At 34.5% G+C, this 230,686-nt stretch carries 188 protein-coding genes, 1 other RNA gene and 1 pseudogene (2 of these 190 cut by a window edge); 89 read left to right on the top strand and 101 right to left on the bottom strand.

What is annotated here, in order from left to right:
* The 3 genes from HN014_RS17905 to HN014_RS17895 form a co-directional block, all read right to left on the bottom strand.
* On the bottom strand, positions 1-584 hold the 5' portion of the coding sequence (locus HN014_RS17905) for a hypothetical protein (RefSeq protein WP_176030216.1). Its footprint begins 337 nt before the window's first position; 584 of the gene's 921 nt are visible here — the first part of the coding sequence; the start codon lies at positions 582-584; its stop codon lies beyond the left edge, outside the window.
* Positions 581-1,234: a hypothetical protein gene (locus HN014_RS17900; RefSeq protein WP_176030215.1), complete on the bottom strand. Its 654-nt coding sequence runs from the start codon at positions 1,232-1,234 to the stop codon at positions 581-583. The genes HN014_RS17905 and HN014_RS17900 overlap by 4 nt, the downstream gene beginning before the upstream one ends.
* A gap of 167 nt (positions 1,235-1,401) precedes the next feature.
* Positions 1,402-1,770, bottom strand: coding sequence for a hypothetical protein (locus HN014_RS17895; protein ID WP_176030214.1), 369 nt, complete (start codon positions 1,768-1,770; stop codon positions 1,402-1,404).
* A gap of 593 nt (positions 1,771-2,363) precedes the next feature.
* Between HN014_RS17895 and HN014_RS17890 the strand changes: the two genes are divergently transcribed.
* Complete coding sequence (locus tag HN014_RS17890; protein ID WP_176030213.1) at positions 2,364-5,087, top strand: GEVED domain-containing protein; 2,724 nt, start codon at positions 2,364-2,366, stop codon at positions 5,085-5,087.
* Between the two features lie 371 nt (positions 5,088-5,458).
* On the opposite strand, the gene HN014_RS17885 is transcribed toward HN014_RS17890, so the two are convergent.
* From HN014_RS17885 to HN014_RS17870, 4 genes are all read right to left on the bottom strand, one after another.
* Positions 5,459-6,109 carry an OmpW family protein gene (locus HN014_RS17885; protein ID WP_176030212.1) on the bottom strand — a complete coding sequence of 217 codons (651 nt, stop codon included), beginning with the start codon at positions 6,107-6,109 and terminating at the stop codon, positions 5,459-5,461.
* Between the two features lie 263 nt (positions 6,110-6,372).
* On the bottom strand, positions 6,373-6,669 hold the full coding sequence (locus tag HN014_RS17880; RefSeq protein ID WP_176030211.1) for a hypothetical protein: 297 nt from the start codon (positions 6,667-6,669) through the stop codon (positions 6,373-6,375).
* 4 nt (positions 6,670-6,673) lie between these two features.
* Positions 6,674-7,258, bottom strand: a complete 585-nt coding sequence (locus HN014_RS17875) for a sugar O-acetyltransferase (protein ID WP_176030210.1) — start codon at positions 7,256-7,258, stop codon at positions 6,674-6,676.
* A 68-nt stretch (positions 7,259-7,326) separates the two neighbouring features.
* Positions 7,327-7,896: a Crp/Fnr family transcriptional regulator gene (locus HN014_RS17870; RefSeq protein WP_176030209.1), complete on the bottom strand. Its 570-nt coding sequence runs from the start codon at positions 7,894-7,896 to the stop codon at positions 7,327-7,329.
* A gap of 549 nt (positions 7,897-8,445) precedes the next feature.
* Here HN014_RS17870 and HN014_RS17865 point away from each other — a divergent pair.
* Positions 8,446-10,668, top strand: a complete 2,223-nt coding sequence (locus HN014_RS17865; protein WP_176030208.1) for a response regulator — start codon at positions 8,446-8,448, stop codon at positions 10,666-10,668.
* A gap of 450 nt (positions 10,669-11,118) precedes the next feature.
* On the top strand, positions 11,119-11,826 hold the full coding sequence (locus HN014_RS17860; protein ID WP_176030207.1) for a T9SS type A sorting domain-containing protein: 708 nt from the start codon (positions 11,119-11,121) through the stop codon (positions 11,824-11,826).
* Between the two features lie 126 nt (positions 11,827-11,952).
* Here HN014_RS17860 and HN014_RS17855 read toward each other — a convergent pair whose 3' ends face one another.
* Complete coding sequence (locus HN014_RS17855) at positions 11,953-12,663, bottom strand: DUF2490 domain-containing protein (protein ID WP_176030206.1); 711 nt, start codon at positions 12,661-12,663, stop codon at positions 11,953-11,955.
* Between the two features lie 902 nt (positions 12,664-13,565).
* Here HN014_RS17855 and HN014_RS17850 point away from each other — a divergent pair.
* The 4 genes from HN014_RS17850 to HN014_RS17835 are packed head-to-tail and all read left to right on the top strand — an operon-like array spanning position 13,566 to position 18,669.
* Positions 13,566-14,240: a TetR/AcrR family transcriptional regulator gene (locus tag HN014_RS17850; RefSeq protein WP_176031155.1), complete on the top strand. Its 675-nt coding sequence runs from the start codon at positions 13,566-13,568 to the stop codon at positions 14,238-14,240.
* Positions 14,241-14,243: 3 nt separating this feature from the next.
* On the top strand, positions 14,244-15,905 hold the full coding sequence (locus HN014_RS17845; RefSeq protein WP_176030205.1) for a peptidase domain-containing ABC transporter: 1,662 nt from the start codon (positions 14,244-14,246) through the stop codon (positions 15,903-15,905).
* Between the two features lie 11 nt (positions 15,906-15,916).
* A complete protein-coding gene (locus HN014_RS17840; protein WP_176030204.1) occupies positions 15,917-17,272 on the top strand; it encodes an HlyD family secretion protein in 1,356 nt (451 codons plus the stop codon).
* A gap of 2 nt (positions 17,273-17,274) precedes the next feature.
* Complete coding sequence (locus tag HN014_RS17835; RefSeq protein ID WP_176030203.1) at positions 17,275-18,669, top strand: TolC family protein; 1,395 nt, start codon at positions 17,275-17,277, stop codon at positions 18,667-18,669.
* Positions 18,670-18,703: 34 nt separating this feature from the next.
* On the opposite strand, the gene HN014_RS17830 is transcribed toward HN014_RS17835, so the two are convergent.
* From HN014_RS17830 to HN014_RS17815, 4 genes are read right to left on the bottom strand one after another with little or no spacing between them, the layout of a single operon-like run.
* Positions 18,704-19,840: a cysteine desulfurase family protein gene (locus HN014_RS17830; protein WP_176030202.1), complete on the bottom strand. Its 1,137-nt coding sequence runs from the start codon at positions 19,838-19,840 to the stop codon at positions 18,704-18,706.
* A gap of 7 nt (positions 19,841-19,847) precedes the next feature.
* Complete coding sequence (locus HN014_RS17825) at positions 19,848-21,053, bottom strand: MFS transporter (protein ID WP_254884035.1); 1,206 nt, start codon at positions 21,051-21,053, stop codon at positions 19,848-19,850.
* Between the two features lie 9 nt (positions 21,054-21,062).
* Positions 21,063-22,166, bottom strand: a complete 1,104-nt coding sequence (locus HN014_RS17820; RefSeq protein WP_176030201.1) for an MBL fold metallo-hydrolase — start codon at positions 22,164-22,166, stop codon at positions 21,063-21,065.
* Positions 22,167-22,180: 14 nt separating this feature from the next.
* Positions 22,181-22,840 carry a metalloregulator ArsR/SmtB family transcription factor gene (locus HN014_RS17815; protein ID WP_176030200.1) on the bottom strand — a complete coding sequence of 220 codons (660 nt, stop codon included), beginning with the start codon at positions 22,838-22,840 and terminating at the stop codon, positions 22,181-22,183.
* A gap of 156 nt (positions 22,841-22,996) precedes the next feature.
* Between HN014_RS17815 and HN014_RS17810 the strand changes: the two genes are divergently transcribed.
* Positions 22,997-23,797: a helix-turn-helix domain-containing protein gene (locus HN014_RS17810; protein WP_176030199.1), complete on the top strand. Its 801-nt coding sequence runs from the start codon at positions 22,997-22,999 to the stop codon at positions 23,795-23,797.
* A 74-nt stretch (positions 23,798-23,871) separates the two neighbouring features.
* Complete coding sequence (locus HN014_RS17805) at positions 23,872-24,939, top strand: 1-aminocyclopropane-1-carboxylate deaminase (RefSeq protein ID WP_176030198.1); 1,068 nt, start codon at positions 23,872-23,874, stop codon at positions 24,937-24,939.
* A gap of 44 nt (positions 24,940-24,983) precedes the next feature.
* Here HN014_RS17805 and HN014_RS17800 read toward each other — a convergent pair whose 3' ends face one another.
* The 6 genes from HN014_RS17800 to HN014_RS17775 form a co-directional block, all read right to left on the bottom strand.
* The gene (locus tag HN014_RS17800) at positions 24,984-25,394 is read right to left on the bottom strand and encodes a Fur family transcriptional regulator (protein ID WP_176030197.1); all 411 of its coding nucleotides are present in this window, start codon (positions 25,392-25,394) and stop codon (positions 24,984-24,986) included.
* Between the two features lie 23 nt (positions 25,395-25,417).
* Positions 25,418-26,641, bottom strand: a complete 1,224-nt coding sequence (locus tag HN014_RS17795) for an efflux RND transporter periplasmic adaptor subunit (RefSeq protein WP_176030196.1) — start codon at positions 26,639-26,641, stop codon at positions 25,418-25,420.
* Position 26,642: 1 nt separating this feature from the next.
* Positions 26,643-30,989 carry a CusA/CzcA family heavy metal efflux RND transporter gene (locus tag HN014_RS17790; RefSeq protein WP_176030195.1) on the bottom strand — a complete coding sequence of 1,449 codons (4,347 nt, stop codon included), beginning with the start codon at positions 30,987-30,989 and terminating at the stop codon, positions 26,643-26,645.
* A gap of 129 nt (positions 30,990-31,118) precedes the next feature.
* On the bottom strand, positions 31,119-31,424 hold the full coding sequence (locus HN014_RS17785) for a DUF6660 family protein (protein ID WP_176030194.1): 306 nt from the start codon (positions 31,422-31,424) through the stop codon (positions 31,119-31,121).
* 139 nt (positions 31,425-31,563) lie between these two features.
* The gene (locus HN014_RS17780) at positions 31,564-32,952 is read right to left on the bottom strand and encodes a pitrilysin family protein (protein WP_176030193.1); all 1,389 of its coding nucleotides are present in this window, start codon (positions 32,950-32,952) and stop codon (positions 31,564-31,566) included.
* A complete protein-coding gene (locus HN014_RS17775) occupies positions 32,952-34,364 on the bottom strand; it encodes a pitrilysin family protein (protein WP_254884034.1) in 1,413 nt (470 codons plus the stop codon). Before HN014_RS17775 ends, HN014_RS17780 begins: the two co-directional genes overlap by 1 nt.
* 247 nt (positions 34,365-34,611) lie before the next feature.
* Here HN014_RS17775 and HN014_RS17770 point away from each other — a divergent pair, with 247 nt between their 5' ends.
* Positions 34,612-35,343, top strand: coding sequence for an SDR family oxidoreductase (locus HN014_RS17770; RefSeq protein WP_176030192.1), 732 nt, complete (start codon positions 34,612-34,614; stop codon positions 35,341-35,343).
* A gap of 741 nt (positions 35,344-36,084) precedes the next feature.
* On the opposite strand, the gene HN014_RS17765 is transcribed toward HN014_RS17770, so the two are convergent.
* The 4 genes from HN014_RS17765 to HN014_RS17750 form a co-directional block, all read right to left on the bottom strand.
* Positions 36,085-36,945: a hypothetical protein gene (locus HN014_RS17765; RefSeq protein ID WP_176030191.1), complete on the bottom strand. Its 861-nt coding sequence runs from the start codon at positions 36,943-36,945 to the stop codon at positions 36,085-36,087.
* A gap of 75 nt (positions 36,946-37,020) precedes the next feature.
* Positions 37,021-37,596 (bottom strand): Crp/Fnr family transcriptional regulator, encoded by a 576-nt coding sequence (locus tag HN014_RS17760; protein WP_176030190.1) that lies wholly within the window; start codon positions 37,594-37,596, stop codon positions 37,021-37,023.
* 148 nt (positions 37,597-37,744) lie between these two features.
* Entirely contained in the window at positions 37,745-39,301 is a 1,557-nt protein-coding gene (locus HN014_RS17755; protein ID WP_176030189.1) for a DEAD/DEAH box helicase, read from the bottom strand.
* Positions 39,302-39,726: 425 nt separating this feature from the next.
* Positions 39,727-40,146 carry a hypothetical protein gene (locus HN014_RS17750; RefSeq protein ID WP_176030188.1) on the bottom strand — a complete coding sequence of 140 codons (420 nt, stop codon included), beginning with the start codon at positions 40,144-40,146 and terminating at the stop codon, positions 39,727-39,729.
* A gap of 296 nt (positions 40,147-40,442) precedes the next feature.
* Here HN014_RS17750 and HN014_RS17745 point away from each other — a divergent pair, with 296 nt between their 5' ends.
* The 15 genes from HN014_RS17745 to HN014_RS17675 all read left to right on the top strand — a co-directional run bounded on the left by HN014_RS17745 (position 40,443) and on the right by HN014_RS17675 (position 54,010).
* On the top strand, positions 40,443-41,423 hold the full coding sequence (locus HN014_RS17745; RefSeq protein ID WP_176030187.1) for a M12 family metallopeptidase: 981 nt from the start codon (positions 40,443-40,445) through the stop codon (positions 41,421-41,423).
* A 351-nt stretch (positions 41,424-41,774) separates the two neighbouring features.
* Positions 41,775-42,506 (top strand): helix-turn-helix transcriptional regulator, encoded by a 732-nt coding sequence (locus HN014_RS17740; protein ID WP_176030186.1) that lies wholly within the window; start codon positions 41,775-41,777, stop codon positions 42,504-42,506.
* A 108-nt stretch (positions 42,507-42,614) separates the two neighbouring features.
* On the top strand, positions 42,615-43,319 hold the full coding sequence (locus HN014_RS17735) for a transglutaminase family protein (RefSeq protein WP_176030185.1): 705 nt from the start codon (positions 42,615-42,617) through the stop codon (positions 43,317-43,319).
* Between the two features lie 188 nt (positions 43,320-43,507).
* Positions 43,508-44,722 carry a retroviral-like aspartic protease family protein gene (locus tag HN014_RS17730; RefSeq protein WP_176030184.1) on the top strand — a complete coding sequence of 405 codons (1,215 nt, stop codon included), beginning with the start codon at positions 43,508-43,510 and terminating at the stop codon, positions 44,720-44,722.
* A 30-nt stretch (positions 44,723-44,752) separates the two neighbouring features.
* Positions 44,753-45,493, top strand: a complete 741-nt coding sequence (locus tag HN014_RS17725; protein WP_176030183.1) for a class I SAM-dependent methyltransferase — start codon at positions 44,753-44,755, stop codon at positions 45,491-45,493.
* Between the two features lie 14 nt (positions 45,494-45,507).
* Positions 45,508-45,813: a DUF1330 domain-containing protein gene (locus tag HN014_RS17720; RefSeq protein WP_176030182.1), complete on the top strand. Its 306-nt coding sequence runs from the start codon at positions 45,508-45,510 to the stop codon at positions 45,811-45,813.
* Positions 45,814-45,874: 61 nt separating this feature from the next.
* Positions 45,875-46,837, top strand: a complete 963-nt coding sequence (locus HN014_RS17715) for a S9 family peptidase (RefSeq protein WP_176030181.1) — start codon at positions 45,875-45,877, stop codon at positions 46,835-46,837.
* Between the two features lie 157 nt (positions 46,838-46,994).
* Positions 46,995-47,960: a hypothetical protein gene (locus tag HN014_RS17710; RefSeq protein WP_176030180.1), complete on the top strand. Its 966-nt coding sequence runs from the start codon at positions 46,995-46,997 to the stop codon at positions 47,958-47,960.
* A gap of 320 nt (positions 47,961-48,280) precedes the next feature.
* Positions 48,281-48,778, top strand: coding sequence for a hypothetical protein (locus HN014_RS17705; RefSeq protein ID WP_176030179.1), 498 nt, complete (start codon positions 48,281-48,283; stop codon positions 48,776-48,778).
* Positions 48,779-48,964: 186 nt separating this feature from the next.
* On the top strand, positions 48,965-49,852 hold the full coding sequence (locus HN014_RS17700; protein WP_176030178.1) for an alpha/beta fold hydrolase: 888 nt from the start codon (positions 48,965-48,967) through the stop codon (positions 49,850-49,852).
* Positions 49,839-50,336 (top strand): RNA polymerase sigma factor, encoded by a 498-nt coding sequence (locus tag HN014_RS17695; RefSeq protein WP_176030177.1) that lies wholly within the window; start codon positions 49,839-49,841, stop codon positions 50,334-50,336. The genes HN014_RS17700 and HN014_RS17695 overlap by 14 nt, the downstream gene beginning before the upstream one ends.
* On the top strand, positions 50,333-50,926 hold the full coding sequence (locus HN014_RS17690) for a hypothetical protein (protein WP_176030176.1): 594 nt from the start codon (positions 50,333-50,335) through the stop codon (positions 50,924-50,926). Before HN014_RS17695 ends, HN014_RS17690 begins: the two co-directional genes overlap by 4 nt.
* 299 nt (positions 50,927-51,225) lie before the next feature.
* A complete protein-coding gene (locus tag HN014_RS17685; protein ID WP_176030175.1) occupies positions 51,226-51,672 on the top strand; it encodes an energy transducer TonB in 447 nt (148 codons plus the stop codon).
* A gap of 18 nt (positions 51,673-51,690) precedes the next feature.
* Positions 51,691-52,431, top strand: coding sequence for a LytTR family DNA-binding domain-containing protein (locus HN014_RS17680; RefSeq protein ID WP_176030174.1), 741 nt, complete (start codon positions 51,691-51,693; stop codon positions 52,429-52,431).
* A gap of 103 nt (positions 52,432-52,534) precedes the next feature.
* Complete coding sequence (locus tag HN014_RS17675) at positions 52,535-54,010, top strand: nitrilase-related carbon-nitrogen hydrolase (RefSeq protein WP_176030173.1); 1,476 nt, start codon at positions 52,535-52,537, stop codon at positions 54,008-54,010.
* Between the two features lie 153 nt (positions 54,011-54,163).
* On the opposite strand, the gene HN014_RS17670 is transcribed toward HN014_RS17675, so the two are convergent.
* The gene (locus tag HN014_RS17670; RefSeq protein ID WP_176030172.1) at positions 54,164-55,699 is read right to left on the bottom strand and encodes a SusD/RagB family nutrient-binding outer membrane lipoprotein; all 1,536 of its coding nucleotides are present in this window, start codon (positions 55,697-55,699) and stop codon (positions 54,164-54,166) included.
* A gap of 14 nt (positions 55,700-55,713) precedes the next feature.
* Complete coding sequence (locus tag HN014_RS17665) at positions 55,714-58,818, bottom strand: SusC/RagA family TonB-linked outer membrane protein (RefSeq protein ID WP_176030171.1); 3,105 nt, start codon at positions 58,816-58,818, stop codon at positions 55,714-55,716.
* Between the two features lie 303 nt (positions 58,819-59,121).
* On the opposite strand from HN014_RS17665, the gene HN014_RS17660 reads away from it, so the two are divergent.
* Positions 59,122-59,697 (top strand): PepSY-associated TM helix domain-containing protein, encoded by a 576-nt coding sequence (locus HN014_RS17660; RefSeq protein ID WP_176030170.1) that lies wholly within the window; start codon positions 59,122-59,124, stop codon positions 59,695-59,697.
* Between the two features lie 5 nt (positions 59,698-59,702).
* Here the strand turns inward: HN014_RS17660 and HN014_RS17655 are convergent, their stop codons facing one another.
* From HN014_RS17655 to HN014_RS17585, 15 genes are all read right to left on the bottom strand, one after another.
* Positions 59,703-60,518: a hypothetical protein gene (locus HN014_RS17655; protein WP_176030169.1), complete on the bottom strand. Its 816-nt coding sequence runs from the start codon at positions 60,516-60,518 to the stop codon at positions 59,703-59,705.
* Positions 60,519-60,614: 96 nt separating this feature from the next.
* Positions 60,615-63,179: a hypothetical protein gene (locus HN014_RS17650; RefSeq protein WP_176030168.1), complete on the bottom strand. Its 2,565-nt coding sequence runs from the start codon at positions 63,177-63,179 to the stop codon at positions 60,615-60,617.
* Positions 63,180-63,190: 11 nt separating this feature from the next.
* Entirely contained in the window at positions 63,191-64,246 is a 1,056-nt protein-coding gene (locus HN014_RS17645) for a hypothetical protein (protein WP_176030167.1), read from the bottom strand.
* Between the two features lie 25 nt (positions 64,247-64,271).
* The gene (locus HN014_RS17640; RefSeq protein WP_176030166.1) at positions 64,272-65,975 is read right to left on the bottom strand and encodes a hypothetical protein; all 1,704 of its coding nucleotides are present in this window, start codon (positions 65,973-65,975) and stop codon (positions 64,272-64,274) included.
* Between the two features lie 433 nt (positions 65,976-66,408).
* Positions 66,409-68,664 carry a GH92 family glycosyl hydrolase gene (locus HN014_RS17635; RefSeq protein ID WP_176030165.1) on the bottom strand — a complete coding sequence of 752 codons (2,256 nt, stop codon included), beginning with the start codon at positions 68,662-68,664 and terminating at the stop codon, positions 66,409-66,411.
* Positions 68,665-68,671: 7 nt separating this feature from the next.
* Positions 68,672-71,002, bottom strand: coding sequence for a GH92 family glycosyl hydrolase (locus tag HN014_RS17630; RefSeq protein ID WP_176030164.1), 2,331 nt, complete (start codon positions 71,000-71,002; stop codon positions 68,672-68,674).
* Positions 71,003-71,015: 13 nt separating this feature from the next.
* The gene (locus HN014_RS17625) at positions 71,016-72,371 is read right to left on the bottom strand and encodes an alpha-L-fucosidase (RefSeq protein WP_176030163.1); all 1,356 of its coding nucleotides are present in this window, start codon (positions 72,369-72,371) and stop codon (positions 71,016-71,018) included.
* Between the two features lie 3 nt (positions 72,372-72,374).
* On the bottom strand, positions 72,375-74,708 hold the full coding sequence (locus HN014_RS17620) for a family 20 glycosylhydrolase (protein ID WP_176030162.1): 2,334 nt from the start codon (positions 74,706-74,708) through the stop codon (positions 72,375-72,377).
* 118 nt (positions 74,709-74,826) lie between these two features.
* A complete protein-coding gene (locus tag HN014_RS17615) occupies positions 74,827-75,849 on the bottom strand; it encodes an isoaspartyl peptidase/L-asparaginase family protein (protein WP_176030161.1) in 1,023 nt (340 codons plus the stop codon).
* 110 nt (positions 75,850-75,959) lie between these two features.
* The gene (locus HN014_RS17610) at positions 75,960-78,329 is read right to left on the bottom strand and encodes a GH92 family glycosyl hydrolase (protein ID WP_254884033.1); all 2,370 of its coding nucleotides are present in this window, start codon (positions 78,327-78,329) and stop codon (positions 75,960-75,962) included.
* Positions 78,316-79,449, bottom strand: a complete 1,134-nt coding sequence (locus HN014_RS17605; RefSeq protein ID WP_176030160.1) for a family 10 glycosylhydrolase — start codon at positions 79,447-79,449, stop codon at positions 78,316-78,318. The genes HN014_RS17610 and HN014_RS17605 overlap by 14 nt, the downstream gene beginning before the upstream one ends.
* Before the next feature lie 3 nt (positions 79,450-79,452).
* Positions 79,453-80,520, bottom strand: a complete 1,068-nt coding sequence (locus HN014_RS17600) for a carbohydrate-binding family 9-like protein (RefSeq protein WP_176030159.1) — start codon at positions 80,518-80,520, stop codon at positions 79,453-79,455.
* Positions 80,521-80,522: 2 nt separating this feature from the next.
* A complete protein-coding gene (locus tag HN014_RS17595; RefSeq protein WP_176030158.1) occupies positions 80,523-81,488 on the bottom strand; it encodes a glycoside hydrolase family 130 protein in 966 nt (321 codons plus the stop codon).
* Positions 81,489-81,571: 83 nt separating this feature from the next.
* A complete protein-coding gene (locus tag HN014_RS17590) occupies positions 81,572-83,473 on the bottom strand; it encodes a sodium:solute symporter family protein (protein ID WP_176030157.1) in 1,902 nt (633 codons plus the stop codon).
* A gap of 195 nt (positions 83,474-83,668) precedes the next feature.
* Positions 83,669-85,942 (bottom strand): GH92 family glycosyl hydrolase, encoded by a 2,274-nt coding sequence (locus tag HN014_RS17585; RefSeq protein WP_176030156.1) that lies wholly within the window; start codon positions 85,940-85,942, stop codon positions 83,669-83,671.
* A 232-nt stretch (positions 85,943-86,174) separates the two neighbouring features.
* Between HN014_RS17585 and HN014_RS17580 the strand changes: the two genes are divergently transcribed.
* From HN014_RS17580 to HN014_RS17560, 5 genes are all read left to right on the top strand, one after another.
* Positions 86,175-87,233, top strand: coding sequence for a sensor histidine kinase (locus HN014_RS17580; RefSeq protein ID WP_176030155.1), 1,059 nt, complete (start codon positions 86,175-86,177; stop codon positions 87,231-87,233).
* The gene (locus tag HN014_RS17575) at positions 87,224-87,955 is read left to right on the top strand and encodes a LytTR family DNA-binding domain-containing protein (RefSeq protein WP_176030154.1); all 732 of its coding nucleotides are present in this window, start codon (positions 87,224-87,226) and stop codon (positions 87,953-87,955) included. Before HN014_RS17580 ends, HN014_RS17575 begins: the two co-directional genes overlap by 10 nt.
* Positions 87,956-88,782: 827 nt before the next feature.
* On the top strand, positions 88,783-90,294 hold the full coding sequence (locus HN014_RS17570) for a serine hydrolase (RefSeq protein ID WP_176030153.1): 1,512 nt from the start codon (positions 88,783-88,785) through the stop codon (positions 90,292-90,294).
* A gap of 140 nt (positions 90,295-90,434) precedes the next feature.
* Positions 90,435-91,061 carry an SGNH/GDSL hydrolase family protein gene (locus HN014_RS17565; protein ID WP_176030152.1) on the top strand — a complete coding sequence of 209 codons (627 nt, stop codon included), beginning with the start codon at positions 90,435-90,437 and terminating at the stop codon, positions 91,059-91,061.
* Positions 91,062-91,223: 162 nt separating this feature from the next.
* Entirely contained in the window at positions 91,224-91,463 is a 240-nt protein-coding gene (locus tag HN014_RS17560; protein ID WP_176030151.1) for a hypothetical protein, read from the top strand.
* A 221-nt stretch (positions 91,464-91,684) separates the two neighbouring features.
* Here the strand turns inward: HN014_RS17560 and HN014_RS17555 are convergent, their stop codons facing one another.
* Both HN014_RS17555 and HN014_RS17550 read right to left on the bottom strand, forming a co-directional pair.
* Complete coding sequence (locus tag HN014_RS17555) at positions 91,685-93,865, bottom strand: carbohydrate binding family 9 domain-containing protein (RefSeq protein WP_176030150.1); 2,181 nt, start codon at positions 93,863-93,865, stop codon at positions 91,685-91,687.
* Positions 93,855-94,724, bottom strand: coding sequence for a hypothetical protein (locus HN014_RS17550; protein WP_176030149.1), 870 nt, complete (start codon positions 94,722-94,724; stop codon positions 93,855-93,857). The genes HN014_RS17555 and HN014_RS17550 overlap by 11 nt, the downstream gene beginning before the upstream one ends.
* 288 nt (positions 94,725-95,012) lie before the next feature.
* Between HN014_RS17550 and HN014_RS17545 the strand changes: the two genes are divergently transcribed.
* From HN014_RS17545 to HN014_RS17525, 5 genes are all read left to right on the top strand, one after another.
* Positions 95,013-96,077, top strand: coding sequence for a sensor histidine kinase (locus HN014_RS17545; RefSeq protein ID WP_176030148.1), 1,065 nt, complete (start codon positions 95,013-95,015; stop codon positions 96,075-96,077).
* Between the two features lie 4 nt (positions 96,078-96,081).
* Positions 96,082-96,792, top strand: a complete 711-nt coding sequence (locus HN014_RS17540; RefSeq protein ID WP_176030147.1) for a LytTR family DNA-binding domain-containing protein — start codon at positions 96,082-96,084, stop codon at positions 96,790-96,792.
* A gap of 102 nt (positions 96,793-96,894) precedes the next feature.
* Positions 96,895-98,145: an erythromycin esterase family protein gene (locus HN014_RS17535; protein WP_176030146.1), complete on the top strand. Its 1,251-nt coding sequence runs from the start codon at positions 96,895-96,897 to the stop codon at positions 98,143-98,145.
* Positions 98,146-98,165: 20 nt separating this feature from the next.
* A complete protein-coding gene (locus HN014_RS17530) occupies positions 98,166-98,480 on the top strand; it encodes an SMI1/KNR4 family protein (protein WP_176030145.1) in 315 nt (104 codons plus the stop codon).
* A gap of 102 nt (positions 98,481-98,582) precedes the next feature.
* Positions 98,583-99,554: a hypothetical protein gene (locus tag HN014_RS17525; RefSeq protein ID WP_176030144.1), complete on the top strand. Its 972-nt coding sequence runs from the start codon at positions 98,583-98,585 to the stop codon at positions 99,552-99,554.
* A gap of 89 nt (positions 99,555-99,643) precedes the next feature.
* Here HN014_RS17525 and HN014_RS17520 read toward each other — a convergent pair whose 3' ends face one another.
* From HN014_RS17520 to HN014_RS17500, 5 genes are all read right to left on the bottom strand, one after another.
* Positions 99,644-100,948, bottom strand: a complete 1,305-nt coding sequence (locus HN014_RS17520) for a S41 family peptidase (protein WP_176030143.1) — start codon at positions 100,946-100,948, stop codon at positions 99,644-99,646.
* Complete coding sequence (locus HN014_RS17515; RefSeq protein WP_176030142.1) at positions 100,938-101,393, bottom strand: MarR family winged helix-turn-helix transcriptional regulator; 456 nt, start codon at positions 101,391-101,393, stop codon at positions 100,938-100,940. The genes HN014_RS17520 and HN014_RS17515 overlap by 11 nt, the downstream gene beginning before the upstream one ends.
* A 109-nt stretch (positions 101,394-101,502) precedes the next feature.
* Complete coding sequence (locus tag HN014_RS17510; protein WP_176030141.1) at positions 101,503-101,940, bottom strand: hypothetical protein; 438 nt, start codon at positions 101,938-101,940, stop codon at positions 101,503-101,505.
* Between the two features lie 90 nt (positions 101,941-102,030).
* Positions 102,031-102,990, bottom strand: a complete 960-nt coding sequence (locus tag HN014_RS17505; protein ID WP_176030140.1) for a M12 family metallopeptidase — start codon at positions 102,988-102,990, stop codon at positions 102,031-102,033.
* A gap of 12 nt (positions 102,991-103,002) precedes the next feature.
* Positions 103,003-104,607, bottom strand: coding sequence for a hypothetical protein (locus tag HN014_RS17500; protein WP_176030139.1), 1,605 nt, complete (start codon positions 104,605-104,607; stop codon positions 103,003-103,005).
* A 301-nt stretch (positions 104,608-104,908) separates the two neighbouring features.
* Between HN014_RS17500 and HN014_RS22570 the strand changes: the two genes are divergently transcribed.
* The gene (locus tag HN014_RS22570; protein WP_217704343.1) at positions 104,909-105,985 is read left to right on the top strand and encodes an ester cyclase; all 1,077 of its coding nucleotides are present in this window, start codon (positions 104,909-104,911) and stop codon (positions 105,983-105,985) included.
* Between the two features lie 80 nt (positions 105,986-106,065).
* On the opposite strand, the gene HN014_RS17485 is transcribed toward HN014_RS22570, so the two are convergent.
* From HN014_RS17485 to HN014_RS17470, 4 genes are all read right to left on the bottom strand, one after another.
* Positions 106,066-108,456: an ABC transporter permease gene (locus HN014_RS17485; protein ID WP_254884145.1), complete on the bottom strand. Its 2,391-nt coding sequence runs from the start codon at positions 108,454-108,456 to the stop codon at positions 106,066-106,068.
* Between the two features lie 3 nt (positions 108,457-108,459).
* Positions 108,460-110,868: an ABC transporter permease gene (locus tag HN014_RS17480; protein ID WP_176030137.1), complete on the bottom strand. Its 2,409-nt coding sequence runs from the start codon at positions 110,866-110,868 to the stop codon at positions 108,460-108,462.
* A 35-nt stretch (positions 110,869-110,903) separates the two neighbouring features.
* Positions 110,904-111,605 (bottom strand): ABC transporter ATP-binding protein, encoded by a 702-nt coding sequence (locus HN014_RS17475; protein WP_176030136.1) that lies wholly within the window; start codon positions 111,603-111,605, stop codon positions 110,904-110,906.
* A gap of 109 nt (positions 111,606-111,714) precedes the next feature.
* Positions 111,715-112,965, bottom strand: coding sequence for an efflux RND transporter periplasmic adaptor subunit (locus HN014_RS17470; protein ID WP_176030135.1), 1,251 nt, complete (start codon positions 112,963-112,965; stop codon positions 111,715-111,717).
* Positions 112,966-113,125: 160 nt separating this feature from the next.
* Here HN014_RS17470 and HN014_RS17465 point away from each other — a divergent pair, with 160 nt between their 5' ends.
* Both HN014_RS17465 and HN014_RS17460 read left to right on the top strand, forming a co-directional pair.
* Positions 113,126-114,496, top strand: coding sequence for a sigma-54 dependent transcriptional regulator (locus HN014_RS17465; RefSeq protein ID WP_176030134.1), 1,371 nt, complete (start codon positions 113,126-113,128; stop codon positions 114,494-114,496).
* Positions 114,497-114,498: 2 nt separating this feature from the next.
* Positions 114,499-115,827, top strand: coding sequence for a PAS domain-containing sensor histidine kinase (locus HN014_RS17460; protein WP_176030133.1), 1,329 nt, complete (start codon positions 114,499-114,501; stop codon positions 115,825-115,827).
* Between the two features lie 89 nt (positions 115,828-115,916).
* On the opposite strand, the gene HN014_RS17455 is transcribed toward HN014_RS17460, so the two are convergent.
* The 14 genes from HN014_RS17455 to HN014_RS17390 form a co-directional block, all read right to left on the bottom strand.
* Complete coding sequence (locus tag HN014_RS17455) at positions 115,917-116,798, bottom strand: phosphosulfolactate synthase (RefSeq protein WP_176030132.1); 882 nt, start codon at positions 116,796-116,798, stop codon at positions 115,917-115,919.
* 11 nt (positions 116,799-116,809) lie between these two features.
* A complete protein-coding gene (locus HN014_RS17450; RefSeq protein ID WP_176030131.1) occupies positions 116,810-118,183 on the bottom strand; it encodes an MmgE/PrpD family protein in 1,374 nt (457 codons plus the stop codon).
* A gap of 368 nt (positions 118,184-118,551) precedes the next feature.
* The gene (locus HN014_RS17445) at positions 118,552-119,490 is read right to left on the bottom strand and encodes a LysR family transcriptional regulator (protein ID WP_176030130.1); all 939 of its coding nucleotides are present in this window, start codon (positions 119,488-119,490) and stop codon (positions 118,552-118,554) included.
* Positions 119,487-119,960 carry a hypothetical protein gene (locus HN014_RS17440; protein WP_176030129.1) on the bottom strand — a complete coding sequence of 158 codons (474 nt, stop codon included), beginning with the start codon at positions 119,958-119,960 and terminating at the stop codon, positions 119,487-119,489. Before HN014_RS17440 ends, HN014_RS17445 begins: the two co-directional genes overlap by 4 nt.
* 172 nt (positions 119,961-120,132) lie before the next feature.
* Complete coding sequence (locus tag HN014_RS17435) at positions 120,133-120,588, bottom strand: pyridoxamine 5'-phosphate oxidase family protein (RefSeq protein ID WP_176030128.1); 456 nt, start codon at positions 120,586-120,588, stop codon at positions 120,133-120,135.
* A 15-nt stretch (positions 120,589-120,603) separates the two neighbouring features.
* Positions 120,604-121,002: a hypothetical protein gene (locus HN014_RS17430; protein WP_176030127.1), complete on the bottom strand. Its 399-nt coding sequence runs from the start codon at positions 121,000-121,002 to the stop codon at positions 120,604-120,606.
* A gap of 10 nt (positions 121,003-121,012) precedes the next feature.
* Positions 121,013-121,906 carry a 2-dehydropantoate 2-reductase N-terminal domain-containing protein gene (locus HN014_RS17425; RefSeq protein WP_176030126.1) on the bottom strand — a complete coding sequence of 298 codons (894 nt, stop codon included), beginning with the start codon at positions 121,904-121,906 and terminating at the stop codon, positions 121,013-121,015.
* A gap of 24 nt (positions 121,907-121,930) precedes the next feature.
* A complete protein-coding gene (locus HN014_RS17420; protein ID WP_176030125.1) occupies positions 121,931-122,398 on the bottom strand; it encodes an OsmC family protein in 468 nt (155 codons plus the stop codon).
* A gap of 148 nt (positions 122,399-122,546) precedes the next feature.
* Entirely contained in the window at positions 122,547-123,773 is a 1,227-nt protein-coding gene (locus tag HN014_RS17415) for a DUF4272 domain-containing protein (protein ID WP_176030124.1), read from the bottom strand.
* Between the two features lie 93 nt (positions 123,774-123,866).
* A complete protein-coding gene (locus HN014_RS17410) occupies positions 123,867-125,096 on the bottom strand; it encodes a pyridoxal phosphate-dependent aminotransferase (protein ID WP_176030123.1) in 1,230 nt (409 codons plus the stop codon).
* A gap of 117 nt (positions 125,097-125,213) precedes the next feature.
* The gene (locus tag HN014_RS17405; RefSeq protein ID WP_176030122.1) at positions 125,214-125,849 is read right to left on the bottom strand and encodes a chloramphenicol acetyltransferase; all 636 of its coding nucleotides are present in this window, start codon (positions 125,847-125,849) and stop codon (positions 125,214-125,216) included.
* A gap of 62 nt (positions 125,850-125,911) precedes the next feature.
* Positions 125,912-126,463: a hypothetical protein gene (locus HN014_RS17400; RefSeq protein ID WP_176030121.1), complete on the bottom strand. Its 552-nt coding sequence runs from the start codon at positions 126,461-126,463 to the stop codon at positions 125,912-125,914.
* A gap of 289 nt (positions 126,464-126,752) precedes the next feature.
* Complete coding sequence (locus HN014_RS17395) at positions 126,753-127,469, bottom strand: LytTR family DNA-binding domain-containing protein (RefSeq protein ID WP_176030120.1); 717 nt, start codon at positions 127,467-127,469, stop codon at positions 126,753-126,755.
* 3 nt (positions 127,470-127,472) lie between these two features.
* Positions 127,473-128,450 carry a sensor histidine kinase gene (locus HN014_RS17390; RefSeq protein ID WP_176030119.1) on the bottom strand — a complete coding sequence of 326 codons (978 nt, stop codon included), beginning with the start codon at positions 128,448-128,450 and terminating at the stop codon, positions 127,473-127,475.
* A 249-nt stretch (positions 128,451-128,699) separates the two neighbouring features.
* Here HN014_RS17390 and HN014_RS17385 point away from each other — a divergent pair, with 249 nt between their 5' ends.
* From HN014_RS17385 to HN014_RS17370, 4 genes are all read left to right on the top strand, one after another.
* Positions 128,700-129,569 carry an ABC transporter ATP-binding protein gene (locus HN014_RS17385; protein WP_176030118.1) on the top strand — a complete coding sequence of 290 codons (870 nt, stop codon included), beginning with the start codon at positions 128,700-128,702 and terminating at the stop codon, positions 129,567-129,569.
* Entirely contained in the window at positions 129,566-131,122 is a 1,557-nt protein-coding gene (locus HN014_RS17380) for a hypothetical protein (RefSeq protein WP_176030117.1), read from the top strand. Before HN014_RS17385 ends, HN014_RS17380 begins: the two co-directional genes overlap by 4 nt.
* Before the next feature lie 70 nt (positions 131,123-131,192).
* Positions 131,193-131,972: a DUF5995 family protein gene (locus HN014_RS17375; protein ID WP_176030116.1), complete on the top strand. Its 780-nt coding sequence runs from the start codon at positions 131,193-131,195 to the stop codon at positions 131,970-131,972.
* 141 nt (positions 131,973-132,113) lie between these two features.
* Positions 132,114-132,773, top strand: a complete 660-nt coding sequence (locus HN014_RS17370) for a DUF6796 family protein (protein WP_176030115.1) — start codon at positions 132,114-132,116, stop codon at positions 132,771-132,773.
* Here the strand turns inward: HN014_RS17370 and HN014_RS17365 are convergent, their stop codons facing one another.
* The 4 genes from HN014_RS17365 to HN014_RS17350 all read right to left on the bottom strand — a co-directional run bounded on the left by HN014_RS17365 (position 132,774) and on the right by HN014_RS17350 (position 135,992).
* A complete protein-coding gene (locus HN014_RS17365) occupies positions 132,774-133,505 on the bottom strand; it encodes a LytTR family DNA-binding domain-containing protein (RefSeq protein WP_176030114.1) in 732 nt (243 codons plus the stop codon).
* Positions 133,506-134,528: a sensor histidine kinase gene (locus HN014_RS17360; protein ID WP_176030113.1), complete on the bottom strand. Its 1,023-nt coding sequence runs from the start codon at positions 134,526-134,528 to the stop codon at positions 133,506-133,508.
* 16 nt (positions 134,529-134,544) lie between these two features.
* Positions 134,545-134,901, bottom strand: coding sequence for a DUF4907 domain-containing protein (locus HN014_RS17355; protein ID WP_176030112.1), 357 nt, complete (start codon positions 134,899-134,901; stop codon positions 134,545-134,547).
* Positions 134,902-135,008: 107 nt separating this feature from the next.
* Entirely contained in the window at positions 135,009-135,992 is a 984-nt protein-coding gene (locus tag HN014_RS17350; protein WP_176030111.1) for a galactose oxidase, read from the bottom strand.
* A 470-nt stretch (positions 135,993-136,462) separates the two neighbouring features.
* Between HN014_RS17350 and HN014_RS17345 the strand changes: the two genes are divergently transcribed.
* Entirely contained in the window at positions 136,463-137,761 is a 1,299-nt protein-coding gene (locus tag HN014_RS17345) for a DUF4270 family protein (protein WP_176030110.1), read from the top strand.
* Entirely contained in the window at positions 137,751-138,980 is a 1,230-nt protein-coding gene (locus HN014_RS17340; protein WP_254884032.1) for a hypothetical protein, read from the top strand. Before HN014_RS17345 ends, HN014_RS17340 begins: the two co-directional genes overlap by 11 nt.
* Before the next feature lie 177 nt (positions 138,981-139,157).
* On the opposite strand, the gene HN014_RS17335 is transcribed toward HN014_RS17340, so the two are convergent.
* On the bottom strand, positions 139,158-141,602 hold the full coding sequence (locus HN014_RS17335; RefSeq protein ID WP_176030109.1) for a DUF5916 domain-containing protein: 2,445 nt from the start codon (positions 141,600-141,602) through the stop codon (positions 139,158-139,160).
* Between the two features lie 189 nt (positions 141,603-141,791).
* Here HN014_RS17335 and HN014_RS17330 point away from each other — a divergent pair, with 189 nt between their 5' ends.
* The 13 genes from HN014_RS17330 (at position 141,792) to HN014_RS17270 (ending at position 156,357) form a co-directional block, all read left to right on the top strand.
* Positions 141,792-143,291, top strand: a complete 1,500-nt coding sequence (locus HN014_RS17330; RefSeq protein ID WP_254884031.1) for a sensor histidine kinase KdpD — start codon at positions 141,792-141,794, stop codon at positions 143,289-143,291.
* 28 nt (positions 143,292-143,319) lie between these two features.
* Entirely contained in the window at positions 143,320-144,033 is a 714-nt protein-coding gene (locus tag HN014_RS17325) for a response regulator transcription factor (RefSeq protein WP_176030108.1), read from the top strand.
* Positions 144,034-144,077: 44 nt separating this feature from the next.
* Positions 144,078-145,937, top strand: coding sequence for a hypothetical protein (locus tag HN014_RS17320; RefSeq protein ID WP_176030107.1), 1,860 nt, complete (start codon positions 144,078-144,080; stop codon positions 145,935-145,937).
* Positions 145,938-146,186: 249 nt separating this feature from the next.
* Positions 146,187-146,699, top strand: a complete 513-nt coding sequence (locus tag HN014_RS17315; RefSeq protein ID WP_176030106.1) for a thioredoxin family protein — start codon at positions 146,187-146,189, stop codon at positions 146,697-146,699.
* A gap of 117 nt (positions 146,700-146,816) precedes the next feature.
* Positions 146,817-147,806, top strand: coding sequence for a hypothetical protein (locus HN014_RS17310; protein WP_176030105.1), 990 nt, complete (start codon positions 146,817-146,819; stop codon positions 147,804-147,806).
* A 271-nt stretch (positions 147,807-148,077) separates the two neighbouring features.
* Positions 148,078-150,372 (top strand): aminotransferase class III-fold pyridoxal phosphate-dependent enzyme, encoded by a 2,295-nt coding sequence (locus HN014_RS17305; protein WP_176030104.1) that lies wholly within the window; start codon positions 148,078-148,080, stop codon positions 150,370-150,372.
* Between the two features lie 112 nt (positions 150,373-150,484).
* Positions 150,485-151,021: a cupin domain-containing protein gene (locus HN014_RS17300; protein ID WP_176030103.1), complete on the top strand. Its 537-nt coding sequence runs from the start codon at positions 150,485-150,487 to the stop codon at positions 151,019-151,021.
* Between the two features lie 129 nt (positions 151,022-151,150).
* The gene (locus HN014_RS17295) at positions 151,151-151,816 is read left to right on the top strand and encodes a LysE family translocator (RefSeq protein ID WP_176030102.1); all 666 of its coding nucleotides are present in this window, start codon (positions 151,151-151,153) and stop codon (positions 151,814-151,816) included.
* A gap of 62 nt (positions 151,817-151,878) precedes the next feature.
* Positions 151,879-152,481 (top strand): Crp/Fnr family transcriptional regulator, encoded by a 603-nt coding sequence (locus tag HN014_RS17290; RefSeq protein WP_176030101.1) that lies wholly within the window; start codon positions 151,879-151,881, stop codon positions 152,479-152,481.
* A gap of 89 nt (positions 152,482-152,570) precedes the next feature.
* A complete protein-coding gene (locus tag HN014_RS17285; RefSeq protein ID WP_176030100.1) occupies positions 152,571-152,900 on the top strand; it encodes a helix-turn-helix transcriptional regulator in 330 nt (109 codons plus the stop codon).
* On the top strand, positions 152,893-153,339 hold the full coding sequence (locus HN014_RS17280) for an SRPBCC domain-containing protein (protein ID WP_176030099.1): 447 nt from the start codon (positions 152,893-152,895) through the stop codon (positions 153,337-153,339). The genes HN014_RS17285 and HN014_RS17280 overlap by 8 nt, the downstream gene beginning before the upstream one ends.
* Positions 153,340-153,470: 131 nt before the next feature.
* On the top strand, positions 153,471-155,768 hold the full coding sequence (locus HN014_RS17275; protein WP_176030098.1) for a DNA topoisomerase 3: 2,298 nt from the start codon (positions 153,471-153,473) through the stop codon (positions 155,766-155,768).
* Positions 155,769-155,775: 7 nt separating this feature from the next.
* Positions 155,776-156,357, top strand: a complete 582-nt coding sequence (locus HN014_RS17270; RefSeq protein ID WP_176030097.1) for a pseudouridine synthase — start codon at positions 155,776-155,778, stop codon at positions 156,355-156,357.
* Here the strand turns inward: HN014_RS17270 and HN014_RS17265 are convergent.
* Positions 156,350-156,742: a hypothetical protein gene (locus tag HN014_RS17265; RefSeq protein ID WP_176030096.1), complete on the bottom strand. Its 393-nt coding sequence runs from the start codon at positions 156,740-156,742 to the stop codon at positions 156,350-156,352. The two genes, HN014_RS17270 and HN014_RS17265, sit on opposite strands and share 8 nt — an antisense overlap.
* Before the next feature lie 328 nt (positions 156,743-157,070).
* Between HN014_RS17265 and rlmD the strand changes: the two genes are divergently transcribed.
* Positions 157,071-158,522: a 23S rRNA (uracil(1939)-C(5))-methyltransferase RlmD gene (gene rlmD, locus HN014_RS17260; RefSeq protein ID WP_176030095.1), complete on the top strand. Its 1,452-nt coding sequence runs from the start codon at positions 157,071-157,073 to the stop codon at positions 158,520-158,522.
* A 69-nt stretch (positions 158,523-158,591) separates the two neighbouring features.
* Here the strand turns inward: rlmD and HN014_RS17255 are convergent, their stop codons facing one another.
* From HN014_RS17255 to HN014_RS17230, 6 genes are all read right to left on the bottom strand, one after another.
* On the bottom strand, positions 158,592-159,968 hold the full coding sequence (locus tag HN014_RS17255) for a TlpA disulfide reductase family protein (protein WP_176030094.1): 1,377 nt from the start codon (positions 159,966-159,968) through the stop codon (positions 158,592-158,594).
* Positions 159,969-160,094: 126 nt separating this feature from the next.
* On the bottom strand, positions 160,095-160,643 hold the full coding sequence (locus HN014_RS17250; RefSeq protein ID WP_176030093.1) for a class I SAM-dependent methyltransferase: 549 nt from the start codon (positions 160,641-160,643) through the stop codon (positions 160,095-160,097).
* Positions 160,644-160,788: 145 nt separating this feature from the next.
* Positions 160,789-162,993, bottom strand: coding sequence for a PepSY domain-containing protein (locus HN014_RS17245; RefSeq protein WP_176030092.1), 2,205 nt, complete (start codon positions 162,991-162,993; stop codon positions 160,789-160,791).
* Between the two features lie 14 nt (positions 162,994-163,007).
* The gene (locus tag HN014_RS17240) at positions 163,008-163,502 is read right to left on the bottom strand and encodes a DUF2271 domain-containing protein (protein ID WP_176030091.1); all 495 of its coding nucleotides are present in this window, start codon (positions 163,500-163,502) and stop codon (positions 163,008-163,010) included.
* A gap of 39 nt (positions 163,503-163,541) precedes the next feature.
* Entirely contained in the window at positions 163,542-165,026 is a 1,485-nt protein-coding gene (locus tag HN014_RS17235; protein ID WP_176030090.1) for an ankyrin repeat domain-containing protein, read from the bottom strand.
* Positions 165,027-165,273: 247 nt separating this feature from the next.
* Positions 165,274-165,918, bottom strand: a complete 645-nt coding sequence (locus HN014_RS17230; RefSeq protein ID WP_176030089.1) for a hypothetical protein — start codon at positions 165,916-165,918, stop codon at positions 165,274-165,276.
* Positions 165,919-166,115: 197 nt separating this feature from the next.
* Here HN014_RS17230 and HN014_RS17225 point away from each other — a divergent pair, with 197 nt between their 5' ends.
* On the top strand, positions 166,116-167,372 hold the full coding sequence (locus tag HN014_RS17225) for a response regulator (protein WP_176030088.1): 1,257 nt from the start codon (positions 166,116-166,118) through the stop codon (positions 167,370-167,372).
* Here the strand turns inward: HN014_RS17225 and HN014_RS17220 are convergent.
* Complete coding sequence (locus HN014_RS17220) at positions 167,369-168,337, bottom strand: peptidoglycan DD-metalloendopeptidase family protein (RefSeq protein ID WP_254884030.1); 969 nt, start codon at positions 168,335-168,337, stop codon at positions 167,369-167,371. The two genes, HN014_RS17225 and HN014_RS17220, sit on opposite strands and share 4 nt — an antisense overlap.
* A 320-nt stretch (positions 168,338-168,657) precedes the next feature.
* Here HN014_RS17220 and HN014_RS17215 point away from each other — a divergent pair, with 320 nt between their 5' ends.
* Positions 168,658-169,491, top strand: coding sequence for an OmpA family protein (locus HN014_RS17215; protein ID WP_176030087.1), 834 nt, complete (start codon positions 168,658-168,660; stop codon positions 169,489-169,491).
* A gap of 98 nt (positions 169,492-169,589) precedes the next feature.
* Here the strand turns inward: HN014_RS17215 and HN014_RS17210 are convergent, their stop codons facing one another.
* Positions 169,590-170,807 (bottom strand): class I SAM-dependent rRNA methyltransferase, encoded by a 1,218-nt coding sequence (locus tag HN014_RS17210; protein ID WP_176030086.1) that lies wholly within the window; start codon positions 170,805-170,807, stop codon positions 169,590-169,592.
* Between the two features lie 316 nt (positions 170,808-171,123).
* On the opposite strand from HN014_RS17210, the gene HN014_RS17205 reads away from it, so the two are divergent.
* The 3 genes from HN014_RS17205 (at position 171,124) to HN014_RS17195 (ending at position 172,914) form a co-directional block, all read left to right on the top strand.
* Entirely contained in the window at positions 171,124-171,435 is a 312-nt protein-coding gene (locus HN014_RS17205) for a helix-turn-helix transcriptional regulator (protein WP_176030085.1), read from the top strand.
* Positions 171,436-171,529: 94 nt separating this feature from the next.
* Entirely contained in the window at positions 171,530-172,129 is a 600-nt protein-coding gene (locus tag HN014_RS17200; RefSeq protein ID WP_176030084.1) for a short chain dehydrogenase, read from the top strand.
* 2 nt (positions 172,130-172,131) lie between these two features.
* Positions 172,132-172,914 (top strand): PhzF family phenazine biosynthesis protein, encoded by a 783-nt coding sequence (locus HN014_RS17195; protein ID WP_176030083.1) that lies wholly within the window; start codon positions 172,132-172,134, stop codon positions 172,912-172,914.
* A gap of 49 nt (positions 172,915-172,963) precedes the next feature.
* Here HN014_RS17195 and HN014_RS17190 read toward each other — a convergent pair whose 3' ends face one another.
* Positions 172,964-174,454 carry a DEAD/DEAH box helicase gene (locus HN014_RS17190; protein WP_176030082.1) on the bottom strand — a complete coding sequence of 497 codons (1,491 nt, stop codon included), beginning with the start codon at positions 174,452-174,454 and terminating at the stop codon, positions 172,964-172,966.
* A gap of 183 nt (positions 174,455-174,637) precedes the next feature.
* On the opposite strand from HN014_RS17190, the gene HN014_RS17185 reads away from it, so the two are divergent.
* The 4 genes from HN014_RS17185 (at position 174,638) to lpdA (ending at position 178,302) form a co-directional block, all read left to right on the top strand.
* Positions 174,638-175,507: an alpha/beta fold hydrolase gene (locus HN014_RS17185; RefSeq protein ID WP_176030081.1), complete on the top strand. Its 870-nt coding sequence runs from the start codon at positions 174,638-174,640 to the stop codon at positions 175,505-175,507.
* A 59-nt stretch (positions 175,508-175,566) separates the two neighbouring features.
* A complete protein-coding gene (gene msrB, locus HN014_RS17180) occupies positions 175,567-176,058 on the top strand; it encodes a peptide-methionine (R)-S-oxide reductase MsrB (RefSeq protein ID WP_176030080.1) in 492 nt (163 codons plus the stop codon).
* Positions 176,059-176,222: 164 nt separating this feature from the next.
* Positions 176,223-176,741: a hypothetical protein gene (locus HN014_RS17175; RefSeq protein ID WP_176030079.1), complete on the top strand. Its 519-nt coding sequence runs from the start codon at positions 176,223-176,225 to the stop codon at positions 176,739-176,741.
* 169 nt (positions 176,742-176,910) lie between these two features.
* The gene (lpdA, locus tag HN014_RS17170) at positions 176,911-178,302 is read left to right on the top strand and encodes a dihydrolipoyl dehydrogenase (protein ID WP_176030078.1); all 1,392 of its coding nucleotides are present in this window, start codon (positions 176,911-176,913) and stop codon (positions 178,300-178,302) included.
* Between the two features lie 75 nt (positions 178,303-178,377).
* On the opposite strand, the gene aroQ is transcribed toward lpdA, so the two are convergent.
* Complete coding sequence (gene aroQ / locus HN014_RS17165; RefSeq protein WP_176030077.1) at positions 178,378-178,794, bottom strand: type II 3-dehydroquinate dehydratase; 417 nt, start codon at positions 178,792-178,794, stop codon at positions 178,378-178,380.
* Positions 178,795-178,825: 31 nt separating this feature from the next.
* Positions 178,826-179,455: a porin family protein gene (locus HN014_RS17160; RefSeq protein ID WP_176030076.1), complete on the bottom strand. Its 630-nt coding sequence runs from the start codon at positions 179,453-179,455 to the stop codon at positions 178,826-178,828.
* A gap of 619 nt (positions 179,456-180,074) precedes the next feature.
* Here HN014_RS17160 and HN014_RS17155 point away from each other — a divergent pair.
* The 3 genes from HN014_RS17155 to HN014_RS17145 all read left to right on the top strand — a co-directional run bounded on the left by HN014_RS17155 (position 180,075) and on the right by HN014_RS17145 (position 185,085).
* Entirely contained in the window at positions 180,075-181,289 is a 1,215-nt protein-coding gene (locus tag HN014_RS17155) for a S8 family serine peptidase (protein ID WP_176030075.1), read from the top strand.
* 706 nt (positions 181,290-181,995) lie between these two features.
* Positions 181,996-183,225 carry a S8 family serine peptidase gene (locus tag HN014_RS17150; RefSeq protein WP_176030074.1) on the top strand — a complete coding sequence of 410 codons (1,230 nt, stop codon included), beginning with the start codon at positions 181,996-181,998 and terminating at the stop codon, positions 183,223-183,225.
* Between the two features lie 633 nt (positions 183,226-183,858).
* Complete coding sequence (locus tag HN014_RS17145) at positions 183,859-185,085, top strand: S8 family serine peptidase (RefSeq protein ID WP_176030073.1); 1,227 nt, start codon at positions 183,859-183,861, stop codon at positions 185,083-185,085.
* A gap of 297 nt (positions 185,086-185,382) precedes the next feature.
* Here the strand turns inward: HN014_RS17145 and HN014_RS17140 are convergent, their stop codons facing one another.
* The gene (locus HN014_RS17140; protein ID WP_176030072.1) at positions 185,383-185,556 is read right to left on the bottom strand and encodes a hypothetical protein; all 174 of its coding nucleotides are present in this window, start codon (positions 185,554-185,556) and stop codon (positions 185,383-185,385) included.
* A gap of 365 nt (positions 185,557-185,921) precedes the next feature.
* Between HN014_RS17140 and HN014_RS17135 the strand changes: the two genes are divergently transcribed.
* The gene (locus HN014_RS17135) at positions 185,922-186,503 is read left to right on the top strand and encodes a porin family protein (RefSeq protein ID WP_176030071.1); all 582 of its coding nucleotides are present in this window, start codon (positions 185,922-185,924) and stop codon (positions 186,501-186,503) included.
* 69 nt (positions 186,504-186,572) lie between these two features.
* Positions 186,573-187,469 (top strand): site-specific tyrosine recombinase, encoded by an 897-nt coding sequence (locus HN014_RS17130; protein ID WP_176030070.1) that lies wholly within the window; start codon positions 186,573-186,575, stop codon positions 187,467-187,469.
* 60 nt (positions 187,470-187,529) lie between these two features.
* Here the strand turns inward: HN014_RS17130 and HN014_RS17125 are convergent, their stop codons facing one another.
* Both HN014_RS17125 and HN014_RS17120 read right to left on the bottom strand, forming a co-directional pair.
* Positions 187,530-188,393, bottom strand: coding sequence for an anti-sigma factor (locus HN014_RS17125; protein ID WP_176030069.1), 864 nt, complete (start codon positions 188,391-188,393; stop codon positions 187,530-187,532).
* Positions 188,394-188,506: 113 nt separating this feature from the next.
* The gene (locus HN014_RS17120) at positions 188,507-190,048 is read right to left on the bottom strand and encodes an NAD(P)H-hydrate dehydratase (RefSeq protein WP_176030068.1); all 1,542 of its coding nucleotides are present in this window, start codon (positions 190,046-190,048) and stop codon (positions 188,507-188,509) included.
* 184 nt (positions 190,049-190,232) lie between these two features.
* On the opposite strand from HN014_RS17120, the gene HN014_RS17115 reads away from it, so the two are divergent.
* The 4 genes from HN014_RS17115 (at position 190,233) to thrC (ending at position 195,324) form a co-directional block, all read left to right on the top strand.
* Entirely contained in the window at positions 190,233-190,484 is a 252-nt protein-coding gene (locus HN014_RS17115; RefSeq protein ID WP_176030067.1) for a hypothetical protein, read from the top strand.
* Between the two features lie 106 nt (positions 190,485-190,590).
* Positions 190,591-193,035, top strand: a complete 2,445-nt coding sequence (gene thrA / locus HN014_RS17110; protein WP_176030066.1) for a bifunctional aspartate kinase/homoserine dehydrogenase I — start codon at positions 190,591-190,593, stop codon at positions 193,033-193,035.
* A gap of 69 nt (positions 193,036-193,104) precedes the next feature.
* The gene (locus tag HN014_RS17105; RefSeq protein ID WP_176030065.1) at positions 193,105-194,028 is read left to right on the top strand and encodes a homoserine kinase; all 924 of its coding nucleotides are present in this window, start codon (positions 193,105-193,107) and stop codon (positions 194,026-194,028) included.
* 6 nt (positions 194,029-194,034) lie between these two features.
* Positions 194,035-195,324, top strand: coding sequence for a threonine synthase (thrC, locus tag HN014_RS17100; protein WP_176030064.1), 1,290 nt, complete (start codon positions 194,035-194,037; stop codon positions 195,322-195,324).
* Between the two features lie 42 nt (positions 195,325-195,366).
* Here the strand turns inward: thrC and HN014_RS17095 are convergent, their stop codons facing one another.
* Positions 195,367-196,257: a M28 family metallopeptidase gene (locus tag HN014_RS17095; protein ID WP_176030063.1), complete on the bottom strand. Its 891-nt coding sequence runs from the start codon at positions 196,255-196,257 to the stop codon at positions 195,367-195,369.
* Between the two features lie 113 nt (positions 196,258-196,370).
* Here HN014_RS17095 and HN014_RS17090 point away from each other — a divergent pair, with 113 nt between their 5' ends.
* The 4 genes from HN014_RS17090 to HN014_RS17075 all read left to right on the top strand — a co-directional run bounded on the left by HN014_RS17090 (position 196,371) and on the right by HN014_RS17075 (position 199,591).
* Positions 196,371-196,943 (top strand): hypothetical protein, encoded by a 573-nt coding sequence (locus tag HN014_RS17090; RefSeq protein WP_176030062.1) that lies wholly within the window; start codon positions 196,371-196,373, stop codon positions 196,941-196,943.
* A gap of 186 nt (positions 196,944-197,129) precedes the next feature.
* Entirely contained in the window at positions 197,130-198,212 is a 1,083-nt protein-coding gene (gene gcvT / locus HN014_RS17085; protein WP_176030061.1) for a glycine cleavage system aminomethyltransferase GcvT, read from the top strand.
* Positions 198,213-198,319: 107 nt separating this feature from the next.
* Complete coding sequence (locus HN014_RS17080) at positions 198,320-199,135, top strand: sugar nucleotide-binding protein (RefSeq protein ID WP_176030060.1); 816 nt, start codon at positions 198,320-198,322, stop codon at positions 199,133-199,135.
* Positions 199,136-199,174: 39 nt separating this feature from the next.
* Positions 199,175-199,591: a thiol-disulfide oxidoreductase DCC family protein gene (locus HN014_RS17075; protein WP_176030059.1), complete on the top strand. Its 417-nt coding sequence runs from the start codon at positions 199,175-199,177 to the stop codon at positions 199,589-199,591.
* A 47-nt stretch (positions 199,592-199,638) separates the two neighbouring features.
* On the opposite strand, the gene HN014_RS17070 is transcribed toward HN014_RS17075, so the two are convergent.
* From HN014_RS17070 to aroC, 3 genes are all read right to left on the bottom strand, one after another.
* Positions 199,639-199,821, bottom strand: coding sequence for a hypothetical protein (locus HN014_RS17070; protein WP_176030058.1), 183 nt, complete (start codon positions 199,819-199,821; stop codon positions 199,639-199,641).
* Between the two features lie 623 nt (positions 199,822-200,444).
* Positions 200,445-201,749, bottom strand: a complete 1,305-nt coding sequence (locus HN014_RS17065) for a dicarboxylate/amino acid:cation symporter (protein ID WP_176030057.1) — start codon at positions 201,747-201,749, stop codon at positions 200,445-200,447.
* A gap of 120 nt (positions 201,750-201,869) precedes the next feature.
* Positions 201,870-202,934, bottom strand: a complete 1,065-nt coding sequence (gene aroC, locus HN014_RS17060) for a chorismate synthase (RefSeq protein WP_176030056.1) — start codon at positions 202,932-202,934, stop codon at positions 201,870-201,872.
* A gap of 319 nt (positions 202,935-203,253) precedes the next feature.
* On the opposite strand from aroC, the gene HN014_RS17055 reads away from it, so the two are divergent.
* On the top strand, positions 203,254-204,114 hold the full coding sequence (locus HN014_RS17055; RefSeq protein ID WP_176030055.1) for a UDP-2,3-diacylglucosamine diphosphatase: 861 nt from the start codon (positions 203,254-203,256) through the stop codon (positions 204,112-204,114).
* A 108-nt stretch (positions 204,115-204,222) separates the two neighbouring features.
* Here HN014_RS17055 and HN014_RS17050 read toward each other — a convergent pair whose 3' ends face one another.
* From HN014_RS17050 to HN014_RS17040, 3 genes are all read right to left on the bottom strand, one after another.
* The gene (locus tag HN014_RS17050; protein ID WP_176030054.1) at positions 204,223-205,374 is read right to left on the bottom strand and encodes a hypothetical protein; all 1,152 of its coding nucleotides are present in this window, start codon (positions 205,372-205,374) and stop codon (positions 204,223-204,225) included.
* A 308-nt stretch (positions 205,375-205,682) separates the two neighbouring features.
* Positions 205,683-208,607 carry an FAD-binding and (Fe-S)-binding domain-containing protein gene (locus HN014_RS17045; protein ID WP_254884029.1) on the bottom strand — a complete coding sequence of 975 codons (2,925 nt, stop codon included), beginning with the start codon at positions 208,605-208,607 and terminating at the stop codon, positions 205,683-205,685.
* Positions 208,600-209,082 (bottom strand): Lrp/AsnC family transcriptional regulator, encoded by a 483-nt coding sequence (locus HN014_RS17040; RefSeq protein ID WP_176030052.1) that lies wholly within the window; start codon positions 209,080-209,082, stop codon positions 208,600-208,602. Before HN014_RS17040 ends, HN014_RS17045 begins: the two co-directional genes overlap by 8 nt.
* 163 nt (positions 209,083-209,245) lie before the next feature.
* On the opposite strand from HN014_RS17040, the gene HN014_RS17035 reads away from it, so the two are divergent.
* The 3 genes from HN014_RS17035 (at position 209,246) to HN014_RS17025 (ending at position 211,196) form a co-directional block, all read left to right on the top strand.
* On the top strand, positions 209,246-210,058 hold the full coding sequence (locus HN014_RS17035) for a DUF1338 domain-containing protein (RefSeq protein WP_176030051.1): 813 nt from the start codon (positions 209,246-209,248) through the stop codon (positions 210,056-210,058).
* Between the two features lie 88 nt (positions 210,059-210,146).
* Entirely contained in the window at positions 210,147-210,626 is a 480-nt protein-coding gene (locus HN014_RS17030) for a hypothetical protein (RefSeq protein ID WP_176030050.1), read from the top strand.
* A gap of 36 nt (positions 210,627-210,662) precedes the next feature.
* A complete protein-coding gene (locus HN014_RS17025) occupies positions 210,663-211,196 on the top strand; it encodes a hypothetical protein (RefSeq protein WP_176030049.1) in 534 nt (177 codons plus the stop codon).
* Between the two features lie 61 nt (positions 211,197-211,257).
* Here the strand turns inward: HN014_RS17025 and bshA are convergent, their stop codons facing one another.
* From bshA to HN014_RS17010, 3 genes are all read right to left on the bottom strand, one after another.
* A complete protein-coding gene (bshA, locus tag HN014_RS17020) occupies positions 211,258-212,385 on the bottom strand; it encodes an N-acetyl-alpha-D-glucosaminyl L-malate synthase BshA (protein WP_176030048.1) in 1,128 nt (375 codons plus the stop codon).
* 123 nt (positions 212,386-212,508) lie between these two features.
* On the bottom strand, positions 212,509-213,249 hold the full coding sequence (locus HN014_RS17015) for a LytTR family DNA-binding domain-containing protein (RefSeq protein WP_176030047.1): 741 nt from the start codon (positions 213,247-213,249) through the stop codon (positions 212,509-212,511).
* Entirely contained in the window at positions 213,246-214,043 is a 798-nt protein-coding gene (locus tag HN014_RS17010; RefSeq protein ID WP_176030046.1) for a sensor histidine kinase, read from the bottom strand. Before HN014_RS17010 ends, HN014_RS17015 begins: the two co-directional genes overlap by 4 nt.
* Positions 214,044-214,593: 550 nt before the next feature.
* On the opposite strand from HN014_RS17010, the gene HN014_RS22750 reads away from it, so the two are divergent.
* Complete coding sequence (locus tag HN014_RS22750; RefSeq protein WP_176030045.1) at positions 214,594-219,873, top strand: glycosyl hydrolase family 18 protein; 5,280 nt, start codon at positions 214,594-214,596, stop codon at positions 219,871-219,873.
* 69 nt (positions 219,874-219,942) lie between these two features.
* Here the strand turns inward: HN014_RS22750 and rnpB are convergent.
* Positions 219,943-220,255, bottom strand: an RNA gene (rnpB, locus tag HN014_RS17000) — RNase P RNA component class A.
* Between the two features lie 139 nt (positions 220,256-220,394).
* Here rnpB and HN014_RS16995 point away from each other — a divergent pair.
* Positions 220,395-222,144 (top strand): annotated as a pseudogene (locus HN014_RS16995) (DNA polymerase III subunit gamma/tau).
* Positions 222,145-222,194: 50 nt separating this feature from the next.
* Positions 222,195-222,776, top strand: coding sequence for a tRNA-(ms[2]io[6]A)-hydroxylase (locus HN014_RS16990; protein ID WP_176030044.1), 582 nt, complete (start codon positions 222,195-222,197; stop codon positions 222,774-222,776).
* A 110-nt stretch (positions 222,777-222,886) separates the two neighbouring features.
* On the opposite strand, the gene HN014_RS16985 is transcribed toward HN014_RS16990, so the two are convergent.
* The 3 genes from HN014_RS16985 to HN014_RS22565 all read right to left on the bottom strand — a co-directional run bounded on the left by HN014_RS16985 (position 222,887) and on the right by HN014_RS22565 (position 227,661).
* Positions 222,887-223,609: a DUF6733 family protein gene (locus HN014_RS16985; protein ID WP_176030043.1), complete on the bottom strand. Its 723-nt coding sequence runs from the start codon at positions 223,607-223,609 to the stop codon at positions 222,887-222,889.
* A gap of 59 nt (positions 223,610-223,668) precedes the next feature.
* Positions 223,669-224,454, bottom strand: coding sequence for an enoyl-CoA hydratase (locus tag HN014_RS16980; protein WP_176030042.1), 786 nt, complete (start codon positions 224,452-224,454; stop codon positions 223,669-223,671).
* A 153-nt stretch (positions 224,455-224,607) separates the two neighbouring features.
* On the bottom strand, positions 224,608-227,661 hold the full coding sequence (locus tag HN014_RS22565; RefSeq protein WP_217704341.1) for an amino acid adenylation domain-containing protein: 3,054 nt from the start codon (positions 227,659-227,661) through the stop codon (positions 224,608-224,610).
* A 409-nt stretch (positions 227,662-228,070) separates the two neighbouring features.
* Here HN014_RS22565 and HN014_RS16965 point away from each other — a divergent pair, with 409 nt between their 5' ends.
* Positions 228,071-228,724 carry a Crp/Fnr family transcriptional regulator gene (locus HN014_RS16965; RefSeq protein ID WP_176030041.1) on the top strand — a complete coding sequence of 218 codons (654 nt, stop codon included), beginning with the start codon at positions 228,071-228,073 and terminating at the stop codon, positions 228,722-228,724.
* 56 nt (positions 228,725-228,780) lie between these two features.
* Here HN014_RS16965 and HN014_RS16960 read toward each other — a convergent pair whose 3' ends face one another.
* From HN014_RS16960 to ppk1, 3 genes are all read right to left on the bottom strand, one after another.
* Positions 228,781-229,326, bottom strand: a complete 546-nt coding sequence (locus HN014_RS16960) for a porin family protein (RefSeq protein ID WP_176030040.1) — start codon at positions 229,324-229,326, stop codon at positions 228,781-228,783.
* Between the two features lie 110 nt (positions 229,327-229,436).
* Positions 229,437-230,342: an exopolyphosphatase gene (locus HN014_RS16955; RefSeq protein WP_176030039.1), complete on the bottom strand. Its 906-nt coding sequence runs from the start codon at positions 230,340-230,342 to the stop codon at positions 229,437-229,439.
* A gap of 5 nt (positions 230,343-230,347) precedes the next feature.
* Positions 230,348-230,686, bottom strand: the end of a protein-coding gene (gene ppk1 / locus HN014_RS16950; RefSeq protein WP_176030038.1) for a polyphosphate kinase 1. The gene runs 1,767 nt beyond the window's last position; the window shows 339 of its 2,106 coding nt (coding positions 1,768-2,106); its start codon lies off the right edge, out of view; it ends in the stop codon at positions 230,348-230,350.

Genomic DNA, 230,686 nt, shown 5'->3' with positions numbered 1-230,686 from the left:
AATACGTAATAAGTAGCCACTCCATTAAACCATACATCCGCATGAATTTTATGTACTGCCGAAACAAAATACACCAAACAGAAATGAGCACATAAAGAGTATCCAGCCAGATTCGATATAAAATTGGAGAACTTTTTAGCTTCTTCGTTTTTAAACTGCAATGGTTTTATACTAAACCGATTATACGAATCGATAAATATATAGTACAATACGACAAACTTCATAAGATTATCTCCCCCATTGAGTGTCAACCAGGCAAAGTTTTGAATGAGTTCTAAATGGATAAATAGTAAAATGGCAGTATATCTTTTTCCGATACCAAACAGAAAAAGAAGAATAACCAGAATATAAGAGAACATAAAGATCTCGAAATATTCCCTCATGACACCTGTATCTAGATTAAAATAATCTAATATAGCTGCTGGATCAGGATGTAAGAACGAATCTCCTTTATATAAAAGACCATTAAAATTCCATGTAATAATAATGTCTTTTAATAGGTAAAGCCCTATAAAAACCCTAAAAAAAGGCGCATAAAAGCTAAATCTATTTTCTTGACTAAATTGATTTATAAAGTTTTTCATTTTCTTTCAATTGTAAATTTATCACTCTTAAACACCAAACTCTCTTCATGTCCTGTGGGGGAATTCAATTTATTTCTATCTGCGAATTTTGGCATATCAATTTGTGTCATTTCAATTCTGACATAATAATTATTGATATCAATATGATTCTTCGCAGCTACAAAAACAGCATAGTTTTTTAATGTTTGAAAATTGGTTGTTGTCTGGGTATAAATCCTTCCCTTTTCTATTCTGATTTCATCAGTTACCTCTTCCATCTCTCCTACATCTTGTTGATAACTCAATGACTCATTAACAGCTACCAATCCATCAGATACACTATGCAATGAACTGGAGAGTACATAATCTAGTATATCTTCTGCTGAATTAAAAGGAGCTTTAGATGTTTTCATTCGCTGTAAAGGAGCGATAACCTCAAATGTTTTTGTGTCTGTAGAGTCTGATTTATTTTCAAAAACATAGTACAACCGATCATTGTACTTTGGCGGGGGAGCAAAGAACCCCCACTTTTGATACAAAAAGGTATCAAAAAATTCTTGCCCTTCTAGAAAGGATATTTTTATATAATTATCGGGTCCTACAAATAAAAGGGTTACTCCCCAATAGATTGCAAGACATCCTATTGCTATGTAAGAAAAAAAGTGTCTCATATCGTATGAGTATTATTGTTAGTAAACTTCCCCGTTGTATGATACGAGGTATTATATAAGAAATGAATATAAATTTCGAGAGAAATCCCGAACTATTTCACATCTTTACTATTGAGTAAAAACAAGCGGCTGTTAAAAAACAGCCACCTGTCGTAGTCTTCAACAAATTATCCTAAAGAATGGATTTTTTGCTTTTTAAACACTTTTAGATCCTTAACATAATTGTTTTTGTGATCATTAACATTATCATATGCAAACATAATGTAAGTAGATGCTTGCATGATTACTTGCTCAATTCCTGGCAATTGTACTCTTGCTACCTCTCTGGTATACACAATAGCTCTACGTGTAGCTCTCGCCGTGAAACGTAATGCTGCTGCAAGAATCGCTGCTTGCTCAGGATTTTGATCATCAGCAGAAACATACGTAATAGTGTCTGCTGAGCCATAAAGATCATCACCTCCATTACTAAAGCTCATGAAGATGAACGCCATGGCTATCAATCCAATAGCCCCAAATGATTTGATTTTTTTCATGATTGAAAAAATTTAAAATGTGATTCCTACTCTATTAAAGGCTTTTCGGATTCCGCCTTAAATCAGATTGATATTAAGTTAAGTAGAGTAATATGCTTGCTATAGAGACATGATTAGGGGAGTAATTATGTCTATCAGGTAAGTAGGTTTATTTACTATGTCTCGAACTAAGAAAGTTCAATTCTTTATTTCAATGATAAGAGGTATAAAATTAAACTTAACTCTTTGATTTTAAAAACACCAAAACCTCAATTTTTATATGTAATATCCTTATTTTTAAAGTTTTACGTATTCAAAAAGCTTATAAACATTGATAAAAAACAAAATATTAACACTTTATTTAAAAAAAAATAATTTTTCGGGTAGGGTATTTTCTTTTTCGGCTGTTATATCTGATAATTATTTATCAAAATGAAAAACAAAAACAAAAAATATGTATTGCGTACCCCTTAATAGGTGTCATTGTTTATTATAAAAATGTATCGTAAAAACATCCAGCACCCATTAGTAAGTATATGTTAAGTGAATCTCTATTTCTAAAAAACTAATTAGATAAATCACAAACTCATTTTAATTAAGCTTAACTATAAATTATGAAAAAAGTCGTATTTATTTTAGTCGTATTACTAGGACTACAAACGCAAGCTTCTAATGATAAGTATCGTTTATCATTGAGAGGCAATCCAGCCACTTCCATTGTTATAGGATGGAACCAGATTTCGGGTAGTAACCCTACAGTTTATTACGGGACTACGGACCACGGAACAAATTATGCTAATTACCCCAATTCCAAAACACCTGACCGAACTGTTTCATACAAAAGTATGAACAATAACTTTGCACGCTTAACAGGGCTACAACCTAATACTGCGTATTATTTTGTCATCAGAGATAGCCAGGGAACCAGTGAGCGTTTTTGGTTCAAAACGGCACCTTCTGATAACAGTCGATTATCTTTTATTGCCGGAGGGGATTCTAGAAATAACAGGACCCCAAGAAAAAATGCTAACAGGCTTGTTGCCAAACTAAAACCTCATGCTGTGCTCTTTGGAGGAGATATGACCAATAGAGACAGTAGCAGAGAGTGGGTTGAATGGTTTGATGATTGGCAATTAACCATTGCTAGTGATAAAAGGATGTTTCCTATTATAGCCACAAGAGGAAATCACGAAGGTAGCAACAATAGTGTTTACAATCTTTTTGATACGCCTTCATCCAGTGTCTATTATGCAATTACATTTGGTAATAACCTAATCAGAGCCTATACGCTCAATACTCAGATATCTATTTCTGGAAGTCAAACGACATGGTTAAAAGGGGACTTGAATGCAAACCCCAATGTAATTTGGAAAATGGCACAATACCATAAACCAATGCGACCTCATGTGGCAGGGAAATCAGAGGGAAATAGTCAATATAGCAATTGGGCAAAATTGTTTTATGACAAAAATGTAAAACTGGTAGTAGAATGTGACTCACATACTGTAAAAACTACCTGGCCAGTACGCCCTACTACGGCTTCTGGTAATGATGAAGGATTTGTTAGAGATGATCAAAAAGGTACTGTATACGTTGGTGAAGGTTGTTGGGGTGCCCCCTTAAGAACTAACAATGATAACAAGTCCTGGACACGAAGCTCTGCACGATTCAATCAGTTTAAATGGATTTTTGTCGATACCGAAAAAATAGAAACAAGAACTATAAAAGTAGACAACGCCTCTTCTGTTTCTTCGGTATCTAATGCCAATGTTTTCCAGATACCTGCCAATCTAGATATCTGGAATCCATCGACGGGAAGTGTTGTAACAATCACAAAAAGCACAACAGGAGGTGATACACAAGCACCTTCTACTCCCAGAAACTTAACCGTTTCATCAGTAACAGCTACTAGTGTCTCTCTTAGTTGGTCAGCCGCTACAGATAACGTAGGTGTCACTGGATATGACATATACAAAGGAAGTACAAAAGTAGCTACTGCTACTGGTACATCAACAACTGTAAGTGGTCTTACTGCTAACACCTCTTATCAGTTCAAGATAAAAGCAAAAGATGCAGCAGGAAATACTTCTGGGTATAGTAATACGGTGAATGCTACTACTTCTGATAGTGGAGGTTCTACTTATTGTGCCGCAAAAAGTAATAACACTTCTGATGAACATATAAGCAATGTCAAAGTAGGAACTGTATCCAAATCTTCTGGAGCAGGCACTGGGTATAGTGATCACACCGCTACTGTTTTTACTGCAAGAAAAGGAGCTTCTGTTTCTATAGAAATTACAGCGAGTTGGGCAGGAAGAAAATACAGTGAGGCATACGGAGTATGGATCGATTATAATCAGGATGGAGATTTCAAAGACTCTGGAGAAAAAGTATGGACTAAATCTGCCACTCAGACCTCTCCTGTAAGTGGTACCTTTACAATTCCTGCCACTGCTAAAACAGGTAAAACACGAGCTCGTGTTATTATGAGGTATAATACTGTTCCATCAGACTGTGGTACTTTTGATTACGGAGAAGTAGAAGACTATACTTTGAATATTAGCAGTAACGGATCTGGAGGAGATACTCAAGCTCCATCAGCTCCTACCGGATTAACTAGTACAAATGTTTCTTCATCTAGTGTTTCGCTAAACTGGAATGCTTCCACAGATAATGTTGGGGTAACTGGATATGATGTATATAACGGGAATTCAAAAGTTAGCAGCGTTAGCGGTACTTCTGCTACTGTTGGAAACCTTACAGCAAGTACTGCTTATCAATTCAAAGTAAAAGCAACTGATGCTGCTGGAAATGCCTCGGGCTATAGTAATACCGTATCCGTTACGACCTCAGGATCAGGAGGAGGTAATTGCAGTGGAATCCCGCAATATGTTGCAGGTACTGCTTATAGCAATGGAGAAATCGTACAAAATTCAGGAGATAAGTATGAATGTAAGGTATCTGGATGGTGTTCTTCCAGTGCCGCCTGGGCATATAGTCCTGGTAGTGGTCAATATTGGAGTCAAGCCTGGACTAAAATAGGAGCTTGTACAGCTGCTCGCACTAAGTCTGCATCTGTTTCTCTGGGTAAGAAAGGAGTATCTATCTATCCTAACCCATTCAAAAACAATTTTACAGTATACATATCTCAGAAACTTGATAAAGCACATATAACTATATACAATCTTCAGGGGAAATTAGTATATCGTAATGCACAACGAGTAGTTGCTAATCAGCTTACCATTCATACAGACCAAATGCGATCTGGAATTTATTTTTTAGAAATAAAGGATAGTAATGGTCTGATTAGAACAACCAAAAAGATACACAAAAAATAATGCTTTTAAACAACCCTTTTTTTGAGTTCCGACTTAGAAAAGTTTTCATAGAAGTCCATGGTATACCCCAAAACTTGCATACTAAGTAATGAAGCTTATTAATTAGGGTTGTTCTTCTTACAGCTAATATTATTTTACTGATAAAAATATACTGCATCGCAACAAACCCCTTAAGCAGTATACTAGAGATAAATGTTCCTCTCGATTATTAGGTAAACCACCTTGGTGAAAGTACAAGGCATTTACATTTCAATTATCGAGTAAAATCAAAAAAAGGCTTCTCAAAAGAGAAGCCTTTTTAACTAATATGCATTCGTATTATGAAATTCTACTATGTATAATCAGTAGATCGTCTTACTAGTGTCGACATATTAAAATTTATATCCCACTCCAAGACCAAACAACCAGGGATTAATATCAACATCTGCACCTACTGTTGCGCCAAGAGCAGAAGTTGCATCGACAGTTACATCTGTCTGTAAAAAGATTTTCTTTACATCTACATTCAGAAACCATTTATCGGTTAGATCGTAATCAATACCTGCTTGTAGTGCGAAACCAAAACTATTATCATAATCAACGTCATTGGCTACATCTCCTTCATCAACACCATAAAAAATAGTATAGTTAACCCCGGCACCTACATATGGCTTTACTACTAATCCTGTAAAATGGTATTGAAGGGTTAATGTCGGTGGTAATAACCATACATGTCCCAGGTCAATATCTCCTGGCGCAGTCGAAATAGCTTCTACATTATGTTTTGTAGTCCCCAATATTAATTCCGCAGCGATATTCTTTGTGAAAAAATAAGTAATATCCACTTCTGGAATAACCGAAGTAGAAATATCTACATTCCCTCCAATCGTTTCTATAGTTGCACTTTCATCGGGATTAACAACTACTCCTCTAACTCTAATCTGCCACTTACTGTAATCCAATTCTTCTTTCTTATCTTCCTGAGAATATCCAGAAAAAACAAATGTAACAATCACCAATAAACTTACCAATACTTCCTTCATTGTGTATTATTTTTTAAATTAATTTTTGACCAAATTATTATCATAATCCTTGTTATTTTATGACAAATATCATGACTACGCCTCTGCTCTAAATGGTAATATGAAGGAATGAAAAATGAAAGTATTTAGAAATACTTGTAAATCAATAATAAACGACCTTTTTATCTTAAATAAATAAGTTTATATTAAAATTCATAATGTTATGTTAAATTAATCTTTAGCTTAATAACTAAGCTACATTATAAAACGTGGATATAGTATTCTTACACACTTTTTGCTCTTTTGCTTTTTCTTAGAACAATCATGCATAACACCAATTGCAATACTAGTGCCAATCCATTAGTAATCCAAAGGGCTTCTGCTTTAAACCGGACTCCATATAAAGCCCAAAAACCATAAACGAATACCCAACCTATTACGTAGCCAGCTGATAAGCTACTTTTTTCTTTAGATTTATATTCTTTAGAAATCTGTATTGCGGTGATAATCGAAACAGAAAAACCAACGATTAACCCCATTACTTCAAACGCAGAAGCGGGAATTTCATAAAACACATCCATTCGTTTATACTTTTTTAACTATTCTACAAGGATTTCCTACAGCTATAGTGTTATCGGGGATATCTTTGGTCACCACTGAACCTGCTCCTATAGTAACATTATTTCCGATGGTCACCCCTGGTAAAATAGTACTATTCCCTCCTATCCAGACATTATCCCCTATTGTTACCGGTTCGCCATAAGTAGTAAATGTAGCTTGATCTTTCGTTGGGTTCTTTACTAACCTTTCATCAGGATTCACCGGATGTGTTGCCGTATAAATCTGAACCGCCGGGGCTATCAAAACATTTTTTCCGATGGTTATTTTATTAACATCTAATAAAACACAATTCATATTTATTAATGAATTTTCTCCTAAGCTGATATTTTCTCCATAATCACAGAAAAAAGGAGATTCTACCCATACTCCTTCTGAGATGTTTCCTAATAAGTCAGATAAGATTGCTTTTCGGGTTTCCAGATCTCTAGAATCAAGAGTGTTAAGTTTTGATAATAGTTTTCTTGCTTTATGATGCATTTCTAACAATTCCGGATCCCTGGAATTATATATCTTTCCTGCCAACATTTTTTGTTTTTCCGTAGTACTCATTACTTACTCATATATAATATTACAACGGCAAAAATAGAAGCTATTCTTTACATTTTATTTTACCTATGTTAAAAAGTACGGTGGGATCTCAATCTACTTAATGTAACTTGAGTTACGCCTAAAAAGGAAGCTATATACCCTAATTTTATTCGCTGAAAAATATCTGATTTTTCCGCTACAAAATGATCATAACGTTCCTTAGCGGATTGCGTAGCCAATGCAATATGACGTAATTCCAAATCTAAGAAAGCCTTTTGGTGGATTACACGAGACCAATTAGCGATTTCTATATTAGTATGATACAATTCATTTAGCTCCTGTACAGGAATTGCATAAATAATAGAATCTTCTAATAAGTCTACATACTCAAAACCTGGTCTGTTCTCATAACAACTGAGCATCGAAAAAGCAAGTTCCCCTTCTTTACTAAACCAGGTAGTTGTTTCTTCTCCATCAAGAATAATAAATGAACGAGTAAGTCCTTTTTCTATAAAATAATAGTTTTTATCTAACGTCCCTCCCTCAATTAAAAGATGTTTCTTGGGAAGTTCTAATTTAGTCATCTTGCTCGTCAATAATTCAATAGAAGAGGAACTTACCGGGTAGGCTGTTTTAATACTGTGTATGATGGTATTCAATGGAAAAATATAATATTTAAAATAAGAATTAAATCTAGTGTAGCTATTATCTTTTTAAAATGAATTATTTTTATTAAAAAAAGTTAAAACAAGAAAACAAAATGCATCATTTAACGTATTTTAACAACTATATTATTGATTTTTAATGTTTTATTTGCAAAAAATAAATTTTTTAGTTTCCTTTGAACAAACATTAATCATTTTTAATTGTTTTAATAGCTAAACGAAGAGAGAATAACACTAATCATTTTCATAGTAGACTTCTCTCTTTTTTTATTTTACATTTTTCTAGCCAGTCAATATTAGTTACAATTAACTTCACCACACTACTTTTAAAGATATTTTTAACATCTATCACCTCAAATAGTGTAACTATCTTATCCGTAAATATTACTTTTTAATCATAAAAGTGTGTACGAAAACGTTTTCGTGTTGTAGAAAAACTTCATATTCAAAATATTTTTTCAAAAAAATTGAACTTCAACACATTAAAACTTTGAGATCTTCACTTTTTTTCTACTTTAGCTCCCATATTACACCCATAACAATATGAATATAATACCCACCAAGTATCTTATTACCTTATTCTTGCTTATTACCATAAACATGCAAGGATTCCAAAATAAAGATCCTTTAACTCAAGAACAATTAACTACAGCTTTAGACTCTGTTGAGTATTGGATAGAAAATGATTATATCACCAGAGCATTAAAAGAAATTGACAAAGTAGAAAGTGCTGCTGTACTTAGCAGAAATCAGCATTTTATAGCCAGAGCATACCGATTGAGAAGTGCTGTAGCTCTTTATGTAAACGACTATAAAACCTTTAAATCATATTTGGATAAAGCTTCTGATTGGCAGGACACAGTTCAGGATCCTTATGGAGAGGTTTTTGTCAATAACCTTAAAGGGCTTTATTACAAAAAAGTAACAAAGGATCTTGACCAAGCCATTGTATACTTTAATAAAGCAGTAGAAGCGGGAAATAAACCAGCATATGAAGAACAAATAATCGATATCTATTTTAACTTAACCTCTATACTATACAGCAAGAAGGAATGGGATGCCTGCTATAAGATGTCTCAAAAAGCGATACGGTTAGCCGAAAAATACACCAAAAACAGTCGGCTGGTTCGCCTCTATTACTATTGTGGAGTAGCTTGCGCCAATACAGATAGATTTGATGAAGCTTTAGACTATTACAAGAAAGGAGAGCAAATAGCACTTCAGGAAATAGATACAGCAAAAACAGTAAATAAAACCAATTATGTAATTTATCTATCTGGTTTAGCAAATTTATACGATCGTAAAAAGGATTATAAAGTAGCTAATCAGTTTTATCAAAAGTACTTTGTAGAATTAGCACATCAGAATAATGCTTTTCTCGAAAAGTATAGCAATATGATGAAATCGTATAAAAATCTACAATTACGAGAAAAAGAAAGCGAAAAAATGTTGGTAGAATATCAATACCAGCAAACGCAACTAAAACTCAATAAATATCTGATATTTTTGGGGATTGGGATTATTATTGCCCTGATCTTTGTCATCTTACTTCAATACACCAACTCTAAGCTAAAAACAGAGAATAATAAGCTTCTCAAACAAAAAAATGCGGAACTACAGCTAGCAAAAGAGAAAGTAGAAGATGCTTACGCTAAAAAAACATTGTTTGTCAACAATATCACACATGAATTAAGAACCCCTCTTCATGCGATAACAGGTATCGCTCACTTACTGGAGCAAGAAAACACAAATAGAGAACAACATAAGAGACACTTGAAGATATTACAGTTTTCTGGTAAATATTTGCTTCGTTTTGTAAACGATATTATAGATATCAATACTACAGAAACTTCTGAAAAAACCACCTTAAAAAAAGTAGATATTGATGTAAATAAATTCATCAATACAATTAGAGAATCTATCAGTTATTTTATTACAGGAGAATACAATAACAGCTTTGATTTTGTCATTGATAAAGCACTTCCCAAAACGATTATTAGCGATCCCGATTCTTTAGCTAGAGTAATTATTTCCTTATTATCTCACGTCGCAAAAAACACTGAAAATGGAAACATATTGTTAGCCATCAAAAGTCTCGATACCGATACTTCTGATTGCAGAATCCTGTTTAGTACTAACTGTAAAAACTTATACCTTCCTGAAGAGAGAATTCAGGAATTAAAAAAATCTTTTACAGAAGGGAATTCTGCCATTTTTACTGCATTGTCAGATAAGCATAATCATTCTGCAGTTGAATTAGTAATGGCTAATAAATTATTGTTACAATTCGACAGTTCTCTAGATTTATCTTCGGATAAGGAAAATGGAAGTACTTTCTCTTTTATTGTAGATTTTGCATCGCCTGATAAAAAAATAAAAAAGAAAGAGGAAGTCATTGTTAATAAAGATGGAGTTAAAATTCTAATTGTAGAAGATAATCGTATCAATCAATTAATAACCTGTAAAATAATTAACAATTTTGGGTATTATTGCGAGGTGGTTTCTAATGGATATGAAGCACTCGAAAAAACAGAACAAGAATCATACGATCTAATTTTAATGGATATTATGATGGATGGGATCGATGGTTTTGAGACGACCCGTAGAATCAGAAAAAAAGGAATTAATACCCCTATCATTGCACTAACGGCAATCTCCAAGGAAGAAAACAAACACTTCTTTGAGGAAGTAGGAATTAATACTGTAATTAATAAACCTTTTGAACCTTCTATGCTCCGTATCCAAATAGAAAACTCATTGACCTAAATTTATCACTGTATTCAGAAAAAAAAATACACTATTTTAATATCTAATATTACTCAACCATCCCCGTTGAAGGTATCATTTCTATATCATTAATCATAAAAGCAGTTATTTCTTATAATAATGATATAGAGATGGTACACCTAAGTATGATTTTCTACTTCTTTTTGAAGAACAACAGAAGGAATAATGTATCCGTATAAAAAGGATTGAAATCAGGAAACAACACTAAGTTTACTTTCAGCATCATTTACCCCTAGAAATAAAGAGATTTCTACTTACTAAGTATATCCTCAAAAACAGGATGTTTACACAGCTTTTTTGTACCACTAAAAGAACTCCTTAAGGGGATTACCATTTAATTTTCAATTAATTACCATATCGTTTTCTTTGATATAATTATTACATTAATCATAGCAAACTAATAAACTCACTTTTAAAACCATACATATTATGAATTCTTTAAAACCCATTATCATTTTATTATGCATTCTTGCATTTATACCATCAAATGCTCAAGTACATATCGGTCAGGGAGTCACCTCTCCTGATGACTGGGTAGATTACACCTCTTTAGGGATTTACGTAGATGTAAATACCAGTGCTTGCAAATTCAAAACAACTCCTCACTACCTGGTTACCATTGAATCTATTACTAATTCAGGCTATCATTGGTACACAGGTGGAGTTCCTGCTATTTATAATCCTACTCCTACTGGTTTTAGAGTATATCTGAGATGGATAGACCACCCAAGTGATTTACCTTCAATAGGAGGACTAGGATTCCCCAATCCACTAAGAGCAGATGCTGCAAAAAACAGAGGATGGGTAATTCGGTGGACAGGAATAGAGCAACGAGATTGCGCTCCTGGATCCTTACCCTCACGTACTATCGAAACTTCTGGTAATGCTTTTGGAAAAACAACTACTAAACAACTTGATCAACCAGAAATCAAAGTTAGTCCGAATCCTTCTAAGAATAGCATAGAAATTATGGTATCAGATATGACATTAGAAAAAATAGAAATATATAATCACAATGGGCTTCTTCTTTTAACTTCTTCAATAAAAACAATAGATATTAGCCAACTTCCCGAAGGGAATTATATAGCAAAAATATACACAGAAACAGGAAGCTATAGCAAACAATTTATAAAATAAATGTGATCCCCTTGATAAGGTTCACTAGTCATATTTTGAAAAAGAGAAGTAGTTATTTACTGAGTCCGTTACACCTGTTTTTAGGTGGTGGACTCAGTTTATTATATCGATCTTAAAAAAGTAAACTTACTTAATACGGTACTTAAAAGTTGTTTGCAAAATATGATTACTGCGGTGATTTGAATTACCGATAGGTCCATGGTCATTCATATACCCTATCCCTAAACTTCCTCCTTTAATAAGTGGATATGATAATCCTACGTAGAACCAATTCTGATTCAATGACCTTGGAACGATTCCCTTTTCTGTAAGTAACCATACTTCATCAAAAACGGCAAGCTTAAGCTTTTTATCTTCTGTAACAGTCACTAAAGGAATTGTCCAGCTCAATCGGTATCGAAATCTATTAGAAAACTCTGTATCACCGATAGAAAAACCCCCAGTATTATCTTGCAAAACAGTTTCTATAAAACGATGTTCCATACGAAATCTGTGTTTTACTGAAGACTTTCCATATACACTAGACAAAACCACTTCTTCCCAAACATTATTCTCCTGGAAATCTATTGTTTCCCTGTAATTTTTGATATAGGAATATCCTCCTCCAATTTTTACTCCTTTGGTTACTTTATAATGTATAGACGGGCGAGCGATAAACTGCTGCCAATCAGAAAAAAAGTTTGTTCTCCGAAAATGAAGCTCATTTTCTGCATAGAATTTAGGACTGATCGTATAATCTACAATTAGAGAATTCCAGGCACTGTAACTTTTAATATCTTCTTGTGCAAATGAGATTAAAGGAACGAGTACTAAAACGTACTTAAAAATAGATTTCATAAAAGTGGTGTTTTGTGATATATTTAGTTTACTAAGATTAAAAAATAGTTTGGAATTAAGCCCTTCAAATGAAAAAACTTTCAATTATCGGATACTCTCCTTCCCCTACTGAATATCAATAGTATTAACATTTCAAATTTACTAGTATTTATTGTTTTCGAAATATTTTTCAAATGTATTTTTTTTTAAACATAGTAATAGTAAATGGACTATTTATATCTAGAGTATTACATAGGTTTTATAATATTTTGTGTTTTATTTAAGAAAAAACACGCACTTTCTCTGTAATATTACAACAACAATGTTTGTATACGATTGCAATAATGAAAAATCATTGTAATAGTTAATCACAGATAAAAAACATCATCAATCATAATAATAAACCAATTCGATTGTAATATCTGAAAAATGCAGATTCATAGTTCTATATGAAAGTACTAAGTATATCATATTACAATTAATCATTATGTAAATTTCATGGGGAAGAAACTACATTATCAAAAAAAGGAACATCAAATATGTATTCACAATGGCAGGTGTTCGATTATATTCAATACACACATTTTGGAAAAAAATAACTAGTAAGGTTTCTAGTTTTCTTATACTAAGAACCATCTATTGCTAACATCGTCAATCAACGTGTTATAAGTCAATGATTTGCCTAACAGTTGGAAAAAATCAAACGATAGAATCCATTTTTATTACACAATTAACAACCAATCAAACCTCGTAATTAGGATTCGTTACGAGGTTTACATCCAAATAAAAAGTTGAAAATCAATATATTAAAACATTTGTAATGTTGTGCAAAAAATAAAACTAATAGTATTTAAGTATAATTTAACATGGATATTTTCTATATTAATAGTAATACTATTAGTTTTGCCACAAATTATATTATTATGGATCAATTACTTTCTAATTTAAAGATTAGTATCGCCGATAAAATATATAGTAAAGACCCTGAATCTTCCGATTTAGGGAAAAGAATTATTGAGCACAGCATTCTTTTAATTGATGAAATTGGCTTTGATAATTTTACTTTCAAAAAGCTTGGAACCAAAATAGGATCGAATGAAAGTTCTATTTATAGATATTTCGATAATAAACATAAGTTATTACTATATCTTACATCTTGGTATTGGGGATGGATTGAGTATCACCTGGTATTTGCGACACACAGTATTACAGATCCTATTGAAAAGCTAAAAAAGGCTATAGAAATTGTTACCAAAACAACCCGGCAAGATTCATCATTTACACATGTTAACGAGGTGATTCTAAACAAAATAGTCATTAATGAATATTCTAAATCGTACCTAACCAAAGAAGTTGATGAAGAAAATAAAGAAGGGTATTTCGTCATATACAAAAGACTTGTTACCCGAATAAAAGACATGATCACCGCTGTAAACCCTGCGTATGAGTTTTCTTCCAGTCTTGCCAGTACTATTATAGAAGGAGCCTTACATCAACATTTTTTAAAGGAACATTTCGCGTCACTTACGGATTGTTCTGATAAAGTATCCCCAACTATTTTTTTTACAAACCTTGCTTTAAAAACATTAGAAAAATAACGAATGAATAAAAAAATAATGACTGCGTGGCAACGCTTAATAGGCTTAATGAAGTTAGAAAAAAAAGATATCATTCAGATATTTTATTATGCAGTATTTTCCGGGCTGGTAAGTTTATCCCTTCCTTTGGGAATTCAAGCTATTATTAACCTGATGCAGGGAGCACAAATAAGTACTTCCTGGATCGTTTTAGTCGCTTTGGTTACTATTGGAGTGGCATTTGCAGGAGCTCTGCAATTAATGCAAATGCGAATTATTGAAACCATACAACAACGTATTTTTACCAGAGCATCTTTTGAGTTTGCATATCGCTTTCCTAAAATAAAAATGAGTGAACTCCGCAACTATTATCCTCCGGAGTTAGCAAACCGATTCTTTGATACACTAACTGTACAAAAGGGGTTTACCAAAATACTAATAGATGTTCCTACGACCATCTTACAGATTACTTTTGGTCTTATATTACTATCCTTCTATCATACTTTTTTCATTATTTATGGAATATCACTCCTCTTTTTGGTATATATTGTATTTAAACTTACAGCTCAAAGAGGATTAGAAACAAGCCTAAAAGAATCTAAAAACAAATATAAAGTCGCACATTGGATCCAGGAAATAGCCAGAACTGTTATTAGTTTTAAATCCTCTGGAAAAACCAATTTGGCGATTACCAAAAATGATAGCTTAGTCAGTGATTATTTAAAAGCCAGAGAAAGCCATTTCAAAATATTGATGATTCAATTTATACAAATGGTTGGTTTTAAAGTATTGGTTACTGCCGGATTACTAATTGTCGGAGGTATTCTGGTGCTTAATCAGGAAATGAATATCGGACAGTTTGTTGCTGCTGAGATTATAATACTATTAATCATCAGTTCTGTAGAGAAACTTATTTTAGGACTTGAATCCTTTTATGATGTACTAACCTCTCTGGAAAAAATCGGTCAGGTAGTAGATAAAGAATTAGAGAACCAAGAAGGGGTAAAACCAACCTTTACTGCTGCGGATTTCTCTGTAGAATTAGATAGTGTATCTTATTTGGTTCCTGATAAAGAGGAACATATTTTACAGAATATAAACTTAAAAATAAACACTAAAAGTAGAATTCTTATTCAGGGAGAAAGTGGTTCCGGAAAATCGAGCTTACTCCGGGTAATCGCAGGAATTATTGAACCTACAAAAGGTAAAATGTATGTAAACAGTTTGTCTTTGAATGGAATAAGTCTTAATTATTACAGAGGAAACCTGGGATTATCACTATCTGAAGAAACCCCATTTGAAGGGAGTATTCTGGAAAACATCACTTTTGGAGATCCTTCAATCACAGAAGAAACCGTTCTATGGACGTTAGAAAAAACCGGACTTATTGATTTTGTAAAAGAGCAACCCAAAGGATTACATACAATTTTATATCCAGAAGGAAAACAAATGTCTAACACCGTCGCAAAGAAAATTGTATTAGCCAGAGCAATTGCTCAAAAACCAAAATTGATCATCTTGGAAGATCCTTTTGATCAGTTTGACGCAGAAGAAGCCAATAGATTAATCACCTTTTTGATAGATAAGAAAAACCCTTGGGGATTAGTCATTGTTAGTAAAAATCGACTATGGAATTCTTGCTGCTCTACATTGGTAACTTTAAAAAGTGGAAAAATAACCGGATAATTTAGTTCATCATGCTTAATATTTCTAATAACAAAATACATAACGATATTGATTTATCGGTATACAAATCCGGTAAAAAAGTATTTCACAAAAGATATTATAAGACCTTTAATCGATTTTTAATTGCTTTTTCGATTATACTACTGATCACTTTATTTATGCCCTGGACGCAAAATATTAGTGGAAAAGGGTACCTTACTACTCTAAAACCTGATCAAAGACCACAAACGATTCAATCGGTAATTCCTGGTAGAATAGAAAAATGGTATGTAAAAGAAGGTGACCATGTAAAAAAAGGAGATACCATCCTATTTATCTCAGAGATAAAAAGTGAATATTTCGATCCGAATCTGATGCAACGAACAGGCCAGCAGATTAAGGCAAAATCATTATCGGTAGACTCTTATAAAGGAAAAGTAGATGCGCTGGAACGTCAGATTTCCGCGCTGATTAGTGCTCGGACATTAAAACTAAAACAGAGTAGAAATAAGCTGCAACAAAGCATTCTAAAATCCAAAAGTGACAGTATTAATCTCGAAGCAGCAAAAACCAATATTACAATTGCTCAACGCCAGTTTGATCGTACCGTTTCCCTGGAAAAAGAAGGTCTTAAAGCCTTAAAAGATGTAGAAGCCAAGCGATTAAAACTACAAGAAACAGAAGCTAAATTGGTAAGTGTGGAAAACAAATACCTGGCAAGTAAAAATGAAGTTATAAACGCACAATTAGAAATAAACAGAATACAAGCAGAATATACCGATAAGATTTCTAAAGCCCAAAGCAATCGTTTTACAGCACAATCTAGTCAGTTAGATACAGAAGCACAGGTGTCTAAACTGGAAAACTCTTTTAGTAATTACGAAATCAGGAATACTATGCAATATGTAACTGCCCCGTTTGATGGATTTATTAATAAGGCATTACGGGCAGGTATAGGAGAAACCTTTAAAGCAGGAGAAAAACTCCTCAGTATTATGCCACAACAATATGAACTGGCTGTAGAAACTTATGTAGAACCTATTGATCTACCACTCATTCACTTAGGAGAAAAAGTACGGATACAATTTGATGGGTGGCCAGCCATCATATTTAGCGGTTGGCCTAATGTATCTTATGGTACCTACGGAGGAACCGTAGTCGCTATCGAAAATTTTATTAGTGCCAATGGAAAATACAGAATTCTCTTATCTCCGGATAAAGATGATCACCAATGGCCAGAGGCATTACGAGTAGGATCAGGAGCCAAAACAATTGCACTGTTAGAAGATGTTCCCATCTGGTTCGAAGTATGGAGGAAAATTAACAGCTTCCCTCCTAACTTCTATCAACCAACATCACAAAAAGAAGCCGATAAAAAGAAGAAGTAAGAATGAGAATTAGTATACTACTTATTATTAGCATGCTCAGCAGTAGCCTGACTGCTCAGAAAGATCATATTCTCACTTTTAGAGAGTATCTGGGCTACATTATAAAGTACCACCCCGTTGTAAAGCAAGCAGACTTAAAACTAGATATAGGGCAAGCTAAACTAATGAAAGCAAGAGGGGCTTTTGATCCAAAACTGGAAGTTGATTATAAAAGAAAGCGGTTCAAAGAAAAAACCTATTACGATAAATTAAATGCAACCTTCAAAATCCCTACCTGGTATGGAATTGAATTAAAAGCAAATTTTGAGGAAAATGATGGAATATATTTAAATCCGGAAGCAACTGTGCCTACTGATGGATTATATAATGCCGGAATCTCCTTCTCATTGGCGCAAGGGCTATTGATCAATGAACGAATGGCTTCATTAAAAAAAGCAAAATTCTTCAAGAAACAAGCAAAAGCCGATAGAGACCTTCTTGTCAATCAAATCATATTTGATGCCGCTGTAGCGTACTTTGACTGGTTAAAAACCTACAATGAAATGCTTATATACAAGCAATATGTAGACAATGCAACATTGCGTTTTAAAGGAATCAAAAAAAGTGCTGAATTAGGAGAAAAGGCTACAATAGATACAGTAGAAGCAGGAATAACTGTACAAAACAGAACATTAAGCCTGGAGCAAGCCAGAGTAAAATGGAACAAATACAGTCTAAATCTAGCTACCTATTTATGGATTAATGATAACATTCCATTAGAATTACAAGAGGAAATCATTCCTGATATCAATACCGGAGAACAATTAGATATCACCTTTAATACCTTATCAACTCCAGATACAATTGATGTAGCAAATCATCCCAAAGTCAAATCTTTAGAATACAAATACAAAAGCTTGATTATTGACAAGCGTTTAAAGACTAATAAATTATTACCAAAAATAGATCTGGAATATAATTTCTTATCCGAAACACCTGATCAATTCGCTTCCTTTAATACTGTTAATTATAAAAGTGGGATAAAAATTCGTTTTCCGTTATTTCTCAGAAAAGAACGAGCTGATCTCAAACTCGCAAAAGCTAAATTACAGGATACCAAACTGAAAATGAATCTTACCTCTCTAAAAATAAAGAATAAAATCGCTGCGATCCGACAGGAATTAAACTCTTTCGTACTTCAAAATGAATTAATTGATAAGGTTGTTGATGATTATACCATATTGCTAAAAGCAGAAGAGCGAAAATTCTCTTTGGGTGAAAGCTCTCTCTTCCTTATAAACTCCAGAGAGAAAAGTTTAATTAGTGCCAAACTAAAGGCTAATAAAATGGAAAATAAATATTTCACTACCAAAGCCACACTATTTAATAGCATGGCTGGTAATGTTACACTTCAATAAAAAATTAAGAAACTAGTACTAATGAAGTAGGTTTTTAAGCATGAATTTCTGCGGCTAAGATCTTAGCCGCTCTTTCTACTTCTTCTTTCGTAGTATATTTTCCTACTGAGAACCGGAATGTTCCTTTGGCATATGACATATCGGGTAAAACTGCTTTTAAAATTTCAGAATCTATTGTTTTTCCACTGTGACAAGCAGAGCCCACTGAAAGCCCTATGACCTCCTTACACCGTTCTAATAATTTTCGGGCATCTACATTCCGAAAACTTATATTCAATGTATTGGGGAGTGTATTAATAGCTGTTCCGTTAACAACAAAGTCTAATTTCTCTTTTAACAAAGCTGTTTTTAGATGGCTTTTTATATCCGATAGGTATTGTTGATTATATTCCAATTGTTTCATCGCCAATTCACTTGCTTTCCCTAATCCAACAATATAGGGTACATTTTCAGTACCAGGACGAATCCCAAATTCATGTCCGGCTCCAAACATAATTTTTTTTAGATGAATTCCCTTTCGTACATATAAAGCTCCTACTCCTTTTGGAGCATACATCTTATGCCCGGCTACTGAAAGTAAATCAATGTGCATCTTTTCTACATCTACCGGTATTTTTCCAAGGCTTTGCGCCGCATCTGTATGAAAAACTACATGATTTCTTTGGGCTATTTCTCCTATCTGCCGAATTGGTTGTATCGCTCCGGTTTCGTTATTCGCATGCATAATACTAATAAGAATTGTTGTTGGTTTAATAGCTTTTTCTAGCATGTGTATATCAATAATTCCTTTAGTATCTACCGGTAGATAAGTCACTTCAAAACCAGTTTTTTCTAAAGATTTACATACTTCTAATACAGCAGGGTGCTCAATAGAAGATGTAATAATATGGTTGCCCTGGCTTCTATAAAAATGTGCTGCTCCAATAATTGCATAGTTATTCGCTTCTGTTCCTCCGCTGGTAAACACAATTTCTTCTGCGGTAGCATGCAATAAATCAGCCACTTGTTTCCTTGCTGTATCTACAGCTATTTTAGCTATTCTACCTAACGAATGTGCACTGGAAGGGTTCCCATAACGCTCTAACAAATACGGCATCATCGCCTCAACTACTTCCGGATCATGAGGAGTAGATGCATTATAATCCAGATAAATAAAATCTTCTTTTTTCATTCGCTATTTATGTCATTCTTATTTTTAATAGTATTCCTGATAATACAGTAAGTCCTCCTATAAATAGAAGAGTACTATCCATTTCAAAAAAATAGGTCAAAGCGATGGTTAATAAAGCTCCAAAAGCATAACCTAAATCCCTCCATAATCGGAAAACACCTATACTCTGAGCCCGTTGTACTGGATTTGTAAAACTTGCCAAAGCCGATAAAAAGGTTGGATATACAATTGCCGTACCTACTCCTAATACAAATGCCAGAAAATAAAACTGAAACAAAGTAGTCGCCCAAAACATACCTAATAAAGAAATCCCTTGTAAGATCATCCCGGCAAACAACATCTTCTTTTTATTATATATATCTGATAATTTTCCTGTAAGCAATTGTCCTATTCCCCATACTGCTGGATAAATAGCAACAATAACTGCGATCTCTTTTATATGAAACCCTTTATTAGCTAATATCACAGGTAATATTCCCCAAACCATTCCATCATTGAGGTTATTGACAAATCCAGCCTGAGTGATCGATCCTAAGTTCTTGTTTTGCCATGTGGTTTCCCATACGATATTATTCAATAAAGGGACATCGCTATGAACCGCTTCTTTATGTACATGAGAAACTGTATCCTTAATAAATAAAACACTCAATATCAACCCTAGAATGACAAAGAAAACACCTTGATAAAATGGATAAGGTCGAACTCCATATTCCGCAGCGATCCAACCTGTTGTAAATGCTACAATTGCAATAGAAAAATAACCAAAAGACTCATTTAATCCCATCGCCAATCCCCTATCTTTTTCTCCTACTAAATCTATCTTCATAACTACAGTACTTGACCAGGTAAGTCCTTGATTAACTCCTAACAACACATTCGCAAATACAATCCAGTTCCAATGACTTGCTACCATAAGGATGTAGGGAATAGGAATTGCTATCAACCAACCAATAATCAATAAATTCTTTCTCCCAAGTTTATTTGCCAAAGCACCTGTAAAATAATTTGTAATTGCTTTGGTAATCCCGAAAACAATAATAAATGATAGAATTGCAGTAGTAGAAACAAGACCAAAATCTTCCTTTGCTAATTGAGGCAAAATTGTCCTTTCCAGTCCTACCATTCCTCCTACAAAAGCATTCACCACTAATAACAAAGTAAATTGTTTCCAGTTTTCCTTTAATCCCAAACGTACATTTGTATCTTTCATCATTATATTGTTTTATGAAATTGCACAGCGATTAGCCCCTGCTTCCAAACCAATTAACTCCCGCTCTTTTATGTCTCCTTTATAATTAAGTGCCACGATTTTCTCATAATTAGGAGGAGTTAATGGGATATTAGCTAATAACGCCTGTACAAAAAGTTGCTTCTCTAATGTTAACAAAGGGACTGTATCAATTATATTTCCCAACGAATTGGCAATTGTTTTTCCATCAAAACTAACAGGTTCACTTATGTGTCCGGGGAATACAATTATCTCCTTAGATAAGCTCAATATTTTTTGTAGAGAATCATATAATATTCCTGCTTTTATTTTTGCTTGATCAGTATTTGCTTTTAAGTCGGGTCTCCCTACTCCTTTGGTAAATAATGTATCTCCGCTAAAAAGATATTTTTCTTGTAGCAAATAACTAAAACTATCCGAAGTGTGTCCAGGAGTCGCTATTGCTTGTATGTTCGTCAAACCAAATGAAATTAATTGCTGATCCTGTATCTTTTCATATGGATACTGAAGAGCTGTATTAGGAGGCATTAACAATTGTGCTTTTACTGTTGCAGCTAACCGTTTAGCTCTCGAGAAATGATCCGCATGAATATGCGTATCCAGCACATGGGTAATCTTCCAATTATTATTTTTAGCTATACTAATATATACTTCGATATCCAAGGATGGGTCAATTACCAAGGCTTCCCCATCACTCCCTATTATATAAGATAAACATCCTTTTCCTGTTCTTCTCACCTGAATAATTTTTAGGTGTTTATCTTCTGTAATAGCAGTATTCCAGGCACGAGTCCAACTTCTCATTCCTCCTTCGAGAGAATATGCTTTTACTCCTTTTTTTCGTAACTGTTCCATAGCTATAAGACTTGTTTTCCCTGCAGCACAAACGGTTACCACTGTTTCATCTTTTAGAAAATCCATCGTTGAAAACACATCTTCTTTTCCCGATTTTAATTGATGATATACATCTACATGTACACTTCCAGGAATTTTCCATTCTTCTCGCTCCTCTAAAGGACGTATATCGATAACCTGTATACGTTCCTTATTCTCCAGCTTTGTTCGTAATTCTTCTACACTGATTAAAGTATCTGTCATTGCATTTATTCGTTTTAATTAACTGGTAATCCTTTATATTCCCAACTTAATACGTCTTCTTCTAACCGGATTGCATCATATCCTTTTTCTTTTAGTAGTAATACGGCTTCATCTGCAAAAACACATAAAGGTCCCCGGCAATAGACGACTATTTGTTTTTCTTTAGGCAAGTGTCGTATATGATCTGAAATTTTTTCTACCGGAACAGAAACCGCATTTGCAATAGCTGCTTTTTTGAATTCTTTTTCAGGTCGAACATCTAAAAAACAAATATCTGTTAGCTTATGTTCTTTTAACAATTCATCAATGGTAATCGAAGGTACTTCTGCGAATGTTTGTTTTTTAAATGTTTCCAGCGTAGATTTTACTTCTAAACTATTCGTAAGTCCAAAATTCTGCAGCGCATTCCATAGCTTATGAACATCTGTATTAGGTAAACTATAAATAACATAATGTCCTTTCTTATGAGACGTAACTAATTTGGATTTCTTTAAAACCTGCAAATGCTGTGATGCATTGGCAATACTAATATTCAATTCTGTAGCTATCTGATCTACAGAATAATCTCCCTGGGATAGAATATTCACAATCCGCAATCGATATGGATTAGATAATGCTTTCCCTATGGTAGCGATTTCCTGATATATGGCTTGCTTAAAAAACTGTTTGTTCATTTTAATTCAATTATTCAACAAATCTATTGAATAATTGAATTTATATATTATTACATTCATAAATTTTACTTATGATACTATATAATAAGCTTATGCTATTCATTTTTTTATCTTTACAATATTTCCAGAAATTTGCCTTATCAATTCTTTCTATACGTGACCTTTACTGAATATAAAATACCTGCACCTTATGATACTTTTCTAAAAAGTATATATGCATTTGAATGTATAGAAATCAACCGGCAACAACTTTTTTTACCAGACGGAAATCCTGAATTGACAATTGCGACCACTCCTATATGGGTAAGTCATCAAGAATCTCCCATTATTCTTCCTAATACTGCACTTTTTTGGGGACAGCTACAGTTTTCCGGAAAAATACTTGCTCATAAGCCTTATAAAGTCTTTGGTATTAAATTTCAACCCTGGGTACTTTATTTTTTATCTCATAATTCTACTAAAGAGTTGGTTGATCGTATTCTCCCGGCAAAAGAAGTCTTCTCTACTGATTTTATGAATAAGGTATTTTATATGGCATCTTGTACCTCTTCTATGCAGTTAACACATGCATTAATAGATGTACATTATCAGTTTCAGTCTGATTTTTCTTCTAAAAATGATCATATTAAACACAATCTTACCGCATTTATAAAAAATATAGAGGACTCCAGAGGGAGTAAAAAAATTCTTGATTTTATTCCTCAATACAAACAATCACAAAGAACATTAGAAAATGATTTTTCAAAATATATCGGGATCAGACCAAAAGTGTTTCAATCTATTGTCCGTTTAAGAAAATCTGGGGTAGAAATAAAAAAAGGAAAAAAAATCCTGGATACTGCTTTGGATCTCGGGTATTATGACCAGGCACATTTCAACAAGGATTTTAAACGACTAATTTCCAAGACCCCAAGACAATATTTAAAAGAAAAAAACCTGGTACTCAGTACTGTTTGATTTCGTTTTTTTACAATTTTTTATAAAAGAATCTTCTCAATTTCGTCTTTGTTAATTTTTAAAACACAGATGATATGCTGCACTTAGAAAAATATTTCCCAAGAGTCCCTCTTGGTTTTTTTCCGTCTCCCATTCATAAATTACATAGACTATCAAAAGAACTGGGAGTTAATATATGGGCTAAAAGAGATGATGTTTCCAGCGGCTTGGCTTATGGAGGAAACAAAGTAAGGAAACTAGAGTGGCTTGCTGCGGATGCGATTCGCAAAGGCTGTGATACACTTGTTTCTATCGGAGGGGTACAATCCAACCATACCAGACAAGTAACTGCTGTAGCGGCTTCACTAGGACTTCAATCCTATACTGTACAAGAAACATGGGCAGAGTGGAAAGATCCAATATATGACAAAGTTGGAAACATCTTACTCACTAAACTCATGGGAGGAAATCTTATTATGGATGGGTATGGGTATTCTACTTCCATTAAAAAAAGCTGGGAAAATGCTATGGAGGCAGTAAGACGTAAAGGAGGAATTCCTTATGCAATACCAGCAGGAGCTTCTGACCACCCACTAGGGGGATTAGGATATGCTAACTTTGCTGATGAAATAGCAATGCAAGAAAAAAAGATGAATCATTTTTTTGATACCATTGTCACCGCAACCTGTACTGGTTCTACGCAAGCAGGAATGATTGTTGGATTTGCACATCAGAAAAAAAACAGGCGTATTATCGGGATAGATACTGCAGATAATAAAGAAATGACCCAAAAAGCAGTCTCCAAAATCTGTCATAACACTGTTAAAACGATTAAGGACTACGGAGGTGTAGGAATTCCTTTTTCTGAAGAAATGATTGAGATTAATGAAAACTATAGTTACCCTGCATATGGTATTCCTAATGAAGAAACCATTAAAAACATTCAATGGGTAGCGACACTAGAAGCCATGCTTACAGACCCAGTCTACGAAGGAAAATCTATTTCTGGTTTAATATCAATGTGTCGCAGTGGGGAAATTTCTAAAAATGCTACTGTTTTATATGTTCATCTAGGAGGAACTCCTGCTGTAAATGCATATTACAAAGCTTTTGAAACTCCATCTTATATCCATACTTTAGGAAAAGAAGCCAGAGCTTCTTAGTATAAAAAAGCTCTCTATATAGCACACAATAGAGAGCTTTTTTATTATGCCCTACTACATTCATCACACGTACCTTTTATCATCATGGTAACCTCAGATACCTGATAATGATTAGGTACTTGTATCTTTGGTATTTGACAATTCGTAAGGCAGGAAGTCTTTTTGCATTTTAAACAATGAAAATGTAAATGTGTATCATCATGAGAAGGGGCTACCGCATTCTGATTACATCTTGCATACTTAGGAATACCTGATCCATCATCTATTTGATGAACAAGCTGAGCTTCTTCAAATATTTTTATTGTTCGATATAAAGTAGCTCTATCCATACTGGCAAAACAACTTTCTAAATCCGAAAGACTGACAGCTTTCTTTTCTGTTGATAAATAATTATATATCAGTATTCGATTAGTTGTAGGTCGAATCCCTATCTTTTTGAGTACAATAGCGGACATAAAATCAATATTAAAACCCCCCATTAATGAACATGTTCTGCTTCGCTTTTTTTCATTTCCGCTATGATATAATACGCTCCATTATGAGCAAACAATTTTCCTTGATCTGCTTCCTGTATAACTGTTAAAGCCACCATCCCATCTTGCTTCTTTTTTATCAGAATCTCTGTGGGAGTAAACTTCCATTTATTTCCTACTTTTTCTGCCTTAAAAGCAAAGGTTTTTCCATTTTCTTCAAATATTGCTCCTTCAGGAAGTACCTTTTCCAAAACATTATCTGTTACAATTTTAGCACTCACATACATTCCTGGTAATAAGTTATGATCCTTATTCTCTATCTCTGCATGAACATGTAAAGCCTTAGGTTCTTGTTCAAAAGATTTTCCTACAGAATATATTTTTGCTACCAATTCCTTATCTCCTGCTGCTTTAACCTGTAATCGAACTGTTTGATCATTCTTTACATGCTTTATATCTTTTTCAAAAACCATGAGATCTGCATGGATATGTTCTGTATTGACAATTTCCATCAAAGATGTTTGAGGTTGCACGTATTGTCCTGATTTAACAAATACTTTCTCTACAAAACCATCAATAGGACTTCTAACCGGGGCTTGCTGGCTAATCCCTCCCTTTCTTACAGTAGCCGGGGATATTCCTAATAATTGTAATTGACTTTCATAACCTTTTACCTTTCCCCGGGCACTGGACCATGCTGCTTTTGCTTGTTGATAATCTCTCCCTGATCCAACTTCTGCATCATACAGTTTCTTTTGTCGTTCAAAATCCTGTTTCAAAAATGTAAGCTTATTATACACTTCGATATAATCTGTTTGCAGGCTTATAATATCTGGATGTGCAATATAAGCCACCACAGTTCCTTTGTTTACTTTGTCTCCTTCAATAACATTGATTTTGGAAATATTTGCTCCTATATAAGTGGTCACTACTGCTTCGTTTTGCGGTGGCACACCTAATTCTCCATTAGCTTCTATATATCCTCCCACAGCTTGGGTTTTGATACTATCAATAACAATGTCCAATACCTGCACCTGAGCTTCTGTAAGCTGTACTACTTCTTCATGTGTATGTGCTTCTTTTTCCTGACCGGAGTGCTCATGAGTTCCTTCTTCATGTCTATGCCCATGATCATTTTTCTTTTGCTCCTTATTACAGCTCCAAAATCCTCCTATTATTATAATAGTTAATATTAATTTATATACTACCTTATATTGTTTTTTCATCATGTTATTTCTTATTGGTTTTTAAAAAATAAGCTAACTGGAATTTAGTTTCCATATAGGTTTGCAATGTTCTCCAACCATCAATTTCTAATTGGATGGCATCTTTAATACTTTGAAGAAAGGAAATGTAATCAATTGCTCCTTCCTTATATGATAATATCAAACCTTTTTGTTGTTCTGTTGCTAATGGAATAGCTTCTTCTTTATAATACTTCCACTGTTTCTGTAGTAATGTATATTGCGCTACTGCTGTAAAATAATCTGTTTGAAATTGCTGTGCTTTTTCCGTATTGGCAGCTATTACTACTTCAGAATCAATCTTCTTTGCCTTGACCATACTTTTAGTTTTATTAAATATCAAAGGAAGCCTAATTCCAAGTTGGTAACTATAAAAACCAGTTTGCCCATCAATTTTTTGCATTCCATATTGTGCAATGAACTTAGGATAGAATTTACTTTTCTCTACTTTATTTTCTGCTTTTTTTACTGATATTTCCTGTCCCAGATACTCCAGTACAGGGTGCGATTCTAAAGCAGTCTTTAATAATATTTCCTGATCCCATTCTGCTATAGCTATTTCTGATACTTCAAAATCCGTATCGTCAAAAAGCCATTGATTGAGTCTTTTCAGATCAATTATATATTGCTGATACGCTGTTTCTTTTTGTAAGCGAATTAATCGTCCCTGATTAGAAGTAGTCTTATATGATAATCTGGAAATAGCTTTGGTCTGATATCGAAGGTTCACTGCCTTTTCTAAACGGGAAAAAACAGAGTCAATCCGCTTGTATGCTTTAAAAAGTTGCTTAGAAGTATAGGCTCTTACCCAGGCTGTTTTAACTTGCCTTTCTAATTCTAATTCATTTATCCCTTTTGATAAATCAACTAGTTTAATACGTTCATTGACTAACTTATTTTTAGAAGAAATTCCAAAGACATCTATATTATTCTGCCCGACACCAAAAGTAGTATATACTCCGGGAGCATTGTTTCCCAGCTCTTCTCCTCCAGTAAACAATTGTGTTTCTCCCAGATCCCAGGTCGCAGATCGCAGTGTTTTTTCTTTGTCCAATTGTAATTGACTCGCTTTCATTCGCGGATGATTCTTCAAGGCTAGTTCTACTGCCTCATCAATAGAGATTTCCTGACGAGGAAGCTGCTCCTGAGCTGTTATAGTTCCTATTCCGAATAATAAAAACACTCCAGCAATCAGCGTAGATGGCTTTCCTTTTAACAATCGTTTTTCTTCATGTTCTTCTATCCATTTATAAAGAATAGGAATAATAAACAAGGTCAGTAAAGTAGCTGTTAACAACCCTCCAATTACAACTGTAGCCAAAGGTCGCTGCACTTCTGCTCCTGATGAGGTGGATAGTGCCATTGGTAAAAAACCTAAAATATCGGTCAGTGCTGTAAGCAATATCGGTCGAATTCTCCTTTTGGTTCCCAATCGAATGCGTTCATCAATAGTAAATACACCTTCTTCTTTTAACTCATTAAAGCCACTAATCAACACCAATCCATTTAGTACTGCGACTCCAAAAAGAACAATAAAACCAACTCCTGCAGAAATACTAAAAGGCATATCTCTGATGACCAAAGAAAAAATTCCTCCAATAGTAGCTAAAGGAATTGCTATATAAATCATCAGTGTTTGCTTTAATGATTTTAATGCAAAGAAAATCAGCATAAAAATCAACCCTAGAGAAACCGGTACTACCATTTTCAGCTTTCGGGTTGCCCTTTCCAGGTTCTCAAAGGCTCCTCCATAGCGAATATAATACCCTGCCGGAATATCAATTTGTGTCTCAATTTTTTCCTGAATCTCTTCTACCAATGATTTTACATCACGACCTCTGACATTGATCCCTACGTATATACGACGGTTGGTGTTATCCCTACTTATTTGCATCGGTCCTTTTTCATAACCAATCGTAGCTACTTCTTTCAGGGGAATCTGTGTACCATCCGGCAGAGAAATAAACAGTTTTTGTACATGTGAAAGATCATTCCTCAGTGTTTCCTTTAAGCGTACAACTAAATCAAATCGTTTTTCACCTTCAAAAATTGTTCCTGCTACTCCTCCTGCAAAAGCAGTTTGCACATAACGATTCAATTCGCTGATTTGCAAACCATATTGTGCAATTTTATGCCGATCATAGTTAATTGTTATCTGGGGTTGCCCTGTGGTAGCTTCCACTTTCATATCAGCTACTCCTTCTACAGCTGCAATCATTTTTCCAATTTCGACAGCTTTTTCTGCCAATAACGTCATATCTTCTCCATATAACTTTACTGCAATGTCCTCCCTAACTCCCGTTATCAGCTCGTTAAATCGCATTTCTATCGGTTGTGTAAACTCGTAATTCACTCCCGGAATCTGACTCACCTCTGTTTTTATTAATTCGATAAGTTCTTCCTTAGAAGTTGCTGATGTCCATTCTGACTTGGGTTTGAGAATAACAAATACATCCGCCAGATCCATCGGCATAGGATCTGTAGGAACATCTGCAACCCCTATCCTACTGATTACGTCCTCTACTTCGGGAAAACGATTTTTGATCAGTTTTTCTATTTTTGTAGTAGTATTAATCGTTTCTGATAAAGCACTTCCCGGTTTTAAAATAGCATGAAAAGCAATATCTCCCTCATCTAGCTGAGGAATAAATTCTCCTCCCATTCTAAGAAATAACATCCCAGAAATTCCAAGCACCAAGACTGATAATAATACAATCAGTTTCCCTTTTTTTAATACTGAGGTTATTATTTTTTCATAAGCTGTCTCCAACCACAAGACCACTTTATCCCCCCAACTCTTTCTTTCTTTAGCAGGTACTTTTAGAAAAAGAGAGGTGATCATAGGTACATAGGTAAGACATAAAAGCATTGCCCCAATCATAGCAAATCCAAAGGTTAGTGCCATGGGAATAAACATTTTCCCTTCAATACCTTCCAGAGCTAAAATCGGCAGGAAAACAATCAAAATTATGAACTGTCCAAAGAAGGCTGTATTCATCATCTTAGAAGATGCCTGAAACGTTAATAAATTGGTATCTTCCCGGGAAATTTCTTTCTTTTTTCCCAATCTTTTATATAATAAAAATACAGTGCTCTCTACAATAATAACAGCTCCATCGACAATAATCCCAAAGTCAATAGCTCCTAAACTCATCAAGTTGGCCCAAACACCAAAAGCATTCATTAATATAAAGGCAAATAATAACGACAACGGAATTGTAGAAGCTACAATTAGCCCTCCTCTCCAGTTCCCTAAAAAGAAAACGAGTATAAAGATAACGATCAATGCTCCTTCTAAGAGGTTTTTTCTTACTGTACTAGTGGTGTCTGAAATCAAGGTACTACGATCCAAAAAGGGTTTAATTCGAACGCCTTCCGGCAGAGATTTCTGGATTGCTTCGATGCGTTCTCTCACATTTCTTATAACGTCATCTGTACTCGCTCCTTTTAGCATCAGTATCATTCCTCCTACAGCTTCTCCTTCTCCGTTTTTAGTCAATGCTCCATAACGAATAGCATTCCCATAACGAACTTCTCCCACATCTTCTATCGTAATAGGGATTCCATTTTGATTGGTAATTACTATTTTCTTAATATCATCAATAGAACGGATCAACCCTTCTCCCCGTATAAAATTAGCCTGATGGTTTTTCTCTATATAAGCTCCCCCAGTATTTTGGTTGTTATTCTCCAGCGCCTCATAAACCTCATTGATAGTAATCCCTATAGCCTTGAGGTCAGCAGGATTAATCGCTACCTCGTATTGTTTGGCACTTCCTCCAAAGGCATTGACCTCTACTACTCCTGGAACCATTGCCATTTGTCTTCGTATAATCCAATCTTGAATTGTTCGCAATTCGGTAACAGAATATTGATCTTTAAAATCAGAGGCTACTTCCAGGGTGTATTGATAAATTTCTCCTAATCCTGTAGAAATTGGTCCCATAAAGGGTTCTCCAATTTCCTTAGGAATTTTTGATTTGATCTCCCCTAGCTTTTCTGCAACCAGCTGCCTGGGGAGATACGTATCCATATCATCGCTAAAAACGACTGTTACTACAGACAGTCCAAAACGAGAAATGGAACGTATTTCTGTAACATCCGGAAGGTTTGCAACAGCAACTTCTACCGGATACGTTATAAATTGTTCTATATCTTCTGTTCCCAAATTGGGAGCTTGTGTTATAATCTGAACCTGATTGTTCGTAATATCGGGAACCGCATCCAGAGGAACATTCTTGATGCTATATATTCCACCAACAATCAGCACAAGTGTAAACAATCCAATAACAAACTTGTTATGAATCGAATAATTGATTAATCGGTTAATCATAGTATAATATTAGATATCTAACGGCTATATTACTAATAAGCAGTTGGATAGAAATTTATAAAACAGCGTATACCTCTTTTATAAAAAAAGATGTACTTGCCTGCGAAAAGACATTTCTAATAACTTATACTAAACTCTGGGAGGTTGTAAAATATTATAAAGATGAGGTGTTGTCACAGTGTCTACATATAGCGGAGGTGCTATCATAAAAGACTCATTCACCAACGTATAACTAATAGTTTCAAAATCTGCTATCTGAGTGTGACAACATTGGCAATAACAAAAAGGAGAGCAAAAGTCTTCTGCTTCTGTATCTGGGTGCGTATCTTTTGATTCAAGTGTAACTACATCACTATCATGTATTTCCCCATCATTACAGGTAACAAATGACAAACTACATATATAAATAGACAATATGACTGCTAAGTAATTCACATTACAAATGTAGAAATAATTTTGTGCACTGGATGTGCAAAAGAGTCTTTAAATTGTTAAAACCATAAGAATTAATTGCTAAAAAAACTCCGATTTGAAGTAATCGGAGTTTTTATACTAAGAACATGTCTGCTTGTTTTTAGTCTTTTAATGGTTGTTTTACCCGTATCGTTTCTTCTACTTGTTTTTCGATTTTTTGTTTATCTCCTACAATAACAAGTGTCATTTGCTCTGGTTTGATATATTTTTTCATCATTTCCTGCACCTGTTTCGGGGTAACCGCATGTATATTTTCTACTCGTTTAGCCAAGTAAGAATCATCCAATTCATGCATATCCTGAAATATCAACTGTCCAATGATTCCTCCTGGAGTAGAGTTTCTTAAAACAAAAGTACCGGCTTCATAGTTTTTTATAGCGGTTAATTCGTCTTCACTAGGTGCTTCATCTTGTAACAGACGAATTTCTTTATTGATTTCTTTCAGAGAAGCTCCGGTATGTTGCGTAGTAACATCTGCCCTTTCATACCAAACCGCAGATTTATATCCATTATCGATCGAACTTCCAGGAGAATAAGTATATCCTTTATCTTCTCTTATATTACTGGTTATTCTAGATCCAAAAGCACCTCCTAATATTGTATTGGTAATATCTAAAGCGGTATAATCCGGATGAGATGGATCCACTACGGGTAATCCGTAATAAAGTGTTGATTGCGGAGCACCTGGGCGGTCTATAATTTTTACCTGATGAGCTGTAACAGCCTCAGCGACAGGATACATGACAGCAGGACCTTCTTTCCAGCTTTCAAACGCTTTTTTAATAGCTGTAGTTACTTGCTGTTCATCAAACTTTCCTGCGATATATACCGTGGTTCTTTTGGCTCCTATATTCGCCTCATAAAAAGCTTTGACTTTTTCTATTGAGTAGCCTTCAATCATAGCATTGGTCGGATACACTCTTCCGTATGGGTGATCTGGATAAATTGCCGCATAAAAATCTTTTGACGCTTGAGCTGTTGGCCGTGCCATACTCACAGACAAGTCTCTTTTCATATTACTTTTGATACGATCAACCTCAGATGCCGGCCATCCCGGGTGCATCAGTACATCTGCCATTACAGCAATAGCATCTGGAGCAAATTCGCCTAATATCGATGCATTTAGCGACATTCTTTCTGATCTTACTCCTATATTAAGATTCCCTCCCATAGAAGCCATCTTATCGGCAATTTGTTTTGCATTCAGAGTAGTACTTCCTTCTTCGAGTAAATCAGCCATAAAATCTGCTAACCATACTTCTTCTTCCTTCTCATGTATATTTCCAGTTTTAATACTAATGGTAATAGTAGCCTTAGGAATCTCTCCATATGGGATAGTTACTATTTTCAACCCATTATCTAAAGTAATTACTCCTTTTTTAGGAATAGAAAAACCTTTAGGAGTTCCTCCTTCTGGCGGAAGTTCTTTCTCTTGTGCATTAACACTAATACACAATATGACTATTAGAATTGATATAATACGTTTCATCAGTTTGTCTTTTTGTTATTAGCTAATAATGGATTCACGGTTAATATGGTACGATTAGAAGATCGTAAGTATTCTTTTATGGTCTTGTTCATAACCTCAGGAGTAATTTTTTTGAATTCTCCTTCTATAGAATTAATACGATATGGATCATCATCAAACAAAGCAAAAGAACACAATAAATCAGCACGTCCTACCCCAAAAAATCCACCTAAATCATCGTATAAGGAAGATCGCATTTTGACTAACGCTTTATCGATCATTTCCTGTGTAATTCCTTCATTTATTGTCGTCATCACTTCCTCTACAGCGGCTAATACCTGTTCTTTAGAGGTTTCATTATCATAGGTAAAATTATACATCCACAACATAGGACCATTATAATTAAACATATTTCCCAGGTAATTAATTCCGCCTCCAACTCTAGAGGTGATTCCTTTTTCATTAACTAATTTTTGAGTCAACAAGCTATTATCTCCTTGCACTAATATCTGATCTAATAATCCCATGGCATAATACGCTGGAGTATTTCGTTCCGGCATGTGGTATGCTATTGCAATAGCAGGTTTATTTGCTAAGGAATCATTTTTGACAAAACTTTTTTCTTTTTCTTGTCTTGGTTCTGAGATATCAGCCTTGACAGGAAGATCTGATGTAGGGATCGCTCCAAAATATTTTTCTATCCATTGTTTAGTCTCTTTTATATCAAAATCTCCGACTACAGATATCGCTGCATTATTAGGGGCATAATACGTCTTAAAAAAAGAAGCGACATCTTCTAAATTTGCAGCATCTAAATCTTTTAAATCTCCATAAAAATTATGGGCATTATACCAATTTGTATTAGCATATTGTGGCATATCCAGCCATGGGAAACCGCCATAAGGTTGATTTAACACATTTACTTTTACTTCATTTTTTACTACTCCTTGCTGATTGGTTAAGTTTTCTTGTGTAATTGCTAAGCCCTTCATCCTATCAGCTTCTGCCCATAGCATGGTTTCTAATTTATGTGCTGGTACAATCTCAAAATAATTAGTAAAATCAAATCGTGTCGAACCATTAAGAACGCCTCCATTCTTTTCTACCAATTTGATGAATTCCATTTTTCCCAGGTTTTTAGACCCTTGAAACATCATATGCTCAAACAAGTGTGCAAATCCTGTTCTGTCTTTAGGTTCTATCCTAAAACCTATATTATAATAGACTGCTACAACAGCAGTTGGTGCTGTATGATCTTGTGAGAGGATCACTTTTAGACCATTTTTTAATGTGTAATACTCTACTGGCACCTGAAATCCTCGTTTGTTCTCAGGGACTTCCATTTTTTCTTCTTCCTTTTTTTCCTTTGGTGAACAGCCTATAATTAACAGGCACATCAGGAAAAAAAAGAATGGTTTGTTTCTATTGTTCATACTAAATAATTATTAATTAGTGTGTTTATACCGTAATTACATAGGACGAAAAAAAACGTAAAGTGTTACATAATTCGCAATAAAACACTTTTTAAAATATAATTATCTCATTTTTTTTCTGGTAAAAACATATAAAAAACACAAATCTATCATAATAATAAATTATAATAAAGATCAAAAATTGGTATTTTGGGGAGCAAATTCTAGTAAATAATTTTGCAGCACTAATGTTAAAAATAATTTCATAATGAAATCTAATGATAAGCCATTAATTGTAATTACAGGTGCTAGTTCTGGAATAGGAGCTGCTACTGCTCAATTATTTTCTGAAAAAAAACACCCTTTATTACTCATAGCTAGAAGAATTGAAAAATTAGAGAATTTACAATTACCTAACACCTTATGTAAGCAAGTGGATGTTACTTCTTATGACCAATTACAAGAAGCTATTACCGAAGCAGAAACTCTTTTTGGTCCTGCTGATGCTATTATTAATAATGCAGGGGTCATGTTACTAGGAGATATTGCTACTCAAGATCCATTGGAATGGAAGAAAATGTTTGATGTAAATATTCTGGGAGTATTACATGGAATGCAGGCGGTGTTACCAGGAATGAAAGAAAGACAACAAGGAACAATCATCAATATTAGTTCTATAGCTGGTCGAAAAACGTTTCCTAATCACGCTGCTTATTGCGGAACAAAATTCGGAGTACATGCGATTACAGAAAATGCCAGAGAAGAAGCTGCCTTACATAATGTACGTATGGTAACCATCGCACCGGGAGCAGTGGAAACTGAACTTTTATCACATACTACTTCTCAGGAAATTAAAGATGGATATGATTCATGGAAAAAAGAAATGGGAGGAGTACTCTCTCCTATTGATATAGCATCATCTATATGGTATGCCTATAATCAACCCCAAGGAGTAAATATTAGAGAAATTGTATTAGCTGCTACCAAGCAACAGCCATAGAAATATTTCCCAAACTGAATATTTTAAGTACATCGTCTGATTTTTTTGCTTTAATGCCCCAAAATTGGGGCTTTTTTTATTTCCTTGATTCAAAATACCCATTATTCAACAATGAAAAAACATTCATAAAAAGCTATTATTACTAAAAAATAATAACTAAAAAACAATAAATAATAATATATTGATAAAAAAATTAGCTTTTACATAAAAAATAAACAAAAAGAATATTTAAAAAAACTATTATAAATCACATATTCCGAACCATTACTCAGTATGTCTTCAAATATTCGATTCTCAGCGATGATAAAATCTATATAATATATGTATTTAATAAATTTATATTATACTTCTGATATCATCTTATATTACCTCCTTTTGCTATACATTACAGATTAGATCACAACTATGGTCTCTCTAAAAGTAAATCCAACTTTTAGAGAAGTTTCACCACATTTATATTGGATTTGATTACATCTATTTCAAATCCATTAATTTTCTTTTTCTGAAACATCGTTTTCATGTCAGTAAGAGGTTTTAGTAAAACAAGGTTCTATTCTCATTTAATAATCTGCAGTGTTCTCTGTAAATTCCTTTTATTGTTTCAGGTAATTGATTAGGTACTTTCTATAACTCATCACTACAAAAGATATGGGAGCAAGTTTGTGTATCCTAATACAAAAAAGACAGGATGTACATCCTGTCTTAACTAACTATCAATTAACCACTGAAATTGTTTCTCGGCTAAAAAACAAGTTCTTCATTTGCTCCGTTTAGAGATTCTATAATATCCCAATGGGCATCTGTTTTTCCATCCGCTCGTACTCTTAGCAGATCGAATACTTTTTCATTCATTGCTTCTTGGGTTTGTCCGGGATGTACAATAAAATGATTCAACTGAACAATAAAATCCCCTTCCGCGATGATAATTTTATTTTCTACATTAAATGATGCTCCATCCGCACGTATATAATCAAACCAGTCTTTTAACTGTTCTCTTCCATTTCCTATAAACGGATTATGTTGCTCATATGTAGTATGCCTGGTTTCCTCTACAATACTATAATCTAATTCGTTAAACATTTCTTCATCTTTTTTCCTGAAAACTTCCTTAAATTTTCTTCCTGAAGTTGCGGTATAATCTACAGAAGCTCCATCAAACATAGTATTCCCATTTGGTGTTGTTTCTGGGTGTGATTGTAGATTCCCCCAATGTTCTACGATTCTTCTATCTTGTAATCGGAATAATTCTCCTCTGGCAATACGCTCATCTCCAAACGTTTCTTCTACATGTAAGAAAACAAAGTCTTCTTCTTCAATAATTCTATGGATCGTTATCTTGTGATCCGAATTTGTTCTTACCCTATTTCTGGCATAAGATCGAAGCCCCCGAATACTAAAATTAGCCGTTATCTGATGTTCTTTATATTCCTCGGAGAGATAGGTTTCTAAATTTTCCTGATTGATTGAATATAATGTATTATAAAATTGTTCTACTAGTTCTTTTTGACTTAGCTCCGTATTAGTTTCATCTGCATCAGAACATGCAGTCATAATAGCTAGTACAATTACTAAGAAAAATGGGGTCCATATTATTTTCTTCATCACATTTTGTGTTATTAATTATAACTACAAAAATAGATACCGATATTCTGATGAAAAATTAACTAGTTAAAGAAATTACCCTTGTAATAATTCTTTTTGGATCAAACTATATGCAGTTGGTGTAATTCCAAGATAAGAAGCTATATGATATTGAGAAATTCTTTGAAACACCCATGGTTGCCGTTCTTTAAAAGACTTAAAACGTTCTTTAGCATTCATGGTATCTCTTTTAATCAAAAGACTATTCAGAAAAGTAATTCGTTTTTCAGCTAATACTCTAAAATAAGTTTCAAACTGACGATTGTATTCGAACAATTCCATTTTCTTTTTATAAGTCAGTCCATACACTGTCATATTTTCAATAGCCTGTATATTTATTTTGGAAGGTGTATGATAAAAAAAGCTTTCTACATCTGTTTCCCAGCCATCTTCTCTGGAGAATCCTATATTTTTTTCTTTTCCATCAAAATTATAATACACCCTACAACATCCTTTTATAATTCTGAATGCTTCGAAAGCGACCTGTCCTTCTTTTAATAAATAGCTGTTTTTCGGAAATTCTTTTCTATTAAAATAGGTACTCACGTACTTCCACTCTGTTTCTGTCAGTGTTACGTGTTCCTTAAATATATCAGAAATAATTTTCTCCATTACTTTTTATATTAGCAATACTTCATATACAGCAGTGGCATTATGATTTTTCGTATCAAAACTTTCACTAAGAACTACCTAATTTCCTTACTAAAAGAGTAGAATTAAAATAAGATTTTTTTTAACCAATTACTATTATTTCGTATAATTATTCTGGAGGATATCCATGAATTTCTTCAAACATTCTATCGAAGTTTTCCCGAATATATGAGTTTAATTTCTTGCGATAATCATCCCTTAACCAATCCAAAAAGTTGTATGTACTTCGGCTAATACATTTAGCATATGCTTGAATTCGATGATTGATATCATCTCCTAATAATTTGGCGAGTGCCAATGCATCATATACGTCTTCACTATTCTCTACACAGATCTTAGTATGCTGAATTATTGATCGTTCCAGTAGCACCTTGGAAGATTCTCCTTTTCTAACAGATTCTGTATATGCTTTTTTCATATCATAATACACGTCTTCTGACTTGGCAAACTCCTTACGGATTTCTTCTGGCATCTGATACCCAAAATTCCCTTCAATCTCTTCATCATTCAGTAGTGTATCCAGATAATAATTCGGGGAGCCAAAAATTTTCTGCCAATCTAAATCTGATCCCCAAGGACCAAATCGATAAAAATTGTTCCCTAGATCAATAACAGTAAAAGTCTTTTTATCTTTCCAGATTCTGGAACCACGACCAATCATCTGATAATACAGAGTCAATGATTTAGTCGCTCTATTCAGAATAATCGTATTTACACTAGGTTCATCAAAACCAGTGGTCAAGATGCTTACAGAAGTTAAAATAGCATCCGGGGTTTCTTTAAACCATTGAAGAATATCTTTTCGTTCTTTCTTACTCGCTGTATTATCCAAATGTGCAATAGGGTACCCTGCCTGTCTAAAGGTATCATACACATGCAGAGAGGTATTAATCCCATTATTGAATATCAGTGTTTTTTTCCCTTTAGAACGCTCTTCATATGCCTGCAACAACTTCCCTAGCATACTGCTATTTGTATACAAATCTTCAGAGGATTTTACCGTATAATCCCCATTTGATCCTACGACCAGAGATGTTAATCCAACATTATAAGAATATGTTTCTGCTTTGGCTAAAAACTCATTTTTGATCAATGATTCAATTGTTTCTCCCACAATTAGCTCATTGTAATTCTCATTCATTGGTAATTTTACATTAGAACTCAATGGCGTTGCTGTTACACCGAGTATAAATGACCTATCAAAGAATTTAAATAGTTTAGTGAATGAGTTATAATGTGCCTCATCAATGATCACCAGCCCTATATCAGAAATATCTAGCTTATCCTCATTTAGCCTGTTATTAAGGGTTTCCACCATGGCTACAAAACAACTATAATTCCCCTGATCATCCAGGTTGGCAGTACTATCAACCACTTTATTCTGTACTCCAAACCCGGTAAGCATTGCTGCTGTCTGCTTACAAAGTTCAATACGATGTGTAAGTACGACTACTTTCTTATTATAATGTTTGAGGTATTGTCTTACTATTTCAGAGAAGATTACTGTTTTTCCTCCACCGGTAGGTAATTGATATAACAGATGGTAATTTTCGGGGGCATCTTCAAACGCTTTAAAAATACTATGAATAGCTCCTTTTTGATAGCTATATAGATCTTTTCCTATTTTACCCTCTTCTGATTCTGTACTAGTAATGGTCTCCGACATATAAACGCTTTTGCTATTTTTGGGCTGCAAAAGTAAGGTCTTTTTTGGGTATTTAACAATTATTTATTAGGAAAATATCAGAAACATATTATTTTAACATTATTATACGTTATTTAACAACAAATTACAAGATATACCTATATCTTCATTCCTAACAAATCTGTATATAGCCTACAATAGTATTTGTCAAAACCAAGTATAAAAAATTGGCTATATTATAAAAATATAGCCAACAACGTTTTAAACCCGTTAAGCAATAAGAAGCTGCCTGTACACTAAAACTTTATATACGAAATGATGTAATTAGAACTTAACTAACTTAATATATCAACAAAATAACAACTTTATAAGTTCTCACTCAACGTGTATTCGTATTCTAAAGACAGCTTCTTTATCACTAAACTCACTAACTAAAAATAATATCTTTATTCAGAGAATTTATTAGATAATTCCTGTAATTCTTTTCCTTTAGCCATCATGTATTCAGTGAATTTCTGTACATCATCTCCAGATAGGTTTGCAGTTAATTCCTGAGACTTCGTTGCTAATTCCTGTCCTTTTTCTCCCAAAGCTCCTAAAGCAGTAACATTTTTACTTTCTGCTGCTTTTCTGTATTCTGCTATATACGCTTCGTATGCCTTTACATATTCCTGTACTTTTTCATTACTAAAACTAGGAACATTAGTTGCAGCAGTTTCTTCTTTCTTTTCCTCTTTCTTCTCTTCTTTTGTTTCCTCTACTTTTTCAGTTGTAGTATCTGCATTTTCTGTTTTAGCTTCGTTCTTACAAGACGTAGCAAATACTACTGCAACGATCAATGCTAAGTTTAATACTGTTTTTTTCATAATATTTAGTTTCTTTTTAGATGGTATATAACCGTGATTTATATTAACAGTGCAAAGATGATGGATCCTTCAGGATGTCAAAACACCGAATTAAGTGAAAACGCATTACCCTGTTTTCAGGGTAGTGCATTTATATCTTTCTAACAAGAATCTCCCAAAAAGGTTATACACAACAAAAAAAGCTGTTAACTATTCTTAAAAACCCCATCAAAATCACAAAAAGCAGTTAAAACGAAGTACGTGTAAAATATATTTTATCCGGGACGTTTTGACAATACACAAACTTTACAATAATTATGAAAAAAACAAACCTGATGAAGGCAGGCTTTATCGCTTTGCTTTCTATTTCACTGTTCAATTGTGAAAAAGACGTCGAATTCCAAAAAGACATTCAAACCAACGATTCTAAGAGCTTACACATTTGTATGGAAAAGTGGGACACCGCATTAAACACGAAAGCCGCAAGTACTAAAAATGTACAATGGAAACCAGGACAAACCATTCGTGTAAAATTCTTAAACGGAAACAGTTACGTACAATCAAAAGTAAAAAAATATGCAAAAGAATGGGAAAAATATGCTAATATAAAATTTGATTTTGTCGCAGCTTCCAGCAATGCCAATATTAAAATTACTTTTAAGGAAGGTGCCTATGCCGATGATGCCGGATCCTGGTCTTATTTAGGAACAGAAGCAAACTACCAAAGTCGTAGCATGCACTATGGATGGTTTAATGACAATACTTCTGAAGAGGATTTTAGAGCCACCACAATTCATGAATTTGGACATGCGCTTGGATTAATCCACGAACACCAAAACCCTGTTGCAGAAATCAACTGGGATAAAGAAGCTGTATATGCCTACTATGCGGGACCACCAAACAACTGGTCAAAAGCAGAAGTTGATCATAACCTATTCAAACGTCATAGTAAAAACTCTACTAATTACAGTACCTATGATCCAGAGTCTATTATGCACTACTCTATTTCGGCTAAGCATACGTTAGATGGTTTCTCAGTAGGATACAACTCCAGATTATCTGCTACAGATAAATCATTTATCGCCTCTATTTATCCGGGAAAAGACATAAACCCAGGGAATTCTTGTGATGGGATACCTGTTTGGAGCATATTTACGTCCTATAACATAGGGGATAAAGTGCAACACAAAGGAAATCTGTTTGAAAAAATTCCAGGTGATTGGAAGCTTCTGGGACCTTGTGACAATAGTGGTTCAACTACCAAAAAACAAGATAACATCATCTATCCAGGATCATAAATAAACATATATTCTTAACCTACCCGGGGTAACTTCCCCGGACTAGTACTAATTACTAGTTATACAATTAAAGGAGTGCTTGATGATTCAAGGGCTCCTTTATTATTAATTCACATATTTTCAAGGAATTGACAGATCTTTTTTTTAAAGTTTCGAAAGGATATAATTTGGTCAGTATACAATGGAGTACACAATCAACCTGATAAAGTAAAAAATACGATGTAAACTATCATTAACAAAATAGACTTCAGTAAATTTTCTGGATACCAGCATATGATACTTTATAAAAATATTTTTTAAATTCGAAATCGCTATAGGTGCATTCATCTCTATAATAAGATAAAAAATACGATGTTTCATTTTGAAAACAATTATGGCTTATTTGTAGGAGCTTTAACTACCAATGAATTTCATAAACATTATGCATTACAGCTAAGTGTTTCTACACATTCCAATATGCGTATGACTAGAAAAGGAGCATCGCAAACCTACGCAGACTCTTTTTATATAACTTCTAATACATTACATCAGTTAATCAGCCCAGAGCCTCAGTTAACCATACTAATTAATCCCCTAAGTCCATTAGGGCATCAATTCTATTTGAATTACAAAACATTAAAAGTTACTTCTCTGGAGTCTTCTCTTAAAAAAGAATTAGTTCATATTCTTCACCGTCTACAAACAAAAAAAATAACATTCGACACATTCTGTTTACATATCAAAAATCGCATGTATCAATACCAATGTGATTGTGAAGATCAGTATCATCCAAAAGATGATAGAATTCGTAACACATTACTTCTTTTTGAAGAAAATTTTGAAAAAATATATAGCCTGGAAGAAATTGCCGAACTATCCAATCTATCAACTTCCCGGTTTCTTCACTTGTTCAAAGATGTTACAGGTCTTAATTTCAGAAGGTATCAACTCTGGAATAAAATGATCAAGTCATTACCATATCTGATAACACATTCTATAACTGACACAGCACATACATTTGGTTTTACCGATAGTTCGCATTATACGAGAACATTTAAAGAAACATTTGGAGTAACTCCTAAGTTTATGTTTCAAAAAGAATAGCCAGTTTATACAATTTTAAATTTAGATTCCTTCGCAACTTTGCCCGGTAATATGAATAAAAGTATTATTCATCATATCTGGTAATCTATTCCTGTAAAGCTAAAAACAATGAAGAACTATCTAAAAGAAACCAAAATTCTAAATTATTCGAACCTGCATATACAACAGCTGATAAAGAATCGCAATTGGAAGGACTTAAGTACGGTAAAAAGAGTAAAAGCTATTTATAATTACGTAAGAGATGATATAAAATTTGGCTATAACAGTGCTGATGATATCCCTGCTTCAGAGGTTTTAAAAAACGGATATGGTCAATGTAACACAAAAGCCAGTTTATTAATGGCCCTCCTACGTGCAACTGGAATTCCTAACAGAATACACGGATTTACTATTGACAAAAAATTGCAAAAAGGGGCTTTAAATGGTATTTGGTATGTCCTTTCGCCTAGAAATATTTTACATAGTTGGGTAGAAGTATACTTAAACGAACAATGGTACTTTCTAGAAGGAGTGATTCTGGATAAGGAATACATAAAAAAACTACAGAAAAAAAACAGTCAATGCAAAACTTCCTTCTGTGGTTATGGAGTGGCTACAGATAATTTTGAAAACCCACCCATAGAATGGAATGTAAACAATACGTATATTCAGGATAAAGGAATCAATCAGGATTTCGGCACATTTGATAGCCCGGATGAATTCTACACTAAACATCAGCAAAAATTGAATCTTTTTAAACAATTCATTTTTCGTAATATTGTAAGACACAGAATGAATACAAATGTAGAAAGAATTAGAAGTGGATTATACTAATGATTCATGCCAGCAAAATAAGTATAAAACGAATCTATATAGTATACTGATTACCAACATACAATCAAAACATAAGTAGTTCCTGCCCTCTACCTACTAGTATATTGATATCGTAGCCAGATAGCAGAAGTATTACTATTCATGTAATTAGCGAACCTATTAGTATATAATAAACGTTTAGTACATCTATGAAAAAAACAATATCATTCTTGTTTGTTCTCTTATTTCTATCGGGTTGTACCGCCTTGAAAAAACTAAAAATAATAACACAAGGACGTGTCACGAATACTAATTATCTGGACGAAATCCCATTTGATTATTATAGAAATCTCATTTTTATAAAGGTTAAGATCAATAACAGGGCTTATAATTTTTTATTGGATACTGGTTGGGACCTAACAGCAATAAGCCCTGAAATACTCAATGATATTTCTCTTCAAAATACCGGAATTACTAATATTACCGAAGACGCTGCTAATAAAACGGAAGATTTTGAATATTTACTTCTTGATACGATATCTATTGGAAATGTCAATTTTAAAGAGATCGCAGTATATGCTAAAGATTTTTCGCACTTTCAGAAAACCCTTGGTTGTATCCGGTTAGATGGGGTAATTGGTAACAATTTAATGAGACATGCAAAATGGCAAATAGACTATAAAAAACAGATCATCAAGATCACGGACGATATATCAAAAATTATAAGCGATACTTCACTAATCAATATCCCTTTAAAAACGGGTAATTATGGAGGAGCTGATATAGAAATTACTCTAAATGGTATAAAAAAAGAATTCACTTTTGATACTGGTTTTAATAGTAAGTTGCAATCTGATCATAAAACATTTAAAAAGTTAAAATTATCAGACAAACACTATACAGTAAAAAAAGGAATAACCGGTGTACAAGCTAATGGAGAAACGACAGGAACCAGTTATATATCATTAATAAAAAACGTAAATCTCCCGAATCTAGCATTAAATGATCAACTGGTTGTCTTTGAGAAAAACCAGTCCTCTTTGTTAGGTAATGGTTTTTTAAAAAATTATTTGGTAACAATTGACTGGAGTGATAAACAACTCTATCTGAACCCTATAAAAGAAATACAATCAGATACGCTACGAACATATCAATATGTTTTTGCTCCTGATTATGAGAAAAATAAAATCGTTTTTTACAACGAATATACAGAGCTGGAATCCTTTTTAAAATTTAAAAAGTCTATAGAAATATTAAAAATAAATGAAATGGATGTACAAAACCTTTCTAATACTGAACTATGTAAATTATGGAAGAAAGTAATCAAAGTACTCAAAAAAAATATCAATTTGGTCGTTCGGGATAATGGAATTGAAAAAAACATCACACTTTCTCTTAAACAACTTTTACCAAAAGAGCAATAAGTTTGTTAATCATCAGAATATATACAATAAATGAAAGATAATTTTTCTTTACAATCTGATAAGTATGCAGAATTTCGCCCTAAATACCCTGTTGCTTTTTTTGAATATCTGGATTCAATATGCGTACATCGAAAATACGCATGGGATTGTGGTACCGGAAACGGACAAGTCGGATATGAGTTGACAAAAATATTCGATTATGTTTTTGCTACGGATATTAGCCAAGCACAATTAGACAATGCTTTAAAAACTGACAATATAGAATATTCTCTTCAAGCTGCAGAAAAAACCAATTTTGACAATCAAGTGTTTGATTTTATTATTGCTGCGCAAGCTATTCATTGGTTTGATTTTGACAAGTTTTATTCTGAAGTATATCGAACTGCTAAAAAACACGCTATATTCTGTGTAGTTGGGTATGGCAAAATAAAAGTTTCTCCCCCAATAGATACACTTATCAACCATTTTTATACGATGATTATCGGACAATATTGGGATAAAGAAAGACAATATATTGATCAAAACTATGCGACGATTCCCTTTCCCTTTCATGAAATCCCCGCTCCGGAATTTGAAAATATACAGTATTGGTCATTAGCACACCTGATTGGGTATCTAAATACCTGGTCTGCTGTAAAACATTTTATCAGACATAATAATTACAACCCTGTCCTCAAACTGGAAATGGAAATACAACACTATTGGAAAAATAACGAAATTAAAAAAGTAACATTTCCGATACTTCTAAGAATAGGAAAAATAAACAGATAAAATTATAGAAACTTATGATTTACCTAACCATGATGATTTTTGTACAAGAAGGAAAAGAGGATATATTCCATCAGTTCGAAGAGTTTGCCATTCCTCTGTTGGCAGACTATAACGGAAAACTCATCTATCGTATCCGCCCCGACAAAAGTGCATATATTTCTTATCAGGAAGAAATCCCTTATGAAATTCACTTCTTATCCTTCGAATCAGATACAGACTTTAAAAATTTCACAAAAGACAAACGAAGAAAAAGCTTTTTACATCTCAAAGAGGAATCGATTCGTTACAGTTATCTGGTTAAAGGGAATAAACTTTCATAAAATATCATACGACTCTCCTTCGTCAATCATCCAAATAATATATTCTTCTGATCAAATGCATATGAACCTACATCATTTTTTTATATTCTTCTTGTTATTAATCCCATTTACACTTCTTTCGCAAACTCGTTTATACAATATATCTGAGGTTAAAATTACCAAGCCCTATGAACAAATAAGCCCGTTGGGAAAATACAGATATGATAGTCTATCCTATGAAATAGCAAGAAAACAAACGAACTATATTTTTGAAAAATTTAATTATACAAGTGATGACACGGAAGTCCAGGGGTTTTCTTGTATTCCCAAAACAACTTCTGGTACAAAAATTCCTGTAATTATTTACAACCGAGGAGGTACTGGAAATATAGGGCGTATCACAGAAGAAGATTTTCCTGATTTTTATGCGCTTGCTAAAAATGGATTTGCCGTATATGCATCGAATTACAGATATGTTGGAGCATCCGGTGCTAATGATCAGATTGGAGGTGATGATATCCAGGATGTTATTCAACTCTTTCAATCCATCAAAAACATTGATTTTATAGATGTTGATAATATTTTTATGGTAGGAGTTTCACGTGGCGGGTTAATGACCTATAAAAGCCTTACTCATATCAATGTTAATGCAGCGGCTGTCATTGGAGGTATTGCCGATTTTGAAAACCTGACGAATAAAAGACCCATATTCTTAACAGGGTGGACAGACCTATCCCAAGACTTAAATTATAAAGGTCTGGAAAATATTCTGCCCGATTTTATCCAAAAAAAGGAACAACATATACATGACCGTTCAGCAGTTAAATGGGCAGATAAAATCAACACCCCTCTCTATATATTGCACTCTCGTCAGGATGGCAGGGTACCAATAGATGGAACAATTGAACTCGTAAAAAAGCTAAATACATTAAAAAAAGAATTTCAGGTAAAAATTTATAACCAAAAAAGCCATTCTCTTCCCTATTCAAAATTTGATTCATTTGAAGAAATAATCCATTGGTTTAAAAAGTATATCAAACACTAAAAATACAGTAATACAATTAATTCCTGTAGTTGCAATACTTTTTAAAAAAAATATCCTCTGGATACACTATTTTTAGCCCCTTACAACTATTCAATATACTGATTGTTGGTTTTTATTATTAAAAACTAATACATTAAAAACATCAATACATATAAAAATGAAAAAAGCCTTATTGTTAATTATCGCATTTGCTACTGTACTAAAAATACAAGCGCAACAAGATCAATCTATTAATGGAGTTTTAACAATTAATAAGAATATATCACAAACAACAAATCCTTATTCAATTTTAAAATTGAAAACAAATAATGGAGTTTATGATAAAAATAATGGTCCGGCAATCGAGTTTTCAACAAATATAGGATTAGCTAAAATTGGCGGAGTCGATGAAAGGGAAGACCATACAGGTGCATACCAAGGTGGGCTTGTATTTAAAACAAGGCTACATACTCAAGGAAATGATTCTGGCTTTTATGAAAGGATGAGAATCAAAGCCAATGGTAATATTGGAATAGGAACAGTAAATCCACAAAAAAAGTTACAAATATCTAATAAAGGAGCGAGTACGTCAGATCAAACATTAAGACCAGAAAAATGGCAAGCAGGAATTGGACATGCGGATGGAACTGATCAGGGAGAAGTTTTAATTGGAACATATGGGAAACAACCTGCAATTCAAGGACACGGAACAGGTACTAGCTATAAATTATTATTAAACCCTTTTAATGGCAATGTTGGAATAGGAACTACGAATCCCGGATCCTGGAAATTAGCAGTAAATGGTAAAGTTCGTGCAAAAGAAGTTAAAGTAGAAACTAACTGGTCTGACTTTGTTTTCTATGATGACTATCAACTCCCTACACTTGAGCAAGTAGAAAAATATATTGCAAAAATGGGGCACCTAAAAGATATTCCAAGTGCCAAAGAAGTAAAAGAAAATGGAATATTTCTAGGAGAAATGAATGCTAAATTACTTCAAAAGATAGAAGAATTGACACTGTACACCATCGCCCAGGAGAAAAAGTTAAAAGAGCAGGCTACGAAAATAGAAAAATTACAATCTCTTAATGATAAATTTATCGAACTACAATCGAAATTGGAAAAATTAGAAACCAAAGACTAACTTAATTAAATGGGAAAATTTCATAAACTTATTTCTTAAAATAAGAAATATCTCTATTATCAAACATAGTTCTCCTATACTGGAAACTATGTTTGATGTATAAAATTTACATATTCAATTTTATCTTCATGTGTAGTCTATATAAATACTTCTTCTTTATCCCAAAAGATACTATTACTATCAACTACTTCTCTCACCTAGCCCTATAAGAAAACAAATTATTAGTTTTAAATAATTACAAATGCAACATGATTGCATTTATGTAAAATGTTATGTATTTTCGCTATCCGATAAGCCATGAAATAGTAAAACCTTATTTGATGAACAAATCCTTATACTTTATTTGCCCTACGGATTATCTGGAGCCCGTCATTAATAAGACTTTCAGGCATAAAAAATACTATTATGCCTCTCTTGGAAACTCTGTTTCTTTTGATGGTGCTACCATGAGAGAAATAAATACATTGATCAAAAATAAGGATGTTCGTAACATATCTTTTGTATTGTCAACGAGCAACCCTATTATCCAGGATGCACTTGGAAATCAAGAGTTTTCTCACCTAAGAGGTGTAAAAAATGTATATAATGAAATAAAAAAACAAAAAGAACACTCTAAAGCACTAGGTCAAACGGTTGATCCTAACTTCTGTATTCTTTCCTACTATCTCAATCATAAAATAAAAGAACTACAGCATGAACTCAATAGTGTATTGAGAAATGATATAAAAATAAATGGAGTTGTTTATAACAAACAGGAAAATCGTTTTACCACTATATACACCAGTCTGATCTGCAGAAAATACTTCAGCTTAAATTAAAGAAAATCAGAATCTAAAAAATACAGAGAACTTTACAATTCTATGTAAACACAAATTATTTTAACTACAATAAAAAACTAAATATCAAATACTTATAAGAAATAATTTATTTTTTTTCTCAAAAGTGTAACAATTAGTATTGGTTTTTAATCAAAGGGATACGAAATACATAAAAACAATCGTATCATGACAAAATCAATAAACAATTTCTTCGTATTCATTCTTATTCTATTAGGAGCGCAAAGCCATGCTTTAGAAAAAACAGTACGCTACAATATCTCTGAACAACCTAATGCTATACAGATAGAAACCATAGGAGAAGGAAAACCAATGGTATTTTTACCCGGATTTACTACACCTGGAAGTATTTGGAAAGAAACAATTACCCATGTGGCATTAAATAGAAAATCGTACCTTGTTTCGTATGCTGGTTTTAATGGAATTCCATCAATCGAAATGCCGTGGTATACCAGTATCAAGAATTCAATCATTACGTATATACAAGAACAACAACTCAATGATATCATTATTATGGGACATAGTATGGGAGGAAATCTAGCGGTAGATATTGCTGCTACGTTACCAAATAAGGTATCAAAAATTATCATTGTAGATGCATTACCATGTATGCGCGAAGTAATGATGCCAAATGTTCCTGTAGAAAATTTAGTGTATGATAATCCTTATAATAAGCAAATGTTACATATGGATGATCAGCAATTTAAGAATATGGCAACCATGATGGCCTCTAATATGACAAATACAGCTCATAAAAAAGAAACGATCGCCAACTGGATCCTGGAAGCTGATCGTAAAACCTGGGTATACGGGTATACTGATTTACTAAAACTTGATTTAAGAGACACCTTAAAAAAGATAAGCTGTGAAACATTGATAATAGGTGCCTCTTTTCCTAATCTAAAAATAGCAAAGGAAAATTTTGAAAAACAATACACAAACCTATCAAACAAAACGCTCAAAATGGCCCCTAAAAGTAAACATTTTGTCATGTTTGATCAACCACAATGGTTTTATGAAGTTACAAAAGCCTTTTTAGCTAATGAGAAAAAGTAAAAACAAGTCTTTTGAGAACATATACCAGCAACACCACCCAATGGTGTTGCAAATGTGTTTAGGGTTTGCAAAAGGTGATAGAGATACTGCTAACGATTTATCGCAAGAGGTATTTATCCGCGTATGGAACAACCTGACAAGCTTTAGAGGAGCCTCTTCATATAAAACATGGATATACAGAATCACTGTAAATACCTGTCTGCAATATGTAGAAAAGGAGAAAAAAGCACAAACACTTCCCATACCGGAAATAGCAGATCGCACTTCCGGAATGGAAGCTGTAACAAATCCTAAAATATCAATGCTTTATAATGCTATTGGACAATTAAAAAAAGTAGATCGGTTAATTATTATGATGGTTCTGGAAAATCAGGATTATGCAAGTATATCTGAAGTAATCGGAATTAGCCCTGCTAATGTGAGAGTAAAAATTCATCGGATAAAAAAACGATTGGAAACCACCTTAAAAAAACAAGTAACATGATTCGCAATTTTGAAGAACTACAAAATAGCTGGGAAAGTAGTAAAAAAGAGATTACTTCTTCTGATGACAGCCTTAATAATCTATATGCCAGTATAAAGAAAAAAGAAAAAGAAAACTTTTTTTTCTATTACGGTACTATCAGTATTCTAACTATAACATTAATCGTTATTTCCTTGTTTTTCTACTATGTAGCTCCTGTTAAAGAATTACTAAGCAAAATAGGAGCTAGTCTTATGATCATAGGACTCTTGTTCAGAATTCTTGTAGAAGTAATCAGTATTTATAAAGCAAAACAAATAAACAGTCTTGATAAAACCCTGCAACAAACTGAAAATAGTATAGTCTTTCATCAATTCAGAAAAACAATCCATCAAGTAGTCGCTCCTGTTATTATTGTTTTATACACTTTAGGCTTTTATATGATTACCCCAGAATTTAGTCGTTATATAAGCTTTTGGAATCTTGTATTTATCGATGTGTCCTATGTAATAATGGGGAGTATCTTATTTGTTCTTATTCGCAGAGGAGTAAAAAAAGAAATGAAAATCATTGAAGAAATTATCGCATTAAAAAATGAAATCATTCAATAGAAAATATCCTGTAAAAGTCATATGTTGCCTTCTATTCTATAAAAATGGACTAGTGATAGAAACCCCCTTTATAGCTGCCACTATATAACAGTAAAAACTATCTCAATACAAGCACACAAAATGATCTTTAAAAAAATAGATGTACCTTGTTCCGAAACATCGATTGATTATTCGATAAAAAACAAAACATGAGGTAACACTTTCCTCCCCTATAACACATATAGTATATCTGGAGAATATTACAATGTATTCCTTCCGTAATTAAATTTTAAAATAAAAAATCAAAACCTGCGAATACAATGAAAAAACAACTATTCCCCCTACTATTCATATTTTCTTTATCAATATATGCACAAGAAGTTGAAGAAATTTATGAAGCTTCAGATGAAAAATATGAAATACTGGAAAATATTCCTTTCCGAATTGTAGCCCAAAAACCGGTCTTTCCAGGTTGCGAAGAAGAAGATAAAATCAAGTGTACCCATAAACTTATAAAAAACTTGTTTGATAACAACTTCAATAAAGAGTTAAAGACAGAGTTAAACCTGGAGAATACACAAAATATATTTGCTCAGTTTACCATTGATACATCAGGAAATATTGTTAATATTCAGGTACGAAGTCCCCATCAAAAAATAGACATAGAAACAAAGAGAGTTATCAAACTACTACCGGTAGCTACTCCCGGAAAACAAGATAATAAAGAAGTTACTGTAAAATATACATTGCAATATTCCCTGAATTAATCTCTGATAATAAGAATAATGAAGAAACTAAACCCATCGATCAAACACCACTTATTGATAGGGCTTTTTATCACTCTTTGGGGGTTTTTATTTGCCTTTATCATTAGACCCTTCGACGATGGGACATTAAACCTAGAAGCATGGATTAAAATCAGTATAGGATTTAATGCCGTTTCTTTTATTACTTATGGAATTCTAAGCATCCTACAGAATAGAATATATCACAAAATTAAAAAATGGAATATTGGTCTTGAAATAAGCAGTATTCTATTTTATTATATGCTGTATACTATCTGTAATTATTTAATATACAAAAGCCCATTTCTAAACGGAGGCTATAACTTTACAGAATTTTGTCTTAACATTACCTTGAAAGCTGCCTTTGTATTGCTTCCAATTGTATTGGTAATCCGCTATTATTCTATCAGGTTAATTCCAGTAAAAGAGGATACGATACTAATTAAAGGAGAAAATAAGCTTGATATTCTAAAAATCAAGCAGTCTGAGTTAATAAGTATTTCTAATGCGCAAAATTATGTAGAGATATTTTTTATACAGGACAATAAGCTCGCCTCTAAACTTATTCGTTCTTCCCTAAAAAAAATTGAAAACGATATTTTATTTTTAGTTAAAATTCATCGTTCTCACCTTATAAATCCCATGCATTTTAAGTCCTGGAAAGATGCAAACACCATCTCTCTTACCTTTATGGAACTGCCTGTTTCTAAAAATTATAAAAAGAACCTTTCTGAGATCTAATCATTCGTACCTAAAACGATAGGTTTTATACCTAACTCCTGAAAACATAAGGGATCAACCACTTTCTGAAATTATTTTTGTAGCAATCAAAAAAATATAAAAAATGAAGAAAGAGCATCGTTTCAAATTAATTTTCTTATCTCTATTAGTTCTAATTTCTCTATTCGCAAACGGAAGATTTGCATTGTTTTTTGCTCCATGGATTTCAACGACCATGTTGCTATTTGCCAGCCGTCGGTTTTCTCCAGTTCGCAGTTTCCTTTTTTCTTGGTTATTTCTGACAGCTACCTTCTCTTTCCAGTTCTATAATGTATTTCCCATTCCATTGCATTTCCATATAATAAGCATGGCCATACCAGCCCTTTTCTCTGCTTTGCCATTTCTAGTCGATATCTTATTTTCCAACCATCGAAATAAATTTATTCATACTCTCATATTCCCTATTGCTTCGGTAGTAATTAGTTATGTATATCACAAATACTATCCATATGGTAGTTGGGGGCATATTGCATATACACAAGAATCTCAATCAATACTAATACAATCGATCGCCGTATTCGGGTTAAGTTATATCACCTTTCTTATCGGTTGGTTTGCTTCTATATGTAATTGGATTTATCTACAACATTTTAATTCAAAAGCTATTAAGAAAAGTATCCTGACCTTTGGAATTGTTTTTATGATAACCACACTCTTTGGAAGCTACCGCATCTTATTTCAAAAAGCAGATTCAGATACTGTACGAATAGCATCGATATCACTGCTAAAAGAATATGCTATTTACGACAATGATTTATTTGGGTTAGCAATAGAAGGAGGGAAAGAAAAATTTAAAAAGCAATCTTCGGCATTACTTTCGAATCTATTTGAAAGAAGTATACAGGAAGCAAAAGCAGGAGCAAAAATTGTATTTTGGTCAGAAGGGAATGGTCTAGTACTCAAGGAAGATGAACTATCACTATACGTAACGGCCAGTGAAATCGCTAAGAAACAGGACATCTACTTAGGAATTGCTATAGGAGTCATTGATCAACACGAAAGCAAACCTTATGAAAACAAGTTTGTATTATTTACTCCCAACGGACATAAAGCGATAGATTATTGGAAAGGAATTCCTGTTCCAGGATTCGAAGCATCCATAAGCAATAATAAACAAGTAGGGATTCAGAAAACAGAAACCCCTTATGGTACTATCGGAGCTGCCATCTGCTTTGATATGGACTTTCCTCACTTCTTGAAACAAGCAAAAGGATCAGATATTTTATTAGCACCTAGTAATGATTGGAAGGCTATAGATCCAATCCATACAAAAATGGCCAAATTCAGAGCAATTGAACAAGGATTTAACCTAATTCGTCAAACCAGTAATGGATTATCTGCCGGTTTTGACTATACCGGAAAAACAATTAGTGAAATGGATTATTTTCAGGATAAAGGAAAAATTCTAATTACTCAATTACCAACTAAAGGAGTAACTACCATCTATTCTGTTATAGGAGATCTATTTATTGTAGGTTGCCTTACCTCCTTTATCCTCATCAGTATTGTTTTTAAAACACAATCCCCAGAAAAAGAATAGTTTTCACAAGTAAAGTACAAAAAATATTAAGCAGAAAATTATATATCTCTAATACCATAAACTAAAAGGAGCCTGTTACAGGCTCCTTTTTCAAATAATAAAAATTGTTTATTTCCCTCAATCCATAAGAAATCAAACAAATGATATTATTATTTATTCTTTATCCCACCATACTCGGGTTGTCAATATATCTGGCCCTTGTGCCTGTATAGCAGCATTGTAATTTTCTTCATTATTACTTTGCTCACTGGTAGAATAGGTCAATCTTCTGGGAATAGTTCCATTTGTTTCATTTCCTGGGTAGTTTACTGGAGTTAATACAGGAAACCCGGTTCGTCTCCAATTTGCAAATGCTTCATATTCATTAAGGAAAGTAGCTGCCCAATACTGGGTATTAATCTGTTCCAGAGCATTGGATGCATCAAAAGGATTCGCAGTAATATACCCTTCTATCGCTGTATCATTAATCACAGCATTTTCTCCATAAAGGGAAAGCATTTTCATAGCCGCAGCAACACCTTCTTCATAATGTACCTTCGCATCTCCCCCGGCTAATCCCCAGCGTACAGCTGCTTCTGCTAATAAGAATTTAACTTCTGCATAGGTCTGAAAGAACATAGGTGCATCCTCTCCGGTAATAATAGTTCTATTCGGCTCTGTATATGCAAAGGTATCAGTCTCTCCTGTAGCATCTTCCAGTAAGCCTGCATCCAATCCATTAGGAAGTCCTTTTTGGGTTGCCGCATCTATACGTTCTTCATAAGTTCTCAAAATATCATTTCCTTCTCCATCTTTTTGTCCGGTTTTCTCCGGCAGGGCTCCTAATATTTTCAAACGCGGATCTCCCGTAAGAAAATCTACAAATGTTTTGCTCATTCTCATATTTCCATCAGCAGTAAACACCTCTCCCAACCCATTTTTATTAATTCCTTCCGGTCCGGTTGTATGTGCTATATATGCAATATCTGCATTAGATTCCATAACTCCTCCTTGTATTGCTTTTGTCACCCATTGCTGAGCCCCACTGGGATCTACTTTAATCATTCGGAATCCAAGTCGCAACATTAAGGAATTTCCGAAACGTTTCCATGTTGCCAGATCTCCTTTATACATTAAATCCGCATCCCCAAACTCAGAAGTTCCCGATCCCAGATCCGCTACTGACTCTTCTAATTCTTTCAATAAATCAGCATAAATATCAGCCTGTCTGTCATATTTAGGCTTCAGAACTCCATCAATCACAGCTTTTCCTGCTTCACTATAGGGAATATCTCCGTATAAATCTGTCAACCTATGATAGACAAAAACTCTCATAATTCGAGTAATAGCCTTCATTTCTGCAGGTTTTTCTTCCGTATCAAGTTGTACCATCATGTCCTCCAGCGTCTTTACCGCATTTCCGTAGTAACGATCAATTAATGAAGAAGCATATCCTCTATTCCAAGTATATTTATCTCCAGACCAATACCCTGCTGTAGTGGCAAAATGCTGCATCATCGTAGAACAATAAATAAGATTGGCTCTCCAGTTTTCATAACGTTCTCCAGAAGTAAATAACTGTACTGAAGTAAGTTTATTGACTACACTTATCTGATCCGGTTTTGTAGGATCTACATTTAACTCTTCAAAACCTTTATCACACCCCCAACATGTCAGGATTGCAATGAATATATATATTGATTTTTTCATGATTATCTCTCTTTTTAGAAGGTAACTTGTAAACTCATTCCATAACTTCTGGTACTAGGTACTCCAAAATATTCTAACCCTTGAGCATTCCCTACATTATAAGCTGCTTCCGGATCGATGTTATCAACATTTCGCATCAGGTAAAATAAATTAGACGCAATAAAAGATACATTCACCTTGTTTATAAAGGTCTTTTCCAGGTATCTATTAGGTAATGAATAGCTTAAACTTACTTGCCTGAATTTGATAAAGTCTGCATCTTCTACAAATTGTTCTGCTATTCTACCGACTCTACTATAATACCTGCCTAAAAACTCAGGAGATACCGTCCTTGTAAAAGGAGCTCCTGTAGCCCCATCAATTCCCGATACGGACAGGCCATTTTCTCTTCCTTCAAGGGTTGCTTTATGTAATCCATTTGTGTAGGTAACAGTATTGGTTCCCGAGAAGATCTGTCCCCCAAATTTCCCATCTATTAAAAAACTTAAGGAAAAATCTTTATAGTTAATTGTATTACTCCAACCTAATGTCAGCGGGGGTACTCCTTCTCCTAATATTTTTCGTTCTCCCTCACGGGCTAAGGGAACCCCATCACTATCGATATCATAGATAATAGCACCTTGTTCATCCCGCTCATAAGAAACACCTACTATAACGCCTTGCGGCTGTCCTACTACTTGTTTGATTTCTACATTCTGTGAACGAGGCTGTCCCAGGCTAATTTCTCCATCAACTTCATTTGTAGCCAAAACGATTCCTTTATTATGCGCTCCATTGACTGCTGTTTTCCATAAGAAGTTATTGGTTTTTACAGGAGTTCCTGATACTAAAAACTCTATTCCTTTATTTTCTATTTCTCCAATATTGGCAATTGCCCGATCATACCCAGAAAAGACTGACGTAGAAACAAAGACGATATCATTAGTTGTATTGTTTTTATAATAAGCTACATCAAAGGATAAACGGTTATTAAATAAACGTGCATCAAGCCCTACCTCTGTTTCTGTTTTGCTAAAAGGAACCAATCCAAAATTAGGAACCGTTCCATTTGTAATTTTTCCCAGAGGTTGCCCCAAGTGTCCTTGTCCAAAAATTTCATAAGTAAGTGCTAATTGATATGCATCACTCGCACCTCCTGCTACCTGAGAATATCCTCCTCTAAGTTTTAAAAAGTTTACTGTTTCAGGTAGAGGAAACAAATCTGATAAAATAACACTTCCACTCACCGAAGAGTAAAAATCATTATTAGGCGTTGTTTTTCCTGGAAAGGACAAGGTAGAGAACCAATCATTTCTTCCCGTAAAAGTAAGGAATGCCAAATTATCATATGATAGTTCCACCGAACCGTAAACAGATCCTATTTTTCTCTTATTGTAGGTTCTGTTTCTGGATTGATTATTCGTATTTCCGATATCTTCCAAACCGGGAACAATAAAATCATTTCCTGATAAGCTTAAATCTTCTCGTTCTATCTGGTTACTGTTTATCCCGGCAAAACTTACCAGATTTATTTTTTCTCCGAATGTTTTGTCCACTCCAAGCATTAAATCACTATCAATCTGACTATACCTGATTTCTCTTTCCGTCATTCCTCCCAGTGGCTTATAAGCCGTTCCCCAGGGCTCTACCTCTGTTTTTTTAATAGTATAATGATCAACTCCCACACGTGCTAAAGTGTATAACCAATCTGTAATATCATAACGAATCGAAGAAGAAGCTATAATTCTATTTTTGACATCTTCATTTCTAAAATGATATGCCGAAAAATATGGGTTTTGTGTATATACATTCTGTGTTATTTGTCGTTCTGTAAGATCACTATTCACTCCTGGATTCATCAAGCGAACATCCACATTAGGTGACAGGTTCATCAAAGTATAATTGGCATTTCCAGGGGCATCAGATAATCTGGGACGATTCGTAACACTTTCCCTTATATATTTTACATTCACATTTGTCGTTAACTTCTTCGCCATTACAGATCCTACATTTAGAGAAAATGTCTTTCTGTTTAATCCTGCATTCGGCATCACATCTTCATTGGATAAATCAGAAGCTGAAAATCGATAATTAAGCGTTTCTGAAGCATTTGCCAGTGCAACCGTATTAATAAAGGTTGTTCCTGTTCTATAAAAATGATCCAGATTATTCCCTATATAAGAATACGGACGAGCTACTCCATCCCATTGAGGTACAGCTGTACCATCTAGTCTGGATCCCCAGGATGAAAAACCTATTTCTAATGCTTCTTCCTGATTACCTGGCTTTTCTCCTCTTCTTCCCTGTCCATAGGTCGTTTGAAGATCCTGCAAAGAAGTATCTACTCTATCAAAAGTAACAGCGCTACTCAATGTAACTCCCAATCCTTTTTGTTCTTTTCCTTTCTTCGTGGTCAATATGATCACCCCATTAGCTGCTCTTGATCCATATAAGGCTGAAGCTGCCCCTCCCTTTAGTACACTAATGGATGCTATATCATCGGGATTAATACTGGAAATTCCATCTCCCCCATCGGTTCCTCCCCACTCACCGGCAGATCCATTATTATCATTACTAATTGGAATTCCATCAACGACGTACAGAGGTTGATTCTCCTGTGTCAATGAACTGGAACCACGAATCACTACCCTACTGGAACCCGCTGCTCCTGTAGCATTTTGTGTGATATTAACCCCCGCTACTTTACCCTGCAACGAATTAATGGCATTGGTTTGCTTAATTGCCGAAACTTCTTCTCCTCCTACTTCGGTAAGAGAATACCCCAATGCTTTTGTTGATTTTTTTATCCCTAAAGCAGTAACAACCACTTCTTCTAAACTCTCCACATCTTCTTGCAAAACAACATTGACTGTACTTCTTCCATTAACATCAATTTCTTTGGTAGCAAACCCCATCATAGAAAAGACCAGTGTGCCGTCTCCTGGTGCTCCTATAGAATACTTACCATCAAAATCTGATAGTGCTCCGGTGGTAGTTCCTTTCAAAACAATGTTTACTCCAGGTAAGGGCACTCCTGTAACATCTTTTACTTTTCCCTCTATTATGTTTGTCTGTGAATAGCCTATACTACTATACAGCCCCAAAATACATAATAGAAAGATGGATAGGTTTTTAAACATACTTACTATTATTTAATTATTATTAGTTATTGTTAAATTAACAGGTCCTGATTTTAACCTTTATAAGTTCTTATTATTAGGAAAGGATCATAAATTTTTTCGACTAATAACTTCTCTTAAAAGCTAAAGGACTTCGGACTGCAAAATAACCGGATGCTTTCTTAATAAAATCCTAGGCAAAATTGAATTAACGCTAAAAAAGAGTTAAAGCTGTATTGATTCCGATAATTTCTAATAAAATTGTAGCCTGAAATAGCCTCTTATCTCAAAAGGGGGCTTTTAGAAATGAAAATGACGTAATTTATGACGGAGCAGTTAAGGAGAAAAAGACATGCCAAGGTATTAAGGTTTTTTAGAAAAGTACACCGCATCACAGGGCTTTTTCTTTTTATTTTTTTCTTATGTATTTCGATATCAGGTATCCTTCTCGCCTGGAAAAAACATAGCAATGGTCTTATCCTATCCGATACGTATACCGGAACCTCTACGGATTTTAAAGAATGGCTTCCTATGGAGACCTTACAACGCTATGCCTACAATACCATGAAAAAAACAGGATTGTATAATCCCTCTTCTACATTAAAACGTATTGATGTTAGAATACATAAGGGTATCGTTAAGTTTGTGTTCTCTAATTACTATGGAATACAGATTGACGGAGCTACCGGCGCCGTACTCCATATCGAAAAACGGTATGCAGATCTCTTGGAAGATATACACGACGGATCTATTCTCGATCATTGGATCGGAACTGATAATGGTATTCTAAAAAGAGTATATGCTACGATTATGGGAGGTTCTCTCTTAGTCTTTTGTATTACTGGTTTTTGGCTATGGTATGGTCCAAAAAGGATGAAAAAGCTAAAAAAAACCATATAAATCATTTATACAGATACTTTCCTTATATGCTCAGGTAGTATCGATTCCGTTTCTTCTCTGAAAAACAGGAAAGTCCTCTTCATTAAATCCTTATAATCTGTAGGAAAGTAATCCGACACTGGTATTGTAAAATACATAGTAACTGCAGGCGCTCTTGTCTCTGTAACTGCATCAAATCCAATATTTTTAAAGCGTAATCCTTTATAAGACTGCAATTGCTGTACCCCTGAGGCAGTCAGCAAAGGAGATATCCCTGCAATTACCCAATCAATTTTCGGGCGACTTGGGAAAGTAAGGTATACCTCATGTGTTATATCTCCTTTCTTCTGACACCAAATACCCAATTGGTCTTTAAACCCATCCTGTAATAATAACGAATCAAATATGGAATGCAAATCCGGGTGAATATGATCTCTTACAGCCGTTACCGGCAGACGATTAGAGTACATATAGCGTTGTTGCTGAAACGACTTCTCTTCTCTCCATCGATATGAATGTATAAATTGGGTTTCTGAATCGTGTATAAACAAACAGTTATCCTCAGAAGCCGCAACAGGTAACCGAAGTCCCTGGTACATAGCTGTAAACCTGCTATCATCATGAATATCAAGTACCGTTCTTGGAGTTTTTATAGTATGTAATAACTGCGTCAGGGATCTATAAGCAGGTTGTTGTTCATCAGGATAAATATACAAGGTAGGTTTATACCGTGGTCTGACAGTATTATGTGTTATTTTTATAGACCATTCCACCGCATGACATTTTTGTCGTTGAGATATTGTCGATAATAATTGAAGTGGATTGCTTAGTTCTAGCGACATATTGTATTCGTTTTATATATAAAATAGGTAATGAAGCAGGATGATAATATCATAGACTATTCAGGCAAGAAGTGTCTTGCCTGAATAGTACCAGGGCTAACTCCAGTGATCCCAATGGGACACGGCATGCCATATACTCTTTGCTGCATCAGCAAAAGCACCTCCAATAGATTCAAATGCATCTTTAATAGCGCTTTCTGCATATCCTGCTCCCTTGAGAATAGTATATACGGCATCAGGTGCTAATCCAAAAACAGTATTTAGTGCCTTGGCGGTTTCTTCTGCGCCAAACCCAACATATTTCAGTGAGTCAGTTACTACTGTATCTGATGCTCCAAATCCATCCTTAAGAGCACTGGCAATCACATCTGCTGGTGCAGAAAAAGCGGTTTTTAAACCAGAGGCGATCACATCCACCCCATATCCAGCTCCATGCATAATTGATGCTACCTCAGTCGCTGACTTGTCAAAAGCGGTTTTTAATCCCTCTGCTACATCTTCTACTCCACTTACAATGGCTTTTTCTACATAGCCTGCCCACTTAGAAGCATCCTTGATAATCGCTTCAAAAATAGAAGACACATTCCGTAATATATACTTCTCCACTTCTTTTATGACTGCAGAAATACTGCTAATATCAACATCCAGTTCAAACGGACCAAAGGAAAGATCTAATCCTTCAAAAGTAAAAGCTCCCTGTACCTTAAACACTATATCCGAAGTACTGGTTGTAATCGATAATGACAAACTACAGCCCGTATCCAGGTGTATAGACCCCAAATCAAAGCCTGCAATTGTTGGCAGTGGGATTCGCAAATCTATTCCATAGCTACAGCTGCCCGAAAAGTTATGGTAGTCCTGTAAGGTACAACTCATCTTTGATTGTAATATGGTCCCATAATCCAACTCGAAATGAATTCCTTCTTTGGAAATAGTCGCATCAATTTCTTCGCTTATAACCTCCAGTAAACTCACCTTAGCATCTAAAGTAAAATAAGGAGAAGACGAGGTACTCAACGTCATTTCAGGACCTCCCGCTTTGATGATCGTTTTATCAGTGGCAGCATCGATTACTTTTTTCTCTGCAGCTGTTTTTGGAATCGCATTATTAGGAATGGGAGTTCCACTGGCATCTACTTTAATACTAACTTCTTTTCCATCACCTGATAGCCTGAAAATTGAACCCAGAGAAAAAGGGTCCATCGTGATATCTCCTGATATTCCCGTATTCATATCGATATTCAGATAGCCATAGAACCCTAACCCAAATAAGTCCATATAACCACTAAAACCATATCCCATAGGAGCTAAAGAACCATCTGGAAGCACTACCGGTTCCATTGGATTTTCTGCCCACCTAAACGACAGGTCACTAAAGGATATCGGAAAATCGATTGGCACCTTAGTATCTGTGAATATGGTAATTACTTCTTCCAAACTCAAGGTAGGAACATAAAAGGAAAGGTATAATGGATTCGGAATTTCCTCTTCCATCTGACAAACAATAGCAAACTGATCATCGTTTAAACTCACTTGTTTGTCTTCTCCAATATGGAAGCTTCCATCCACTCCAATAGCAAATCCCGGAGGTTCGAAAAACAAACCTAATCCCACTCCAAAAGAATCGAAGTGCAATCCTTTAATTCCCGGAGGTGTTAACAACGTACTTTTGTTTCCCGAAAGTTCTACACCTATTTCTGCTTCGATGTTATCAATAGTCATTGCAATCTCTGCATCAATGGTCGGGCTGTTAAACAAAGTAAACGGAATATCTGCTTTGATTTCGAATACGACAAACTTAAACAGTGGATTAAGTGTTAATAATACGGTAGGTTTATCAATATCAAAGGTCTTGTTATCTTCTATTGGAATCTTAATCGATTCAAAACCGAATGTAAGACAGGTTACCCCAACGGATAACCCTGCCTTATAAATAAATTCTACGCCAAAGGTAACTTTGGTACTTGGCAAGAATGTAGTAATTCTATCGAGAACCCCATCTGCAAAGGTAACATCCGTAATGGTCAATACCCCTCCTATGAGAATGGCTTCTCCATTATCGGTACAGCTAAAATCTGAGATGGTTATATCCGGTAATTCTGATGGCCAGTCAAACCCCATATAGGTACACAAGCTGCTCAAACTGTACGCCTGTTCCTGTGGTGGTTTATCCTTAGTCTTGGGTGTTCGTGCCAAAGCTACCACGGCCAGCATATATGAGATAAAGGTACAACTCTTATATTCAGTAGTATTTTTAAAAAAAGTATTGACCTCGTCTGCTGTTGCTTTTCCTCCTTTAATGAGTTTCTGAAAACTCACTGATAAGGCATCATCAGGTTTCTTTTCTAATAAGGTAACAAAAGCCTGAGTTGCTGTCATGATATCGACTTCCTCCTGGGTCACCGTAAAGGTCTCTTCCGTATCTCCCATACTAAACACTCGTGTAATAGGCGTATACGTTTCATCAAAAATAATATAGGTAGATATTGGTCCGTGAATTGGCTCAAAAGACGCACTCTTATCAGATGACACTGACGTTATATCCGTCAGTGTTCCAAAATAGTTAGTGAGTTCTTTATTACTCGCATCTTCCTGAAATGCATCATACACTACAATATTTTTTGACAAATTATTCTGTATTGTAAGTTTTGGATATGCCATACTCCATGGATTTACTTCAGTTCTACGGCTTCAACTTCCTCACTATTTCCAATACTCTTTTCATAATCCTCTATGGAAGTAGCGGATTCCGCTTCACTGTATTCCGCACTAATTTCCTCCCACTGCTGACTATCTGATAAGGCTGTTTTTATAGCTGCATCTGAATTGGTCATTTGCTCTTCCAATGCTTCAAAATGTTTCGCGCTTAAATCCTTAGCCGCTTCATTCAGTGTGGTTTTTGCTTCAGACAATTTGCTAATAGCATCTTGGATTCCCTCTCCGGTAGAAGCTGCTGTTTTTGCAGCACTGACTTGTTCTCCAAGCTCCTTAAATGCACTTTCGAATTTTTCGTCAGGAACCAGCCCGTTATCCGTGATTTGACTTTGGATATCCTCTAACAGTGTATCTACTTCACTCAAGGAATCATTCAGAGATTCTTTTGTCGATTTTATCGACTCTTCTTTAATGGTAGAAACCTGCTCTTTTAACTTCGCCAGTAAATCATCATCTGTTATATCAGCAAACGGTTTATCAATAATTTTACTCACTCGTTCCTTTAGAGCATCTGATAATTCTTTCCCACTGGCGCTTGATTCTGTCAATTTGATACTTTTTTGATTAATGATGGTATCATTAGCGATTAAGCTCAAGTGTTTTACATCAATTCCTTCTGGAAAATGCGCATCGGAAGTCACTGCATTCCCTCTGTGAATAAAAGTATCTTCATTAAATACTGTAGAAGAGGTATCAAATGTTCTCAAGTTATCCTCGGGAGTTTTTTGTAGCGGCGTTCCATCAAAACAAAGATCTCCATCTTCATTCACACTCCACTTCTCTTTCTGAGATGTCTTTACTTTTGCTTTATCACCAAAACCTACATATCTTCTCTCTTTAAAAAATGCCCCGGTTTTCCCTGTATCTCCACTAGCAGAGACACCTCTTCCTAATTCTAATCGGATTCTCGCAAATTTCTTAGTCGTTGTATCATATTGATAATATGATGAATATTTTCCGCCTGCTTCTGTAAAGGCTCCTTTTGACGGGTCTGTGTACCATGTAATAATCATTCTTGTAAGGTTTTAAGTTAGTATATTATAATTCTTCAGGAATTGTATCTGTTTCCGGCCATTTTTCATCTTCTGCATCAAAACCGGAATCATCTGCTTCATTCTCCAGTGTTTTTTCCCGGGCATCCTGTGCCTCATCTAATGCTTCTGAGGCAGAAGCTGCATCTTTTACTGCATCTGACGATTCCTGCAGAGATTGGGATTCCCAATCATGCATTTCTGCACTACTATCCTGTAAGGTGATATCAATGTTTTTAGAGGCTGTGCTCAATTCAGCACTGGCTTCAGAGAAATCCCCACTTTCTATTTTAGCTTTGGCATCACTAAAGGAAGTTTCTAAATCCTGTACTGCCGATTCGAAATCTTCTGTAGGAGTATATCCGTCTTCTACCTGCTCACGAATTTCATTACTAATAGAAGAAGAAGTATCTTCCATTGTCTGCATCATTACATCTTCCTGTAATGCTTCTGAGGTATCAGCATAACTGTCAGAAACTTTAGAAGCATCAGAAGAAAATGTAGCTTCCTGTTCTGTAGCTTCGGATACAACCTTTGCATCAGGTGTTTCATTAATGGTTTTTTCCTGTGCTTCAAATTCTTCTTTTGACTCTGCTTTTTCTTTGGATTTAGTCAACTTATTTTTAGCTGACTTTCCTATTTTAGCAGCAAAATCTCCTAGCATCAATAGACCTACCAATAAGCCTACTCCCTGACATATTTTTCCAAACGAAGCATCAAAAGAAGATTCCTGCTGCGCACTTCCACTTGATTTTTTACTAGGTAATTGTCTAGCAACCTGAGTAGAAACCACTTTTTTGTTTGCAATGGTTCCCGTTACTACTGGTCCTACAATATAATTAGAGGTAGGTACTCCATCCTTCATCGTTGTTTGAATAACATTCATCCATACAGGCGTCAGCGAAACAGATACATCCTGCCCTGGATTACTATCCCCCATGGTTCCATCTCCATTCATAATAATTGTAGTGGTTTCTGGAGGATCTGCATATACTGGATTTCCCTTGGAGTCTTCACTACACATCTTTAAGGTCGCAGTGTTATCTGTAGCGGTAGAGGTAATATCCAGCGTAGCTATCAGTACAGGAACATAATCACTTGGTGCCGGATCAGGCTCTTCTTCATATAAGAAATAAGGTCCCTGCCACCCGGAAGTAAACATTTGTAACCAGGATTGTATGGCATTCCATGAACTCAGCGTACAAGAAGTAAAATTCTTAGTTCCTGCAAAAAAATCATTCACACTGTCTACACTTCCTTCTTTTAAGGAAGCATACAGGTTTTTGGTTAGAGAGGAGTCCGGATTTGCCATTGCAAAACGATGAAATAGAAATGACTGAATCATCGCATCTTCATCTGTTTTTTCGATTGAATATGTTATCGGAGGGGGATCCCCAAAAGAAAATTGCATTACCGACATCACCTTAATCGGAAATTGATAGCAATAAAAATCGTTAATTTGTTCTATCGTTCCTGTATACATAGCCTGAAGCATGGATACATCTCTGATAGTTTGTACTTCTTTGGTTGCTCCTACAGCAATGGTTTCTAATTTAGTATATTCATATGGAACAGTAGTAGCTCCTTTGGATGGATTATACACATCGTATATAACGACCTCATAAGAGGAATTGTTGGTTATGGTGGCTACAGGGTACGAAGTATCTGTAGCAGTGACAGCGTCACTTCCTGACTTTGACTGTGTTAACATAATAGTAAATGAAGGTTTTAAGGGTATAAGCAAAATGTCTAATACATTTTATTTATAGCACATTGTTATTATTTTGATTACATCATTCTTTTTTACACCAATTCATCTAGATTAAATTGGGTTGGGGCACATCTAATAACTACCTGATATGTATACATTCTTCAACTGCCTGCAAAACAAGCAAGGAAGAGTATCTGATAATTATAAAATAAATTAATTCCCTGTAGTGGGTGGTGAGTACTCCATGATAAATAAAAAAGTTGGATAGTAGCTACAATATCCAGAGCTTTTCTAATTATAGTTCAAAGATCTTATAAATGATTCATATAAACTACAGTAGAAATACCTGTTTCATTTTTATGTTAAAAAATCCGTATAAACACCTAGTGTTCAATACCATTACACATGATACGGAAATCCCTGACTATTGTAGTTATTTCAGGTATATTGTTAAGGATCCTGTACGTGTTAATTCATCATGTGTAATAAAAAAGTGTTCGTGTTTTTTGCCTCCGAGTTCTAGATGTTTAATATATCCTTTGGGGTTTCCTTCTTTCTTAATGATCAATGTATTTTCTTCATAATATGCAGGATCTAAATGAATTGTAACACGGTCAAAAACTGGTCTGCTAATCGTATATATAGGTTCTGCCGGGCTAACAGGGTATATCCCCATCATTGTATAAATCAACCATGCAGACATGGTGCCTGTGTCATCATTTCCCGGCAACCCATCCGGGCTGTTTTTAAAATAAGTGGTTCGCAACTGATCAACCATATCCTGAGTAAGTCGCTCTTTCCCCTTCACATAATTAAATAAAAAAGGATATGCTATATCTGGTTCATTTGCCATATCAAATTGCTTATTATCAAATACTTTTTTTAGTTGTTTCGTAAAAGGTTCTTTTCCTCCCATCATCTTGATCAAATGCGGAATGTCATGGGTAACCATAAATGTATACTGCCAGGAATTCCCCTCTATAAATCCAAAATTCTTCACAAAATTAGCTCCGGTATCCGGATTAAACGGATGATACCAGCTTCCATCATCATTTTTGGGACGTAACAAGTTTAATTTTTTATCAAATAACTTTCTATAAGATACTGCTCGTTTTGTATAACGTTCATAGGCTTCTTTTTTCCCTAGTTTCTGAGCTAATTGTGCAATTGCAAAATCACTGATGTTATATTCCTGAGTGGTGGAAACCGAGCCACTGCTGGTAGTACTGGTCGTTAGATACCCTTTTTGCAGATAATCTTCCAAACCGGGGCGTAATGGATTATCGGTTATCTGATCTGCACTTTTGCACATGGCTTCATAAGCTACTTCGATATCGAAATCATCAATTCCTCTCAGGTAGGTATCAGCAATTACGATTCCTGCCGGGTCTCCTACCATAGTCGTGGTTTCTGTAGCATTGAGTTCCCATTTGGGAAGCCAGCCACTTTCCTTATAGATCGCCAACATACTTTTGACCATATCCGATTGTTGTTTAGGATATAACAAAGACATCAGTGCATGTAAATTTCTATAGGTATCCCAAAAAGAAAAAACAGTAAATCGATTTCCTGTGGTATGTTTCGTTTCTCGTGTTGCCATAGCCGGATATTCTCCATTGTAATCATTGAGTATATTCGGATGAAGGAGTGTATGATATAATGCGGTGTAAAAAATAGTTTTTTCATTCTCTGTTCCACCACTCACTTCAATTCTTCCTAATACCTTATCCCATTGTTTTCTGGTTTCTGAATAGACCGACTCAAACGTATTCTTGCCTAACTCTTTTTCCAGATTTTCTCTGGCATTTTCTATACTTACGTATGAAATTCCTATACTCAATTGTAACTGGGTTGTTTCTTTAAAATCATAAGAAAAATAAGTCCCTATACTATCCCCTACTACTTCTTTGTAATAGTTCCTATAGGTTCTGGTTTTACCATTATATCCCATCCATTGTCCTTCTACTCCCTTGTATTTTTGTGTATGTTTCCATATCCCAAACTCACGAGCAGGTTTATCAAAACGCGCTACAAAATATATAGGATAGGTTTCTTCTGGCTTGTAATAGCAAAATGATCCTACAGTACGCACACCTTCTATTTCTGTAGGAGAGACCACCTTAACCATGGCACCCTGCTCATTGGTTAATCCTAATCCCAGATTGAGAAGTACATTGGATTTTCCTTTAGGAAATGTATACCTGCTAATTCCTACTCTGGGGGTAGCTGTTGTTTCAACCGTAATCCCAGAAGCTTCAAGATGAGTTTTATAATATCCTGCACGGGCAACTTCTGCTGAGTATGTACTTCCATATTTCAGGGGATCTGTCTCTACAACACCGATAGTAGGCATCGCAATAAGCACTCCTAAATCCGGACAGCCTACCCCACTTAAGTTTACATGAGAGAAGCCGGTCAAAAAGTGGTTTTCTTTTACATAAGGCGTCGATAACCACTGACTATCCTTATCCATTGTATTCTGTTTTCCCGATACATTAAACGGAGAGACACTAACCATTCCTCTCGGAGCTACTGCTCCTGGATTTGTCGCTCCAAAATTAGATGTTCCGATAAAAGGATTGACATACCTACTTATTTCTTGTGCATTTCCTAACACTCCTACAAATGTTAATATAGAAAGAATAAAGCGGTTCCTTAGATAATGATATTGACAAAACAGTGATTGCATACTCGTTTTATTGATTGCTTAATGAATAAGGGACTGCATCAGGAGCATTTCCCCAGTTTTTATTTGGTGTCGTTCCCATACGGAAATGAAGTGTTCCTCCTTTTTGAATCGTATCATAAGAAAGAAATGTCTTCGCATACGGAAGTTTATTCAGGCTAGCCTCTTGTATATACGGTGCTTCTTTATCATTTTCTGAACTACTGATTTTAAATACATTACCGTTACTCAATTGAATTGTTACTTTATCAAACAAAGGACTACCGATTACATATTGATTGATCACCGGAGTTACCGGATAGAATCCCAAAGCACTAAAAACATACCAGGCTGATGTCTGCCCATTATCCTCATCTCCACAATATCCATCAGGAGTAGCTGCATACAATTTTGTCAATACCTCTCTAATCTGTTTCTGGGTTTTATATGGTTTTCCAGCATAATTATATAAATATATCATATGCTGGATGGGCTGATTTCCATGTGCGTAATTTCCCATATTAACCAATTGCATTTCTCTGATTTCATGAATGGTAAACCCATAGTATGAAGCATCAAAATCAGGAGGCATGCTAAAAACTTCATCCAATCTATTCACAAATGCTTCATTTCCTCCCATAAGATCAATTAACCCCTGTACATCGTGAAACACAGACCAGGTATAATGTAAACTATTCCCTTCTGTAAATGCATCTCCCCACTTCAGTGGATTAAAGGGTTTCTGAAAGCTTCCATTTTTATTTTTTCCCCGCATCCATCTGGTTTCGGGATCAAATACATTTTTATAGTTCATGGCTTTCTGATAGTACGTAGCTGCAAGCTGTTGTTTTCCCATCCGTTCTGCCATGCTAGCAATGGCAAAATCAGCATAAGCATATTCTAAGGTTCTCGCTACATTTTCATGAATACGAACATCATAAGGTACATACCCCAAAGCATTATATTCTGTAAGTCCGGCTCTTCCAACAGAATTAACAGGGCGTCCTGTTGCTACGGTAGCATTTTTAAGCATTGCCTCTAATAATAGTTCTCCATTCATCTCAACCCCTTTACTCATCGCGTCAGCAATAATCGGTGCAGAATTGGATCCTATCATACAATCCCTATGACCTGGACTTGCCCATTCTGGTAACCATCCAGACTCCTTATAGGTATTTGCCAATCCTTCCATTATATTTTTATTGAGATCAGGATACATCAGATTAAAAAAAGGAAATACAGCTCTGAACGTATCCCAAAAACCATTATCAGTAAACATATAACCTGGAAGTACTTTTCCGTTATAAGGACTGTAGTGATGAATAGAATTATTCGCATCATATTCATAAAACTTCCTGGGAAATAACAACACTCTATACAAGCATGAATAAAAGGTTCTCAAGTCATCAATTGATTCATCTTCTATCCGAATTCTTCCTAATTCCTGTTCCCAGGCTTCTTTTGCCTTTTTTTTGGTGGTTTCAAATGTATCTTCTCCGATCTCTCTATCCAGTGTTATTTGTGCTTGTTCAGGGCTAATAAAGGAAGAAGCGACTTTTACATGTACTTCTTCTCCTTTTCTGGTTTTAAATCCTACAATTGCTCCTACATGCTCTCCTTCACTTTCTTTGATATTACGTTGTAATTTCCATTGATCTCCCCAACTATGATATACTTCAAAATCTTTATCAAATTCTGCTACAAAATAGTTGTGGAAATTATCGGGAACCCCTCCATTATTATTCCTACAATACCCGATTATTTTTCGTTCTTCGGGGATTATGGTTACTTTAGATCCTTTAAAAAAAGCATCTAAGACTATATAGGAGCTATCTGCTTCCGGAAACGTCATTCTAAAATGAGCTGCCCGTTCAGTAGGACTCACCTCCATATTAATATCATAGTCTGCCAGATATACCTGATAGTAATGAGGTTTTACAATCTCTGCCTTATGAGAGAACCAGGAGGCACGCTCATCTTCTTTATATTTCAAATTTCCTGTAACCCCCATCAGTGAGAAGGCTGCATAATCATTAATCCATGGGCTGGGCTGATGCGTTTGTTTAATCCCTCGTATGGTATGATCATCGTACTTATAAGTCCATCCATCTCCCATTTTGGCGGTCATTGGCGTCCAGAAATTCATACCCCAGGGACGTGCAATGGCAGGATAGGTATTTCCATTTGACAGGCTAAATTCTGAATCCGTTCCCATCAGAGGATTTACATACCCAATGAGAGATTCCTTCAGCTTAGGTTTCGGAATTTCTGTTTCTACTGTTGTCTTTTCTTCTTTTGACATACAAGAAAATAAGAGCAGGCATCCCAAAACACCTATTCCTTTTTTTATTGTTACTATCATAGCCATCTATTGATTAATCGTTTAGTTCTACTGCATTCCCATGCCCTCTATATAACTTTAAGGGAGTATCCAATGTCACTTCCAGAATGGTTACATAGGGATCTAATAATTTTTCTGGGGGAGAGTCAATACGTACAATTCCCGGAATATTATTCCATGAAGCCCCTCCGTTCCGGACAAAAGCTATAGAGGAATTACTTCCTATCACTCGTATATTCTGAATCTTATTTTGAATTCCTTTTAAAGAAATATAATGTCTGGGGGCATCAAATACACATAAGTATAGCTTTGTTTTATCCTTACTAATTAAGGTAGGTCCATTAAAGTGTCCATATGGCAGTCCAGCAGTAGTTGTATAGACTGCCTCCCTGTGTTTCTGAATCCACGCTCCCAATTCGGTCAACCGTTCTTCTTGTTCCCTGGGAATAGTCCCATCGGGTTTCATCCCAATATTAAGCAACAAATTTCCTCCTGAAGCGATCACTTCTACAAATGTGCGGATAATCTGCGCTACAGGCTTGTAATTGGTATCACTGGGGTAGTATCCCCAATTATCATTCATCGTCATACAGAACTCCCAGGGACCTTCTGGTCGTACCACAGGAATTCCTTGTTCCGGAGTACTATAATCTCCATAGGTTTTTAATCTGGAATTGACAATAGTGGCAGGATTCCAGGCTAATAAAGAATCCTTTAGTCCTTTGGCTCGCCACTCTTCACTAGATTTTTCCCAATCCCCATCAAACCAATACAAATCGGGGTGAAACTGGTCATTTAATTCTTTTAACTGTCCTTTATAAAACCTGACAAAACGTTCCCATTTCGTCAGATTTTCCAATCCTTGCTGCGGATAGTCTTTTTTGGTATCCGGTCTTGGAAAAACAACCTCATAATCAGGATGTGACCAATCACATAACGAATAGTACAGCCCAACTTTTAGTCCTTCCTTTCGCAAAGCCTGAACATATGGAGCTACCAGATCTTTTTTTGCCGGGGTTTTTTTCACCACATTCAGCTCACTTAAGTTCGTACCCCATAAGGCCACCCCATCATGATGCTTAGTAGTTAATACACTATATCTCGCTCCTACTTTCTTAAAAAAAGCAGCCCATTTATCAGGATCATACTGACTGGCAGTAAATCCTTTTGCCTGATCCATATACGCATCATAGGAAATTTTCTTATGATACATAGACCAGGATTCTGATATCCCATTAACACCATAATATCCCCAATGAATAAAAATACCGAGTTTAGCATTGGAGAACCACTCCATCCGGGAATCCGTAGATGTTGCCTGCTCCTGTGCATGAAGAACAGGAAGCAACAGCAACCATAAATAGCATGTTATAGAATATTGCGTTTTCATCTGTTATTCGATTAAAATTTCATCAGTAAACAACCATACATCGCCTCCATGAGGTACTTCTTTAATACTAGTTGCTTTTACTTTTACATAACGGGTTTTATGGGTTTCGAATGTCACATCAAACTCGTTTAATGCTACTGTTCTGTCTAATTGATGTTTTCGTGTCATCTGTCCTTTTTTGGTGAATTGTGTTCCGTCTAATGAAGTAAATACTTCTATTCCTACAGGGTAATAAATTCCATTTCCCTGGTCTTGCATACTTCCTACAATGGTTTTGTGAATTGCTTGCTCCTTACCCAGGTCTATGATTACCTCCATGTCGTTTCCTAGCCAAGCTTGCCATTGTCCATCTCCAAAGTTTTTTGATCCACGTATAGCATTAACCAAACTACGGGTTCCTGTTCCTTTATATTTCTTGTGATAAGGTGCTACATAGCTGACTTGATTTCCTACTGCCTTATGAAAGACAATTGTATCTTTTAAGACCGTACCAATTGCTTTATTATTTTTGAATAAAGAAGCTGTAAGTGTTATAGTTGTATCCATAGGAATCGGTTTGGTATATTGTATGGCTTTCTCTGAGAGTGTATCCGTTCCCAGTACATACTGAATATCAGCATTGGGGTACTCATTTTTTAATTGTAGCGTCACGCTATTGCTAGAAGTATCTACAATTACTTCTGGTCGTATTCTAAACGAACTTTTGGCATAGTGTATTCCCTGATATTCATATCGGTCGAACATCGTTTGGATACGATCTGAGAAATCACCCCAATCTCTAGCTTCTTTAGGACTCCACACTGTTTCGGCCAGGGCAGCCAAACGCGGATATATCATATATTGAGAATGCGCTGTTGTAGTAATATACTCTGACCAAAGGTTTGCCTGCCCTCCCAATACATGTTTAGCAGCTTCAGCAGTCATAGAAGGTACTACCGGATCAAATTGATATACCTTGGATAAAGGAGTAAATCCTCCAATCGCTAATGGCTCTTCTTCTTTTTTGCCTTGATAATGATCAAAATAACAATGGGTTCCCGGAGTCATCACCACATCATGTCCCTGCGCAGCCGCTTCCAGACCACCTTTCACTCCTCTCCAACTCATTACCGTAGCATCCGGAGCCAGTCCTCCTTCTAATATTTCATCCCAGCCTATTAATTTTTTCCCATGGGCATTGATAAACTTCTCTATTCTCTTTATAAAATAACTTTGCAATTCTTCTACTTCACTCAGACCTTCATCTTTCATTCGCTGTCTACAATAAGGACAATGTTCCCAATTGGTCTTGGTCGCTTCATCCCCCCCGATATGAATGTACTGAGAAGGGAAAATATCCATCACTTCCTTTAATACATCTTCCAGAAAAACAAAAGTACTTTCTTGTCCTGCACAGTAAATATCTGTTATTGGCCAAAGCCCTCCAGAGGGAACTCCAATACTATTCCCTTTACAGGACAGGTGCGGATATGCTGCAATGGCACTGGATACATGAGCAGGCATTTCTATCTCCGGAATGACGGTTATATTCTTTTTATCGGCATAAGCTACAATCTCCTTAAGTTCTTCTTGTGTCAAAAAACCACCATAAGTTCCTTTCTCATCAGGACTTACTGCTCTTCTATCATTCCAATGTTTATCTTCCTGATCTACTCGCCAGGCACCTACTGTAGTTAACCGGGGGTATTTTTTTATTTCGATTCGCCACCCCTGATCGTCTACCAGGTGTAAATGCAAAACGTTCATTTTATGAAAAGCCAGCCCATCAATGACTTCTTTTATATATTCTTTTCCGAAAAAATGACGCGAAATATCCAACATCAACCCTCTCCATTGAAACCTCGGTTCATCCTTAATAGAAACTGCCGGTACTAACCATTTTGTCTTTTGATCAGCTCCTTTTGTTTCAATTTCCGGAGGTAACAATTGACGAAGTGATTGTATGGCGTATAAGAAACCTGAAGCCTCTCCTGCTGTTAATACGATATGGTCTTCTGCTACTGCTATCTCATAGGCTTCTTTTTTCAATGCTTTATTGATGGTAAAAGCTACATAATTCTCTGCCGGAATGGTTTCTGTAGTCGTCAATGTCCATCCTGTTGCTGTTGAAAACTTTTGGATTAGCATCTCTGCAATAGCAGCTTCTTCTTTGTTGTTGATTACAAAACGAGTTTTTTCCGTAAACTCAAAAGCGCCCGGGCGACACAGCAGGGTTTTGGGTTTGGGAATAATGTTAATATCTGCTGCGTCATACTGATATGGTTCTTTGGAGGTGCATCCAATAGTCATCAATAGTATTACACATAGCAGAAATTGTTTTTTAATGGTAGTGGTCATAGTATATTTGCTTTTGTGTTTATTAGCATCACCAAAGGGTATTATACCCCAAGTCTTATCTTGAAATTAAATATTTGTTCCCAACAAATGCCTTATGGGTTTGCCCCGAGATAGTTTATTAGTCCCAATTCATTTTAAAGGCAGCATCTTCCATCCTGTTTCCCTGCTGCTCATCATACACAGCGTAATTAAATCCTGATCTCAGGCTATACCCTCCATAGACTCCTTTTGCGTTTACCGCAATAAACCCTACCTGCAGATATTCCATATCCCGATGATTTTTATGTTTCTCATAAATTCGCTCTACAATTTCTTTGCAGGCTTCTTCCGGATTTTTTCCCTGTCGCATTAGTTCCACGACCATAGCACTTCCTGCAGTTCGGATAACGGCTTCTCCCAAGCCTGTTGCAGCGGCTGCACCTACTTCATTATCCAGGAATAGACCCGCCCCGATAATCGGAGAATCTCCGACACGTCCATGCATTTTCCAGGCTGCCCCACTGGTCGTACAACCTCCTGAAAGGTTTCCATCTGTATCCAATACCAGCATGCTGATGGTATCGTGATTTTCTATGTTAATAACTGGCTGGTACTTTGATTTTTCTAACCATTCTTTCCAGTCTTTTTCTGCTGCAGCTGTCAACAGATTTTCTTCTTTAAATCCTTTGGACAAGGCAAACTGCAATGCTCCTTCTCCGGATAGCATTACATGAGGTGTATCTTCTAATACTTTCTTTGCTACTGAAATCGGATGTTTAATTCCCTGTAGAAACGAAACAGCACCACAATCACTTCTATGATCCATAATACAGGCATCCAGTGTTACTTTTCCTTCCCGATCAGGATACCCTCCATAACCTACACTGCGAACAGCAGGGTCTGCTTCCGGAATTCTAACCCCAGCTTCGATCGCTTCAATACCTGTACTTCCCTGATGTAATTTTTTCCAGGCTGCTTCATTCGCTGCCAATCCATGATTCCAGGTAGCTATAATCAAAGGTTTTCTTCCTTTGTTATCGTTATCCTGAGGAATTTCCTTTTTCTCTGACTTCTCTTTTTTATTTTCTGTACATCCATATAGCGTACTAATTCCCAGTGTACCTATAGCTGCTTTTTTTAAAAAATCTCTTCTATCAGACATATCTTGCTGTTTTATCCTTTTTTGAGGCAGGTTACATACACTTGCATCACTCAAGGGCATTATTCTTAATTCTTTTCCTCTCACAAAGAATTCTTACCGTCTCTTTGGTATCATTTATACACCTGTGAAGATACTGCCATCTTCTTTGGTATATCCTTATTCGGTTCTGATCCCATATAACATATAATCTCTCCTCCTGCCATTATCTCTTTATGTGTGAGGTATAATCGATCCATTTCTTTTCCATTCAGCAGCATTCGCTGAATGTATTTATTTTCTTTACTATTATCTATTGTCTTTATGGTAAAGGTTTTCTCATCTGACAACTGCACTATTGCTTCATCGAATAGCGGGGTCCCCATCGCATATATTCCTTGTGCCGGGTTTACCGGATAAAATCCCAGACTGCTAAGTACATACCAGGAAGACATCTGTCCGCAATCTTCATTCCCACAATGACCAGCAGGCTCATTTTTATACTGATTCTCAAGAATCTTTCTAATAATTCTCTGAGTTTTCCAGGGTTTCCCTACATAATTGTATAAATATCCTACATGATGACTGGGTTCGTTTCCGTGTACATACTGTCCAATCATTCCGGTACTGAAAATAGGCAACTTATCCTCTGGTAATGGCTTTAGTGTAAACAAAGAATCCAGTTTGGCTTCAAAAGCTTCTTTTCCTCCTGTTGTTTGAATTAAAGTTTCGATATCATGAGGAACCGACCAGAAATACTGCCAGGCATTACTCTCACAAAAGTATGGTGTATACTCTCTGGGGCTAAACTTTTCTATAAACTTCCCATTTTCATATTTTGGTCTCATAAAACGACTTACCGAATCAAACAATTGTTTCCAGTTTTCAGCTCGTTGCGTAAACGTCTTGTATACATTTTCTCGTTGCAGACTCTTTGCCAGTTGGGCTATACACCAATCGTCATAAGCATATTCCAGTGTTTTAGAAACAGACCAGTCTTCATTTTCTTCGCTTATCGGCACATAGCCTAATTTTCGATATGCTGGAATTTGCCGGGTAGTATCTCCGGCACTTTGAATACAAGCTTCCAGGAGTAGTTCTGCATCTACACTTTCAATTCCTTTTAGGTATGCATCTACAAGAACTGGTACTGCATGATATCCTATCATCATATTGGTTTCATTTCCCTGCATAGACCAAACCGGCAAGGTTCCTGTTTCCTGATAATGTGCTACTAAAGATTGTACCATATCTGAGACCCGATCTGAATGTAATAGGGTGTATAAGGGATGTGCTGCTCTATAGGTATCCCATAATGAAAAGGTGTCATAACGCTCATACCCTTTTGCCTGCATAACACGACCATTAGCCCCTTTATATTCTCCTCTATGATCGCTTAGTAAAGTAGGGGCCAGCATAGACTGATACATCATGGTATAGAAGATGGTCTTTTGATCCAAATCATCCGTTGTAATGTGTACTTTCTGCAATTGCTTATTCCATAATGAATCTGCCTCGTGTTTATACTGCTCAAAATTATTATGCGGAGCTTCTTTATTGATAGAAGCATATGCTCCTTCTATACTGGCAGTAGAAATCCCTGTTTTGAGGAGAATTGGTTCTTGTTCTCCCGTTTCATAGGTCAACACTATTTTGGTATTCGATCCTCTTGCATGCGTCTTTACCGTTGTTTCATCATTGTACAACGTATATTTCTTAAAGGGCTTCGATATCTTTATTACAAAATATACCCGTTGTTCTTTTGCCCATCCTGTAGAAATACGATATCCTTCTATGGTGGTATCGTCTACTACTTTTATATAGGTATCGACTGCTTTATCCCAATTCAACGCATACCCCAAATCGATATGTAATTGAGAAGCACTGTCTTTTGGAAATGTATAACGGTGAATCCCGGTTCGGGCAGTCGCAGTCATTTCTGCCTGAATTCCATAAGACTTTAGCTGCACCGTATAGTAGCCGGGAGTTGCCGCTTCATTAGCATGAGAAAATACCGAAAACGGTTTGTAATTATTTTCCTTTATTCTTTTTGAAAACCGGCTATTGACTGGCATGATTAAAATATCATACAAATCCCCTGCTCCGGTTCCACTGAGATGCATATGAGAAAATCCACTGATGATCGAATCTTGATAGTAATATCCGGCAATCCTGTCCCAACCGGGAATTCCTATATCGGGACTTAGCTGTACCATCCCAAAAGGTACGGTAGCTCCCGGGTAGGTATTCCCGGGACCATCTGTACCAATAAAGGTATTCACAAAAGAGGTGAATGGCATTGGAGTAACTGTTTTCTTGTTTCTTTGACAAGCACATAAACAGATACTGATGTATATGATATAGCTGTAATACTTCACTGATGAATCAATTAATCTATTAATTTCACTCGACATGCAACCTATGCATATTCCGGAATCGTCTCGCTTCTCTTCGTTACGGTTACTATTTTTTATAGGTGCTGAAAACAGCCTACTTTTCTTCATTGTTTCTAAATGCCTTCAGTACAGCTAGCTGTTCTTGAGTAAAAGCATTACCATCGAAGAAAGAAACACCTTTTGCTCCATTATTTTTAGCTTCCTTAATGGCAATTGACAATTCTTCTGCACTCAATGGCGGCAAGTACAATCCTGTATGTAATTCTGTATTTTTGGCGGCTAAATCCTGTACTCCCTGTGCCGTTGCATATCCGATCCAATCCAGCTCTTCTTCATAAAAATTATGATAAATCATCGGAAGTACGGCATCGATATTCCATTTATCCCACCGCTGGCGTACCATATGATCAGCCATCTCCGGGTAAGGAAAAACGGCTGCTGTCAGTTTTTTATCATGTGCATGTGCAATAGTGTATGCTTCATTTACTAAAGACGTAATCTCGTTAAGGCGAAAATTCTTCCACTCCATATCAATGGCAGGATTTTTCATCGTTCTCGGATCTTTATGATGTAGTTTTTTAAACTTTTCTACACTGGCATCCGAATAGTCAAAATCAAAGTCTGGTAATTCTTCTTCCTGTGTCAGCTTATACTTTGGTAATAACCCTATAGGCAGGAATACATCCGGGTATCGGATATAGTCCAGGTGGACACTTTCTACTCCTTTTACTTTGGCCAGCCCTTCTACTAAACTAAGAATATGCTTTCTCGCTTCGGGATGACTGGGAGACAACCATTGATAATAATCTACATAGGGACGATCATCAAAACAGGATTTCCCACTTCGGCTAACCATATACCAATCCGGATGCTGTAATGCAATAGTATCTCCAGGTCGGTTGGTGGTAAACATCCACGCATGTACTTCCAGACCTTCCTTGGTAGCCAAGGCGGCTAACCGTTCCAGTTCTACAGGGTCCGTAAGGGTATTGATCAGTACGGCATCTATTCCGTGAGTTTTATACTTTTTAAACTCCTTTTGATAGGTGGTATCTGCTTTTCCTTCTTTGGCTGTAATCCAGGTCCAGAATTTGAATGCCGTCTCAACTTCCTTGACGGTTTCTTCGGTAAGCGCTTTTTTTGCGATAGGAGTTGGTTCTTCTTTTTGGGTATTACAAGCATATAACCCCAGTATACATATGCAGGCAATTGTCTTGATTATTCTCATGGTTTATTTTAATGATTTAGTGGTATATTTTCCGTCTTCTCTAATACATAACTGACGTTCTGTAAAAGGACTGATCACGATCAGGTTCCATCCCTGTGAATGCGTTTCCAACACCGGAGTAATCGTGGTATTTTCAATCACAAATTCTTCATGACCAATTTCCTTTAGAAAGGTAGCCCATTTTTTATGTTTTTTGTAAAAATCTTTCTGATTTCTATAATACTCAAACAGCTTCCATTTTATTTTCTCATCAGCAGGAATCTCAAAGCTCCTCTGCGGTTCTTTCTTTTCTGCAAAAAATACATATCCCCATTTCTCAGGTTCGTGCATATTGATCACCCCCTGAGGAGACCATACCCAATTATATTCTGGTTGCAATTTGTTATTTATTTTTTTCCGTTGATATTTTCCTGATACCAGATCGTGATCCCAGTTTACTCTTGAAAAATTAAGGCGCCAATATTGATCCTTAAGATTGATTTTTTGATAATATGACTTTTTAAAAACCCGAAGCGGAATAGCCATTTCTACACTCCAGCCCTGGTCAATATCAGAAGCATTGTTTAACGTTCCATTAATTGCTACAGCTGTTTTCATTCCGTTCGCATTCCAGTCACTGAGAATGCTATTGTCTTCCCTATATGGTTTGGTAATAAACAAGTCCCAAATCGTATTCAGGGCATTGACTTCTATTTCATAATACGTATGACCATCACCATCCGGATCTATAAACACCTCAAAATCATTATTATGAAAAACAACCGCTTCTCTTTTGGTTATATCTCCCCATACATGCGGTTCTTTCATCTGAGCATATATATAAAGATGATGAAGATCCCAGGCAATCTTCATTTGCGTTTTATATTTAGGAATTTTCGTTCCTTCGATATCGATAAAGTCTGCTGACCATACTGCATTTTTCCAGGTGGCTTCTTTAGCTGTACCATCTACCGTAATACTATCGATTGCCTGATACGCTACATAGGTATTGGGAGTATGCGATTGTGCATACCCCAATATCCCTATTACATATAAAAAACACAGCATAGCTGTTTGCCTTTTCCAATTCATACTTATAAACTATTGTCTTTTGTATATTGTACAATTTCACTTATATACCCAAAAGCGAGGGCTACTACCGTATCTGCAGCTCCATAATAAATAGCTATTTTATCATCTTTACTATCATGCAAGGCTGCACAGGGAAATACCACATTAGGAACATCTCCGATTTGCTCATAAGATACCGCCGGTCCCAGCAAGTAGGATTGTGTTCGATACAGTACCTGATCCGGATTTTCTTTATCCAGTAGTGCTGCTCCCATCGCATACCGGAATCCATTACAGGTGGTGATGACTCCATGATATATTAGTAGCCATCCTGCTTCGGTCTCAATAGGAACCGGTCCTGCTCCTATCTTAGTGCATTGCCAGGCACTATCCTCAAAAGGAGTTGCCTTCATCACGCATCGGTGTTCTCCCCAATATTTCATATCAGGACTATAACTGAGGTAAATATCTCCAAACGGCGTATGCCCATTATCACTGGGTCTGCTTAGCATCGCATATTTACCATTTATTTTTTTGGGAAACAACACTCCATTCCTATTAAATGGTAAAAAAGCATTTTCGCATTGATAAAATGTCTTGAAATCATAAGTATAAGCAATCCCAATGGTAGGACCATGATACCCATTACACCAGGTAACCCAATACCGGTCTTCTATATATGTTACCCGTGGATCATACTTATAGTCAGACGCAATCATATTGGTATTTCCCGCTTTCATCTGAATTGGCTGAGCTTCTATATCCCACTGAATTCCATCTTTACTAAATCCGGCATGAATATTCATCTGCACTGCCTTGTTATCACATCGGAAAACACCAGCATATCCATCTCCAAAAGGTACTACTGCACTATTAAAAATACTATTGGACGTAGGAATTGCATATCGGTCAATAATGGGGTTCTCTGAATACCTCCATAAGATATCATTTGTGTTTTCAGGTCTTTCTTGCCAGGGAATCGCACTCACTGTTTTCTATATTTCGTTAATTAAACATTTTTTATTCATTCTTATATCGTTGTCCTTTTCGAGGTGAACTTCGAAACAGGTCTTCATTTCTCAGGGCTATCTATATTTTCTTCATCAATACGATTCACCTGATCCAACCAGGTAAATTTTAATATCGCAGAAGTAATTCCAAAAATAATCAGGGCATATATTGCTTTTGGGTACTCTCTAATCATAATATATATAGGAAGGACAATCATGCTGGATTGCCATATAATTCCAATCCCGCAATTCATCATATCTCTCCAAAAACCTGTATTTTTTGTAATGGTCTCTTCTTCTTTCTTCAGTAATTCATATACTGGCTTCCACCAACCCCATGGGCGTACATTTTTATAAAACAGTTTCAGGGTATCCATATCAGTGGCCGGGCTAAAAAATGTTCCTGCAATAGCCCCTATCAGGGAAAATCCAAAAATAACCGGAAAGAGGTAAATGGCATGTATCTGAGCAATCATATATAATATGCTATCAGCTTCAAAATGGGCTTTATTTTGATCGATAAAAAACTGTATACTGGCTATAAGCAACCCTGCTACCATCCCCCAGAAATATCCCCATCCATTAAAGCGCCACCAAATCCACTTTAGAAAATTTGCAGCTACATATCCTCCAAAAAGAGCACTGGTAATCCACAAGGTCAGGGAATTAATCGATTCTGCAAAAAATCCCATAGTCACCCCCAGACATACAATCAGAAAAGAAGCGATATGACTCGCTCGTATATAATGATTACTGGAAGCTTCCGGTTTAAAATATTTTTTATAGATATCATTGACAATATAGGCAGGTCCGGCATTGACAAAAGCTGAAAAAGTAGACATAAATGCAGCTAATAACCCCGCCAGTAACAACCCCTTAATCCCTACCGGGATGTGATTGTTGATCACTTTTGGCAAAATAATTTCCAGATCCCTGCCGGTTAGCTGTTCTACTACGGAAAGTTCCGGTCCAATTACCACCAATGCGATCACGACAATCCCTGCGATTAATAAATACCGGGGAATAAACAATATCAAATTGGTAAACCCACTCATATAAGCAGCTTCTTTTACTGTTTTGGTTGATAAAATTCGTTGCATATCAAAACTAGGCGTAGGACCAGCGATACTGGCAAAAAAACCTTTGAAAAGCGTCATCCCTATAAATGCACCAAACATCTTAAACCCTTCTTTGTCTATTAGCTGATTAAACGCATTGTATTTTTCACTCCAATGAACTTCCAGTTCCCACCCAAAAAAGACATTTTTCCAGGCTGGGGAAATAACAGTATCAATTTGAGCATCGCTGATCGCATAAAAAGCATAAGCTGCTACTAAAATACCTGCAATCACCATAATGATATATTGCAGTACTTCGGTCGCAACGACAGAAAACATCCCTCCTTTTACTGTATAAATAGTCGTGAGCAGGATAATTATTAGCGCATAGCTTTGTTCAGAAGAAATCGCTATACTATTTCCTATTTGCAGACTCAAATCCCAGGGAAGGATGATGGTCATAAACTTACCAACTCCTTCAAAAAAATACGCGATAAATCCAATCGCTGCTATGATAGCAAATATTGCAACTATGATATGACTGGCTCTGCCAGCTTTATCATCTCCAAACCGGGTTAGTATCCATTCTGAGCCTGTCATGATATCAGATCTTCGGATCCAAACGGCTAAAAACATCATGACAAAAATCTGATTCCAGATAGGCCACAACCACATAAACATAAAACTTTTTACTCCATATAGGAACAAGATCCCTACCATCCATGCAGTTCCCGAAACATCAAACATTCCAGAACCGTTACTCAATCCCAGATAATACCATTTGATATTTTTTCCTCCCAGAAAATAGGATGTCAATCCTTTGGAGGCTCTTTTAGACACCCATATTCCCACCAACAACGTCAATATTACATACCCTATAATGATTGATACATCTACTATATCCATATATTTTTATTTACTCGATCATCGAGATTTACTTGTTCCGGGATTTGTCTCGAAACCAATATTTATTTTTTACCCTTTCTTTTTTATTTGCTCCGAAGTTATTAATGTATTCATTAGAATGTATATACTGCTAATGCCTTCCCTATCCTAACTTCACATACATATCCTGAGGATTAACTCCTGAGGTTTATGCCCCTATGGGGGTGTTTGTTTTGTTGTAATTCCCCAGCTTTTATTAGGAGTATCTCCCATTATAAAATGTAACGTTCCTCCTTTGAGCAATTCTTCATGTGTGATATAAGTCCTGTTTAAGGGGATTCCATTCAGTGTAGCAGATTGTATATACAGATTTTTATCTGAAGCCTTATCGGCAAGAATTGTAAATGATGTCTCTGCATCTACTGTTATTGTAACCTTTTCAAAAACCGGGCTTCCTATCTGATAGATCCCTGATGCCGGATTAAAAGGATATATTCCCATCGCACTAAATACGTACCAGGCAGACATCTGACCACAGTCTTCATTACCACTTAATCCTTCAGGGGTAGTATCATACTGTGTTTTCAGTATTTCCCGCACCCAATACTGGGTTTTCCAGGGTTTATTTGCAAAATTATACAGATAGGCAATATGATGACTGGGTTCATTCCCATGTGCATACTGTCCTATCAGACCAGAAATATCAACCGACACATTATCTCCTGTAATCTCTGAGGATTCAGTGAATAACTGTTCCAGCTTTTGTGTAAATTTTTCCTCCCCTCCATGCAGTGCAATCAGCTTTTCTACATCATGCAGTACAAACCAGCTATGTTGCCAGGCATTACCTTCGGTATAATCTGCATGAACTCTATGAGCAGAATACTTCGGATCGAAGGGTTCATGCCAGGAATTTCCATCCTCGGATTTCCCTCTCATAAACCCTGTTTCCGGGTCAAATAAATGCGTAAAAGCTTGTGACCGTTTCATAAAATACGCATAGTCCTCCTTCTTGCCCAGCGCTTTGGCTAACTGAGCGACACACCAATCATTGTATGCGTATTCTAAAGTGATAGTTACTGATTCGTCTAACAGTGTATATGGGATATAACTATATTGTTGATAATGATCCAACCCTCTATCGGTTTGTGTCATTGTCATTTTCATTGCTTGATAGGCTGTTTCTACATCAAAGCCTTCTATTCCTTTTATATAAGCTTCTGTGATTACAGGAATGGAGTGATAGCCTGTCATGGTATTGGTTTCATTACCATATAAAGTCCATACGGGAAGTGTTCCCCGTTCTTTATAATACAGCAACATTGCCTGAATCATATCCGGAACCCGTTCCGGAGCAATGATGGTTAATAACGGGTGTTCTGCTCTAAATGTATCCCATAAGGAAAAGGTAGAATACATTTCAAAACCTTCCGTTTTTCGGATACTATCGTTTTCCATACGTACTTCTCCGTTGGAATCTCCAAAGAGAACCGGTGCTAATTGTGCATGGTATAAGGCGGTATAGAAAATCGTTTTTAAAGAATCTACCGAAGTACTCACTGCTATTTTGGATAGCTGCGTATTCCATTGAGCAGCTGCCTCGGATTTTTTATGTTCAAAATCAAATGGTATGGGGTCCTTCGCCATATTAGCCAGGGCATTGGCTTCACTGACGGAAGAGATACTCACTTTTACTTCCAGTTCTTTTTTATCCAGTGTATTGAAAAAAAGTTGAGCGGTCGTCTTCTTCCCTGTGACAACTGATGTTTTTACTGCATAGGTACGATCTGTAACAAGGGCATAGTCCGAAATAGACTTTGAAAATTTCGCTACGAAAAACACTTTTTGATTTTTAGCCCATCCGGTACTATGCCGATACCCTGATACTGTATACTTATCCACTACCCGTATAGTCGAAGCAGTTGTCTGATCCCAGTTAATCCCAAATCCGAGATCGATAATTACAGACTGCTTATCTCCTTCTTTATAGGTATACCTGTGATAAGCGGTTCGTTTATCTGTTGTAAATTCTGCCATCACCTGAGGATCTTCCAGAAACACCTTATAATACCCAGGAGAAGCCGCTTCCTGCTCATGTGAATAACGCGAACTGTACGGAATACTATCCCTGCTATTCGCTTGCTGATCAATGGCTACTTTTTTAGTAACAGGCATCAACCTGATATCAGCCAGATCCCCTATTCCGGTACCGCTGAGATGCAAATGACTAAATCCTATCGCTAGGCTATCTGAATAATGATATCCCGAGCACCAATCCCATTTGGATATTCCATTATCCGGGCTCACTTGCAACATCCCAAAAGGAATCGTTGCCCCCGGATAGGTATGACCATGACCTCCTGTTCCGATAAACGGATCTACATAAGATAAATGATTTGTGGATTGGACAGGGGCAGTAACCTTATCAGTAGTACATGATAGCATGATAGCTGCAATTCCCAATAAGGTCCATTTTGTATAGTTCTTCATACAAACTGATCGTATATATTGTATTATATTTTCTTTTTCTGAATCATCATAAATATTCATAAATTAGAGTCTAAAAAGAAAAAATTTAGACCAATGACAACTAAAGATCGGTGAATGTTTCAAAAAGGAATCATTTGATTGAATTTCTTACATTAGTTGCAAAATCAAGCTAAAAGCGACTTTTTTTGACAACAGTATTATAATAACTACTTAGTATTAAAAACCAACCCTAGTGAAAATAAAATCCCTTCAACATATTACCTTACGTCATCACATCATTTTTTGGGGAATTTATTTCTTATTAAATACAGTGCGATGGGGAAGCTACTTTAATGATTATCCGTATTCATTAAAAACGAATATGATAGGATTTCCTATTCACATGATTTTGTGCTACCTGAATATTTATATATTGATGCCCGTATTTTTATATCGCAAAAAATACATTCTATATACACTGACTATTATTACCGCTCTGTTCTTATCAGTTCTTTTGAAATACAATTTGACCTATTATCTGGTAAGTACCAATGTTTGGCCCGAAGGTCCCGAAGTTATCAATAACCTGACGGTGAATTATGCCGTGGATATGATGATTGGAGAATTATATGTGATCACTTTCGTGACCGCTATTATTATCACTATGGACTGGTTAAAAAAACAGCGGCAATTAGCCAGTTTAGAAAAGCAACAATTGGAAACAGAACTGCGATTTTTGCGTACGCAGGTGTCTCCTCATTTCTTTTTTAATACCCTGAACAATATTTACGCGCTGACCATTGAAAAGCCTAAAAAAGCATCCAAATCAATACTGAGATTATCTGAATTAATGCGGTATTTACTTTATGAAACAAAGCAAAAAAGACAACCATTGGACAAGGAGATTTTATGTCTGCAAAACTATCTGGATCTCGAGCGTATCCGATATGGAGAACTCCTTCGTATTCATATGGATATTTCGGGAGATATTGAGGATAAGGAAATTGCTCCAATGCTACTCTTATCCTTTGTAGAAAATGCCTTTAAACATGGCGCCAATAAAAATGTAGGCATTATCGATATTCATATTAGTTTTAAGGTCGTAGGAGACTTTTTGTATTTCAGCATTTCTAATCCTATGCCTGCCAAAGAAAATAACAATACCATTAGTGCGACTTCGGGAGGAGTCGGCTTAGGAAATGTCAGCAAACGACTTTCCTTAGGATATCAGGAAGATGAATATGAACTCACCATCAACAAAGGGGAAAAATTATACGTTGTGGAATTAAAAATAAAAGTAGTATGGAATTAAAAAGTGTTGTTATTGATGACGAAACACTGGCGATAGATGTCATAAAAAATTACGCCTTACAAACTAAGGGAATCCAGATTACCGGTACCTTTACCAATGCCATCGAGGGGATGAATTTTATCAAAGAACATCCTGTAGATTTAATTTTTCTGGATATTAATATGCCTTTACTCGATGGGTTGAGCCTGCTCAAAAGTCTCCCTTTTCGTCCTTTGGTTATTATTACCAGCGCCTATGAGGAATATGCCGTAGAAAGTTTTGAACTGGAGGTATTGGATTATCTGGTAAAGCCCATTTCATTTTCCAGATTTATTATTGCAGCAAACAAAGCCTTGAAAACTGCTTCTTTACTCAGTCAACACGAGGTCGGAGGAATTACAATCAATGAACGTCCTTTTATTTTTGTAAAAGTGACAAAGAAAAAGATGAAGAAAATCTACCTGGATGAAATCCTGGTCATTGAAAGCCTAAAAGATTATATCAGAATTATCACAGCTACCGATGAAAAACATATTATACACCAAACATTAACGAGTTTTACACAGGAACTGCCCCGGGAAAAATTTATCCGAATCCACCGTTCTTATACGATCTCAGTAGATAAAGTAGATGTTATTGAGGGCAATAGTATCGAAATTGAAGGAGTGCGATATCCTATTGGTCGAAGTTATATCAACGAAGTAAAAGAGTTTATAATTAACGGGTCCAGTAATACTCCTTGACAAAAACACTTACAAACAACTGTTTAATAATTATTTACACATAAAAACCTGCACTTTGGAATGCTATTTATACTATCGTATATAAAAATTGATTGTCATGTATTTATATACTTCCATAAAAAAACCGTTTTCATTTGCTGAGATATCTATTGCTAGCATCTCTCACAATACTGCTGTGTATACACTTGAAGGAACTGTTATGTTTAATCCGGGTCTTTATGGAACAGTGGTATGTCTAAACGAATGACTATTATCGTATAAAAAATGGAAAATCCCATTCATCCTCAAACTGAGTAACCCTCCGTTTGGGGGCTTTTTTTTGCTTAAAAAAGGTGAATTTCTTCTAAGAGTAAACTTTCATTTGCTCTAGAACAAAAATAAATTGAACTCAGTTCACTTTTTTTTGTTGTACAACACCTGGTCAATTGATGTAGATCACTTTTTTTGTATCAAAAAAATAAGAAATAACTTACTGAAAAATGAATTTTAGTTCCATTTTTAAGGCTTTAATAAGCACTTTTAAAGTGCTTATTTAATGGTTTTGAAAAGATAAAAACAGCTCTTTTTAAACTCACTTCTCACCTATTATTAGTACTGATCAGGTAATCATTTTTTTAGAAAAAAACGTTCCTCATCTTTTAATGATTCTATAAATCAAATAAGAATTCTATTTTATTATTCAAAAACACCCTTACACACAAAACACTTATTTTCAAATATATAAACACTGTGTCAGGAAACTGTCATTTAATTGTCAGGTGATAAATCTGTGTTTTTTAAATTGGTATTTCGAGATTTGAAACCTCAGATATTAATTAAAATTGACAATGAAAACATCCACTTTATTTTTTGCAATCGCATTAATACTAGGAATAAAAAATAGTGCAGCACAAGTAGCTAATGACAGCCCTTTGTTTATAGCACTTAAAAAAGCTGATAGCTTGCTATTCGAAGAAGGGTTTAATACCTGTAATTATCTTGCTTTAGAAAAAGTACTTCATAAGGATTTAGATTTTTTTCACGATCAGAACGGGGCTCAAAACTTAGAGCAATTTTACAAATCGTTTACAAGTAGTATTTGTTCGAATCCAAATTTCAAACCTATCAGAAAATTAGTTTCTGAAACACTCAATGTATTTCCACTAAAAAATAATGGAGAAATATACGGTGCCGTACAAACTGGTGATCATATTTTTTACATCAAAGAACCTAATAAAAAACTGTATGCTACCGAGCGAGGAAGATTTATTCATACCTGGATTTTAGAAAACGAACAATGGAAGATAAAGCGAATAATAAGTTACGAACATAAACCTCCTGTAAAAGAGTATGGATCAAAATTTACTGCCGATTATGTATATCCTCTTTTTGACAGTGATAAAGAAATTGAGCGCTTATTAGAAAAACATAAAATTCCATCCATAGCACTGGGAGTTATAAAAAATGGAAAAATCCAACAGATACGAGCATTTGGTAATCAAAAACGGCATCAAGCAATTTCTAATCACAGTATTTATAAAGTAGCCTCCTTGACCAAACCGATTACCGCTTTTGTTGTTTTACAATTAATTGATCAGGGAAAGTGGAGTTTAGATAGCCCCGTTGCCACTTATTATATAGATGATGATATCAGAACGAGTAAGTACCTGAATACACTAACAACAAGACATATTTTAGCGCATCAATCAGGTTTTCCGAATTGGAGATATTTAACTGATAGTAAGCAATTATCTTTTCAATTTGAGCCTGGTACAAAATGGCAATACGCCGGAGAAGGATTTGAATATTTGCGAAAAGCCATAGAAAAAAAATTTCAACAACCATTTGAGGAAATTGCTAAGAAAGTATTATTTGACCCACTAGGCATGCATACCACTCATTTCTATTGGTCCAATGCTGTCGATGAAAATATGTATGCTGTTGAACATGATGAATATGGGAAACCTATACCCTATGAAAAGTATACACATGCCAATGCTGCTGCTAATTTACTAACAACAGTAGAAGATTATTCTAAGTTTTTGGTGTACGTTTCAAAAGGAGCTGGTTTATCAGCTGCGCTATACAACGAATTTCTAAAACCACACGCACATGAAAAAGATGGGATTGAATGGGGTCTAGGAATGCAACTGCTTCCTGATTTACCTCAGCATGAAACTGCAGTTATGCATACCGGAGGGGATTATGGTACCAAAACAATAGCTATCCTTTTCAAAAACTCTAAAGACGGTCTTGTATTATTTTCCAATTCTGAAAATGGAATGGTCTTATGGCAAAAGATCATATCTGAATATTTTGGTGAGACCGGAGCTGAAATTGTACGAAGGAATCTTGAATAATTTTATAACAAACGATGTTGTAAAGACCAAATACCCTATTCTTAAAAAATAATTAACACAAAATAAACCTTCATACTTCGTAACATTTTATAACACTTTACTACCTATACGCACTGATAGTAACCATTAATACCCTAAATATGCAAAAATTATTCTTTTTGTTTGTCGCAGTAGTGTTAAGCACCCATTCTAATATCTATGGGCAATCTGAAAACCACAATGCGACTTCTTCTTATACGATATTATTTATCGGAAATAGCCTTACTTATACAAACAATTTGCCTCAATTAGTAAAGAAGTACGGTAAACAAAAAGGAATCCGTATCAAAACAAAGATGGTTGCTTATCCGAATTATTCAATCGAGGACCATTGGAATGACAAACAAATCCAGCGACTAATTGCTAACAGGAAGTATAACTTTGTAATTATTCAGCAAGGTCCCTCTTCTCGAAGTAACGGAAGAAAAATGCTTATTGATTATGGAAAAAAATATAAAACATTATGTGATACAAATGAGTCAAAGCTATGTTACTTTACTGTCTGGCCTTCTTTGACATACTATCATACTTTTGAGGCGGTTATTGAGAATTATAAAGAAGGGGCTACCACCAACAATTCGATCCTACTTCCTGTTGGTGCTGTATGGAAAGCATATATTGATGATACCAAGCGCAGAGAATACTACGGTCCTGATGGCTTTCACCCTTCATTAAGAGGAAGTAAAATTGCTGCCAAAGTAATTGTAGACACCTTATTCCCTCAATAAAAACTGCGTACTATAGTACACATGCTACCAGTTGGGGTATCAAATGATTCTTGTATTTTTGGATACCCCGTTTTAAAAAAAAATTAGGAAGCGACATATTTCAAATGGTTGTACTCCTTTTTTAGGAAATTATAAATCCGCTGTATCATAATTTACTGCAAAATGAATACAATAAATGTAAACCTCGGATGTGTAGTATACACCCTGACAAATCATGGTATTGAAGCTCGGTGGGTATCTAAAAAAAATGACAGCACTGAACAAGGACTTGGTATCGGAAAAAGACTAACCCCTGTAAATGAAAGCAAAAAATTTGAAGGAACCTTCGAAATAATATATCACAGTACTGATGGCAATACCTACACTACATCTAACGATTGTGTTTACCGCTGGATTTTATGAATTAACATGGAAACACGATGGGGAAATTACAGATATTGGACTTGGTCTTGAACATGAGGTTGTCTTATTAAGCAGTTATACTGAAGTAATCTCACGTTGATTCATCCCCTTGCTATGGCAGTATGTACAATTAAAACAAACTCATAAAATATATTCTACTACTAGTTACACCTCAAATACCTGCACAATTCCAAAAGAATATACCCGGATGCGAAGGTTGCCTATAGATCGAATCGATAATTAGCCTTTATTGCTACTCCCCAATTGGTACGTGCTATTTGTTTGTTAAAATTATCCGTAGCAACTAAATACAAATAGGATAAAGGACGATACTCCCATTGTAATCGACTATTGATATTAAAACTATTAAGTTGCGTATTGTATTGTACATAGGTAGTCCAGTTTATACGATTATTAAGAAACACTTCTCCCGTAAAACGCACTAAATGAAACACTGCATTTCCAAGAGCTTCCAGATCGATATGATTCAGAGAATAATTGATATTGAACTGTGCAAACGGCAATAGCCGATATCCCAAAGTCGTCTCCATTCCCCTCCTTTTACCATTGAAATAGCCTCCATAAAAAAGTGCTGCTTCGTAATAAAAATTTTGATTACTAAACCGGTTGTTATAGCCGGTCTTTATATCAAGAGTGTTATAAACACCCGGTAGAATTGGATTCCCATTATTCAAGATATCAAAACCATACGTAAGGTTAAAATACCCATGTGATACATTGAGATATAATGAGGACAGGTTCTTTTTGAACCAAACTGAATTTCCTATAACTGTAGTCATCTCTGTAAGTGTCCCCTCATGATCCCAAAACGCATCGTTACTAACAGAAAGATATCGATAACGATCTATTATCTCAGATGTTACCGGGTAATAGTTTTTTTGAAAAACGAAATACGAATCTACATAAGCATCTCTAATCACTTCTCCTTTGATAGCATCATAATTATATAGTCTTGGAGTAAACCCTACATCTGTAATAAAGTTTTTATCTACCGTTTTTAAGGCTGCTTTAGCATAGGTTTCCCGGGTATTATATTGTCCTTCAATATTAAAAAAGTCATTTTTATTATGTATGTTACTACTAAAGCTTTTTCCATAATTTGTTTGTGCAGACCACAGCTTATTTTTTGATCTGTAATTCAGGTTCACTCCCAATACCCTATTATAAGTATTGAGTATATCAAATCTATCTGTCTGTTGTCTGTTTACCCAATACGCAGTAGTTGTAAAATCGCGGGACAGCTTTTTCCGGGCTACAAAAACAGCATAATTTTGTGCTTCATGATCTGTGCTTTTTTCGGTTTGTGCATTTAGTATTCCTATACGAGTATCAGGAGTTATATTTCCTGAAAGTTTTACTCCAAATTGCATATCGGTGGTTCCTCCTATCCTTCTTGAATAAAATGGATTGACATCAAATGTTCCCAGATTATTAAATAAATCACTGTTTTCTAAAAAGAAATTCCTTCGCTCGGGAAAATTAATCGCAAAACGGGTTAAGTTCACCACCTGCTGATCAACATCTATCTGCGAAAAATCCGGATTTATAGTCGCATCTAACCGCAGGGATGAAGTTAGATTGTATTGCGCATCCAGGCTGGGTTTGAAGTTTGATTTATCTGTATGAGTAGTAATATCTTTCTGATAGCTATATGTGCCTGATGGCACAAACATAAACCTGGATATTGTTGCTTTTGGAAGCTGCTCCATTAGTACATCTGCTGTAAAACGCAAATCAAACTGAAAAAAGTTACGAGGCATATCCGTATAGGTCATCCACTGATTCGTTTTAAAATCCCGGTAAAAAAATTGAATCCCCCAGGTAGTATTATCCACATCAAAATTTAGTGCCTTAAAAGGAATCTCTATTTCGTATATTTTTTTAGTTCCTTCTACCGCCGTTTCAGATTTCCAAACTGCATTCCAGCTTTCATTAAAACTATAATCAGTTCCATTAAACTCTATCAACGCATCTACCTGTGTGTTGGCTGCATTTAAGGTAAAATAATACCCGTTGTTTTCTGTATTGAAAGGATCTAGAATTATTCCAAAAGCATCACTGCTGACAACGGCATCTCCGTGATTATCTCGCTTTAAGGTACTAATTTTATTGTAAGCGTTCGTATCGTAATATTCAACTCCTATATACAAATTTTTGCGATCGTGATACCCTCTGACTGTAGTAATGTGATCTGCCTTGCCCTCATCATTTGGGTAATAATTATTAAACTCCGTAAATAACGCTGCTTGTTTCCATACTGACTCGTTTAAAGCCCCATCTATTTTTGCAGCTTGTTCAATAAAAGGAATGGCTTTTTGTTGAGAAATTCCACAGAAATAAAAATTGCCAAGCAGTAAAGATATGTATATTTTAGTCTTCATCGATCAGGGTATAAGCGATTAATTTATGTTGTAACATTGCTGGTACTAATACCATCCTCAATGAAGGAATATATGTGATATCAGCAGCATTTTCTTTCTTTTCTACGGTATCTAGCAACAGGATTTTATCTCCGTTACTGGTAACATAATAAATCATCCCTTGCCAGCTTGAAATCAAATAGTCTCCATTTCCAATTGCTACAATTCCGTCGGGATTCGAAATATCTTTGGTCAGTACGTTAGAGCTGTTTGTCTTTACATTATAATCGATTACGGTATTATCTCCTAAACCAATCAGTAGCTTGTCTTTTTCGTACAACAAGCCATTAGGCCATTCCAGATCAGAAGCTATAACAGTTGCTTTATTGTCTTGTAAAGCAATCAATTTTCCGCTTTTCGTACCGCTTCCATACAAGGTTCCGTCTTCAGCAACAGTAAGATCATTAATTCGTTCTGTAGCCGGGATCTTATGACTGTTAGTAATAGTGGCTGTTTTAATATCGATTTCTAAAATCGTATCAAAATCCGCTACATATAATTTATTGTTATACATAGCAGTACCTGTTGGTCCTTCTATAGCATCGATCCATTTATGACATGTAATGTTTCCATCCAACCCTATTTTACTTATAAACCCCTTTCCATTCGCTTTTAGCCAATGACCATTGATACTCGTAGCATATATAACCTGATTTGTACTATCATATATTGCCGATTCCACATCTTTCAACACCGTATCGGTTTCCCATAGTTTTACCAATCTGGGTTTTTTTAATCTTTTGGTAAAACCCGCTTCTTGTGATATTCCTAATGATACGGAACAGACTGTCAATAGCAATACAATTAGAATAACTCTCATATGTGTAATTGTTTTTGTTATTCAAAACTATGGCACTAATACACTGTAATCCATAAAAGAGGACTAATCTGTATCTCTTGTATACATACCTTTAGAAAATGGGTTTATAATTGATTTTTCCGTGTTTGTATCCACTGATAGCATGTTCGTATACAAATCAATAATGCTTCTGTACTTTATGGTACTTTTATAAATAAATCGTAACAAAATGCTGTATTTTTATAGCGTTATACGATACAGATACAGCGGTACATTATTCTTTGATTCTATGGAACATATTTCTCTTATATGAAGCGTTTTTTTAAAACATTAGATAAACCGGTTTATAAACACATACTGTTTTGGGTAATTGTTTTCCTGTTTTACACCACATCTGCAAGAGAGCGCTTTGATACTACAGAGGAAATTGTGGTTACCTATGCCTTTCACGTACTTTTTCAAATCATGATAGCCTATAGCATATTATATCGTATTGTACCAGATTATCAAAAAAACAAGAATGTTATTCAACTGATACTCTCAGTGGTGTTCCTGTTTTTCTTTATCAACTTATGCTATGTTACCGTACGAATGTTTTTTCTTGAAATTGCTTACCCTCATTGTTACAGCGCTTTTTTGGAGAAAAGTGGCCATCTTACCTTTTGGCAACGGATGCTCGATATAAAAACTATTTTTCTTCATCTCCCCTTATTTTACCTGCAACCCTTATTCTTTTTGGTAGCCTTACGCTTTTATGAAAACCAATATAAACTGTCCAAAATCAGGGAACAGAAAAAAATAGTGGAATTAAAAATGCTGAAACATCAGTTAAACCCTCATTTTTTGTTTAATACCCTAAATAATCTGTATACCCTGTCAATAGAAAAATCTGATAAAGTTCCTGGAATTATCGAAAAACTATCCGATATCCTGGATTATATATTATATGGTAGTGATAAGAAGTTTGTTCCCATCCAAAAAGAAATTGAACTTATTGAAAACTATCTGGCGCTGGAACAGATACGTTATGAGGACAGGGTTTTAATCTCTTTTAAAAATTCAATCAATGAAAGTAGTAAGATTGCCCCTTTATTATTATTGACATTTGTAGAAAATGCTTTTAAACATGGTGTAAGTCAAGAACTAGAAATAGCAACATTAAAAATTAGTTTATCGTCTGACAAAGATACTATTCTCTTTCATGTTTTTAATACCAAACCTGTATCAAATACCGAAGTATCCGCTAAGAAAAAATCAATAGGTCTAACCAACGTTGAACAACAACTCGCTTTATTATATCCGAATACTCATGAGCTAACGATTGAACAAAATTCAACCAGTTTTTCTGTAAATTTAAAGCTTAAAAAACAGTAATTGCATGTATAAATGTCTAATCATTGACGATGAAAAATTAGCACGACAGCTTATTGAAAATCACCTGTCTAAAATAGAAGATTTTGAAGTAGTCGCCTCATGCAAGAGTGCTATCGAGGCGAGCAGAATACTAACATCAACCCCCATACATTTACTCTTTCTGGACGTAGAAATGCCCGTTTTGATCGGTACTGACTTTTATAAAAACCTCCTACAGAAACCCAGTGTAATATTTACGACTGCCTATAGAGAATATGCTGTAGAGGGATTCGAGTTAAATGCTGTTGATTACCTGGTAAAGCCCATAACATTTCCCCGTTTTCTAAAAGCCATCGATAAATTTTTAATACTCGAAAACGGAAAAAAGGAGATCGTAAATGAACCCAGACAACCTCTTGATAAAAACTACCTTTTTGTAACTGAAAACCGAAAACAGGTTAAAATCATTTTTGATGATATTTTGTATATCGAAAGTGTCAAAAATTACATTAAAATTACAACAGAACACAAAACACATCTTATTAAGTATAGTATATCCTCTTTTGAAGAACTATTAGACAGTTATTTTCTCCGGGTACACCGTTCTTATATTGTTAATACCCATAAGATAACAGCTTTCACCAAATATGATATAGAAATCGGAGCGATTGAAATTCCTATTGGAGAACGTTATAGAGAGCTTGTTAAAATAAAATTCGCATCCAAAAACAGCTAGTTTTAAACTATTGATGCAGCCAAAAAAATATAAATAAACGGGTAATATTTTCCCTAATATGACACATACAATAAACTTTATTACCCTATAAAAAATATAGAGATGAATTATAAAATAGTATTCTTTTTTACCCTGTGTACTACCATTCTTAGTAACGCACAACATACCGATGTCTTAAAAAAATACGCCATTGGATTTGATCATTTAACGGCGGATTCTTTTTCATTTCTCGATAATGAATTAACCGATATCCGAATTGTAGGGTATGGAGAAGACACACATGGAACTTCGGAGTTCACTATTCTTGCTAAAGAATTGATGCATTATTTATCCGAAAAACAAGGATTCAAAATATGTATTATAGAAACTGGTTTCGGAGAAGGTCAATACCTGAATGATTATATACAGGGAAAACGAGATGACCTGAAAAGCATTCTGGACAATCATAATACCAGCTGGCGATATGAGACTAAAGAGTTTATAGAGCTAATGAACCAATTAAAAGAATACAATCAAAATCACCTCGATAAAATCCATCTGTACGGTTGTGAAATGCAAATTGTACTGGCAGATATAAACAGGATCAGAGAATACTTGTCTAATGTTGGTTCTGAATATCAAATTGATGGTTTCGAAAAACATATTTGGCAATCGATTGAAGACAGTGAAAAAACTGATTATTACCTTTCGTATATAAAGCTAAAAAAGCATTTTGAAAACAACTATGAAGAATTTATCCGCAAAACCTCAGAACGAAAATTTAATATTGCTTATCAACATATTATGGTATTAGGGCAATTTGTTACCGCCATACATCAAACTACAGTACAACGAAAACACGACCTTCGGGATATGTACATGGCTGAGAATATTCAATGGATTCTAAACCTACATGGAGAGAAATCAAAGGCCCTTTATTGGGCACATAACAGTCATGTTGGTGATTGGGTTTCCAATGGAATCGTAGATGTCGCAGGGCATCAATTAAGAAAAGTGTATGGATCAGCTTATTATGCTATTGCTACGGACTTCGGTACCGGAGAATTTCTCGCATATCCTTTTGATGCTAATAGGACCAATAATTGGAATTTTAAAACATTTATGTACAAGGAGGTGCCAAAAAACACATTTAGTTACTCTTTAAAACAAATGGGAACACCTAATACATTCTTAAAACTAAGAAAAGCTAAAACAAATCCGGAACTGAGAATGTACTTAGAAGCTCCTATAACTACTGTAAGCGGTGCCGGTGCCAGAGCCAGAAATAATACGATTGAAACAAATGAGTTGGGAAAAGCTTTTGATGCCATTATTTACCTCGATAAAACAAATCCTATAAACTGGATTAAATAATACCTAACGAACTAACCGAAATGATCGGTTATGATTTTACTATTGAAAACTGGTGGAACGAGCATTGGTTACCTATTTTTTCGAATGGTGGGGGAAGTCATATTTGTTATGATCTAAAAGGCATCTTTACGGGAGAAAAAGGGCAATTGATAGAGTATTGGAAAAGTGATGATGACAGGTCAGTGATAGCTCCCGGTCTTTCTGACTTCTTACACAGCTTGAATCAATACTACGAAAAGACAGCTCTCCATGACTTTGATAATTATTTTGATATTAATGAGTATATTACAGCCTGGGAAAAAGAATTTATTGTAGCTACTCCTATCCGGAAATAATATACCGTACAAGATTAAACCATTCATCCATGAAAATTTCTTAGCGTGTATTGTTCTTAATAACAGGGCTATCTTTTCCCCTACAACTTAAAAAGCGATACGATGCCTAGATATTCCAATCACGATATTGAAAAAAAATATTCCAAGTTATCTACAGAAGAACTAAAAACGATTGTTACTGAAAATAGTAGAGAATACAGACCAACAGTGCTTCATATCATTATCCAGATACTTAAAAATCGCGGGGAGCATATCGATGTTTCGACCATTAAATACGGAGATGAGTCTACAATAAAGCACGATGCGGAGCAATCAAAAAGCAATGCAACTTCTGTCTTGCTACTAGGAATACTTTTTTTAGTCATCTCCATTGCATTATCCATTCTTGTAATTGCTTTAGAAATAGACTTCCTGTCCATTTTTAATGTTTTTATCAAGATAATTATCAGCATTATTTCTATGAAAACAGCCTATGATTATGCAAAACACCTGAACAGGAAAAAATATCTTTGGGCCTTTTTAGGAATATTAGTGGGAGGACTAGCACTCATTATACTTAGTTTTTTAAAGAAAAAAAAGGTGCTGACCCCAGAGGAAAAAATACAATCTCAAAAAAGGACATATCGCGCTATATTAATCTTAATAGCCGTACTGGTAGTTTCAATACTAGGCTTTAGCTTGGTTAATGATTACTTGGATAAAAAAAGAGAGGCAGACTCATATCAAAGGTATATCGATCGAAGAATTGAGTATATCGAAAACCCGAAAAGAGGCTATCTTTTTTATTTTACCTGTAAGGAGTATTACCAAAATATTACTGCCAAAGTAATACAACATACGAACGATTCTATCCTGTTCAAATCTCCCAGATATTTAGACAAAGAACACCGAGAACTTTATAGAATAAATGGGTTTAACTTAGAAGATAGTTATTATCTGACAACCTGGGTTACTAAGAAAAAACTAATCTCAGCAGTCGAGAGCGCTCCTTCTGATAGTGGAAATTTTGAAGGAATTTCCTTTGAAGAATTCTCCGGAACTGATATGAAGTACAGATTCGACAGACTGGAATAGAAAATTTCTTCGGGGGTTATTCGCTATGAATCTACTAAAACAATACAGCAGAAAAGTCTTTTTATTTCTTTATGGATCCGCTATGAAAATTAATGAACCTTATGTCCTTTCATTTCGTATCCTCCTATGGTAAATATGAGGGAAGTTGTTGTTGCGTGGTCTTCTGCAAAAACAATTTTTGCATCGACTCCTACTGCTTTAAACACTTGCGCTGATAAGGCTATTAATTTTATTTTGTGTTCATCTCCCTGCATTCTTCCGTAGAGAGATCCACATTCTCTGCTAATCGTCACTATTTTTCCTCCTTCCAGAGAGTAGGTACCTGTATACTGATCCAGAAGAGTCGTTTTTATATTTAAGGGGTCTTGCGTGGCTTTTAGCTTTTTTAACAGTTTGGCATAGGCTTTATTTTCTGTATCAGCATTCAACATGTTCTCTATAATTCTGATATGTGCTGACAGGATCATATCTTTTTCGCCTGCTTTAATATCAGGGGTTACCCCTACCTGCTCCCAATTAGTCTGTGATAATTCATTGATGATTCTTCCTGTAGAAACATGAATTAAGAAACGATCGTTTATCCGGATTTTCTCGCCTGGATTAGCCCCCCCTCCCGTTTTGGTTCCCATAATAACTGCTTTTTTATACTGTTGTAATGTATATGCAAACATTTCGGGAGCAGAAAAGGATTCTTCGTTTACCAATATGTAAACCGGTCTTCCCGTCAACTTATCCCCTTGTACTGCTACCGTATTATAACTGGTTGTAACTCCCGACGGTCTGTCAAAATAACTTCCTATTTTTTTATGGTCTTCTTCAAAAAAATAACTCAGCACATACAGTGTCTGCAATGTACTCCCCCCGGGATTATTCCTCAAATCAAAAATAAAAGCGTCTGAATTTTGTATAAAATTCATCGCATGTGTAGCACTTTTCATCGCTGCTTCTACCTGATCTCCTATCGAGAAGTTTATCAACTTTACATAACCGACATTCCCCTCTAAAATCCGTACCTCCGGGAAACCGTAATTCGTACTTTTTCCTCTTTCTATATCTCCAGAAGGCACTATTATTAACTCCGTGTTACCTGCGCTTTCTGGTGTATAATAAATATTTAAATGCTGATCATGATTGATCGATCGTATATCTTGTATTAATGCATTTGTGAATGCTGTCCCAGAGGAGATATCGAGATATCCATGGAGCTTCTTCTCTAATAATTTATTAATATCATTAGCGACCTCAGGAAAAACATAATTCTTTTCTAAAATACGCTGAATACCCTGGATTACTTCTTTTTTCTCTTCTACTGTAAGTTGATCTTTTGACTCCTGCCCAATATTATTAAACGTGATCAATAAGAACAGATATAGGCTTATTTTTCTAATCATCATGCTTATTTATTTGAAATTGAAGGCAATTTGTTATGATTTTTTGTAAAGTAGTTTCTAAGTTCTCTAAAGCTTCCTCAGATATCCCTTCTAAAGCTTCTTCTCTATTGGCTATAATAACTGGTCCTATAAGCGCTAACACCTCTGCTCCTTTTTCAGTAATCTGAAGATCATATTTTCTTCGATCTGCCGCATGAATTTCCCGCCGCAGATAGTCTTTGCCTACCATCGACTCTATCATTCTTGTAACCGAGGCATTATCCTTAAAAATCAACTCAGCTATTTCTTGCTGTGAGTATTCCGGATACTTCTGTTTAAAAGCTAATAATAAGGATTGATCAATCGTTATATCCGAAACCTGAGCTCTGATATTCTTAAGGGCAAACTTCCTGTACTCCTTAATTGCTTTCTCAATCAGGTAAAAAATAGTCTTAGAAGGAATCTCCATAATTCATTTGTTTGACATACATATATTTGACATATCAAATAAATAAAAAAATAATGAAGAATCCAATAAAAGAAGCATTGGACTTCTTCAATGCTTCTTTTTTATTACTTTAATTGGGTTGCCTGAAATAGACCATTTTGGCGGGCAGTCCTCCAAACACTTCTGGTAATGATACGCCAAAAGCTACTTTTCCTTTTTCCCAATTTGCTTCTATTTCTATCGATACTTCCATTTCTACATAGTGTTTTTTCTTTCCCAGGTTAGCACTTTCATACCCTTTGCCTATCAACTTAAAATAATGCTGGTTTGCTTTTTCCTTATATGTTCCTGATAATTGTAATTTGGTAGTAGTACCCAACCCCCAAATAGTTTGGATGTCCATTGTTCCTGAAACAGTGTTATCAGAAAATATCTGAAGGTCAAATTTTCCAAAAGGACCATTTACTGAACTCGGGTTGTAAAAACTATATCCTGCTTCGATCTCTACAAATGCCGGATTACTATGAATCGCTTTGGCAATACTGTCTATTAATTTTGTCTGTGTCATATTAGTATATTGGTTTTAAGATTTATAAACATACTATATTCCTATCAGAAAAATATTTCATCATATTTCCTTTATAAACAGCAAATTACCTCAATATTTTCTTCGTATAAATTGTTTGTCTTTTTCCGACAGTTCATTATTTCTATGAAAAGTGTGACTTGTATTTTTTAATAACTTTTTCGGGATATAATAGATCATAATAGATTTCGGGTCAAAAGGAGTGGTATCTTCTCTTGTTACCTGGTCAAAATTGTATCTGTACAGTACGTTATTATAAGTTTCTTCTTCTTCCCAGCCATGTTTGTCCTTATAATATGCATACACTTCCTCTGTATTCCATTCGTAGGTGAATGCAGGTCCCTGATGCTCGTGAATTAACCCTAATGCATGACCAAATTCATGTAAGACAATTCCCCGAAAATTAGCTGTATTTTCTCTTTCTATTGAAGAGAGACTCATCGAAGGTACCTTATCTTTTGAATTACTTCCTATAAATGACCAGTACCCTTCATCTTCAAAAGTAATCGTTATATCTGCCATTCCTCTTTCTATAAAACGAAATCGTACGTTGCAATACCTCTCCCACTCCCGGGCATATTTAATTACTCTTTTTATATTATTTTTATCTCCATCAATAAACCGAACTTTCAGCTTATTTTTATTCCATATCTGATCATTTAATATAACAGCCTTTAGCTGATACATCGTTTTATATACTTCGGAAATATCTTCTTCTTTCATAACTTCTTTTTGATATTCTTCCATCATTACAGCCACTCCTTTTTCTGGTGTCACATTCCGTTTTCTCCAGTTATAGAATGTGCTCCAGCTATTCTTATAACCAGCGGTTATAGCATCTTTTTGGATTTTCTTGTCCATAGCAAAATGAATCAACTGACCCGTCGTAAATGAGGGCATTTCTGTACAAAATCCCTGATACGCATTTGACGCTTCCTCTTCCTTCTCCACAGACGTTTCGGAAGTTTGTCCTTCTAGACTGCTGATAATTCCCAGGCTAATCAATAGCCCTATTTTAATTTTTAAAAACATGATACAAGGGAATTAAAATTTATAATTAAGTGATAGATACCAGCTCCATTTTACATGGGTTGTTATATCATCTTTGAGAAGTGCATCATCTGCGGTATCTCCTATTGATAAACCTCCCAGTTCATTCTGAAAAGCAATTAAAGGACCTGCGGTGATCGAAAAGTTATTTCGGATCGAAAAACCTGCGCCTATCGGAAAAAGTGGTGTTTTTATGCCCTGAGTAATCCCTACCTGAAACATGGGATATAAGAGATCTCCATGTTTAAATTTGTATAAGAAATTAAGGTATGCTGCAGGTCTTAGGTATACCGGATCGCCCTGTGTTTCGGCAACCTTATCTTCTGATATTCCGTAATTTTTATACTCAAATGGAGTATAAAATAATCCCACAGATCCAAAAACAGCAATACGTCCCTGACTTTTTGATACCGTAATTTTTACTACACGTTTTTTTCCCTTTGTATCCCCTGTCAGATTGGTTCCCGTAATTTCATAGGTTCTCATTTTGGTATATTTCCATCCAAACTTATCGCTATGTATCATTTTATAACCTTCGATATCATTAGATGGTTGCTTCTGAAATTGCACTAAAAAGGCATTCATTTCTGTGTTGAGCTCTTTGAGCTTAGTAATGGCTGCTTCCTGTTCTTTCATTTTATCGAGATACACAGCAGAAATCAATAACTGCTTACTAGCTGTTAGCTCTCTGAATTTCTCCTCCTTGGTTTTACCTTGTTTTTTTTCTAATACGGATTCTAATGACAAGGATTCTTCACTTAACAACTCCTGTAATTCTTGTAAACTTTTTCTAGCGGCTTCTTTTTTTTCTTCCAATATCCGTTGTACTGTATTTGATGTTTTCAAAACATTCATAAAAGAAGTTATATCAGTAGCTTCCTGTATATTTGCTGTCATGTATTGAATCCATTCATTAACACTTCTTTCTTCCTTATCTTTTCTAATTTCATTGATCTTAAATTTTTGGAATAAATAGTTTTCTACAGTCTGTAAGCCATTAATTTTATCGATTATTCTTTTTAATTGTAAGGAATAAGTCGGTTCACTAAATCTACTTCCTTCCAGAGAATTTGCAAAAACAGATATCCAGTCATATAAAATAGGGGATTGTCGATACATATTATCAATACTATTGTTTACCTCTTCATATCTTTTCTTTACTTGTTTATTTCTAGACCTTGTTTGATATTTTTTATTACCGGTAGTAGCAGCCGCCGTTTCTACTGCCTCAGATGCAAAAGTAAAATCTGTAGGAAGGTTGTTTATAAATGAAATAATCGCAGCATAATCCGGAGATTCTTCCTCTGTTACCGAACTGGCTATTGTATATTTTAGAGGGTTATAAAACTGTAAAAATAGCTTTAGTGTATTTTCATGATCATTACTGATCTGAAACTTTTTAGCTTCCTCTTTTTCTATTTTCGTATACGTTTCCTCTTCGTTAATATGAGATTCTTTATAAAAAAAATCGGTCCCGTCATAAGTGATAAAAAGATGATTGTCTAATTTTGTACTATGCAATCTTTCGAATACATCATTTTCCTGAGCTGTTATCCATGAAGATAGGATAACTAATAGCCATGTAATTTTTGTTTTCATGTGTTGGTAATATTAGTTTAATTGTCATTTAATAAAACACCTCATATTGTCCTGTTTCTACAACTGAAAGTTTTATGATGACTCGTTACATTCTGTATCATTTTGTGATACGATTTTGTGTTGTTATCAAATGTATTTCCTATAACAAAGCCAAAACATACCCGCTAACAGGGATATTTTTTTCTGAAGACATTTCTTTAAGTACTTAAAGTTTTTTGATTGTATTTCTTTTCAATTTTGCCTTATTAATACCTATCCACAACATCGATGTCAAACGGGTAATACATTTAAATTAATACATATGAAAACCGCACTTAAAACCATTTGCCTATTACTGATCGTCTGTACATTTTTTTCATGTAATGAAGACGAATCTACAAATACACAAACTGTAACTGAAGAGGATGACACCAAAGGATCTTCTTGGAAAAGAGAACTTTATAATTTCCGAAAAGAGCGTCAACAAACTAAAAAACGCATTGAGTTATTTGATCAACTCGATTTCGATCACTATAACAATCAGAATTGGGATGCTTTTAGCATTAGTCATGCCGATGATATCATAGTTCACAATGCAGATGGTAGCATCACTCATGGACTTGATGCACATACCAATTCTCTGAAACCTGCATTCGACCTGGTTCCTGATCTGAAGATTACCGGGCATCCTGTAAAATTCGGAAATGGAGATTGGACGGCTGTAATTGGCAGAATGGAAGGAACAAACCCCACTAATGGGAAAAAATTAAATTTATTAATGGCTACTATTGCCAAATGGGAAGGATTAAAAATGGTAGAAGAATATCTTTTTTGGGATAATAAAGCCTTTGCAGAACAATTAGGACTTAATGATACTGATGCTGCGATTCTAAGAGAAGATATGGCTATTCATGCTGTTTCTAAGACTACAAAATCTCCCTGGACAGAATACTTGCAATTTAAAAAAGAAGAGCGAATTAACAACGAACGTCTTCGGATTTTTGATGAGTTGGATTTCGAGCATTACACCAATCAGAACTGGGAAGGCTTTCGTATAAGTCATGCCGATGATATAAAAGTATACTACCCTAATGGTTTTTCTGAAGTGGGACTGGATCCTCATGTCAACCTGTTAAAACCAGAATTCGAATACCTTCCAGATACCAGAATACAAGAGCACCCCGTACGAATAGCCAGTGGAGATTGGACTGCAGTAATCGGTATTCAGGAAGCAACTTTTACGAAGCCATTAACTCTGGATGATGGTACCGTCATTCCTCCTAACGGGAATAAATTAAAATATACCATGGTTACTTTTGGTCGTTGGGAAAATGGTAAAATGGTTGAAGAATACCTTTTTTGGGATAATCAAACCTATGATAACCAACTGGGGTTATAATATTTTCTACCTAACTTACTTATAACAATAAAACCTGATACCAAGAAAGGTATCGGGTTTTATTATAATAGAATATTTCGTTATTCGAATTTCAGGTATTTGATCAAGTCTACTTTTGTGGCCTTATAAGACTTGACTCCTACAACCATAAATACTAGTAATAACAAAAGGAAGGGAGTCAGCAGATATGGCCATACCGGCATATCAATCTTATAGATAAAATTATCCAACCATAAGCTCGTACTGTAAAAAGCCAACGGCAATAGTATAAAAGAAGCCATCACGGTTATTCTAAAAAAATCTTTGAATAATTGTTTCATAATAACAAGGGTTGTTGCTCCCAGTGTTTTTCGAATTGCAATTTCTTTATATCGCTGTTGGATGGTAAGAGTGGATAAGGCAAATAATCCCAGCAAACTGATAATAATAACAATGAGAGTGAGACTTAGAAAGATTATTTTTTGCTGCTCGTACTTTTCAAATGTTTTCTTGAATTGCTTATCCATAAAAGCATACGTAAATGGATAAGACGTTTCTATTTCTTCATTCCAGAATTGTTCAATATCTGCGATCGTTTTATACATCTCTCTTTCTTTAATTTTGAAATGTACCGTCTCAAAAGTTTCATTGAACCATTCAATGGTATTAAAATGTACATAAAAAGCAGGAGCGATTTTCTTGTCATATCCTTTGATATGGTAATCATTGACAACGCCAATGATTGTCAGTTCTTTCCCTATCAAATTTATTTTTTTCTGAATCGGATCTTTTATTCCTAATGCTTTAATAGCCGTTTTATTAAAAATAATAGTGTTCAAACTATCTGAAGAAAAGGTCGCTGAAAAATCCCTACCCGAAGCCATTGCTACTCCCATCATATCAAAATATCCAAAATCAGTAGGAATCCCTGTTACTTCTACTACCTTTCCTAAATAATCCATATCCAATGTAAAATTCTGAGTCAATCCAGGCGATACACTACTGGCTCCAATGGTAATAATACCAGGGTGTTTTTCTAATTCTTGTTTTATCAACTGATATTGCTCCCAATAATTTCCCTCAGGATTATTAAATGCTACTGTAATAATTTGCTCTCCCGAAAACCCAGTATCTTTCTCATTCATATATTTTAGCTGCGCATACATAACCAAGCTTCCAATCAGGAAAAAACCAGAGATAACAAATTGCAACCCGAGCATCCCATTTCGCATTATAATCATCCGCTTACTTCTCGAAAAATTCCCTTTGAGTACTTTATTAATATCAAAATTGGCGATATATCCTCCAATAATACTTCCGATACCACCTATCAGAGCAATCACAATCAGAAAAACTCTAAATACTACTCCTCCACTGGTAATAGCTAATTCCTTACCTATAAAATCATTGAAATGAGGAACTATAAGTTCTACCAAAACCAATGCTAAGAAAAAAGATAAGAGGCATTGTATTCCTATTTCCAGAAAATACTGGGTGATAATCTGTCCTTTAGACACTCCGTTACTTTTCTGAATGCCAACTTCTTTTGCTCTAAAAACTGCAGTTGCTATGGATAAGTTGATAAAATTAACACATGAAATAGCGATGATTAAAATGGACAGTATCAACATACTCACCAACAATGGATAATTTCCTTTCCCTTCCAAACTCCCATCTCCTTTGGTAAATAATCGTACGGACTCTAACGATTCTACAAAAGGAATTGCTCCTTGTATATCAACATATTCCTGTACCGATATTCCTAATTCTTTTGCTTCTTTCCGAAAGTAATTTTCTTCAAAAACCTGAAACATTTTTTTTTCTAATGCAGGGATATCAGTTCCTTCTTTTACCCTATAAAACGTATATCGGTTATAATTCCCCCACCAGAGGCGATTGTCTATTTCTTTTTTAAACAAAACCTGGGGTTCTATAATAGAAGGTCTTTGCAGTTCATATACTCCTGTAACTATATACTCTTTATTTCCTACCTTAATCGTTTTTCCATATGAAGAGGCATTCCCAAACAATTTTTTTTCTACGCTGGAAGAAATTACAACACTATTATTAGCTTTTAAAATTTCTTCGGGATTTCCTTTTAGAATAGGATGTGGAAAAAAATCAAAAAAATTAGAATCTACCTCCAGCATTTTTCCCTGAAAAATCGAAATATCATTATATGTTATGACATCTTTTGAATATTCTGTTTTAGTTGATACAAAAGCACTTATTTCTGGGATTACCTCTGTAGAAACAGGTCCTTCGGGAACGGTTGTAGTATCGAAATACTCCCCATTAAACATCTTATGACTGACTTTGTAAATAGTATCCTTATTAGGATTCCATTGGTCATAACTCTTCTCATTATTAAAATATAACAGCACCATAATAAGAGAAGTTATCCCCAATGTTAATCCCAGATTATTTATAATCAAATGCAGCCAGTGCTTTTTGCTCTGCCGATAAAATAACTTACACCACAATCGTATCATCACTTACTCAAATTTTAGATACTTAATTAAATCTACTTTAGTCGCCCGATATGCTTTAAAACCAACAACTGCAAATACTAATACAACCAAAAGAACCGGAGTACAGATAAAAGGCCACCAAGGCATCTCTACTCTATAGACAAAATTATCCAGCCAATTCTGCATAAAATAATATGCTAACGGGAGTAATATCACAGAAGCGATCAAGGTGATTTTCAGGAAGCTCTTAATAAGCTGAAACATAATTTCTCGTATGGAGGCACCTAGTGTTTTGCGAATGGCTACTTCTTTTAATCGCTGCTGAATAGTCAGTGTAGCCAGAGCAAACAATCCTAGTAAAGAGATAATAATAACGACAACAGATAATACTAAAAACATACTTTGTTGCTTTTGATACTTTTCGTAGGTTTTGGCGAATTTTTTATCCAAAAATTCATATTCAAAAGGATACTTCTCATCAATATTAGCCCTCCAAAAGGCTTCGATATCTGCAATTGTTTTTGATACATCTTCTGTTTTTACTTTGAACTGGATGGAACTAATCCAGTTTTTGGCAAAAGAGAATGTATTCCAATGTGCCAAAAACATAGGGGCTATTTTACTATCAAAACCGTCAAAATGATAATCTTCTATCATGCCTACAACAACCAGTCTAGGTTCATCATCTTCTATCCAGCCTGATCCCAACTTCTTTCCTATGGGATCATTGTAGATATCTAATCTTTTAGCGGCTGTCTCATTGATAAGTATATTGTTAATCGTATCTGATGAAAACTTCTCTGATAAGTCTCTTCCTTTTACTATTTTAATACCACTAAAATTAATGTAGTTAAAATCTATGGGGTTAGTCGCAGCACTAAAAGAGATATCCTTACCATCGTTTAAATTTGTTCCATTTACAAACCCTTCTCCCGGAACAAACATACTAGATGTTATAGCAGTGATATTCGGATGTTTCGTCAGTTCCTTTCTAGTGAGTTGATATTTTTTATAATCCTCCCCTACGTCATACATAGTAACCACAATGATCTGTTCTTTATCAAAACCTACATCTTTAGAAATCATGTAATGAATCTGATGGTAAATCACCAGAACTCCAATCAGAAAAAAACCTGAAATTAAAAATTGAAATCCTAACATCCCGTTGCGAATATGGATTCCTTTTTTACTTCTGGAAAAGTTCCCTTTCAAAACCTGGACAGTTTTAAAATTTGACCAATATATCGCCGGAATTATTCCGACAATTACAGAAGTTACTATAGCAGTAATTACAATTTTAAGAAGAATAGAAGGATTGTGAATTGTCAACTCTTTTCCTATAAAATCATTAAAATACGGTAAGATTAATTCTACTATAATCAAAGCAAAAATAAGCGCTAACATTCCCTGAAATACAATCTCCGAAACATACTGCACTATTAATTGCTTTTTTGATAATCCTAAGGTCTTTTTGACCCCTACCTCCTTCGCTCGCTGGCTTACGGATGCTGTGCTAAGATTGATAAAATTAATACACGAAATAATAATTAGTAGTATAGAGAGTCCTAATAAAATAAGAAGCAATTGATAATTCCCTCTACCTTCAGGGCCACCACTTTTGGACACCGGATGCAATCTGATATCTGCTAACTTTTCAGGAATGACCGTCATGAATCCAAATTTTTCTCCGAATTCTTCGATGGTTAAATTTCCTTTATGTTTATCATGGTATTCATCAATGTTTATTTTATTCATTTTTTCTACCACCGCTTCTATCTTTGCTCCTTCATTTACTTTGAAAAAGATCTCATATCTAAAGTTACTCCAGGTAGGCTCTATATCACTATCGTACTGATAGATAATTTCCGGTTGATAATGAGAATTTCCCGGAATAGCATACACGCAAGCAATGGTGTATTCTTCGTCTTTTATTCTGATACGCTTATTGACAGGATTGTTATTTCCAAAAATTCTTTTGGCAAATTGAGTAGACAAAGCTACTTGTTGGTCATTTTTTTTGAATTGTTCAAAGGATCCTTTTTCTTCTATAAAAGGAAAGAAATCGAAAAACTGACCTTGAGATTCCAACACTTTTTCTGAGAAAAAATTAGTGTGGTTATACGTAATAACCTCTCCCCTGTATAGGTGATCACTCATTATGGTAGCCGTTACTTCGGGAATTTTCTCTTTATATAATTTTGTCTGTGCTACTGTTCCTACATGCCAGATCCCATTTCTTTTAGATTTATTGGATATACGATATACGACTTCCTTATTGGGATTCCATCGGTTGTAACTCTGTTCATCGTGAAAATAAACCAGGACGATGAGTAAACCTGCCAAACCCAGTGTTAATCCGGAAACATTAATAACAATGTTTAACCAGTTTTTCTTTTGATTCCTAAAAAATATTTTAAACCATGTTTGAAACATACTGCTGTTGATTTTGATTGATGATATGACCTCTTTTATTGTATCAGTACGTCTACTTTATTGACATTTTCTTCTTCTGATACAATGATACCGTCTTTCATTAAGACTATTCGACTGGAAAACTTAGCATCGTATGAGGAATGCGTCACCATAATGATCGTAGCTCCTTCTGCATGGAGTTCGGTTAATAATTCCATAACTTCATTTCCACTTTTACTATCCAGGTTTCCTGTAGGTTCATCGGCAAGGATTAACTTTGGCTTGGTCACTAATGCTCTGGCCACAGCAACTCGTTGTTGTTGTCCTCCCGAAAGTTGCAATGGGAAATGCTTGCTCCTATGACTAATCCCTACTCGTTCTAATATCTCACCTACCCGCTTCTTTCGTTCTTTGGCTGGAACTTTATTGTATATCAAAGGAAGTTCGACATTCTCATAGACTGAAAGCTCATCTATCAGGTTAAAATTCTGGAACACAAAGCCTACATTTTCTTTTCGAATACCGGCTCTTTCCTTTTCACTACAATGGGCTACTTCTTCTCCGTCAAACATATAACTACCACTATCTACGGTATCTAAAAGTCCTATTACATTTAATAATGTAGACTTACCACATCCTGAGGTGCCCATTATAGAAACAAATTCCCCTTTTTTTACTGTTAAGCTCAATTGGTTCAATGCAGTTGTTTCTACTTCTTCTGTTCTGTATATTTTTTCTATATTTTCTATTGCTATCATTTTTAATTCTTTCTTTAAAAGGGATATTAACTCCTATATTAATAATAAAATCTGTTCTTTAATACATTCTATACTAATCATTATTAAAATTATCATACTCTCTGTTTATTTATTGTTTTATATTTATTTGTTCGATATTCAAAAAATCTTCGTAATTGGATGTGATCACCTGATCTCCTTCTTTGAGTCCTTCCAAAACTTCATAGTAAAAAGGGTTTTCTCTTCCGATTTTTATGGCTTTCTTAATTGCAGTGGTTTCATTCTTCAACAGAAAGATCCAATTTCCATTCGTACTTTGATAAAACATCCCTTTAGGAATCAGTACTGCCTTTTTATTATTGGATAAGAAAAGTTTGGTTTTGACACTCATCCCCCTCTTAATAGTTTTGGGGAGACTATCCAGATGAAAAGCGAGTTCTACCTCGAATTGTCCATTAATAACTTCAGGGTCTACTTTTAATACTTCTATATCAAAATCAATGGCTTGACTATTGATTTTTCCTTTTATTCCTTCATTGATTTTAGATATATAATACTCATCAATTTTGGCGGTTAATTTATATCCATCCAGTATATCAATCTTTCCAATGGCATCTCCCTGGTTGTAATTCTGACCTATGGTTAGATTAAATGAGGATAGTAAACCGTCTACAGGGGCTTTGATAATAAAATTTTCTTTATTCTTTTTTAATAGTTCCAGGCTTTTCTCCATATTTTGAATGGAGGTGTTTATTCTCGACAGCTGTATTTTTCTATCTGTTTTTTCCTGAGTAACACTGGTTTTAATTGCTTCGTTTCTGTCTTTTTGATAATCAAACTCTTGTTTTGATGTCTGGTATTGATTTCTGGAAATAACTTGTTTGGTATATAACACAGTATCGATCTGATACTGCCTTGAAGCATTCTTATAATCATTATCAATCTGCAATAATTGTTGATCCAGATTGAGTTGCTGATTTTTTATGGTGGCTCTGATATTTCTAAGGTTATTAATCTGCTCTACAATAGCTGTTTCCTGTGTAAGGAAATTAAGTTCTGCCGTAGGGTTATAGATTCGTACCAAAGGCATTCCTTTTTGTACCTCCTGACCATTTTCTGCAAATATCTCCGCAACAGATCCTCCTTGTATGACATTCAATAGAATTGTATTTTTGGGAACCACGACACTATTAAATAATACGACATCTTCAAAATCTCCTCGTTTTACTTCCTTTATAGAGATCATTTCTCTTTTTATATTTACTTGTTTTTTACGGGTAAGATTCATTAATAAAATACTTACCACCACTAATAGTGGGATTCCTAACATTAGTATTCGCTTTCGTTTTTTATTTTTATTAGGTATTCGTTGTCTATCCATCGTTACTGATCGTTTATTACCTATGATTCGATAAACATGCCACAAAAAAACAAACTCTCAAAAAACTAATAATCAGATACTTATAATTATACTCATAAATCAAGGTGTTCGTTTTCGAACATTTATTTGTTCGTTTTCAAACATCTATGTAACTATGTATATGAGAAAAAAAGAAGCGACCATCCTATTGGTAGATGACGATGAAGATATATTGTTTTCTGCGAGAATTAGTTTAAAAAAGTATTTTAAGCAGATACTTACTACCAGTACGCCTAAAAAAATTACTCAGCTGGTATCTAACGAAGCGATTGATGTCGTCTTACTCGATATGAATTACAGAATCGGTTATGAAGATGGAAAAGAAGGGATTTACTGGCTGGAACACATAAAAAAGATAAGCCCGGAAACCACAGTTATTCTCATGACTGCATTTGGCAGTGTACATCTTGCTGTCGAAGCTATCAAAAAAGGAGCCACTGATTTTATTCTAAAACCCTGGGATAATGATAAACTCTACAGTACAATTAATGCTGGAGTAGAATTATCAAGATCCAAAAGAAAGAATACGCAATTCGAATCGATACAACAGCTGGATAATAAAAATTTTCATCAACAAACAGAGCATATTATCGGTCATTCCAAAGCGATGACTGATGCTATGAGTTTATTAAAAAAAGTAGCTCCTACGGATGCTACAATTTTGATTCTGGGAGAGAATGGAACCGGAAAATATGTATTTGCGAAGGAGCTTCACTTACAATCTAACAGAAATAAGTATCCGTTTATTCATGTTGACCTGGGAGCCCTCAACGAAAACTTATTCGAAAGTGAGCTTTTCGGATATACAAAAGGAGCCTTTACAGATGCGCATAAAGATACAATCGGTCGTTTTGAACTGGCACAAAAAGGAACCATCTTCTTAGATGAAATAGGTAACCTTCCATTACACCTGCAATCTAAATTACTCACAGTGATCCAGAATAGAAAAATAACTCGTTTGGGAGAAGCAATCGAACGCGATATTGATGTACGGATTATCTGTGCAACCAATGCGAATATTCATCAAATGGTTACAGAGGGAAGTTTCCGGCAAGATCTGTTATACAGAATTAATACGATCGAATTAAATCTTCCTCCACTACGGGAACGCACCAAAGATATTCCATTACTGGCACATTACTTTCTAAACAAACTCAATCAAAAATACAGAAAATCAATCCATCAAATTACGCCCCAAGCAATGGCTGCTCTGACAGCATATTCATGGCCAGGTAATATTCGGGAATTAGAACATATAATCGAACGTGGAGTTATTATTACTGAAGAAAATGCTATCACACCATCAGATCTTCATTTTTCTTCTAAAAAATATGAGGCAACTCCTGTGCAAACCTTACACCTGGAGACTTCGGAAAAAATGTTAATCCAAAATGCTTTGGAAAAACACCAGGGAAACATTAGTAAAACTGCCAAAGAATTAGGCATCACCAGAGCTGCTTTATACAGAAGACTCGACAAACACCAACTATAATTGTGACAAAGAAACAATCCTTCCTTTATCTATTACGTATACTGTTGCTGCTGGGAACGGGAATGCTACTCCTTCTTTTCTACCAAAAAGGATACATGGTCTCCTTTATATTATTTATAATACTCCTGATATTACAAATCTTGTTATTTTTTGATGCCCTTAAAAAACTTACTGTTGATATCGAATGTATTATTGACTGTTTATTACACAAGGATTATTCCATCTCAATTTCTCAACAAAAGAAAACACAAGGGGTTTATAACAAATTAGCACTATTGATTGAAAAGAGTAAAGAAAATAATACGATACAATCTTCTCAAAATATCATCTTTCATAAAATCATTGAGCATCTCCCTAATGGGATGCTTATCCTACGAAAAAATAGAACAGGAAATATCGAAATATTTGTAATCAATCAGGCTTTCTGTGATTTTCTAAAAATCCCCAAATTGTATCAATGGAACATCCTCTTATCCAAAATACCGGAACTTATAAAGATTATCAACCCAAAAAAATGGGGTTCTTTAAAACATGTCATTACATTAAAAATTAATAATACCTCGGAAACCTTTTATCTAAAAACTTCTGTAATTCAAAACAGTGATTTTCAATATCAGATTATTTCACTGGAAACAGTACAACAATTAATTGATAAAAAAGAAAAAGAATCCTGGTATAAGCTCATGAATGTGATGTCTCACGAAATTATTAATACGATTACTCCTATAAGTAGTTTGGCGGATAATCTCGAAGGAATTGTATTAGATGAGTTAACTGCCGAAAATGTAGATGAACTTTCGCAAGGACTGCGCATTATAAAAAAGAGATCACAGCATCTTACCCGCTTTGTAAACACCTATAGAAAACTAGCTGCGCTTCCGCTTCCACAAAAGAAGATGACGAATATCGCTGAGCTGATAGAAAATACAGTAGCATTATTTCAGCAACAATTCGACAAACATACCATCAATGTTAAAAAAAATATGGAGACACCTTACTGGCTTCAAATTGATCCGGAACAAATCGAACAAGTATTTATTAATTTAATTTTAAATAGCATACATGCTCTTCAGACAACGGAAGCTCCATATATTTCTATTGAGATTTCACAGAATGACAGTAAGATCAATATTTTCTTTTCTGATAATGGGAGTGGTATTTCAGATACGATAAAGGACAGTGTTTTTATTCCTTATTTTACCACGAGAAAAGACGGTGCCGGTATAGGGTTAACACTTTCCAAAGCCATTATGGAAGCGCATCAAGGTCATATGTATTTTACTTCTGATACTGTTAAAACTACTTTTGTCCTCAGTTTTAATTATCTATAATACACAAAGGAGGCGAGAGAATTATCGCCTCCTTCCCACTTAAGAGATGTTGGTAACATACGGTACAGTGGTTGAGTGAAAAATAGGTATTATTTATAGGTAACAATACGTCCCCATACATCGTTTGTTCCCCAGATTCCTTGTCTTGTACATTCTAATTGTACAATCTGGCTATGGTCTACAAATACATTAACTTCGGGACCGTAATTTTTTATATACCATTTGAATACTTGTGGATCTGCTGCTTCGAACATTAAATTTTCGAGACCTACTTCATTAATAAAAGTCGCTGGGACATCTACCCGCCAGGGATTAGCATTCTCAGTAATTCCTTCTGACTCTATCATAATAATGTAAGCTCCGGCATCAATAAATCGTTTGGCTTGCTTTACTGCATAACCTACATCCTGAACCCCTTCACTTTCTAATTCACTTTGGGTACTATCACCCCCAGCTCCAAACTGGATTCCGATTTCGGGTTTGGCTTTTAACCCAGCTTTTTGTACATCTTCTATTACCCGTAGCCAATCATCTGTAGGAATTGAGATAAATCCGGTTGATATTTCTATAATATCGAAGCCTAATTCCTTGCATTCATGAATGTATTTTTTTACCGCATCTTTTCCTTTGGTCAGTACGTATTCTATAAACCCTCCGGTAGAAACTAGTGTACCATATTGATGTGCCAAATCATTAATTTCTCTTATTTTCTTAGGGTTCATAAATGTAAAGGATCCTCCGGCAAACTTTATACTATCTACATAGTTCCCACTAGTCTCTAATATATCCTGAAAATAATTCAGTCCGAAATTAGAATAGTAAGCTGCTCGTATTTCTGTTAATCCGGTACTTCTCGGTTTCTGACTTCTGCTGTTGCGCTGTAACCATTCGAATGAAATTGGATTAGTTATAAATTTTTCTTGTTTTTTTGTTGCTGTTTCTCCATTTGGAGATACTGTTGATACTGACATATTTTTTTATTTTATATAGCTACTGGAATTACCTGAGATAAAAGATTCATTAAATCATTTATACTGTGGTCTTCTAAATTTTGTACGACGGTTATTATTTTATTTCTCAATTCCTGATCTGTAAAGTCTTTTGACAGATTATTGAATTTTTCACAAATAAAATCCCAGGAAGCAGGTCGGGTATGAAACCCTTCATAATCGACTTTATCAATATGAAGGGTTTTCCCATCTTTGAATATGATAGTAACATCACATGCTTCCTGATCTGGGAATTTATCGGAATATTCTTTTTTCTCAAATACCTGTACTTTTTTGAGAAGAGTCTGAATATCCTCTTTGAGAATTCGCTCGGGTTTATATTGAGGAGGAAGTACATTACCATCCAAAATTGCGGCAGCGATCATATATGGCAAGCTGTGGTCTGCTTCTTCCTTGGTTCTTATATTTTTTTTGCTTCCTTCTTCTCCTCCTCCAATAATATGATATGCTACATCAAATGTATGTAGGGTTATGGATGCTATATCATCTGGATTAAAAGCATATTTATTTCTCAGTTCAATGACTCCTTCTAAGGTAGACTGAGAGTGAATTTCGGCATTGTATTTTTTGATAATTGTTTTGCGCACACGTTCCAAATCTTCTGCACTCCAATCAATAGAAAAATCTCCGGCAATACTATCTTTGAATCCTTTATTCCCCTCAAAAACTTCTTCGGGACCTGTGATTCCTCTCATGGCTAAAAAAGCAGCGTGTGTAGCTGTCCAAGCTGTGGATGGAAATGCTAATCCTTTCCAGTTCGACAAATTACCTGTTCTGGTTACACGTAGTGCATTGTAAGCTGTTCCAGCAATAGCAATGGCATTAGCTGTTTTTTCTGGTGATAAGCCCAAAGCATATGAGACTCCTGCTGCAGTCCCATACGCTCCCTGTACAGTATGGTCAAAACCTTTATGCCGTACCGGAGCAACATCACTCAGACGACACTGTACCTGATAGGCGATGGCTACGGCAGTCAAAAACTGTTTTCCGGATATATCTGCATACTGTCCTGCTGCCAGAATAGATCCTATAGTATCAGATGGATGACATGTTTCTCCCTTTGCTAAATAACTGTCGTTATAATCTAAATATCGTATCAATGCAGAATTATAAAAAGAAGCCCTGTCAGGGGCTGTTTTGTTTCCTCCGATCATAGTTGCTAAAGGGTTTCCTCCAAAATCTTCAATTTGGTCTTTAATCCTTCGTACCGGAGCACCTTCTAAAGCTCCAATCGCACAACCTATAGAGTCTAATACTCGTATTTTTAATTCTCTGATGGCTTCTTTGGATAAGTCGCTAAATTTTCTACTTGAAGAAAATGTAGCTAATTTTTGAACTTCTGTCATACTACACTAACTTTTTAAATTACCGTTATTTATTGATTCAAAAGTAAGGTTATTTAGAATTATTCTTAATAACAAAAAACGATTAGCTCTATAGCAAAAAGCGATTGCTTATTCAATGATAATTATGTATTTATACACAAAGGCATCACTATCTTTAGTGATTAATCATCTGAGACAGCATTGCATTATTTATAAAGAATGCTTTATATCATCTCTCGTTCCAATTATTACGTCAAGTAAATTACCTGGGGTAAGCATTAGGATATTATCCCCTTTGGTGGTGTCAATAAAAATTTCCCTGCTGAAAAAAATTACAACAGGGAAACAAACACTATGGATAAAAAATTCAGACTAAAATGTTTATAATTTTACGAGGGGACACAGCTTCTCATCGGTTTGAAATACGCATACAAACCATTTACCCTCTTTATATTGTCTTTGATTTCGTTACTTAATATTTTGGTAATCCTTTTTTTATGAAAACCACGGGATGTAATCAGGTTAATTTTTAACTCATGAGAGCTTTCAGAAAATGTATATACCTTATTCATCACATCAGGTCGCATATACAATAAAGACAACTTGGGAAGTAAGGTACTTCCTTTGTTATAATCTATTACATTTCTAATTGTTTCTAAGTTTCCTTTGGCATAGGTTACATTCACCTCTTCATTTATACATTTAGTAATGGTATCATCATTCATTTTTAGCAACAGCTCTTTGATATCTTCATGAAGCGTTATACTATTAAAATTAAAGCTATTATTTTCCCTGTTCTTTTTTAGAGATTGATGGTCAGAAGAATATAAAATAAGTGATTCCTTAAACAAAAATTGCTGATGATAATCATGTGATAAGGAAGGAGCAACCATAATAGCTGCATCAATAGCTTCTGAACTTAGATCATCTTCTATCTTTCTATCACTTAGCTCCATGATATTAATTTTTAGTTTTGGATATTTTTTGGTGATAGAATTAATGAATACCGGAGTGATATATGGAGCTAAAATTTCGGCAATAGCAAGATTAATACTACCACTTACTTCGTTTTTTTTAGTTTCTGCAATAGCTACGAACCTTCTCTTTAACTTTAGAATTTCTTTTGCCATTTGTATAAGCTCTTCTCCTTTTAAGGTTGGAACTACCGGCTGCCTAGAACGATCAAAAATAATAATATCATGTTCTTTTTCTAATCGCTGAACTTCTCTACTCAAGGTAGATTGTGCAATTTCACATTCAATGGCAGCTCGATTAAAGTTTTTAAATTTATCAACTGCAATAATATATTTTAGTTGATTGAAATTCATACGTATAGTTCTTTTATCTGGTTATTACATAAGGTAGATATAGCAGCTTCGTATTGCTTCCTTTCGAATCTAAAACTTCCAATATCCGAATAATCAAATTCAATAGCTGTGAGGGAATCGAAATTCTTAAAATTACTCCATTCCACCACATCTTTGCAAATATCTATTTGACAGGTAATTGTATGATCCCCTGGAATCCCAGTATTGGCATATTCCATGAGCGTAAACCTATCTCCATAATATTGATACTCCCTAATTGTATCCTTTAGAAAGTGATTTTTTAAATGAAAAGCAATGTAGGGTGAAATTCCTTCATATGCTCCCGCTATATTAATCAGAGAAGGATCTTTAATTTGTGACTGTTCTACCTGAAATAATATGTCTTTCAGGTCTATATTATTAACAAATATAGCAGTCGTCAGGTAATCTTCTATATTAGATTTTTGTATATCAAAATGTATCGTATCCATATAAAAAGCATTAAATAGCTTACTTTTTAATCGTAAAGGTTATGTACTGATACAATATCAATGTACTTCATAACCTACCTATGCATACAAATTTAATAAATTATATTTATTTATAATGAGTCTAAATAAAAATAATTATAATGATTCTTTAATTTTCAGGCTTTACATCACATTATTTATTTGGCACATATGTTTTTAAAGCACTGGAAACCTGCTCTTCTTCTGTAGTATCAGGATATAAAATATACGAAGGGGCTATAATTTTTTTCACTTTTTCTACTTTTATAAGCGTAATAGAGGTAAAAGGAAATTTTCCTTTTGTCATTTCCAGCAAGGGTACCTTCGCCATATTAAATTCTTCATCGGTTATATCTATCAGGCGGGCGGTTCCTTTTATCTGAAATCCTTTTTGTACAAAAACATCAATAAAGCTAACACATACCCGTGCATTTTCTTTGATGTTTTGCATCGATTGTGGAGAGGCTATATTGGCTATAATAATACTATCATCATTATAGTGTGTAAAAGCTTCTTTTGGGGAAACATTAGGTATATTTTCTTTAGAAGCAGTTGCCAGCCAACACAGTACACTTTTTTCAATAGATTCTTTAATAGCAGTCGTAATCATATAATCTTGTATTTATTATTTTCCTACCCTATCAACAGGTCTTCCCCGCATAGCAGTCCAGGTTTGATCAATGGCAACCTGAGTTACTGGTTTATAATTAATCAACGAAAAAGCCTCCCATGTAGTGCTTCTGTTGATATTACTTTTTATATTCCCAGTACCCTTTGGATAACATATCCAAAACAGTCCATCATAAGTAGCATATGGAATAATTTGTGGCAATACCGCTTCTAGTTCTTCCTGTTTTTGGGCAAATATTTGAATAAAGTCATAAACATTTTTTTCAGCATTTGTGAATTGTCGGTCAAAACTTATTCCATGACAAATAGCTTCATAATGATCCGGGGCGTTATAAATCAACAATCGATTCGCCTTATGAACCAACAATTTTTTGAAAATTTTAGAGGCTTCCATACTGTATTTTTTAACTAGTTGGGTTATTATTCGTTTTCTCTAAAAGCATACATACCAAATCATGAATTGGTGTTTCTATAGCATATTGTTTTCCTAAAGAGGAAATCACCTGATTTTTAGCTCCTAATTCTATGGGAGCTCCTCTTTTTCTGTCAGATAGCATAGAACTCCCTTTCTCTGGAGGGTAGTTTACTAACTTTGTTTGTATTGCTTCGATAAAAATGGGTTCCTTAATTTCTGCTCCATCTGCAATTGCTACTTGTACTCCTTCCTGTAATAATTTCTTATGTAGATTGACTAATCTCTGATCTTTGAATATCCAGCAACTCTCTCCTGCTAAACAAAGAATAGCTCCCAAAGCGGCACTTTCACAAAGTTTTTTCCAGGCAATTGTCTTTATATCTAAAATACAATTAATTTTTATATCAGCTGGAGAAAATAAGGAGATGAACAGCTCGCTGAATGCGGTACGATTTATAATTAAAACTGGTTTATTGAGTTGCTCATATCTTCCATCTGCAATTGGTTGTACCGGACAATCAATAACTGCTTCTATAATATTTCTTTCTGATGTGTATGGGAGTAAAGCTTCTTTGTGATGAATTCCATTTCTAATCACGATTACTTTAGTTTCTACACCTATTAAACCTGTTAAAAAAGTATGTGCATTTTTGACTTGATGCTCTTTTAAACAAATACACAAAAAATCCAGCTTTCTTTTTTCAGGTAAAGAAGTTTCAACGTGGATAGGTATCTTCTTTTCTTTCTTGTCATTAAATATAGAAAGCTGTTGTTTCGGGCTTCTATTATATAGGAAAAGAGAGAGCTTTTTATTAGGATATAAAAGAGAAGCCATTAAAGTTCCTATGGCTCCAACCCCTAATATTCCTACTTTATAACTCACGTATTACAAATCTTTTTCTTTACTTTATACAACAATTTTCGCTTTGTGTTTTATACTAAAATTGCATGAATTAGCTATAAAACACATGTTATTTGCTTCGTGATGTAATTCTTTTGCTTTCTCTACATCTTCTAATGCAGAAATCGTAACAACAGGATTAAGAATAATCTCTTTAAAAGCCCCAGTACCAGTAGCTGTTTCTTCCATAATACCTTCTGCATGATCTTCATAATCTACCACAATAATTTTATGAACAGAACACAAATGTAAATACCATAGCATATGACATGATGAGGCAGAAGCGACTAATAAATCTTCTGGATTATACCTTGTTTTATCTCCTAAAAAAGAGGGGTCAGATGATCCCAAGATAGGATTTGCTTTATCCTTAGCAGAAATTGAATAATCTCTGGAATATGCTTTATAAGCCGCTGTTCCTTCTCCTTGATTTCCTGTCCACTTTATAGAAACCTGATATTGATGCTCTTTCATCTGTAATTATTTTATTGTATCTAGAATATCATATAGTATTTAGAAGACTTTATTTTGATCCACCTTCTTATATTGTGCATCTCGTAATTTCACACTACAAGATAATTGATTATTGACCTTTTGGCACCAATAAAAAACCGTTGTTGTATCAGGTATCACAACTTACATCATCCCATTCCTGATCCCTATAGCGTATTAACCAGTTAAATGCGTAATGACGTTCATAAACCAACCCTGGATTGAGTGATTTTATTTCATTTTCCCCCATCCTCGCATCGACACATGCCCAATCAGCTCTGTAATATAGATCTGCCATATCCAATATCTGATTTTTATCCCTGAAGACTAAACAACGATTTATAAAAATATTAGGATCTTTCTCTGCTCCTATCGGATATGCTTCTTCGGATATTTCATCTAAATTTACAAGTTGATCCATTGCTCCTAAATCACTAATAATATTCAGTGCCCACATGAGAACCCATATGCCTTCGCATTTCCAGCTTTCTCTATGCTTTTTCTCTTCAGTAGGATTGGTCAGAAAGTCAATTTCATTTGGGGTCAATACATAATACACTCCATGTTTTTTGGCATATGCGATGGCTTGTTCTCCCGAAATTCCGTTAAATGCAACAATATTGGTCAATGCCAAACCAACTACTCTCTCCGCTATTTCTTTGGGAGTTCTAAAAAGGATTTCTTTTTCTGAAGGAAGACACGGTAAATGCTGGTTAGTTTTTATTTCCAGTCGCTCTAAAATTTTCTCACTCGTCTGTTTCCTTTCTTTCTGTTCATCTGTAATATCTTCCTGATTCCCATCAAAATAAGCTGCATCAATTTCTACCGAAAGAGAAGATACTTTTGATACGCCATCAGCATCTAGAAGTAATTCTAAATTGTTATTGAGAAAATGTTGTGAAGCGGATTTACCAATCGGAGACTCAGGAGATACAAAAGCAATGGTATCTAGTGCTTCGCTTATTTTTTCTGTAACAAGTGCGATTTCATCATCCATATCACCTTTATGCAATATTGGAAACTCGGCATTAATCGTCCTGATTTTTTCGATCAGTAATTGTTGTATTTCCTGGTTAGATGTCTGAATAGCATCTACATACCCGATCATCCCTGTCAAATTACGAGTCAGTGCATCAGTAACCGAATCAATCGTATAGGACAGCTTTTCTCGTTCCCGGTATGAAATCTGAAAAAATTGCCTGGAACCAAATATTCCTTTTTTCCTGGAGACCAACATTGTTTTTCCTCCTTCAGTATTCGTATCTGTAATTCTGGCTTTGGGAAGTGTTTGTTTTACAATTTCTTTTATCTCTTCATAACATGATTTATGAGCGTATAACGTACAATAATTTTCCACTTGTTTCTTGCTTATTTCTTGTCAGAAAAGTAAGAAATTTTAAAAGATTATCAGCGTTATATCTTCTTAAAATCATTCTAAAAACATGGACGCCTACATTTTCGAAAACCATTGTACAATTGCAGCGATCCCCTTTACTACTCGAGGAAAAAGCTCTTCTACCGTCCCTGTTGAGTGTTCTATTAACGGGTCATCAAAATCCACATATGCTAATCTGGCTGCCAGATACTCTTTTTCAAAGCCAAAAGCAGCTGCAGGTAATAAGGCGACTCCTGTTTCTTCTAACAGTTTTTCGCACAATTGAAAAGAGGTAAAAATCCCACGATCTGACAATTTCTTTTTAAACCTAGAAAAATCCGGAAAAAGATAAAACCCTCCTTCAGGGGTATGGGTTTGAATATCATTTTCATTCAGAACGGTGGCACAATAATTTCCAATCATACTCAGATATTTATTTTGTGCATTTACATATTCCATAGATAATTGGAAATTACCATATGCTGCTCTCGCAGCCATCTGAACAGGCGCAGGGGCACAAGAGTATGTTTCCGAACCAATTCCTATAAGTGTTTTTTTGAATGCTGGTGCTATTGAATCATATAACAATGCAACTCCTAATCTCCATCCTCCTGCCCCACACCACTTAGACAAACCTGTAGTAGTAATCGTTTTCTCGGGATAATACTGAACAAATGATTTATGTGTATTGGAATGATTCAGTAAACCATAAATTTCATCAGCAATTACTAAGATGTCTAATGCTTTAGCTGTACCTGCTAATGATGTCAATTCTTCTTCGGTATATGATAATCCATCTGGGTTTCCTGGATAATTAAGAATTAAAATAGAAACTTCATTCTTTTTTTCTTTAGAAGCCTCCACTAGCATTTCTGGTGTAATTCTCCAACGATCTTCAAACGATGTTTTTAATCTTATAGTCGTATGCCCTGCCAATCTTGCCTGAGGCTCATAGGATACCCAACTGGGAGAAGCAATAAAAACATCAGCTTTCTCAAAAGACATCAGTATTGAATATAATAATGATTTAGAACCTGGAGCTATTAAGATATTATCTGGATCTGTGATTATTCCATTGTGTTGTCGATGAAAATCAGCAATCAATTTTCTCAATTCATAATCTCCCTGAACTGATGTATATTCTTTATGGTGAACTGCTTCCTTTAATGCATCCATCACAAATTGGGGAGGAAAAAAAGGGGATTGTCCAAATCCGAATTTTATTACACTTTTGTTTTCTGCTTCTAATTTTCTAGACTGCGTATTGATTAATAAGGTCTGAGATTCTGCTACACTTCTATACATACCTATCTGGTTTACTAACTTGAAATGAAAGTATAAAACAGTACAGTTAAAAACACTATCATACAGCACTTTAACTCTAAATTAACCTGTATTAACGTTTTTAATAGACAACATACATCATGTATAAAGGTTTAAGTGGTTTTGGAAGCTTTCTAAAAACATTCCTATATGTAATCCATCTCCCAATCCATGATGTAAATTAACGGCTACTGGCATCATAACTTTTGTGTCTTTGATATAGGTTTTCCCAAAGGTTATTTTGGGAATTGAATCTCTAACTGAGAAGTTCCGTGCATGTGTTAATCCGCTAAAGGTACTCCAGGGAATTGCCGAGTAATGAATCATATCTATCCGAGAGGTTTCTTTATTTAATCGCATTCCTTCTGAGTTGTGCACCGCTTTGATTTCCTTTTGTAAGGAGTTTGAAAATCTATTCAGGTCTGTATCATAAGGAATAAATCCAAAAGCAAATGTTCCATTATTTCTTGCGATCACTGAACCTGCATGAATAGTGTCATAATATACAGGAGTTCCCTGTTCATTAATTCTGCACTTAAATTCTTCAATCTCATTTATAGCCGATATTGATGCATGCAGATATAGTGCATAAAAGGAACTTTTCGTATTTTTAGAATACCGGTATGCTTTTGAGCAATCCACTTCTGAAACAAGCCCAAAAAATGGTTCATCGAATGACTTATAAAATTCAAAATGTTCTTTTCGCTTCCAGGTGGAAATATCTATTATTTTCATTCTTTATTCATTGAAGGGGGTATCCCTGTTACGAATGTATGAAAAGAAAGGAAATCTTACTTTTAAAAAAGCATTAATTCTAAAGAAATCGATACCGTAGATAATCGATCTCTTTTCTCTATTCCAAATCTTTTTTGAGTATAGTCCACCCCAATTAAAATAGCATTTCCCTTAGAGCTCACTATTCCTTGTATTCCAGCTCCTACTTTATACATATTACCTTTCTCAAAATCATGTGCTATATTCGATAATATTCCATACCCGCCTCTAACAAAGAAAGCTCCTTCTTCTCCTAAAATTAAATTGTATTTATAATCCAAATAAATCGGTAAAAAAAATAATCCCTGTCTGGTGTGCCAATCTACCCCTAAATTAACTCCCAAAGAAGAGCGCTTATCTATTTGGTACCCCATCGTATTATTTAAGAAAAATCCACTTGTATCGATGAATTCATTTTCTTCGCCAAATAAAACCCGAATCGCTTCATTCTCGTTTATTATCAAAGAGGTCGATACCGATACTTTATAAAAAAAGCCATTAGCACTTATTGTTTCCTGAGAAAATAAATTTGTAGAAAAGAGTACTACTGCTATAAAAATTAGCGTGTGTTTCATATGAATAAACTGGTTTATTAGGCTCATATGGTCATCAACAACTACGCCATTCTTACTGTTTAGAAAAGGAAAAATTGACAATCAACTCTGTATCAAGTATCAATTTATAATACTAAAATATCAGGATATGAGACAAAGCTCATATCCTAATATATTCTCCACTAAAAACAACAAATCAATCTAAAGGAATGATCTAAGTGATCAATTCAAATCATTTGTCAGTGGCCAAGATACATATCCCTTATCTACTAACTTTACGGGAAACCGTAATTTGTAAAAATATTTATATTCAGGAGTTTTCTTCGATCTTTTGAAGGAGTATTTTTTTATACGATTTACTAACCGGAAGAGCACTCCCATCATTCATTAACAGCTGATTTCCTTCTATTTGTTGTAGTTTATGAATATTAATAATATACGATTTATGAATTCGGATAAAATACTCTTCGGGTAATTTGGCAAGAAAATCAGATAATGTTTGTGGTGAAAGAATCATACGATCAGAAAAAATCTTTATATAATTACCATATGCTTCTATATACACAATATCATCTATCAACAATCGTATGATTTTTTTATCACTTTTGATAAAAATAGCAGCTTCTTTCTTCTCTACAAATTGTTTTTCTTCCCTAGGGAGAGCTACTTGTTGTTTCTGTTGTACTTTTACAATTGCCTGAATAAATCGCTCTAAAGAAAATGGTTTTAATAAATAATCCGTAACAGACAGTTCGAATCCTTCTAACGCATATTCCGGATAAGCTGTAGTAATAATTACTTCGGGGCGGTTCAACATTGTTTTTAACAAGCTTATACCCGATAGTTTTGGCATATTAATATCCAAAAAGAGAAGAGAGACTTCTTTTTTTGACAAAATGTCTATCACCTCAAAAGCATCTTTACAAACACCTACCAGTTCTAGCCCGGGAACTTGCTTTATATAGCTCTCCAGAATTTGTCTCGCTATAGGCTCATCATCTGCTATTATACAAGAAATAGTATTCATACACTACACTTCAATCGTTAGACACACACTGTATTGGTTAGCTGTTTCCTTATTGGTCAATCTATGCCTGTTCGGATATAACAAGGCTAGTCTTTTTTTGGCATTTTGTACCCCAATCCCTTTATTTTTAGTAATCAGATCTTCCGGTTCATTTTTTAAGGTTCCTATGCTATTCTCACATCGAAAAATAAGACTTGTTTCTGAAATTTCTAAATGTATCAGAACATTTTCTTCTTCTTTATTGTTTTTTCCCAAATACTTAAACGCATTTTCTACAAAAACGATTAAAAGCATTGGAGCTATTTTTACGGTATCTGCTGCTCCGGAGATATGAAAGTCTACTTTTACCTTATCTTCTAATCGAATCTTCTCCAATGCAATATAATTCTCTAGATAGTGAATCTCTTTTGCTAATGGGACTAATTTCTCTGATGTTTCATACAAACTATATCTCAATAAATCTGATAATTTAAGCATCAAGGATGGTAGTGCGTCAGATTTTATAACTGATAAGCCATAAAGATTATTTAATGTATTAAATAAAAAATGAGGATTCAATTGTCCTTTCAGCAATTCTAGTTCTGCTTGTTTATTTTGATGTCTTCGCTCAAAACTATCTCTTGCTATTTTGATACTACTACTAAAAGAAAATGTAAGAAGCAAAATGCCTATCAAGTTATAAAACATACGCCATTCGAAAGTATCTGATAAATACACTGTCAAATATGTTCCAACGGCGGCAAAAACTAATAAATTGACAATAACCAACATACTTGCTAAAACCTTTCTTCCCTTAAAAAACAAAGGTAAAATCAAAAGGTTATTGATATAAATAGGTGGGCATAAAAAGGCTATGACACCCAATGTCATGCTTACCTTATCATCTGCCTGAATCATAATGTACATTGCCAGAAATAAAAAAATCCAAACCACAATGTTCTGAATAATTTTATTATCAATGAGCGCATCTATTTTTGACATACTCTGTTATTGTTTTATTCAAAAATAACTGAAACCATGGATTTCTTATATAATTTAATGACCAATACTCTTCTTTTAAATGTAAAACGCCTTATAATCCTGATGAGTGGTTGTTCTTAAGTTACTGCTCTAGTGATCATGATTTTATGATCAGTTATCATATAAATTTCTAGTTGTCTTACTCTTATTTCAATTTTGTATCTATTAAAACGATCTTATCAAGGTCATTCATCAATCAAAATTACAATTATGCAGTTAGAAATTAATCAAGTCTCTAAGCGATATTCCAAAAATAAATGGGGAATACAAGCGTATACATTATCAGCAGGAAAAGGGATCCTGGGTTTATTAGGACCAAATGGAGCTGGTAAATCTACCTTACTAAAAATGATAGCAACGCTACATACACCTACTGAAGGGCATATTTTATTAAACAAAAACAACATTGTCAAAGATCCTAATTACCTGAGAAAGCAATTGGGGTATCTGCCTCAGGATTTTGGAGTATATGAATCTCTCAATGCCTACGAATTTCTTCAATACATTGCTGCTTTAAAAGGACTTGAGGGGAAAAAAGTACTCGAGAGAATTCACTACTTACTGGAAGGGGTAAACCTGCTAGCTTCTGCAAAACGACCAATTAGCACCTATTCCGGAGGGATGAAGCAAAGAATAGGAATTGCACAAGCCTTACTAAACAATCCTAAACTTATATTACTAGACGAACCCACAGTTGGTCTGGATCCGGAAGAACGGGTTCGTTTTAGAAATTTATTAACTGATTTATCCCAGCAATCTATTATCATATTATCCTCTCATATTGTTTCTGATATAGATACCATCGCCGATAGTGTTGCTATTATGAAACAGGGGCATTTACTGGTTCACCAACATCCCGAAGAAATCATCAAAGTAGCAAAAGGATACATTTTTGAGTCTTCTATCCCCCTGACTTCTTTAGCAAGTTTCAAAAAAGATCACATTTTAATCTCATACACCAGAAAAAAAGATGTGCTAACAGTGCGATATGCCTGTACATCACCTGAGATACCAGCTACTCCTGTAACACCTACCCTAGAAGACGCTTATCTATACCTTACCAATACCACTGAATCATGATACACTTTTTCACCTTTATAAAAACGTATTACCTACGACAAATCAGATCCTATTCTTTTTTAATTACAATAGCAATCAGTTTATTGGTGTCTTATACATTTATCCCTGCTCCTGATGCTCCTTATATAACGATACACGCCAATAATTATATTGGGATTTATAATTCTGCATGGATAGGATATATTACTGCTGTAATGAGTAGTATATTTATTTCTCTTTTTGGCTTTTATTTAATCAATAGCAGTATAAAAAAAGATAATGACTCTAAAGTAGGAACATTAATCGCTGCCACTCCTATTTCTAATTTTTATTATTTGATAGGAAAAGTCTGTAGCAATTTTTTGATTTTACTGACTATTACAGGAGTTTCTATCCTGACGAGTATGTTTCTTTTTGGTATATATCACGAACCAGGACTTTCATTGGAACTATCGCAATTCATTATTCCCTATACTGTAGTTACCTTTCCTTCCATATTTGTCATATCCTGTATAGCGGTTATTCTAGAAACTTTATTCGGTTCGAAAACATCGCTTCTAAATGTATTCTTTCTCGTATTATTTATAACTATGATAACGAATACCCCAGAAACTGAAAATGGTTTTTCGGGTGATCTTACCGGAACAAAACTTATTATTCATCAAATAAAGGAACAAGTACAATCAATTACTCAAACTGATATCACTTCTCTGGCAATTGGATATATCGTCAAAAGTGATAATACCACACTGGAAAGCTTTACTTTTAGTGGGATTCATTTTCCTAAATACTATTTAATCAGCAGGGTGCTATGGATATTATTGGGTATTATAGCCGTTTATATTTCCTCATTTGTTTTTCATCGTTTCCGGAAAAAAAAGAAACTTTCTATAGCTACCCCAACAACAGTGTCTAAAAAAGCCGAAATTACCCCTTTTGACATTTCTTTTTTATCATCTGATATGCCGTATTCCACATCTATCCTACCGTTATTAAAAACAGAAATTAAACTTCTAATCAGAAGCACTTCTAAGTGGATCTGGATACTATCTATAATTGGATGTATAGCGCTCTTTTTTACGAACGATACCATTTCCTTACAGTTTGTGATTCCTATTCTTTGGTGTTTACATCTCAAAACCTGGGGAGAATTAGTAATCAAAGAAAAGTTACATCGCGTCCACTATTTCTCATTTATTGCATTTTCTCCTATTAAAAGGGTTTTTCTGGCTCAACTGATTTGCGGATGGGGCTTATCAATACTATTTGTATTTCCTTTTATTGTTAGAAAATTGATTTTATTGGATGTTCTTTCCTGCTTCAGTATCGTCATCGGAGGGCTATTCATTATTTCTTATAGTACATGCATGGGGATTCTAAGTCGGGGCAAAAAACTATTTGAGGTTACTTTCCTCCTGATAACGTATATAAACATGAATGCAATTTCTTATTTCGATTATTACGGTGGTATAAATCAAAATTATATGCATCTAACAATAATAACATTCCTTTCTATAGGATTACTATCGGCAGCAATCTTATTAAGAAACAAAGAGATACGAAGTAATTATTAACTAATAATGCATGCAAAAAAATGGTCAATAAAATTTTTCTTACTTTTAGGCTAAAGCTAATATACCCAACATGCCTAATCAAAACATCAATACCATTGATGATGTTATCAATGCATTGAATCAAATTATTACCTCATCAGAAAAAGACGAAAGTCCCTTAGGTTATTTTGCTGCTTTATATTTACAAGTTACTCTCAGAGTACAGGAAGGAATCAAAAATAATGAGTTTCAAAATGGTCCCAGAATGGAAAAACTGGATGTTATTTTTGCTAAAAGATATATTGATGCTTATACCTTTTATCAGGTTGGAAAACCTGTAACACTATCCTGGCTAAAAGCTTTTGGTTTTTCATACAATTGGCGCCCTATAGTGTTACAACATCTGTTAATAGGAATGAATGCACATATCAATCTGGATCTGGGAATTGCTGCAGCAGAAGTATCGAAAGGACATGATATAGAAGATTTGCATCATGACTTTAATAAAATAAATGAAATTTTGGCTTCTATGGTAGATCAGGTAGAAAAAGACCTCACTTCTATATGGCGTCCTTTGAAATCAATTATCAAATGGACAAAAAAAGCAGATTCATTTCTTATTGATTTTAGTATGGAAAAAGCCAGGGATGGCGCCTGGAAATATGCAAAAAGTATCGCCGGACTATCGGGGAATGATCTACAAAAAATGATTCAAAAAAGAGATCAAAAAGTAGCAAAAATTGCTAATCTAATAATCAATCCTGGATTGATTATCAATCTTCTTTTCTTCCTTATCAGACTGGGAGAACGAGGGAGTGTCTCTGAAAAAATTAAAATTCTGACTAATAAACATACTTCAAGTCCTTCGTAAATTATCTTAGAAAGTGCGAAGCTTGATTATTGAATAAAATTTAACATATTTACATTATTTAGATTTATTCTAAATAATATATTTGCACTTCACACAATCGAATCAATTAGTATTAATTAAAAAACCTTCATGTTACCCCCCATGAAAAAACGACTCAAAATTACAGGTATCCTAGGCATTTTAGGAACTTTATTAATGTTTTCCGGCGATATGTTTTTATACTACACAACAGAAGACTTTATGCTAGAAACAGAACTCATAGAAGTATTAGGTAATATAGACCATGACAGGTTAACCATCGGAGGCATGTTAGGACCTCTTGCGGCTGTTCTATATTTTATCGGTTTTTATCAGATATATATGGCGATTAAACCGCATAATAAAACAATCGCCCGGATAATTTTCGGATTGTATTGTCTGGCTATGTCATTCGGAGGCGCTTTTCATTCGCAATTCACTTATTTAGGATTGGTATCTTATAGTGAAGACAGTAATCTATTAAAAATAGTACAGGATAAAATTATGTTATTTTATGCTGCTGCTGTTATTCCTACATTAATTGCCAGTATATTATTTGCTGTTATGATTCTTATCAAAAAAACAAATTATCCCAGGTGGATGGTATTATGTACGCCTATCGTATTATTCCCTATTTTTAATTTAGTTCAGCTGTTACCTCAGCCATATATGGTTGTTGTAGCCGGAGGCTGGAGCAATCATATCTATCTGATATTCTTTAGTGTATCTACATATGTCTTATTGAGAGATGAGGAAAAAAGATTATTTACCCGTATGGTATAATTACTCAATTCCTAATTGTTTTAACACATTATTTTTATACGTTTCTCCAATAGGAATACGAATCGTATCAACGAGCACTTTGGTTTTCTGAAGTGCTTTTATTTTATCAATATTAACAATATAAGAACGGTGGATTCTTATAAACTTATGATCCGGTAATTTATGGAGAATCTCTTTAAAACTCAATAAAGTTAAAATAGGCTTGTCAGTTCCTTTAATATAAATTTTTATGTAATCTTTTAACCCCTGTATATACTGAATATCATCTACATTAATTTTGATATTTTCATACTCTGACTTGACAAAAATAAAGTTTGTATACCCCTCTTCTGCTTGCACCGATTGAACAATGGTTGTATCCGAAATTGCTTTTTGGTGTAATTCGTATTTTTCTTTAGCTCTGGATATTGCCTTTAAAAACCGTTGAAAAGGGATGGGTTTTACTAAGTAATCAACCGCATTAAGATTAAATCCATCCAATGCATATTGCGGATAGGCAGTAGTGAATATAAACGCTGGGATATTTTCTATTGTTTTTACCAAGTCAATTCCTGTAAGATTTGGCATTTCTATATCCAAAAAAACAAGATCTACCTGTTGTTTATTTAGAATGGTGATTGCTTCTAACGGGTTCGTGCATTTAGCAACAATCTGTACTCCTCCTATTTGTTCTAAATAGGATTCTATCACATCTATCGCCAAAGGCTCATCATCAATAATTACACACTTCATTTATGTTAGTTTAAGAGTTAATTCTACTATAAATCTGTTATTTTCTTCTTTTACCATCAGCCAGTGTTTATCCGGATAGAGCAATTGCATTCGTTCTTTGGTATTCTGAAGACCTATTCCCGAATTCTGATAGTCCTTCTTTCTATTACCAATAAGGTTAATACAAGAAAACTGCAATTCTCCCTGATGAACATATATTTCTATTTTTACTTCTGTATTTCCTTTAAAGTCCGTCCCGTACTTAAATGCATTTTCAATAAATGAAATCAATAATAGCGGTTTTATTTTTTGATTGAGGATACTGCCGTGTATTTGTATGTTGACATCTTCATTATTCGCAATTCGCAATCGTTGTAATTTGATATAATTCTGAATATAGTCCAGTTCCTGATGCAACAATACAAATTCACTATCTGTCTGATATAACATATAACGCATTAACTCGGAAAGGGTTATAACCGCTTCCGGGGCTATATCAGACTTTTTGGTTGTCAGTGAATAAATACTATTCAATGAATTAAACAAAAAATGTGGATTTAACTGGCTTTTTAAATACAATAACTCAGAAGTAACTCGCTTTGACTCTATTTCCTGATTCTTCTTTTCATTTTTCTTCCATTCCTCATAAATACGCAAAGAAGTACCAATGATTAATGAAATAACATTAAACAAAATAGATATTCCTATTTCTAATTTTTTGAATAAAAAAAGTTCATCTTCGCCTGCTATTCTATCAAACTGATGAATAGGGGTCAAAATCACTTTGTTCAAAAAAACAGGAGTAATAATAATTAAAACGGCGCATAACGTATATTGTAATGTTTTCTTTTTAAGCAGCAATCTGGGAACCAGAAAAAGGTAATTTACATAAAACAAAACAATGTTTATCCATATCCTAAGCAAGAACTTTACCGGGAACTCTCCTTTTTCCAGAAATAATTGATTAGCAATGGTAAATACAACAGCTATCCAGATAATAATATGAAAGAATAACTGCTTATTTTTTTTGATGGTTGGAATCACGCTAGCGGGTTATAATTTAGGGTAAATGTAAACAATTAACTGTAATCTTTTTTAACTCTGAGATACTCACTGAGGGAGAAATTCCATTTAGTAATTTCTCTTTTACAAAATCTCCGACCAATCTGGCATGTGCAGCGGTACAAAAAGACTTGTTTTCCTGTATTGCGGGAATATAATCTTGTTTAATAATAACTCGATTATGTAACTTGATTGTATATCCGTAACCCGCCATGGTTTTATGTACGCTTGTTATAAGAGGTTCTTTTTTTTCTATGGTATCTTCTACAACAGCATCTACTGTATACACTATGGTCCCTACTAACATTCCTAATACTAGCAGGTTTATTATTTTTATGCTTTTTATTAAATTCATTTGCAACAGGGTTGATTATATAGTTACCCCCCAAACATCTTTGTCACTTATAATCAGCATATTTGAGGGGGTAAAACAATTAACTATAAAAAAACAGGATATAAAAATTAATCGTCTTCGTTATATTCTTCCTGAGGGAATAACTGGTAATTATCGTCCAGATAAATTCCTCCATTTCTTCCTAGCAGTACAAATGCGCTACTACCATTACTAAAAGAAATTGCGTCTTGTCTCGGTAAAGCTTCTAATTTGGTGATTTCTTCCCATACATCAGATGAGGGGTTGTATTCCCATATAGAACCAACGGCCCCTGCATTGTAGCCTGTAGCGATATATCCCAATCCATTTAACTCAAAACTTGTGGCGTTAGATCTGGCTATAGAGTAATCATCATCTTCATCCAAATCTTTTTTTCGAGTCCATTTTTCACTTGATAAATCAAACTCCCAAAAGTCAGTTTTATTCAGCCCATTACTTTGACCTGTTCCCAGATATACTTTATTCCCTATTTGGAATGTAGTAGCATCTCTACGTTTATCTCCTCCAAATCCTTCTAACTTGGTCCATTCATTTGTTGTTGGTTCAAAAACCCAAAAATCTTTCTGGTCATTATCTCCATCATATCCGGTACCTACATAACCTTTACTACTAGACCCGAAACCAACAGCAGCTCTTCTTGGTCCTCCTTTAAAATCTGTTTTTTGCGTCCAGACATTGGCAGTCGGATTATATTCCCAGAAATCACTTAATTCAAAATCTCCATCATATCCTAATCCAATATATCCCATCGAACCAATTGCTAATCCTGTAGCAGCACTTCTTCGTATTCCTGGAAAATCTGCCTTCTGCACCCAGAAATCTCCTTCCATATCATATTCCCAGAAATCCTGTAAATAATCATCTCCATCATATCCGGTACCTACATAACCTTTATTTCCAATTACAAAACTAGCAGCACTACTTCTTGGTATTCCATCAAAAACAGAACTCTCAACCCAGTTCCCTCTTTCAAAATCATCGTCGTTATTACAGCTTATTGAAATCGCTGCAATAGCGATTATACCAACAATTCGTCTCTTTATATTTATCATTCTATGTATTTAATTAAAATTTATAAATCCTGTTTTACTTCACTGGTTTACTTTTTATACTCAGTAATACGCTTCTAAGGGAATTATTTCTCTTAGCGTATACTTCTCCTTGAACTAGTTTTGAAGTTGATTGTTCTTTATCCCTCTAGAAAGGAAAATCATGCACAACTTATTACTAGATTCTTTTTATGGATTCTCCGAGAATTCTTTTTTTACAATCTCTTATTATAACATGAAGAATCAACCAGTTATCAATTGTGGTAGCAAATCTATTTTATCGATCCCTATAGAAAAAAAACAATAGATATACACGTTCTTTATATAGACTAACCTCTGTTTTTTATAGACGAAAATCTCTTCGGTTTTTCATCTATAAAATTCCCTTGTTTATCCTAAAAAAAACGATACCGGTATATGTTATTTTATATTCCATGAAAGCTGTAGTAGGTTCGCTGAAAATTATTGAAATAATGAAATATATATGTATAATCACTAGTTTACTATTACTATTCTCGTGTAGTAAAAATGAAGAAGATCTCTCATTAGAAATTGGGGATGATTGGATTGATGGAAAGACCAAGGTTTATTATATTGATACGATTAGCGTCGCAACATCAACCTTTAAATTTGATTCTTTAATGATGCCGAATTCTAAAAGAATTCTGGTAGGAAACTACAATGACCCTGTATTCGGACACACAGAAAGTCAAAGTTATATGGAGTTAATAGGCTCTTCTTTCTCTCTGGACAATGAAGCTATCTATGATTCTATTGCTTTGATTTTACCCTATGATAACTACTACTATAACGATACAATTCCTACTCAGCAAATAGAAGTATATGAAGTACTAGAAGAAATTAAACCCGAAGATGATTTTTTTTATAACACATCTGCCTTTGATTACAGTGGTACGCCTATAGCTACAAAAAGATTCTCCCCAACCCCGAGAAAAGAAGACTCATTACACATTACAGTCAGTAACCTTTTTGGAATTGAGCTCTTTAAAAAAATAGTAGATGACAAAATCAATAATAACGAAGAGTTTACCACAGACTATAGAGGAATCACCATCAAAGCAAATGAACAAAATACTGCCTTTTTAGGATTCAAAAAAAGTGGCGTACTCAGGGTTTACTATACCTTAAAAGAAGATACACAGGTCAAAGAATTAACAATGGATTTTCTCATCAACGAAACAAAATTCTTTAATCAAATAAAAAGTGATAGGAGCGGTACTTATTTCGAAACTCTCAAAGAACAAAAAATAACAATCCCCAGTACTGATACTGATAATAATTGCTTTATCCAGGCTGGAGTTGGAATTGCTACCAAAATAGACATTCCCTTTATCGAAAGAATTAATGACATTCCAGGAACAGGAACTATTATAGAAGCCTCTTTAAATATCTCTCTCAAACATAAAAGTAGTACCGAGTATCATACCACAAGAGACTCCTTACAGTTTTATGTAATCAATAAAAATTCAGAAATAGTCAAAGAATTATTCACCCCGACAGGAGTCCCTGTTGAAGGAACAATCACAAAAGATGACAGTGAATTCAATGTTGTCAATTATGTCATTCCTATCAAAGATTTTTTAGATAATAAATTACACAATTCGACATACAGAGAATTGTATTTAGCCATGTACTCCAAAGAATATAATTATGCTGTAGACAGATATATTTTTAATGGAGAAAATGCCCCAAATGATAAAAAAGTAACCCTAGAATTAACGTATGCCATTTATGACGAAGATGATGAATAAAATAATTGTATCCGTTGTTTTTCTGATCATTATTACACAAGGACACGCTCAGACAAATGACTTATCTGGTTCTCCTTATTCCTTATATGGTTTGGGAGTTCCAAATGAATCCAATACCGGGAAGACAAACTCAATGGGTAAAACAGGAATTGCAATGCCCTCTGACAATGCGATAAACAACCTCAACCCTGCTTCATATGCCACCATCCCATCCAACAACTTTTTTTATGATATTGGAGTTAAAGGACAAAAAGAAACCCTGGCAGAAGCTGGAAATGAAGAACCTAGATTTAATGCTAATTTTTCGAATATAGCCATTGCTTTCCCGATCAATAATAAATCTGGAATGGGAATTACCCTAATTCCATATACCAATGTCGGTTATTTATTGATGGGAATTGAAACTGAAATAGAGGGATCTAATGATACCTTTATTAGCAACATCAAAGGTAGTGGGGGGCTTAATGACCTGAGAATAAACTATGCATATCGGCTTACAGAAAAATTACGTTTAGGAGTAAGCGCTTCGTATCTATTCGGAAAAATCACAGAAGATGAACGAAGTTTTATAGGAAACACAACCCTGAGTATTCACGAAGATAATTATTATAACGGTTTCAAATTTGGGGGAGGATTTCAATATGATATCTCTAAATTTATCACATTGGGAGGAGTTATCAATTTCCCTGTTACTTTGCGTGGAGACCAAACCAGTTATGTAACACAACCAGGCTATGAACCTATCGTAAATGAATCAGATTTGGACACTTTCGAACTCCCTTTAGAAATTGGATTTGGGGTTCATACCAAATTAAAAGAAAACCTATTACTAAATATAGATTATAGAAAGAACTTCTGGGACGCTACAAACCAAACTGATCAAATAGGAACTTATGTAGATCAGGATTTTATTGGAATTGGAATGGAATATACGCCGAAAAAGAGAGGTTTTAAATACTGGGAAAGAATACAGTACAGAGCAGGTTTTAATATGGATAACGGAAACCTAGAAGTAGATGGAGAACGTGTTCACGGAGCTGAATTCACATTAGGAATCGGACTTCCTATGAAAGGAATTAGTAACTCTATGTTTAACATCTCTTATTCTTATGGACAAAACGGTCAATTAACAAATGGATTAATACAAGAAAATTATCATACCGTAACGCTTAATTTTAGTTTGGACGGTATCTGGTTTAAAAGGAAAAAATTCCAATAGACAAAAACTCTATACCTAACTCTTGCCATAAGTAGGTAATAGTGTTAAAACCGGAAATTAAAGTTTCCGGTTTTAGCTATGATTCATTTTGACATTCCTAAAAGAGTACGAAAATGTCCTTATTAGCATTGCCAGGAGGGTGAGGATATAATACCATAGGGTTTTTCCAAAGGCAATTTACTTTCTTCCTCGTTTCTTGAATAGAGAAGTATCTAAAAAATATGTGAGTTTCATCGTAAACGAATGATTACTATCCGTAGAAAGTACCGAATCAAAATTCTCAGTATACGAACTCCCTACAGCTTTATCAGTCCTATTAGTTCCCATTTTATACCCTAAACTAATTTCACTTGCCGGAGCAAACTGCCATCTCGCCAGTACATCTATCGTAAAAGCATTAAAATTCTTATCGTATGAATCTACATTGATATCCAAATCATTTTTTTGTAATTCTCCTCTTTTAGTAAGGGAGTATTGATTTCGATAATCTGCCTGAAACCAATAATGTCTTAACCGTGCATTGATATTAACCTTTGCATTTACTGCATAATTAAGATGAAGTCTATTTGTTAATTCTTTGGTACTTCGTTCTCCAAAAATAACAGTATCCTCCTCTGTATCAATATACCCTGCATTTCCGGGATTATATGAATAATTTTGAGCTAGGTAAGCCGAAAAATGTTGTCCTAAACGAGCTCTGATACCATATCCACTGTGAATCGCATTTTTATAAATCGCATTGTTTAAAAATTTTACCCCGACGATATAACCTGCAAATGATATGTTCTTATTGCGATTGGTTTGATATTCAAAAAAGCTTTCAGCAAATGCGGGACGTACAAAATAATATCCCTCTTTTCTAGGTTCATAAAAATCCTTCCGCTTTTTTCCATAGGTAGAAGATGTGTATATCACATGATTATTTTTCTTGAATCGCGCATTTCCATAGAGCCTATATGTAGCTAATTCATTTTCCATAAGACTGTAATAATATCGCTGCCTATGAGTAGCTCCCACCTGATAATTAGCAAATGTTTTTTTGGGTGACGGATTAGTATACTGAAGATTTCCCTGGAACTGCAATTGATTGTTTCTGGCTAAAAAACCAAAATCATTGATATCAAAATCATCGTCATACATATTTAGAGAGATATTTCCTGTCCATTTCCCGCTAACTTTAGAAAACCTTCCAAAATATTGATGACCAAATACATTTTTCTCATCCGAAAAATATTGTTGAGAAACTGCTTTTTTAAAATACATAGAATACGTTCTGTTCTTATTATACCATCGGTATAACAAAGCAGACAAATTCGCATCATAAGTTACTCCATTTCGCAAAACTGAGTTATTAACCAATGTTACAGAACCATTATTGCGCAATGCCTGATCTAAAACGACTGATGTATAATTAGTCAACGGATTAGTAGTTTCTTTTCGTATCGTATTAGTAATCGTATCACGAATTTCAGCTTCACTTTCCGCAGTTACGCCATTGAGTACTCCTACTGATAATCCCCCGGAAGATTTTCCTGTTACCTTTACTAAGTTCAAAATATTAGCTGTTAGCGGATTAGAAATAATTTCTTCATTTTCTTTCGTATCCAGATTGTTTTTATCAATAGGCGTTCCTCCTATTCTACGAGTATAGATATACCCTCCTTTATCAAATATTTCAGTCCCTTCGATAAAAAATTGCCTGTTCTCGTTAAATCTCACCTCAAAAGGAGATAAGTTAAATACCTGGTCATCTGATTGAGCCTGGCTAAAATCAGGAATCATAGATACATCTAATGTATATGCATTATTATGCACATATTTCATATCCAATCCTCCGGTAAAGCTCGTTTTAGTACCACTACTTCCTCTGCGTTCTGTCAGTGAAGATACAAATGGAAAAAGTGATAAATTAAGTGGTGGGTGTACTTTTTTAATTCCTGTAAGCTTTCCAAACTGGTTTAAAAAACCATCTATATTCGCGTCGATATGATTCCAGTAAGAACTTTCATTCAGTTTAGAAGAGAACCGTTGAAAATTAATTCTAAAATTACTCATGTCATCTTTAGAAAAGCGAATACTATTAAACGGTATTCTCATTTCTACTGTCCAATACGTATCATATTGCATAACGTTACTTTTCCAGATAACATTAAAGTTTCTATAACTAGAAAATTCACTTAATTTTTCATCAGATTGTACACCTGCTGCAGTTACCGTAAAATCATAGCCTTCTCTTGCTCTCCCAAAAGGGTCCATCTGAATCCCAAAAAAATCAGTATTCCCTGTATTATCTCTTGCCGTTAGTTGAGCATTGATTTCTTCTTTGCTTTCTACAAATAATTTTGCTGCTACATAGATATACGTATTATCATATTGCACTCCTATCTTTGTTCTTCGTTTAGATTTCTCACCATTATCAGGTCGATTCTGTATAAAATAACCATCAATCATATAGGGCTCCCATTCATCTTTATCCAATACTCCATCTACTTTTACTGGAGCTTCTGTAAAATGAATCTGTATTTCTTTTTGAGTATACCCTTTTAGCCAAAGACTAAAAACACAAAAAAGAAAAACCCATTTATTTTTATACTGCACATTATTAACTGGTATTAATCCCATAATATTCCATTTTATTTCCGGACAAATGTCATTCGGTTTTCTGGATAAGCAGGTTAAACGAAGGTTAATGGAAAGGTTAATATCATTTCGTTTTTAAAGCATCTTTGTTAACTCGAAAAGCCAAAGCCAGTAATAATCATACTTGCAGAAAGAAGGAAGGTTAATGATCGGTTAACGGTTCAAAAACATATGGCAGCACTAGACATTATGTGTACTTTTGAACTGTCGGAAAAATTCTACAAGCAAAAAGAAATATCTGATTATCACTATAACTATATAAAGAAAAGCTTTGTGAAAAATAAAATTATCATATTAATTATTGCATCTGTATTAGCATTATTAGCACTATCAGGCATACAAGCATACCTGATTCAAAATGCATATCAGTTAAAAAAAGATAATTTTCTCAAAGAGACCAAAGAAGCCATTTCTGAGATTGATGACGGACATATCCTCGACTCATTATATGGAGAGGTCTGGGGAGAAAATATGATGACTCACCTATCTGACTATAAAAACAATCGATTCTCTAAGGAAGAGGCAGCAAAAAAAATAATAGAAGAAGCAAATGCTATCAATCCCGAATACACAACTCATTATGAGAATGAGTTAGACAAGATCAACCTGGGATACGACATTAAATACAAGAAAATCATCAGTAGTCTTCTTATTTTTGAAGGGAGTAAGATCGATACCATTATCTTATCTACTTCCCAGAATAAAATCAAACTGTTTGGTAGAAATTTTAATGAAACGAATGAAGAAGTAATCAATACCAACAGATGGTTTACACAAAATCAATTTATAGATCAGCGAGGAGGAACAATTAAAACAAAAACATATGATCTGGAAGTTATCTCACAAGATGTAATTCTTATCAGAGATTGGAAAAATATAGTATACGGAAGAATGATGGGACTACTACTCTCTTCTCTGTTGATTTTTCTTTTTGTTATCAGCCTCTTATATTATTCTATAAAAAATCTGGTAAATCAAAAGAAAATTACCGCGATCAAAACCGATTTTATCAATAATATCACACATGAGCTCAAGACCCCGCTGGCGACCTTAGGTATCGCATCAAAAAGCTTGCAAAAAGAAGCAATAAAAGCATCTCCCGAAGCATTTGAAAATACCTTAAAAATCATTGATCGACAAAATGACCGGTTGCAAAAACTAATTGATCAGGTTTTAACCAATAGTCTAAGCTCAGAAGATATTGTCCTGTATAAAGAACAAATAGCAGACACACTTTATTTTGATAATCTGATTGAAGATTTCAAACTCTCTAAACAACAGGATCAATTAAGTATTATAAACCATGTCTGCGAAACAGAAGTCATTCTAAGAATTGATATCTTTCATTTTACAACTGCCCTTCTCAATATCCTGGACAATGCTGTAAAATATAGTACTGACCATACCATTATTAGCATAAAAACTCATATCGAGCGGAATCAATACATCATTGCTATCGCAGATAACGGAATAGGAATTTCCGAGAAAAATCAACAATACATTTTTGATAAATTTTATCGGGTCAGTGATGGAAATGTACATAATGTAAAAGGATTAGGTCTTGGTATGTATTACACACATCAGATTATAAAAGCACACAAAGGATCGATTACTATAGAAAGTGAACCAAATAAGGGAACTGCTTTTACTATAAAAATCCCGATTCATTAATAACAATATACCATTAAATAACAGACCAATGAGTAAAACAAAAATATTACTAGCCGAAGATGATTATGATTTTGGGAGTATTCTAAAACAATACCTAGAAATCCATAATTATGAAGTAACCTGGGCTAAAAATGGTAAAGAAGCCCTGGACTATTTCGAAAGCAATACAACCATGGAGCATTGCGCTTTTGATATCTGTGTCTTCGATGTAATGATGCCACATATGGATGGGTTTACATTGGCTGAAAAAGTGGTGCATAAATACCCTGAAGTCCCTTTTGTTTTTCTAACAGCAAAAAAGATGAAAGAAGATAAAATAAAAGGACTCAAATTAGGTGCAGATGATTATATCGTCAAACCTTTTGAAGCAGATATTCTGGTATTGCGATTACAAAACATTTTAAAACGTGCACAAAAAAATGTAAGTAAACAAATTAGTACCACGAATCAATCAATCGGAGCATACACATTAGATACGGTTAATTATCAATTAATTATCGGAGATACTGTGCAACGCATTACCGAAAAAGAAGCACAATTAATCCAATTCTTTTATAAAAACAAAAACAAGCTTATAAAAAGGGAAGACTTATTAACAGAAATATGGGGAAGTGACGACTTCTTTTCCGGAAGAAGCATGGACGTATTTATAAGTAGAATTAGGAAATATTTTAAACAAGATACCAGCATCTCTATAGAAAGTACCCGGGGAATAGGGTTAACTTTTAAGATAGGTGTATAAAGAATAGGATGTTTTAGAAAGATATCCATCAAAAAAATAAGAACATGAAAACATTTATTTTTATCACTGTTAGTTTTTTATTGCAGTGCACCATAAGTTTATTTGCTCAGCAGGCACCAAAAGCCCCCAAACCGCCAAAGACATCAAAGACAGCCGTAGCGGTAACACCCAATATAACTATTGTTAGTAATGGGAACTATAACTATTCGATTAATACCTCTTCTGATCAAGAAAACATCTCTATCTCGATCAGTAATTCTAACGATACGTATTCTATGAAAGCTCGTTTTCAACAAGAAAAATATGAGGAGATTAAAAACTTACTGATTAATGAACTGGGTAACAATAACCTTACTATCGATAACAGTATCTATAAATGGGTCGTTCCTGCCAGTGGAGATGAAATATATACAGTTCATCTCTCTGACAAAAAACTGAGAATTCACCTTAATAAAGAAGAAGCAGCCTCGAGTCTAATCAAAAAGATTATCAATTTAGGAGATGTAGCTAAATCTATTATTGCTAACGATTCCAAAGATGCTGATAGAATCCAGAGAGAAGCAGACAGAGCAAGACGCAGAGCAGATCAGATGAAGCAAGAAGCGGAACGAATGGCACACCTGGCTCAACTACAAGCGAAACGAGCTATGGTACAGGCCGAAAAAACGGCAGAACGTGCCAGAGCACAAGCAGAACGAGCAGCAAAACATGCTGAACTTCAAGCCAGACAAGAGGCAGAACGAAGGGCACACCTGGCTCAATTACAAGCAAAGCGAGCTATGATAGACCATGAAAGAACAGCAGAACATGCCAGAATGCAAGCAGAACGAGCAGCAAAACATGCTGAACTTCAAGCCAGACAAGAGGCAGAACGAGTAGCACATTTGGCTCGCTTACAAGCAAAACAAGCTATGATAGATCGTGAAAAAATAGCAGAAAAAGCAGAACAAATGGCAATAGAAGCTCAGGAACATGCAGAACACGTAGCTGCGGATGTAAGAGCACATGCTGAAGAAATTGCAAGACATGCAGAAGAACAAGCCAGAAGGCATCAGGAACAAATACAGCAAAATGCCGAAGAAGCCATCAGAAATGCAGAAAAAAACATTCGTGAGCAAGAAATAATCCGCAAAGAAGAACTAGAACGCATCAGAAAAGATGTAGAAGAGCAATTACAACGAAATATAGAGCAACTAAAAATAAATGCAGAGAATATTCAGAAAAAAATCGAAAAAGATGCTGCACGACTGGAAGAAGAAGCCAAACGGTTAGAGAAAGAATCAATACGATTAGAAAAAGAAGCTCATCATAAAGGAGGAATCAGTACAAGTGCAAAAACACTTCTCAATACTCCAAAAACTCTGTATAAAAGAGCTTCTACGAATGATACTAACTGGAAATGGCCCGCTCTGCAACAAGAGCTACTTACCTACCTCACTACACATCATAAATCAGACACAAATGATATTAACCTTATTTATGATACTAGTGGGGTTTATATCAACGGGCAGCAATTATCTCCTGTTCAAAAAAATAAATTTGTATCAATCATCAAAAAACATCTATCGAGTCAAAAAAAATACTTTTCTTTTTACAAAAACAATAACAACATTATTATTATCAATGAAGGGATTTCTCTGGAGAAACTAACTAAGGAATTAACAGAAAAAGGATTTATCGATTCTGCGGTTAAAGAAAATACCTTGGAAATTAATGGATATAATACATATAAAAATGGAGTACAAATGACAAATGAAGAAAACAAAACGATCAATACCATTTTACAGAAATACAATGTCATTCCTGCTCCCGGAAAAACAATGAGAGTCATATCAAAGAATTTATATCTCGGGTATAAAATAGGAGATAATGGTTTTATGGGAACCATTGTTATCAATAAGTAAGTATTATCAATCAAAAAACGAACACGTTTAAATCAAATAGTAAGGACTCATCATCCTTACTATTTTTATTCCTGATTATTTTAAAGCTTCTTCAAGAGTCTTAATTATCAAAAAACACCTCTCAACATTACTGTATAGAAAGACAACTCAAAAAATAATGTAGCAAGTATTATTATTATAAAATAATAGTCATATTTGTAATACCAAACATACAAACCATAATAATATATAACAGTTAAACCATATCTAATGAAAATAAAAGCTTTCCTTTTCTTCCTGCTAACGATTACTACTTTTCAGATTCACGCACAAGAACAAGCATCTGATATTCTCAACAATGCAATTGCAATTGCCAAAAAAGAAAACAAAAATGTTTTTGTTAAATTCAGTGCTTCCTGGTGTAGCTGGTGCAAAAAAATGGATTTGCAAATGAAAAGTGATATTTGTGCCCCCCTGCTTGACCCTCAATATACTTCGGTAACCTTAATCGTTAATGAATCTAAAAAAAATAAGCAGCTGGAAACCCCGGGAGCATTAGAAATTCTTAAAAAATATAAAGGAGAACGTGCAGGACTTCCTTTCTGGGTAATCATTGATCAGAATGGAAAATTGCTGGAAGATTCTTTTGATCCTACTGGTCAAAATTTAGGCTGCCCGGCGTCTAAAGAAGAAGTACGCCATTTTACGCAAATTCTAAAAAAGACATCTTCCTTAACTGATGCACAGTTAACTACTATTGCAAAAGTGTTTACTGCAAAATAGTAATGCTTTTCTTAAGGGTTGGAAGCTGTAGACTTTAGCATCGAAAACAAATAACTATTAATTGTTTACATTTATAGTAATAATTTAGAGAATTTCCCTTTCTAATGATGTCGTACTATGAGAGAAAACAACTTTGTTTTTGCAGACCTATCTACCTATGAAATAACCACTTCCATACAATTCTATTCTCATATTTTTGATTGGGAATATCAAGATTCCGGAGGCGATTATTTCATCGCTACCTATAACAACCAGGAAACAAGCGGACTATATGAAACTCCCAAAAAATTCAGGGAAATGAATATGCCCTCTTTCTGGATGTCTTACATAGAAGTAACCAATCTAGAAGAAACTGTACAAATAGCTAAAGAATCAGGAGGAATCATAGAATTAGTAGACCTAACTAACGAAATAGGAAAAATAGCTTTGATACGGGATCCGCTGGGAGCAGGATTTACTATCTATGAAGGAGATCAGTTAAACTCAAGAACTACCTCCCACCCCAATACACTGGTATGGAATGAGCTATTCATATCAGACCTCTCGAAAGTAATTCCTTTTTATGAGAAAATTTTTAACTGGAGGATTCTTCCTTCAAAAGAAGGTAGAGCTGTCATCACAAATTCGAAGAATGAAGAAATTGCAGCTATACAAGAAGCCCCTACTTCTCAAAAGGGAAAGTATGAATATTGGGGCGTTTTTTTTGCTGTAGAAAACATTGAAAAAACCAAAAAAAAAGTACTAGATAACGGAGGTCACTTACTATATGAAGGGTTTCATTTTACAGCACTTAGTGATTCTTTTGGGGCATTTTTTCAGATCGTTGCTATAACTTCAAAATCATCTCCTGTTGCCAAATCAAAAACAACCCTTTTTCCCTGGAAAGCTATTAGCGGAATCTTCCTTATTCTAGCCAGCATTCTTTTAGAATGGTATTGGGTATGGAGTTTGTTTTTTGTCTTGTGGATTGTTTTTGATATCCGATCCGGGAAAACACATTTATTCGAAACTGTTTCCAAAAAGGATACCCCTATTGTATACTGGTCAATAATACTACTCTGGGCAGGACTTAGTCTTATTGCTATATATTATCCATTAAAAAGATAAAACAACAGGCACAAAAAAACCTTGTTAGAAATATCAGCACTCCCCAAAATAATAACGCTATCGGAAAAGAGTTAAACTGATGTAATTAGAGGAATAGTAGCGAAAGAGGTATTAAGAAAATATATCGCTAATGCTTTCTTACCCTCGTTTTATACCAAAATACCTCATTAATCTATATCACTGCATTTTTAGTTTTTAATTAAAATAAATTGTGATATTTTGGAATACTTGCTAAATACTCTTTATTAAAAATAAAACACTACCTCATAAAATGTATAACTTACTACAGGAAGAATACGGATTACAAGAAATTACTATTGAAAAACTATGCGGTTATGACAATGCTAACTTTCTTGTTCAAACAGATACGACTTCTTTTATTTTTAAAACATATGTATTCTCTGAAGCCTTATTCGATTTGGTAAAAGCAGAAAATGAGGTGCTTCTTTTTCTAAAAGAGAACGGAAATAATAAGCAATACCCCACTCCTGTCTCTTTTAAAGATGGTTCATATATAAAAATTTTACAAATAGACGGGAACAAACAAATCTGTAGAATGCTCACCTACCTAGATGGTGTTTTTCTTGGAGATAGCACTCATACGAAACCACTATTAGCATCAATTGGAACTTTTCTTGCCAAAACAGATCTTTTATTACAAAACGTTACGAACTATACTATTAAATCACGACAGTGGCAATGGGATATCCAATACCTCCCACAGTTCAAACATTTTATAAAAGATATTCCAGACGCAACTAACAGAGCACTTGTTTCCTATTTCTTCCAGCAATTCGAAGCACATGTGACTCCGCAAATTCCAAAACTGAGAAAACAAATCATATATAATGATGCCAATGAATGGAATATGTTGACCAAAAACAACCAGGTTTCAGCGATTATTGACTTTGGAGATATTGCTTATTCTTTTTTGATTAATGAATTAGCTATTGCTATTACTTATGCTTGTTATGATAAAGACACCCCATTAGATAATGCAGTTATTATTCTCCAGTCTTACCATGACGTCATCCCTTTAGAAGAAAAAGAGATACAACTGCTATACTATCTCATTGCAGCGAGGTTATGCATGAGCGTATGTAATTCGGCTCAGGCCAAAAAGAATACTCCAGAAAATACTTACGCATTAGTCAGTGAGCAATATGCCTGGAAAATGCTACGTAAATGGGTACGCATTAATCCCATAGCAGCAGAAAACAGATTTAGAGAAGCGGCAGGGTTTTCTTCCTTGGAAGTCCCTCCTGTTACCCAAATAGTAAATAAAAGGCACCGATATATAAGTCCTATTGTATCTTTGAGTTATAAGCAACCGATTCATATGGCATCAGCAGCTTTTCAATATATGTATGATACCAGTGGGAATACCTATTTGGATGCTTATAATAATATCCCTCATGTAGGACATAGCCATCCCGTAGTGGTCAATGCGGGTCAGCAGCAAATGGCTACATTAAATACCAATACCCGTTATCTATATCACCAATTAGCAGATTATGCAGAAAAATTACTCGATAAATTCCCTCCTTCTTTAAACAAGGTATATTTTGTTAATTCAGGAAGTGCTGCCAGTGATTTAGCAATACGAATTGCTAAAATACATACTGGACAGGAAAAGATCATGGTATTAGAACACGGCTATCACGGTCATACACAAACAGCAACCGATATTAGTGATTATAAGTTCAACAACCCAAAAGGACAAGGGCAAAAAGAATATATTCTCAAAACAGGTATTCCTGATACGTATAGAGGAATCTATAAAAATGATGATGGAAGTGCTGGTATTCACTATGCAGAACACGCTATTGAGCTATTAAAAAACACGCATACTCCTATTGCCGCATTTATCAGTGAACCAATTAGCGGATGTGGGGGGCAAATACCACTAGCCAAGGGATATTTAAAAACACTATATCCCGAAATTCGAAAACAAGGAGGTATCTGTATCTGTGATGAGGTTCAAACAGGTTTTGGACGTCTGGGCGATTATTTTTGGGGATTCGAAGCACATGATGTAGTCCCGGATATGGTAGTGATTGGGAAACCAATAGCTAATGGACATCCAATGGGAGCTGTTATATGTACAGATGAGATTGCAAATTCTTTTGGGAAAGGAGTTGAGTTTTTTAGCTCCTTCGGAGGAAACCCTGTTTCCTGTGCGATCGCCCTATCTGTATTACAAGTTATCGAAGAAGAAAAATTACAGGAAAACGCTAAAATTGTCGGGAAGTATTACACTTCTCTTTTTAGAAAATTACAAGAAAAATACCGTTGTATAGGTGATGTTAGAGGAAGTGGTCTATTTCTGGGAATTGAAATTGTACATCCACAAAACCAGGAACCAGATACATTACTAGCAAATCACATAAAAAACCATCTTAGAAATCGACACATTTTAATCAGTACAGACGGACCTTATGACAATGTATTAAAAACCAAACCCCCATTGTGTTTTTCTAAAGAAAATGCAGCTGAAGTCGTAGAAAATATAGCGGAGATACTTCAGGCTTACTATAAAAATGTTAATAAAACCAATGCTTTCTAAAATGTATCCCAAAAACAACATAATTATCTTGTCTTTGCTGTTAATTCTTATAAGAAATTAATTACTTTAGCTATCTCATACTGAAATCATTACTCATTCTATACCTAACCCTATGAAGATGAACCCCCTGATGCTTTGTATACTGTTTTGCATTGCATATAGTTGCAAACAGGCACCAACTATAACGGAACCTCACAAAGAAAAACAAACTCCCATTCACGTATCCACTGATGAAGGAAAGAAATGGAATGTATTTGGAGTTCAAATAACAGGAAAAATCCTCAGTACCGATACCGAAGGAGAATATGCAGTAATTGTTACTGAAACACCTCCCCAAGGAGGGCCTCCTAAACATATTCATGCACATGAAGATGAATTATTTTATATTCTGACAGGTAAGTACACTTTTTTCTGCGGGGATAAAACAATATATGCACAAAAGGGAGATTTTATTCGATTACCCAAGGGAATTCCTCATAATTTTATCAATACTGATTCTATTACGGGGATTACCATGAATACCATTACTCCCGGAGGGTTTGAAAATTTCTTTGAACAAGTAGCTACCTTATCCAAAGGAGAAAAATTATCAAAGAAAACAATTGATTCTCTGGCTACTGAATACGGAGTGACTTTTGTTAAGAAATAAGTATTTCCCTTATTAAATTATACTATTGTTAGTGAGTGTTCTCTTTGATTCAATTGTATTTTAATAAAAGTTTCACATAAGAGACTCTCTAATCCCTTAAATTTACGGTTTTATAGACCTCTACCTGTTATGATACTACCCGATTTTGATCATATGCTATTATTTTTAGTAGCAGCTTCCATACTTATTTTAGTTCCTGGACCTTCAGTACTTTATATAATTGCCAAAAGTGTTGAACAAGGATATAAGGCAGGTATTGTATCTGTTTTGGGAATTGGAATCGGAAGTCTTCTTCATGTAATTGCTGCCGCAATCGGTATATCATCGATCGTAATGGCTTCTGCCACTGCCTTTTCTATTATTAAATACATAGGTGCAGCATACTTAATTTATTTGGGAATCAAAAAGTTTTTTGAAAAAGAACCATCAACTGCTATCCCTATAGAAGTAAAAAGCAAAAAATTAAAAACTATTTTCTATGAAGGCATTTTGGTAAATACTTTTAATCCTAAAACAGCTATATTTTTTCTTTCCTTCTTGCCTCAATTCATTTCAGTAGAAAAAGGAGGAAATGCCAGTCAAATTTTATTTCTTGGAATTCTATTCACTGTATATGCCATATTAAGTGATACAATTTATGTATTACTATCCGTAAAACTATCTGCTTGGATTTCTGGGTCAAAAAAATACTTAAAACGACAAAAAAATTTTATGGCTATCATCTATATCCTGTTAGGAATTATTACATTGACCATGGATCAGCAACATTCGAAACATACTCTTCCTACTAAGTAATCAGGGAAAATACTTTTGTTTATCTATCCTGTTTTCCTTTCTAAAAACATCTAAAAACGTTTATGGAATCTAAAAAAGCATATTATATCGATTGCTTGCGATCAAAATTCGAAACGTATACACCTATTTCACAATCATCCTGGGAATTGATGCTTCCAATTCTTAATTTTCAGGAAATCCAAAAAGGAGAAGACCTTCTACAAAATGGGCAAGTCGCTAGGTATATACATTTTATATGCAAAGGTGCATTACGAGCGTACATAACCGATTCTGAAGGGAATACCTATAACAAAAATATATTTCTGGAAAACGATTTTGCTGCCTCTACCGTTTCTTGCCTTCGCTCTAAGCCATCAAGTTTTACCCTAGAAGCACTAGAAGACTGCATTCTTATCAATATCGATTACAAAAAATACAAAAAACTCATCGAGGATACCATCGAATTTAAAAACTTCTATATCGCCTACTTAGAGAATAACTGGGTCATCGAAAAAGAGCAACGAGAAATTTCACTGGTCATGGATAATGCTACTGAAAGGTACTTAAAACTTCTCAAACAATATCCTAATATTGACCAAAGAATTCAGCAATTACACCTCGCTGCTCACCTGGGAATAACTCCTACGCAACTGAGCAGAATCAGAAAAGAACTAAAAACCAGCTAGATTACTAAAATGTAAACTTATACATTTCAAAAACATTTGCGTAACCAATCAGTTACATTTATATTTGTAACCAATTAGTTACCTAATATATGAGAAGAGATGTTTTTCAAGCAATATCCGATCCGGTAAGAAGGGATATTATACAATTACTTTCCAAACAACCTCTTAGTGTAAATGTTATAGCCGAAAATTTTATGATTAGTCGTCCGGCGATTTCAAAACATCTCAAGATTCTAAAAGAATGTGGCGTCATAACAATAAGTAAACAAGGCAGACAACAATTCTGTTATATTCAACCAAGAAGTTTACTACCTGCTTTTTTGTGGATCGAACAATACCAGCATATTTGGGAAGAAAGAATTGATTCTTTTGAAGATTATTTATTGAACTTACAACATAAAAAACAAAAAGATGAATAACAGCAACAAAACAATTACTATTAAAAGAACTTTTGATGCCCCTCTATCTCTTGTTTGGGAGGCATGGACTACAGCTGAACATATTGCACATTGGTGGGGTCCCAAAGGGATGAAAACAACTATTATTGAACATCATTTCGAAGAAGGCGGGACCTGGAAATATTCAATGATAATGCCAGATGGTAATGAATTCTTATCTGAAGGAACCTATTTGACCATTATTCCTTTTAAAAAAATAAAAACAACTGCTGATTTTAAACCCATGACAGAAGGAGTCCAAATAGAAATTTTATTTGAAGAATCAGGTGGTAAAACGGATTTTACATTTCATGTAATGCACCCTACAGAAGCTTATCGAATAGCTCAGGAGAAAATGGGTATTTACAATGGTTGGGGAAGCGTTTTCGACAGATTACAAGCTTATTTGATCACATTGTAATAAGCATCCTTATGATCAATCGTGTTAATCTGTCAAAAGATATTTGTTAGCGGATACAAACTATCTATTTTATCTTTTCTTATAATTTTTTAGAAATCCTTATTTTGCACCCTTAACCATAAAGGTTCTTCATGAAAGTTTGCATTGCAGAAAAGCCAAGTGTCGCCAGAGAAATAGCTTCCATTGTTGGAGCTACCACGAAACGTGATGGTTATTTTGAAGGCAATGGATATGCTGTAACATATACGTTTGGGCACTTATGTACTTTATATGAGCCGAATGACTATAAGGCGTATTGGAAAAGCTGGGATCTCAATAACCTCCCCATGCTACCAGAAAAGTTTAAAACAAAGGTGGTAAATGATGCCGGTATCAAAAAACAATTTGATATTGTAAAAAAACTATTTCAGCAAGCATCTGTAGTTATCAATTGTGGGGATGCCGGACAAGAAGGAGAATTAATACAACGCTGGGTCATTGACCAGGCTGCATACAAAGGAGAAGTACAACGATTATGGATCTCTTCACTTACCAGTGAAGCTATCAAAGAAGGATTTGAAAATCTAAAACCCGCTGAAGTATATAATAATCTATACTATGCTGGTTTCTCTAGAGCAATTGGGGATTGGTTATTAGGAATGAATGCTACCCGTTTATATACCGTAAAACATGGAGGCTATAAGCAGGTATTATCCATTGGTAGAGTACAAACCCCTACATTGGCAATGCTGGTATCACGCCATAAAGAAATTGAAAACTTTATACCAAAACCTTATTGGGAATTGCAAACCAAATACAGAGATACCTTATTTCATTGCGAAGAAGGTCGATTTTTAAACAAAAGTGAAGGAGAGTCTTTTGCCGCGATTGTAAAGCAAAGCGAATTTGAAATTGTTTCGATTACAAAAAAAAATGGGAAAGAATACGCCCCAAAACTATTTGATCTAACCGGCTTGCAAGTATATTGTAATACTAAATTTGGTTTTTCTGCTGATGAAACATTAAAAATCGTTCAAAAATTATACGAACAAAAATTAGTGACATACCCAAGGGTAGATACCACTTTTCTACCAAGTGACATTTACCCCAAAGTTCCAGGGATTTTAAAAAAGCTGACTAATTATCAATCTCTGACATTTCCATTACTAGACCAAAAAATCAAAAAATCCTCCCGGGTTTTTAACGATAAAAAAGTGACCGATCACCATGCTATTATTCCGACTGGAATACAATCCAAACTACAATATAATCAGCAACAGGTATACGATATTATTACCCGGCGTTTTATTGCTGTTTTTTATGACGAATGTTTAGTCGCAAATAGCACTGTAATTGGAAAAGCTGATTCTGTATCTTTTAAAACAACAGGAAAAGAAATTCTGGAAAAAGGATGGAGAGTAGTCTTTGAATCGCCCGAGTCGAAAGAAAAGAAAGAAAGCGGCGTCTTACCTGCCTTCGAAAAAGGAGAAAAAGGACCACATGAACCATCATTTCTCGAAAAAGAAACGAAACCTCCTAAAAACTATACTGAGGCAACTCTGCTTCGCGCGATGGAAACAGCAGGAAAACAAGTAGATGATGACGAAATGAGAGAACTGATGAAAGAAAATGGAATAGGAAGACCTTCTACCCGCGCTAATATTATCGAAACACTTTTTAAGAGAAAATACATCTCGAGAAAGAAGAAACTAATTATTCCTACGCTCACGGGAATACAGCTGATAGATACGATACAGAATAAATTACTCACATCTGCTGAACTGACTGGTCGTTGGGAAAAACAGCTAAAAGAAATTGAAAAAGGGACATTTCATGCCGGAAGTTTTATTAAAAATATGAAACAAATGGTTGACCAATTAGTCTATGAGGTACGTACAGAAAAAAAACGAGCAAATATATCTCATACGACAGAAGTTCCCCTTAAAAAGAAAAAATCTCCAACAAAGAAAACCTCTATAATAGGATATCAGTGCCCTTCATGTGCTTCTGGTAAACTACTAAAAGGAACCACTGCCTACGGATGTAGCAATTTCAAAAATGGCTGTACTTTTCTCTTACCATTTCAATTCAAAGAAAAAAAGATTTCAGAAAAACAATACCTTCGATTATTACAAAAAGGATGTACTGTGAATCTGAAAGGGTTTAAGGACAGTGCTGTCACCAAAGAAGGGCTTCTTCGATTTTCTGATAAATACGAACTTATATTTGAGGAGAAAAAGACAATTGCTCCCAAAGAAAGTACCCCCACCCCTATTCCATGCCCTAAATGTCATAAAGGGCATATCATAAAAGGAAAAAGTGCCTATGGATGTTCTGCATATCAAACAGGATGTAATTTTACATTTAGTTATCAGGAAATCAGAAAGGTTGCTGACGGTCGTCCGCTTAGTAAAGAACTCGTTTATCAAATCATTACGCAAAAGAAATAATCCAGTAATGAAACATCAACATTATATTTTATATAAACCGTATGGTTATTTAAGTCAGTTTATCTCTAATGATTCCAAACAACAACGAAAAAAATTCTTAGGGAGTTTATATGATTTTCCAAACGGAACAATGGCTATAGGACGATTGGATGAAAAATCAGAAGGTCTCTTGTTCCTTACTACTGATGGTTCTTTTAGCAATCATATCTGTAGTCATAAAATAGAAAAAGAATATTATGCGCAACTTAATGGGGTCATTACACAAGACGCTATTTCCGAATTAGAAAAAGGGGTTGAAATTGGTTTTAACGGAAAAAAGTACACCACCAATCCTTGTCGTGTCAAATTACTTCCTACTCCCCCAAGCCTACCGGACACCATCCAAAAAATAAGGGATGACAGACATGGACCTACCAGCTGGATTTCGATTACCCTACAAGAGGGGAAATTCAGACAGGTTAGAAAAATGACCTCTGCTGTAGGATATCCAACCTTACGCCTTGCCAGAGTTCGAATTGGTAAAATACGAATAGAAAAGATGACAGCTGGAGAAGTCATTCATTCTCCCTCGCTCCATGAAATTATTTAGAATGATGAATACTCTTTTTAGGCTTCATTGGGTTAGTCAACAAAATATGAACGAACAAAGCGCCTAATAACACATAAACCAAGCATAAAATAAGTACTAACCTACTGTGAATTTTAGTCATAAATACAGCTCGTATCATAGCTATAAGAGTAATAACCGGATGTAAGATATTAGCCCAGACCAACGGTTGATTATAATTACCTCCTATAGTATTCCCTTTAGACATCCAGTTCAAAACACCTAAAAACAAATATAAAGAGCCTGTTATATTGAGCATCATTATAGAGAGAGGACTCGCATTAAGATGCATATAAGAAGCAACATCAAATGAAAAAAAAGTAAGAATAAAACCAACCACTAAATAGAACAAAGCACTTAAAATCATAATAATTTTGGTTTTCAATGTCATGGTATCTCTGGGTATTAAATTACGCTTATAAACTTACTGTTATCGTATCACAATACTTTAACAAATTCATTAAAAGATTATTATAAAATATATAAAATATTGTTAGAAAACAAAAAGTTAGCAGGCAATAAGCAATTATCTTTACAAATAAGACAGTCTCTTTCTGGAAGAAAACAAAGCATATTAACACTTCAATCAGAGAGTAGCGGTTTTTTGAGTCAAAATAAAATCTCATTTTTTTTATGGATAAGAAAGAGAAGCTACTTTAATTTTTTAGTTTTGCCAGCGATAAAAACACACTATTATGCCAAGAAGAGAACGCAATAAATTTGTAAAAAGAGGCGAACATATTGAAATTCTAATCGAAGATTATGCTTTTGGAGGAAAAGGAATCGGTCGTATCCGATCTGAGGAAGGAGAATTTGTGGTTTTTGTCCCTAATACACTCCCCGGTCAATTGGTAAAAGCACAGGTAAAAAAGACCAGCAAACGATATGCAGAGTGTAAATTACTGGAAGTAGTAAAACATGCTGATACCGAGGTAGAAATGCCGTACCAATCTATCCCGGGTGCTCCCTATATAAAACTTCCTCTCGAGTTACAGCATCAATATAAAAAAGAAAGTACACTGGAGTTGTTTAAACGCATAGGAAAAGTAAGCGATATTGAAGAGAAATTTGATGAATTTATTGCTTCTCCCGGTGCTTTTCACTATCGAAATAAAATGGAGTATGGATTCTCTGCTATCCGATATGATCACGAATTAAAGACAGATGTAGATGAGTTTGCTCTTGGTTTCAAAAAAAGAGGAACCTGGTGGTGTGGAGAAAACCTTGACAAAGATTCTGGTCTATTTGATAAAGAAGTTGAAGATCACTTAAAAACCATTCGAGCGTTTTGTGAGGAAAGTGGTTTAGCTCCATGGCACGCTCCAAGAAAAGAAGGTTTTTTTAGATTCCTCGTTGTTAGAAAATCCTATCATACCAATCAACTGTTATTCAATCTGGTTACGACCTCTCCTGATATCCCTAAGTTTGACTTTGATGGATTCACTCAACTATTCAAAGAATTATTCGGAGAAAGACTTGCTGGAATATTACATACTATCAATGATGAAACCGGAGACAGAACACTAGCTACTACAGGATCCTCTCGCCTTCTATACGGAGAAGAAAAAATTATAGAGGAATTATTAGGTCTGCGTTTTGAAATCAGTATGAAAAGTTTTTTTCAGACGAACCCTGCTGCTGCCGAAAGGTTATATGAAAAAGTAGTTTCTTATGCTTTGGAACGAAAAGATACCATTGATGGAAAAATCGTAATGGATTTGTTCTGTGGTACCGGAACTATTGGACAGATTGTTGCATCCAGAAGTACTGATGCACAAATTATCGGAGTTGATATTGTTGCATCGGCTATAGAAGATGCTAAAAAGAACGCTAACAGAAATCAAATTAATGGTGTTCAGTTTTTTGCTGCCGATGTCGGTAAATTTTTGAACGAACATCCAGAGTATCAAGGAAAGATAGAAACAATTATTCTGGATCCTGCCAGAGCAGGAATTGCTCCAAAAACACTGAGGAAAGTAATTCGACTGGGAGCTGAACGTATGGTTTATGTCTCTTGTAATCCTGCTACGCAGGCAAGAGATACAGAGCAGCTTATCGAGGCGGGATATACATTAAAAAAAATTAGTCTGGTCGATCAATTCCCTCATACAGCACATATAGAAACGATTGCTTTATTTGAAAAATAATCTCTGTAAAATCCTATAAAAAAACCGGCATACGTATGCCGGTTTTTTTATAATTTATATTTCTTAAATCTAAATATCCAATGAATTAAGAAGGTCTTTTAGCCTAGGGTCAGAAGGTCTTGGAGCATCTGCACTCACAATATTCCCTTTTTTATCTAACAGAATAAACCTTGGAATTCCATCAATGACATAAGAACTTCCAAATCCTCCTTCTTTTCGATAGTTTTTTCCTCCATATAATTGAACTCCCGTCATTTCTTTAGCTGCCACCATTTTCTTCCATGCTTCATGTGCTCTCTCATTATCTACAGAAATACTTACGAAATGAATATTCTTAGCGCGATATTCTTTTTCTACCTCCTTCAAATAAGGTAGTTCCTGTAAGCATGGTTGACACCAAGTAGCCCAAACATCTATATAAGCGTACTTTCCTTCTAAATCTTTTAATGAAGTGGTACCTCCTTTATAATTTTCATAATCTTCAAAAGTTGGAGAAGGCTCCCCTTTAACTAGTTTCTTTAAAACATCAAATTTTTCCGTCAGTTCTCGTTTAAACTCCTCATCTTTACTTTCTTTCATAATTCCTTCATAAACTGCCTTGGCATATTCATTACTTGGAGATATAGCAATCGATAAGTTTCTCAATAGATCTTCTTTAATAACCTGACTTTTTATCTTATTAACTTCATCAAGAAACACAAGATCCATCACCTTCGTACTATCTTTCTTTACAGCATTTGCTGCCCGATCGCTAATACTACTCATAACTAATCTTTTATAAGCACTTGATTGCTTATAATCTTCTTCAATATCTAAATCAATCGTCTTTAACTCCTCTAAATAGCCCTCAGGTAAACTCCCCTCCTTAGATTCATTTTTCAATCTTTGGTTGTAATAATATGGATACACATCTAAGTCATATAAGTATTTATAATGAGCATTCTTCTTACAAAAAGCAATAAATGTTTCATCTTTTACTCCGGATGCTACCAGTAACGAATCTATTTTTGTTTTATGTTCTTTTATTTTAGCTTTAAACGGTATAGGATCTAACGCAAAATTATCTTCTTCATTTTCATACACTAAAATACTATTAACTAAGTGATTATTTCTTTCTGATCCTACTCCAGTATATTTCAATGTTTCATCAAAGGCAGTAACATCAATTGACAACGATAGCTGGTCTCCTTTTTTCAAATATAAATTAGAATATTCCCGTCCAATAAACATTTGATATGGTCCATCGGCTATTCGAAGCGTATCCGAAAATGTACCATCAGATGCTAAAGGAATTTCTTTTGTGAAGTTCTCTCCGTTTATACGAACAACTCCCCCTCTGCCATTAGTGACTTTTCCTGAAAAAAGTGCATAATCAACAGGTTTTTTAGCTTCTTCCTGACATGATATAACAGCCAGTAAAGCTAAAAGGAAAACAATTTTTTTCATTGTGTGTTTTTTTAAATTAGTAAGTTAACGAGTAGGTAGTTTATACAATTATTTAGAAGTGATTTTTAGTACTACAAAACTCCTCAAAAAGGGCTAATTTAGTAAAACTTTTCTGAATATAATGTCTTAGGAACATTTATAAATAAACGCTGGAGGGATATTCCGAAAAGTAAATCCTATTTCTACCGAATTAAAAACTTTCTTTAAGAAATTGTACTTTCCCAAACTGTATTGATACTGTATAAAAGCTCCTTCATTTTTTAAGTAATTCGGTATCTTATTGAATAAAATATTCAATTCTGTTTTAGAGATGATTGACAAAGGTAAACTGGAGATAATATAATCTACCTTGGGAACAGATAACTCTTTCAACACCTGATCAAAATAGACTGCTGATTGGTTGTGGATACTAAAATTAGGATACTGTTGAAATTTATTTTTGCAATATGACAGGAAAGTTTGATTTAATTCAAAAGAAATCAATCGGGTTGACCCATGCATTTTATGTAGAATATTTTCTGTGATGCATCCATTACCAGGACCAAATTCTATAATGACCTGATTTTTTTCTATACTTAAATCTTCTGTGATTTTTCTTATTAAATACTTAGAACTCGGAGTCACTGTTCCACTTTTTTTTAAAGTAGAAAGTGCTTCTTTGGTAAATGATTTCAATGTCGCTTTTCTTTATTTTGTTCCCGTTCTGCTAGTATACACAAAATATAAACGTATAACTAATTTAAATTTGGTTTAACTCATTATTTATCGTTCTATTAACATTAAAATATCAATTGAATTACATCATCTATGCACGCCATATTTAGTAACAATCCATTAAAATCCTGTTTTTATTCTGAAAATGATTCAATGGTTTTTTTAAGTATTCATTACATATCTGTTGTAAAACAACAATTACTTCTTTTTGCATAATAAGAGAACCACAAATCATAATCACTCCATTATTTTTTAATGTTTCAGCAATAAAAGTCGCATCTCTTTCTATTAAATGCTGAACATATACTTTCTCACTTGACTCTCGTGAATATGCAGGGATAAATTTTTTGATTTTTTCAGTCTGTAACCACTGCTTAATATCGTTATCATATAACTCTAAGGAAGTTTTATTCCTTGCTCCCCAATAAAGATATGAAGGGCATTTTTTTATATTATTATCAATCATCCCCAGGAAAGGTCCTATTCCTGTACCTGTACAAATCATAATAACTGCACTGGCTCTTTTGGGGAAATGGAAGGATTTATTTTTAATAAGATATCCTTTAATAACTGCTCTCTCACTGAGATTATCCAAATAGGTAGAACAAAGTCCCCGATCGTGTTTTTTGACACTTAATTGAATTTCTTTTGTTTCTTTTAAATACCCAATAGAATACAACCGTTCTCGTTCGCCTTCTTTGGGATAAATCGCTAATAAATCTCCGGATACTACCTTTTTACGTCCCTCTCTGGTAATGTTTATTAAAAAAGTATCGTCAATATTATCTGCCGCTTTTGTTTTATGAAGCACTGTAAATTCTTCTGTTTTGGTATGGACCGACACTACTTCTTCTCTATTCAAAACAATTGGAATTCCCATAGCAGCTCCCCAGGCATTTCCCCAATCGCTAAACGATTCAAATGACTGATTATTCACAGTATGAACTGGTACTAATTGAGTTGTATATGGCAGTTTTTTTAACCAGGAATCTACATCAAAAGCATATTTACAAAAATCTGGATATGAAAGGGATCCAAAACCGATAACTGAATAAGTATAGCTATTAGATGTATTATAGGTGTCCAGTATTTTTCTGAATTTTGTGGCATTTGTCGGAGATTCCCCCAAACCATAGGTAGCAGTCATTACAATCAGGTGTTTCATCTGATCAAATTCCTTAAACTCATTTAGCTCCGTTATGTATGCTTTTTTTCCTTCTGATATCAATGCTTTATAAAATGCATTGGCGAATCGCAATGTCGAACCATTCTCCGAACCTACTGCTATAATAAAATCACACGTTTTGCTACTATAAGCATTTTTGATTCTTGTTTTTCTTCTCTCCAGACTCATCCTAAACCCTGAATAAATAAAAAACGGAATAGCACAACAAGAAATCCCCAAAATGACTGCCCACCAAACACTTCCTTTTCCTGTATGTAATAAGATGCTGACTCTGGAGACCAAAGTAATAAAAGGATAATTTTGTTCACTGAGGATATCTCCGGTATATTGATTGACTAATATTTCTTTTTGGGTCAGTTTTATATGATAATAATCTTCCACATCTGAAGAAAAAGGGTATTCTATCGCTTTTAGATCTCCTACAGTATATTTATTAAAGACCTCAAAATTCTTTCTTTTTTTCACCGGATTCTCTCTAATATTAACATAATCAACTGTATGTGATATGTCTACCTGAGGAATTATCGAAAAACGAAGTAATGACAAATAAACACCGGTAATGGTTATAATAACAATAGGAAGTAATGTCCATCTTCCAAAAACAATATGATAATATTGAGAAAAATTATAATTAACAATAGTAGTAAAGAAGCCTACAAAACTTCCTTGCCTGCGTATGATCAGAAAAATTCCCGAGATAGCGATCAATAGCAATAAAAGTGAGGCAAAACCAACAAAAAAACGTCCGATTGATCCCATAAATAGAGACCGATGCAGATTCGTCATAAACTTAAAAATAGCATGTCTCTCTATAATCTCTCCTATTTTTTCTCCGGTAAAAGGATTTATATAGAAGGTTTCATCTCCATGATCCGTGATGGCAGATATTGCAATAAAATCGTTTTCGTCCTGGCGAATGCTCAATACTTCTTCATATTGATTTCCTACAGTATCCAGTAATTCAGCAATCGTTAGTGAAGAAGCTCCATTGACATGATATGAGGTATAATTATCCGACACCGGTTCCAGTGCCAATACAATTCCTGTTAAGGAAGCTATTATTAAAAAAAGAAAAGAAGATATAGCCAAAGCTAAATGGCTATATCTCCAAAATGATATCGTCATAAAATCGACTTGAATTAGTTTGGTATCATTCGTACATAACGGATATATCCACTACCGTTTACTTTATTTCGTATGGTTGATGACTGTAATGGTATTTCTACATCTTTACTATAGTATTCCTGGTTTTCTACTGCCGTTTCGAATCTGATGGTATATCCTGCATCAATTTTTTCTTCATCAATTTCCAATATACTAATATGACGTTCTCCATTTCCTATTGTAGCTCCTGTTATTGCATCTATATCTTCATTAATTCCATTAGAAAAACTCCACCATTTTGGTAAATCAGAATACCACTCTTCATCATCCCCTAAAACATTAAGTGTTTTTTCATACTTCCCATCTGGTGTCATTAATGAGGTGACAACATATGCTTTTTCTCCTGTATAATTAATCATCTGAATCATACATTTATATTTTTTGGTCGCTGTACTTTTATATGCTGTAAAAGATGCTGCTACCATAAAAAAAGCAATTAGCCCTGTTAGTACTATATATTTATTTTTCATAATTAAGGTTCACTTATAATCAACAATTATTTTTTTATACTATTTCAAAAATTGAAGATCTACTTTTTCTTTCTTCAAAAACTCATTATCAATAGCCAAATCAAAAACAGTTTCATCAAAATCTGTTTTAATATTCGTATCAGCTCCTAAAGAAATTAAAAATTTCAATATTTTATCGTTCTTAGATTTCATCGCTGCATAGTGTAATGCTGTATTTCCATTTGCGTCTTTGGCATTGACATCTATTTTAAAATCAGACACTTTCTTTACTAGTTCGAGATCATTCTTATCCACAGCCAAATGTAAAAGTGTTCTTCCATCTTTCTGCTTCTCTGCAATGGATAATCCTCCTTTTTGCAAGGCTGCTATTTTTTTATCAAAAAATGCTTTTCCTTTTCCATTAAAAGACTGTATTAAATGAAAAGCTAAGTTATTTCCATTTTTGTCTTTTAGATGAACATCTGCACCTTTAGAAATTAAATAGGACACTACTTCATCCGTATTTGTACGGATTGCTCTGGTCAATGCTGTTTCTCCTTTTTTATTTACGGTAGTAACCGCATTTGATTTTTCTGCTAAAAATTTAACCGCTGCCAGTGTATTTCGTCCTGCGGCATTAAATAATGCTGTATTCCCCTGTTCATCTTGTTTATTGATGTCAACTCCTTTATTCAAGAAAAATTCAAAAACTTTTGTATCCGTCGCATTGGCTACCTTATGTAATGGAGTTATCCCTTTGGCAGTCGTTATATTGGGTTGAATTCCTAGTTCTTCCAAATAAGTTAGTAGTGACAATGTGTTTTCCTGAGTCGCATCCACGAATAAAAATGCGTTCCCTCCTACTTTTGTATGTTCCTTATAAGAAACTCCTCGTTTTATCAACTGGTCTAATAATTCTTTATTTCCAGACCTAACAGCAAAATTAAAGATACCATTTCCATCATGATCTATACTGTTTATAGCTAACCCTTTGTTTATAAAATAATCGACCATTGTCAGGTCTTTTAACCTAGGAATAATCAGATGAAGAGCATTGCTGCCATGATGATCTGTCTCTTTGGTAATATCTGCTCCATTGGCAATACAAAAGTCGTATAGTTTTTGATTTTGTTGCCCGGTCACTGCTGCAAAAAGTAATAAAGTAAACCCATGAGAATCTCTTAGATCCATTTTTGCTCCTTTATCTTTAAAATATTTCATCAAAGGCAGGTTTCCTCTATAAGCTGCCCAAAAAATATAAGTTCTAAAATCGTGTGTTTTTTTATTTACAGAATTTCCCTTTTGAACCAAGTAATCTATTGTTTCTATAGAATTATCCCCAAAAATAGCATATGTAGTAGGATCAAAACCATATGGATCCGCATCATGGATAGAAAATCCCTCTTTAATTTTTTTATCTATGTCTTCTTTAGAAGGGTTGGTTTGCCAGAATTCTTTTTGAAAAAAAGGGTTCTTTTGCTGGGCATGTGATTGGTTTAAAAAGAACACCAGACTGAGAATCAGTGTTACTAAAGTTGCTTTCATTTTTTATTTATATTTAATCTAAATAATGTAGCGGCAAATTAAGTGAAAACCATAATTCGGAACAAGAAATTGGGAAAAAATTACCATTTATAGCTTTCTTCAAAAAACTATCTACTAGTCTTCTTTCTTTGCGTGTAATAGTAAGTAGTCTGAATAATACAAAGCATCTTGTATATCATAAATACAAGATGTTATTCAGACAAAATCTGAAGCGTATTAAGCTTCTATATAAAAACGGGGAGGCTCCTTAGTCTTTTACTATAATCATGGTTGCCTTTACACCTGTAGCAAGATTCCAGTGGTTAGATGTGATCAATTTTCCCTCGTCATCATACAACTGAAATTCTGCAGTATTAGGACCTGAGGTACCTTGATTTAACGCTTCAATATCAATTTTATTAAATCCTTTGAGAAGATCAATGGTCATTCCTCTAAACGAACCTTCTAAATACACATTAGAACGAATGATATCATCATTCAAATAAATGCGTACCAAATCTCCATCAACTTCCCCATAATCCCGATAAATAATATTAACGAACTTCCCATTGCTTTCAAAATCCCCAAAATACTGATCTGTTTCATTAGCTTTTGCCGTTTCGTCATCTTCTTTGAAATATTTTGGAGTTCCATCTACCTGAGGTTTATAAAAATTATCTTCCTCATTCATACTAAATGATTGCTTCTCTTTTTGGTAGTCTTTTAATTCTTCTGGTTGCTTATGCAAATTTATGGTACTACTAGGTTTTGTTAAACCTGTGGACATCTTATATCCACTAAGATTGGTATTCTTAGGAGTGCTTCCTATTTTTAAAGATGACTTAGAAGTTTCTAGCTGCGCCTGCGCTCCTACAACTGATAATAAAGTCATTATTGTGATTACAATTCTCATTTTCTTTCTTTTTCTACTTCTAATCAGGTATAAATATAGCTAAAGTCTTTGGCTTGTTGATTAATTTTCCTACAAAATTATGCGTTTAAAACGTAGGAAGTAAGTATCTTTAAACCCAACAAAAAATTCAACCAATTTATAGCAATGAATAAAAAAAATTATTTATAAATTAATTACAGCAAAAAATAAACCAAAGTATGACTTATGTAATCATTAGTGGAGGGATTTTTTTAGTGGCTTTATTTTTGTTAATAAAAAGTCGATTGACTATTACATCTCTTAAAACTAAAAATAAAGAATTGCAGGCTTCTTATGAGGAGGTACAATTTAAATCTAATGAGCAGAATGAATTTATTTATTCTTTGATACAAGAATTAAGAACTCCTTTGTATGGTATTATGGGGCTTACTCATCTTATCGTAGATGAACATCCCGAGATAGGACAAGACAAAAAACTTAAATCATTAAAGTTTGCCGGGGATCACCTATTAACTCTAATCAATAATGTCTTACAAGTACATGCCATTGATAACAATGACATTACAGTACAGCAAACGGTATTCAATCTAAAAGAATCTTTGCAAAACATGCTTAATTCTTTTAGCTATACAACTGATAACAGTAGCAAATTACATTTTAATTACGACCGAAGAATTACCAAATTAGTCAAAGGAGATCAAACAATTTTGTCACAGATATTGATGAATTTGATCTGTAATGCATTGCGATTTACTAAAAATGGAAATGTGTTCTTTTCTGTTGATCTGATAAAGGAATCTCCCACGATTAATACGATTAAGTTTAGTATCAAGCACGATGGAAGCGAACTTTCTAAAGAGGATCAAAATTCTATTTATGATGAGTTCACTAATATAGAAAAAGCCAAACGTTCCTATCTGGGCGCTGGTATCAATTATAAAATCATCAAAAAACTTACTGACACTATTAACAGTACAATCACCATTGACAATAATCCGGCTATTGGTTCTGAATATTCCTTTACTGTTACTTATGAAACGTTCCAGAAACTAGAAGATTATCTCGAACTCCCTAAAGAGAAGGAAGAGAAAATAAAGGTTTTAGTAGTTGATGACAATAAGCTAAACCTTCTGGTAGCACAAAAAATATTAACTAAAGAAAATCTTATTTGCCAAACACTGGATAATGGTTTTGATGCTATAGAGTTATTAAAAAATGAGCAGTTTGATATTGTTTTAATGGATATTAACATGCCTAATTTAAACGGAATCGGAACCACCAAAAGAATTCGAAAGTTTAATACCAAAACTCCGATCATAGCACTTACAGCTGTAGATATAACACAATTAAATCTCCAGATAACTCAGGCTGGAATTAATGATTATATCTTAAAACCCTATAACAAAAATCATCTGCTACAAGTAATTCATAAACATACGATTGCTAAAGACCGTATTATAGAGGATTCGTATTAATAAATGATGATTTGCTGGCCAATGCTTAAAACAGAATTATGTCTGATCGAATTGATCCTGCATATTTCTGAAATATTCATGTGATATTTTCGGGCAATTCTGGATAGTGTATCTCCTCTTTTTACAATATAAATTTTCTTTTGTTCCTCGATGTCTTGTGCTATGTGATCTTTAGATTCATGAACAACAATCTTACTTTGCCTGGTAGACCGGTGAGATCTCGGATTTGTCCACCGTTTAGTTACGAATATTTTTTTAGCTCGAATGGATTGCTTTTTAGTAAAATCAAAGAAATATTCAGGATTCACACTAATTCCGTGGTATCTGATTTCTAAATGCAAGTGGCTTCCTCTTGCATTACCACTCACTCCTCCCTTTCCTATAACCTGACCTTTTTTTACCTCATCATTTTCTTTTACATCATATTCTGATAAATGCGCATAAACACTTTCTAAACCATTATTATGCCGTATAACGACTGTTTTTCCATGCCCTGAATGATACCTGGCATATCGTACTTTCCCTGCTAAAATAGATCGCACATTATCTCCGGTTACCAAATCAATATCAATCCCCTGATGCGCTCTTCTCCTACGCCAACCATATCTGGAAGTAATATACATTACATGATCAACCGGTGCTGCAAATGTTTCTTCTTCAAAATTTAGCTCAATAGGATAGGTTACTTTTTCTTTATGAGAATAAGCATTAAAGCTTTCATTATTCCACAATAAGTCATATTCAGGATACAGACTCTTTACTCTTTTTTCTTCAGCTGCTATATATTTATTAGACCAATCAGCAATATCTTTATTTTTATATATCGGCATTTGAATTACACTTCCTTCTATCGTGAGTGGCTTATATGCTATCGGTACTGCATTATATATTTCTTGAGCTTGTATTCCTAATTGGGTAAGCAATAAAAAGGAAAGAACATACAGTTGTTTTTTACAACACTTCATTAAGCAGTTTTTATATTTTTTGGGAATCAGTTTTTCTATCATAAATGACGTGTGTCTTATAGACATGTTACATTAAATACGACTTTTCTTACTTATTTATAATGTATTCAAACTAGCTAATTAAATAAAATGATCGTTATCAAAACATTATAAAAAAATCGCTGCCAAATTTATTTTTTCTCAGCCAAATATGAAAATACTAGTACAAAATATTTTAACGTTTTTTAAGATACCCGTGGGAAAAATTTAATACTGGTTCATACAATAAAACGAAATAGAAGGAGTTATTTGTGTCATAATTAAAGACTAATTAAATAACCATGAGAAATTTACCCACGTTAGTTGTGTTATCTGGAGCTTTATTTGTAACATCTTGTGTTTCTAAGAAGAAATTCTTAGCAGTAGAGCAAGAACTTCAAAACACAAAAAGTACTTTACAGAAAACAACTGTAGAAAAAGAAGAGCTGGAAGCGAAGTTTGCAAAAATTGAAGCTAGGGTAGCCGATTACAATGCTAAAATCAACTCATTAAGCAAGTCTAATGATGCGAAGATGTCTCTAGTAGACAACACTGTCATTTCTAACGACACCAGAAATGAAATGAACAAAACTCTTGCTAAGGTTGATCAAGGCAAATTAAGCAATGCAAAAACCTTAAAGGATTCTATGAACTTAGCGGTTTCTCACAATCTGAGAAGTTCAATTGAGGACAAACTTGAAGAAGGTGAAGATGTTTCTATTAATGTAGACAACACTGTAGTCATGTTATCGATAGCAGATGATATGTTATTTAATAGTGGTAGTTACAAAGTTAGTAACAAAGCTGACAAAATCTTACGAAAATTAGCTGACGTTATTAATTCTGAGCCTAGTTTAGAAGTTATGATTGAAGGGCACACTGATTCCAGAACTATTAGTACTCCTGTATTAGAAGATAATTGGGATCTTAGTGTAAAAAGAGCTACATCAATTACCAGATTATTACAACATAAGTATAATGTAGATCCTTCTAAACTTATTGCTTCAGGAAGAAGTAGTTATGTTCCTTTAGTAGAAAATGACTCTAAAGAAAACAGAGCAATTAACAGAAGAACTCGAATTGTCTTATTACCTAACTTAGACAAATTCTTCTCCATGCTATCTGCAAATGAATAAAAACATTTTAATTGTATTCATTAATACAGTTAAAATACTTCAATAAATTAATTTTATTAATCTCCTGATCTATATTATATAGGTCAGGAGATTTTATTTTAATATACTAATCTATAATACGCGCATTTCAAATAAGCGCCTTCTGCAAAAGTGACCGGATGATCTATATCGTGATATGTTTTTTCTAATAACTCAAAACGATCATTCATCTGGAGAATTGCTTCTTCGGTAATCTCAAAAAAGTCTTCTGCAATGATTCTCGAAGAACAGGAAGCCAGTACTAAAATTCCATTTTTAGCCACCAATTGCGCTCCTAATTTAGCTAACCTACTATAACTGTGTTTTGCTTTATTTATCTCTGCCGCACTCTTTGCGAACGAAGGAGGATCAATAACCACTATATCAAAAGTTTTCTTTTGAGAGATTAAACGCTGTAACCCTTCAAAAGCGTCGGAAACCATAGTAATATGTTTACCTTTAGGGGCATTCAAAGCTACATTTTCTTTTGCCATCTCCAATGCATGCTTACTGATATCCAGGCTTGTAACCTCTTTAGCTCCCCCACTTAATGCATGAACAGAAAATCCGCCTGCATACGAAAACACATCTAGCACTGTTTTCCCTTTTGCATAGGTACCTACCTTCTTTCTATTGTACCTGTGGTCTAAGAAATATCCTGTTTTGTGTCCTTTGATCACATTCGCAGAGAATAAAACTCCATGTTCCTTAAAAATAACTACTTCACTTTCCAAAGAACCATACAACACCTCACCATCATAATGGCCAAAAGAAGTATTATTCCCCTGCAATAATCGGCTTAATCTAAGTACTACTGTTTTACAACCGCTAGTTTTTATCAAATAAGGCACTATTTCTTTTAGATACGGAAACCAAATATGAGAATACAATTTAATAACTAATACATGATCGTATACATCAGCAATAAACCCAGGAAAACTATCATTCTCCCCAAAAATTAATCGATAGCTATTAGTAGCTGTTTCCAATAACTTAGTACGTATTTTTTTTGCCTCATCAATTTTAGCTTCAAACCACTCCTTATTAATTAATGCTTGCTTTTTATATTGAATTAACTTAATTCGAATTGGAGATTGAGGATCAAAAAAACCACAGGCTAAAAATGAATTTTTCTTAGAGTCATAGATAATTGCCAGGTCTCCTGCCTCTGCTGCTGCACTTTGTTTCGTAATACTATCCTGAAAAACCCAAGGATGTCCTCTTCTAACCATTTTCTCAGCAGAGGGTTTTAGTTTTACAGCTATTCGTTTGGTTTCAATTATTGGTAATTCTTTCATCAAGAACAAGAATAATACAATTTTACAGATCTAAAAATTATTACGCTAAAAAATTAAAAAGCGCTTATCTCAAAAAATTAAGATAAGCGCTTTAAAAATAAGTATCGTTAAATCATATTATATGTAATTAGATATAAAAGCTTTTATACCTGCTTACATAATGATAGACGACCCAGTTTTAGTTTTGTTACATTAAATTCAAAAAAAATATTCTTTTTTTAACGAATAAGTAAATTTCTTTCTTAAACTAAAGACATCATTTAATTCACAAACACTATTAACATATTTATAAAATTAAATATATATATTTGACCTTATGGATGACAAGACAATACTTGCTATAACAAAAGCACTATCAAATCCGACACGATTGGAAATACTTAAATGGTTAAAAAAACCAGAAAGTCACTTTCCTCCTCATAAAGATTTAGGTCATTTTAATGACGGAGTTTGCGGTCTGTATATTCAGGAAAAATCCGGATTATCACAGCCTACAATCTCTCATTATTTATCTGTAATGCACAAAGCTGATTTATTGATACTAACCAGACATGGAAAATGGACATATTTCAAAAGAAATGAGGAAAGAATAGCCGCTTATAAAAAGGCAATCGTAAAGAATTTGTAAAAAAAACAATTAAACATATTTAAAAAACTAAATATATAATTATTAAAATTTATAAATAAAATGCATTAATCAACCTATTAAAAAAACAATCCTTATGAAAATACTAGTTATAGGTGCTACAGGAACCATTGGAAAAAGTATACATGAATACCTAAAAGAGAAAAAACATACTGTATACGCAGCTCATCGAAGCAGTACTACATATCCCGTAGATATTAGTGACAAGAACTCTATCGATGCATTATTTTCTCAGCTCCCTCAACTTGATGCGGTTATCAACGCTTCTGGTACAGCTGTCTGGAAACACTTATCCGATTTAAATGAAGAAGATTATATGATTGGGATCAATAGCAAATTACTAGGGCAAATCAATATTGTGCATACCGCAGAAAAGTATTTAAAAAACAAGGGAGCTATTGTATTAACTACTGGTATATTAGGAGATCATTATGAAAAAAACACTGTTGCCTTATCTATGGTTAATGGGGCACTACACAGTTTTGTAAATGCTGCTTCTAACGAAATCTCTAAAAACATTACACTGAATATTGTTGCTCCGGGAGCAATTCAGGGTAATTTCCCAAAAGATAAAAAATTTGCAGATCACTACCCTGTCGCAATTGATGATGTTGTAAAAATATATGAAAAGGCTATTCACACCTCTGAAACAGGTAAAATTTTAAAAATCTATTAATTATGAAAATACCTATTTATCAGGTAGATGCTTTTACTAAAAACGTATTTGGGGGAAATCCTGCCGCTATCTGTCTATTACCACATTGGCTAGATGATAATACCTTACTAAACATCGCTAAAGAGAATAATTTAGCCGAAACTGCTTACCTCGTTCAAAAAGAAGATATATTTGAAATACGATGGTTTATGCCTTATGCAGAAATTGACCTATGTGGTCATGCGACCCTTGCTTCTGCTTATATAATTTTTAACGTAATACAACCTTTACTTCAAGAGGTAACTTTTTCTTCTAAAAGCGGTTTACTCAAGGCAAAAAGAGGGAGTGATAAGACAATAACAATTGACCTCCCATCCAGACCTCCAAAAAAAACACCTATTCCTCGGGAAGTTTCTGATGCCTTTAGAACCAAGCCTCTCGAAGCATTTGCTGCTCGTGATCTTGTGTTAGTTTTTCCTTCTGAACAAGAAATTATTGATGCCGCTCCTCAGTTAGAACCTTTAAAAGACCTCCCTTATTTGTGTACTATCATTACAACCAAGGGAACGAATGTCGATTTTGTATCTCGCGTATTTGACGCGAATGGTCCGAACCCTGAAGATCCTGTAACTGGTTCTGCGCATGCTTCATTAGTACCATTCTGGGCAGAAAGGTTGCAAAAAACTTCTCTGGAAGCACATCAATTATCAGAACGAGGAGGTATTTTGTATTGCGAACTGGTAAAAGACCGGGTATACCTAAGTGGCCATTGTGCACATTATCTTACGGGAACTATTACTATATAATTATATATCAGAATACAGATCCGGAACAAAATGTTTTCGGGTTTGTATTCTAATCTGTAAACAATTGGTTTATTCTGCTTCTTAATTTCCGTTCATAATCCTCTTGCAGCCAATCTCTATAATTCTTCGTGCTTTTACTAATGCAATAAGAGTAACGTCTTACCCGATACTCTATATCCTTATCTAGTAATTTACTTAAAATTCTCGCATCAAAGACATCTTCACTATTCTCTGCACACATCTTAGCATGTTGCTCTATAGACTTATCTAAAACACTTTTACTTCGTAAACCAAATCGTTTTGTCTTGGCATACTCTGATTCAATATCAAATTCAATATCAACCGAGTTTCCAAATTTTTTACGAATCTCTTCAGGAAAAACATATTTAAAATTTCGTTCAATCTCCTCATCCCCTATCAGGTTTTCATAGTAAAAATCAGGAGATCTAAAAATCAATTGCCAATCCACATTGGCATTCCACAGCCCGAATCTTGCTGTATTATTTCCCAAATCAATGATTGTAAACTCTGATTTATCAGTTAATATTCGAGATCCCCGACCAATCATTTGAAAATATAGGGTAAGAGATTTAGTCGCTCTATTGAGGACCACACATTCTACAGATGGCTCATCAAAACCTGTCGTTAATATACTTACAGAAGTCAAAATTGCATTATCTGTGTGTTTAAACCATTTTAGAATGTCCTCTCTCTCCTGTCTTGTATTCGTATTATCTAAATGTCGTATAGGATATCCTGCTCTCAAGAATGTATCATATACGTGAACAGATGTTGTAATTCCATTATTAAAGATCAAAGTCTTTTTACCTTTTGATCGTTCTTCATAGGCCTTTAGCAGTTTATCCTGCATCATCATATTTGTATACAGATCTTCAGAAGACTTTACTGTATAATCCCCATTCATTCCTATTTTTAACGACCCTAAACCAACATCATAGGTATAAGTTACCGGAACGGCAAGAAACCCTTTATCTATAAGCTCCTGGATAGTATCACCTACTATAAGTTCCTGATAATTATCCTTCATCGGAAGCTTCATATTAGAACTTAACGGCGTTGCGGTTACTCCCAGAATAAAACAATTTTCAAAAAACTTAAACAGTTTTCTAAAAGAATTATAATGTGCTTCATCTATAATAACCAGTCCGACATTTTTTAATTCTAATTGTTCTTCATTTAACCGATTATTCAATGTCTCAACCATCGCTACAAAACAGGCATATTCATCCTGGTCGTTTAGCTCCTTGACATTGCTATTGATGATTTTATTATTTACACCAAACTCATTAAGCATCTTAGAAGTCTGACCACATAACTCTATTCTATGTGTAAGAATTACTACTTTTTTCTCAGTTCGTTCTGTATACCGACGCACCATCTCCGAAAATATAACTGTTTTCCCGCCACCAGTGGGTAATTGGTACAGGAGGTTATAATTTTCAGGAAATTCATTAAGACGCTTAAAAATCTTATCTATATCCCGTTGTTGATAGTCGTATAATTCTTTTTTTCGGTTCATTAGATATCACTGGGGTTTCCCCTTTTTGATTCTCATTAAAAATAAGTTACAAAATTAAGGACTTTATAAAGTTATATAAAGGAATTAACTATTTATATTTCGTACTCTTAACGATAATTCTAAAATAATAAGTATCATTACACCTTTATTTTTTATAAACATGTATTCTTAGTATACAATTCGATGGCTAAAAACAATCATGATAAAATTCCTGTTCAGGCTTTATTAGTTCCTAAACCTATCTTATATTTTGGCAAATTTCTTAATAGAGTATCTCCTTTTTTAGCTTCTAGATTTGCCGCTAGATTATTTTTGACTCCTTTTCCTTATAAAATGCCAAATCGGGAAAAGAAAATGGATCAGAACAGCTCGCAACATAAAATAATAATCGAGAGTATTCAAAAAGAAATCAATGTTTATGTATACGGTGCTTCAAAAAAGAAAGTTTTACTAGTTCATGGCTGGTCTGGAAGCGGAACACAATTATCAATTATTGCTGAGCGATTACTACAAAACGGTTATAGTACCGTGAGTTTTGATGCTCCAGCACATGGAAAAGCCAGGGGAAAACGAAGTATGATGCCCTACTTTATAGAAGCTATACACCAACTAGAAAAATCACATGGGCCTTTTCACGCAGCAATTGGGCACTCACTCGGAGGTATGTCCCTTCTAAGAGCATCTAAAGACCGACTTCCAGTAAAGAAGCTTATTATCATTGGAACTGCCAATAGTATTACCGCTATTACAAAAAACTTTGTAAGAAATATGCAATTGGATCAAAAAGTAGCAACAATCATGAAGGCTTACTTTGATAAAAAGTTTGGAGAAGACATGAATAATTATTCAGGAGCAGTATCTGCCAAAGAGGTAAGCATACCCACACTTATTATTCACGATAAAAATGATGTAGATGTTCATTATAGTGCTGCTCATGAAATACATCAAGTATTAAAAGGAAGTCAGTTACTTATCACAGAAAAACTCGGACATCGTAAAATTTTAGGAAATAGCGGCGTTATTGATAAAATAATATCCTTTATAGAGGCGTAATGTTATAGCCGGCACTTCGACTATAACTATATCTAAACTTTAATAAACGATATAATCATATGAACAAACTAGCTTATCTTCTTATTATATGCCTTTCTTTAGGATGCAATGGAAATGCTCAAAAAACAGAAAAAAAAGAGCCACCACGTTATAAAATCAATAAAACAAATGCAGAATGGAAGAAAATATTGACTTCTGAGCAATATTATATCCTGAGACAAGCCGGTACAGAACGTCCTTTCTCCAGCCCATTAAACAAAGTTTATGAAAAAGGTACTTTTCATTGTGCAGCCTGTGACACTCCTCTTTATAAGAGCAAACATAAATTTAATAGTGGTACAGGATGGCCTAGTTTTGATCGTGCAGTAAAAGGCAATATTGCATATAGCTCTGATAATAAAATTGGATACACCCGTATTGAGCTCTTATGTGCTACTTGTGGAGGTCATTTAGGTCATATGTTTAATGATGGTCCCAGAGAAACAACCGGAAAACGACATTGTATTAATGGAGGTGCTTTGCAATTCATCCCTGAAAAAAAAGACCAGTAACAGAAACTAATATTAATACCAGGGCCTATACCTAATAAAAGTAACGATATTCTATGCAAAAAACACATGATTTCCTTTTACATGTGCTTCTAATAATTTGATTACCTCATTTTTGGAACACTTATTGTTTATAGAAAAGTACATTTAAGTTAAAATTCTTTTTTATGAAAAATAGCATACAACTTCTATCCTTATTTTTATTGTTCCTAACCTCTTCATGTGTTATCAATGATGACGATATTCACGATCATGATTTTATAGACAATGATACTATTGGAGCTACTTATGAATTAGAAACTAATTTTTCCGCACAAGAAAATTCTGTTCGTTTTACATTTCCTAATAATATTGTGAAATCTGATGTGGTTCTTGTATATCGTCTGGAGGCACAAGATAACGGGTTGGATGTTTGGGAACCTCTACCTACTGCGACTATATTTTTTGATGATGGTTCTACATTAATTTATCGTTATAATTTTACACTTGGGGATGTAGATATTATACTAGAGAATGATAATATTGATGCGTTATCAGCAGAATACATTAACAGACAAGTGTTTAGAATTGTAGTTGTTCCTGCTAATTTTGCAAATAGTAATTCTGTAAACTTAAAAAACTTACATTCAGTATTATCTGCACTAAAAATCAATGAAAACAACATCTCTAAAGTTTCATTAGATTAATAAAAGCACTAAATAAAAAAACATAAAAACACAAAATTTTAACACTATCTATCAGATAGTGTTATTTTTTTGAAAATATTACTGATACAATCGTATTCACTGCAGGTAGATTTCCCTTTTCGATTCCCTTAATTATCCGTAAATTCGTGTCCGAAAAAAATCGACATTTATGAGCGCATATGATATTATAGTATTAGGAAGCGGACCAGGTGGGTATGTAACAGCAATTCGTGCATCTCAATTGGGGTTTAAAACCGCTATAATTGAAAAAGAAAATCTAGGAGGAGTATGTTTGAACTGGGGATGTATCCCTACAAAAGCTTTGTTAAAAAGTGCACAAGTATTTGATTACTTAAAACACGCTTCTGATTATGGACTTAAAGTAGAAAGCTTTGATAAAGATTTTGATGCTGTCGTAAAACGTAGTCGTAATGTTGCTGGAGGAATGAGCAAAGGAGTTCAGTTCCTTATGAAGAAGAATAAAATTGATGTTATTGAAGGATTTGGGAAACTAAAATCAAATAATACCGTTACTGTTACTGATAAGGATGGTGCTGCTAAAGATTATGAGGCAAAACATATAATCATTGCTACAGGTGCCAGATCCAGAGAATTACCAAACCTCCCACAGGATGGAAAAAAGGTAATTGGATATAGAGAAGCAATGACATTAAAGTCACAGCCGAAAAAAATGATCGTTGTTGGATCAGGAGCTATCGGTGTTGAGTTTGCTCATTTCTACAATGCTATGGGTACAGAAGTAACCATTGTTGAATACCTTCCTCATTTAGTTCCATTAGAAGATGAAGATGTTTCTAAACAATTTGAGCGTAGTTTCAAAAAGTCAGGAATAAAAGTAATGACCAATTCTTCGGTAGAAAGTGTTGATACGAGTGGAGATGGTGTTAAAGCAACAGTAAAAACTAAAAAAGGAGAAGAAATTCTGGAAGCAGATATCGTACTATCTGCAGTAGGAATTAAAACAAACATAGAAAATATCGGATTAGAAGAATTAGGAATTGCTACAGATAGAGATAAAATTGTAGTCAATGACTGGTATCAAACTAATATTCCTGGTATCTATGCAATTGGCGATGTAGTTCCTGGACCTGCATTAGCACATGTCGCTTCTGCAGAAGGAATTACTTGTGTTGAGAAAATTGCAGGAGTTCATACAGAAGCTATCGATTATGGTAATATCCCTGGGTGTACATATGCAAGTCCTGAAATTGCTAGTGTAGGAATGACTGAAAAACAAGCTAAAGAAGCCGGATATGAAATAAAAGTTGGAAAATTTCCGTTCTCTGCCTCAGGAAAAGCAAGTGCTGCAGGAAACAAAGACGGATTTGTGAAAGTTATTTTTGATGCTAAATATGGAGAGTGGCTGGGATGTCATATGATTGGTGCTGGTGTTACCGATATGATTGCAGAAGCTGTTCTCGGTAGAAAACTAGAAACAACTGGACATGAAGTATTAAAAGCGATTCACCCTCACCCTACAATGAGTGAAGCTGTTATGGAAGCTGTCGCTGATGCATATGATGAAGTAATTCATATTTAATATACAAAAACGATATACTAAAAAACTCCTTGATTATTTCTCAAGGAGTTTTTTTATGATGTTTTACTTTATATTTTAAGATAAAAAACTAGTAATCGCTAATTGATAACTCTGCATTCCGAATCCTAAAATAACCCCTTTTGCATTTGGTGATAAATACGATTGATGTCTAAAGGACTCTCTGCCAAATGTATTAGAGATATGAACCTCTACAACAGGCACAGATACTGCCTTCATAGCATCTCCTATACCAATTGAAGTATGTGTGTAAGCCCCGGCATTCAGAATCACTCCGTCATACACCCCATCTGCTTCCTGTATCTTTGTGATAATTTCTCCCTCTATATTTGATTGTTCGTAAAAAAGGGAAACCTGATCATTTTGTTTCTGTAATTTTTCAAAAAAATCTTCAAACGTCTCACTCCCGTATATTCCCGGTTCTCGTTTTCCTAATAAATTTAAATTAGGTCCGTTAAGAATTAATAGTTTCATTTTTATTTATTTTAGGATGGTCATTAATCCCTTATTCCAGATCTCTTCTTCTGTTATTTTTAGTTTTAAACAAATAACCAACCGATAATTGGATAACAGAATTCTTATCATTAGAAGGAGTTACTGATTCCTTATTAATATTAGTCAAACCAAGTACATACCTCCCCTGAAAAAACAAGCCACTTTCTAGTCTGTAAGAAGCCCCTACTCCCCAACTAAAATCAAAAGAATTTACCTGATCAAAAAAATCATTATCTGCATCTTCTGTGGCTGAATTTTTTGCTGTACTCAATAAACTAAACTGAGGACCTGTCTCTAAACTTATATTCTCCGTTATGTAATATTTGGATATGATTGGCAAGCTCAAATAGTTAAGACTTATTTTGTTTTCTACCGTAGCTATATCTACTATCGCTCCCTGTGCTGAATAAAATAATTCTAACTGTGCGAAAAAACGATTCACAATCGGAAATTCTATAACCGCACCAAGATGCATTCGTACTCTTCCCTCGGGATTAGAGATATCTCCTGTAAGATTACTGTAGTTTACTCCTGTTTTAAAACCAGCTCTCGCATATAAAACTTCATCCTCTTCCTGCGATTGACCTCTATTAGCTATTAATAGAAAAAAAACACATAAAGGCAAGATATATTTATTCATTTGATTTCTTTTTATGTACATAACGTAACTATTCGTAACAATTATCTTCATCAAATGTAGCTCTATTTTTTATTTTAAAGTCAATTTTCCTACCTCCTATTTGTATTCAGATATTTTTCAAGGTCAAAATACTATTTTATAGCTGAAATTTTTTAATCTATTTCAAACTGTTATTCTCTGAATTTAAAACATATCTTATTATCTATTGCTCTATAAAAACCTTCTACCTGGAAGAAAATCATATTTATCCTCTTCATTTTTTCAAAAAAACAGTCTCAAAACGCTCTTTTCTTATATTAAAAAAGATACAAAAACTCATTACTTCCTGTTAAAAACAAAAAATAAGAATTAAAAAGAGTTAAATATCCCTCCAATCACAGATTCATTAGGAGCAATACATTTGTATCAGAATCAGAATGTTTAATCCCATACAATAATCTTTATAAACAACTAAAAATGAATAGCTAAAAGAAGCCACTATTTAGAAGCATTACTATCATCTCTTTGGTACTAACTATACTATTCAATACTTCCCCCCTATTCCCAGTACGTAATTTCCTCATTCTAGCAACGCAATCTTCTTTCTAATTTTGACTCATAACTTAAAAACAAACTCATAATGAAAACTCAATTTAGAAAACTAAGTATTGTATCAGTACTTGCTTTTTCAATTTTCAGCTGTGAAAAAGATGCTGAACAAGTAACCATGGACGACAACGGATTAACAACGGTGGTAGGACCAGAACATGCCATATCCGGTAGTTATATTGTGGTCTTCAATACTGATAAATCCTTAAAAGGAAATAAAGCTGCCGTCCAGAATAAGTCAGCAAAGATCATGAACAAGTATGGAATCAAAAGTGAAAATCAGGAATTCACCTATGCAAGTGCATTACAAGGTTTTTCTGTAAAAAACGTATCTGCAAAAAAGGCAGAATTGTTAAAAAATGACCCAGATGTAGCTTACATAGAGCCTAATTATGTTAGCAAATTAGACTACAAAATCCTTGATTCTTCTAATCAACTTCCAGTTACTGAAGAGCAATCAAAAGCAGTTACATATGACAGTGAATTAAATTCTGGTGATTTTTTACCATGGGGAATTAAACGAGTAGGTAGATCAGATGGTCAAGGAAAAACCTGCTGGATCATTGATTCTGGTATTGCTCCTCATTCTGACTTAGACATAGATACACAAAGAAGTAAAACATTCGTATATGGAACCACATGGCAGGATACCGATGGACATGGAACACATGTTGCCGGTACAGTTGCCGCTAAAATGAATGGTAGTGGAGTTGTTGGTGTTGCATATGGAGCTAAAGTAGTAGCTGTCAGAATATTTGACAACAATGGAAATGCTCCCGTTTCTGCTATGATAGCTGGAGCCGATTATGTAGCTAAAAATGCAGAACCAGGCGATACTTGGAATTTCAGTGTAGGATTTAGAAATAGACAAACTGTACGATCTATTGATAACGCTTACAGAGCTCTTGGTAATGCCGTATACGGAGCAATGGCAGCAGGAAACAGCAATGACGATACCCAATACTACTCTCCACAACTGTTACAGACTGAAAGAACATGGGTAGTTGGAAACATGACTAACCAAGATCGTGCAGCAAGAGGTTCTTGCTATGGAGAAAGTGTTGATTGCTGGGCTCCGGGAACTGGAGTATGGTCTACGTGGATAAATGGCGGATACCAAAAAATAAGTGGAACTTCTATGGCTTCTCCTCATGTAGCAGGAATCTTACTTCTTAGAGGAAATAGTATCGGTAGAGACGGTTCTGTTACCAAAGGAGGATACACTGCTCCAATTGCTACAAAATAATCTCATTATATAGTATTATTATATAACGATTTCTCTTATCTTTAAAACTAATAATGAAATAACAAAAAAAGACTCTTTGATTATTCAAAGAGTCTTTTATTTTTCTATCCCTATTCTTATTTTACCTTCTTAGGACTCTCTTTTAGAATTATAAAGTCAATTCTTTTTTAACATAAAGAATCTCTAAATCATCTATTTTGCAGTAAGGTTATCAAAACACCTCAAACTAAATGTTTATTGAACTCATTCTATAGTAACCTCTTACACAAACAAAAACACATTAAATTATTATTATTTACACGCTAAAAACTTTCTTTTTAGATAAAACTCCTATTTATTTTTATAAAAACATTAAAAAAACAACCTGAAAACACTTTTTTTCTATAAAAAAACAATACTTATTTATCTTATTTTTTGTTAAAAACACAAAAAAAGAATTAAAAAGAGTTAAATATTTTACCTACTGCACATTCACTAAGTGCAATTTATTCGCATTAGAATCAGAAATTTGAAACATTTATACGCAATCTCCTAAGTAACTGCAAATCAATAAAACAAAGAAGTTGCAATAAAAAAATCGCTGTTTTTTTTTCCTTTGATTTTTTAGAATATTTAATCCTTCCCCTTACTCTAGTTACGCAATTACCTCATTTTATGAACGATATCTTCTTTCTACTTTTGACTCATAACTTAAAACAAACTCATAATGAAAACTCAATTTAGAAAATTAGGTATTGTATCAGTACTTGCTTTTTCAATTTTCAGCTGTGAAAAAGACGCTGAACACACAGTCATCGACGACAACGGTTTAACAGATCCAACTAACACAGTAGTAGGACCGGAACATGCTATATCCGGTAGTTACATTATCGTCTTCAATGCTGACAAATCCTTAAATGGAAACAAAGCTGCTATCCAGAATAAGTCAGCAAAAATCATGAAGAAGTATGGGATCAAAAGCGAAAATCAGGAATTCACCTATGCAAATGCCGTACAAGGTTTTTCTGTAAAAAACGTATCTGTTAAAAAGGCAGAATTATTAAAGAATGATCCTGATATAGCTTACATCGAACCTAACTATGTTACCAAATTAGATTACAAAATTCTAGATTCTTCTAACCAACTTCCTGTTACTGAAGAGCAATCAAAAGCAGTAACAAACGGTGGGTATCTAAGTTCTGGAGATTATGAACCATGGGGAATTAAACGAGTAGGTAGATCGAATGGTCAAGGAAAAACCTCCTGGATCATTGATTCTGGTATTGCTCCACATAACGACTTAGATATTGACACGAATAGAAGTAGAAGTTTTGTAAGAGGAGAAAACTCTTGGTCAGATCTAAATGGACATGGAACACATGTTGCCGGTACGGTTGCTGCTAAAATGAATGGTCGCGGAGTTGTTGGTGTTGCTCATGGTGCTACTGTTGTAGCTATTAAGGTTCTTGGTGCTAGAGGAACTGGTAGTAACTCTGGTATTCTTGCAGGTGTGGATTACGTAATGAGAAATGCCAGATCTGGTGATACTTGGAATTATAGTATTGGAACTAGATCACGTCATATATCAAGAACCACCGATGATGCTTTCAGAAAATTAGAAAGACAAGCATACGGAGCAATGGCCGCAGGAAATAGTAATGACGATACACAATATTACTCTCCTCAGAACTTACAAACTAGCAGAACATGGGTAGTTGGAAATATGACTAACAGAGATCGTTCTAATTCAGGTTCTTCATATGGTCAAAGTGTTGATTGCTGGGCTCCAGGAACTGGAGTATGGTCTACGTGGATAAATGGCGGATACAAAAAAATAAGCGGAACTTCTATGGCTTCTCCTCATGTAGCAGGAATCTTACTTCTTAGAGGAAATAGTATCGGTAGAGACGGTTCTGTAAGCAAAGGAGGATACACTGCTCCTATCGCAACAAAATAGTAGTTATCTAAATGTTTATTCTTTAATAAGTTGAAAATAAACAAATAGATTCAGAGAGGTTAGGGAAGACTCTAACCTCTTTTTTTTGTTATTGCTAGTAATCTAATTAATGAAACTACTCAAAATAAACTCATAATAATTCTAAGAAATTTAACGAGTATATACATTAGATTGCCAAATAAAATACGGCATAAAATTTTTAAGAAACACAACCCCTTTTATTTTAATAAATGTCACAAAAACAACTAATTAAATATTTAATTTGCATTTTTTTACTCCTCTTTTTAAAAAAAACACATAAAAAAACTAGTTTAAACCAATAAAAAAGCAAGAATAACGTATTTATTTTTTGTTAAACAAAACATAATTTACGTTAAATTTATGTTAAAAACACTGTTGTGTAATTTAACATTTTTTGTTAAAAAAAGGTATTTTTTTCTAAAACTTAAAATGCTGCTAAGTAGTTGTAAATCAATAATGCAAAGAAGTTGCAATTACAATTTAATCACCTTATTATCAGTACCTTTTTTACTTTCCTTCACTAATAATCTTATAGTCATTACGTAATCACCTCATTTTATTAATGGTATCTTATTTCTATTTTTGATACCTAACTTAAATACAAACTCAATAATGAAAACTCATTTTAGAAAATTAGGTATCGCGACGGTACTTGCTTTTTCAATTATCAGTTGTGAAAAAGACATTGAACACACAAACATCGATGAAAACGGTTTAACAGATTCCACGAACACTTTAATAGGTCCTGAACACGCTATATCAGGAAGTTACGTTATCGTATTCAATTCTGAGAAGTCCTTAAAAGGAGATAAAGCTGCTATTCAGAATAAGTCAGCCAAAATTATGAAGAAATATGGAATCAAAAGCGAAAATCAGGAGTTCACCTATGCAGATGTCCTGCAAGGTTTTTCTGTAAAAAACGTATCGGCTAAAAAGGCGGAATTATTAAAAGATGATCCGGATATAGCTTATGTTGAGCCTAACTATGTAACCAAGCTGGACTACAAAGTTCTTGATTCTTCAGAGCAACTTCCTGCTACAGAAGAACAATCAAAAGCTGTAACATATGGAGGGTATCTTAATTCAGGGGATTATCAACCATGGGGGATTAACAGAGTTGGTAGAGCCAATGGTAGAGGAAGAACTTGTTGGATCATCGATACAGGTATTGCTCCACACTCTGACTTAAATATAGATACCAGAAGAAGTAGAACATTTGTATCTGGAACTACCTGGAGAGACACAAATGGTCATGGAACACATGTTGCTGGTACAGTGGCTGCTAAAATGAATGGTAGCGGAGTTGTTGGCGTTGCACATGATGCTACGGTAGTGGCTGTAAGAATCTTTGATAACAGAGGAAGTGCTCCAGTTTCAGCTTCAATTGCTGGAGCGGATTATGTTGCCAGAAATGCTAGACGTGGGGATACCTGGAATTATAGTGTAGGTTTTAGAAATAGACAAATTGTTAGGTCTATTGATAACGCTTTCAGAGCTCTTGGTAATGCTGTATATGGAGCGATGGCTGCCGGAAATAGTAATGATGATACACAATACTACTCTCCACAACTTCTACAAACTCGTGGAACATGGGTAGTTGGAAACATGACCAATAGAGATCGTGCAGCAGGAGGTTCTTGTTATGGAAGAAGTGTAGATTGCTGGGCACCAGGAACAGGAGTATGGTCTACATGGATTAATGGAGGATATAAAAACATTAGCGGAACCTCAATGGCATCTCCACACGTTGCCGGAATTTTACTTCTTAGAGGAAATAGTATCGGTAGAGACGGTTCTGTTAGAAAAGGAGGATATACTGCGCCAATCGCAACAAGATAGTAGTTATCTACATGTTTATTCTTTAATAAGTTGAAATAAACAGATAGATTTTAGAGACTGGGAACCCCCCAGTCTCTTTTTAGCAACTAACTACATCAAAATAAACTCTTTTAAACATTAATAGATATATTAATTATAATCAAGTAATTTCCTTTGATTAAAACTTATATCCTACAGAGAATTGAAAAGTTTCATTTTGACTTTTTTCTCCTATTCCACTATCATCATTAATATTCGATAAACCAATAGTATATAATACATCAAAGAAAATTTCGGATTCTGGTTGATATCTCAAACCTAAATTAACCTCAAAAGAATACTGACTCTTGTTTTAATATTGTCTGTATAATCATCATGTATACTCGATAAATTCAATCCTGTTTTAACCCCAAAGCACCCCCTGTCTTCTTGCGCATTCATGGTTGTGATTCCTACAATTAACATAGCTTCTAAAATCACTTTTGAAATCATTTTCAATAAAATTTTAATAGTTGTTTTGCTACAAACCTATTTTATTAAAAATGATAAAAAATTGTACCTACAGAAATTCGAAAACATCGCAACAAATCTTAAAAAAAACTTAATTTTTATAAATTCTTCAAAATCAAAAAAATTACACCTTTCCTCTAAAATGCAGTTTCTTTAACAAATGCGAAAAACCATAGTAATATTAACAAAAAAGCAATTTTATATTAAAAAAAAGACATCAAAATCTTCATCTTTTTAAAAGAAATCCAACTGTGTTAAAATGGGAATTTTAGACTTTTTTTCACATTTTAATTCTTCTGGAATCCCTAGCTTCGATTTGTAAATTATAAACTTTATTATTACTTATTATGAAAAAATTAATGTTCACTGCACTAGCAGTTTTAGCATTTACATTTGCGAATGCTCAGGAAGAAGGATTTACTAAAGGGAGTAGCTTCGTATCAGGGTCTTTCGGATTTAATTCTGAATCTACTGGAGATGTAAAAGACAACTCTTTTAACTTTTCTCCAAGAGCTGCATACTTTCTTACAGAAAATATTGCCGCAGGAGCAAAATTAGGATTCACTTCTAGAAAACAGGAAAATGGTAATGATCCTGAAATCAAAACTAACGAATTCACTATTGGTGCATTTGGACGTTATTACTTTACTCCTGCTACAAAATTCTCTGTTTTTGCGGAATTAGGATTAGACTATAACACTAGAAAAGTAGAAGTAGGAAATGGAGATACTAAATTTAACGGATTTGGAATTGGATTTGCTCCAGGAGTAAACTATTTCTTAAACAAAAACTTCGCTATCGAGGCTACATGGGGTGCATTAAACTACCGTACATTTAAGCAAGATGTAAGTGGAGCAGAATCTACTGATAATTTTAATATTGGTGTTAACCTTGATGATATCAATTTTGGTCTTGTATACAAGTTCTAATAGTACATCACTATAGTAATAGAAAAAACCACCTTAGTTAAGGTGGTTTTTCTTTTATATATTAGTCCGATGAAATGGGAACATGCGATCAAAGATTATACATATTATCTAAAAATAGAAAGAGGATTATCCGAAAACTCAATTCATAGTTACTCCCTGGACATAAAAAAACTGCTTATCTTTTTAGAAAACAGAAAGCTACAAGTAAGTCCAATCACTATTGAAAAAGAAATTCTCCAGCAGTTTATCTATGAAATTGCCAAAATCCTAAATGAGAGGTCTCAATCCAGAGTCATATCAGGTCTCAAAAGCTTTTTTAATTATTTAGTTTTTGAAGAATACCGGGAGACAAACCCAATGGAATTAATCGAAGCCCCTAAAATAGGACGAAAACTTCCAGACACCTTATCTGTAGAAGAAATAGACATGCTGATAAACGCAATCGACTTAAGCATTGCAGAAGGAGAGCGAAACAGAGCAATTATAGAAACACTGTATGGTTGTGGATTGCGAGTTAGCGAATTAACAAACCTAAAGTTATCCAATTTATTTTTTGAAGAAGGTTATATCAGTGTTATTGGTAAAGGAAACAAGCAACGGTTTATCCCTATTGGGGAGACTACTCAAAAATTTATAACCATCTACAAGAATGAATCAAGAGTGCATCTTCCAATACAAAAAGGTCATGAAGACATTTTGTTTTTAAATAGAAGAGGTCGGCAATTAACCCGGGCTATGATCTTTACAATTGTCAAACGTCTGGCAGAGAAAACGTCGCTTCAGAAAAGTATTAGCCCACATACATTTCGTCATTCATTTGCTACCCATCTGTTGGAAAACGGAGCTGACCTTAGAGCTATCCAGTTAATGTTAGGGCATGAAAGTATCACTACTACTGAGATTTACATGCACATGGATCGTACTCACCTCACAGAAATCATAAACACCTATCATCCCAGAAGATAAAAAAGATCACTCTATTAATACAAGAGTGATCTTTTTCTAAACTATTTTTGAAAGTATTAATTATCGGGTAACTCTTCCCGTAGGCACCGCATTATTTGAAGACATCTGCACAGGATTATTTGATCCTACAGTAAGTCCAGCAGTTCCACTTAGTGGTTTTATAAAGAATGGTTTCGGATCATTATCTTCATAAGGTTCGACTGTTATATATACTTTTTTTCCTACTACAGAAGCTGGGAAAATAATTCCTGTCAATGGAATCTGACTTGGTTTCACTAGGAAATCTTCTCCCGGAAAAGTTGGAACTGTCCCCCCTGATCCTTTAAAAAAATTAGCATCATCGGTAACATCTACTTTGGAAAAGGTCCCTGTAGAAACTGTTACATTATCAAATGCAACCCAACCTTCATATCGCCATCCTTCTCCTAATTCTGGTAATACCAATCCAGCTCCCGAACCTTTCATAAACCAAATCCCAAATTCCTGATTTGATGGATCAGTATCTGTTGGGGTATCCAAAAAGAATTCTCCAGATGTATTTGATAAATTCCCTACAACGGAGTTAAAGTCTAATTGTGCTGAATTTCCAGAAAAAGTTCCTTTTAATATTTTAGCCTTCGACGGAGTATTATCCGAATCCCCTACTGGCTCGATTGTTATAGAAAATTCAGTAGCTTTTTCCAGGTCTGAAGCCAAGAGCGTAAACGTCTTTTTTCCAGCAGGATCTGTAAATTTTTCTGTAGGAACCACTTTTCCTTCTACTACCAGCCATCCTTGATAAGAAGTACCTCCTGTCAATGCTTCTAATCCAATAGTATCCAGTGTCAAAGTAGCGGTTGGCGGTGCACTATCATCATCACCAGAACATGCTACTACAGCCCCTGCTAATAAGGCAAGAGTAATTGATTTGATTTTTTGTATCATCCTTTTCGCTTTTTTTATCACTTTCAAAGTTATAAATATTGTTCTTCTTTATAACATTATTGAAATCTTAAAATTGTATTTATTAACATAATTCTTTATTAAAACCACTCTTTTTAAGTCTGCGCTTGTTGTTGTGGTTGAGGAGGTGCCTTAAAAAGCTCTATAAACGAATGTCCTATATGTTCTATAATATCACCTGCAATTAATCCTTGGTACCCTCTCTGTTGCAATGCAATATCTCCTGCACTTCCGTGAAGGTACACTCCAAAGACTGCTGCCGTAACCGGATCATATCCTTGAGAAATCATCCCGGTAATAACTCCTGTCAACACATCTCCTGATCCTGCAGTAGCCATTCCTGGATTACCCGAAGTATTAACATACAAATCTTCTTTATAAACGGTAATTGTGTTCGCTCCTTTTATTACTACAACACAGTCGTATTTACTCGAAAATTCTTTGGTCTTTTCTAGTTTTTCAAAGTCATCTTTCCAGGTTCCTATAAGATGTTGTAGCTCTTTGGGATGAGGAGTAAAAACCGTTTTAGGAGGTATATTTTCTAATAGTTCAGGAGCAATTCCTATCATATTTATAGCATCCGCATCAATTACCAAAGGATTTTTATTTGATCCCAGGAAATCTGCAAAAGCAGCAATTGTTTTCTCGGCTGTCCCCATTCCTACTCCAATACCAATTGCATTATAGTGTTTTTCTAACGTAATCTTTGTCAGATAATCGTCTTCTTCATCGGTAATAACCATTGCTTCCGGAATTGCAGTTTGCAGACTATCATATCCGCATTCCGGCAGATATGCAGTTACCAGACCAGCTCCTGATCGTAAACATGCTTTGGTTGCTAACTGAACACTACCTATTTTTCCATAAGATCCTCCGATCAATAAAGAATGACCGTAAGATCCTTTATGAGCAAACTTATGTCTAGGTCTGTACAATGCTAACACTTCATTTTTACTAATTAACTCAGCAACTCCCGGAGTACTCATAATAAAATTTCTATCCAAACCTATATCTATCACCTCTAATTCTTGAGTATACTGTCCGGTCTCTGGCAGGAAGAAGACTAATTTTGGTAATTGAAAAGTTACCGTTACCGATGCATAAATCACTCCTTCTCTATCATCAGGTGCTTTATTAGAATACAAGCCCGAAGGGACATCTACTGATAATGTAAAACATCTGGAGTTATTAATATGCTTGATCAAAGAGGTTACCCAGGGAACAATCGGTCTATTCAATCCTATCCCAAAAATGGCATCTATGACCATATCTTCTTTTCTGATTTCAGGAAAATCTTCTTCGCATTTTAACTGAGTAGGCCATTCCTTTGATACACTTTTGAGACGATCGTATTTTTCCAAAAATAATGCAGATCGGTTATCACTAAAATTAACTATATATGTTTTAACATGATACCCGTGCTCTTGTAACAATCTGGAGATTACCAAACCATCTCCTCCATTATTTCCTAACCCGCAAAATACATGAATAGGTATAGGAGCCCCCTGTAATCGCTGATGTAACAAATTAAAAATTTGTGTCGCTGCATGTTCCATTAATTGAGACGAACTAATCTGATGTGTCTGCATCGTAGCTTCGTCTGCTTTTCTCATTTGTTCTGGAGAGTATATCTTCATCCTAATTATTATGTTATTTTTTACTCACTGATATGATCAATTGAGTCCTTGATATCTTGTTTTTAATTCCTTTATTTATTTTTTATTCCCTTTTACTATGTCAATAATAGCTTTTTTTTCTTCAATTTATAAAACATTCAGTAAGAAAAAGAAGTCTCTTCTTGTTGAATTTTAGACTTTTTTATTGATTAACAAAAAAATCAATCAATTCTTTATCGAATTAATAAAAATAAAAGAAAGTCATTCTTTTTATTTTGCCACAAAAGAACAAAATTATACTTTTGATCCAAGAAATTATAAAAAACAAATGTTAAGCAGTCTTTCCATATCGGAATTTAATATCGCTACAAAAGTTGCTACCACAGCAACTACGGGCTGCTCTATTCATACATTTGGCATTACTACTTCTACTATTATTACAACTATTACCCCTTAGGGGTTTATTGTATACATATCACCACCGGAGAAGAAGTACGCAATTCTAAAAAGAAATGCCGAAACGCAAACTATAATTTTATAAACACCAACACACATACATAATCATGAAGGTTCTAAAATTTGGAGGTTCCTCAGTAGCAAATGCAAAAACGATAGACAAGGTCATCGAAATTATTAATGATCAATCAAATAAACAACAAGTATATGTTGTTGTTTCTGCTCTTGGAGGCATTACAGACTTGTTATTACAGGCAGGGAATGAAGCTTCTACCAATGATAATAACTACAAAAACACCTTAAAAACTATTGATGAGAGACATATGGAAACAGTCAAAGGGCTTATTCCTATTGTTTCTCAAAGTGCTATAATCAGTAAAGTTCGATCAGAATTAAATAAGCTGGAATCCATATGCGAAGGAATCTTTTTACTAAAAGAGTTATCCCCAAAGACAGCTGCAGTTATTGCTGGATTCGGAGAGCTATTGTCCTCCTATATCATTGCAGAAGCTATGAAAGTAAAGGAAATCGATTGTAGTCTACAAGACTCCAGAGCATTTATTATTACAGGAGATCAGCAAAAAGTAATGGTAGATTATGAAGAAACCAATGCCAGAATCAATTCATTACACACGAATAACAAACATAAAATCACTTTATTTCCAGGATTTATATCCAGAACAAAAGAAGGAGAACCTTCTACACTAGGTAGAGGTGGGTCTGATTTTACTGCTGCTATAATAGCAGCTGCAATTAATGCAGAAGAATTACAAATATGGACAGATGTAAGTGGAATGTACACTGCTAATCCAAAATTAGTAAAACAAGCAAAACCTGTAGCACATATCACATATCAGGAAGCTATGGAACTATCCCATTTTGGTGCAAAAGTAATCTACCCTCCTACCATACATCCTGTCTTAGAAAAAGATATTCCAATTGTTATAAAAAACACTTTTGATCCTGAAAATAACGGAACTTTAATCACGCGTGAATTGGCTGGAAGTCAAAAAGCTGTAACAGGAATCAGCCATATCGATGATATCGCTATTTTATCACTGGAAGGAAGTGGCATGGTAGGCATTCCCGGATTTTCTAAGCGATTGTTCGAAACACTGTTTTTAGAAAATATCAATGTGATTCTAATTACGCAAGCCTCTTCTGAGCATTCTATATGTCTGGCTATTGAAAAATCAGAAGCCTCAAAAGCAAAAGCTGCACTAGATAGTGTATTTGAATTTGAGATTTCCAAGCACAAATTAGCTCCTGTAAAAATAGAAAACGACATCGCCATTATCGCACTGGTAGGTGATAATATGTATAAGCATCAGGGACTAAGTGGAAAAATGTTTAGCACACTTGGCAAAAACAATGTAAATATCAGAGCAATTGCTCAAGGAGCATCAGAAAAAAACATTTCTGTAGTTATAGAAAAAAAGGATGTAAAAAAAGCACTAAACATTCTCCATGAACAATTCTTTGAAGTCAAAACAAAACAATTGAATCTGTTTATTACCGGAGTAGGAAATGTAGGTAGTAAACTAATGGAGCAATTAAGCCAGCAAAAAGAGTATTTAAAAAATAAACTTCGATTAAAAATACGGGTAGTTGCTATTTCTAATTCAAGAACAATGATTTTCGACGAATCAGGAATTAAATTAAGTAATTGGGAAGAAAAACTGGCTCAGGGAGAAGAAGCTAATGCTGATGCATTTTTTGAAAAAGCAAAAGAAATGAACCTGCGTAACTCTATATTTGTAGATAATACTGCAAATCCTAATATTGCCAGAGTTTACAAAAAATACTTAGCTGAGAGTATGGCTGTAGTAACCTGCAATAAAATTGCTTGTGCAGACGATTATGTTAATTACGAAGAATTACAGGAATTATCCAGAAAATTCAATGCCCCTTTCTTATATGAAACTAATGTAGGTGCCGGCTTACCAATTATTGATACCTTAAATAATTTAATTGCTTCTGGGGATCATGTTCATAAAATCCAAGCTGTTTTATCCGGAAGTTTAAACTTTGTATTCAACAATTATAAAGAAGGAGTTTCTTTTCACGATGTAGTAAAAGAAGCACAGGAACAAGGATATACAGAACCAGATCCTAAAATAGATTTGAGTGGTGTTGATGTTGCAAGAAAAATTTTAATCCTTGCCAGAGAAAGTGGTCGTGTTTTGGAACTGGAAGATATTAAGAAAGAAGCTTTCTTACCTCAGGAAAGTCTGGATACAGAAAATGTCCCCCTCTTCTTTGATTCATTAAAAACTAATGAGGCACATTTTTCAAACATTCTGGAGAAGGCAAATAAAGAATCCTGCAGATTGAAATATGTCGCTCAATATTCTGAAGAAGAAGCAAAAGTAGGTCTGGAGTATATTCCAGCAGACCATCCTTTTTACAATCTGGAAGGAAGTGATAACATCGTTTTATTCTATACAGATCGTTATCCAAAACAACCATTAATTGTCAAAGGAGCCGGAGCCGGAGCTGATGTAACTGCCTCTGGTATTTTTGCAGATATTATCCGAATCGGTAAAAATTAAAAAAAATGCGAATCCCCAAAATAGCGTTTAAGTACTAATAAATATGGATTTAAAAACACAAGACCAATAATGGATTCTCTAAAAATTTTTGCTCCGGCAACGGTAGCCAACCTCTCCTGTGGTTTTGATGTCATGGGATGCTGCCTCGATACGGTAGGTGATGAAATGATTATTTCAAAAGTAGCAGAACCTGGTATTAAAATCACGAAAATTGAAGGTGCGGACCTTCCTATGGAAACTCATAAAAATGTAGCAGGAGTAGCTGTAGAGGCCCTCCTGCAAAAATTAGGTAAGGATGTCGGTATTCACATCGAGATATACAAAAAGATTAAAGCAGGAAGTGGTATTGGTAGTAGTGCAGCTAGTAGTGCAGGAGCAGTATGGGCTGTAAATAAACTACTGGGTAGCCCTTTCTCTCCTACTGAATTAATTTCTTTTGCAATGGAAGGAGAAAAATTAGCCAGTGGAAATGCACATGCAGATAATGTGGCTCCTGCTCTTCTTGGAGGTTTTACACTTGTACGAAGTTATTCTCCTTTGGATGTCTTAAAGCTGAATACTCCCCAGGATTTATTTATGACAGTAATTCATCCGCAAATCGAAGTAAAAACCTCCGATTCCAGATCGGTTATTAAACATACTGTCCCATTGACTAAAGCAATTCATCAATGGGGTAATGTCGGAGGTTTAGTTACTGGTTTATTTACCGAAAACTATGAATTAATAGGAAGAAGTTTAGAAGATGTAATCATAGAACCATTGCGATCTATTCTAATTCCTGAATTCCAAACTGTGAAAGAAGCTGCCCTATCCAATGGCGCATTAGGCGCTGGAATTTCCGGTTCCGGTCCTTCTATATTTTCTTTATGCAAAGGGATCGATACGGCTCAAAAAGTAGCCTCAGAAATTGAAAAAATCTATACTAAAACAGGTCTTGATTTTGATATTCATGTATCAAAAATTAACGATCAGGGAATACGAATACTTAATTAAAAATACATGAATTACTATAGTCTGAATAACAATGCACCTTCTGTAAGTTTTGCTGAAGCTGTTGTAAAAGGATTAGCCCCGGACAGAGGGCTTTATTTTCCAGAAAACATACAACCATTACCTGCTTCGTTCTTTGAAAATATTGAAACATTAGATACGGTAGAAATTGCCTATCAATCAATTAAGCAGTTTATTGGAGATGAAATCCCTGAAACCGAATTAAGAGATATTCTCAAAGACGTACTGAGTTTTGATTTTCCGGTAGTAGAAATTGAAGATAATATAGGAACCCTTGAGTTATTTCATGGTCCTACAATGGCATTTAAAGACGTTGGAGCCCGGTTTATGGCGCGTTGTCTTGGGTATTTTAACCAAAATAACAACAATAAAGTTACTGTACTGGTTGCAACATCAGGAGATACAGGAGGGGCTGTAGCAAATGGGTTTCTCGGTGTAAAAGGTGTGGATGTTGTTATTTTATATCCTTCTGGAAAAGTAAGCGATATTCAAGAAAAACAATTGACAACTCTCGGTCAGAACATTACGGCATTAGAAGTCGAAGGAGTCTTTGACGATTGTCAGGATATGGTGAAAACCGCTTTTTTAGATGAAGAAATCTCCTCTGTAAAACAACTAACATCTGCTAATTCAATTAATGTTGCCCGATGGCTTCCTCAATTGTTTTATTTTATGTTTGCATATAAACAAGTTAAACAAAAAGGAAAAGAAATCGTTTTTTCTGTTCCAAGTGGTAATTTTGGAAATATTTGTGCTGGTATTGTTGCGAACAAACTTGGATTACCTGTAAAACATTTTATAGCTGCTACCAATGTCAATGATACAGTTGTTAGGTATCTTCAATCCGAAAAATATGATCCAAAACCATCCAAAGCAACTATTTCTAATGCCATGGATGTAAGCAATCCTAGTAATTTTGTAAGAATACAACAATTGTTCAATAACAATTTCCATGAACTAAAGGATGATTTTTCTGCATATAGCTTTGATGATGAACAAACAAAAGCGACTATGAAAGCAGTTTATAATACTACTAAGTATATTGCAGATCCACATGGAGCCATTGGATATATGGGACTAAAAGAACATACGCTTACCGACAATCAATACGGAATTTTTTTAGAGACTGCACACCCTGTCAAGTTCCTGGATACCGTAGAATCAACTATTAATACTACTGTAGAGATTCCTACCCAGATAAGAAAAGTGATGAATAAGGAGAAAAAAAGTATTCATATTAAAAGTTATGATGAATTAAAAAAGTTCTTACTACAATAGTAGTAAGAACTTTTTTCTATTTTATTTGGTAATATAACTTATCTAATAAGATAATGACCTCATTACTTTAAAAACAACCTCTGAGACATACACAAGGTATAAAAAGTTTACCGTCGTATATTTATCTGCTGTTTGATGCGCATATGGCGAGTTATCTCCGTTTTTTAATTCGGCTGTAATTGTTATTGTTTCAAAACCTAAATTAGAAAAAACTCTACTTTCTGGTGTTGCAACCAATCGCTTAAACACAGGTCTTGTTGCTTCACTTCTATACAAGGATTCTAATCCTATATTCGATGTTAATAATTCAATAGCACGATCTTCATCATTATCCCATCCAATATAATCTACTCTGTGCATGGAATGTACTTTTGTTTCATCTTTCTTCAACTTACTTGAAAATATTTTGCAACCAGCCATATTTGCTTCTTGCTGATCAAAAAATACAATCATAAAATTGCGGTTTCTCTCAGAAAGTCCCATCAATTTATTTGCTACATAATACATAAGAGCTACTCCAGTAGCATTATGTACGGCTCCCGGACTTCCTTTTGCCGTGTCATAATGAGCTGTTAGAATTACATATTCATCACTCCCATTTGTAGCTTCTATTTCTGCATATACATTTACTCCACTATATTGCTTTCCTTTACTGTCCTGCGCATCATAGGAATGTCGCTTGGGACTTAATCCAATATCTTTTAATGAATTAAACAAAAAATCTGCTGTTGTTTTTCTCTCTGAAGAACTCGCTCTACTTGTTAACTTCTTTTTACCTTTTATAGGTTTATGTCCCGTAAGCTTAGCAACAACTTCTTTTTGGAAGTTAATAATGTCAGCTTCATACTTGGTTCCCCCCTCCTGAGAGAAAGAAAACTGAAACAATAATATCAATAATAGTAAAAGTACCTTCTTATAATCACACATTTTCATATTAAACATTTTGCTTTAAACCTTTTTCCCTTTTTTAAGATACAAATTTATAAAAGAATAAAATAATACTACAATTTAGTACTTTTATTTTATAATAAATAATATCGTCATACATGTCAACTTCAAAAATTATACCATTTATCTGTATTGTTACTTTATTCATTCAATGCAAAGAACAAAACCCATCACATTTATTATCGACCCCAACTAACTGGAAAACAGAAACTTTGGAGTTTCCTTTTGAGTTTGCTCCAGATCTAAAATATACAGGAATTTCGGACATCCGATTTGCTCCAGGCTGGAAAGATGCCCAATCCATGGAATACTTTTCCTATACATTTTTATGGGCTCTCAATGAAAACCCGAAACTCTCTGCAAAAAAATTAGAAACAGAAATGGCCTCTTACTTTTTTGGGTTAATGGACATGGTATCACCTGATAAACTAGATAAGCAGAAAACCAATGCTTTTTTTGAAAAAGTAGATGAACACACCTACATAGGAAAAGTACTTACTCATGATGCTTTTATCACAAAAAAGAATATCAAATTAAACCTGATAGTAACACACTCTTATTGTCCAACTATCAAAAAACACTACATAAAGTTTAATGTATCCCCCCAACATATCAATCATAAAATATGGAGTACCCTAGAACATATAACTCCCATTACCCCCTGTAAATAAAGGGATTTACTATCATTTTATTCGTGGTTATTATCCTATCATTGTTTTTGTAAAAATGTATCATATTATACAACTATTGATATTTTGTGTATTAAGCATAAAAAGGATTGTATAGCAATACAAAGTTTGCTACTTTCGGCAATAAATTTTTGACAGACAATAAATAAGTTATAAAATCTCAACAACATGAAAAATACTGCATTGACAGAAACTCACATTGCCTTAGGTGCTAAAATGGTGCCGTTTGCAGGATATAATATGCCTGTTTCATACGAAGGTGTCAATATAGAACATGAAACTGTTCGTAATGGCGTTGGAGTTTTTGATGTGTCTCATATGGGAGAATTTTCAATTAAAGGTCCTAACGCTTTAGAACTCATTCAAAAAGTTACTTCTAATGATGCGTCTAAATTGGTCGATGGAAAAGCACAATACAGTTGCTTACCAAACGATAAAGGAGGAATTGTAGACGATCTTATTGTTTACAGAAAATCTGAAGAAGAATATTTATTAGTTGTCAATGCCTCTAATATAGAAAAAGACTGGAACTGGATTAGTCAATTTAATACAATGGGAGCAGAAATGAGTGATCTGTCGGAAGAGTACTCCTTATTAGCTATCCAAGGACCTAAAGCTGCAGAAGCAATGCAATCGTTAACTTCTGTAGATTTAACAAACATGAAATTTTACACTTTTGAAGTGAATGAATTTGCCGGAATTAAAGATATCATCATCTCTGCAACCGGATATACAGGTAGTGGTGGTTTTGAAATTTACTGTAAAAACAAAGACGTAAAACAAGTATGGGACAAGGTATTTGAAGCGGGAGCAACATACGGTATCAAACCTATAGGATTAGCAGCAAGAGACACCTTACGTCTGGAAATGGGTTACTGCTTATATGGTAATGATATTAACGACACTACTTCTCCTTTAGAAGCTGGATTAGGATGGATTACTAAATTCTCTAAAGACTTCGTTAATTCAGAAGCTTTAGCTAAACAAAAAGAAGAAGGTGTTTCCAGAAAATTAGTAGCTTTTGAATTGGATGGAAAAGGGATTCCAAGACAAGGGTATGACATTGTTGACGCTGATGGTAGTGCTATTGGAGAAGTTACTTCTGGAACTATGTCTCCTTCTCTGGAAAAAGGAATTGGACTCGGATATGTCCCTAAATCATTATCGGCAGCAGGAAGTAAAGTAAATATTCAAATAAGAAAAAAAGTAGTTCCTGCAACGGTTGTTAAACTTCCTTTTTACAAAGGCTAATTAACAAATTCTTGTTATAAATATAATCGTATTTTAGTAAGTTTCGAGAAGAAAGAAGCATATTCAGTATTCTCGAAACTTCTTTTTTGTTATTAAATCTAATATTTTTGAAACGTATTCTTATTATAGGAGGTAGTGGTTTTATAGGCAATGCTTTATACAAAGAGCTCTGTCCATATTATGATACATATGCTACTTATTGTACAGATAATAGTTTCTATGATAAGAATCAAAAATTTTTTCAGCTAGACATAGAAAAAGAGGATATTACAATCCTGCTTGATAGCCTTAAACCTACAGTGCTTATATCTGCCATCAGAGGAAATTTCAATTCACTCTGGGAAACTCACTTAAAAATTCTATTTTGGCTTCAAAAAAACAATTGCAAATTTATCTTTCTATCGAGTGCTAATGTCTTTGACTCTTTTACGAATTATCCTTCTTATGAGTTTGACAAAACATTGAGTGACAGCATTTATGGGCGTTATAAAATAAAAGTAGAAAATGCCATCATGCGATTGCCTAATAATATTCATACAATTGCACGGATCCCTATGATTTTCGGAGCTGGGAGCCCTAGAATAGACCTATTAAAACAGCAACATGAGTTTAATGTTCCTATTGAAGTTTTTCCTAATGTAATTATCAATGCTACCTCAATTAATAAACTCACGCAACAACTCCACTATATAATAAACAGAAACAAAAAAGGAATATTCCACCTGGGTAGTAAGGACCTTACCTATCATTATGATCTGATTAAAGAAATTTGTGATTTTCTCGGATTAAATACCCCTGTTTTCAAGCAAGTATTTGATTCAAATGATGATCGATACCTGGCTGTACTTCCTAAAGATAACATGCTTCCTAAAAACCTGATCAACACGATTCAGCAAGTTATAAATGCTTCGCTTTTGAAATAAATAATTCGTATCTTTATAGTACTTTTACACAGATAGAATATGGCTATTCCAAACGATAAAAAAATTATACTTTTTGACGGGGTTTGTAACCTTTGTAATAATGCGGTAAATTTTATCATTAAGCATGATAAAAATGATATGTTTAGATATGCATCGCTACAAAGTGATATAGGAATTCAGTTAGCCAAAGAGCGTAATATCGATGCCACTAAACTGGATTCTATTCTGCTTATTGATCCCGGAGTGGCTTATTATCATAAATCTTCTGCTGCACTTCATATTGCTAAACATTTATCCGGAGCATATCCATTAATCTACGCTGGTATTATTTTACCGAAGTTTTTTAGAGATTGGGTGTATGATGTGATTGCTAAAAACAGGTATAAGTGGTTTGGAAAGAAAAATTCTTGTATGATACCTACGCCGCAGTTAAAGGCATTATTTATAGACAATTAAAAAGGAAAGATTGGTTGGTTATAAGACGGTTGTCTAAAATTGTCTACTTAGCTTTCTTCTGCATCAATGGTTTCTATTTTATTTACTTGTTGCTCTCCCGATTTTATTTGATACTTTTTTCGCAATTTCTCTGATTCGGTATTTATCTTATTGACATTATCTATATGTACTACACTGAGGCAGATAACTGCTACCGTCAGTAACACTAAGGGTAAAAATAGTCTTTTCATGGTTTTATGTTTAAGAGTCTGTAAATCTTTATTCAAAAGTATGCTAATTTATACCGCAAGTTAAGGGGAGTTGGACTAAAATAAAATAGGGGTTTTCCCCCTTTTTTCAATTGATTTTCTGTAAGAAACCGTAAAAAACACCTTTTTCAACATCTTTACACACAGATTATCAACTATTTAAGATCAAGAAAAAACGTTTTTATAATACACAAATAATTTTCTTTAAGAAATGTTTATCACCCCGCTCAAAAAAAGCTTCTGAATAATTCCAGAAGCTTTTTTATATGCTTTTTTACTATAACTCATAATTCCTTATTCATACTTAATTATAAGCACTCATAAAAAGTTAGGTCAACGTTTATTTACTATTTATACATATTCATTAATATCCTCATCTCCATTAAAAACACTAATAATTAATAAAATTGAAAAAAGAATTAAAAAAACTAAATAAGAGTCTCTCATTTCAAAACATTTTTACTTTAACTCCAGCCGAGATATGATCTTTATAGAAATTCTCTCGAACGTAAAATTCATTTCATAATAGAATACCTCCCGTATTTCCACTGAGGCAATTTACTATTAGATTCAAATGTTTCGAATGCGTTGCGTCAAATTATCAATTATTTTTCCTGGTAATTATCATCCCAATTTTTGACATTGGGTTCGCCTAATTTCCCTACTGATTTTGCGACTATCATAGATACAGCAGCATCTCCTGTAACATTAACAGTTGTCCTGCACATATCCAAAGGACGATCTACAGCAAAAATCAATGCTAAACCTGCTTCCGGGATTCCTGCTTGTGCCAATACTATCACTAACATAACCATTCCTGCTCCTGGTACAGCGGCAGAACCTATAGATGCTAATGTTGCTGTGGCAATAATTCCCAGTTGAGTAGTAAATGATAAATCCATTCCGAAGGCCTGTGCTATAAAAACTGCTGCTACAGCCTGATATAAACTTGTCCCATCCATATTGATAGTTGCTCCGATTGGCAGGACAAAACTAGTCACCTCTTTTTCTACTCCCAGGTGCTCTTCTACCCGTTCCATTGTCACAGGCAATGTAGCTGCACTGGAGCTAGTCGAAAAGGCTAATAATTGGGCTGGAGAGATTCCATTAATAAAAGAAATCGGAGGTCTTTTAGTAACTACCCATACAAAAAAGATATATACCCCAATCATCAATAACAAACCAACGACAACACATATTGCATAGAGTGCGAGTGCTTTAAACAAATCTGTACTGGGAGATTCGACAACAAGTGCTGCTAAAAGAGCAAAAACTCCATAAGGTGCGACCAACATAATCAAATCAATCATTTTGAGAATCACTTCATTAAAGCCATCAAAAAATGCTTTGACAGGTCGTGCTTTTTCTTCTGGTATCAGAATTAATCCAATCCCAAAAAAGATAGCAAAGAAAATCACCTGAAGCATATTTCTATTGTCTCCGGATGCTTTTATTATATTATCAGGTACTAAATCTATCAATGCTTGTAGAGGACCTGCACTTTTTTGTTTTTCTGCTGCGGCTATTTTACTCCCTGCATCCCCTTTATAACTTTCGATCAACTGATTTCTTGTTTGATCTGTAATCGTATTTCCGGGTTTCACTATATTAACAACTAACAATCCGATACTAACCGCAATAATGGTTGTCATAATATAGGTTCCGATTGTCCTCCCTCCCATTTTAGATAATTTAGAGATATCTTTAAGATCAGAAACTCCTTTAATCAATGAGGCTAAAATAAGAGGAACCGCTATCAATTTTAGTGCATTTATAAAAATGGTACCAAAAGGTTTTATCCAATCTTTAATAATGTCCGCTCCCCAACTATATCTGGATAATAGAATAGCAAATAAAACTCCCGAAGCCATTCCTATTAAAATCTGCCAATGTAATGCCAGTTTTTTCATATAATTTTGTTATCGATTTATTATTTTTTTGTAAAAACAGCGTTCAAGATATAAATTAAAAAACAAAAGCGGTAACCTTTTTTTAAGATTACCGCAATATTCTATTATTAGGATTATTTCTTATTTTTTTGCTGCTCTGTTAATCAACCAATAATCAACCAATACCAAAGCTGCCATAGCTTCTACAATCGGAACTGCTCTGGGAACCACACAGGGATCATGTCTTCCTTTTCCTTGCATAGTGACAATATTCCCTTCTTTATCGATTGTTTGCTGATCTTGCATAATAGTCGCCACAGGTTTAAACGCTACATTAAAATAGATGTCCATGCCGTTAGAGATCCCACCTTGAATTCCTCCAGAGAGATTTGTTTTAGTGGATCCATCTTCATTAAAAAGGTCGTTATGTTGGCTTCCTTTTAGTTTAGCTCCTTCAAAACCGCTTCCATATTCAAACCCCTTTACTGCATTAATCGATAACATTGCTTTCCCTAAGGCTGCATGCAACCTGTCAAATACCGGTTCTCCTAACCCTATTGGCACCCCAGAAATAACACAACTAACCACACCTCCTACAGTATCTCCTTCTTTTCTGATTTGTTTAATATACTGCTCCATTTCTGCAGCTTTTTCTACATCTGGACAACGAACAATGTTACTTTCTGTTAATGATAAATCTAATGTTGTATAGTCTTTATCGATATCAATATTTCCAACTCGACTCACATATGCATTAAATTTTAGATTTGTTAGCACCTGTTTGGCAATTGCTCCTGCAACCACTCTACATGCTGTTTCCCTGGCAGAAGAACGTCCCCCTCCTCTATAGTCGCGTATTCCGTATTTTTTATCATAGGTATAGTCTGCATGAGAAGGCCTGAAAGAATCTTTTATATGAGAATAATCTTTTGATTTTTGGTTTGCATTTTTTATCACAAATCCAATAGGTGTACCTGTAGTAATTCCTTCAAAAATTCCTGAATAAAATTCTACCGTATCAGGTTCTTTTCTCTGAGTCACAATTGCGGATTGCCCAGGTTTTCTCCTATCTAATTCTGCTTGTATGAATTCTAAGTCTATAGAAACTCCTGCCGGGCAACCATCGATTATCCCTCCTATTGCAATTCCATGAGATTCTCCAAAAGTAGTTACCTTAAACAAGGTTCCAAAAGTGTTTCCTGCCATTACTAACAATTTTTAACAAATGTAAATGTAATCTATAAAAACTACACTCTTATTATGGATAAATCACCCTTTAATTAGAAAATTTATGGTTTTAAAAATAACTACCTGTTTTCTTTTATAATTCATTGCTCTGATGTACTGTTTATTACAAAAAAATCAATGACTTTTTATTCGAACTATCATATTACTTCTTCCCTGTGTACAAATAACATTCTGAAGGTCTGACCATCTGCATTCATCAAAATATTAATATCACCCTAACAATATCCTTATATTTTGGTAATCTGTTTTTAAGGTATGCTCACGTACTTTGCTCTGTATGAAAAAACGTCACGTCGAACTCGTAATTATTTCAGATGTACATCTCGGTACCTTTGGATGCCAAGCGAAGGAACTTCTCAATTACCTAAATACCATTCAGCCAAAAACACTTATACTAAATGGGGATATTATAGATATATGGCAGTTTAGAAAACGTTATTTCCCGAAACAACATCTCAAGGTTATAAAAAAGATAATCACTTTAGCGTCAAAAGGTACTGAAGTAATCTATGTTACAGGCAACCATGATGAAATGCTTCGAAAGTTTAGTGATGTCCAAATGGGAGATTTTAAACTTGTAGATAAATTAGTCTTGGAGCTGGATGACAAAAAAGCATGGATTTTTCACGGAGATGTTTTTGATGCTTCTATTCAAAACGCAAAATGGCTTGCTAAACTGGGTGGATGGGGATATGACATACTTATTCTTATGAATCAATCCATAAATTGGTTTTTGGTAAAAATGGGAAAAGAAAAGTTTTCCCTCTCTAAAAAAATAAAAAATAGTGTAAAAAAAGCAGTCAAATATATTAATGATTTTGAGCAAGTTGCTGCAGAATTAGCTATTGATAATCAGTACCATTTTGTCATTTGCGGACATATTCATCAACCACAAATGAAAGAATACAGAACCAAAAATGGTTCCTGTATTTATCTGAATTCCGGAGATTGGGTAGAAAATCTCACTGCATTAGAATACGACAATAAAACCTGGAATTTAGTCCATTATCAAAAAGAAAAAATAGAACCGCTTGTCGAAGAAGAAAAAGAGGAAGAGTTTCTACAAGAGAAGGAAAAACTTAAAGCTTCATTCGCTTTGGAGTACAAAATGTTAGAGTCATTTATTTCTTCAAAATAAAGTAAACATAAAACAGGCATTTATTTTCTTTATAAAAAAATAAATACCTGTTGTTGTTTTTAGTACTATAAAAAGAGTACTGAATATACGAAAAAAATAATTTTATTCTTAATTAGAGATTGACAAACCAGAGACATTTCCATTATTACTATAAAAAGAAGAGTCAAAGTACAAATCTCCTGAAGCACTAATAGATGATGTATAAAAAACAGTTCCATTCTTGGCATAAGTAACTAATCCACTACATGCTACGTATATTTCAAAATTATCTCCTGCTACATAGGTTGTAAAATTCCCTCTATAAGCTCCATTCTCATAAACATAAACCCTGCTATTTGCAACTAAATAAATAGCATAATCTATTGTATTATAGGACGCATTTGTAGCCGGGTCACTATTTAATCCTATCATTCGATATCGATTACTGGGTCCTGAAACAAAATTAAGATGTCCTTCTCCTCCTGCCGGGATAGAATGAACCGTAGAATATCCCTGCTGGTTCCATCCAGCACTTACAACTCTATCTAATACACCTCCTGTATATGACATTTGGTTGGACAATGTGATATCTCCTGCAGCAAATACATTCGTAACTAATGCTGTTTTGACACTAAATCCGTTCGTCAATGTACCTGTTCCTGCATTTGTAGTCACCTGAATATCAAAATCTCCTGTCGTTGCTCCTGAAGTAACATTGGCAGTAATTTGATTAATACTATTGACCGTTACAGAATTTACTGTTTGTCCAACGATCGTTACCGAAGCACTCCCATCAAAGTAATCTCCCTGAATAATAACATCTCTGGTTTCATTAGGTTCGAACTTATTGGAACATCCTCCTGTCGCTGATGACTGAGATACAATAGGAACATTTCCTATATACGCAAAGGTGATTGTCACATCTGGATCAACACCATTAGAAAATGTATAAGTTCCATCTGCATTTTCGGTCAAAGTTGCCGGAACTGACCGAATTCTATAAGGATCTGCAGTAGTTCCCGAACCGGTAATTACTATATTATCATCTGCGACTACTTTTGTCTCATCTCCTCTATTAATCGGTACCCAAGAACTTCCATCATACTCATACATCATTTTATCATCTTGGTTATACACCAGTGATCCTTCCTTCGGAGTAGTCACAGTAGTCATTTCTACCGAAGAAACACTTGGCAGTACAAATAAAGCATCTGCATCAACCTGAGCAGTAATCTGACTTAGATACAAAACAAGAGAAAAAAGGCATATGGTTCTTTTCATAGTTGATAGTTTTGGGATATGTAAGAAAAGAGGATTTATTCAAATGAGTTACGTATAATACACTTTCAGAAACAATCAAAAAATCAGATCGTTATACAAGTAACTTTATAAAAATAAACCACTATTCTTCTAACGGTATTTTACCGAAAAGAATACTGATTTATAAGATAACCTATTCGATAAATAAAACCAGATGCAATATAACACTTTTCATTATTTAATCGACAAAACACCAAAAAATATAGACAAAAAACACATTTTAACAAAATATCTATGTTTTTTATCTATAATTAACAAAGAGATAACAATTAAAGTAAAGCTCTTCTAAGAATCGTAACCGGGTGCAATGCTTCTTTATTGGTTCCATCTTTAATTTGATGTCTACAACTAGTTCCTACTGCTGCAATAATAGTGTCTTTTTCTGTTTTTCTAATTGCAGGAAATAATACTTGTTCTCCTACCTGCATACTTAGCGTATAATGTTCTTTTTCATACCCAAATGATCCTGCCATTCCACAACATCCGGAAGGAATCACTGTCACTTTATAATTTTTAGGAATATTCAATAAGCTAAAGCTAGATAACACATTGGACAATGCTTTTTGATGACAATGCCCATGTAACTTAATCACTTCTTTTTTGGTAGTGAACTGTGTATTTTTAATGGATCCATTATTTATTTCCGATGAGATAAATTCATCAATAGTCCTCACATTCTTCGCTAGTGTTTCTGCTTTATCTTTATCATCTGCTAATCGTAGATATTCATCCCTAAAACTCAATATCGCTGAAGGTTCAATTCCTATTAAAGGGCTATCTTCTGTTACCAAATCAGAAAATAGTTCAATATTGTGATTTGCTATTTTTTTGGCCTGCTTTAACAATCCTTTTGAGATAAAAGAACGTCCGCTTTCTTTATGGTCTACCACTGTTACTTTATATCCCAATTGCGTCAGTAATTCAATTGCATCAATTCCGATTTGTGCATCTAACTGATCTATAAATTCATCCAAAAACAGGAATACATTTCTTTTCTCCTTAGCAGGTTGTAATGAAGACAAATTCTCTTTACACCACTGTTTTACTGTTTTTTTACTGAGTAAAGGAAGTGATCTGGCTGAAGCAACTCCCATTACATTTTTAAGGATTCCAGCAGTAATCTTATTAGAAAAAAAGAAATTCGTTAATCCCGGAAGAATCCTTCCTATGGTATTTAACTGATTGTTATAAGCGAATAATTTCGTTCTTATTGATGTTCCGTGTTCCTGTTGATATTGATATAAAAATTCTGCTTTAAAAGCCGCTATATCCACATTAGAAGGACACTCACTGGCACAGCCTTTACAGCTCAAACACAGGTCAAATACTTCTTTTAACTCTTCATGATCAAATGCATTTGGTTTCTGACTATTGGTTAAAATTTCTCTTAATGTATTAGCTCTCCCTCTCGTCGTATCTTTTTCTTCCTTAGTAGCTTTATAACTTGGACACATCGTCCCTCCTGCTTCTACTGATTTTCTACAATCTCCACTTCCATTACATTTTTCTGCTGCCCTCAAAATCCCTAATGAATCTGTAAAATCCAATAAAGTTGTTATTTCAGGTTCTTTTCGGTCAACTTCATAACGCAATTTTTCATCCATCGGATAAGCATTGACTATTTTTCCTGGATTAAAAATTGAATGGGGATCAAATGTCTTTTTTATTCTTTGTAAAATTTGAAAATTATCTTCTCCTATCATAAACGGGATATAAGCTGCTCTTACAATTCCATCACCGTGTTCTCCACTCATAGAACCTCCATATTTTTTTACTAAAGCAGCAACATCATCTGTTATTTTTTTAAAAAGAACAACATCCTCCTTTTTTTTCAAATCAAGTATCGGTCGCAGGTGTAATTCTCCTGCTCCTGCATGTGCATAATAAACTGCTTCCTGACCATAGGATTTCATCAATTTGGTAAAATCCAAAATATAATCCGATAGGTCTGATAAGGTTACTGCTGTATCTTCTATACAGGCAACTGCTTTTTTGTCTCCAACAATGTTTCCCAAAAGCCCTAAACCTGCTTTTCTCAACTCCAATGCCTGATCTATTTCTTTGTTATACAAAATAGGGTTTGCATAACTTAATCCAGACATTTCCAGTGTCGTTAGCAGTGCCCTCTTTTGCTCTTCTAATAGATCATCATTATCAGAACGCAATTCTAACATTAAAATAGCTTTAGGGTCGTCTTCTATAAAGAAACGATTTTTTACCTGTTCCTTATTATTCTTTGTACAATCTAAAATTGTCTTATCCATCATCTCACAGGTAAATAACGGATGCTTCATTACAGGAGCTACTGCCTGTAAACAATCTTCTATTGTCCTAAAATGAGCGGCAATCATTAAAGAATTTACAGGGGGTAACTCATCCAGTTGCAATGTAATTTCTGTTGTAAAAGCCAGAGTTCCTTCACTCCCAGATAATAACTTACACATATTAAAAAGAGTATCTTCCTCTTCTTTAAAAACTTCCGAATCGATTATTTCATCTATAGCATATCCGGTACTTCTCCGGTGAATTTCTTTTTTAGGAAAACCTTCTGCTATCTGTGCTTGTACTCTTTGTGGTATTAATTCGTGATATAAATGATCATAGATTTTCCCTTCCAGAGAATCTAAAGTCCGTTTTGCATGAAATGTTTCTTTAGTTATAGATGAAAAGGTTACTTCCTCTGTATTAGATAAAATAGCTTTTATCTCAACTACCTTATCCCTAGTAACTCCATATTGAATAGAAGTGGTTCCACTACTATTATTACCTACCATTCCTCCAATCATACAGCGATTGGAAGTAGAAGTGTTTGGACCAAAAAAAAGACCAAATGGCTTTAGAAACCTATTGAGATCATCCCTGATAACTCCAGGCTGTACGATTACTTGCTTTTTGTCTGTATCAACTGCTATAATCTCTGTAAAGTATCTGGACACATCTACTACAATCCCTTCTCCTACACACTGCCCCGCCAGAGATGTTCCTGCTGTTCGGGGAATCACTCCTACTTTATATGTGGTTGCAAAAGAAATAATCGCTTGTATATCTTCAGTATCTTTGGGATAGACAACTGCGGCAGGAATTCTCCTATATACTGATGCATCTGTAGCATACAAGGTTCTTGTCAGACTATCCGTATGTAGTTCTCCTTTAAGAGATTTTTGAAGTTCTGACCATTTTTGATCTTTATTCATTCGCTGCATTCTTTGTTAGGTAATCCAATGGAATTGGTCTTTTAAAATTTGTATCAAAACAAATAAAACTATCTGTTCCTGCCACACCATCAATTTTGTGAATTTGTTCGTAAAGAATCTTTCTCAAATGCTGATTATCATATGCAAAAACTAATATAAAAATAGCATAATAACCGGAAACATAATTACACTCTAATACCTGAGGAATTTCCTGCAAGCCTTTGACAACCTCTTCTGCATACCTCGCTTCTCTTAATCGAATCCCTACATATGATTTTGTTTTGAACCCTATTTGCTTTTCATCAACCACAAATTCAGCCTTTTGGATAACCCCCTGTTGCTTTAATTTCCTAATTCGCTGATGAACCAATGAATTGGATATCTTTAGTTCTTCCGCTATTTGAGAAAAAGGTTTTCTCGCATCTTCCCTGATCTGAAGCAATATTTGTTGATCAACGTAATCAAAATGATTCATAAACTCTCTCTTTTTAGATGTTTTTATTTCAAAAACATTATTATTATTTCACCTTAAATTATTTTGACATAAAACAATCGATAAATCAATTAAAGTGATTCAATATTCATGTTTGAATGGTCAAAACTAGTAATTTTGTTCTAAACATAAAAACAATTCTATTATGGCCTCTTCTGTTTTTTTTGAAGAACTTTGGAAACAATACTCTGATAAAACTCCTTCTGCTCAAAAAGTAAAAACACTTTTTGAAAAACAAGGGAATATGGTATATAATGATCATATAGCTATTAGAACTTTTGATGATCCTCGTGTAAATATAGACGTTTTGGCTAAGCCTTTTTTAGCTATGGGATACGAACCTAAAGGAGAATATCATTTTGAAGCTAAAAAATTATTCGCTAAACATTTCGAGCATACAACTGATCCTAATGCCCCTAAAATTTTTATCAGTCAGCTAAAAACAAATGAATTTTCAGAGCAATTACAGACTACAGTAAAACAATTATTGGACACAGTAACTCCTGATGTATTTACAGAAGACAACCTGATTCTCAAAGGGCGTATCTGGTCTACCCCATCATTTTCTATTTATGAGGAGCTTAAGAAAGAATCAGAATATGCAGCATGGATGTATGTAAATGGTTTTTGCTCTAATCATTTCACAGTAGATGTCAATAAATTAGCCACTTTTGATTCATTAGAAGCGGTAAATACTTTTCTCAAAGAAAATGGTTTCAAAATGAATACCTCAGGTGGAGAGATAAAAGGAAGCGCAGCTCAATTACTGGAACAATCAAGTATTCTAGCAGATATTGTAGAAGTCGCTTTTATAGAAGGTCCCCAAAAAATCACTTCTTGTTATTATGAGTTTGCTTATCGTTATAAAGATTCGAATAACGAATTATTTACTGGTTTTATCGCTAATTCGGCTGATAAAATCTTCGAAAGTACTGATATGAAGCTTCAAACATCTTAAAATTTCTTTTTTAACATAAAAAAGCATCTTTTTTTACATTAAAAACAACACTGTAGCGTTATATCTGAAGACACTATTAATTCAGTTTATGGCGCTACGCTTTTTATACTCTTTTTTTGCACTGTTTAGTGCCACGGTTATATACGCTCAAAACATTCCTAATCACAGTCTTGGTATTCGGTTAAGTGGAGGTACTGATCTCTGGACAGAAGTGTCCTACCAAAAATCTACAACACAAAGCAATCGAATTCAGGCAGACATAGGGATTCAGAACAAGAATGCATTTGATACATTCAAACTCAATGGTACATATCATTGGATATTTAATTTACCTAACAATTTTGCCTGGTATGTTGGTCCCGGAGCCGGAATCACTTTTGTCGATCATTCTGTGTTAGATATTGACACGGACGTTTTTCTTTTTTTTAATGGGGATCTTGGAATAGAGTATTACTTTGATTTCCCTATACAATTAGCCGCTAATTTTAAACCTGAAATTTACTTTAAAGAATATGATCATGACAATATCATTTTCAATATCGGACTGAGTGTTCGATATGTTTTCTAATATCTCAATAAACTATTTTCAATCAATTAAAAAATTATGAAAAAAATTCTTTTCGTACTGTCACTATGTGCTTTATTTAATTACTCATCAGCACAGCATATTGCTCAAAATGCAATAGGTATAAGACTTAGTGATAGTTTTCTTGGAGATGAAGGGTTTGGTCCTGAAATTACCTATCAGAAAAAGGTAGTTAGTGAGCAAAATCGCATTGATCTTCATATGAGTTTACGAACAAATTCCTGGGTAAGCACTTTTAGAACAGGAGGATACTTTCACTGGTCTTATCAACTTGTTGATAAATTAAGCTGGTATGTAGGTCCTGGGGCAGGAATAGGACTTATCGATTTTAAAGACCGTTATTACAATGGTACATACAGAGATGGAGATAATAGTCGTTTTTTCCTGTATATCGGAGGAGATATAGGGTTGGATTATACATTCGACTTTCCTCTTCAAATTTCTGTTGGATTACGTCCTACCTTAGATATTCATGATATCGAAAGCAGATGGGGGTATGATGTAGACAATCATATTTTTAATTTTGGGGTAGCTGCCAGGTATATTTTTTGATAAAAAAACAAAAGAAGACCTTGTGTATAAACAAGGTCTCTTTTGACTAATGGTATATTTTTTATACTTCTTCTAAAATACTCTCATACAAAGATATATAGACCGGTACAATTTCATTAATATCAAATTTCAATGCCTGATTAAACGCATTTTCTTTAAATTTTTCCAATACTACATCATCTCTGAGAATACGAATAGCATTTTGCGACATCTCTTCCACATTTCCCACATCGCTCAAGTACCCTGAAAACCCTTGTACATTTACCTCAGGTATTCCTCCTGTATTACTAGAAATCACAGGAACTTTATTAACCATTGCCTCTAAAGCTGCTAATCCAAAACTTTCTCTTTCTGATGGCAATAAGAAGAGATCCGAAAAGCATAAAATCTTATCTATTTCATCACTATTCCCTAAGAAAATTACTTTGTCTTTTATTCCTAATTTTCTACATAGTTGCTCTGCTCCTAATCGCTCTGGACCATCTCCTACCATCAACAGCTTAGCAGGCATTTCTTTCTGTATATTATAGAATATCGATACCACATCATTGATGCGCTTTACTGGTCTAAAGTTACTAATATGAGTAACTATTCGCTCATTTTCTGTAGCCATGAGCTCTCTCTGGCAATCTGTAAAACTGGTTTTCTGAGTAGTAGAATCTATAAAATTAGGAACTACTTTGATTTTCTTGGTAATATCAAACAATCGCAATGTATCTTCTTTCAGGCTCTCAGACACAGAAGTGACTACATCACTATTATTAATACTAAATGTAACTGCCGGTTTATAAAAAGGATGATTTCCAACCAGGGTTATATCTGTTCCATGCAATGTGGTAACCATAGGAATATGAATCCCTTCTTCCTCTAACATTTTTTTGGCCATATATCCTGCATATGCATGCGGAATTGCATAATGAACATGTAATAAATCAATATCATACTTTTTTATAGTTCCTAGCAATTTACTAGATAATGCCAGTTCATAAGGTTGGTAATGAAATAACGGGTATTCCTGAATAGTAACCTCATGAAAATGAATGTTGGGGCTTAATAAATTGAGTCGTACTGGTTGTTTATATGTGATAAAATGAACTTCATGATTGAGTTTTGCCAAAGCAATTCCCAATTCAGTAGCTACTACCCCACTTCCTCCAAAAGTAGGGTAACATACGATAGCTATTTTCATATAGTGATTTTCTTTTGGACACAAGGTACAAGAAAATTAGGATAGCATTTTGTTAAAAAAATTAAAATTTATCAATGATCTATTAAAGAAAAGTGAATTTTCAAAGTAATTTTAATCATATCATCAATTTTCAAAACCATTTAAAATAATACTCTTAGCATCTTTAACAAAGTTTCGTCCTATTGGTAACATTTTATCACTTATCTGTATACAGTTTCCATCTACTACTTTTACTTTATTTAAGGCAATTGTATAGGAACGATGAATACGGATAAATAAGTGTTTCGGTAATAATTTGGTTATTGCAGAAAGGTTGAAATGTGTAATATAATCTTCATAAATCGTCTTTATAGAAACATAATCTTTCAGGCTTTCTACGTATAAGATATCATCAAAGTATATCTTCACCATTTTCTTATTTACTTTTACAAAAATATAGCTTTCTCTTCTTTTAGTTGATTCCTCTGAAGTTAATGTAGATTTTCCTCCCTCACTCTCTAATTTATCATTAATAATTCTTGTTACTTTATGAACAGCTTTCATCAGTCTCTTAAAAGAAATTGGTTTTACCAAATAATCAACCACGTCCAGCTCAAAACTCTCAACTGCGTACTCTCTATACGCAGTAGTGACAATAATCATTGGAGGATCTTTTAAGTTCCTAATAAATTCAATACCATTAATTTTAGGCATATTAATATCCATAAATACCAAATCAATCGTATTCTGCGCTAGCAGGTTAAACGCTTCGACAGCATTATTACATGTAAATAACACTTCAAAATTATCAAAGCTTTCCAAATGCTTCTTAATAACATTAATGGCAAGCGGTTCATCGTCTATAATTAAACACTTGACTTTCATTCGAGGGGGATTTTTAAAGTTATAGCATAGTTAGATTCATCCTCATTTACTACAAATTCATAATTTTCATCAAACAACAATCCTAATCTACGTCTCATGTTTTTTAACCCTAATCCTTGGGATTTATTGTCTTTTACTTCTTCTTTATTACATTTTTTTTTGTTTTTAGTTTTAAAAATTAACCAAGAATCGTCAATTTCTAGCCCAAAATATAGCCAAACTTTTTCTAATTCGTAATAAGTACCGTGTTTAAATGCATTTTCGATAAATTGCAATAAAAGCAAGGGAGGAATCTTATAGCTCTCCATTTGATTAGACATAGCGAACTCCACCTCTACCCGTTCTCCAAATCTCAAACGTTCTAAATCGATATAATTACGTATATATTTCACTTCTTCAATTAATGGAACTTTCTTTTTATTACCCTGATAAATTACATAGCTCATAAATTCCGACAGTTTTATAACTGTATCAGGAGCTTCATCTGATTTTTCCAGAATTAGAGAATACAAATTATTCAACGTATTAAAGAAGAAATGAGGTTTTAATTGCGATTTCAACATCGACAATTCATTTTCCAAATTGTGATTCTCTATTTCCTTGGTTCGCTTAAGGTTTCTAACATAATCAATGGTCATTTTAATAGCAGTAGTAAAGCCTATTACATATATCTGCCCTATATATGCAGAAAGAACATAGTTTTTATCAAAGATAGAAACCCCCTGTCTACCTGATTCTTTCCATATATGAGTAGTAACTAATTCATAGGTCAGTACGATCCGCAATAGCGTCATAATCAATATCGCTGTCAGCAGTACAAAAACGTATTGCCAATACCTATTGGGTATCAACCTTGGTAGCAAATAATACAAGTTAAAATACACTAAAATAATGTGAACTGCAAATTCGACCAAGTTAGAATTAAACGAATACACATAATCGTCAAAATAGCTACCCCACCTTAATGTATTTAAACTGAAATAGATAAACCAAAACAGGCTATGATATAAAAATTCTTTTCTACTCTTATTTATTACCACGTATATATTTATAAATGAACTTATTGTACAATAAAAGATTACATAATTTGATGCCAAAACTTACAACTATTTAAACTTGACTTTACATTTTTTTAGCTAAAACGCAAAAAACTATATACCAACAACGTAAAAACCAGACTCCTACATTTTTTCGGCATTATTTACTAAAAAGCTACAACTTCATACCATTTAGCTAATTAGTTTCTGAAAACTAGATCTTCTTAATAATTTAGTAACATTGACGTTATATCTAATAATTAACTATTTAACACAAATTCAATTTTTTAATTTAAACAATGTAATTATGAAAAAACTATTGCACATAATTAAAAGGGGGCTTTATCTAAAGTCATCTTTTAGAATGCTACTGTTTTTACTTTACACGTCAGTATTGACTTTCCCCTTATCAGCGCAAGTAAATACTGGTGGTAATGCAAACACTTCCAATCATCAAAAACAGATCATCGGATATATTACGAATTGGGATGCTTGGAAAAACACTAAAGCCGGAGTGCCCGGAGCTGGAGCGTTAACACACTTGAATATTGACTATTCAAAATACACCATTCTCAACTATTCCTTCTTTGGAGTAGCTAGTGATGGTTCACTACACAGTGGAGACCACAGAAATAAAGCAATACATCAGGATGGGGTTTCTCAAGAACCTAATGATATCTTTTTTACTGATATATACAGTAGCTGGGATATGCATATTCTTTTTGGAGAAATCGATCCGATACAACACATAAATGAAGATGCTAAAAGACGTGCAGAAGCTCAAGGGTTCCAAGTAACTCTTGAAGGCAATAGCTGGACACATCCTACATGGGGATTAAGTGGTAAATTGCCATTACCACTGCACAAAGAAACAGGAGCTCCTGGTCTTATTGAACTAGCACACCAAAAAGGTGTAAAAGTAATGGCATCTATCGGTGGATGGAGTATGTGTAAACACTTTCCTGAAATGGCTGCTGATCCTGTAAAAAAGGCAAAATTCATTGAAGACTGTAAGAAACTAATCGCTACAGGTTTTGATGGAATAGACCTTGACTGGGAATACCCAGGTCCTTTTCCTGGAATGAATTTTACCGGTACAGAAGCAGATTACAAAAATTTCGAAAACTTAGTAAAAGATATCAGAGCTGCTATTGGTCCTGATAAATTGATTACTGCTGCTATGTCTGCAGATCCGAGAAAACTAGAAGGTTTTGACTGGACTGCTTTGGCTAATAACATGGATTATTTTAATATGATGACCTACGACTTTAACGGAGGATGGTCTACAATTGCAGGACACAATGCTCCTGTATATCCATATAGTGGCGCTGAAGTTTCTTTTTTTAACTGGCAATCTACCTTACAAAAATTAACGGAACTAGGTGTACCAAAAGCTCAAATCTGTTTTGGAGCACCATTTTACGGTAGAGGGGTTATCACAGAAGGGACAGCCGATCTAAATGTAAAAACTGTAAAAAGATCTGAAACAGTTCAACCTGACGGTCCTATTTCTACAGCTGCTGATTATACCAACTGGCCTAAAGAAGTATATGACGGAACTCCTAATTACTTTTTTATCAAACAAAAAGCACTAAACCCTAATAGTGGATGGACTAGAAAATGGGATAATGAAGCCAAAGTTCCTTATTTAGTAAATGGAAAATATTTCTTAAGCTATGACGATGAAGAATCTATCGGAATTAAAGCTCAATTTATTAATGACGAAGGTCTGGGTGGTACAATTATATGGACTGTATATGGAGATTTAGAGTTTGGAGGCAGTGTAACTTCATTCGGAACTAAACTAAAAAGATGGTCTGATGTAAAATCTCCGTTAGTAAATAAAATCAATGAAGTATTTGCTAATGGAAGTAATCCTAATGATAACACTCCTCCTACTGTTTCTATCACCTCTCCTGCCAATGGAAGTAGTTTTACTGCAGGAACAACTATTACACTTCAGGCTGATGCTTCCGATAGAGACGGAACAGTATCCAAAGTAGAATTCTATAATGGTACTACTAAATTAGGAGAAGACACAACAAGTCCTTATACGTTTGTCTGGAATGCTCCTGCTGTTGGAGATTACACCCTTACTGCAAAGGCAACTGATAATAAAAATGCCACCACTACCTCTACGGCTGTAACAGTAAAAATCGTAAAAGATAGCGGATGTTCTAACAATAGTAATTTCAAAATAGTAGGATACATGCCTAGTTGGTCTGGAAGTGTTCAGGCAATCCAGTATGACAAGGTAACTCATCTTAATTATTCTTTCTTATTACCTAATAGTGACGGAAGCCTACAAGCGATAGAAAATCCACAAAAACTACAAGAAATGGTACGATTGGCTCATGCCAAAAATGTAAAAGTGTGTATTGCTATCGGTGGATGGAATGGTGGTAATGATTCTGCATTTACAAATCTTGCCGCGAATGTTACTACAAGAACTGCATTTATCAATAATGTAATGGATTTTGTTGCTCAATACAATCTTGATGGTGTTGATATGGATTGGGAATATCCAAGAGAAGGAAACGAACCTCAGCACTTTGCATTATTAATGAGCGAACTAGGACAAAAATTACGTGCACAAGGAAAATTACTAACTGCAGCTGTAGTTTCATTAGGGTATAATGCTGATGGAATATTGACAGAAGTATTTAATGATGTTGATTTCTTAAATCTCATGGCATATGACGCTAGTGGTAATGACCACTCTCCATATAGCTATGCAGTTAGCTCACTGGATTACTGGCTGGGAAGAGGACTTCCTAAATCTAAAGCCGTTTTAGGAGTTCCTTTTTACGGAAGAAACCCGTACAAAGCGTATAATACCCTATTAGCCGAAGGTGCTAATCCGGATGCAGATGTATTTAACAACATCTACTATAACGGAAGAGTAACCATGAAAAAGAAAACGCAATTAGCGATGGAAAGAGCTTCAGGAATCATGATTTGGGAGTTATCAATGGATGCTACCGGAAACAATTCCTTATTAAATGTAATAAAGACTACCTCTGGAGACCCTTGTAATCCAGATTTGATAGCTCCAGTAGTAAATATAACTGCTCCAGCGAACAATACCTCTGTAAAAGTAGGAACCGAAGTAACCTTAGCAGCTACTGCAACTGACAGTGATGGTACTATTACCAATGTTTCTTTTATGGTTAACAACACCAGCATTAGCACAACAAATACAGGTAGCACATATACTGGAAAGTGGACTCCTGCACAAGAAGGAACTTATACATTCAAGGTATCAGCAACTGATAATGATAACCAAACATCCGAAGCTCAGGTTACTATTAAAGTAACTACAGGAAATACTGGAGACAATTGTAGCAACTACCCTATCTGGGACGAGAACAAAGTTTATAACGGAGGGGATGATGTGAGATACCAAAACAATCATTACCAGGCAAAATGGTGGACAAGAAACCAGAACCCTGCTTCGAACACAGGAGAAGGTAAACCGTGGAAAAAAATTGGTCCTTGTGATGGGACAATTGATCCTACAAACGAACCTCCTGTAGCCAACATAACATCTCCAGCAAATAATGCTACTTTCGACAAAGGAGCGACCATCGAAATTACTGCTACTGCTACTGATAGTGACGGAACTGTAACCAAAGTAGCATTCTTTAATGGAACTACTAAACTGGGTGAAGATACAACAAGCCCTTACACATTTACGATCACAAATGCTGCAGAAGGTACTTATAACCTAACAGCAACTGCTACAGACGATAAAGGAGCTACTGGTACCTCTGCTGTTGTTAGCATTCTTGTAAAATCTACAACCACCGGAGGTGACTGTGGAGGAATCCAACAATATGTCTCGGGAACACAGTACAGCCAAGGAGAAGAAGTACATAATGATGGAGGAAAATATCAGTGTAAGATTGCAGGATGGTGTTCTTCTAATGCTGCTTGGGCATATGCACCAGGAACAGGAAATCACTGGCAGGATGCATGGACCAAAACCGGAGAGTGTTCTACCGGAGGAGGAGAATTAACCGTTTCAATAACTTCTCCACTAAACGGATCTAACTATAATGCTGGTGCTGCTATTAATATCACAGCAGATGCTGCTGATACCAATGGAACTGTTACTAAAGTAGAGTTTTATAATGGAACAAATAAATTAGGAGAAGATACAACAAGTCCTTATACATATACGATTACAAGTGCGAATCTGGACAGCTATTCATTAACTGCTAAAGCAACAGATAATGAAAACAATACTGCAACTTCAGAAGCCGTTGTTATTAGAAAAGTAAGAGACGGAGGAAATACTCAGCTACCTGGTAAAATCCTGGTAGGATACTGGCATAACTTTAACAATAGTTCTACTACTCCTAGATTAAGTGAAGTATCCAGAGACTGGGATGTTGTATGTGTAGCTTTTGCAGAACCTGTTGCAGGAAGTTCAGCAAACATGGCATTCTCTCCATATGAAATCTACGGAGGAGATACACAGGCATTTATCAATGATGTTGCAACCTTACAAAACAGAGGTCAAAAAGTATTGATCTCTATTGGAGGAGCAAACGCAAGAGTAGAATTGCACAATCAAACAGAGACCTCTGAGTTTATCACTTCTATGACCAATATAATCAATACCTATGGTTTTGATGGTCTTGATATTGATCTGGAAGGAAGCTCATTGTCTCTAGATAACGGAGATACGGATTTCAGAAATCCGACCACTCCAAAAATCAAGAACCTTATTGCTGCAACAAAGCAAGTACGAAACAATGTTGGGGCTACTAACTTTATATTAAGTATGGCTCCGGAGACTGCTTATGTTCAAGGCGCATACGGAACTTATACCGGTGTATTTGGAGCCTACTTACCTGTGATTCATAGCCTGAGAAACGAAATGGATTATATCCATGTTCAACATTACAACACAGGATCTATGTATGGAAAAGACGGAGTTGTGTATCAACCTGCTACTGCAGATTTCCATGTTGCTATGGCAGAAATGCTTATAACAGGATTCCCTGTAGCACAAACCGGATTAACATTCCCTGGTCTTAGAGCAGATCAAGTAGCGATAGGTCTTCCTGCTACTACGCAAGCTGCCGGAAGTGGGTACACTCCAGAAGCAGTAGTACAACAGGCACTTAATTACCTGATTAATGGAGTTTCTTATCCTAATAGAAAGTACACAACCAGTGCAACATATCCTGACTTTAGAGGATTAATGACTTGGTCTATCAATTGGGATTTAGTTAATAATCAATCTTTCTCTAGTAGTCACAGAGCTTTCTTAGATGGTCTTGGAACCCCCGCTCCTGCGTTAACCAGTAACAAGTTAATTAGCGAAGCAAATATCTTCCCTAACCCGGTTAAAGGAAATACCTTAAACATTACTATGGATGCGACTAAAGCAAATACAGTATTCCGATTAGAAGTGTTCAACACAAGTGGAGTTCGTGTATTAGACTTTAAGAACAATACCCTTTTACAGGGAAGAAATATAAAAAGTTTTGATATCCACAACTTAGAAGAAGGATTATACTTTTATACCATTTCTGCTCCTAAGGAAAAAATTAAAGGAAAAATTATCAAGCGATAATAATTTTAATTGTTAGGAAAGAAAAAAGAGGCTGTCTGTGTAGGCAGCCTCTTTTTATATATTCAAAAAAATAAAAGCAGATCATAAGCCGGATTCTGTAACTTTATTAATAAAGCTCCTTATCATTTATCTAGATTAACAATTACTTGTTAACTCCAACCGCCTACCCTCCGACATCGGGCGCGCAACCCTTAAAAGTCGGTATACATGACGTTGCACCATATAGAGTTTACCTGATTTCACTACAGCATTACCTGTACATTCTTTCTGTTGCACTTGTCCTCGTCTTTCGACGGACGGGCGTTACCCGCTATACTGCGCTATGGTGTCCGGACTTTCCTCTCTTCTGAAGCATCAGAACAGCGATAAGGTGATCTGCATGGCGCAAAAATAGTATAATTACATAAAATCAGACGACGATCCTGCAAATCTTTATGCAAAATACCAACACTGTTAATAACTCGCTAGAAAATATAGTGTGCTAAATTTATTTTTTGCAATCAATTTTTAACTTTGTAGCGATGGAACACTTTATAGTATCAGCACGTAAATACAGACCCCAAACATTTAAGGATGTTGTGGGGCAACAGGCTATAACCAATACGCTACTAAATGCTATAGACAATAACCATTTGGCACAAGCTCTACTATTTACAGGTCCGAGAGGAGTTGGAAAAACTTCTTGTGCCCGAATTCTGGCAAAAACAATTAATCAGGATGGTAATGAAAATCCGGATGAAGATTTTGCCTTTAATATTTTCGAGCTAGATGCTGCTTCTAACAACTCTGTAGATGATATACGAAGTCTTATAGACCAGGTTCGTATTCCTCCTCAGGTTGGAAAATATAAAGTATATATCATTGATGAGGTACATATGTTATCTCAGGCTGCTTTTAATGCTTTTCTAAAAACTCTGGAGGAACCTCCTAAACATGCTATTTTTATTTTAGCTACAACAGAAAAGCATAAAATAATTCCTACCATTCTATCCCGGTGTCAAATATTTGATTTCAAAAGAATCACAGTTACTGATGCTAAGATGCATTTAATGGAAGTAGCAAAAAGAGAAGGAATCGAAGCAGATGAAGATGCTTTGCAGATAATTGCTCAAAAAGCAGATGGTGCTATGAGAGATGCATTATCTATTTTTGACAGAGTCGTCAGTTTTAGTGGAAAAAACCTCACCAGACAAGCGGTAACTGAAAACCTGAATGTTTTAGACTACGAAACTTATTTCAAAGTTACTGATCTTATCCTTTCTAATGATATTCCTAACCTACTACTAACATTCAATCATATTTTATCTCAGGGATTTGACGGGCATCATTTTATTGCCGGTTTAGCTTCTCACTTCAGAGATTTATTAGTTTGCAAAAATCCAGCTACCATTCAATTATTAGAAGTAGGAGAACAAACCAAAGCTAAATATCAGGAACAATCACAAAAAGTTCCTCACCCCTTTTTGATTCGAGGAATTGATCTTGCCAATGATTGTGATTTAAAATATAAATCGAGTAGAAATCAACGATTGCTCGTAGAATTATGCCTCATGCAATTAGCCTCTATCTTGAACCCTCAGGATGGAGAAAAAAAAAATACGTAGGAACCAGCCATATATAATTCCTCCTTCTTTTTTCAGAAATGGGGAAATAGAAAAAAGTTCATCTACAGCAAAACAGAAAGCGGATCCTGAGCACACCACCACTGCACCTTCTACAGAAAATAAAGTTTCTTCTGAGGACAGTACCGAAGTAAAAACAGTTTCTCCTCCAACACCTGAAATAAAAGTTCCATTACTAAACAGAAAAGACAGAAAATCATCCGGGCTTTCTCTTAACAGTATCCGACAAAAAAAGGAACATATCCTTAATAAGCAAGAAGAGGTAATTGACCCGAGTAACCTTCCATATGAAGATTTCACAGAAGAAGAAATGATTAAATGCTGGAAACATTATGGTCAATTACAAGATAAAAAAGGAGAACGAATCGTCGGGTCTATGTTCGCTATGAATACGCCAACTTTACAAGGGAAAGAAATACACCTTACACTTCCGAACTATTCTATGAAGGAAGATCTCGAAGCTGCTCAATCTGGATTATTGCAGTATCTTTACAAAAAACTAAGAAATTACAGTATCGAATTAATTATAACAGTAAATGAAGCTGAGGCAAAAAGATATGCTTTTACACCTCAGGACAAATACGAAAAACTACGAGAAAAGAATCCATTGATTGATAAATTGAGATCCATATTTGATCTTGATATTTAATCTTTTCTCACGCACACTTTCCGATCTGTATCCATATAAAAAAGAAAAGAATGTTAGGTTTAAAACTTCCAACAGACCCCAGATGGGTTAACATTGTAGAAAAAAACATTGAGGAAATTCTTACTGATCATGCTTTTTGTGAACAAAAAGCCACTTCTACAGCAATATCACTAATTGTCAGTTTCCCAGAATACACAGAACTTGTCCAGGAAATGGTAAAACTGGTAAAAGAAGAAATTAGTCATTTTCAGATGGTGCATGACAGAATCCTAGAAAGAGGACTTGTTCTAGGCAGAGACCGAAAAGACGATTATGTTATTCAATTGCTGAAATTTTTCCCCAAAGGAGGTAGCCGGACTACCCAGCTTGTTCACAGACTTCTTTATGCAGCTCTTATAGAAGCTAGAAGCTGTGAGCGTTTCAGGTTATTATCAAAAAAACTAGAAGATAAAGAGCTCCGTGAATTCTATAAGAAGCTAATGGTTAGTGAAGCAAACCACTATACTATGTTTTTGAATTTTGCTCGAAAATATGGTGATCGTACTGAAGTAGATAAAAAATGGCAGGATCTTCTTACGTATGAAGCAGAAATCATGAAGAACCTAGGAACTAAAGAAACGGTCCACGGTTAACCTACATGAAGTAGTGTTTGTTGATACTCTATTGAAATAAAAAAAGGCTACCGATTGGTAGCCTTTTCCATTCTTTAAGAAAAGAATAAATTAACACGCATAAGAATACGTTACAGAGGAATAAAAGCAGATACTTTATAGAATTCATCCCAATCACCTATATCAGTATCCAGGTTTGCCCCTGCCGAAAGTCTAAATGCGATGCCTTTATCAAATTTAAGCTTTACAGATCCTCCAAAGAATCTATAAATCTGTAAATCATCTGCATTATTTTCCTGATTTGTTATCCCTAAGGATTCATAAAAAGCGCCCAATACTAAACGATCACTAACGTTGATCCCAGGGGCTAACCAGTGAAGAAAATAATCTTTTGTGTTGATCGATGACTTATCTCTTAATGATTTATAATATGCAACATACCCTTCAAAGTCCAGTAGTCCTTTGTTATATGCCATATATACATTAGGGATAATCCCCTCTCCAACTTGTGTTGCCTTATTATCTGAAAAGAATTTACCATGTCCAAATCCAATACTAGGATTCAAAAACATATGGTTATCCAATAACTTAAAACCTAATCCGATACCAGTTTCTAGTAATAAATCACTTCCTGCATCCGGATTACCAAAAGACGTGTTTGTCCAAAAAACACTATAAATAGTAATATCAAAATTCTTATTGGTTTCAAAACTTCCAAAAAAGATAGGAGAAAAACCTGCAACACTATTCTGGATAATTTTTGTAGCGAACGTTGCTTTTTTCTTTTCTTTCTTTTCCTGAGCGTATGAACAAAAAGTAAATAGTGTTAATGTGATGATTAAAATCTTTTTCATGATTAGTTTTTATTTATAATTAAATTTTAATGGTTTAAAAAAATGTTTGTGATTTATACTTAATAAGAAGTATTGCTTACCGGGCTTTTACCAAAACTTGGTGTTCTTTTCTCTATAAAAGCTTGCATTCCTTCTTTTTGATCTTCTGTAGCAAATAATGCATGAAAGACTCTCCTTTCATACAGGATTCCTTCTCTAAGCCCCATTTCCAGTGCTCTGTCAACAGCTTCTTTGGCAATCATAACAGAGGTTTTACTATATGAAGCAATATTATCTGCGATCGATTTTACTTCTTCTAGCAAGGTTTCCTTGGGAAAAATCTTAGCAACCAGACCTGCACTTTCTGCTTCTTCTGCTCCCATCATTCTTCCTGTTAAGATCATATCCATTGCTTTTGCTTTGCCAATAGATTTTGTAAGACGCTGCGTTCCTCCAATACCAGGAATTACTCCCAGCTTAATTTCCGGTTGTCCAAATTTGGCAGAATCTGATGCATATATAATATCACACATCATGGCTAACTCACATCCTCCACCTAAGGCATATCCGGAAACAGCTGCAATTTTTGGAGTTCGGATTGCAGTAAACTGCTCCCATCCGGCGAAATAATCTTCATGAAACATATCCAGGTATGTTTTTGTATTCATTTCTTTTATATCTGCTCCTGCCGCAAATGCTTTTTCTGATCCTGTAACAACAAAACAACCTACTTCTGGATCTTTGTCATATTGTTGCATTACTGCAACTAATTCATTCATCAAAGGAGTATTCAAAGCATTCAATGCTTGGGGTCTGTCCAGTGTAATAATGACCACCCTCCTTTCTTTTTCTACTTTTATATTCATTTTTTATTTTTTTATGCATAACAATCCCAGGGTACGTTAGATAGATACCTGTCGCAATTACTTATGCTATTATTTATTCTTTTATTTGGATTTTTTCGAGCTGCTTCTCGATAGGAAAATCGACGATTTGTTTAGTAAAAGAAATCTCTTGATTTATGAATCCCAAATAGCTCCATAAGCAGGGATTCCTCTACTCTCCATTCCGTAAACTACTTGCCAGGTCAGTTTCTTATTCGATATACATATAACTGCTTCTGCTCCAAAGTCTTTATATGCTTTATACGCTAATTTGACCATATCTGGTTTTCCTTCAGTATCTGTATTCCAGATAATAGCATCCGGCTGTACTTCCAGAATTTCATCAACTAATTCATTTCCATAGGTCTTTCTTGGGTTTCTGGTAGCCCATACCAATCGAGATGGAACTTCTTGAGAAAGCATATGTGGTAAACAAGGTCCTATTCCACTCCCTGTTGCAACCCATACTACTTTTTTGAATAATTGATCTATATTTCCAACTCCTGCGGTGGTAATTCCTTTTACCCATACATGTTCTGGTAAATCATCAATTAGATCTCCTGTCCAGTCACCTGCTCTGGAAATAGTTAATCTAAAACCATCTCTCCCTGGTTCCGGTACATTCGCAAAAGCGTGCCATTCCATTAATGGACTTCTACTAATTGTAGTTGATGAACCTGCAAAAGGAGTTGTTCCATAATTAAATCGTGCCAATACGACATGATTAGAAGGTCTCGTCATATCTACTTTTACCTTTTTTAATCGCAACCAAGGCAACGCAATACTTACTGTAATTACGACTAATAACCAAAAGCTATACGAATCTACAACAGCCTGAAATATTGTTTGTTCTTCTGCATTGACTCCGAGAAAAACCAGTGTTTGTACCCAGAATAAAAATAAGGCAGACCATCCTCCAAAGCGATGTACTTGTTCAAAACTATTATGGAATTTAGCACGTAATTTTGGTAATGCCATGATGATAATGAATACAAGTAAGGCAGATAATGTAGTTGTCACCCATAATAACGGAATACTCTTAGCTACCTGACTGGCTCCATTAAAAAACTCATAATACAGAGAACCTACAAATAGGATAAACCATAATGTACCACTAACTGTTCCTCCGATATGCAATCCTCCAAAGTGATATACTTTTCCGGCTCTTCTACGAATGGAAAGCGGCCAGGAAGTAGGAATACTGGTAGCAACCCAGAACAAAAAGTTGATAATGTATTGCTGCCGCATGAGAATTCCTATCGTAAAATTGGTAATTGCCATTTTGGACAGTAGATCCAATCGAAGGGCTTCAGGGTTCCACCAATCTCCGGAGGTAGCTCCATAAATTATGATCCCGATATTCACCAAAAATGCCAAAACCATCAACCTGTAATAATGCATTAAAGTTTCTCCCTTCCATGCTCTTTTCCAGGCATTTTGTTGCGGAGGCAATTCTACTAAAGAAAGATCGGGGATACTTTCTTCTTTGTATTTTTTCTCAGTATGTACGTTATTCTTTACTTCGGTAATCACCTCTGGTTTTTTAGTTGAATTTATTACTGTATTTTCTTTATTATTTTCTATTTGTTTCAACAATAGACGCTTGTCTATTTTTCCTCTTCCGGTTTTTGGGAGTTCATCCATAGGAATAACAATTTCCGGGACACAATAGTAAGGCAGGGCTCCTGCGACTTCTTTCTTTACTGCCTCTATATCCATTTCTTTCGGACTGACAAAAGAAGCTAGTGTACGGTTATCAACCTTCAGGGTTACCGCCCGCTTACATTCAGGCATTTTTTCTATTATTGAGGATACTGAATCTAATTCTACTCTAAATCCACATATTTTTACCTGATCGTCTGTTCTCCCAAAATGCTCTAACTCTCCATCAGAAGTCCATTTTCCAAGATCTCGTGTTCTAAACATTTTTCGTCCATTTCCTAAAAAAGGATCATCTGCATATCTTGTCTTATTCAATTCCTCATTATTAATATATCCTGCAGATACACAATCTCCTCCTGCCCACATTTCTCCAATTTCGCCAATAGCGCATGGTTTCATGTTTTCATCCAGGATATACACTGTATTATTAGGAGTTGGTTTCCCTATAGATAAGACATCATCTGTAGGAAAAAAGCGTTGTGCAGTATTAATAATAGTCACTTCAGTAGGTCCGCATGAATTATAAAAAGCACAAAATGCACTCCATTTTTCGGCAAGAACTCTTGGACACGGTTCTCCTGCTACTGCGGCTACGCGAACATTTTTGCAAAGCGATACATCTAAAGAACTCAATATTGTTGGGGTAGAAATTACAATATCTACTTTACTCACCGTTTCCTGGATGTTTTTTCCTCTGATTACCAGAGTAGCTCCATTTCCTAAACACCCTAGAATCTCCCATACAGACATATCAAAGGCGATACTTAAAATTTGCCCTACTTTAAGCCCTGGTCTCATGCCTAAATTTCCCGGATCTGTTAAAAGTATATTACATGCATTTTTATGTGTCACCTGTACTCCATTAGGCATACCTGTCGTTCCTGAAGTAAAAATGATGTAACAAACATGATCTCCGGAAACTTCTATATCAGGGTTTTGATACGATTTCTTTTTTGTCTTTGCAGATTTCAAAAACGTATCTATTACAATTTGCACCCCGTTTTCTTGTTTGGGAACCAAATGCTGAAACTCTGATATTGTTAGTATACATTGGATGGAAGCTGAGTCCATTACATATCGTAATTGTTCTTCCGGGGCGACTCCTATATGCTGGGGAGCATAGGCTGCTCCAACTTTAAGAGTTGCCAAAATCCCTACAAGCATAGGAATAGAACGCTGAACAAAAACCCCTACGTTATCTCCTGGTTTTACTCCTTTGTCAATTAATTCCGCCGCAAGCATATTCGCCTGATTGTTCAAATCTTCATAGGTGATTTCCTGATCCTTATGTACCGCAGCAATTGCTGTAGGGTTTGCTAGCACCTGAGCTTCAAATGCATGGTGCATACACCTATAAGGAACTTGTGTAATCGGTCCTTGTCCAAATCTTTGAAAAAGATGTTGATCTAATAAACTTAAATGAGAAATTGTTGAACGCGAAAAAGTATTACCGGGAATTTTGGATAAAATCCCCTGGTTTTCGTGTACTCCTGCTCCAGAAGTAACACGAGATGTAATCGTTTCCATATCGTATAGATTGAAAAACTGATTACATTAAACTGAATACGATGTTTACAATTGTTTTTTCTAAAAGAGAATTTGGTTTTTTCTCTTTGTCATAAGCCGTTCTTAAGTTTGAGTTTGTGTGGTTCATAATGTCGTGATAGTTTTTTTAGTATTGTTTTAAACTTATTTACATAAGCCAAACTTAGATTGACATTACTTTTTTTAATATAAAATTTCTAACAATACAAGAATTTTATATTTCATATGCAGACTACAAAAATAAAGTTAAAAAGTATTAAGATTATGGTAAAACCTTATTTAAACTCATAAAAAATTATGGAAAATTAAATTTTTACACTCTAAAAAAATAATATTAACAATAAAAAAAAGTTATAATTCTATAATTGTAATACATAGGGTTCAAAAAATTATGGAATTATTTAACGTGCTTATAACTAAAGGAAGCTATAAGTCCAGCACTTATAGTGAGAATGAAATCATTAATAATAAGGAAAGAGCTTCGAACAAACTATACCTTATAAAAGAAGGAGCTGTAAAAATAAGTTTACTTACAGAAAAGGGAGAAGAAATCATCCCTGTCCTTCTTAACAAGAGTCAGATATTTGGAGTTAATGCTTTGTTTGGAGATCGATATTCTTCATTTACTTCGGAATCAATTAATAATAATACGACCATCTACATGTTTGATATTAATACGATCTATGAGATGGTTACTGAAGACAGTAATCTTCAGAATGATTTATTACATATATTAAAGGAAGAGTACAATGAAATTGAAAATAGGATACGAGTATTAATTATACGATCTGCTTATCAAAGATTGGTTCAGGTATTAATAGAATTAAAAGACAAATTCGGCTATCAGTGTCCTTATACGAATAATGTAATCATTAATTCTCCTTTCAATCAGGATGACCTTGCTAACTATATGAGGATTTCAAGGGTTACCGCAAACAACATTATCAATAAATTAAAAGAAAAATCACTGTTGCAATATCGCAAAAAGCAAATTATCCTTACTAAGCGCTTTTTGACGAATCACAAGCCTTGTTTTAGAGCATAAAAAAAGCACTATTTCGTAGTGAAATAGTGCTTCTTATATCTTATTATACCTCTCAATTACATTCTATATCCTAATGCAATTTGGAACACTTGATTATTTCCTTCGAAGGTAAGTCCTCCTTTGTCATCAAATACATCAGATAATCCATGAATATATCGCAGGTCTACAAAAATATTTTCTGTTACATTCACCCCAATACCACCAACGGCAGAGAAATCAAAGGTCTTATAGTTATCATTGTTTTCCCATTCCCATATTTTTATCCCTGCTAATGGTCCTGCCTGAATATTCAAAAACTCAGTAATATTATATTTCAATAGCAATGGCATATTGATATAATTAAGTTGTAAACGTTCATCTTTGTTACCCTGAGATGAGTATTGTAATTCTGGCTGAAAGCTCAATTTACCTTTTAAAGGGAAATCTGCTAAAAAACCGACTACAACCCCTACTCTGCCATCTTCCAGGTTTTCAGGAAGCTCACTGGAGTTTATTGAACTAACATTAACCCCCATTCGTATTCCATAACTTGACTCTTGTGCATACGTCGTTATTAATCCAAAGATTAAAAACAAAAACATACTACATATTCGTTTATTCATAATTGTATTTTTACTGGTTAGTTTAGATTCTACTAAGAAACGATGATTTAAGTTAAGAAAATAATTTAAACTATGAAAAAAAGTAATCGAAATCGACCAACGGTAACTTTTTAGTTTTTAATGCTTTTCATCTTCTCAAAATGAAGTGTACGAATAATCCCATCTGACAATCCTATTTTTGGAACATACACCTGAGCTGCTCCACTCCATTTCATTGCTGATAAATAAATTTGAGCTGCCGGTACAATTACATCGGCTCTATCCTGATTAAGATTCAGGGTTCTTATCCGTTCTTCATAGGTCATTGATTTCAATAATTTATAATATGAACTGAGGTATAAAAACGATAGTGGTTTCCCATTACTCTTTCCACTATTCTTAAAAATATTATTGATATTTCCCCCTGATCCTATTAATGATATCTCATCAAACGGTGCTGTATATTGTGTTATCCAGGTGGCTACTTCCTTCCATACCTCTTCACTTACCAAATTGTTTAACAGACGAATCGTTCCTAACTTGAATGATTTGGAAGCCACTGTTTTTCCTTCAAAATACACTGTAAACTCGGTACTTCCTCCTCCTACATCTACATATAGGTATGCTCCTTCTGAACTTATTAAATCTTTTAGTTCAGTCATCGCTATGATAGCCGCTTCTTCTTTGCCATCAATAATGTCAATATGAATTCCTGTCTTTTCTTTGATCGCTGCTACGACTTCTTTTCCATTAACTGCTTCTCTCATCGCCGAAGTTGCACAAGCTTTATAGGCTGCTACTTTATGTGTTTTCATCAATAATTGATACGCCATCATTGTATCAATCATTCTGTCTATATTTTCATCAGATACTTTTTTGGTAGAAAACACATCTGCTCCCAAACGAATAGGGACTCTTACTAAACTTATTTTTTTAAATTTAGGCTCTTTTCCTTCCTCCTCCTTGACACTATTAATCAATAATCTCACGGCATTAGAACCTATATCGATGGCTCCATATTTTTCTATAGTCAACAAAATACTTATTTTCCTAATTTTTCTAAATAATAATCATATGTCGCAATCTGCGATCTTACTTTTACTTTATCGTTTCTAATATATGCATTATCCTGCTGTTCATAAAGTTTTCTCGCTTTTACATTATCATCCCAGCATATTGAAAAAGAATCCATAAGTTCTTTTTTGATATCTTCATCATAGATAGGACATGCTATTTCTACCCTACGATCTAAATTCCGGGTCATCCAGTCTGCAGAAGATATATATACTTTGGTTTCCTCATCATTATCAAAAACATACAACCTAGAATGTTCCAGAAATTTATCTACTACACTAATTGCCCGTATATTCTCGCTCATACC

The organism is Aquimarina sp. TRL1, assembly GCF_013365535.1.
GTDB classification, from domain to species: domain Bacteria; phylum Bacteroidota; class Bacteroidia; order Flavobacteriales; family Flavobacteriaceae; genus Aquimarina; species Aquimarina hainanensis.
The sequence above is the reverse complement of the archived record's forward strand: the minus strand, read 5'-3'. Positions and strand labels throughout refer to the sequence as shown.

Coding starts and splice junctions, on each gene's coding strand:
- HN014_RS17815 (WP_176030200.1), bottom strand. CDS start 22,840: ATGAACAAACAGTTTTTTAAGCAAGCCATATATCAGGAAATCGCTACC.
- HN014_RS17130 (WP_176030070.1), top strand. CDS start 186,573: ATGAAATGGGAACATGCGATCAAAGATTATACATATTATCTAAAAATA.
- HN014_RS17285 (WP_176030100.1), top strand. CDS start 152,571: ATGAGAAGAGATGTTTTTCAAGCAATATCCGATCCGGTAAGAAGGGAT.
- HN014_RS17620 (WP_176030162.1), bottom strand. CDS start 74,708: ATGACCACTACCATTAAAAAACAATTTCTGCTATGTGTAATACTATTG.
- HN014_RS17105 (WP_176030065.1), top strand. CDS start 193,105: ATGGATTCTCTAAAAATTTTTGCTCCGGCAACGGTAGCCAACCTCTCC.
- HN014_RS17735 (WP_176030185.1), top strand. CDS start 42,615: ATGAAGAACTATCTAAAAGAAACCAAAATTCTAAATTATTCGAACCTG.
- HN014_RS17535 (WP_176030146.1), top strand. CDS start 96,895: ATGAATTATAAAATAGTATTCTTTTTTACCCTGTGTACTACCATTCTT.
- HN014_RS17435 (WP_176030128.1), bottom strand. CDS start 120,588: ATGATTACGACTGCTATTAAAGAATCTATTGAAAAAAGTGTACTGTGT.
- HN014_RS17295 (WP_176030102.1), top strand. CDS start 151,151: ATGATACTACCCGATTTTGATCATATGCTATTATTTTTAGTAGCAGCT.
- HN014_RS17205 (WP_176030085.1), top strand. CDS start 171,124: ATGGATGACAAGACAATACTTGCTATAACAAAAGCACTATCAAATCCG.
- HN014_RS17045 (WP_254884029.1), bottom strand. CDS start 208,607: ATGAATAAAGATCAAAAATGGTCAGAACTTCAAAAATCTCTTAAAGGA.
- HN014_RS17400 (WP_176030121.1), bottom strand. CDS start 126,463: ATGAAACACACGCTAATTTTTATAGCAGTAGTACTCTTTTCTACAAAT.
- HN014_RS17800 (WP_176030197.1), bottom strand. CDS start 25,394: ATGTCCGCTATTGTACTCAAAAAGATAGGGATTCGACCTACAACTAAT.
- HN014_RS17135 (WP_176030071.1), top strand. CDS start 185,922: ATGAAAAAATTAATGTTCACTGCACTAGCAGTTTTAGCATTTACATTT.
- HN014_RS17445 (WP_176030130.1), bottom strand. CDS start 119,490: ATGAATTTCAATCAACTAAAATATATTATTGCAGTTGATAAATTTAAA.
- HN014_RS17040 (WP_176030052.1), bottom strand. CDS start 209,082: ATGAATCATTTTGATTACGTTGATCAACAAATATTGCTTCAGATCAGG.
- HN014_RS17610 (WP_254884033.1), bottom strand. CDS start 78,329: ATGAAGAAAAGTAGGCTGTTTTCAGCACCTATAAAAAATAGTAACCGT.
- HN014_RS22565 (WP_217704341.1), bottom strand. CDS start 227,661: ATGGAAACGATTACATCTCGTGTTACTTCTGGAGCAGGAGTACACGAA.
- HN014_RS17825 (WP_254884035.1), bottom strand. CDS start 21,053: ATGATGAAAGATACAAATGTACGTTTGGGATTAAAGGAAAACTGGAAA.
- HN014_RS17665 (WP_176030171.1), bottom strand. CDS start 58,818: ATGTTTAAAAACCTATCCATCTTTCTATTATGTATTTTGGGGCTGTAT.
- HN014_RS17585 (WP_176030156.1), bottom strand. CDS start 85,942: ATGAAGAACTATACAAAATGGACCTTATTGGGAATTGCAGCTATCATG.
- lpdA (WP_176030078.1), top strand. CDS start 176,911: ATGAGCGCATATGATATTATAGTATTAGGAAGCGGACCAGGTGGGTAT.
- HN014_RS17640 (WP_176030166.1), bottom strand. CDS start 65,975: ATGTTAACACAGTCAAAGTCAGGAAGTGACGCTGTCACTGCTACAGAT.
- HN014_RS17605 (WP_176030160.1), bottom strand. CDS start 79,449: ATGAGAATAATCAAGACAATTGCCTGCATATGTATACTGGGGTTATAT.
- HN014_RS17860 (WP_176030207.1), top strand. CDS start 11,119: ATGAATTCTTTAAAACCCATTATCATTTTATTATGCATTCTTGCATTT.
- HN014_RS17775 (WP_254884034.1), bottom strand. CDS start 34,364: ATGAACAATAGAAACAAACCATTCTTTTTTTTCCTGATGTGCCTGTTA.
- HN014_RS17405 (WP_176030122.1), bottom strand. CDS start 125,849: ATGAAAATAATAGATATTTCCACCTGGAAGCGAAAAGAACATTTTGAA.
- HN014_RS17740 (WP_176030186.1), top strand. CDS start 41,775: ATGTTTCATTTTGAAAACAATTATGGCTTATTTGTAGGAGCTTTAACT.
- HN014_RS17355 (WP_176030112.1), bottom strand. CDS start 134,901: ATGAATTTAATAAAAAGCATAAAAATAATAAACCTGCTAGTATTAGGA.
- HN014_RS17380 (WP_176030117.1), top strand. CDS start 129,566: ATGATACACTTTTTCACCTTTATAAAAACGTATTACCTACGACAAATC.
- HN014_RS17560 (WP_176030151.1), top strand. CDS start 91,224: ATGAATACAATAAATGTAAACCTCGGATGTGTAGTATACACCCTGACA.
- HN014_RS17770 (WP_176030192.1), top strand. CDS start 34,612: ATGAAATCTAATGATAAGCCATTAATTGTAATTACAGGTGCTAGTTCT.
- HN014_RS17450 (WP_176030131.1), bottom strand. CDS start 118,183: ATGACAGAAGTTCAAAAATTAGCTACATTTTCTTCAAGTAGAAAATTT.
- HN014_RS17820 (WP_176030201.1), bottom strand. CDS start 22,166: ATGACAGATACTTTAATCAGTGTAGAAGAATTACGAACAAAGCTGGAG.
- HN014_RS17230 (WP_176030089.1), bottom strand. CDS start 165,918: ATGAGAATTGTAATCACAATAATGACTTTATTATCAGTTGTAGGAGCG.
- HN014_RS17855 (WP_176030206.1), bottom strand. CDS start 12,663: ATGAAATCTATTTTTAAGTACGTTTTAGTACTCGTTCCTTTAATCTCA.
- HN014_RS17090 (WP_176030062.1), top strand. CDS start 196,371: ATGTCAACTTCAAAAATTATACCATTTATCTGTATTGTTACTTTATTC.
- HN014_RS17895 (WP_176030214.1), bottom strand. CDS start 1,770: ATGAAAAAAATCAAATCATTTGGGGCTATTGGATTGATAGCCATGGCG.
- HN014_RS17885 (WP_176030212.1), bottom strand. CDS start 6,109: ATGAAGGAAGTATTGGTAAGTTTATTGGTGATTGTTACATTTGTTTTT.
- HN014_RS17125 (WP_176030069.1), bottom strand. CDS start 188,393: ATGATACAAAAAATCAAATCAATTACTCTTGCCTTATTAGCAGGGGCT.
- rlmD (WP_176030095.1), top strand. CDS start 157,071: ATGCCAAGAAGAGAACGCAATAAATTTGTAAAAAGAGGCGAACATATT.
- HN014_RS17685 (WP_176030175.1), top strand. CDS start 51,226: ATGAAAAAACAACTATTCCCCCTACTATTCATATTTTCTTTATCAATA.
- HN014_RS17385 (WP_176030118.1), top strand. CDS start 128,700: ATGCAGTTAGAAATTAATCAAGTCTCTAAGCGATATTCCAAAAATAAA.
- HN014_RS17200 (WP_176030084.1), top strand. CDS start 171,530: ATGAAAATACTAGTTATAGGTGCTACAGGAACCATTGGAAAAAGTATA.
- HN014_RS17890 (WP_176030213.1), top strand. CDS start 2,364: ATGAAAAAAGTCGTATTTATTTTAGTCGTATTACTAGGACTACAAACG.
- HN014_RS17715 (WP_176030181.1), top strand. CDS start 45,875: ATGAACCTACATCATTTTTTTATATTCTTCTTGTTATTAATCCCATTT.
- HN014_RS17365 (WP_176030114.1), bottom strand. CDS start 133,505: ATGAAGTGTGTAATTATTGATGATGAGCCTTTGGCGATAGATGTGATA.
- HN014_RS17680 (WP_176030174.1), top strand. CDS start 51,691: ATGAAGAAACTAAACCCATCGATCAAACACCACTTATTGATAGGGCTT.
- HN014_RS17275 (WP_176030098.1), top strand. CDS start 153,471: ATGAAAGTTTGCATTGCAGAAAAGCCAAGTGTCGCCAGAGAAATAGCT.
- HN014_RS17145 (WP_176030073.1), top strand. CDS start 183,859: ATGAAAACTCATTTTAGAAAATTAGGTATCGCGACGGTACTTGCTTTT.
- HN014_RS17790 (WP_176030195.1), bottom strand. CDS start 30,989: ATGATTAACCGATTAATCAATTATTCGATTCATAACAAGTTTGTTATT.
- HN014_RS16980 (WP_176030042.1), bottom strand. CDS start 224,454: ATGAATATAAAAGTAGAAAAAGAAAGGAGGGTGGTCATTATTACACTG.
- HN014_RS16960 (WP_176030040.1), bottom strand. CDS start 229,326: ATGAATAAACGAATATGTAGTATGTTTTTGTTTTTAATCTTTGGATTA.
- aroQ (WP_176030077.1), bottom strand. CDS start 178,794: ATGAAACTATTAATTCTTAACGGACCTAATTTAAATTTATTAGGAAAA.
- HN014_RS17070 (WP_176030058.1), bottom strand. CDS start 199,821: ATGAAAAGACTATTTTTACCCTTAGTGTTACTGACGGTAGCAGTTATC.
- HN014_RS17340 (WP_254884032.1), top strand. CDS start 137,751: ATGATGAATAAAATAATTGTATCCGTTGTTTTTCTGATCATTATTACA.
- HN014_RS17475 (WP_176030136.1), bottom strand. CDS start 111,605: ATGATAGCAATAGAAAATATAGAAAAAATATACAGAACAGAAGAAGTA.
- HN014_RS17465 (WP_176030134.1), top strand. CDS start 113,126: ATGAGAAAAAAAGAAGCGACCATCCTATTGGTAGATGACGATGAAGAT.
- HN014_RS17315 (WP_176030106.1), top strand. CDS start 146,187: ATGAAAATAAAAGCTTTCCTTTTCTTCCTGCTAACGATTACTACTTTT.
- HN014_RS17155 (WP_176030075.1), top strand. CDS start 180,075: ATGAAAACTCAATTTAGAAAACTAAGTATTGTATCAGTACTTGCTTTT.
- HN014_RS17480 (WP_176030137.1), bottom strand. CDS start 110,868: ATGTTTCAAACATGGTTTAAAATATTTTTTAGGAATCAAAAGAAAAAC.
- HN014_RS17720 (WP_176030182.1), top strand. CDS start 45,508: ATGATTTACCTAACCATGATGATTTTTGTACAAGAAGGAAAAGAGGAT.
- HN014_RS17065 (WP_176030057.1), bottom strand. CDS start 201,749: ATGAAAAAACTGGCATTACATTGGCAGATTTTAATAGGAATGGCTTCG.
- HN014_RS17095 (WP_176030063.1), bottom strand. CDS start 196,257: ATGAAAATGTGTGATTATAAGAAGGTACTTTTACTATTATTGATATTA.
- HN014_RS17695 (WP_176030177.1), top strand. CDS start 49,839: ATGAGAAAAAGTAAAAACAAGTCTTTTGAGAACATATACCAGCAACAC.
- HN014_RS17395 (WP_176030120.1), bottom strand. CDS start 127,469: ATGAATACTATTTCTTGTATAATAGCAGATGATGAGCCTATAGCGAGA.
- HN014_RS17055 (WP_176030055.1), top strand. CDS start 203,254: ATGAAAAAACGTCACGTCGAACTCGTAATTATTTCAGATGTACATCTC.
- HN014_RS17075 (WP_176030059.1), top strand. CDS start 199,175: ATGGCTATTCCAAACGATAAAAAAATTATACTTTTTGACGGGGTTTGT.
- HN014_RS17150 (WP_176030074.1), top strand. CDS start 181,996: ATGAAAACTCAATTTAGAAAATTAGGTATTGTATCAGTACTTGCTTTT.
- HN014_RS17865 (WP_176030208.1), top strand. CDS start 8,446: ATGAATATAATACCCACCAAGTATCTTATTACCTTATTCTTGCTTATT.
- HN014_RS17675 (WP_176030173.1), top strand. CDS start 52,535: ATGAAGAAAGAGCATCGTTTCAAATTAATTTTCTTATCTCTATTAGTT.
- HN014_RS17375 (WP_176030116.1), top strand. CDS start 131,193: ATGCCTAATCAAAACATCAATACCATTGATGATGTTATCAATGCATTG.
- HN014_RS17875 (WP_176030210.1), bottom strand. CDS start 7,258: ATGAGTACTACGGAAAAACAAAAAATGTTGGCAGGAAAGATATATAAT.
- HN014_RS17345 (WP_176030110.1), top strand. CDS start 136,463: ATGAAATATATATGTATAATCACTAGTTTACTATTACTATTCTCGTGT.
- HN014_RS17845 (WP_176030205.1), top strand. CDS start 14,244: ATGAATAAAAAAATAATGACTGCGTGGCAACGCTTAATAGGCTTAATG.
- HN014_RS17485 (WP_254884145.1), bottom strand. CDS start 108,456: ATGATACGATTGTGGTGTAAGTTATTTTATCGGCAGAGCAAAAAGCAC.
- HN014_RS17440 (WP_176030129.1), bottom strand. CDS start 119,960: ATGGATACGATACATTTTGATATACAAAAATCTAATATAGAAGATTAC.
- HN014_RS17035 (WP_176030051.1), top strand. CDS start 209,246: ATGGCCTCTTCTGTTTTTTTTGAAGAACTTTGGAAACAATACTCTGAT.
- HN014_RS17600 (WP_176030159.1), bottom strand. CDS start 80,520: ATGAATTGGAAAAGGCAAACAGCTATGCTGTGTTTTTTATATGTAATA.
- HN014_RS17370 (WP_176030115.1), top strand. CDS start 132,114: ATGAAAAAACGACTCAAAATTACAGGTATCCTAGGCATTTTAGGAACT.
- HN014_RS17270 (WP_176030097.1), top strand. CDS start 155,776: ATGAAACATCAACATTATATTTTATATAAACCGTATGGTTATTTAAGT.
- HN014_RS17835 (WP_176030203.1), top strand. CDS start 17,275: ATGAGAATTAGTATACTACTTATTATTAGCATGCTCAGCAGTAGCCTG.
- HN014_RS17290 (WP_176030101.1), top strand. CDS start 151,879: ATGGAATCTAAAAAAGCATATTATATCGATTGCTTGCGATCAAAATTC.
- HN014_RS17515 (WP_176030142.1), bottom strand. CDS start 101,393: ATGGAGATTCCTTCTAAGACTATTTTTTACCTGATTGAGAAAGCAATT.
- HN014_RS17540 (WP_176030147.1), top strand. CDS start 96,082: ATGTATAAATGTCTAATCATTGACGATGAAAAATTAGCACGACAGCTT.
- HN014_RS17015 (WP_176030047.1), bottom strand. CDS start 213,249: ATGAAAGTCAAGTGTTTAATTATAGACGATGAACCGCTTGCCATTAAT.
- HN014_RS17755 (WP_176030189.1), bottom strand. CDS start 39,301: ATGTCGGAGACCATTACTAGTACAGAATCAGAAGAGGGTAAAATAGGA.
- HN014_RS17725 (WP_176030183.1), top strand. CDS start 44,753: ATGAAAGATAATTTTTCTTTACAATCTGATAAGTATGCAGAATTTCGC.
- HN014_RS17305 (WP_176030104.1), top strand. CDS start 148,078: ATGTATAACTTACTACAGGAAGAATACGGATTACAAGAAATTACTATT.
- HN014_RS17780 (WP_176030193.1), bottom strand. CDS start 32,952: ATGAAACGTATTATATCAATTCTAATAGTCATATTGTGTATTAGTGTT.
- HN014_RS17830 (WP_176030202.1), bottom strand. CDS start 19,840: ATGAAAAAAGAAGATTTTATTTATCTGGATTATAATGCATCTACTCCT.
- HN014_RS17050 (WP_176030054.1), bottom strand. CDS start 205,374: ATGAAAAGAACCATATGCCTTTTTTCTCTTGTTTTGTATCTAAGTCAG.
- HN014_RS17030 (WP_176030050.1), top strand. CDS start 210,147: ATGGCGCTACGCTTTTTATACTCTTTTTTTGCACTGTTTAGTGCCACG.
- HN014_RS17510 (WP_176030141.1), bottom strand. CDS start 101,940: ATGACACAGACAAAATTAATAGACAGTATTGCCAAAGCGATTCATAGT.
- HN014_RS17590 (WP_176030157.1), bottom strand. CDS start 83,473: ATGGATATAGTAGATGTATCAATCATTATAGGGTATGTAATATTGACG.
- HN014_RS17615 (WP_176030161.1), bottom strand. CDS start 75,849: ATGTCTGATAGAAGAGATTTTTTAAAAAAAGCAGCTATAGGTACACTG.
- HN014_RS17210 (WP_176030086.1), bottom strand. CDS start 170,807: ATGAAAGAATTACCAATAATTGAAACCAAACGAATAGCTGTAAAACTA.
- HN014_RS17225 (WP_176030088.1), top strand. CDS start 166,116: ATGACTTATGTAATCATTAGTGGAGGGATTTTTTTAGTGGCTTTATTT.
- HN014_RS17525 (WP_176030144.1), top strand. CDS start 98,583: ATGCCTAGATATTCCAATCACGATATTGAAAAAAAATATTCCAAGTTA.
- HN014_RS17670 (WP_176030172.1), bottom strand. CDS start 55,699: ATGAAAAAATCAATATATATATTCATTGCAATCCTGACATGTTGGGGG.
- HN014_RS17880 (WP_176030211.1), bottom strand. CDS start 6,669: ATGGATGTGTTTTATGAAATTCCCGCTTCTGCGTTTGAAGTAATGGGG.
- aroC (WP_176030056.1), bottom strand. CDS start 202,934: ATGGCAGGAAACACTTTTGGAACCTTGTTTAAGGTAACTACTTTTGGA.
- HN014_RS17690 (WP_176030176.1), top strand. CDS start 50,333: ATGATTCGCAATTTTGAAGAACTACAAAATAGCTGGGAAAGTAGTAAA.
- HN014_RS17635 (WP_176030165.1), bottom strand. CDS start 68,664: ATGCAATCACTGTTTTGTCAATATCATTATCTAAGGAACCGCTTTATT.
- HN014_RS17550 (WP_176030149.1), bottom strand. CDS start 94,724: ATGAGAGTTATTCTAATTGTATTGCTATTGACAGTCTGTTCCGTATCA.
- HN014_RS16965 (WP_176030041.1), top strand. CDS start 228,071: ATGGAATTATTTAACGTGCTTATAACTAAAGGAAGCTATAAGTCCAGC.
- HN014_RS17705 (WP_176030179.1), top strand. CDS start 48,281: ATGAACAAATCCTTATACTTTATTTGCCCTACGGATTATCTGGAGCCC.
- HN014_RS17320 (WP_176030107.1), top strand. CDS start 144,078: ATGAAAACATTTATTTTTATCACTGTTAGTTTTTTATTGCAGTGCACC.
- HN014_RS17220 (WP_254884030.1), bottom strand. CDS start 168,337: ATGAAGTGTTGTAAAAAACAACTGTATGTTCTTTCCTTTTTATTGCTT.
- thrA (WP_176030066.1), top strand. CDS start 190,591: ATGAAGGTTCTAAAATTTGGAGGTTCCTCAGTAGCAAATGCAAAAACG.
- HN014_RS17195 (WP_176030083.1), top strand. CDS start 172,132: ATGAAAATACCTATTTATCAGGTAGATGCTTTTACTAAAAACGTATTT.
- HN014_RS17570 (WP_176030153.1), top strand. CDS start 88,783: ATGAAAACATCCACTTTATTTTTTGCAATCGCATTAATACTAGGAATA.
- HN014_RS17235 (WP_176030090.1), bottom strand. CDS start 165,026: ATGAAAGCAACTTTAGTAACACTGATTCTCAGTCTGGTGTTCTTTTTA.
- HN014_RS17350 (WP_176030111.1), bottom strand. CDS start 135,992: ATGATAAATATAAAGAGACGAATTGTTGGTATAATCGCTATTGCAGCG.
- HN014_RS17625 (WP_176030163.1), bottom strand. CDS start 72,371: ATGAAAACGCAATATTCTATAACATGCTATTTATGGTTGCTGTTGCTT.
- HN014_RS17120 (WP_176030068.1), bottom strand. CDS start 190,048: ATGAAGATATACTCTCCAGAACAAATGAGAAAAGCAGACGAAGCTACG.
- HN014_RS17500 (WP_176030139.1), bottom strand. CDS start 104,607: ATGAAAACAAAAATTACATGGCTATTAGTTATCCTATCTTCATGGATA.
- HN014_RS17190 (WP_176030082.1), bottom strand. CDS start 174,454: ATGAACCGAAAAAAAGAATTATACGACTATCAACAACGGGATATAGAT.
- HN014_RS17795 (WP_176030196.1), bottom strand. CDS start 26,641: ATGATGAAAAAACAATATAAGGTAGTATATAAATTAATATTAACTATT.
- HN014_RS17520 (WP_176030143.1), bottom strand. CDS start 100,948: ATGATGATTAGAAAAATAAGCCTATATCTGTTCTTATTGATCACGTTT.
- HN014_RS16985 (WP_176030043.1), bottom strand. CDS start 223,609: ATGAAAAAGATTTTAATCATCACATTAACACTATTTACTTTTTGTTCA.
- HN014_RS17900 (WP_176030215.1), bottom strand. CDS start 1,234: ATGAGACACTTTTTTTCTTACATAGCAATAGGATGTCTTGCAATCTAT.
- HN014_RS17245 (WP_176030092.1), bottom strand. CDS start 162,993: ATGACGATATCATTTTGGAGATATAGCCATTTAGCTTTGGCTATATCT.
- HN014_RS17750 (WP_176030188.1), bottom strand. CDS start 40,146: ATGAAAAAAACAGTATTAAACTTAGCATTGATCGTTGCAGTAGTATTT.
- gcvT (WP_176030061.1), top strand. CDS start 197,130: ATGAAAAATACTGCATTGACAGAAACTCACATTGCCTTAGGTGCTAAA.
- HN014_RS17420 (WP_176030125.1), bottom strand. CDS start 122,398: ATGAAAGAGCATCAATATCAGGTTTCTATAAAGTGGACAGGAAATCAA.
- HN014_RS17710 (WP_176030180.1), top strand. CDS start 46,995: ATGAAAAAAGCCTTATTGTTAATTATCGCATTTGCTACTGTACTAAAA.
- HN014_RS17745 (WP_176030187.1), top strand. CDS start 40,443: ATGAAAAAAACAAACCTGATGAAGGCAGGCTTTATCGCTTTGCTTTCT.
- HN014_RS22750 (WP_176030045.1), top strand. CDS start 214,594: ATGAAAAAACTATTGCACATAATTAAAAGGGGGCTTTATCTAAAGTCA.
- HN014_RS17410 (WP_176030123.1), bottom strand. CDS start 125,096: ATGTATAGAAGTGTAGCAGAATCTCAGACCTTATTAATCAATACGCAG.
- HN014_RS17765 (WP_176030191.1), bottom strand. CDS start 36,945: ATGAAGAAAATAATATGGACCCCATTTTTCTTAGTAATTGTACTAGCT.
- HN014_RS17565 (WP_176030152.1), top strand. CDS start 90,435: ATGCAAAAATTATTCTTTTTGTTTGTCGCAGTAGTGTTAAGCACCCAT.
- HN014_RS17185 (WP_176030081.1), top strand. CDS start 174,638: ATGGCTAAAAACAATCATGATAAAATTCCTGTTCAGGCTTTATTAGTT.
- HN014_RS17390 (WP_176030119.1), bottom strand. CDS start 128,450: ATGTCAAAAATAGATGCGCTCATTGATAATAAAATTATTCAGAACATT.
- HN014_RS17010 (WP_176030046.1), bottom strand. CDS start 214,043: ATGACGCTATTGCGGATCGTACTGACCTATGAATTAGTTACTACTCAT.
- HN014_RS17505 (WP_176030140.1), bottom strand. CDS start 102,990: ATGTTTTTAAAAATTAAAATAGGGCTATTGATTAGCCTGGGAATTATC.
- HN014_RS17840 (WP_176030204.1), top strand. CDS start 15,917: ATGCTTAATATTTCTAATAACAAAATACATAACGATATTGATTTATCG.
- HN014_RS17760 (WP_176030190.1), bottom strand. CDS start 37,596: ATGGAGAAAATTATTTCTGATATATTTAAGGAACACGTAACACTGACA.
- HN014_RS17265 (WP_176030096.1), bottom strand. CDS start 156,742: ATGATTTTAAGTGCTTTGTTCTATTTAGTGGTTGGTTTTATTCTTACT.
- bshA (WP_176030048.1), bottom strand. CDS start 212,385: ATGAAAATAGCTATCGTATGTTACCCTACTTTTGGAGGAAGTGGGGTA.
- HN014_RS22570 (WP_217704343.1), top strand. CDS start 104,909: ATGAAAACCGCACTTAAAACCATTTGCCTATTACTGATCGTCTGTACA.
- HN014_RS17645 (WP_176030167.1), bottom strand. CDS start 64,246: ATGATTATTACATGGTACACAGACCCGTCAAAAGGAGCCTTTACAGAA.
- HN014_RS17805 (WP_176030198.1), top strand. CDS start 23,872: ATGCTGCACTTAGAAAAATATTTCCCAAGAGTCCCTCTTGGTTTTTTT.
- HN014_RS17430 (WP_176030127.1), bottom strand. CDS start 121,002: ATGGAAGCCTCTAAAATTTTCAAAAAATTGTTGGTTCATAAGGCGAAT.
- HN014_RS17280 (WP_176030099.1), top strand. CDS start 152,893: ATGAATAACAGCAACAAAACAATTACTATTAAAAGAACTTTTGATGCC.
- thrC (WP_176030064.1), top strand. CDS start 194,035: ATGAATTACTATAGTCTGAATAACAATGCACCTTCTGTAAGTTTTGCT.
- HN014_RS17655 (WP_176030169.1), bottom strand. CDS start 60,518: ATGTCGCTAGAACTAAGCAATCCACTTCAATTATTATCGACAATATCT.
- HN014_RS17660 (WP_176030170.1), top strand. CDS start 59,122: ATGACGGAGCAGTTAAGGAGAAAAAGACATGCCAAGGTATTAAGGTTT.
- HN014_RS17730 (WP_176030184.1), top strand. CDS start 43,508: ATGAAAAAAACAATATCATTCTTGTTTGTTCTCTTATTTCTATCGGGT.
- HN014_RS17140 (WP_176030072.1), bottom strand. CDS start 185,556: ATGATTTCAAAAGTGATTTTAGAAGCTATGTTAATTGTAGGAATCACA.
- HN014_RS17530 (WP_176030145.1), top strand. CDS start 98,166: ATGATCGGTTATGATTTTACTATTGAAAACTGGTGGAACGAGCATTGG.
- HN014_RS17555 (WP_176030150.1), bottom strand. CDS start 93,865: ATGAAGACTAAAATATACATATCTTTACTGCTTGGCAATTTTTATTTC.
- HN014_RS17215 (WP_176030087.1), top strand. CDS start 168,658: ATGAGAAATTTACCCACGTTAGTTGTGTTATCTGGAGCTTTATTTGTA.
- HN014_RS17255 (WP_176030094.1), bottom strand. CDS start 159,968: ATGAAAAAAATTGTTTTCCTTTTAGCTTTACTGGCTGTTATATCATGT.
- HN014_RS17545 (WP_176030148.1), top strand. CDS start 95,013: ATGAAGCGTTTTTTTAAAACATTAGATAAACCGGTTTATAAACACATA.
- HN014_RS17850 (WP_176031155.1), top strand. CDS start 13,566: ATGGATCAATTACTTTCTAATTTAAAGATTAGTATCGCCGATAAAATA.
- HN014_RS17300 (WP_176030103.1), top strand. CDS start 150,485: ATGAAGATGAACCCCCTGATGCTTTGTATACTGTTTTGCATTGCATAT.
- HN014_RS17025 (WP_176030049.1), top strand. CDS start 210,663: ATGAAAAAAATTCTTTTCGTACTGTCACTATGTGCTTTATTTAATTAC.
- HN014_RS17330 (WP_254884031.1), top strand. CDS start 141,792: ATGGCAGCACTAGACATTATGTGTACTTTTGAACTGTCGGAAAAATTC.
- HN014_RS17630 (WP_176030164.1), bottom strand. CDS start 71,002: ATGATAGTAACAATAAAAAAAGGAATAGGTGTTTTGGGATGCCTGCTC.
- msrB (WP_176030080.1), top strand. CDS start 175,567: ATGAACAAACTAGCTTATCTTCTTATTATATGCCTTTCTTTAGGATGC.
- HN014_RS17310 (WP_176030105.1), top strand. CDS start 146,817: ATGAGAGAAAACAACTTTGTTTTTGCAGACCTATCTACCTATGAAATA.
- HN014_RS17175 (WP_176030079.1), top strand. CDS start 176,223: ATGAAAAATAGCATACAACTTCTATCCTTATTTTTATTGTTCCTAACC.
- HN014_RS17700 (WP_176030178.1), top strand. CDS start 48,965: ATGACAAAATCAATAAACAATTTCTTCGTATTCATTCTTATTCTATTA.
- HN014_RS17325 (WP_176030108.1), top strand. CDS start 143,320: ATGAGTAAAACAAAAATATTACTAGCCGAAGATGATTATGATTTTGGG.
- HN014_RS17335 (WP_176030109.1), bottom strand. CDS start 141,602: ATGGGATTAATACCAGTTAATAATGTGCAGTATAAAAATAAATGGGTT.
- HN014_RS17650 (WP_176030168.1), bottom strand. CDS start 63,179: ATGGCATATCCAAAACTTACAATACAGAATAATTTGTCAAAAAATATT.
- HN014_RS17575 (WP_176030154.1), top strand. CDS start 87,224: ATGGAATTAAAAAGTGTTGTTATTGATGACGAAACACTGGCGATAGAT.
- HN014_RS16990 (WP_176030044.1), top strand. CDS start 222,195: ATGTTAGGTTTAAAACTTCCAACAGACCCCAGATGGGTTAACATTGTA.
- HN014_RS17470 (WP_176030135.1), bottom strand. CDS start 112,965: ATGGATAGACAACGAATACCTAATAAAAATAAAAAACGAAAGCGAATA.
- HN014_RS17160 (WP_176030076.1), bottom strand. CDS start 179,455: ATGAATAAATATATCTTGCCTTTATGTGTTTTTTTTCTATTAATAGCT.
- HN014_RS17455 (WP_176030132.1), bottom strand. CDS start 116,798: ATGTCAGTATCAACAGTATCTCCAAATGGAGAAACAGCAACAAAAAAA.
- HN014_RS17240 (WP_176030091.1), bottom strand. CDS start 163,502: ATGAAAAATAAATATATAGTACTAACAGGGCTAATTGCTTTTTTTATG.